A 230686-nucleotide genomic window follows, 5' to 3' on the forward strand; every position below is an offset into this window, starting at 1 on the left:
TGCCCGCCCAGGCGAGGAAGCGGCCGTCCCCGGCGCCGATGAGGACGCCGTCGAGCACGAACACCCACCCCGCCATCGGCAGGAGGACGCCGCACACCGCCATGCCGACGGCGACGGCGGTGCGCACCTCGGGGTCGGACGTGAAGAGGAGCGCGAACCACCAGCCGCCGGCCGCCATGACGACGCCCAGCCCGGCCCCGGCGGCGACGCCCCACTGGAGGGTGCGGCGCAGGACGGCGCGGACGCGGGGGACGTCGTCGGCCCCCAGCCCGTGCCCGACGAGCGCCTGCGCCGCGATGGCGAGCGCGTCGAGCGCGAACGCCGCGAGCCCCCAGACGGAGTTCACGACCTGGTAGCCCGCGAGCGTGACCTCCCCGAGCCCGGTCGCGACGAACACGGTGAGGAGGATCGCGAGGCGGAGCGAGAGCGTGCGGACGAAGAGCGGAGCGCCGGCACGCGCGTTCGCCCAGATCCCGCCCGCGGCGGGCCGCAGCGACGCGCCGTGGCGCCGGGCGCCGCGCACCACGACCACGACGAGCACCGCGCCCATGGTGAGCTGGGCGACGGCCGTCCCGATGCCGGACCCGGCGATCCCGAGCCCTGCCCCGTAGACGAGGACGACGTTGAGGACCGCGTTGAACGTCGCGCCGCCCGCGGCGACCCACAGGGGCGTCCGGGTGTCCTGCATGCCGCGCAGCACGCCGGTGGACGCGAGGACGAGGAGCATCCCGGGGAGGCCGAGCGCGGACCAGCGGAGGTACACCACGGCGTGCTCGGCGACCTCACCCGTGCCGCCCATCGCGCCGACGGCCCACGGTGCCGTCGTCCACAGGACGGCCGCGAGGAGCGCGCCCAGCCCGACGGCGAGCCAGAGGCCGTCGATCCCGGACTGGAGCGCCTCCCGCGTGTGGCCCGCACCGATGCGGCGCGCGACGGCGGCGGTGGTCGCGTAGGCGAGGAAGACGCACAGGCCGACGAGGGTCACGAGGAGGGTCGACGCGAGGGAGAGGCCCGCGAGCTGCGCGGTGCCGAGGTGGCCGACGACGGCGCTGTCGACGAGCACGAACAGCGGCTCGGCCACGAGCGCGCCGAGCGCGGGGACGGCGAGGGCCAGGATCTCGCGGTCGAGCCGGGACCGGGCGCGGCGACCTGTGGACGACGTACCGGGGCCGGACTGCGGCCCGGTGTCGTCGGGGTGGCCGGACGGTGTCCGGCGTGTCGTCGGCGTGTCGCCCGACTTTCTTTCTTCCACACCCCTGAGGGTAGTGATGAGGCTGGTCAGAGGCCGCTCACGGCGATGTACACAGGAAGATCGTGAGGTTGTCCACACCGTTTTCCACCGGGTGTGCACAGTGTGGGGGACTGTGTCCACAGGAACGGGGGTCCCTGTCCACCGGGCGTGCACAGGGCCGTTTGCAGGGCGTCCGGTCGCGATCTAGTGTCGCGGGGTCGTGCCTGTCGGAGGCGGGGGGCGCGGCCACCGGGACAGTCGTGTGGGTGGCCCGCGGTAGAACACGTGTACGACGAAGAGTGGTCCCGGTCGTGCGGTCCCGCAAGGGCCGTTCCAGTCCCGGGGGAGCGAGGGGCGCATGTCGATCGAGGAGCTCGAGGAGAGCTACGGGGGACCGGGGCCGTCGGGGTTCGACCGGACGCCGCCCCAGGACGTCGCCGCCGAGATGAGCGTGCTCGGCGGCATGCTGCTGTCGAAGGACGCCATCGCGGACGTCATCGAGCAGATCCGCGGCTCCGACTTCTACCGCCCGGCGCACGAGATCGTCTACGAGTCGATCATCGACCTCTACGGTCGCGGCGAGCCCGCCGACGCCATCACCGTCGTCGCGGAGCTGACCAAGCGCGGCGAGCTCCAGCGCATCGGCGGCGCGCCCTACATCCACGACCTCATGGCCGGCGTGCCGACCGCCGCCAACGCCGGGTACTACGCGCGCATCGTCCGCGAGCGTGCGGTCCTGCGCCGCCTCGTCGAGGCGGGCACGCGCATCGTGCAGCTCGGCTACGCGACGGACGGCGGCGACGTCGACGAGATCGTCAACAACGCCCAGGCCGAGGTCTACGCCGTCACGGAGCGGCGCACCACGGAGGACTATCTCCCCCTCGCCGAGATCCTCGGGCCCACGTTCGACGAGATCGAGGCCGCCCAGGGGCGCGGCGAGGGCATGACCGGCGTCCCCACCGGCTACTCCGACTTCGACCGGCTCACCAACGGCCTGCACCCCGGCCAGATGATCGTCGTCGCGGCGCGGCCGGCCATCGGCAAGGCCCTCGCGCTCGACACGCCCCTGCCCACGCCGTCGGGCTGGACGACGATGGGCGAGGTCGCGGTCGGCGACCTGCTGGTCTCCGCGGACGGGACGCCCACACGCGTCGTCGCCGCGACCGAGGTCATGGTCGACCGCCCCTGCTACGAGGTCGAGCTCGACGACGGCACCGTGATCGTCGCGGACGCGCAGCACCAGTGGGTGACCTCGACCCGTGCCCAGCGACGCGCGGTGCGCGCCGGCGAGACGCCCGAGTCGTCCGTCCGCACGACCGAGGAGCTCGCAGCCACGGTCCGTTGTGTCACGGCGGACAACCGTGCGAACCACTCGATCGCCACGACGGCACCGCTGGACCTTCCTGAGTCCGACCTCCCGATCCACCCCTACGCGCTCGGGGTCTGGCTGGGCGACGGTAGCTCTCGGCGCGCCGAGTTCACGTCCGCCGACCCCGAGATCGCGATGCGGATCGAAGGGCTGGGCTACGTCGCACAGCCGAAGGGGAAGGCGGAGGGGCGTGCGCGGGCGTACAACATGCTCCTGCCCGAGCCAGAGCCCGTTGTTCGAGCGTGCATCGCGTGCGGCGGTGAGTTCACCCCGAAGCGCGCGACTCTCCTGGCGTGCGGGAAGGCCTGCGCAGCGCGGTCGCGCGGCATGGAGCGGCCTGCGCCTCCGACGTGCCCGGACTGCGGCGAGCCCGGGTGGGGCTTCCGACGGTGCCAGAAGTGCCACGCGACGAACGGCACCATGGGTGGACGGCTCCGCGCGCTCGGAGTCTTGTCGAACAAGCACATCCCCGCGGCGTATCTGCGCGCGAGCGAGACGCAACGACGCGAGCTTCTCGCGGGTCTGCTCGACACGGACGGGACGGTCACGCCGCAGGGAAGCGTCCAGATCTCCCTGACGAGCGAGCGCCTCGCGCTGCAGACGCGAGAGCTGGTCCTGTCCCTGGGATACCGCACGGGGTGGTCGACGAAGGCCGTCCAGGGTCGGACCGAGTCCTCGCCCACGGCGTACACGATCACCTTCACGACCGAGGACGACGTCTTCTGGCTGGAGCGCAAGAGGCTCGTCCACAAGGAGCGCCGTCGCCCTGGGACGGCGCGGCTCACCTCGCGGTTCGTGGTCGACGTCCGACGCGTCGACCCGGTGCCGGTGCGCTGTGTCGAGGTGGACCACCCGTCGCACCTGTACCTCGCGGGACGGTCGATGGTGCCGACGCACAATTCCGTCCTCGGCATCAACGTCGCGACGCACGCCGCGGTGCACCACCAGATGGCAGCCGTCATCTTCTCCCTGGAGATGAGCCGCAACGAGATCACGATGCGTCTGCTCGCCGCCGAGGCGAAGGTGCCGCTCACGCGGATGCGTTCCGGGAAGATGGACGAGCAGGACTGGCAGAAGCTCGCCTCGACGATGGGCAAGGTCGCCGAGGCTCCGCTGTTCATCGACGACTCGCCGAACATGTCGCTCATGGAGATCCGGGCCAAGTGCCGACGGCTCAAGCAGCGGCACGACCTCAAGCTCGTCGTCATCGACTACCTCCAGCTCATGAGCTCCGGCAAGCGCGTCGAGTCGCGCCAGCAGGAGGTCTCGGAGTTCTCGCGTGCGCTCAAGCTGCTCGCGAAGGAGCTCGAGGTTCCTGTCATCGCGATCTCGCAGCTGAACCGTGGTCCGGAACAGCGCGGCGACAAGAAACCGCAGATGAGCGACCTTCGTGAAAGTGGCTCTATCGAGCAGGATGCTGACGTCGTGATCCTTTTGCACCGCGAAGATGCCTACGAAAAAGAATCGCCCCGAGCGGGCGAGGCGGACCTGATCGTCGCTAAGCACAGAAATGGTCCGACCGACACGATCACCGTCGCGTTCCAAGGTCATTACCAACGCTTCGCGGATATGCAGATGTAGCCATGTGTGCTGTCGACGTACAGCCTAGATTGCCGAATACTGCACACATGCTGCATGGGGAGTGCTTTGCCTGAGCCTGGTCCAGTTGTGGTGGGCGTAGCAGTGCAGTGGTCCGGCTCATAGTTGCCCTGCCGTCACACTCCCATCGATGGCGGTATTGAGGTAGTCACGGGCCTGCTGCCATACTCGCTCCGTGCCCCGTAACCCGGTTGTGGGCACCGGCCACGAACCTCGGCTTCGGCTGTGGGGACTGCTGTAGGATCCGTTGACACGGGTTTGGTGGTGATCATGCCGCAAGCGCGGCGTTCTGGGCGGTGAAGGCGAGCTCGTACTCCACGGGGGTGAGTTTGCCGAGGGCGCGCTGGCGTCGGCGCCGGTTGTAGGTGCGTTCGATCCAGAACACGATCGCGTCGTGCAGTTGGTCGCGGGTGGCCCAGCGGCGACGGTTCAGGACGTTCTTTTGCAGCAGTGCGTGCCAGGACTCCATGGCGGCGTTGTCTCCGGCGGAGGCGACCCGTCCCATTGATCCCTGCAGGCAGGCGGCAGCAAGGACGGCCCGGAAGCTGCGCGCTCGAAATTGCGCTCCGCGGTCCGAGTGGACCACCACGACGCCGCTCGGGGCGCGACGGGCGACGGCGGTGCGTAGCGCGGTGACGGCGAGCTGGGCGGTCATGCGCTCGTCGATCGCGTAGCCGACGATGCGGTTGGAGAACAGGTCCTTGATCGCGCAGCAGTAGAGCTTGCCCTCGCCGGTGGGGTGCTCGGTGATGTCGGTGACCCAGACCTGGTCCGGCTCGGCCGCGGTGAAGTTGCGTTGGACGTGGTCGTCGTGGACCGCCGGGCCCGGAATCTTGCCGGTCCCGCGCCTGCCCTTGCGCACGGTCACCGACCACAGCTTCTGCGCCGAGCACAACCGCCAGACCCGCCGCTCGCCGACGTCGTGACCGGCGCGCTCGAGCTCGTCGGCGAGGAACCGGTAGCCGAACTCCGGGTCGTCGCCGTGGGCGTCGATCAACGCGTTGGTCAGGTGAGCGTCTTCCAGGTCGCGGTCGCTGACCGGGTTGGCCGCCCAGGCGTAGTAGGCCTGCCTGGAGTGGCCGAGCACCCCGCAGGTCAGCCGCACGGGGATGCCCTCGGCGGCCAGGTCACGGACTAGCGGGTAGCTCATTTTGGGAGCGATCCAGCGGCGAAGTATGCGCCCGCGCGGCGCAGGATCTCGTTCTCCATCTCCAATCGACGCTTCTCCCGGCGCAGCTGGACCAGCTCGTTCTGCTCACTGGTCGTCTGACCATCGGTGACACCGTCGTCGATGTCGGCCTGGCGCACCCAGCGCCTTACCGACTCCACAGAGATGTCGAAGTCGGACGCGACCTCGGCGTGCGTCAGGTCGCCGCGTCGAGCGACCCGCACGACGTCACGCTTGAACTCAGGTGGGAACTTCTTGGGCACAGCGACATCCTTCCAGCAGGACCTCGTCCCGCAGATGGAGTGTCAACCGATCCTGCAGCAGTCCCGACAGCGTGTGAGACCGCCAGGGCTCCGCTACACCCGACCCGCCATCGAGCCCCTTTACGAGTTTCTACACCGGCGATCTAGGATCGGTGAGTGACCACGAAGCTCGAGCGACCTGTGTCGACCTTTGTCGCTAACAATGCAATGCTCCTGTCTGGGTGCGCGTTGTTAGTGAGTGTGTTGGTGGAACTGCTCCAAGCGGTGCCAGAGATTGCTCCCTTCGGTCACGAGTTCGGAGAAGTTGCCAGAAACTTGGGCTACGGCATTGCTGCAGCCTTCGCCTTCAACTGGATCATGATTGAAGTTCCAGAGAGGCGAGATCGCGAACGGGTTCTGGCCTCTTACTGGTGGTCGCTGAACTATTTAGCAGTGGCAGGTGCGATCTTGCTGGCTAAGTACCGCAACGAGGCGCCGGAGGGGCCATGGGACACGCAGACTGAAGCTGGCATGAAGGGTTTCCTTCGGAACCTTGACCTGATTGAAACCTGGGAGCCCCGATCCGACATCCGCGTCTTGCATGACGGAGTCCGTGGGGTGCAGTCAGACCCTTTTGCGGGAACCGCTGTCCTGCGTGACATTGACGCGCACGGGCGGTTGCTTGAACCATTCCTCCACCGACTGCACCCGGAGGTTTCGGATGCCGTTGCTGCCCTGATTCACCTTCCCGACCGGATCAGTATGGAACCTGTGTTTATGCGCCAGGGTACGCTCGATGCAGAGTTTGGGCGGATCTGGGAGCTTGTTTCGCTGTCTCGCGACGTCCGATCTGCACTGCTCAAGCATGTGCCTAATCGTTCGTTAGTGGTCCCGCAGATCATGGCGGCAACGCCGACGGATACGGTTACACAAGTTCACTCCGACGACCTCTAGACGGTATTCGATGGCCACCGTGGATCTGGCTGGGGTCTGCTGCACGGATAGGTGACACCTGACCTGTGGTGCCTTCGGGTGCTGCTGGAAGGATGTTCCCCGTGCCCAGACCCCACCCGAAGGAATTCCGCGATGATGTCGTGGCGATCGCTCGCCGTGGCGAGGCTCCGGTCAAGCAGATCGCAAAGGACTTCGGTATCTCCGAGTCGTGCCTGCGTAACTGGCTCCACGCCGCCGATGTCGAGGACGGCAACCGGCCGGGCGTGACCGCCTCGGAGTCAGCGGAACTGCGTGAACTGCGTCGGCGTAACCGGCAGCTGGAGCAGGAGGTCGAGGTGCTGCGCCGCGCGGCGGCGTATCTTTCGCAGGCGCATCTGCCGGGAAAATGATCTACCCGCTCGTGAGTGAGCTCGCCGGTGACGGGATCCCCGTCACGGTGACGTGCCGGGTTCTCAAGCTCGCCAGACAGCCCTACTACCGCTGGCTCGCGGCGCCTGTCGGGGCGCGCGAGCTCGAGGAGGCGTATCTCGCGAACGTGTTGTTCGACGCTCACCGCGACGATCCGGAGTTCGGCTACCGGCTGCTCGCGGACGAGGCCTCCCGAGCCGGGCTGGTCGCGTGCGATCGCACCGTGTGGCGCATCTGCGCCGCGAACAGGTGGTGGTCGGTGTTCGGCAAGAAGCGCGCCCGCAGCGCCAAGAAGGCTGGCGCGCCCGCACACGAGGACCTCGTGCTGCGCCAGTTCCGGGCCGATACGCCGAACCGGTTGTGGCTGTGGGACATCACCGAACACCCCACGGCCGAAGGCAAGGTGTATCTGTGCGCGATCAAGGACGTGTATTCCAACCGGATCGTGGGGTACTCGATCAGCGACCGGATGACGTCACGGATCGCGGTCAACGCTCTGGTCAGCGCGGTGCAACGGCGTCGGGACGTGGCCGGGTGCATCGTGCACTCGGATAGGGGCAGCCAATTTCGCTCACGAAAGGTCCGCCGGGTTCTGGACCGCCACGACCTGGTCGGATCGATGGGACAGGTCGCCTCTGCCGGAGACAACGCCGCGATGGAGAGCTTCTTCTCCCTGCTACAGAAGAACGTCCTGAACCGGCGCCGCTGGACCACCCGCGAGGACCTACGCCTGGCGATCATCACCTGGATCAAACGCACCTACCACCGCCGCCGCCGGCAGGCCCGACTCGGACGATTGACCCCCATCGAGTACGAAGCCATCATGACCACTCAGGTCGCACTCGCCGCCTGAGACTCGCTGTCACCTATCCGTGCAGCAGACCCCTGTCGTAAGGGTGCACGCTCTGGGGCTCGCCGCAAATCCTCGTGGGTTGCCGAGCGGCTGCCCGGGCCGTCGCACGCGACGCCGTCTCACACTCGGAACCCACACCACTTAGCCCGCTCAGCGTCTTGCTGGGGACACTAATCCACAGAACCACGGACATCATCGATCATCGGCTGCGCGACGCACGAGCCGCGGAGGTGTTTGTTGCGGCGGCTGTAGTCGCGGGTTGTTTGCAGGGTGTGTTCGAGCACCCAGGGCGCGCAGCCAGCGCGCGACCTACTTTTCGCAACCACGGCGACGCGCCCGGTGCTACGAAAAGTACAGCGGCGTGTCCGCGCAATCTGCGCTGCACGTCGACATGCGCGCTCCACGTCTGTCGAGATTCCGGCTCAGTGGCCATGACATGCCTGGTGAACCCGTAAGCCGCTCCGACGGCTCTCCGTGATCGAAACGCCCTGGAACGTGTGGCAACACCGCTCCGCCTCGTTTCGGTAGAACACAGCCGGGGGCTACCGACAACGAGGGCGCCTCTCGACGCACACCTGCGGGCTCAAGCCGGTGGTACGAGAGAGAGCAGCGATCCGCGGCCGTGGCGTGCTGTCGCTGGGCTGCCTCTCCACAGTGCCACTCAGGGCTCGACGCGCCATCGACGAGTCGTCTGAGCCCTCCGGGAGAGCGTCACCGACACGAGGGCAAGGATCACCACCCCCGCGTTGGCGGCGAGGGTGCCCGCCCAGGTCGTCGGCGGGATGCCGAGGGTGAAGCTGGCGGCGTTGAACGCCGTGTGGGTGAGGATGCACAGGAGCACCCCGTTCGTGCCCGCCACCCGGAAGATCGCGCCGTAGAGGAAGCGGAACGCCATGACCTGGACCGCGAACATCCAGAAGTCGATCTGACCAGACTCGTGGTTCGTGCCGGGGATGAAGAAGAGGGGCACGTGCCAGAGGAGCCAGATGATCCCGACCACCAGCGAGGACGGGACGAACCCCCACCGCCGATCGAGCCCGGGTTGCAGCGCGGTCATCCAGCCGGCCTCCTCCATGCCGCCGATGACGAGGTTGCCCGGCAGGGACAGGAAGAACATGAACCACGGGAGCGCGTGCGCTGACGGCCCGGAGACCAGCAGGTGGAGCGCGAAGTACAGCGCGAGCGCGGAGAGGGCGAGCAGAAACCCCGCGGGACGGCCACGGACGGCGAAGACGAGCCGCAGCCACTCCCGGAGGCCTGAGACCCTCCGGTTCGCTCGCAGGACGACGTAGGAGGCGATCGCGGGCGAGAGGATGTAGAGCGCGAACGGCACGTTCGCCAGGAGCTCGGGAACCGTGGTGACGACGTTGTGCACCTCGTAGCCGGAGCGGGCCGCCACGATCAGACCGCCGGAGAGCCCGTAGGCGATGAGGAACGTGAGCGTCACGAACTGGCGAGCGATCCGTGCGTCCGTCACCCCGCAACGATAGGGCCGGCACCGAAGGCGGACGCCGCTCGTCCAGGAGCGCGGGTCGTCGTCCGCCGTCAGCCCGCGACCGCCATGCGCGCGAGCGCCTGGGCGGCGCGCTCCGTGACGACGGCGAGCGACGCGCCGACGTGGTGGTGCAGGGCGGTGCGGGCCTCGGGGAGCCGGTCGGCGAGCACGAGCTCGAGGATCCGGACGTGCTCGTCGACGGTGCTGCGCACGCGCTCGTCCTCGACGAAGTCGTACCGCCGCACGGCGCGGACCTTCTCGTTGACCTCGACGAGCGCCTGCGTCATCCGCTCGTTCCCGGCCGCGCGGGACAGCGCCGTGTGGAATTGCTCGTCGAGCAGCACGAAGCCGGGGTCCGGCCGGGGAGGTGCGGCGCGGAGCTCGACCCACCGCGCGAGCTCGGCGCGCAGCACGTCCGTGTCGTGGCGCAGCCCCGGGTTCTCGATGACGCGGTCGAGGCCTCGGAGCTCGAGGGTCGCGCGCAGCTCGTCGAGGTCGCGCAGCTCGGCAAGGCTCGGCACGACGACGGCGTACCCGAAGTCGGTGCGCTCGACGAGGCCGTCGGACAGCAGGCGGGACAGCGCCTCGCGCACGGGGGTGCGCGACACGCCGAACCGTCGGCCGAGCTTGGGCTCGGTGAGCCGTTCACGGGGGTCGACGCGCCCGTCGAGGATCTCGCCCCGCAGGCGTGCGTACACGGCGTCACGCAGCGAGGTGGTGGCCCGTTCCGACGCGGTGACGACGTCCGTGCGGGCGCCCGGGTCGTCGGCCCGGGCCCCGGCCCGTGCTCTCACCGTCCGCACGCGCCGTGCCGTCCGTCGCCGGTGGCCACCCACTGCCCCGCGAGCACGGTGCCTACACCGCCATCGCCGCGCGCACGCTGTGCTCGGCGGCCTCGCCGCCCGCGCCGCGGCTCGTCACGCGCCCGGACTGCAGGACGACGTAGTCGCGTGCCGCGCCGAGCGCGAACCCGACGTGCTGCTCGACGAGCAGCACGGACAGCCCGCCCGCGTCGGTGAGCGTGAGGATCGCGTCCTCGATCTCCGTGACGACGGACGGCTGGATGCCCTCGGTGGGCTCGTCGAGCACGAGCACGCGCGGGCCGGTGAGGAGGGCGCGCGCGATGGCGAGCTGCTGGCGCTGCCCGCCGGACAGGAGCCCCGCCCGCCGGCCGAGCAGCCCGCGCAGGGCGGGGAACAGGTCGAGCGCCTCGTCGAGGCGGCGCGGCCCCTCGCGCGACGTGTCGGCGACGAGCTGGAGGTTCTCCCGCGCCGTGAGGTCGCCGAACGACTGCTGCCCCTGCGGCACGTACGCGAGACCGCGCCGCACGCGCTGGTGGGTCGGGAGGCGGGTGAGGTCCTCGCCGTCGAGCACGACGCTCCCCGACCGGGCCTTGAGCAGCCCGAGCGCGGTGCGCAGGAGCGTCGTCTTGCCGGCGCCGTTGTGCCCGAGCACGGCGGCGACGCCCCCGGCGGGCACGGTGAGGTCGACGCCGTGGAGCACCATGGTCCGGCCGTAGCCGGCGTGCAGGCCCGTGAGCTCGAGCATCACGCCTCCTTCTCGTCGGTCGTCGGGGCCGACGACGTCGGCGCCGCACCCCGTCGTCGGGCACCGCGGGTCGCGCCCGCGCTGCCGAGGTAGACCTCCTGCACGCGCGGGTCGGCCTGGACCTCGGCGTAGGTGCCCTCGGCGAGCACCTGCCCGAGGTGCAGCACGGTCACCGAGGACGCGAACGCCCGCAGGAACTCCATGTCGTGCTCGACGACCACGACGGTCCGCTGGGCGCCGATGCGTCGCAGCAGCTCTCCGGTCTGCTCGCGCTCGGCCTGGCTCATGCCGGCGACGGGCTCGTCGAGGAGCAGCAGCCGCGCGTCCTGGACGAGCAGCATGCCGATCTCGAGCCACTGCTTCTGCCCGTGCGCGAGGATCCCCGCCTGGACGTCGCGCAGGTGGGCGAGCCCGACGGTCTCCAGCGCCTGCTCGACGGCCGCGGGGGTCGAGGACCGGCGGCGCAGCAGCGTGAGCGGGCCCCGGCCGGCGCCGGCAGCGATGTCGAGGTTCTGCAGCACGCTCAGCTCCTCGAAGACGCTCGCGGTCTGGAACGTGCGCCCGACGCCCGCCCGCGCGATGCGGTGCGTCTTCTTCCCGAGGAGCTCGACGCCCCCGAACTGCACCGATCCGGACGCCGTGGCGAGACCGGTGATCGCGTCGACGATCGTCGTCTTGCCCGCGCCGTTGGGCCCGATGAGGAAGCGCAGGTCGCCCGCGGTGACGGTGAGGTCGACGCCCTGGACGGCGACGAACCCGTCGAACTCGACGCGCAGCCCCCGGACCTGGAGGTAGTCGTGGCGAAAGCGCGAGTCGTCGACGCCGAGGACGGCCTGCGCGGCCTCCAGGTCGAGGCCGTCGCCCGCGACGCCGGTCTCGAGGACGGCGGCGCCGAGCGCCTCCAGGTCGGTAGCCGCGTTCGCCGCGTCCGCGGCGGGCTCGGTGGGTCGGGTGGTCATGCGGTCCTCCCGGTGGTCGCGGGGTCGTGGTCGACGGCGGTCGTCCCCGCGGTGGCCGACCCGCCCGCGGTGGTGCCGCCGCCCGGGCGAGCGTCCTCCGAGGCGGCGTCGCCGGCCGGGGTGGGGCCGCCGTCGGGCACGGGGGTGGCGCGCGACCGGCGCCGTCGCGTGAACAGCTCGGCGAGGCCGCCGGGCAGGAACGCGACGACGAGGATGAACAGCGCGCCCTGCGCGTAGATCCAGCCGGACGGGAACGTCTCGGACAGGCTCGTCTGCGCCCAGCTCACGGCGACGGACCCGAGCACCGGCCCGAGCAGGGTGGCCCGGCCGCCGATCGCGACCCCGATGAGGAAGCCGATCGACGGCACGACCCCCACGTCGGCGGGCGAGACGATCCCGACGATCGGCACGAACAGCGCACCGCCCACGGCGGCCATGAAGGCGGCGACCGCGTACGCGACGACCTTGACCTTCGCGGGGTCGTAGCCGAGGAACCGCACGCGGTTCTCCTGGTCGCGCACGGCGACGAGCAGCTCGCCGAAGCGCGACACCATGAGCTGGCGCGCGACCGCGACCATGACGAGGAGGGCGCCGGCGGCGAGGAAGAAGAGCATCCGCTTGTTCACAGGGTCGGCGAGGTCGTACCCGAAGAACGAGCGGAACCCGTTGAGGCCGTTGGTGCCGCCCGTCGTCGCCTGCTGGCCGACGAGGAGGATCGCGAACGCGGCGGCGAGCGCCTGCGAGAGGATCGCGAAGTACGCGCCCCGCACGCGTCGCGTGAAGACGGCGAACCCGAGCAGCGCGGCGAGGCCCGCGGGTACGACCACGATGGCGAGGATCGTCACGACGGGCGACCGGAACGGCTCCCACCAGCCCGGGACCTCGCCCGAGCCGTAGAGCATCATGAAGTCCGGGACGCCGTCCGGCCCGGCGTCCGCGAGCTTGAGGTGCATCGCCATGAGGTACGCGCCGAGGCCGAAGAACACGCCCTGGCCGAGCGTGAGCATCCCGCCGCGGCCCCACGCGAGCCCGATGCCGACGGCGACCATGGCGAGGCACAGGAACTTCCCGAGCAGGCCGAGCCGGAACGTGGACAGCGTCGCGGGCGCGACGGCGAACAGCAGGACCGCGGCGACGGCGAACCCGACGACCACGCGGGCGCGCGACGAGCGGTACAGGGCGGCGAGCCGCGACGGCCTGCCTGTCGTGACGGCGGTCATGCGAGGCTCCTCGTCCGGACCGACACGAGGCCCTGGGGTCGCACTTGGAGGAAGACGACGATGACGACGAACACGAGCACCTTGGCGATGCTCGCGGTCGTCGAGTACTCGAAGGTGGCCTGGAGCAGCCCGAGCGCGAACGCCGCGACGACCGTGCCCTTGATCTGCCCGATGCCGCCCGCCACGACGACGAGGAACGCGTCGACGACGTAGCTCGTCCCGAGCGTGGGCCCGATGGACCCGAGCAGGGTGAGCGCGACGCCCGCGATCCCCGCGAGGCCCGAGCCGACGAAGAACGTGAGGCGGTCGGTCGCGCGGGTGGAGACCCCGCTCGCCTCGGCGAGGTCCCGGTTCTGCACGACGGCGCGGATCCGCCGCCCGAGCGGCGTCACCTTGAGCACGACGGCCAGCGCGACGACCGCGACGACGGCGAGCGCCAGGATGAACACGCGCGTCCTCGGGACGGCGAGGCCGAACAGGTCGACGGCGCCGCTCAGCCAGGCTGGGGCACGCACGTCGACGTTGGGGGCGCCGAACACGTCGCGCGCGACCTGCTGGAGCACGAGCGCGACGCCCCAGGTCACGAGCAGGGTGTCGAGCGGCCGCTTGTACATGCGGTGGATGAGCGTCGCCTCGAGCAGCAGGCCCAGCAGCCCGCCGACGAGGAACCCGAGCGGCAGCGACACGAGGAGCGAGAGCCCGGCGTTCCCGACGACCCCCTGCACGACGAACGCCGTGTAGGCGCCCGCCATCATGAACTCGCCGTGCGCCATGTTGATGACGCCCATCTGACCGAACGTGAGCGCCAGCCCGAGGGCGGCGAGGAGCAGGACCGAGCCGAGGCTCAGGCCCGCGAAGAGCTGCGAGAACAGCACGTCCATGGGCGTTCGTGCCTTCCGGTGGGTGCGGAGGAGGACGGGTGACGTGACCGCCGAGGTGGGGGGCGGGGGTGCGCGTGCCGGGTCGTGGCGGGTCTGGCCGAGGGAGACTCCGTAGTGAGCTTGCGAACGGAGGAGGATCCCGACCGAGAACACGGGAGCCCGCGAGGAACGAGCGGGCGGATGATAGACCCGGCACGCGCACCCCCGGTCCCCGCCGGACTCAGCGGGTCGGGAGCGGCGGAGTCGTCAGGAGAGGCCCTCGGCCCAGTCGTATCCCTCGAGGTACGGGTCGGGCTCGATCGGCTCGCCCGAGCTCCACTCGGTGTAGATGAGGCCGTCGGGGCCGATCTTGCCGATCAGGGCGGTCTTCGCGACGTGGTGGTTGTCGCCGTTCACGGTGACGGACCCCTCCGGCGCGTCGAAGGTCACGCCGTCGGCGGCCTCCTGGACGTCGGCGACGTCGAACGACTCGGCCTTCTCGACCATGCCCTTCCACAGGTAGAGCGACGTGTACGCGGCCTCCATCGGGTCCGACGTCACGCGGTCGGCGCCGTACTTCGCCTGGAACGCCTCGACGAACGTGGTGTTCTCCGGGCTGTCGATGGTCTGGTAGTAGTTCCAGGCCGTGAGCTGGCCCTCGACGTTCTCGATGCCGACGCCGCCGACCTCCTCCTCGGCGATCGACACCGACACGACGGGCATCGTGTCCGGGCCGAGCCCGGCGTTCTTGTACTCCTTGAAGAACGCGACGTTGGAGTCGCCGTTGAGCGTGTTGAACACGGCGTCGGCCCCGGCGGACCTCACCTTGTTGACGATCGTGGAGAAGTCGGTGTGGCCGAGGGGCGCGTACTCCTCGCCGAGGACCTCGATGCCGTGGGCCTCCGCGTAGGCGTTGATGATCTTGTTCGCGGTGCGGGGGAAGACGTAGTCGGAGCCGACGAGGAAGATCGACGTGACGCCCTGCTCCTTGAGGTAGTCGAGCGCGGGGACGATCTGCTGGTTCGTCGTCGCGCCGGTGTAGAAGATGTTCGGCGACGACTCGAGGCCCTCGTACTGGACGGGGTAGAACAGCAGGGAGTCCTGCGCCTCGAAGACGGGGAGCATCGCCTTGCGCGACGCGGAGGTCCAGCCGCCGAACACCGCGGCGACGCAGTCGCTCGTGATGAGCTTCTCCGCCTTCTCCGCGAAGACGGTGGGCTCGGACTGGCCGTCCTCCTGGACGATCTCGAGCTGCTTGCCGAGCACGCCGCCGTCGGCGTTGATCTCCTCCGCCGCGAGGGCGAGCGAGTCCGCGACGGTCTGCTCGGAGATCGCCATCGTGCCCGAGAGCGAGTTGAGAAAGCCGATCTTGACGGTGTCGCCGGAGGTGTCGACGCAGCTCTCGGCGGCGCTGGTCGTGGAGCCCCCGCCCTCGCCGGCCTCCGTCCTCGCGCCGCACGCGGTGAGCGTGAGCGCGAGCGCGACGAGGGCGGCGGCCGGGGCGAGACGGGTCGTGGCGCGTGAAGGTGTCACGAGGGTCCTTTCAGCGGGTTCTCACAGCGGGGTTCTCGGCGGGTGCCGACAGCTGCCGGACGGGCGGCCGCTCCTCGCGGGCTCCGGGTACGGGCGCGTATACGGCCGTGCGCCCTGCGCGGTGCCCACGGTCGTCGACGCTAGTGACGGCGTGTTTCGGGCGTTCTGCCCGGGTTGTTAACGGGGCGTGTCAGGCAGTCACGATCCGGTCACGCCGGCCCGGGCGGTGCGACGGCCGGCGGCGCGCAGGCCCGCGCCCAGCACGCCGACGGTCAGCGCCACGACGAGCGCGACGCCGACGAGCCCTGCGACGCCGACGAAGATCCCGCCGACCTCGCCGTAGTCCGCGAGGGGTGCGCCCGCGAACGCGTGGTCGCGTGCGGCGTCGGCGAACCCGACCGACTCGGCGGTCGCCTCGAGCCCGTCGGGCGTCGCCGCGGCGAACGACGACACGACGACGGCGGCGAGCAGCGCCCCGGTGCCGAGGGCGAGGACGGCGCGCCGCACCGCGGCGAGGGGGGCGGACGGCGCGAGCGCGGGGGCCCGGCGGTCCTCGACGGCCGCGACGCCCGGCGCGACGGCGAGCACGAGGCCGACGACGCCGGCGGTGATGAGCGCCTCGCCGAGCCCGACGAGGAGGTGCACGCCGAGCATCTGGCCGACGAGCTCGCCGACCGGGACCGGCACGGTCCCGCCGACGGCGAAGAGGCCTGCGAACACCGCGGCGGACACCGGGACGCTCACGAGCGCGCCGGCGCCGGCGGCGGCCGCGGCGCCCCGGCCGCGCGTCGCGCGGAGCACCCCGCGCGTCACCGCCCAGCCGACGAGCGTCCCGACGACGGCCATGAGGAGCACGTTCGTGCCCAGGGCGGTGAGCCCGCCGTCGGCGAACACGAGCGCCTGCACGAGCAGCACGGCGGTCACGGACAGCACGCCGAGCCACGGCCCGACGAGCGCCGCCGCGAGCGCCCCGCCCATGAGGTGCCCGCTCGTGCCGGCGGCGACGGGGTAGTTGAGCATCTGCACGGCGAAGACGAACCCGGTCGTCGCGGCCGTGAGCGCGACGCGCCGGGGGGTGAGGTCCTCGCGTGCCCGGTACGCGGCGTACCCGACGGCGGCGAGGGACACGACGGCGGTGGTCGCCGACGTGGGGTCGTCGAGGAAGTGGTCGGGGACGTGCATGTCAGGCTCCTGTCGTCAGCAGTGCGGTGCGGTGGTCGGGGAGGCCGAGGTCGGGGAGGCCGCGCGTGGCGCGCACGGCCGCCGCCCAGGCGGTGACGACGCCCTCGGTGCCGGCGTCGTGGGTGCTCGCCCCCAGGTGGCGGACGACGGCGCCCGGACCGTCGAGGTCGAGCCGCAGGGGGCCGGACGGGCCGGCGGCGTGCGCCGCGGGCGGCCGGGCGCCCAGGCACAGCACCGAGTCGACGACGCGGGCGTCGCCGAGGATCCCGGGCAGCGCCCGGTCGTCGCCGAGGTCGAGGTCCTCGACGAAGAGCTCGCGCGCCTGCCGGGGCGTGCTCCCTGCATCTGGTGACTCCCGCGGGGCCCCGGTCTCGTCGGTGGCCCGGGTGCGCGAGCGCAGGCGCCCGCCCCGCTCGCCGGTCCGGCCGAGCACGAGCGTCTCGCGGAGCAGCGCGACGGCGCTCCTGCCGAGGCGCACGTCGGTGCGCCGGTCGACGTCGGCCCCGTCCGCGACGACGAACGGCAGCGCGTCCCAGACGAGGAGGCCGTCGTCGTCGACCCGGACGGCGACGTCCCAGGACGCGGACCGGCCGCGCCCGGCGTACGCGACGGTGCCCGACACCTCGACGAGCTCGACCTCGACGCCGCGCCCGACGTGCACCTCGACCCGGACGCGGTCGCCGCCCAGGAGCAGCGCGCGCGTCGCGACGAGCGCGACGCGCACCCTCGTGGGGCTCGCGGACAGCACGCGCGGGCTCAGCGCGCCGGGGCGCAGGTCGCAGCGCACGCGGCCGCCCTCGCGGTACGCCCCGACGCGCGTCACGTCGTCCACGTGCGGCCCGTCGCCCGGGGTCAGCCGCGCCCGGGCGCGGTCACCGGCTCCGCGGCTGCGGCGTCGTGCACGTGGGCGGGGGAGTGGTCGTCGTGGGCGGGCGAGTGGTCGTGCGGGGCGTCGCCCTCACCGTGGGTGTGGAGGAACCCGCCGCCGTCCTCGTCGGCGTGGAAGTGGGGCGCCATCGGGCCCGGGTCCTGCGGCACGTGCGCACCGGCCCGGTGCGCCGCGAGCAGCGTCTGCACCCACGTCGTGAGCGTGTCGATCGACTCGCGGTCGAGGCGCGAGAGCGCAAGCACGGGGGCGCCGTCGCGCGCGGCCGTCGCGTCGAGGACCATGCGCGGGACGTCCACCCCCACGTACGGCGCGAGGTCGGTCTTGTTGACGACGAGCAGGTCCGCCCGGGCGATCCCCGGCCCGCCCTTGCGCGCGACGTCGCCGCCCCCGGCGACGTCGAGCACGAAGATCTGCGCGTCGACGAGCGCGGGCGAGAAGGTGGCGGTGAGGTTGTCGCCGCCGGACTCGACGAGCACGACGTCGAGCGGCGCGAAGTCCTCCTCGAGGTCCTCGACGGCGAGGAGGTTGGCGGTGACGTCGTCGCGGATCGCGGTGTGCGGGCACGCGCCGGTCTCGACCGCGCGGATGCGCTCGGGGTCGAGCACGCCCGCGGAGCGCAGGAACCGCGCGTCCTCGTCCGTGTAGATGTCGTTGGTGATGACCCCGAGGCGCAGCACCTCGGACAGCTCGCGGCACAGGAGCGCGATGAGCGAGCTCTTGCCGGTGCCGACGGGGCCGGCGACGCCGAGGCGCAGCGAGCGGGTCGTGGGGGTCGTGGCGGTCGGAGCGTCGGGCAGGTTCTCAGGCACTGAACAGCCTCTCGGTGGTGCGGGCGTGGGTCTCGGCCCACTGCTCGACGAGCGGTGCGCCGTGCGCGGGGATCGCGCGGGGGTCGGTCAGGGGGGCGACGTCGTGGGCGAGCGCGTCGATCGCGGCCTGCGACGCGACGACCCAGCCCGTCGCGACGACCGGGTCGACGGGCTCGAGCTTCAGCGTGGCCGCGGCGACGGTCTGCACGTCCTCGTACCCGACGAGGCGCGCGACCTGCAGCGCGGACAGCCCCGCGCAGGCGGCCGTCACCCCGAGCACCAGGGGGCGCGGGGGCTGCGGCGCCCGGCGGCCCGACGGCGGTCGGTCGCCCGGACCGCCGCGTCCCTCGTCCGCGGGGCGCGCGGCGGCGACGAGCGCCGCCGCCGCGTCGAGCGCGGCGACCGCGGGGTGCCCCGCCCACAGGCGGCGCAGGAGCCGGAGGTAGCCCCGGCCGAGCCGCTGCGACGTCTCGCGGAGCGCGGGCGACGGCGTCCGCGCCGCCCACGCGACCCAGGTGTCGGCGAGGGCGACCGCGACGGGCGGGGGGCCGTCGTCGGGCGTGAGCGCCGCGTGCCGCGCGACGACGGCGGTCGCGGCCTCGGTGCGCGTGACGGTGGCCAGGCGGGCGCGCACGTAGTCGGGGACGCGCGCGGCGGGCATCCCGGCGCGCAGCGCGGGCTCGAGGCCCGCGGACTGCGTGTGGCCGCCGGTCGGCAGCCGCGCGTCGGCGAGGAGCGCGAGCATGAGCTCGGCGCGCCCGTCGGCGTCGTGGCGGGGGAGGCCGTCCATGTCAGAACAGCGAGTAGAGCTGCGCGAGAGGCAGCCGGTCGGCGGGGGCGGGGACGACGAGCTCGCCGTCGACCTCGATCGCGAAGGACTCCGGGTCGATGTCGATCCGGGGCAGGTAGTCGTTGTTCCGCATCTGCGCCTTCCCGACGTCGCGCGTCCCGGCCACGGGCAGGAGCGTCCGGGCGAGGCCGAGCCGCTCCGCGAGGCCGTCGTCGAGCGCGGCGGGCGACACGAACGACACGGACACGTCGGCCCCGATCGCGTCGGCGAGCGCGGGCCGCATGAGCACGGGCTGCGGCGACGGGATGGACGCGTTGGGGTCGCCGAGCGCGCCCCACACGAGCGCGCCGCCCTTCATGACGACGCTCGGCCGCACCCCGAACAGCTTCGGCTCCCACAGCACCAGGTCGGCGAGCTTGCCGGGCTCGACGGACCCGACGTACGCGTCGATCCCGTGCGCGACGGCCGGGTTGATCGTGTACTTCGCGACGTAGCGCCGGGCGCGCAGGTTGTCGGCCGGCAGGACGGGCCCGGGGGCGCCGCCGGGGATCGGGCCGCGCCGCGCCTTCATGACGTGCGCCACCTGCCACGTCCGCGTCACGACCTCGCCGATACGCCCCATGGCCTGAGCGTCGGACGACGTGATCGAGATGGCGCCGAGGTCGTGCAGCACGTCCTCGGCGGCGATCGTGGTCCCGCGGATGCGCGACTCGGCGAACGCGAGGTCCTCCGCCACCTGCGGGTTGAGGTGGTGGCACACCATGAGCATGTCCAGGTGCTCGGCGACGGTGTTCACCGTGTGCGGGAGGGTGGGGTTCGTCGAGCCGGGGATGACGTTCGGGTGGCTCGCGACGGTGAGGATGTCGGGCGCGTGCCCGCCGCCCGCGCCCTCGGCGTGGAACGCGTGGATCGAGCGGCCGCCGATCGCCCGGAGGGTCGACTCGACGAAGCCCGCCTCGTTGAGCGAGTCGGAGTGGAGCGCGACCTGCAGGCCCCAGTCGTCGGCGGCCCGGAGCGCGGCGTCGATGGCCGCGGGCGTGGACCCCCAGTCCTCGTGCACCTTGTAGCCGCCCGCGCCCGCCATCGCCTGCTCGCGCAGGCCCTCGGCGCTCACGGTGTTCCCCTTGCCGAGCAGCAGCACGTTCACGGGGAGCCGGTCGAGCGAGCGGTGGATCGCCTCCAGGTGCCAGGCGCCGGGCGTGACCGTCGTGGCCTTCGTGCCCTCGCTCGGGCCGGTGCCGCCGCCCGCGACCGTCGTGATGCCCGTGGCGAGCGCCTCGACGACCTGCGACGGCGAGATGAGGTGCACGTGCGAGTCGATGCCGCCCGCGGTGAGGATCCTGCCCTCGCCGCTCACGACGTCCGTGCTCGGGCCGATGTGCAGGTCGGGGTGCACGCCGTCCGCGACGTCGGGGTTGCCCGCGCGGCCGAGCGCGACGATCCGCCCGTCGCGGATCCCCACGTCCGTCTTCACGACGCCCCACCAGTCCAGCACGACGGCGTTGGTGATCACCGTGTCGAGCGCGCCCTCGGCGCGGGTCGTCGTGCCCTGGGCCATCGACTCGCGCAGCGACTTCCCGCCGCCGAACACGACCTCCTCGCCCCCGAAGGTGCGGTCCTCCTCGACCTCGATCCACAGGTCCGTGTCGCCGAGGCGCACCTGGTCGCCCGTCGTCGGGCCGTAGAGCGCGACGTAGCGCTCGCGGGAGATCGCGACCATGCGTCAGTCCTCCTCGGGTGCGGTGGGGTCCAGGGCGCCGCCGTCGGGCTTGCCGCGCTGGAGCCCGGGGACGCGCCGTCGGCCGCGCAGCGCCACGGCCTGGACCTCGGCGGACGCGCCGGGCTCGAACCGCCGCGACGTGCCGGACGGCACGTCCAGCCGGAAGCCGTGCGCCGCCGCGCGGTCGAGGTCGAGCGCCGCGTTGGCGTCGGGCAGGTGGAGGTGCGAGCCGATCTGCACGGGCCGGTCGCCCGTGTTCGTCACGACGAGGGTCACGCGCTCGTCGTCCGAGCGGTCGGCGTTGAGGACGAGCGGCACGTCCTCCGCGCCCTCCCGGAGCCGGATCGCGCCCGGTCCCGAGGTGCTGATGCCTGCCATGCCTCGCCGTCCTCTCGTCGTGCGTCGCGTCGCCGGGACCGGCTCAGGCGATGGGCTGGTGGATGGTGACGAGCTTGCGCCCGTCGGGGAACGTCGCCTCGACCTGGACGTCGGGCAGCATCTCCGCGACGCCCTCCATCACCTCGTCGCGGCCCAGCACGGCGCGCCCGGAGACCATGAGCTCCTCCACGGCGGCCCCCTCGCGGGCCCGCTCGATCACCCACGTCGTCAGGAGGGCGACCGTCTCCGGGTAGTTGAGCAGGACGCCGCGCTCGCGCCGGTCACGGGCGACCATGCCCGCGACGGCGAGCAGCAGCTTCTCGGTGTCGGCGGGCGTCAGGTGCATGGCGGCGATCCTGTCGCGCCCGCGTTTCCGGCGTGTATACCCCGCGTTATACGTTCGTGTACCCGCTCCGCGCGGGCCGCCGCCCGCCACGCCTCCGCCGTCGTGCGCCGGCTCCGGGCGAGCCGTTGACCCTTGCTCGACCGAGGGCTACTCTCTCCGCCCCCATTCGGAAAGTTCGGCCGAAATTTCGGGGCCGCGACACGAAGGAGTGCCTGATGGATGGATCGACCGACCGCGCGTGCGAGGGCGTACGGCGCCGACGCAGGGCGACGGGCCTCGTCGCCGGCGGGCTCGTCGGCGGGCTGGCGCTCGCGGCGGGACTCGCCGTCCCGGCCGCGGCCGAGAGCGCCCCGGCCGCCGCCGAGGGCGCCCCGCGCACGGCGAGCGTCCCGGCGACGGCGACGCCCGCCGTCGGGCAGCCCGCCCTGACGGGCGCGCAGCGCGCGACGCTGGAGACGTACCTGGAGGACACCTACACCTCGCTGGAGGCCATGACCGACGAGGAGACCGGCCTGCCCGCGGACAACATCGAGGGCGATCTGGACCCGGCGTCGAGCAGCGCGTACACGTCGCCGACGAACATCGGCGGCTGGCTGTGGTCCACCGTCGTGGCGCGCGACCTGGGCCTGGTCGACGAGGCCGAGGCGCGCGACCGCCTCGCGACGACGATCGACACGGTCGCGTCCCTCGACCGGCACGACGCGAGCGGCATGTTCTACAACTGGTACGACCCGGCGACGGGCGACCGGGTGGAGACGTGGCCGGACGACGGCAACCCGGTGCACCAGTTCCTCAGCTCGGTGGACAACGGCTGGCTCGCCGCGGGCCTGCGCGTCGTCGCGGAGGCGGAGCCGAGCCTCGCGGAGGAGGCGCTGGCCGTCTACGACGGCATGCACTTCGGCGCGTTCTACAACGCGGAGGCGCGCCCGGACCTCGGCGTCGGGCTGCTGCGCGGCGGGTTCTGGGACGAGGAGCCGCCCGGGTGCTCGGTCGCCGGGGACTACCTCGGCACGGGGACCGACGTCTACTACACGTGCCACAACTACGACACGACGGTCTCGGAGACGCGCATCGCGACCTACCTCGGCATCGCCGAGGGCGAGGTGCCGCCGGAGGCCTACTACGCGAGCTACCGGACGTTCCCGGACACGTGCGACTGGTCCTGGCAGGAGCAGAAGCCGGTCGGCGAGACGCGCGAGCACCTGGGCGTCCCGGTGTTCGAGGGGGCGTACCGCTACCGCGACCTCGCGGTCGTGCCGGGCTGGGGCGGATCGATGTTCGAGGCGCTCATGCCGGACATGCTCGTCCCCGAGGCGGAGTGGGGCCCGACGTCGTGGGGCGTCAACCACCCGCTCGTGGTGCGCGCGCACAAGGAGCACGGTCTCGACGAGGCCGGGTACGGGGCCTGGGGCTTCTCGCCCGCGAGCAACCCCTTCGGCGGGTACGCGGAGTACGGCGTCGACGCGATCGGTCTGCGATCCGACGGCTACCTGTCCGACGGCGAGACCGACGTCGACCTCGGCTTCGAGGGCTGCCGCGAGGCCACGAACCCGGCGCCGGAGTTCGGTGACGGCGTCGTGACGCCGCACGCGTCGTTCCTCGGGCTCGCGTACGACACCGAGGGCGTGCTCGACAACCTGGCCCACCTCGCGGACGACCTCGACGCGTACGGGCCGGGCGGGTTCTACGACTCGGTCGCGGTCCGCTCGGGCACGGTCGCCGAGCGCTACCTGTCGCTCGACCAGGCGATGATCGTCGCCGCGATCGGCAACGTCCTCGACGACTCGCGCCTCAAGGACTACTTCGTCGACGACCGGCTCGAGCAGGCGCTGCGCCCGCTCATGGAGGCGGAGACCTTCTCGGCCGTCGCCGACCTCACGCCCGGCGTGGGCGCCGACGTCGAGGTCGAGGCGCGCTGCCTCGGCAACCGGGCGGCCGTCGCGGTGCGCGCCACCAGCACGTCCGACGGCCGCACGACCGTGGAGCTCGCCACCCCGTACGGGACGCGGTCGTACGACGACGTCGCCCCGCACCGCAGCACCTACCGGGCGTTCTCGGCGCGCACGGCGGAGATCCCGTCGGGCACCGCGACCGTGACGGTGACGTCCGACGACGGCGCGACCGTCCAGGAGCTGCCGTACCGCTACGCGGGCGTCTCCTGCGGCTGACCCCACGCACCGCGGCCGACCGCCGTGCCGCGCGCGTCAGGCGCGCGGCGCGGCGGTCGACGCGCGCACGACGAGGCTCGTCGCGAGCTCCGTGCGCAGGGTGCGGCCGCTCGCGCTGCGTGCCCGGTGCACGAGCGCGACGGCCGAGGCGCCCATCTCGACGAGCGGCTGACGCACCGTGGTGAGCGGGGGGTCGGTCCAGGGCGCGACGGGCAGGTCGTCGAACCCGACGAGCGAGACGTCGTCCGGCACGGAGCGACCCGCCTCGCGAAGCGCCCGCAGCGCGCCGAGCGCGGTGTCGTCGCTGCACGCGAAGATCGCCGTCGGGGCGTCGTCGAGGGCGAGCAGCCGCTGCGTCTCCTCGTAGCCCGCGGCGACCCCGTAGGTGCTCAGGCGCACGAGGTCGTCGTCGACGGGCACGTCCGCCTGGATGAGCGCGGCGCGGTAGCCCGCGAGGCGGGCGAGCGCGTTGTCCTGCTCGGGGACGCCGGTGATCGTCGCGATGCGTCGGTGCCCCAGGGCGAGCAGGTGCGCCGTCGCCTCGAGCGCGCCCTGGAAGTTGGCCGCGCCGACGCTGAGCACGTCCTCGGGCGGACGGCGGCGCGGGTCGACGACGACGAGAGGCACCCCGGCCGTGGCGAGCGCGGCGCGCGCCTCGGCGTCGGGCACGGCGACGACGCTCACGAGACCGTCCGTGCCCCGGGCGAGCGCGTGCCGGACCCAGGCGCCGCAGTCGTCGGGGTCCAGCTCGACGGACAGCACGACGTCGAGCCCGAGGCGCCGCGCCTCGGCGACCGCCCCGCGCACGACCGCCTCGGACCACGGCCCCTCGAAGTCGACGATCCGGACGTCGACGAGCCCCGTCCGCCGGGACGTCGGGGGCCGGATCTCGTAGCCGTGCCGCCGCAGGACGGCCGCGACCCGTTCGCGCGTCGCCGCCGAGACGTCCGGGCGCGCGTTGAGCACCTTCGACACCGTGGGGACGGACACCCCGGCGTCGGCCGCGACCCGGGCGAGGGGGACGCCCTGCCGACCCGGCTGCGACGCCGCCATCCGAGCCCTCCGTCCGTCGTGCGACCCGCGGCCGGTCCGGCCGGGGAGCGTGCCCCGACCTCGGATCGTAGCGAGGCCCCGGGTCGCGACCGGACCTCCCCGGACGACGACGGCCCGGCCGGGACCGCGAGGTCCGGACCGGGCCGCCGTGCGTGCGCTCAGTCGTCGAGCGAGACGGTCCCGCGGGCGACGCCGCCGAGCCAGCCGAGGCTGGGCTTGGGCGTGCGCTCGAAGGTCTCCGGGTCCCACGCGACGAGACCGAACGTCGGGGCGTACGAGCCCCACTCGTAGTTGTCGAGCAGCGACCAGTGCAGGTAGCCGAGCAGCGGGAGGCCCGCCTCCATCTCGGCGTGCAGCGCGCGCAGGGCGTCGCGCGTGTAGTCGATGCGGCGCGCGTCGTCCGCCGTCGCGATGCCGTTCTCCGAGACGAGGACCGGCAGGCCGGTGATCTCGTGCCCGAGGCGCGCGGCCTCCGCGATGGCGGCCGGGTAGTACTCCCACCCGGTGAGCGTCTTCTCGGAGTCCTCCGGGGCGGGCAGCGGCCCGTCGACGGTGATGCGCGTGCGCGTGTAGGCCTGGACGGCGACGAAGTCGTCGCCGCGCGACGCCTCGAGGAAGACGGTCTCGCGCGGGTAGGCGTACTCGCGGAGGACCTCCTCGGCGCCCGGGTCGGCGAAGAACTGCTGCGGCGCGACGGGCCACCCGACGGGCACCCCGACGGTCCGCACGAGCTCCACGGCCCGGCGGTGCGCGGCGATGAGGTGCTCGGTCGCGACCGGGTCGGGCGCGTGCATCGTGCCGGCCTGGAGCTGCTCGGTGCCCTTGGCGGCCGTGATCATCATCGCGAGGATGTTCGGCTCGTTGATGGTGAACACGTGCGACGCGCGGTCGAGCAGCGGCAGCACGTGCTCGACGTACCGAGCGAACCGCTCGACGGACCGCGGGTCGGTCCAGCCGCCGTCCTCCGCGAACCAGCGCGGCGACGTGAAGTGGTGCAGCGTGACGAGCGGCGTGACCCCGTGCTCGAGGCAGCAGTCGATCATGCGGCGGTAGTGGTCGACCTCGGCCCGCGAGAAGCGGCCCTCGGCCGGCTCGATCCGCGCCCACTCGATCGAGAACCGGTATGAGGTGAGCCCGGACTCGGCCAGCAGCCGGATGTCGTCGGCGTACCGGTGGTAGGAGTCGGCGGCGTCGCCCGACGGCTCGGCGAGGGTCGAGGCCGGGTCGACCTCGCGCGCCCACCAGTCGCTGTTGACGTTGTTGCCCTCGATCTGGTGGGCCGCCGTGGCGGCGCCCCAGACGAAGGACTCGGGGAAGGTGATCGACACAGGCACTCCTCGTCGGTCGCCGGTCACTTGATGCCGGTCATGGCGATGCCCTGCACGAAGTAGCGCTGCAGGAACAGGAACAGGATGAGGATCGGCGTCACGACGAGCACGGACCCGGCCATGAGCAGGCCGTAGTAGGTGCCGTTCGAGCCGACCGAGTACAGCGAGAGCGCGACGGGGAGGGTGTACATGTTCTCCGTCTGCGCGACGACCAGGGGCCACAGGAAGTTGTTCCACGACCCGAGGAACGTGAGGATGCTCAGCGTCGCGAGCGGCGGCCCGCACTGGGGGAGCACGATCCGGAAGAAGACCCGGAACTCGCCCGCGCCGTCGATCCGGGCGGCCTCGATGAGCGCGTCCGGGATGCCGAGCATGAACTGCCGCATGAGGAACACGCCGAGCGGGCCGGCGAGGAACGGCAGGATGAGCGCCGGGTAGGTGTTGACGAGCCCCATGTTGGACACGAGCACGAACATCGGCACGAGCGTGACGACGCCCGGGACCATGAGCGTGAGCATGACGAGCGCGAACAGCACCTTCTTGCCGGGGAACTGCATCTTCGCGAGGGCGTAGCCGACCATCGAGCAGAAGATGATGTTGCCGAGCACCACGACGACGGCGACGACGATCGAGTTGGTGAAGTACTGCCCGTAGTTGAGCTGGGACAGCCACCGCTCGTAGTTGTCGAGCGTCGGGTTCTCGGGCCACCAGGTGATGGGCCGCTGCAGGAGCTCGCCCTGCGTCTTGAAGCTGCCGAGCGCCATCCAGATGAACGGCATGAGCGTCAGGAGCAGCCCGACGACGAGCGCCGTGTACGTGGCGCCGCGCGACCAGCGGATCGGGCGTCGTGCGCGACGACGTGGCGCGTCCTGGGGGGCCGACGTCGCGGAGGGGGTCCGCGAGGACGTGACGGTCATGTCAATCCTCCTTCGACCGCAGCAGGCGGAACTGGACGGCGGCGAGGGCGGCGATCAGCGCGAAGAGCACGTACGCGGCTGCGGAGGCGAACGCGTAGTTGCCGTACCCGAACTGGTTGTAGACGTAGTAGCTGATGGTCAGCGTCGAGTTGACCGGGCCGCCCTTGGTCATGACGAAGGGCTCCTCGAACACCTGGAGGAAGCCGACCGACAGCAGCACCGCGCCGAGCAGCAGCGTCGGGCGCATCAGCGGGACCGTGATGGAGCGGAAGCGCCGCCACGAGCCGGCGCCGTCGACCTCGGCCGCCTCGTAGACGTCGCGCGGGATCGCCTGCAGGCCGGCCAGGAAGATGATCATGAGCGTGCCCATGTTGCGCCACGCGGCCATGAGGATGATCGACGGCATCGCCCACGTGCTGTCGTTGAGCCAGTCGGGGCCGTCGATCCCGACCCAGCCGAGCACGGTGTTGACGAGGCCGGAGTCCTGGAGGATGAACCGCCAGACGACCGCCACGGCGACGATCGACGTCACGACGGGCGTGTAGAAGCCGACGCGGAAGACGCTGCGGAACTTCTCGATGCCCGAGTTGAGCGCGACGGCCAGGGCGAGGCCGAGCACCATCGTCAGCGGGATGCCGACGAGGACGAAGTAGAAGGTGTTGACCAGCGCCTTGCGGAACAGCTCGTCCTGGAAGACGCCGGTGAAGTTCTCGATCCCGACGAAGTTCACCGCGAACGGGGTCTTGATGTCACGGATCGTGAGGTCCGAGAACGACATCCCGAACGACGCGAGCAGCGGCCCCAGCATGAAGACCGTGAAGACCGCGACGAACGGGAGCGCGAACAGCCAGGCGACGAGCGCTTGCCGTCGCCGGTGGACGGCGCCGGCCGTACGCCGGCGCCGTCCCTCGGTGGTGGTGGTCATGACTGACGGGCCCTGTTACCAGCCGAGCCCGAGCGTGTCGGCCTTGGCCTGGATGGCCTTCGCCGCGTCCTCGGAGGTCACCTGACCGTTCGCGACCTTCTCGGCCTCGGTCTCGATGGTGGCCGAGAGCTCGTCCCAGCTCGGGACGGTCGGCGGGGCGATCGTGTTCTCGAGCTGCTCCTGGAGCACCTGGGTGCGGGGGTTCGAGGTGAGCGCCTCGTAGTCCCACGCGCTGTTCAGCGCGGGCAGGTCGCTCGTCGCGTCGAACCACGCCTGCTGCGTCTCGGGCTCGGAGAGCCAGCGGATGAGCTTCCAGGCGCCGTCGGCGTTCTTGGCCTCGGCGAAGACACCGAGGTGCGCGCCGCCGATGTAGGAGTCGTTGTTGGCGGAGCCGGCGGGCACGGGCACGGTGGCCACGTTCTGCTCGACCCAGTCCTCGCCCTGGAGGTCGGCGAGCACGTTGACCATCCACGGGCCGGAGATGAACGCCGGGTCGGAGCCGTCGACGAACGCGCTGTTCTGCGAGTCGCCGTAGCCGGACAGCGGCGACAGGCCCTCGGTGAAGAAGGACGCGTAGTAGTCGAGGGCGTCGACCATGGCCTGGTTGTCGAGGTCGAACCCGTCGCCGGCCTCGTTGAGGACGGAGCCGCCGGCCTGCGAGTAGAACGGCAGGATGACCTGCGTCGAGTCCTCGGCGTCGCCCATCGGGAGCTGGAGGCCGTAGGTCGAGCCGTTGGCCTTCATGGCCTCCGCGAACGCGGTGAGCTCCTCCCAGCTGGTGGGAGCCTCGACGCCCGCGGCCTTGGCGAGGTCGGAGCGGTAGTACAGGACGCGCGTCTCGACGTACCACGGCACGCCGTACGCGACGCCGTCGGCGACGGTCGAGGCGGCGGCGCCCTCGACGAAGTCGTCGTTGTCGACGAGGCCCTCGGGGACGGGGGCGAGGCCGCCGGTCGCGACCATCGTCGGCATGAAGGACGAGCCGATCATGATCGCGTCGGGCACGGTGCCCGCGGCGACGGCGGTCTGGAACTTCGTCATGACGTCGGCCCACGGGATCGTGGTGACCTCGACGTTCGCGTCGGGGTTCTCCTCCGTGAAGCCCTGGACGAAGTCGGGCAGCTTCTCGCCCTCCTCACCCATCGCCCAGATCGTGATGTCACCCTCCGCGGGCGCGTCGTCCACCGTCGTGGTGGAGCCGGCGCTGGTCTCACCACCCGTGGAGTCGTCGTCCGCGCGACCGCACGCGGTCAGGGCCAGGAGTCCGACGACGCCGATGGCGACCGCCTTGCGTCCGAGCTTCATGAGCAATCCTCCTCATCGAGCAGTCGGCTCGTCCGTGTGAGCCGCTGTGGAAACTACCTTAGCGTGCGCTCGGTTAGTATTTTCAACCGGGGCGTCCAGGCCGTACCGTTGGCGCCGACAGACCTGCCGAAGGAGACGGTGATGAACGAGAGCGACCCCGCAGGTGGCGGCGCCACGACGGGGACGGCCGGGGGCCCGGGGACGACGACCGCGACGGGCGCTCGCGGCACGACGGCGGCGGGCCTCCCCGACCGCCGCATCGTCCGCGGCGAGCAGCGCCGGCGTGAGATCCTCCGCACGGCGGTCGAGGTGTTCGGCGAGCAGGGCTTCCGCGGGAGCTCGCTGCGCGAGATCGCGGCCCGCGTGGGCATCTCCGAGGCCGGGCTGCTGCACCACTTCGGCAGCAAGGCCGGCCTCCTCACGGCGACCCTGGAGGAGCGCGACCGCCGCGACCGGGTGCGCCGCGGCGAGGACGAGGCGGCCGGCGCCGACCTGCTGACCACCATCCGCGACCAGGTGCGCCGCAACGCCGAGACCCCCGGCCTCGTGTCCCTCCACGTGGTGGTCGCCGCCGAGGCGACCGACGCGACCCATCCCGCGCACGACGTCGTCCGCGACCGCTACCGCGCGCTGCGCCACCAGGACGACACCCGCTTCCAGGACGCCGTCGCCCGGGGCGAGCTGCGCCCCGAGGTCGACCCGGCCGCGATCGGCCAGCTCTTCTCCGCCGTCATGGACGGCCTGCAGCTCCAGTGGCTGCTCGACCCCGACAACGTCGACATGGTCGCCCTCTTCGACCAGTTCCTCGCGTTGCTGCGCCCCGACGGCACGTCGCCCGCAGCACCCGAGCCCCGCACCACCGAGCAGGAGACCGCGTGACCCTCACCGCGACCGAGACCCCCGCCCGCGCCACGCTCACCTCGGGCGGCCTGACCGTCGAGCTCACCGGCGGCGGCGACGTGCGCGCCGTCAGCACGGACGGACTGCTCGTGAACCAGTACCTGCCGGGCGAGCACGACCGCATGCCCGGCGGGATCCTGCTGCGCGCCACGCGCCCGGACGGCACGGTCGAGGTCGCGCGACTCACCGGCTCGGCCCCCGCTGTGACGGCGGTCGAGGTCGGCGCCGACCGCGTCGTGTGGTCGGGCGCCGCGCTCGGGCTCGCCACTCGCGTCGCGCTCACGCTCGACGGGCGCGCGCTCGTCTGGCGCGTCGACCTCACGGTCGGCCCCGCGACGGACGACGGCACGCGCTACGACGTCGTGCACGCGCAGGACCTCGCGCTCGCTCCGCCCGCGGCGGCGCTGTCGAGCGAGCCGTACGTGTGCCAGTACCTGCTGCACCGCGCGCTCGAGCACCCCGACGCGGGGACCGTGCTCGTCAGCCGGCAGACCATGTCCGCGCAGCCGCGCCTCCCGCTCGCGGTCACGTTCCTCGTCGAGGGCGCCGCTGCGCACCTCACGGACTCGCTCCAGGTCTTCACCGCGCGCTCGCGCCGCGACGGGCTGCCGCACGGCCTGCTCGGGCCCGTGCAGCCGGGCGTGCTCCAGTACGAGTACGCGATGCCGACGCTCGTCTCGCACCCGCTCGACCTCACGGCCGGGACCGCGGTCGTGCACGCCGTGACCGTGGTCGACGCCGACGCGCCCGGGCCGCTCGCGGCCCACCTCGACGAGGTGGCCGGCTGGGCCGCCGCCGCGGTCGCGGCCGCAGCCGCCGACCGCCCGACCGCGCCCTTCACGCCGACCGCCTCCGCGCTGCGCGACGCGCCGCTCCTCGCGGGCGACGAGCTCGACGAGGCCGGGCTGCTCGCCGCCGTCGGCCTTGCCGCCGACGACGTGCTCCTGCCCGAGCGCGACGCCGACGGCACGCTCCTGTCGTTCTTCACCGCGACGGGGACGCACGTCGTCGACGCGCGCAAGGACACCGTGACCGAGCGCTCGCACGGGCACGTGCTCAAGGCGGGCGACGACGTGCTGCCCACGGACGACGTCCTCTCCACGACGGCGTTCGCGCCCGGCGTCTTCGCGTCGCACGTCGTGCTCGGCAACACCACGGCGAACCGCCTCGCGACCGTGCACCGCCACCACCTCAACCTGATGCGCAGCAGCGGCCTGCGCGTGCTCGTCGACGACGGCCGCGGGCCCCGGCTCCTCGGCCTGCCGTCCGCGCTCGTGCTCGACGTCGGCGGCGTCCGCTGGCGCTACGAGACGCCGCTCGGGCGGGTCGACGTGCGGACCGTCGCGCACGACCGCGAGAACCGCATCGACGTCGCCGTGCGCTGCGAGCGCCCGCTGCACGTCACCGCGACCCTCGAGCTCGAGGACGAGGCCGGCGGCTGGCTCGCCGAGCACGTCCCCGCGGCCCCGGGCGACGCCGTCGTGGTGCGGCCCGTGCCGGGCGGCGACGTCGACGCGCACTACCCGGACCTGCGGTACGCCCTGGCGTCGTCCGCGCGGCTCGTCGTCGAGGAGGACGGTTCGGAGGCGGGCGCCGGGGACGCCGCGTCCGGCACGACCCGCCGCCTGACGAGCACGACCGGCACCGGGTCGCTCACGCTCGCCCTCACCGGCTCGCTGCGCGGGACCGACGCCGCGGTCGGGCTCCTCGTGGGCGCGCACGACCCCCTGGCGGACGTCGACGCGACCCTCGCGCGCCACGTCGAGACCGTCCGTGGCGTCGTGCGCGGGCTGCGGTTCGCGCCGCACGCGACGGTCGAGACGCAGGAGCTCGACCTCCTCGTGCCCTGGTACGCGCACGACGCGCTGATCCACTTCCTCGTGCCGCACGGCCTGGAGCAGTACTCGGGCGCGGCGTGGGGCACGCGCGACGTGTGCCAGGGCCCGTTCGAGCTCGCGCTCGCGGGCGGGCGCCACGACGTCGCGCGCGAGATCGTGCTGCGCGTCCTGGCCCACCAGCACACGTGGGGCGAGTTCCCGCAGTGGTTCATGTTCGACGCCTACGCGGAGCGGTACAACGACTCCTCGCACGGCGACGTCGTCGTGTGGCCGCTGTTCGCGCTCGCCCAGTACCTGGAGGCGAGCGGCGACCTCGCCGTGCTCGACGAGCACGTCCCGTTCTGGGACCACGAGCAGCGCCGCCCGGCCGCCTCGGGGCCCGACGCCGCGGCGACGGTCCGCGACCACGTGGCCCGCCTGCTCGACCACCTCGACCGCGACCGCCTGCCCGGCACCGCGCTGCCCGCCTACGGCGAGGGCGACTGGGACGACACGCTGCAGCCCGCAGACCCGCGGATGCGCACCGACCTGGCGTCGACGTGGACCTCCGCGCTGCTCGTGCAGGCCGCGGAGCTGCTCGCCCGCACGACCGCGGGCCGCGACGAACTCGCCGCGCTCTCCGGGCGCGCGGGCGCGCTCGCGGCGGAGGTCCGCGCGGACCTGCGCGAGCGCGCCCTCGTGGACGGCGTCCTCGCCGGGTACGTGCGCCACGGCGCCGACGGCGACGAGCTCGTCATCCACCCGTCGGACACCGTCTCCGGGATGCGGTACCGCCTCATCCCCATGACGCAGTCGATCATCGCGGGCATCCTCACGCCCGAGGAGGCCGCGGACCACGAGCGCCTCGTGCTGGAGCACCTGCACTTCCCCGACGGCGTGCGCCTCATGGACCACCCGGCCGCGTTCGACGAGGGTGTGCCGCGCACGTTCCTGCGCGCCGAGCAAGCCGCGAACGTCGGCCGCGAGATCGGCCTCATGTACGTGCACGCGCACATCCGCTACGTCGAGGCGCTCGCGGCCCTGGGTCGCGGCCGCGCGCTCGACGAGCTGCTGCGCATCAGCCCGGTCGACCTCGGCCGGCGCCTCGCGCACGCCGCCCGGCGCCAGCGCAACGCCTACTTCTCGTCGAGCGACGCGGACTTCCCCGACCGCGAGAGCTTCGCGCGCGACTTCGACGGGCTCCGCGACGGGAGCGTCGGGGTGCGCGGCGGGTGGCGCGTGTACTCCAGCGGCCCGGGCATCTACCTGCGCCAGCTCGTCCAGGGCGTCCTCGGGCTGACCGAGCGCGGCGGGGAGATCGTCGTCGACCCGGTGCTGCCCGCGGCGGCGGACGGCCTCGCCGTCGACCTGGACCTCGGCGGCCGCACGCGCCGCGTGGCCTACCGCGTCACGGCGACCGGGGACGGCGTGCAGGTGCGCGCCGGGAGCGGCCCGGACGCGCTCGCGCCCGTGCCGGCGACCCTGCGCACCGGTGACTACCGGCAGCGCGGCGTCGTCGTCGCGACGCGCGACCTCGGGGACGCCGCGCACGTCGAGGTCTCGGTGGGTGCGGGCTCGGAGATCTGACCCGGGGTCGTGGGGCGCGCGCGCCGTGCGCTCCCCGAGCGCTCCCGCACATTCCTCAGCAGACTGAGGGATGTGCGGGGTCCGTGGTGCGGCCGCCGCCGGGCACGGAGGAGGAGACCATGCCGGACGCCGCCATCGCCGCGCGGGGCCTGGAGCGCCGCTTCGGCCAGCACCAGGCCGTCGACGGCGTCGACCTCGAGATCGCGGCCGGGGAGGTATACGGGTTCCTCGGCCCCAACGGGGCGGGGAAGTCCACCGTGACCCGGATCCTGTGCACCCTCCTCGCCCCGACCGCCGGGACCGCGGTCGTCGCCGGGCACGACGTCGCGCGCGACCCCACCGCCGTCCGGCTGCGGATCGGTGCCGCCCTCCAGGAGGCCGCGCTCGACGACAAGCAGACCGGCGTCGAGATGCTGCGCCTCCAAGGACGCTTCTACGGGCTGACCTCCCGGGAGGTCGACCAGCGGGTGGCGGCGTTGCGCGAGCTCATCGACATCGGGGACGCGTTGGACGAGCGCGTCGGCACGTACTCGGGCGGGATGAAGCGCCGCCTGGACCTTGCGCTCGCGCTCGTCCACAACCCCGAGGTCCTCTTCCTGGACGAGCCGACGACGGGCCTCGACCCCACGAGCCGCGCCGCGGTGTGGCAGGAGGTCCGCCGGCTCAACCGCGAGCTCGGCATGACGGTCTTCCTCACCACGCAGTACCTGGAGGAGGCCGACGCCCTCGCTCGCCGCGTCGGCATCATCAACCGGGGTCGGATCGTCGCCGAGGGCACGCCGACCGAGCTGAAGAGCACGGTCGGCACGGACCTCGTCGTCGTCGAGACCTCTGCCGACCCGGACCGCGCCCGCGCCGCGCTCGACGGTCTCGGCGGCATCGACTCCATCGACGTCGACGAGCGGCGGCTCGTCGTCGCGGTCACCGACGGTGCGCAGGCCATCAGCCCGGTCGCCCTCGCGCTCGACCGCGCAGGGGTGCCGGTCGACGGGCTCACGCTGCGCCGCCCCACCCTCGACGACGTCTTCTTCCGTGTCACCGGTCAGCGCATCCTCGACGGCGAAGAGGAGCCCTCATGACCGGGACGACGTCGCGCGCCGCGACCACAGCCCGCACCATCACGGGGCGACCCGCCGGGTTCTGGCGCGACCTGACCTCGGTCGCGATCCGCGCGCTGCGGCAGATCCCGCGGGAGCCGGAGGCGATCGTCCCCGCGCTCGTCATCCCCCTGTTCTTCTTCGTCGTCAACGTCGGCGCGCTGTCCGACGTCGCCACCGCGACGGGGGTGAGCGACTTCCAGGCGTTCCAGATCCCGGTGGCCATCGTCTTCGCCGTGACCGGCGTGTCCCGTGCCAGCGCGCTGGTCACCGACATCACCGACGGGTACTTCGACCGGCTCCTGCTCACCCCGATGCACCGCACCGCGCTCCTGCTCGGGCTCATGGTCGCCGACCTCGTGCTCGTCGTGGCGCTGTCAGTCCCCGTGCTGGTGCTCGGCTTCGCGCTGGGGGTCGAGTTCGCGACCGGGGTGCCCGGCGTCCTGCTCTTCCTGCTGCTCGCCGGACTCTGGGGCCTCGCCTTCACGGGCTTCCCCTACGCGATCGCGCTCCGCACCGGCAACCCGGCTGCCGTGAACTCGAGCTTCCTGCTGTTCTTCCCGTTCGCCTTCCTCACGACGACGTTCCTCCCGCTCGACGCGCTCACGGGATGGCTCGCGACGATCGCGCGGTACAACCCGGTGACCTACCTCCTCGCCGCGCTGCGCTCGCTGATCATGGAGGGCTGGGACGCCACGGCGCTGTGGCAGGGCGTCGCCGCGATCGCGCTCGTCGCGGTGGTCAGCTTCACGCTCGCGTTCCGCGCGCTCGTCGGGCGCACGTCCCGCAGCTAGCAGTCGACGCCCTCGTACGGCGTCTCCACGACCTCCGGGCCGTCGGCGCCGGGGACCGTGAGCGTCGCGGTCCCCGCGTCGACCGACGCCGCACGGGCGCTGAACGCGCGGTACGCGTTGCGCCCCGGCGCCACGGCGTCGAACGTGCGCTCGCCGGCGGGCGTGCCGAGCGTGACGTCGAGCGGGACGCTCCCGACGTTCTCGGCGCGGACGGCGACGTGCGCCGTCCCCCCGAGGCACCGCGCGTCGGCCTCGACGTGGACGGGCGGCAGCTCGCGGACCCGCACCTCGCGGAACGACACGACGTCCGGCGCGGAGCCGTGCGCCTGCAGGCCGACGTACCCGACGAGCCCGCGCGAGCTCGAGTCCGGGTCGAGGGGGCGGTCGGGGAACGGCACGCCCGGCAGGTTCTCGTACTCGTTGATGACCACGCCGTCGCGAATCACCGTGTAGTGCTGCCCGACGACGCGCACCTCCAGCTCGTTCCACGTGCCCTTCGCGGTGGGCCGGGCCTCGTCGAGGCCGAGGTCGGCGAACCCGTAGACCGAGCCCGTCTTGCGGGGGTCGTTGGAGCCGCCCTCGGGGGAGTCGTTGACCTGGATCTCGTGGCCGCAGTTGACCGCGATCCACGACAGGTTGCCCGTCTCGTTGCCGTTGAACGTCGTGGGGCAGCCCTCGACCGGACCGGACAGGTCGGGGAACCGCACCTGGATCCCGCTGTTCGCGCGAGCGTCACCGGGGGCGTCGTCGCGGAACTCGACCACCATCGAGAAGTCGCCGTACTGACGCACCGGGTACCAGAGGGTCCCGAACCCGCCGCCCGCTCCGGCGCGGCTGCGCACCGTGCCGTCGTCGAGACGGTCGAACCCGCCGTCGCCCGCGTACTCCCACGCGTCGAACGACTCCGGGGTGCCGTCGAGGATCACCTCGTAGCCGTCGTCGGCGGGTGCCGCGGCGGGCACGACCGCCGCGGCGGGCGCCGCGAGCGCGATCCCCGCGGCCAGGGCCGTCGCCCCGGCGAGCCGGGCGCTGCGCACCCTGCCCTGGGTCGCGCGGGCGGGGGTACGGGTGGTGCTCGTCATCGGAACTCCCTCGTTCGACGCGGTCCCGTCCACCCTCGCACGGTCCGCGCGGGCTCTCAACGGCACCCGGGCCGGTGCGAGAATCGACGCGTGGCCGGAGCCGAGGAGCGAGTGCTGGAGTCCGCGCGGGTCGCGTCCCGGCTGCGGGACGAGATCCTCGACGGCGTGCGCGAGCCCGGCTCGCGCCTCGTCGAGCGCGACCTCGCCGCCGGGTTCGGCGTGAGCCGCATCCCCGTGCGCGACGCGCTCAAGGTCCTGGAGGGGGAGGGGCTCGTCGCGCTGCGCCCGCACACGTGGGCCGTCGTGCGGGCGTTCACCGACGCCGACCTCGCCGACCTGGACGAGGTCCGCACCGTGCTCGAGCCGCTCGCGTTCCGCCTCGCCGCCGAGCGCCACGAGCCGCCGGGGCTGGAGCGTCTGCGCGCGGCGCTCGACCGCGAGCAGGAGGGCGCGCGCGCGGCCGACCCGGTGGGGTCGCGCCGCTCGGCCGCCGACTTCCACGAGATCGTCACGGCGCTCGCGGGCAACCGGCTGCTCGACGGCATGATGCAGGGCATCCGCAGCCGGATGCGCTGGGCGCTGTCGCAGCACGACGACCTCGCCGACGTCACCGACGAGCACGTGGCGCTGTTCGACGCGGTCCGTGCCCGGGACGGCGACCGGGCCGCGGAGCTCGCCGCGGCGCACGTCGAGAGCAGCCGACGGCGGCGGGCCGCCCTCGCGTCGCGTCGCGTCGCGTCGCGGGCCTGACCCTCGGGCGCCCTCTCGCCGGCACCCGACGGGCCCGGCGCGTCGGACCGCGCGTCGGACCGGCGCGTCAGACCGGCCCGGACGTCCCGTCGCCGACCGACCGGGCCGGGATCTGGACGGCCTTGTCCCACGCGCCGACCAGGCGGCCGTCGGAGGTCTCCAGGCGGAACGGTGCGAGCGGGAGGTTGCCGGCTCGGCGCCGGGCCCGCAGCACGTCGAGCGCCTCCTCGTCCGTCTCCGCGCCGAACGGCTCGCCGCGCCGCGCACCCGTGGCGGTGACGACGCGATAGCTCGTCATCCGGTCGTCGTCGTGGTGGACCTCGTCGGCGAGCGCGGCGACCTCCTGGGCGATCTCGAGGCTCGGCAGCGCGCCCCACGTGCGGCCGGGGCCGTCGAGGGTCCAGGTGCCGGTGTCGTCGCGCCGGACGACGTACTCGCGCGAGGCGCTGCGGGCACGCCAGGTCCGGTGGTCGACGGCGGTCCAGGTGAGCATGTTCATGTGCGGTGAGGTGGGTCGGACGACGGTCGGTCACTCGTCGGTCGAGCAGTTCCCCCCTGCCGTGTCCGGCGACCCACGGGCAGCGTACGCGTACCGATCGCGCGCGCGTGTCCACCCTGAGGAGGAGATCGGGCGGCGGGTACGGCGTCCGCGTAGGCCGAGCGACGGACGCGCCCGACAGCCCGCTCGGGTGGGGGCGGCGTCGGGCCGTGCCCTCAGGCGGGCGGCGCGGTGCTCGCCCGGACGACGAGCTCGGGGTGCACGACCTCCGGCTCGTGCACGGCCTGCGGGTCGGTGACGAGGGCGACCACGTGCTCGACGGCGCGCCGCCCCATGTCGTGGAACGGCTGACGGACCGTGGTCAGGGGAGGGGCGGCGTAGGGCGCGAGCGCGATGTCGTCCATGCCGACCACGGACACGTCCTCGGGGACGCGTCGGCCCAGCTCGGTGAGCCCGCGGACGACGCCGAACGCCATCTCGTCGCTCGCCACGAAGACGGCAGTGACCTCGGGGAGGCGACCGAGGAGGAGCCCGTTGCGGTAGCCGGACTCCGGGGTCCAGTCCCCGTAGAGCACGGGGGGGACGTCGCGACGCGACTCTTCCAGGGTGGTGCGCCAGCCCGTGGACCGGCCGAGCGCGTCGTTCCACGACTCCGGCCCGGACACGTGCCAGACGGTCGCGTGCCCCAGGCCGAGGAGGTGCTCCGTCGCGACGCGGCCCGCCTCGACCTGGTCGACGGCGACGATCTCGGTCGCGAGGGACCGCATGCCGTCCACGACGACCGTGGGGACGTCGCGCGTCACCTGCGCGAGCGCGCCCTCGTCCCGCACGGGCACCGCGATGACGAGGCCGTCGACGCCCTGGTCGAGCAGACGTGCGGCGGCCTGCTCGATCGCGGCGGAGGAGAGGGACGAGGTGGACGCCGTGCTGACGAAGTACCCGGCCGCGCGAGCGGCCGTCTGCATGCCGAGCATGAGCGCGCTCGCGGAGTAGAAGTCGGTCTCGTGCGTGATGACGCCGAGGGTGCGGGTGCGGCCCGTGACGAGCGCCCGGGCGAGGCTGTTGCGCCGGTAGCCCGTCTCCTCGATCGCGGCGCGGACCCGGGCGCGGGTCACCGCGTTGACGTTGGGGTGCCCGCTGAGCACGCGCGACACCGTCTGCGCGGACACGCCGGCGACGCGCGCGACGTCGGCCATCGCAGGCCCGCGGCCGCGGGGCGACGGCTCGGGCGGTGACGCTGGGACCACGGGACCTCCTCGTCGGTGCACGGGCGCGTGCCCGGCAGCGTAGTGGACGCGGTGGACCGTGCCTCTGCGCCGCGCCACCGCACGCCGCGCAGATCTCGTGTTGACGATAACAGGCACGAGGGCTCGGGTGGGGTCGCTGGGCGGATGGTCGCGGTCTCTTGGTTCGCTGCGGGGGTTGTTATGGATATCACCTTGTGTCAGAGTGAGCCGCGCACTCGGGGCACGGACGCCCCCTTCCGCACGACGTCGTCAGAAGGAGTGCCATGACTGCTCCGCGGGCCACCCGGATCGAGGGCGTCGCGGGGCGAGGGTGCGCCGCCCCGAGCTCCGTCCAGGAGCCGTCGCACGTCGTCACCGGCTCGCTGGGTGCCGGGGACGGGGACCGCACGCGGTCCCGGCGGGGCCGGTCCCGGTCACTACTGGGGGTGACCGGCACCGGCTCGCCCTGATCGGCTCCTGCCCCGATCCTTGCTCGCACCGCACGACGTCCACACCGCAGTCGGCGCTAGGTTGTCTGACGTCAGATAACCCTCCCGACGCCCTACCGTCCTCGCCGCGCACGCGGCCGAGGCCTCACCGGATCGAAGGAGATCGACACATGCACCGACCAACCCACCATCAGCGGCCGAGGAGGGTCGCCGTGTCGGCGGCGCTCGCGGTCGCGCTCGTCGGGGCGCTCACTGTCCCGGCCGCGTCGGCGGCGCCCACCGGGGCGCCTGCGTCCGCACCCGCTGCGGTCGAGCGTGCGGCCGCCGACCCGCCGCTGCCGGACGTGATCCCGTCGCTGCGTGACTGGGCCGACGCCGCGGGGTCGTGGAGCCTCGCGGCCGGGACCCAGGTCGCCACCGGGGGAGACGACGGGCTCGCCGGCGCGGCGGACGTCCTGGCGGACGAGCTCGGCGCGCTGCTGGACGAGGACGTCCCGGTCGTGGCCGACCCCACCGCCGCGAGCGTCGTCGACCTGGCCGTCGACGACGGCCGCACCGACCTCGGGAAGGAGGGGTATGCGCTGACCGTCCACGCGGGCGGCGTCACCATCGTCGGCGCGACACCGCAGGGTGCCTTCTACGGGACCCGGACCCTCGCCCAGATGCTCGCGCAGCAGACCGTGCTGCCGGCCGGCTCGACGGTCGACGTGCCGCGGTACGCCGAGCGCGGCGTGACGCTGTGCGCCTGCCAGATCAACGTCTCCGAGGAGTGGATCGACCGGCTCCTCGAGGAGATGGCCTCGCTCAAGCTCAACTACCTGCTCGTCGAGCTCAAGCTCAAGAGCACCGCGCACCCCGAGACGGCGACCTGGAGCTACTACACCCCGGAGCAGCTGGGCCGGATCGTGGAGAAGGCGGACACGCTCGGGATCGACGTCATCCCGGAGATCAACTCGCCCGGGCACATGGAGATCTGGCTCGAGAACAAGCCGGAGCTGCAGCTCGTCGACCGCAACGGGGTCCGGGACGAGGTGCGGCTCGACATCACCCGGCCGGAGGCCTTCGACTTCTACACCGACCTGCTCGACGAGTACCTCGACGTGTTCACGTCCGACTACTGGCACATGGGCGCGGACGAGTACATGATCACGACCGGTTTCCAGAACTTCCCGCAGATCGAGGCGTACGCGAAGTCCCTGTACGGCCCGTCGGCGACGCCGGACGACGCGTTCGTGGCCTTCGTGAACAAGGTCAACGCGTACGTCAAGGAGACGCACGGCAAGACGCTGCGCATCTGGAACGACGGTCTCGTGGGCCGCAACACTCAGCCGGTCGACACGGACATCGTCGTCGAGCACTGGCTCGGCACCCCGGTCAGCCCGCAGGCGCTGCTCGACGCCGGCCACCCGGTGATGAACTCGTCCTACGCGCTCTACCTGGTGCGCGGCGGGCTCAAGATGAACACCAGGAACCTGTACGACCAGCGCTGGGACGTCGGGCGGTTCTACGGCTCGACCGTCGACCCGGCGCACCCCGGCCTCACCGGCGCGAAGGTGAGCCTGTGGCCGGACAGCGCCGCCGCGCAGACCGAGAACTCGGTCGAGGAGGAGATGTTCATGCCGCTGCGCTTCATCGCGCAGACGACGTGGACCGCGGGGTACGCGAAGAGCACGTACGCCGAGTTCGAGGCGCTGGCCCGCTCCATCGGCCGCCCCGCCGGCTGGGAGAACGTCGACCGCACGCCCGTCGAGGACGGGGCGTACACGCTCACCACGACGGACGGCGACGGTCTCGGCGCGACGCCTGCGGGGTCCCTCGCGGCCGGTCCGGACGTGCGCGACGGCTGGGTCCTCACGGCGACGGCCGACGGGTACCACACGGTTCGCTCGACGGCCACGGGCCTGTGCCTCGACGTGGTCGACGGCAAGCGCCGCCTGGGTGTCCCGGTCGAGATCGGCGTGCCGGTCGTCGCCTCGGCCTGCGGCTCGTCGAACATCCAGAAGTGGCAGCTCCTCGCGACCGACGACGGCTTCGCGGTCGTCAACGCGTCGACGCGCCAGCTGCTCTCCGTCGACGAGGACGGCACCGTGGTCCAGCTCCCGCCGGACATGACCGGCACGGTCTGGACGGTCGAGCCCGCCGTGGCGGTCGACGTCGCGGTCGAGACCCGGCGCGTGCTGCCGGGCGCGTCGGCGACGGCCACCGTGACCGTCGAGAACACGACGGACGCCACGCTCGAGGGCGTCGCGGTCGCGGCGCAGGCGCCCGCGGGCTGGACGGCCCCGGCCGCGGCCCAGGTCGGCGACCTCGCGCCCGGTGCCGACCGCACCGTGACGATCGCCCTCGCACCCGCGACGGGCACGTGGGGCCTCGGCCGCGTGCCGGTGGCGGTGACGTGGACCGTCGGCGGGCAGGAGCGCTCCGCCGGCGCCACCGTGGACCTCGTCGCCGTGAGCACCGCCCAGCCGTCGCGGCCGGTCGCGGTGATCGACGTCGACAGCGAGGAGACGCAGGGGGAGGACGGCCGAGCGGCCAACGCCATCGACGGCAACCCCGCGACGTTCTGGCACACGCGCTGGAGCGGGTCCGCCCCCACGCCGCCGCACCACGTCGCGCTCGACACGGGCGCCGAGCAGCAGCTCTTCGGGCTCACGTACACCCCGCGCACGGGGACCGGCACGGGTGCGGCCAACGGACGCATCGGCGCGTACGAGATCTACGTGTCGACCGACGGGGAGAGCTGGGGCGAGCCGGTCGCGGCCGGGTCGCTCCCGAACGTCGCGACCCCCTCGACGATCGGGTTCGCCCCGACCGTCGGCCGGTACGTGAAGCTCGTGGCGCTGCGCGAGGTGAACGGGAACCCGTGGACGACGGCCGCGGAGATCGCGGTCGACGGCGCGCCCGTCGTCGCCCAGCCCACGATCACGGCGCACGCGAGCGCCCGTTGCCTCGCGGGCAAGGCCTACGTGGCCGTCACGGCGCGGAACACCGGGAGCGCACCCGCGGACCTCACGCTGCGGTCCGCCTTCGGTGAGCGGACCGTCACGGGTGTCGCGCCCGGGGCCTCCGCCTACCAGTCGTTCGCCTCGCGCACGACGGCGGTCGACGCCGGCAGCGCCGAGGTCGCGTCCGCGTCGGGCACGGCGCGCGCGGAGTTCGCCGCACTGCGCTGCGGCTGACGGACCACGTGCGGGGGCCGGTGCCGGCCGGTCCCCGCACGTGCTCACCGGGTGACGAGCGCGCGTCCCGACGCCTGTTGTTGACCATAACAGTCAGCACGAACACGAGAAACGTGCACGTTTCCGTGCTCGCGATGCGCGTTCGGAACTAAGGCTTGTTATGGATATCAACCTGTGCCAGAGTGTGGCGAGCAACCGGGCACGGTCGCCCCCCTCAGCACAGCGTCGTCAGAAGGAGTGTCATGAAGTCATCGATCGTCCGGTCCGCGGGAGTCGCGTCCGTCGTCGCCCTCGCCCTCGGCCTCACCGCGTGCAGCTCGTCGGACGGCGGCGGCTCCGGGGACGGGTCCTCCGACGGCGAGCCCACCACGATCCAGCTCTGGACCTGGGCCGCCGGCTACGACGAGGCCGCTGCGGCGTTCAACGCGGCGCACGACGACGTCCAGGTCGAGTACACGCAGATCGAGGCCGGCAACAAGGGCGGCTACGACAAGATCCGCAACTCCGTCGCCGCGGGCAACGCGCCCTGCCTCGCGCAGGTCGGCTACGAGACGCTCCCGAGCTTCGTGGCCGAGGGGAACGTCGTCGACGTCACCGAGTACGCCTCCCCGGACAAGGACGCCTACACCGCGGCGGGCTGGGCCGGCGTGACGGTGGGCGACAAGGTGTACGGCGCGCCGCAGGACCAGGGTCCGATGGTCCTCTTCTACAACAAGGCCGTCTTCGAGGCGAACGGCGTCGCGGTGCCGACCACCTGGGCCGAGTACCAGGCCGCGGGCGAGCAGCTCAAGGCCGCGGGCGTGAAGCTCACCGGCACCTACGAGGACTACGACTACACGGGCTTCGCGTGGCAGGCCGGTGCCCCGTGGTACGCCGTCGAGGACGGCGCATGGTCCATCACGCCGGACTCCCCGGAGAACGTCGCGGTCGCCGACTACTGGCAGGGCCTCATCGACGCCGACCTCATCGGATCCAATATCTGGAGCGACGACTGGTCCGCCGGGCTCGGCGACGGCTCGATCGCGACGATCGTCGGTGCCGCCTGGTTCGCAGGCATCCTCAAGGACTCCGCGGCGGCGTCAGCCGGCGACTGGGCCGTGGCGGAGCTGCCGCAGTGGGAGGCCGGGGACGAGCTGACGGGCAACGTCGGCGGGTCGCTGTCGGCGGTCCTCAAGGGCTGCGACGACCCCGAGGCGGCGTGGGAGGTCGCGCACTGGCTGAGCACCGACCTCGCGGCGGTCGACGCGCAGATCGAGGCGGCCGGGACGTACCCGGCGTCCGTCGCGGGCCTCGAGTCCGAGCTCCTGACGACCGGTGACGACTACTTCGGCGGCCAGGTCGTCGCGGACGTCTTCAAGACCGCCTCCGGCCAGGTCAACCCCGACTGGGCGTGGGGCCCGGGCGTCTCGACGCTCGTCGGCACGCTCGCGACGAACATGCAGAAGGCCTTCGCGAAGGAGCCCGGGGCGACCGTCGAGGCCGCCCTGACCGCGGCCGGCGACGCGACCGCCGCCGAGCTCGCGCAGCAGGGTATCGCGGTCAACGAGTGACCGCGGCCGGTGCCGCGGCCGGGTGCCCGCAGCACCCGGGCGCGGCACCGGGACCCCCTCCACGAGAACGTCACCTGCGAGGAAGAGCCATGACCACTGAGACCCTGCCGGCGGCCGCCGGCACGGACGACCCGGACCGGCAGGCGCCGCCGCTGCGCCGACCGCGGAGCAGGACGGCGCGCTACGCCGTCTGGTTCGTCGGGCCGTTCGTCCTGCTGTTCCTCGCGATGTACGTCGCGCCCATCGGGTTCGCGATCTACAAGAGCCTGTTCCGCATCCAGCGCGACGCGCTGGGCCTCGGGGGCACGCAGGAGGTGTTCGACCCGCTCGCCAACTACGCCTACGCGTTCGGCGACAGCGCGTTCCTCGCCTCGATCGGTCGGGTCCTGCTGTTCGGCGTCGTGCAGGTCCCCGTGATGCTCGTGCTCGCGCTCGGCATCGCGCTGCTCGTCGACTCGGCGTCGGCCCGCTGGAAGGGCTTCTTCCGGCTCTCGAGCTTCGCGCCGTACGCCGTCCCCACGGTGCTGTCCGCGCTCGTGTGGTCGTTCCTCTACGCGTCCGACAGCAGCCCCCTCAACGCAGCGTTGGGGCTTTTCGGGCTCGACGTGAACCTCCTCAGCGAGAACCTCGCGCTGTGGGCCGTGGCGAACGTCGTGACCTGGGGCTGGACGGGCTACAACATGATCATCATCTACGCGGCCCTCCAGGGGGTGCCGGGCGAGGTGCTCGAGGCCGCGAAGCTCGACGGCGCGTCCGCGTTCCGCACCGCGTGGAGCGTCAAGATCCCCCTCGTGCGGCCGGCGATCCTGCTCACGACGATCTTCTCGATCATCGGGTCCGCGCAGCTCTACAACGAGCCGTTCGTGCTCAAGCAGAGCACCGGAGCGATCGACGCGAGCTTCACGCCGATCATGGCCGCCCAGGCGTCGCTGCAGTCCGCGAACTACCCCTACGCCGCCGCACAGTCCGTGATCCTCGCCCTGGGTGTGGCCGTGCTGTCCGTCCTGTTCTTCCGCCTCACCTCCCGGAGGGCCTCATGACCACGAGGAGCCTCCCCGTCGAGGCCGAGACGACCGCGCCCGCCACCGTCGGCCTGCGTCGGCACCGGACGGCCGGGACGCCCGGCCTGCGCCCCGACACGCTCGAGACGACGGCGCGCAGCCGCTGGGCGGTCACGTCCGTCCTCGTCCTCACGGCCGTCTACTTCCTCTTCCCGCTGTGGTGGCTGCTCGTCGCGGCGACCAAGGACGCCGGCTACACGTTCGCGGGCAGCCCGCTGTGGTTCTCGCACTTCGACCTGGTCGGCAACCTGCAGGACCTCTTCGGCTACCAGAACGGCATCTTCGGCATCTGGATGGCGAACTCGGCGCTCTACTCGCTCGTGGGCGCGGGGGTAGGCACCCTCGTCGCCGTCGCGTGCGGGTACGCGCTCGAGAAGTACGAGTTCCGGGGGCGCAACCTGCTGTTCGCGGTCGTGCTCGGCGCGGTCCTCGTCCCGAAGGTCCTGTTCACCCTCCCGCTGTTCCTCATGTTCTCGCAGACCGGGATCATCGACACCTACCTCGCGGTCCTCCTCCCGAGCGTCGTGAGCCCGTTCGGCGTCTACCTCGGCCGGATCTTCGCCGCGAGCTCCGTGCCGGACGAGGTCATCGAGGCGGCACGCCTCGACGGCGCGCACGAGGGCCGGATCTTCTTCGGCGTGAGCCTGCGCATGATGGCGCCCGCGCTCGTGACGATCTTCCTGTTCCAGTTCGTCGAGATCTGGAACAACTTCCTCCTGCCGTCCCAGGTCCTCATCTCGGGCGAGCTGCGCCCCGTGACGGTCGGGCTCGTGAGCTGGAACGCCCTCGTCCAGGCCGGCCAGATCGAGCGCCACATGGTCATCGTGGGCGCGTTCGTCGCCGTCGTGCCGCTCGTCGTCGCCTTCCTCTGCCTCCAGCGCTTCTGGCGCTCGGGCCTCGCGGCCGGGGCCATCAAGTGAGCGGCCCGGCGCGACGGCCCACGCTCGTCCCCGACGGGCTCCGCCTCCTGCGGCACGGCACGGAGCACCGCGTCCTCTCGGGATCGGTGCACTACTTCCGGGTGCACCCCGACCTGTGGGCGGACCGGCTGCGGCGCGTCCGGGCGATGGGGCTCAACACGGTCGACACCTACGTCCCGTGGAACTGGCACGAGGCCGTGCGCGGGCGCACCGTGTTCGACGGCGATCGCGACGTCGAGCGGTTCCTGCACCTCGTCGGCGACCTCGGCATGGACGCGATCGTCCGTCCCGGCCCGTACATCTGCGCCGAGTGGTCGAACGGCGGGTTGCCCGCGTGGCTCACGGGCACGCCCGGGGTGCGGCTGCGCTCGTCGGACCCGGTGTACCTCGACGCGGTGGCGAGCTGGTTCGACGAGGTGGTGCCGCGTCTCGCGGCGCTGCAGGCGAACCGCGGCGGCCCCGTCGTCGCGGTGCAGGTCGAGAACGAGTACGGCAGCTTCGGCGACGACCACGCCTACCTCGCGTGGGTCCGCGACGCGCTCGTGGCGCGCGGGGTCGACGAGCTCCTGTTCACCGCGGACGGACCCACCCACCTCATGCTCGACGGCGGCACGCTGCCCGGCGCGCTGACGACCGCGACGTTCGGGTCGCGCCCCGAGCAGGCGCTGAAGATGCTCCGCGAGCGCCGCGACGAGCCGTTCCTGTGCGCCGAGTTCTGGAACGGCTGGTTCGACCACTGGGGGGAGCGCCACCACGTGCGCGACCCGCTCGACGCCGCGCGCGACGTCGAGCGCCTCCTCGAGCTCGGCGGCTCGGTGAGCCTCTACATGGCGCACGGCGGCACGAACTTCGGCCTGACCGCGGGAGCCAACCACGACGGCACCGACCTGCAGCCGACGGTGACGAGCTACGACTCCGACGCGCCCGTCGCGGAGGACGGCACGGCGACCCCCAAGTTCCGGGCGCTGCGCGACGTCTTCTCGCGGTACCCGTCGCCGCACCTGCCGCCCGACGCCCTCGACGAGCGCTGGACCGTCCCGGCTCCGCGACTCGCCCCCCGCACCCTCGCGGTCGCGTCCGCACGACCGGCGCTGCCCGTGCTGCGGACGCTCGGGGACGCCGTCGCCTCGCCCGGCCCCCTCACCTTCGAGGAGCTGGGCCAGGACGCCGGGCTCGTTCTCCACCGGGCGCACCCCGTCCTGCCGCCGGGCGACTCGACGGTCAGCGTCCTCGGCCTGCACGACCGCGCCACGGTGTACGTCGACGGTGTCCTCGTGGGCACGCTCGAGCGTCGTACCGCGGAGCAGGGCGTGCGCGTGCGCGGCGACGGCCGCGAGGTCGTGCTCGAGCTGCTGGTCGAGAACCTCGGCCGCGTCAACTACGGGCCACGTCTCGGCGAGCACAAGGGGATCCTCGGCGACGTGCTGGTCGACCGGCGCATCGTCCACACCTGGGAGTCGCGGGCCCTCCCGCTCGACCTGCTCGACGCGGGGGAGCTGCGGCGCGGGGCGGTTCCACCCCCCACGACCGGTGGGCGGCCCGCCGACACGATCGCGACGTTCGAGCTCGACGTCGACGAGCCGGCCGACACGTTCCTCGCGCTGCCCGGCTGGACCAAGGGGTTCGTCTGGGTGAACGACGTGCTGCTCGGCCGGTACTGGCGCCGCGGACCGCAGCGCACGCTCTACGTCCCCGCGCCGCTGCTGCGCACGGGGGCGAACACCGTCACGGTGCTCGAGCAGCACGCCCCGGGCGAGCACGTCGAGCTGCGCGCGGAGCCCGACCTGGGCGAGCGGGAGGAGTACGTCGAGGTCCTCTGACCCCGCTGCCACCGGAACCCCGCTGCCACCAGAACGTCCCACGACCGCACGACCACCACCGGCCGGCGGCACGGTGCCGCCTGCCCTGATCGAAGGAGCTCAGATGGTTCGACAGTCCGGTCCACCCCCCGTCCCGGGGCCACCGCCCCGACGGCGCACGCTCGGTGTGCGCGGGATGGTCGCGTTCGCCGCCGTCCCCGTCCTCGGCCTGCCGCTCGTCGCGCTGCCCGCGCACGCCCTGCCCGGCACGGCCTCGGCGGGCTCGAGCCTCGCCGCCGCGGCGCTCGCGGTGCAGGGCGCCGTCGACGGCGCGGTCACGATCGCGTCCGACGAGCTCGAGGTCCAGGTCGCGGACGACTTCCCGCGCGTCCTCACCTACACCGACCGCGGGACGGGGGCGAGCCTCGCCGGCTCGACGCGCCCCGTGACGCAGGTCCTCCTCAACGGCACGGCGCACGCCGTGACCGGGGAGGTCGTCGCGCAGTCCGACGCCGCGACGTCCTACCGCCTGACGTTCGCCGACCTGCCGGGCGTGACGCTCGACGCGTCCCTCACGGTCGAGGGCCGCACCGTGACGTTCGAGGTCACGGGGATCGAGGACACCGAGACGTTCCGCGTCGCGAGCCTCGAGATCCCGGGCCACGACCTGCTCTCCGTCGCGTCGACCGACGCAGGCGCGAGCGTGGCGAGCGCCGTCATCAGCCCGAACCGCAACACCGTGGGCGACACCTTCACCCCCGTGTCGGCGCAGACCCCGACGAACGCGAACCCGGTGGGCTCGGCGTACGCGATCGTGTCGACGTCAGGCCTCGCCGCGTCGGTCGTCACGAACAGCGTGTACGACGAGGCGTCCGGCAAGGCCGCCAACGAGGGCAACCGGCTCCAGCGGCAGGCGTTCGCGACCGCGGACGGCGTGCGCGTCGGCGTCTGGTCGGGGGCGTGGACCTACCGGGCGAAGGGCTCGTCGACGACGGAGGAGCTGCCGCGCGCGACGGTCGTCGTGACGCCCGACGCGAACGGCGACGGTGCCGTCGACTGGCAGGACGGCGCGATTGCCTACCGGACGGTGGCGCCGAAGGCGCTCGGGGCCGACCAGGTCCCGGACCGCGTCGTGTCGCACATCCCGTTCAACTTCGCGTCGCAGGCGACCCACCCGTTCCTGCGCACGCTCGACGACGTGAAGCGCATCTCGCTCGCGACCGACGGCCTCGGCCAGATGGCGCTGCTCAAGGGCTACGGCTCCGAGGGGCACGACTCCGCGCACCCGGACTACGGCGGCAACTACAACGAGCGTGCGGGCGGTCTCGAGGACCTGCGGGAGCTGCTCGCCGAGGGCGGCGCGTGGAACGCGGACTTCGGCGTGCACGTCAACGCGACCGAGGCCTACGCGGAGGCCGACGCGTTCTCCGACGAGCTCGTCGACGCGGGCGCGAAGGGCTGGAACTGGCTCGGGCAGTCGTACTACATCGACCAGCGCCGGGACATCACCAGCGGCGACCTCGCGGCGCGCATCGGGCAGCTCGCCGACGAGACGGGCGGCGACCTCGACCTGCTGTACGTCGACGTCTACTACAACTACGGCTGGCAGGCCCGGGCGCTCGCGGACACCGCGCGGGCGAACGACTTCCAGCTCGCGACGGAGTGGTCGGACAAGTTCGAGGCCGACTCGCTGTGGAGCCACTGGTCGGCGGACGAGAACTACGGCGGCGCGACGAACAAGGGCCTGAACTCGCAGATCGTGCGCTTCGTCCGCAACGCGGAGAAGGACACGTGGAACCCGCACCCGCTCCTGGGCAACGCGCGCATCGTCGAGTTCGAGGGCTGGACGGGCCAGGTCGACTGGAACGCGTTCTACCGCAACGTGTGGCAGACGAACGTCCCGACGAAGTTCCTCCAGCATCACGAGATCCTGCGGTGGGCCGACGACGAGATCGCCTTCACGGACGACGTCACCGCGCGCGGCACGAGCGCCGCGGACCGCGAGATCCTCGTGGGCGACGCGGTCGTCGCGCGCGGCGGGACGTACCTGCTGCCGTGGTCGGCCGCCGAGGCTCCCGGCGTCGAGGGCGAGGCCGCGGACGGCCAGAAGCTCTACCACTACAACCCCACCGGCGGTGCGACGACCTGGACGCTCCCGGCGTCCCTCGCGGGTGCGACCTCGCTCGTGCAGTACCGCCTCACGGACACGGGTCGCGTCGAGGTGGGGTCCGTCCCGGTCGCGGACGGTGAGGTCACCGTCCAGGCCGACGCGGGCCAGCCGTACGTGCTCTACCCGGTGGGGGTGCCGCAGGCCGACGCGGTCGACGCGGGCTGGGGGCAGGGGACCGGCATCGTCGACCCGGGCTTCAACGCGGGCGACCTCGACGCCTACGGCACGACGGGCGCCGTGAGCGTCGAGCGGCTCTCCAACGGCCAGCACGTCGCAGCGCTCGGGGCGGGCGAGGCGACGCTGTCGCAGGAGCTCGGCGAGCTCGAGCCCGGCACCTACGCCGCGAGCGCGTGGGTCGAGGTCGCGCCCGGCGCGTCCCGCCCGACGACGCTGCGGGTGAGGGGCGACGGTGTGGTCGAGGCGAGCGTCGTCGTCGAGCGGTCGACGGCGAAGAACCTCGTCGCGGCCGACGACAAGCACAGCCGCTACTTCCAGCGCGTCCAGGTCGAGGTGGACGTCACCGCGACGACCCGACCGGTCCTGAGCGTCGAGGCCGGGTCGGGCGACGCCGTCGTGCGCGTGGACGACCTGCGCGTGGTGCCGACCGAGCATGCCGACGTGCCGACGGACCTCCTGGAGGAGGGCGCCGACGTCGTGGCGTTCGAGGACTTCGAGTCCGTCCCGCAGGGCTGGGGGCCGTTCGTCAAGGGTGACGCGGGCGGCGTGACCGACCCGCGCACCCACCTCGCGAAGCGCAACGCCCCGTACACGCAGGCGGGCTGGAACGGGAAGCTCGTCGACGACGTGATCACCGGCGACCGGTCGCTCAAGGCGCACGAGGAGAACCAGGGCCTCGTGTACCGGACGGTGCCGCACACCGTGCGCTTCGAGGCGGGGCACCGCTACCGGGTGAGCTTCGACCACCAGAGCGGGCGTGGAGGCCTCTACACGTGGGTCACGGGCTACGACTCGGTGGCGAGCGGCACGCCCGTCTCCGTCGAGACGCGCGCGACACCGCTGGGCGAGCAGCGCACCACGGCACGGTTCTCCGAGGAGGTCGTGGCGAGCTCGTGCGGCGACACCTGGGTGGGTCTGCGCAAGGGCAGCGGCGGCGGTGACCAGGCCGACCTGGTCGTCGACGACTTCCTCGTCGAGGACCTCGGCCCGGCGGGCACGGTCCCGGCGTGCGCCTCCCTCACCGTCTCGGGCGGCACGTCCGCGCTCGAGCCGGATACCGCCAACACCGTGACCACGCGGCTCCAGGTGTTCGAGCCCGCGGAGGTGCGCGACGTCGTCGTGCGGCTCGACGTGCCGGAGGGCTGGGAGGTCGAGGCCACCGGCGCGACCACCGCGGAGAGCCTGCCGTCCGGCGGTGTGCTCACCACGACGTGGCAGGTCACCCCGCGCGGCGAGCTGTCCGCGCAGGCCTACCGTCTCGACGCCGGCGCGACCTACGCCACGACCGCCGACCCCGTCGGCGGGCGCTCGGTCGACGCGTCGCGCGACGTGTACGTCGTCGTGCCGCCGTCCGCGGGGGAGCACTGGGTCTCCGACCTGCCGTTCGTGTCTTCCGGCAACGGGTGGGGGCCGGTCGAGCGCGACCTGTCCAACGGGGAGCAGGGCGAGGGTGACGGCACGCCGCTGACGCTTCGCGGCACCGTCCACGAGAAGGGGCTGGGCACGCACGCCGCGAGCACCGTGCGGCTCTTCCTCGGCGAGCGCTGCGAGTCGTTCACCGCGACCGTGGGCGTCGACGACGTCCAGAGGACGCGGGGCTCGGTCGCCTTCGAGGTGCTCGGCGACGGGACGTCGCTCGTCCGGACCCCCGTGCTCCGCGGGGGCGGCGCGACGCAGGACCTCGCGCTCGACGTGACCGGGGTGCGCTACCTGGACCTCCAGGTCACCGACGGCGGCGACGGCAACGGCAACGACCACGCCGACTGGGCGTCCGCGCGGGTCACGTGCTCGGGCGGGGGCGAGCCGGAGCCGGAGCTGCCCGTGGACGTGACGGCGCAGCCGCGGTGCCTCGCCGGGAAGGCGTATCTCGCGGTGCGCGCGACGAACGGGGCGGACGTCGCGGTGTCGGCGCGCCTGGTGACGGGCTTCGGCGAGAAGGCGTTCGACGCCGTCGAGCCGGGGAAGGCCGCCTACCAGTCGTTCGCGACCCGCGCCGGCGCGGTCGAGGCCGGCAGCGTGACGGTCGACGTCGTCGGCACGGTCGGCGGGCGGGAGGTCACCCGCAGCGTCGAGGCGTCGTACGACGCGCTGGGCTGCGCCTGACGGTCGTCGGGCCGGAGCCCTGTCCCGCCGGCGACGGCGGGGCAGGGCTCTGCCGTCTCCCCGGCGGGATTTCTGAAAGAGTTTGGCTGGATCCTTCCCAAATACATCATGAAATGCCACGATGGGGTGTCTGCCAGGGACGCACGGGCCGTGGACGGGAGCGCGACGAGGCGCTGCCGGACATCGGAGGGGGAGCGACGGCGCTGCAACCACGACCCGCGCGACGAGCCGCGCACCGGGACGCCGCACGGCGTGCCGGGCCCCCGAGGCAGCGGGACCACGACCGCACCATGACGAGGAGAGCGACGCCGTGCCACCTTCACCAGCGAGTCCTTCACCAGCGAACCGAGGCCGGGCCCGACGCCGGCTCGTCGCCCTCGCCGGGGCGGCGCTCGCGCTCGCCACGGCCACCCCGGCGACGGGGTCCGTCGCCCCGCCCGACGACGCGGCCGCCGCGACGGCTGTCGCGCCGGGGTCGAACGTCGCGCTCGCCTCGGCGGGCGGCGTCGTCACGGCGTCCGGGAGCGAGGGCGGCGGCACCTACGGCTGGACGCCGGACAAGGCGATCGACGGGATCACGAGCGGACCGGTCGGGCAGCACACGTCCCGGTGGTCCTCGGACGCCTCCGACGCGGCCTGGCTCATGGTCGAGCTCGCCGAGCCCACCGTGATCGACCACGTGAACATCTACTGGGAGACGGCGTGCGCGGCGAGGTACGTGCTCCAGGTCTCGCACGACGGGACCTCGTGGACGGACGCGACCCCGACGGTGTCGCCCGCGTGCGGCGCTCTCGACCGGCAGACCGTCGGGGCGCAGGCCGACCCGGCGGCCGCCTACCGGTTCGTGCGGATGCAGACGATCGAGCGGACCCCGGTCGGGAACCAGAAGTACGGGGTGTCGCTCTGGGAGCTCGAGGTCTGGGACGGCACGGAGCCCACCCCGCGGCGCGAGCCCGCCCTCGTCCCGCGGCCCGCGCTCGTGGAGCAGGGCGACACGGCGTCGGCGTTCCGGATCACCCCGGAGACCGCGGTGGTCGCGCACGGTGCCGGGCGCGGCACGGCGGACCTCGTGGCGGAGCTCCTGCGTCCCGCCACCGGCTACGCCCTGCCCGTCGTGGACGGCGGCGACGACCGGGGTGCGATCGCGGTCACGGTCGACCCGGAGGCGGGCTACACCGTCGAGGGCGGACCCGCGGCGGACGAGTCGTACGTGCTCGACGTCGACGAGGGCGGCGTCCGGATCGTCGCCACCACCTCGCACGGCGCGTTCAACGCCGTGCAGACGCTGCGCCAGCTCCTCCCGGCATGGGTCGAGTCCGACGTCCCGGTCGCCGCCGACTGGGCCGTCCCCGCGATCCACGTCGAGGACGCCCCGCGCTTCGCCTACCGCGGCGTGATGCTCGACCCGGCTCGGTCGTTCCAGACCGTCGAGGCGATCAAGCGCCAGATCGACGTCCTGTCGCAGCTCAAGCTCAGCGTCCTGCACCTGCACCTCGCCGACGACCAGGGCTGGCGCATCGAGATCACCAACGAGGGTCGCGTCGAGGGCGACACGATCGACTACACGCGGCTCGTCGACGTCTCCGGCCGCACCGCGATGGACAGCCGCGGCTACCGCGACGAGGTCGGGCGCACCGGCTACTACACGCAGGACGAGTACCGCGACATCGTCGCGTACGCCGCCGAGCGCTTCGTCACCGTCGTCCCCGAGGTCGACGTCCCGGGCCACACGAACGCCGCCCTGCACGCGATCCCCGAGCTCAACACGAGCCGTTCGCTCCCGGCGCCCGACCCGGCGACCGGGGTCGTGCCGTGGAACGGCACGGGCAACGTGGGCTACTCCGCGCTCGACGAGCGGAACGAGGCGTCGTACACGTTCGTGCGGCACGTGTTCCGCCAGCTCGCCGAGATGACCGGCGGGCCGTACGTGCACATGGGCGGCGACGAGACCCACGCCATGGGCCACGACCGCTTCGTGGACTTCGTGACGCGCGCCGTCCCGGACATCCAGGAGGTCACGGGCCGCGGCGTCATCGGCTGGAACGAGTACGCCGCTGCGGGCGCCGGGCAGCCGGACGACTTCTGGGAGGGCTCGATCGCCCAGTACTGGGTGGGCTCCGCGGACCCGTTGCGCGACTTCGTGGCCAAGGGCGGCAAGGCGATCGTCTCGAACGCCACGGGCGCCTACCTCGACCAGAAGTACACCTCGGACACCCCGATCGGGCTGAGCTGGGCGTGCGGCGGCACGTGCGACGCGGACCGCTACTACGACTGGGAGCCCACGACCACGGTGCCGGGCGGCATCGACGAGGAGTCCGTGCTGGGCGTCGAGGCTCCGCTGTGGTCGGAGACCGTCCGTGGCGGGGACCAGCTCGAGTTCCTGCTCCTGCCGCGCGCCGCGTCCGTCCTCGAGACCGGGTGGACCGCCCGCGAGGACAAGGACGTCGCCTCGTTCATGCAGCGTCTCGGCGACCTCGGTCCGCGCCTGACGGTGCAGGGGCACGGCTTCTACGAGTCGCCCCGCACCACGTGGGCGGCGACCAGCGTCTCGGCCGACGTCGACGCGCGCTCGGGCGCGACGGCGGCATGGCCGGTCGGCTACGTCGCCGCTCCGGGCACCAAGCTCGCCGCGGACGGCGCGCGGATCGCGCCCGACGTGACGGCGGCCGACGGCGACCCCGCCACGCGCAGCGTGCTCACCGAGCCCCTCACGGCCGAGCTCGTCTGCCCGGCGCGGACGCTGCCCGTGACGTTCACGACCGACGCGCCGCGCGACGCGCTGCACCCGGCGGGCGTGTACACCGCGACGGTCGCGGCGGCGTTCGACGTGGACGCCGAGTGCGAGCTCGTCACGTCCCGCGGCGACGGGGGCAGGGTGCGCGTCGACGTCGACCCGGGGCACCCGCTGCCGCCGGGCCCGACGGCGGAGCCCGGCGACCCGACCGTGTCGCTCGGCTCCGGCGCGAGCGTCGAGGCCGGCGCCTGGGAGTCGCTCGCGCTCACCGGGTTCGCCCCCGGCCACGTCGAGCTCCTCGTGGACGGCGCGGTGAAGTTCACCGTGCGCGCCCTCGCCGACGGCACCTTCACCGGGCACGTGCCCGTCCCCGCGGCGACGTTCGCGGGCGACCGGGTGTTCACGGCGCGGCAGGGCGAGCGCGAGGTCTCGACCACGCGCGTCGTCGACTCGGACCAGCGGCCGCTGGCGAACCCGATCGACCGGTCGACGCTGCGGGTCCACGACGTCTCGAGCGAGGAGACCGCGGCCGAGCAGGCTCCGGCGACGAACGCGATCGACGGGGACCCGGACACGTTCTGGCACACGAGGTGGTCCGGGGCGGCGCAGCCGTACCCGCACCACGTCACGCTCGACCTCGGGGCCGCGTACGACGTGACGGGCCTGCAGTACACGACCCGGCAGGACGCGGCGAACGGCCGGATGGCGGCGTACGAGGTCTACGTCTCGGCGGACGGCGTCGAGTGGGGCGACCCGGTCGCGAGCGGGTCCTTCACCGCGACGCTCGCGCCGCAGACCGTCGACCTCACGGGGACGGGCCGGTACCTGCGGCTCGTGGGCCTCAGCTCGGTCTCGGGGAACGCGTTCGGCGGAGCGGCCGAGATCGCCGTGGGCGGCGTGCCCGTCCGGGACGTCCCCGTCACCGCGACGGCGGTGTCCCGGTGCCTCGCCGGGACCGCGTACGTCGCGGTCCGCGCGGACAACGACGGCGACGCGCCCGTCGACATGACGATCGAGACCGCCCACGGCACGCGCGAGGTCGCGGCCGTCGCGCCCGGCCGTGCGGCGTCCGGGTCCTTCAGCACGCGCTCCTCGTCCGTCGTGGCGGGCGAGGCGGCGGTCGTCGTGGCCGGCACGCGGGTGGTGGTGCCGTACGGCGCGCTGAGCTGCTGACGACGGGCGGCCGACACCGCCGCCGACGACGCCCCGGCGACCCGTGGAGAACGGCGGGCCCGGGGCGTCGTCATGCCCGCGGCGAGGCAGTTGCTCGAAGGTGACGGTTCGATGACGGAGTCTGATCGACTCTGGACGCAATCTCCCGTAACGTGCTTCTATGTGATCGTAACGAGCGGGAAATGATCGTGATCTATCAATGGTGATGACAGATCCGGTCGCTCCTGCCGGCCGTGTGCCTCACGCGGACCGGACCGATCGACCTCATGGCAACGAAGCGGAGGACAAGGACATGAAGGACCCGAACACGCGGCGCACGACCTCGACGGCGAGCCGGCCCCTGCGTCTGGTGGCACTCACGGCGCTGGCGGGGCTGGCGCTCTCGGCGTGCGGCTTCGGCGGCCAGGGGGGCGGCGGCGAGAGCGAGGGCGACGGCACGACGATCGACCTGCTCGTCCCCACGTACTCGGACCAGACGAAGTCGCTCTGGGAGGACGTCATCGCGGGCTTCGAGGACGAGAACCCCGACATCACGGTCAACCTCGAGGTCCAGTCCTGGGACAACATCAACGACGTGGTCCGCACCAAGGTCCAGTCCGACCAGGCGCCGGACATCCTCAACATCGACGCGTTCGCCGGCTTCGTGGAGGACGACCTGCTGTACTCCGCGGACGAGGTGCTCTCGCCCGACACGATCGCCGACTTCCAGGAGTCGTTCGTCGAGAACGCGTCGATGGACGGCACGCAGTACGGCCTCCCGCTCATCGCGTCCGCGCGCACCATGTTCTACAACAAGGACCTGTTCACGCAGGCCGGCCTCGACCCCGAGGCGCCGCCGAAGACGTGGGACGAGCTCAAGGACGCCGCGACGAAGATCTCCGCGCTCGGCGGCGGCACGTACGGCTACGGGCTCCCGCTCGGCTCGGAGGAGGCCCAGGCGGAGACGGCGATCTGGTTCTTCGGCAACGGCGGTGGCTACGGCGACGCGTCCGAGATCACGGTCGACACCCCCGAGAACGTCGAGGCCGCGCAGTTCTTCCAGAGCCTCGCCGTCGACGGCCTCACCCAGCCCGACGCCGGGGCGACCGACCGCACGCCGCTCATCGACGTCTTCATCCAGGGCAAGATCGGCATGATCGTCGGTCTCCCGCCGACGATCGGGCAGATCGAGGAGAAGAACCCGGAGCTGAGCTACGGCACGGCACCGGTCGCGACGAAGGACGGCTCGCCCGTCACGCTGGGCGTCGCGGACCACCTCATGGCCTTCACGAACGAGGGCGACAAGCAGGACGCGATCACGGCGTTCCTCGACTACTTCTACTCGCCCGAGGTCTACGTGCCGTGGGTCGACGCCGAGGGCTTCATCCCGGTGACGAAGTCGGGCGGCGAGGAGCTCGCCACCAAGGAGTCGATCGCGCCGTTCCTCGACCTGCTGCCCGACGCGCAGTTCTACCCGTCGACCAACCCGCAGTGGTCGGCGACGCAGGGCGCGGTCCAGTCCCTCGTCGGCCAGGTCGCGCAGGGCAAGGACGCCCAGGCGGTCCTGACGGAGATCCAGGCGAAGGCCGACCAGTGACGACGCGCTGACCGCCGCCGGGCGGCGGGACACCCTCCCGCCGCTCGGCCGCCGTCGGCTCCCGTCCGCGACCTCTCCCCGGCACCCGGAGGACACCCCGATGACCACCGACACGACCGGCACCCCGGCGGGTGCCGCGACGGCGAGCCCCGCGCCGCCGTCGGACCAGCACGCCGCGCCGCCCGGTGCGGCCGACCGCTCGCGCCGCACCTGGCGCGGCACGCTCTCCGCCCTCCCGTGGATCGGCCCGAGCCTCGCCCTCATCGCCCTGATCGTGCTCTTCCCGGCGGGCGTGATGATCGTCAACTCGACACGCGACATCGCCTCGTCCGGCGTGGACCGGGGGAGCGCGGGGCTCGAGAACTACGCCGACGTCCTCGCGATCGAAGCCCTCCCGCGCGTCCTGCTCAACACCGTGGTGTGGGTCGTGGTGGTCGTCGGGCTGACCGTGGTCATCTCGCTCGCGCTCGCGAACCTCCTCGACAAGCAGTTCCCCGGTCGCCAGCTCGTGCGCCTCGCCGTCATCGTCCCCTGGGCGGCGAGCGTCGTCATGACCACGACGGTCGTGTACTACGGGCTCCAGCCCAACTACGGGATCTTCAACCAGCTCCTCGCGGACGTCGGGATCCTCGAGGTCGCCGACTACGGGTTCACGAAGAACGCGACGTCGGCGTTCCTCGTGGCGATCGTCGTCGCGGTGTTCGTGTCCCTGCCGTTCACGACGTACACGATCCTCGCCGGGCTCCAGGCCGTCCCGCACGAGGTCGTCGAGGCGGCCCGCATGGACGGCGCCTCCCGCGCCCGCGCCTACTTCTCGGTGATCCTGCCGCAGCTCAAGCCCGCGCTGTCCGTGGCGGCGCTCATCAACATCATCAACGTCTTCAACTCCCTCCCGATCCTGCGGATCATGACCGGGTCCATCCCCGGCTACGACGCCGACACCACGACGACGCTCATCTTCAAGCTCATCCAGTCCGACCGCCGGGTCGACCTCGCGTCCGCCCTGTCGGTCGTGAACTTCGCGATCGTCGTGCTCGTCATCGTCGCCTACCTGCGGATCGTCAAGCCGATGAAGGGAGTGGACGAGTGAGCGCCACGACCCAGCGGGGGCCGGCGGCGTCCGCCGCGCCCGCCGCCACCCGGACGCCCGGACCCCGGCGGAAGCCGTCGCGATACCGCACGGGCGGGCCCGGTGCCCACGGGTCGGTCGTCGGGCGCACGGTGGCCGGCTTCCTCGTCGCCGCCGTCTTCCTCGTCCCGTACCTCGTCATGCTGCTCGGCTCGCTGAAGAGCCGGCCCGAGATCCTGCGGATCCCGCCGACCTACCTCCCGGACGAGTGGCACCTCGAGAACTACGTGACCATGTGGTCGACGCCGGAGACGCCGCTCCCGCAGAACCTCGTGTCCACGGTCGTCATCTCCGTGGCGGCGACGCTGCTCGTGCTGGTGGTCGCCGTCCCCGCGGCCTACTACACGGCGCGGTTCCGCTTCCCGGGGCGGCTCGCGTTCCTGTTCCTCGTGCTCGTCACCCAGATGCTCCAGCCGGCGGTGCTCGTCGCGGGCCTGTTCCGGCAGTTCCTCGCGTTCGGGATCGTCGACACCTGGCTCGCGATGATCCTCGTCAACGCCGCGTTCAACCTGGCCTTCGCCGTGTGGATCATGCACAGCTTCTTCGCGAGCGTCCCCCGGGAGGTGGACGAGGCCGCCCAGATCGACGGCGCCGGTCGCTGGACCGTGCTGTTCCGCATCAACCTCCCGCTCGTGTGGCCCGGGATCGTCACCGCGGTCATCTTCACGTTCGTCGCCGCGTGGAACGAGTTCGCGGCCTCCCTCGTCATCCTGTCGACGGCCGGCAACCAGCCGCTGTCGGTCGCGCTGACGAAGTTCATCGGCCAGTACGACTCCGCGTGGCAGTACGTGTTCGGGGTCTCCATCGTGGCGATCGTCCCGGTCGTCGTCCTCTTTGCGATCATCGAGAAGCGCCTCGTCGGAGGCCTGACCGCAGGGAGTATCAAATGACCACGACCCACGACGACCTCGCCGACAACGTCGGGCTCGCCGGCCTCAGCAAGTCCGTCCGGTGGGAGCGCATGCTCGCGCTCCTCGCCGACCGGCGCCGCCTGTCGGTGACGGAGGTCGCCGACGAGTTCGGCATCTCCGAGTCGACCGTCCGGCGAGACTTCGACCAGATGGCCGCGCGCCAGCTCGCGCACCGCACCCACGGCGGAGTCGTCGCGGCGTCGGTCGCGTACGGGCTCCCGCGCCGGTACAGCAAGCAGGTCGAGGACAAGCAGCGAGTCGCCGCCGCGGCGGCCGCGCTCGTGCTCGAACGGTTCACCGCGCCCGTCGTCGGGCTCAACGGCGGCACGACGACGACGCTCGTCGCGAAGGCGCTCGGCGAGCAGACCGAGGAGACGTCGGAGGACGCGCTCCAGCAGAGCGGGCACGCGCTCACGGTCGTGACGAGCGCGCTGAACATCGCGACCGAGCTCGTGCTCCGCCCGCAGGTCCGCACCGTGTGCCTCGGCGGCACGGCACGCGCGCAGTCCTACGAGCTGACCGGGCCCGCCGCGATCCAGATGGCCCGCACGCTCTGGCTCGACGTCCTCGTCCTCGGGATGCTCGGGATCGACGCGACCGCCGGCCTCACGTGCGGCGACCCCGACGAGGCGGGCGTCACGACGGCGCTCGTCGAGCGGTCGCGCTCGGTCGTCGCGGTCGGCACGTCCGACAAGGTCGGCACCCGGTCCTTCGCCCAGATCTGCGAGCTCTCGCAGGTCACCACCCTCGTCACCGACAGCGGCGCGACCGCCGACGCCCTCGACCCCCTCCGCGAGGCGGGCGTCGAGGTCGTCGTCGTGTAGCGGCGTCGGCACGCGTGGCCGGCACCCGCCGGCCGCGGCATCGCAGAAAGGTACGTACGCACCATGAGAACGACCCACGTGAGCGCAGAGATCGCGAGCCAGCCGGAGGTGTGGCGCCGGGCGGCCGAGCTCGCGGCCTCCAGCACCGACGTCCTCCCGCAGGCAGGTGAGCGCGTCGCGGTCGTGGGTTGCGGGACCTCGTGGTTCGTGGCGCAGGCGTACGCGGCCCGCCGTGAGGCGCTCGGCCTCGGCGAGACGGACGCGTTCGCGGGCAGCGAGTATCCGGTGGACCGCCGCTACGACCGCGTCGTGGCGATCACCCGCTCCGGCACGACGACGGAGATCCTCCAGCTCCTCGAGGCGGTCCGCGGTGAGCAGCGCACCCTCGCGATCGTCGGTGACCCGGGCTCCCCGGGGGCGAGCGCCGCGGACGACGCGGTCGTCATGGAGTTCGCCGACGAGCGCTCCGTCGTGCAGACCCGGTTCGCGACCGCCGCGCTGAGCCTGCTCCGCGCGTCCCTCGGGGACGACGTCGAGAAGCTCGCGCTCGCGGCCGAGGAGGCCGTGACGTGGGAGGTGCCGACCGAGCACCTGGAGCGCTCGCAGTTCACGTTCCTCGGCCGCGGCTTCTCCGTGGGCCTCGCGAACGAGGCAGCGCTGAAGATGCGCGAGGCGTCCCTGGCGTGGGCCGAGTCGTACCCGGCCATGGACTACCGCCACGGACCGATCAGCATCTCCGACCCGACGAGCGTCGTGTACCTCCTCGGCGAGGAGGTCCCGGGGCTCGTCGACGACGTCGAGCGCACCGGCGCCCTCGCCGTCCGGTTCGACGAGGACCCGCAGGTCACGCTCGTGCGCCTCCAGCGGCTCGCCGTGGCCAACGCCGAGCGCAAGGGCCTCGACCCGGACGCCCCGCGCAACCTCACGCGCTCGATCATCCTCGACGCCCCGGCGCCGTGAGCGAGCGGACCACCCTGCCCGTCCCGCCCGCCGACGCGACCGTCGGCGGGCGGGACGGCGAGACGGACGGCCCGGTCGTCGTCGCGCTGGACGTCGGCGGCACCGACATCAAGGCGGCGCTCCTCGACGCGGGCGGGGTGCTCCTCGAGCGCGTGACGCCGACGCGCGCCGCCGAGGGCCCGAGGACGTCGTTCGCGGCCGTGCTCGCGGCCGTCGCGGACGTGCGCGACCAGGTCCCGGCGGGGCGCCGGGTCGCCGCGGTCGGGCTCGCGGTGCCGGGGACGGTCGACGAGGAGACCGGCGTCGTGCGGAGCGCCGAGAACCTCGACTGGGTCGACCTGCCCGTGCGGGCGCTCGTGGAGGACGCGACCGGGCTGCCGGTCGGGTTCGGCCACGACGTGCGGGCGGGCGGTCTCGCGGAGTGGCGCCTGGGAGCCGCCCGCGGGGCGCACGACCACGCCTTCCTCGCGGTCGGGACCGGGATCGCCGCCGCCGTGGTGCTGCGCGGGGAGCCGTACGTCGCGCACGGCTGGGCCGGCGAGGTCGGCCACGGCGGCGCACGCGAGGGCGAGCCGTGCCCGTGCGGCGGCCGGGGCTGCGCGGAGACGTTCGCCTCCGCGGCGGGCATGGCCCGCACGTACCGCCGCCGCACGGGGGCGCCGGCCACCGCGGTGCCCGGCGCGCGCGAGGTCCTCGCGCGCGCCCAGGCCGGGGACGCGGTCGCGCGCGACGTCTGGGAGCGCGGCGTCGACCGGCTGGGCGAGCTCGTCGCGGAGATGACCCGGCTGCTCGCGTTGCCCACGGTCGTCGTGGGCGGCGGGCTGGTCCGCGCGGGCGACGCGCTGCTGCGCCCGCTCGACGCCGCCGTGCGCTCGTACCTGACGATCCACCCCGCGCCGCGCCTGGTGCCGGCCCAGCTCGGCTCCGCGGCGGGCGTCCACGGCGCCGCGCTGCTCGGCTGGGACGCCGCGCGGGCGGCGGGCGTCGACGCCCCGCGGCAGCACGCGGTGCCGGTCCCGACGGGCACCGGGCCGCGCGGGCTCGTCACGGCGGACGGGGTCGTGCCGTGACGGCGGGCCCGCGGACCGGTCTCGTCCCGGTCCGCGTCGTCGCCCTCACGCCGAACCCCGCCTGGGACGTCACCTACGGGGTCGACCGGCTCCTGCCCGGGGCGTCGCTGCGCGTGCGGAGCGTCGTCGCGCGCGCGGGCGGCAAGGGCGTCAACGTCGCGCGCGTCGCTCGCACGCTCGGCGCGCCCAGCGTCGCGGTGTGCCCGCTCGGCGGGCCCCTCGCCGGTCCGTTCGCCGCGGACCTCGACGCGGACGGCCAGCCGTCCGCCGTCGTGCCCGTCGCCGGCGCCGTGCGTCAGTCCGTCGCCGTCGTCCCGGCCGAGGCAGGGGGCGAGGACGGCGGGCACCCGACGGTCCTCAACGAGCCGGGCGCCGCGCTCGACGACGCCGAGTGGGCCGCGCTCGTCACCGCGTGCGTCGCGCAGGTCCGCGCGCCCGACGTCGCCCCCGGGTCGCCCGACCGCGGGCAGGGCGCCGTGGTGGCCACCGTGTCGGGCTCGCTGCCGCCGGGCACCACGCGCGAGCGCGTCGGCAGGCTCGTGGCCGCGCTGCGCGAGGCCGGCGCACGCGTCCACGTCGACGTGTCCGGCCCCGGCCTGCTCTGGGCCGCCGACGCCGGCGCCGACCTGCTCAAGCCGAACCGTTCGGAGCTCGTCGAGGGCACCGGGGTCGACGACCCGTCGCTCGCGGTCGCGGAGCTCCTGCGCCGGGGCGCGGGAGCGGTCGTCGTGACCGACGGCGAGCGCGGGCTCACCGCGTACGAGCCCGGGCCTGACGCCGGGGCTCCCGTCGTCGTCGGCCGTGCTCGCCTGGGGACGCCCGTCGCGGGCAACCCGACGGGGGCCGGCGACGCGGCGATGGCCGCGCTCGCCGTCGACCCCGACCAGCCCTGGGCGCGCCGGCTCGCGCTCGCCGCCGCGACCTCCGCGGCGGCCGTCCTCCAGCCTGTCGCGGGCGCCGTCGACCGCGCCGACGTCGACCGCCTGCTCGCCCACGTCCTCACCGAACCGGAGTCCTGAATGCCCCTCGTCACCACCGACCGTCTGCTCGATCCGGCGCGCGCCGCCCACCGCGGCGTCGGCGCCTTCAACGTCATCCAGATCGAGCACGCCGAGGCGTTCGTCGCGGCCGCCACGCGCGTCGGCTGCGGCGTCGTGCTCCAGATCAGCCAGAACGCCGCCCGCTGGCACGGCGCGCTGGAGCCGCTCGCGGCCGCGACCCTCGCGGTCGCACGCGCGGCCGAGGTGCCGGTGGCCGTGCACCTCGACCACGCGGAGGACCGCGACCTCGTCACCGAGGCCCTCGACCTCGGCTTCACCTCCGTCATGTACGACGGCTCCGCGCTCGACTACGACGACAACGTCGCCGCGACCGCCGCGGTCGTCGCCCAGGCGCGCGCCGTCGGGGCGTTCGTCGAGGCCGAGCTCGGGAAGGTGGGCGGCAAGGACGGCGTGCACGCCCCGGGGGTGCGCACCGACCCCGCCGAGGCCGTCGCGTTCGTCGAGGCCACGGAGGTGGACGCCCTCGCCGTCGCCGTCGGGTCGTCGCACGCGATGACGGACCGCACCGCGTCGCTCGACCTGGCCCGTGTCGCCGAGCTGCGCGCCGCCGTCCCCGTGCCCCTCGTGCTGCACGGCTCCTCCGGCGTGCCCGACGCCGAGCTCACGCGCGCCGTCGAGGCCGGGATGACGAAGATCAACGTCTCCACGCACCTCAACAGCACCCTCACCACGGCGCTGCGCACGTTCCTCGACGAGAACCCTGCCGTCGTGGACCCGCGCAAGTACCTCGGGGCCGGCCGCGACGCGATGCGCGACGAGGTGGTCCGGCTCCTGGGGGTCCTCCGCGCCGCCTGACCCGGGGCCGGCGACCGCCGCCACCGGGCTCGCGTCCCGCCCCACCCTTCCTGCCCTTCCGACCGAGCGGGCGGTCCGGTGCGTCGCGCTCTGGCGGCCGCACCCGGACCGCCCGCTCGGCGCGCCCGGACGCCCGCCGGTCGGCCCCGACGGCGGACGGGTCCGCAGCACGGACGACTTCGTCCAGCCCTCTTGTGCTCGCGCCGCGAGTGGGTGATGCTTGCTGCGTGATTCAACGATGAATCGCGCAGAATCATGCAGAGTCTGCCGGATCACCGACCACCGTTCGCCCGTGCGCCGCACCTCTGCGACGGGCGACCCGGGCAAGGGAGCTCCATGAAGCCAGCACGTCAGCGACACGCCGCGAGCCGCGCTCGCGGGACGCACGCACGAGCCACGGCGGCCGGGCTGGCCGCCGCCGCGCTCCTCCTCACCGGTCTGCTCGCGCCCCCCGCGGGTGCCGCGCCCGCGGAGAGCACGCGGACCGACCCGGCATCCGGCCCCGCTGCGACGGCCGCCGCCGACGGTCCGACGCCCGTCACGCCGAAGCCCGTCACGCCGGAGGTCCCGGTCGCGGCGGACGGCACGCCGATCGGGGGGATCACCGCCGTCGAGCAGGACGGGAACGTCGTCACGCTGCGCGCCGCGGACGGCGTGGCGCGCGTGACGTTCCTCGACGACGCGACGCTGCGGGTCGAGGCGGACCCGAGCGGGTCGTTCACCGACCCGGCCAACACGCCGCAGGGGGACCCCGCCCGCACCGCGAACATCGTCGTCGGGGCGGACGAGTTCCCCGGCGCGACGCCGGTCGTCGAGGACGGCGACACGATCGCGCTCACGACCGACGCCGTGACGCTCACGGTCGACCGCGCGACGAGCCGCATGACGCTCACGCGGGCGGACGGCTCGGTCGTGTGGGAGGAGTCGGCGCCGATCACCTTCGGAGCGAACAGCGCGACCCAGCACCTGACCCCGCGCGAGGGCGAGCAGTTCCTCGGCGGCGGCATGCAGAACGGCCGCTCGATCCACACGGGCGCGACGATCAACGTCGCGCGCTCGTACGACTGGGACGACGACGGCTACCCCAACGCCGTGCCGTACTACATGACGAGCGCGGGCTACGGCGTGCTGCGCAACACGTTCGCGCGCGGCACGTACGCGTTCACGCAGGACGCGACGACGACGCACGAGGAGCGGCGCTTCGACGCCTACTACTTCGTCGGGGACTACAAGCAGTCGCTCGACGGCTACACGCAGCTCACCGGTCGGCCGCACATGCCGCCGGTCTACGCGCTCGAGTACGGCGACGCCGACTGCTACAACCGGTCGTCCGAGAGCTACAAGTCGCGCAACCCCGGCTCGTGGAACGTCCCGGGCAAGCTGCGCACGCCGGACGCGCTCGAGGTCGCGCGCGACTTCGTCGAGCACGACATGCCGGGCGGCTGGATGCTCGTCAACGACGGCTACGGCTGCGAGTACGTCGAGCTCCCCGAGACGGTCGCCCAGATCGAGGCCGAGACCGGGATCAAGACCGGCCTGTGGACCGAGCGCTCGCTGACCAACCAGGCCTTCGAGGTCGGCGAGGCGGGCATCCGCCTGCGCAAGCTCGACGTCGCGTGGGTCGGGTCGGGCTACCGGCTCGCCCTCACCGGTTGCGAGGCCGCTCACGACGGCATCGAGGCGAACTCGGACGCGCGGGGCACGGCCCTCATGGTCGAGGGCTGGGCCGGCTCGCAGCGCTGCGGCATGCAGTGGACGGGCGACCACGCGGGCAACCTCGACGCGGTCCGCTGGCAGGTCCCCGCGCTCCTCAGCTCGGGGAACTCGGGCCAGGCCTTCACGACGGGCGACGTCGACGGCATCTTCGGCGGCTCGACCGAGTCCTACGTCCGCGACCTGCAGTGGAAGGCGTTCGCGCCCGCGCTGTACTCGATGAGCGGCTGGGCGTCGGTCGACAAGCGTCCGTGGCTCTACGGCGAGGAGGCCACGGAGATCAACCGGAAGTACCTCCGGCTGCGTCAGCGGCTCATGCCGTACGTCTACACCCTCGCCGCCGAGTCGCACGCGTCGGGCACGCCGATGATGCGCTCGCTCGCGCTCGAGCACCCCGACGACCCGTACGCGTACGGCGCCGAGGCGAACGCCGAGTTCCTCCTCGGTGAGGACTTCCTCGTCGCACCGGTCTTCACCGACTCGGACGTGCGCGACGGGATCTACCTGCCCGAGGGGCAGTGGCTCGACTACTGGACCGGTGCCCTGTACGACGGCGGCCGCGTGGTCGACGGGTACGCCGCCCCGCTCGACACCCTCCCGCTGTTCGTGCGGGCCGGGGCCGTCGTCCCGCAGGGTGCGGAGGCCCGCAACGCGTCCCTCGTCCCCGAGGACTCGCCGATCACGCTCGACGTCTACCCGCAGGGCGCGAGCTCCTTCGAGCTCTACGAGGACGACGAGGTCACGCGCGCGTACGCCGACGGCGCGTCCTCTCGCCAGGTCTTCTCCGTCGCCGCGCCCGAGCAGGACGGCGGCGACGTCGCCGTGACGATCGGGGAGCGCGCGGGCGACTACGCCGGCAAGGCCGACGCACGCCCGTACGCCCTCGACGTCCACACGGGCTCGGCGCCCGACGCGGTGGGTGTCGACGGCACGCCGCTCGACGAGGTCGCGGACGCCGCCGCGTTCGAGGCGGCCGAGACCGGCTGGTTCTATGACGCCGAGGACCGGGGCGGGGTCGTCCGGGTGAAGATCGCCGCCGTCGGGTCCGACGCGACGGCGACGATCACGCTCACCGGGACGAGCGCCGTCGGTGGCGAGGACTCGGACGCGCAGCGCGCGCACGTGTCCGTCGCGGCGGGTGACCAGGTGTTCCAGGGCGAGGAGACGACGGCACGCGTTACGTTCCACAACACGGGCACGCGGGCGAAGGACGACGTCGAGATCACGCCCACGGTCCCCGAGGGCTGGACGGTCGTGCACGGCGAGGGCACGACGGCCGCGTCCGTCGAGCCGGGCGGCTCGCTCACGGCGACGTTCGTCGTGTCTCCGGGTGCGGGGTCGGCCGCGGGCGGGCAGAGCGTCGGCGGCACGGCGACGTACCGCGACGCGTCCGGCGGCGAGCGCTCGGTCACGGGCACGAGCCAGGTCGACGTCGCGTACGGCAGCTTCGCGGCGGCTCTCAACCACGTCTCGATCACGTCGGTCGCGACCAAGGACGCCGGTAACTTCGACGGCGGCGGCGCGTCGTTCTCCGAGGACGCGCTCGCGGCTGCCGGGGCGACGTGGGGCGAGCCCGTCACGGTCCGCCGCGGCGAGGACACCTTCGAGATGCGGTGGCCGGACGCCGCGCCCGGCGTGCCGAACTCGCTCGCGCCGAGCGGGCAGACCGTCGCGATCGGCGGGAGCGGCACCCACCTCGCGTTCCTCGGGTCGGCGGCGAGCGCCGCAGGCGTCGACCAGCGCGTCGTGATCACGTACGCCGACGGCACGACGTCGGAGCAGTCGGTGTACTTCCCGAACTGGATCATCCAGCCCTCGGGCCCGCTCAAGGACTCCGTCGTCGCCGTCGGGAGCAAGGGCCGCAACAACAAGGCCAACCCCGACGGGTACGAGTACCCGAACGGGACGTACTCGGTCTACGCGAACGCGGTGCCGCTCAACCCCACCAAGGAGCTGCGTTCGGTGACGTTCCCCGCCGGGACCACGGCGAAGCTCTTCGACGTGCGCCCCGTGGACCTCGCCCTGCCCGAGGCGCCGTCGGGCGACGTGTGGGCGTCCGACCTCGAGTGGACGGCGGCGACGAACGGGTGGGGCGTCATCGGGATCGACGTCGCGAACAAGGACTCCGCGTCCTCGCCCGACGTGCCCCTCGTCATCAACACCACGCCCGCGCTGAAGAAGACGTACGCGAAGGGCCTGGGCGTCCACGCTGCGTCGAAGGTCACCTACTACCTCGGCGGCCGGTGCACCCGGTTCACCGCGGACACGGGCCTCGAGGACGGTTTCACCGGGTCGGTGGTCTTCAAGGTCGACGTGGACGACGTGAACCGCTACCAGGGCTCGACCTTCCAGGCCGGCTTCCCCACGGAGCACATCGACCTCGACGTCACGGGCGCGCAGTACGTCGACCTGGTCGTCGAGGCGCCCGGGTCGATCAACGGCGCGCACGGCGTGTGGGGCGACGCCCGGTTCGCGTGCGCCGACGACGCCCCGCAGGTCGCGTTCTCGGCCGAGGCGCAGCCGCGCTCCCTGGCCGGGAAGGTCTACCTCGCCGTCCGCGTCATGAACGACGAGGACGTCCCGGTCGACGTCACGGTGACGACGCCGTACGGCGAGCGGACGTTCGCCGACGTGGCACCCGGCCGGAGCGCGTACCAGTCGTTCGCGACCCGTCGGGCCGCGATCGAGGCGGGCGAGGTGACCGTCGCGGCGACGATGACGGTCGACGGCGAGGACGTCACGTCGTCCCGGACCGTCGCCTACGACGCGGCCGGGTAGCCGGCCGCGCTCCCCGGACGCCGACGCGGGGCGGGTCGTCGCCGACGGCCCGCCCCGCCGGCGTGCGCCGACCGCCCGGCGCGCGGCCCGACCCCGACGCTGCCATCATCGACCGGGTCAGCACGGCGCCGCCGACCCGCGCGGCGCGGGCCGGCGCGCGAGCGCGAGGGGCGTGGGGCATGACCGCTGAGGGCACGGCGCAGGGCATGACGTCCGGCACCACGAAGGTCACCGTGCTCACCCTCACGGCGATGGTCGTGGGCTCCATGGTCGGGGCGGGCGTCTTCTCCCTCCCGCGCCGCTTCGCGCAGGAGACCGGGGTCGCGGGCGCGCTCGTGGCGTGGGTCGTCGCGGGCGCGGGCATGTTCACGCTCGCCCTCGTCTTCCAGCGGCTCGCGGTCCGCAAGCCCGGGCTCGACGCCGGGGTCTACGCGTACGCGAAGGCGGGCTTCGGGGAGTTCACGGGCTTCTACGCCGCCGCCGGGTACTGGGCGAGCGCGTGCGTGGGCAACGTGACGTACTGGGTGCTCATCATGTCGACGCTCGGGGCGTGGGTCCCCGCGCTGGGCGCGGGGGACACGGTGCTCGCGCTCGTGCTCTCGTCGGTCGGGCTGTGGCTCTTCTTCGCGCTCGTGCGGCAGGGGATCCGGGAGGCGACGGCGATCAACCGGATCGTCACGATCGCCAAGCTCGTGCCCATCCTCGTCTTCGTCCTGCTCGCCGTGCTCGCGTTCGACCCCGCGGTCTTCGCGGAGAACCTCCACGGCGCCTCGTACACCGGGTCGCTCTTCGACCAGGTGCGCGACACCATGCTCGTCACCGTGTTCGTCTTCCTCGGGGTCGAGGGCGCGAGCGTCTACTCGCGGCACGCGCGCCGTCGCGAGGACGTGGGGCGGGCGACGATCCTCGGGTTCACGAGCGTGCTCGCGATCTTCGCGTCGGTGACGATCGTGTCCTACGGGATCCTGCCGATGGCCGAGATCGCGGAGCTGCGCCAGCCGTCGATGGCGGGCGTGCTGGAGGCCGCGGTCGGGCCGTGGGGGAGCGTCTTCGTGGGCGTCGGGCTGATCGTCTCGGTTCTCGGCGCCTACCTCGCGTGGACCCTCATGGCGGCGGAGGTCCTGTTCGTCGCGGCCAAGGACCGCGACATGCCGCGGTTCCTCACCCGCACGCGCCGGGAGGACGTCCCGGTGAACGCGCTGCTGCTCAGCACGGCGCTCTCGCAGGTGGTCCTCGTCGTCACGTACTTCTCCGACGACGCGTTCGACTTCGCGCTCGACCTCACCGCGTCGATGACCCTCATCCCGTTCCTCCTGGCCGCGCTCTACGCGCTGCGGCTGCGGCTCACGCGCGAGACGTACGACGGCGCCCCCGCCCGCACCCTGACGGGCGACCTCGTCGTGGCGGTCCTCGCGTCGGCGTACACCGCGTTCCTGCTCTTCGCGGCCGGGCTCGACCTCGCGCTGCTCGCGTTCGTCTTCTACGCGCCCGTCACCGTCCTCTTCGTCATGACGCGCCGCGAGCAGGGGCGGCGGGCGTTCGGGCCCGCGGAGCTCGCGCTGCTCGGCGTCGTCGTGGCGCTCGCGGTGCTCGCCGTCGTCGGCCTCGCGGCGGGGTGGGTGTCGCTGTGAGACCACCGGACCGTACCGACCGCACCACCGAGAGGGAGCACCCATGAGCGTCGCGTCCGCCGTCCCGTCCACCGTCCCGCCCGCGCAGCACGGCGTCCACTCGGAGGTGGGGCGCCTGCGCAAGGTCCTCGTCTGCGCACCGGGGCTGGCGCACGAGCGGCTGACCCCGACGAACTCCGACGACCTCCTCTTCGACGACGTCATGTGGGTGGAGGCCGCCCAGCGCGACCACCTCGACTTCGTCAACAAGCTGACGAACCGGGGCGTCGAGGTCGTCGAGCTGCACGACCTCCTCGCGCAGACGCTCGCGATCCCCGAGGCGCGGGCGTGGGTGCTCGACCGCAAGGTCGTGCCGAACCAGGTGGGCCTGGGGCTCGTCGAGGGCACGCGGGCCTACCTCGACTCGCTGAGCGAGCGCGAGCTCGCGCGGTTCCTCGTGGGCGGCCTGGCGACGACCGACCTGCCCGACGACTACCGCACCGGCTACGTGGACCTCGCGCGCGAGTCGACGGGCGGGTTCGAGTACCTGCTCCCGCCGCTGCCGAACACCCTGTACACGCGCGACACCACGTGCTGGGTCTACGGCGGCCTGACGCTCAACCCGCTGTACTGGCCGGCGCGCCAGGAGGAGACGCTCCTCATGAAGGCGGTCTACGCGTTCCACCCCGAGTACCGGGAGTCGACGGTGTGGTGGGGCGACCCGGAGCAGGACTGGGGCCAGGCCACGCTGGAGGGCGGCGACGTCATGCCGGTGGGCAACGGCGCGGTGCTCGTCGGGATGAGCGAGCGCACGTCGCGCCAGGCGATCTCGCAGCTCGCGAAGGCGCTGTTCGACGCGGGCGCGGCGGAGCAGGTCGTCGTCGCGGGCATGCCGCGGCTGCGCGCGGCGATGCACCTCGACACCGTGTTCACGTTCGCGGACCGCGACCTCGTCACGGTGCACCCGGCGATCGTCGACGGCATCCACACCTTCACGCTGCGGCCGTCGGACCGCGCGCCGGGGGTCGAGATCACCGACGAGGGCGACACTCCCTTCGTCGACGTGGTGGCGCGCGCGCTGGACCTGCCCGCGCTGCGCGTCGTGGAGACGGCGGGCGACGCGTACGCGTCCGAGCGGCAGCAGTGGGACTCGGGGAACAACGCCGTCGCCATCGAGCCGGGCGTCGTCGTCACCTACGACCGCAACACCCTGACCAACGCGGCGCTGCGGCGCGCGGGCGTCGAGGTCGTGACGATCGTCGGGGCGGAGCTCGGGCGCGGCCGGGGCGGCGGGCACTGCATGACGTGCCCCGTCGCGCGCGACCCGCTCGACTGAGACGCCGCTCGGCGGACCACCGGCGCGGCGCGGCTCCCGGGATACCCTGCACCAGCCGCCCACGACGAGAGGACCCGCCCGATGTCCGACCCCACCGAGCCGTACGAGCCGGTCGACGACCAGACCGTCATGCGGCCGCCGCGGCGGTACGGGGACGACGGCGCCGCGACCCCGGGCGGGACGCCGCCCCCGCCGCCCCCGCCCGGACCGGGGCAGCCCCACGCCCAGGTCCCGTACGGCACGGACCCGTACGGGCAGCGCGGGGCGCCGCCCGCGCCCCAGGGGTACCGCGGCCCGGACCCGCACGCGACGATCCCGCCGGCGGACACGGGCGCGACCTGGCCCCCCGCGGAGACCGGCGCGACGTGGCCGCCCGCCGCGACGTCGTCCGGCCACACCGCACCGCCGCCGCCCGGGGCGTACGCGGGCGCGCCCGGCGCGCCCTACGGCGCCCCGCCGCACGGCACCCACCCCACGGCTCCGTACGGCAGCCCGTCCGCGCCGTACGGGGCGCCGTCGGGCCCGGGCTACGGCGCGCCCGACGACGCGACGGTCGTCCCGACGGCGACCGCGCCGCCGTCGGACCCGTACGGCTTCTCCCCGTACGCGACGCCGCCGGGCCGCGGCCGTCGCCCGTGGCTCGTGCCGGTGCTCGCCGGCCTGGGCGCGTTCGGGCTCGTCGCCGGCGCCCTCGGCGTGTGGCTCGGGCTGCGCGACGACTCCGCGCCCGACCCCGGGCCGACCACGGCCGAGCAGGCGCCCGCGACGTCGGACGCGCCGACGGAGCCGGAGCCGGAGGAGACCGAGGACCCCGCGGACACCGACGTCACCGACGACGAGCCGTGGCTCGCGCAGGAGTACCGCGCGGGCGCGGAGATGGACCCGGAGAAGGGCCCCGAGCTCGCGCCGATGTCGTGGGCGTACTTCTCCGACAACGACTACCTCGTCAACGACGACCGCATCGCCCTCGTGGCGCGGCGGGACTTCGCGTGCGACGACGTCCCCGCGATCCCCGCGATCCAGGCCCTCGCGGGCTCGTGCCAGGCGGGGTTCGAGGCGCGCGTCGTGTCCGACGACGGCCCGACCGTCGCGCTCGACGTCGTCGTGCTGGACGTCGGCTCGAAGGAGGAGGCCGAGCGCGCCGCCGCGGCGTTCAACGACGCGCCGGAGGGCGACCCCCTGGCCGACACCACCGGCCCGGCCCACCCGACCCTGGCCGCGGCCGTCCCGCAGCCCGGGTTCCAGGGCTCGTACGCGATCCTCGACGACGGGGACGCGCCGTCGGTCATGCTGAGCACGGGCACCGTCGTGATCATGTACCGGCTCGGGATCGACGACGGCCTGGAGCGCGACCAGGTGCTCCCGGTCGCGCAGGCGGTCGGGTTCGTCGTCACCGACCACGAGCTGGCGAAGTCGTTCGACGAGAAGAAGTTCGCGAAGCCCAAGGCCGGCTGAGCGGACGGTCCCGGCGCTGGCTACGCTGGGGAGCGGTGATGGATCCCGCCGGGGCGCAGCCGCCCGAACCGCCGCCAGGGCTGATGGTTCCTGACTCGTCGCACGTCGGCGGGCAGGACGCTGCCCGCGGGAGGAGGCCGCATGAGAGCACGGCCGCACGCGGGGCCGGTGCCCCAGCCCGCGCTCGACCGGATGGTCCCGTTCGCGGGGCACGCCGTGGTGGTGGGCGTCGTCCCGGGCGGTGACCCGCTCGTCGTCCGCACGGCGGCGGCCTGGGCGGACGCCGCCGGGTCCCGGCTCGTCGCGGCGTACGCCGACGCGTCGCGCGCCGTGGTCGAGGAGCACCCGGACGGGTCCGTGACGCACGCGTCCCTCGACCCGGACTCCGCCGACGACGCGTGGCAGGGCACCGCCGAGCGCCTGCGCGCCGAGGTGGGTGCGGAGCTCGCGGGCGCACGCGTGCCGTGGGAGCTGCGCTACCTCGCGGGGCGGCCCGACCGCGCGCTGACCCACCTCGCGCGCGCCGTCGACGCGGCGGTGATCGTCGTCGGGTCGCGCGCGCCGGGCTCGCTCGCGCACGTGCGCGAGCTCGTCGAGGGGTCGGTCGCGGTGCACCTGGCCCACCACCAGCACCGCCCCGTGCTCACGGTCCCGCTCGCCGTCGTGGACTGGAAGGAGATCCGCACCCCGTGGGAGAGGTGACGCGCCGGACCCCGCTGCTCGCGCTCGCGGGCCTCGTCGCGGCCGGGGGAGCGGTCGGCACGACGGCGCGCGCACTGCTCGAGCAGGCGTTCGCGCCCCGGCCGGGCGTGTGGCCCTGGACGACGTTCTGGATCAACCTCGTCGGCTCGTTCGTGCTCGGCGCGCTGCTCGAGACGCTGCTGCGCGCGGGCCCCGACTCGGGCCGGCGCCGGGCCGTCCGGCTCGGGTGCGGCACCGGCGTGCTCGGGGGCTTCACGACGTACTCGACGTTCGTCGTCGAGGTCGAGCGCCTCGCGAGCGGCGGGCACGCCGCCCTCGGCGCGGCCTACGCGCTGGGGAGCGTCGCGCTGGGGGTCGCGGCGGCGGTGGGCGGCATCGCGCTCGCGGCCGCGGCCCGACGGCGGCGCGTCGCCCGCGGCGGTGGCGCGCGGTGACGGGGGCACCCGACCTGCTGCTCGTCGCCGTCGCGGGCGGTCTCGGCGCGCCGTCCCGGTTCCTCCTCGACACGGTGGTCGCGCGGCACAACCGCTGGTCGACGCCGCTCGGCACGCTCGTGGTCAACGTGACGGCGTGCTTCCTGCTGGGGCTGCTCACGGGGTGGGGGGCGACGCACCCGGGCCGGGGGGACGTCGTGGCGGTGCTCGGCGTCGGGTTCCTCGGCGGGTACTCCACGTTCTCGACGGCGTCGGTCGAGGGGGCGCGGCTCCTGCTCGCGGGCCGCGGCGCGGCCGCGCTCGTGCACGCGCTGGGGATGCTGCTCGTGTGCCTCGTGGCCGCCGTCGCGGGGATCGCGCTCGGGGGCGGGTGACGCGTCGCGGGCCCGGTGCAACCCGGGGGTTGCGCTCGATCGGGCGCTGTGCAACTGTGGAGTTGCACAGCGAGACCTTCCCCACGGAGAGGACGCACCATGACCACCACCAACGAGCCGGCCGTCGTCGACCCGGCGTCGTACATCGTCTCCCGCACCGTGACGATCGACGCCCCGGCCGCCCGCGTCTGGGCGGCGCTCACCCAGGAGGACCTCATCAGCCGCTGGTTCGGGCAGCGCACCTCCCTGCCCGACCTGCGCGTCGGCGGCGAGGGCGTGTTCAGCTGGCCCGACGTCCCCGACGTCCAGGTGCGGATCGAGGAGTACGACCCCACGACGACGTTCGCCTTCCGGTGGGGGACCCCGGTGGGGCAGCCCCTGGACGAGGCGACGTCGACCGTCGCGCGCTTCACGCTCGAGCCCCAGGGCCCGACGACCGTCCTGCGCGTCGTCGAGACCGGGTTCGAGCGCACCGCCGACCCCGACGAGCTGCTCGAGAGCCGCCGGCAGGGGTGGACGAGCGAGCTCGACGAGCTCGTCGAGCTCCTCGAGGGCGCTCTCGCGGCCGAGGGCGGGCACGCGTGAGCGCAGCGGCGACGGAGCTCGCCCCCGTGTTCTCCGCGCTCGCGGACGACACCCGGTGGCGGATCCTCCAGGAGCTCGGCAGCGCGGACCTCTCGGCGTCCGCGCTCGCCGAGCGGCTCCCCGTGAGCCGGCAGGCCATCGCGAAGCACCTCGCCGTGCTCGCGGAGGTCGGGCTCGTCGAGTCGGTGCGCGTCGGGCGCGAGGTCCGGCACCGGGCCGTCGGGACGCGGCTCGGCGAGACCGCGCGCGCCCTCGAGGCCATCGGCGCGGCGTGGGACCGTCGGCTCGCGGCGATCAAGCGGATCGCGGAGGCGTAGCCGTCGTCGGTCAGGAGCCGGGAGCGGGGACGGGGTGCGCCGCGAGCGCCGACGCGACGGCGTGCAGGTTGTGCGCCATGAGGCGCCCCGTCTCGCGCGCCCACTCGTGGCCGTGGCCGGTCTGGACGTAGTCCGGCCCGGGCCCCGGGCCCTGGTTCCAGTAGGTCCACGCCTGTCCCGGGATCGTGTAGCCGATGTCCGCGAGGGCCCCGCTCACCTCCGAGATGACGTGGTGCGCGCCGTCCTCGTTGCCCGTGACCACGACCCCCGCGACCCGGTTGTACGCGACGGGGATCCCGTCGGGCCCCTCCTCGGAGATCATCGCGTCCATGCGCTCGAGCATGCGCTGGGCGAGCGACGACGGGCGCCCGAGCCACGTGGGCGTGAGGACCACGAGGATCTCCGACGCGACCAGCCGCTCGTGCACGCGCGGCCACTCGTCGCCCTCCCCGACGTCGGTGACGACGCCGGGCGGCACGGCGAGGTCGACGAGGCGGACGTGCTCGACCTCGACCCCGCGGTCCTGGAGCGCCTCGGCGACCACGCGCCCGAGCGCCTCGGTGTTGGACGGCTCCGGAGAGCTCTTGAGCGTGCAGCTGACGAACAGCGCCTTCATGGGGTCCTCCCGTGGCGCCGGGCGGTCGTGCCGCCCGGGACGGCCGGCGGCGGCTGGCTCCACCGTCCCGTCCAGCGTCACGGGGCCGCGCGTCGCTCGCAACGCGCGGCGTCGTCAGGGGAGGGCGGCGTCCTGGCGCCGGTATCCGCGCGCGAGCCGGACCTCGCCCTGCCCGGCGGCGGCGACGTCGTCCCACGGCACGAGGAACGTGCCGCGGTGCCGGCGCCGCACGAGCTGCGGCACCGGCCACGGCGCCGTGACGCCCGTGCGCTCGTACCCGAGGAGCGACGTCCCGGTCCGCGGGCTCACGAGGATCCCGACGACCCGCGCGCGCCCGACGCGGCTGCGCCGTCGCACCGTCTCGGCCAGCGCGCGGTCCTCGGGGTGCGCGTCGTCGGGGTCGGTCCCGCCCGCGGGCGGGCCGTCGTCGGGCAGCGTGTCGAGGGCGAGGCGCACGTCGACGAGGAACCCGAGGTCCTCCCCGCCGGGCCCGAGGACGCGCGCGTCGAGCAGGTCGCCGAGGATCACGACTCCTCCTCGGGGTCGTGCCGGCCGCCCGGGATGCGGCCGACCACGTGCTCGCGCAGCCAGTCCTCGGTCCAGTGCAGGTCGAGCGAGTCCGCGCGGACGGTGAGCTCGAGCGCCGTGCCCACGTGCCCGACGTCGGACCACGGCACGCGCTCCCAGCGCGACGCGGGCGGGCGGCCGCCGAGGAGGCGCGTCACGAGCACCGGCCCGGTGAGCACCGCGCCGACCTCCGCCGGCTCGCCGGGCACCGCGTCCCGCGGGCCGTCGTCCGCGGCGGGGGAGGCGACGAGCTCCAGGTCGTCGACGGTCGTGACCGGCTCGCCGTCGACGTCGAGCACCTGACGGCTCAGCAGGTGCAGGCGCGCGTCCACGACGCGCACCCCCGTCGAAGGGGTGGCGTCCCGGCTCATGACCCTGCTCCCGTCGCGATCATCAGGGGGATCGCCGCCACGGCCGCGACGACGACGATCACCAGGTAGACCATGCCGAGCGCGTTGGTTACGCGCCCGTTGACGTGCTCGCCCATGTACTCCGGGTCGTTGGCCACGAGGAGGATCGGCACGTACGTGAGGGGCAGCGCGACCGCGGAGAACACGACGGACATCTCGGTGACCGCCACCGGGTCGACGCTCGTCATGAGGATCGCCACGGCGAGCAGCAGCGCGACGACCATCGTCAGGTGGAAGCGCGCGGCGCGCGCCGGGCGGCGGAACTTCCCCCACGACCAGCCGAGGTACTGCGCGAGCGTGTACCCGCTCGACAGGGCCGTCTCGAGCGCGGCGCCGAACGTCGCCGCGACGATCCCCACGATCACCACGGCGAGCAGCAGCGTCCCCCCGGCCTCGGCGACGGGCAGCACGATCTGCGACAGCGACGACACCTCGATGCCCGCGGGCAGCAGCACGACGGCCGCGCACGCCGCGATCGCCACCGACAGGAGCCCGCCGAGCGGGAACCCGACGAGCACGTTGACGCGGTTCTGCGCGAGGTCCTTCGCCGTCCAGCCCTCCTCGACGGCGCCCGAGGAGAAGAAGAACACCTCGTACGGCGTCATCGCGGCGCCGAAGAGCGCGACGGCGTAGTACCAGTAGGTCGCGACGTGCTCCGTCTCCGGGGGCGACGGCGGCACCGCCTGGCGCAGCAGCTCGCCCCAGTCCGGTCCCAGCAGGAACAGCGCGACCCCGAACCCCACGAGCAGCAGCCCGAGCAGGCCCGCGACGTTCTCCATCACCTGGAACTTCACGCGCCACAGCACGAGCCAGACGGCGAGCGCCGCGACCGGCATCCACAGGCGCGGCTCGACGCTGCTCGCGAGGTGCAGCGCGAGCGCGATGCCGCCGATCTCCGCGGTGAGCGTGAGGAGGTTGATCGCGAACGACGCCGCCAGGTTCGCGCCCGCCGCCCGTGGGCCGAGGCGCTCGCGGATGATCTCGAACGTCGCGCGCCCGCTCACCGCCGCGACGCGGCCCGACATCGACGCGAACAGGCAGATCCCGACGACGCCCACGACCACGACCCACACGAGCGACAGGCCGAACCGCGACCCCACGACGGCGTTCGTGACGAGGTCGCCGATGTCGACGAACCCGCCGATCGCCGTGAGGATGCCGAGCGCGACACCGAGGAGCTGCTTCACGCGCCACCCGCCAGGGCGAGCACCGTGTCGAGGTCGTCGGCCGCGCGCGCGAGGTCGGCCTGGAGCTCGGACGCAGTGAGCGGCACCGCCCCGGCTGCCGACAGGTCGCCGCCCGCCTCCCGCGCGACCCACGCGCGCGCGGTGACGACCTCGGCCGTCGCGTCGGCGACGGCCGCGAGGCCCGCGTCGCGCTGCGCGGACGAGACGTCGTCCGGCGGTACCAGAGTGGTCAGGGCGGTCGTGGACTCCTCGAGCACCCGGACCTGGTCGAGCACGGCGGCGTCCGCGACGGGCGTCGTCACGCGGTCGGCGTCGAGCAGCCGCACGGTGAGCCGCGTCGTCTCGACCGCCGACCCGGCCTGCGCGACCGCGTCGGCGACGGCGGCGGTCGCCTGGCCGGGCTCCTGCCGGCTCGCCGTGCAGCCCGCCGTCGTGCCGAGCGCGAGCCCGAGCAGCAGCCCGAGCGCGGCCCCGGACCGGGTGATGCGCGCACGACGTCCCACGTCAGCGATGGTGCCGCTGCTCGCGGAGGCCCGCACCCCGGCGGCCTCGGGTGTGACCGCAGCCCCGGACGTCACTCCGCGGCGAGGCCTGCCTCGTGGGCGAGGATCGCGGTCTGGGTGCGGTTCGTCGTGCCGAGCTTGGTCATCGCGTGCGCGAGGTACGCCTTGACCGTCGACTCCGCGAGGAACAGGCGGCGCCCGATCTCGGCGTTGGACAGCCCGCCCGCGAGCGCGGCGACGACCTCCTGCTCCTGCGGCGCCAGGCGCGCGAGACGGCGTCGCGCGTCGGCGCGGCGCGCGGTCCCGTCGCCTCCTGCGGCCGCGAGCAGGTGCCGGGCGACCGCGGGGGACAGGATCGAGTCGCCGGCGACCGCGGCGCGGATGCCGTGGTGGAGCTCCTCCGGCGTCGAGTCCTTGAGCAGGTAGCCCGCGGCACCGGCTCGCAGCGCGGGGAGGACGTACTCGTCCGCGAGGAAGCTCGTCAGGACCACGACCGCGGTGCGTGGCCGCTCCCGGTGGATCGCGACGAGCGCGTCGAGCCCGTCCATGACGGGCATCTGCATGTCGAGGAGCAGGGCGTCCGGGTCGAGCTCGCGGGCGAGCTCGACGGCGCGGGCGCCGTCGGCCCCCTCGCCGACCACCTCGAGGTCCGGCGCGGTCTCCACGAGCCGCACGATCCCGGTGCGCAGGAGCGCTTCGTCGTCGACGACGACCACGCGGATCATGTCGTCCTCCTGGGGAGCGTGGCGCGGAGGCGGTAGCCGCCCGCGGGCGTGGGCCCGGCCTCCAGCGTGCCGCCCAGGAGGCCGACGCGCTCGCGCAGGCCCGCGAGCCCGTAGCCACCGGTCGTCAGCCCGGTCGGGGGACGGTCCGGAGGGTCGTTGTCCACGGCGACCGCGACGCCGTCGGGCACGGGGGTCACCGACACGACCGTGCGCGCGCCGGGCGCGTGCCGGACGGCGTTCGTCAGCCCTTCGCCGACGACGCGCACGACGGTCCGGTCGACGAGGTCGGGCGGCGACGACGGCCCTACCTCGACCTGCGTCTCGACCGGCTGGCCGGCCGAGCGGGCCTCGGCGACGAGGGTGTCGACCTCGCCGCCGTCCGGCGCCCGGGGTGCGGCGGCGGTGGCGGGACCCGCTGCGGTGAGCGCGCCGAGCACCTGCCGCATCTCCGCCAGGGCGGCGCGGCCGCTCGCCCCGATCTCGTCCGCGACCCGGCGGACCTCGTCGTCGTGCGTGGTGGTCGCGAGCACCTCGGCCTCGACGACGGCGTAGCTCACGCGGTGCGAGACGACGTCGTGCAGCTCGCGCGCGAGCCGGGCCCGCTCGGCGGCCCGGGCGGCCTCCTCGGAGGCTGTCGCCGCCCGACGGTCGGCCTCGGCGCGCGCGCGCTCCGCACGCCCGGCGAGGTAAGCGAAGAGGGCCATGACCGTCGCGACCCAGAGCGTCGTCGGCCCCGAGCCCTCCGCCGTCGTGCGCCCGACCGGCCAGGTCGCGACGACGACGCCGAGCACCGCGGCCCCGCTGGTGCGCGCGGAACGGACCTCGGTCCCCACGGCGTAGAGAGCGGCGAGCGTCGCGACGGCGGGGGAGACGAAGGACAGCGCGACGCACGCGCCCAGGACGGCGATCGGGTGCCGCCGCCGGGCCAGGAGCACGCCGGACGCCACCAGCTGGGCGGCGGTCTCCGCGCCCCACGACGCCCAGCCCAGGCCGGACCACGCCCGCAGCACGACGAGGAGCGCCCCGGCGACCGCGCTGGACGCCGCGACGAGGACGTCGGCCCGCGTGACCTGGACCCCCACGCCGCTCAGGCTAGCCACCGGCCGCCGTCCCGGCCCGGCGGCGCGAGCGCGAGGAGTCGACTTTCGGCGGTAGCGGTCGCCTCCGTTCGGGCGTGCCGGAGGACCCCTCCCGGGGCGGAGCGTGGAGTCATCGGGAAACACCCGCCACGAGGACAAGAGGAGCTCCACCATGAAGGTTCTTCGCACCGCCACCACGACCGCCGTCTCCGCCGCGCTCCTGCTGGGCGCCCCGCTCGCCGCGTTCGCGGACGACGGCGAGGCGTCCGCGCCCGAGGCGACGGCTCCCGAGGCCCCCGAGACGGCCCAGGCGACGGTTCCCGCCGCGAGCGAGGCGTCGGCACCCGCCGAGGCTCCCGCCGCCCAGGCGCCCGCACCGACCGACCCGGTCGTCGCCCCGGCGCCCGAGGCGTCCGCACCCGAGGCGCCCGCGGACGCGGCACCCGCGCCGGAGGAGCCCGCCGTCGAGGCCTCTTCGGAGGGTGCCGAGCCCGCCACGGAGGCTGCGCCCTCGCAGGCCCCCGCGACGGACGACGCCGTGACACCCGCGCCCGAGACCGTCGTCGAGGACGGCGCCGCCGAGGCGCGGGAGGAGGCCGTGGTGCCGGACGAGGCGGCGCCGGCCGAGGAGCTCGCGACGTCCGACCTGACGGCGACGTTCCAGGCGGCGCTGGGCGTCGGCCTGCTCGGCGCGACGCAGGCCGCGTACCCCGACGCGGAGTACCAGCCGCACTGGCACGACGGGTACTACCACGGCTACCCCTGCGACTACTGGTACTTCACCGAGCCGGCCGAGGGCGGCTCGGGCAAGGACTGGTCGGGCTGGAACGGCCAGCCGCAGCTCCACATCCTCCACCACACGCTCGTGGACGACGACGGCGCGCTGCACATGGTCTACGACCGCGACATCGCCGGGTACTGGTACCACGCGTGGTCCGGCGACGAGTCGGTCGCCCCGGACCCGGACGGCATCCACTGGCAGAACACGTCGGCCCAGCAGACGATCCTTGTCAACGGCTACAAGGGCGGCAACGACGCGGCCGCCCGGGCCGCGGACGCGCGGGCGCTGCTCGACAGCGCGGGCGTGACGACCGTCGGCACCCCCTGGGAGGAGTTCCTGGGCTGGTACCAGTACTCCGTCGACCAGGGCTGGTACACGGTCGACGACGTGCGCGCGATGTACGACGAGCAGGAGCAGCGGAGGCTCGACTACACCGCCTACGAGGCGACGCAGTTCGCCGTTTGGTACTTCTCGACCGGGCACGACGTCATGGGCCTGTTCTTCGACGTCGACGCGTCGAACCACGTGACGGTGAGCGACTTCGCGCAGCAGCAGTTCGCCTCCTCGGGCAACGGCTACTCCAGCGACCGCGGTGCGACCCTGCAGACGGCCGCGTGGCTCATCGAGAAGGCGCTCACGACCAACGTCGTCATGCCGCAGCCCGGCTTCGTCTCGAACGGGTTCGTGCGCAACGCCGACGGGTCGACCGACTACGGGTTCACGGCCTCGCTGGCCGGGGGCTCCGGGAACGTGCACGTCGAGCTCCGCACGGCGGACGGCTCGGCGATGCCGGCCGGGGTCGTGCTCGTGGACGCGCAGGGTCGGGTCGTCGACAGCGTGACGCCGGGCCAGAAGGTGTTCGTCCGCGTCCCGGCCGGGACGAACGTCGCCGACCTGCCGCAGTTCCAGCTGTGGGGCTCGGCCCAGGGCACGCAGCAGGGCAGCCCGCACTTCTACACGGGCTGGGACCACAACAACCACGGCGAGGGCTCCGTCGACCCGGAGACCGGGCTCTGGACGCCGTCGACGTTCCAGCACTGGTTCATCGGGCTCGGTGAGCTCGACCGCCCGTCGACCGCGTGGGACTGGATCGGCGTGACGCTGGCCGACGAGCCGGAGGCACCGGTCGACCCCACCGACCCGGTGGACCCGACCGACCCGACGGACCCGACGGACCCGGTGCAGCCGGTCGACCCGACCGACCCGGTCCAGCCGGCCGATCCGACCGACGGTGTCTACGCGGGCTCGACGGGGACGGTCGTCGAGGTGGCCGACACGACCGACCCGACGAACCTCGGGCTGACGGGCACGCAGCCGGTCGCGGACGTCGAGCAGGCCGCCCAGCGGGACGCCCTCGCGACGACGGGGACGGACGCGAGCGTCCTCGCCGCCGGTGCGTTCATCGTCCTGGCGGGCACCGGCCTGGTCCTGGCCTCCCGCCGCCGGTCGCCCGACGCCCGCTGAGCCCGGCGACGACCCCGGTCGACCGGTCCTCGACAGGAAGCCCCGGCCCCGCACCGACACGGTGCGGGGCCGGGGCGTCGTCGTGGCCGGGCGTCGCCTCAGGCGGCCTGGACGCCCGCGAGCACGCGGTCGAGCGCCGGTCGCGGGTCGACCCCGGCCGGCAGGTCCTGCGCGACGGCGACGATCGACTCGGCGATGTCGCGCACCTTGACGTTGGCGAGGCTCGACGAGCGGCGGAGCGACGCGAACGCGGCGTCGGGGGTGACGCGGTAGGCGAGCGCGATGATGCCCTTGGCCTGCTCGATCGCGGCGCGGGACTGTGCCCACAGGCCGATCTGCTCGTTCGCCTGGGCCCGTGCGCCGACGCCGACGACGCTCGTCACGTCGAGCACGACGCCCCGGGCGACGGGTACGCCGGTCGGGTCGGTCCAGGCGACGTCGACGAGCACGATGACCGCGCACTCCCGGCCCCTCGCGTCCCGCATGACCTGCACCTGCACCGGCGCCTCGCCGGACACGGCGCGCGCGATGGCGGTGAGCGTCTGCGCACGGTCCTTGCCCGTGGCCCGGTGGTGCCACAGGAGCAGCTCCGTCGTGGGGACGACCTCACCGGGGGAGTAGCCGAAGAGCTCGAGGAGCGGGTCCGACCACCACCACCGGTCCTCCTCCGGGTAGTACCGAAACTCCCCGGCGGCGACGGCGCCGGGAGAGGGCACCCACGTCGAGAGGGCGGCGTCGGCCGAACCGTTCACTTCTGCTCCTTGCGGCCTCGAGGGCGGCGTCCGGGCCGCTGCATGACCCCGTCGCCCCGGCGCACATGCTCCCGCACCGCGCCCCCGAGCGACGAATCCCGTGCTCAGGGGCGCGGCGGAGCGGTTCGACGCCGCGCTACGGGCGGTCCGGGGCCGTTCCCGCGGGCGCCCGCGCGGAGTCGGCCGACGCGTCGGCCTCCGGGCCGGAAGCCCTCTCGGCCGCCCGCCCCGGGCGCGACGGCACGAGCTTGAGGCCCACCACCGCCGCGATGATCCCGGCGATGAAGACCACCTTGCCCACGCTCACGGACTCGTCGCCCGTGAGGATGGCGTAGGTGACGGTGAGCGCCGCGCCGACCCCGACCCACACCGCGTACGCGGTGCCGATCGGGATGTGCTTGGTCGCCCAGCCGAGGCCGAGCATGCTCAGCGCGAGCGCGACGAAGAAGACGACGGACGGCCCGAGGACGGACAGCCCGTCGGACTTGCCGAGCGCCGTCGCCCAGACGGCCTCGAAGACGGCGCTGACGAGCAGGATGATCCACGGCACGGTCAGCTCACCGCCTTGAGCCCGATGACGGAGCCCACGAGCAGCACGAGCAGGCCGACGCGCGCCACGGTGGCGCGCTCCTTGCCCGTGACGAAGCCCCAGACGACGGTCAGCGTCGCGCCGATCCCGACCCACACCGCGTACGCGGTCCCGGTGGGGAGCGTGGTCATCGCCCAGGCGAGACCGACCATGCTCAGCGACATGGCGACGAAGAAGACGACGGTCGGGCGCCAGCGGCGGAAGTTCTCCGACGCTCCGAGCGCGGTGGCCCACACCGCCTCGAGCAGGCCCGAGAGGACCAGGACGAGCCAAGCCATGACAAGCAACCCCTCTGAGTCAGTCTTGTCCGTGCGGGTACTGCTCCCTCGTCCGCAGAGCTACCTCGACGCAACTCTGGTACTAACGTACCACATTCGGCGCCGCCAGCTGCCAGCCGCGGCTCACGGTCGTCAGCTCGCGGAACCCCCAGGCGCGCAGCTGCGCGATCTCCTCGTGGTCCGTCGCGTCCGTGCCGACCAGGACGCGGTGCACCCCGGCGAGCTCGAGCCACGCCCGGGCCTCGGCCAGCACCCCGGCCAGCAGGGCGTCGTCGGACCCCGGGCCGGGCGAGAGGTCCACCAGCTCGGCGGTGCCTCCCGTCGCGGCCTGCCGCTCGGCACGGCCGAGGGTCGTGTCGATCTCGACGTACGCGGCCGTCTCCGTGCCGCGGTGCGCGGTGAACCGCACGCCCCCGCCGGGGCCGAGCGTGCGCCGCAGGGCGACGTCGTCCGGCACCGGGAGGGCGTGGGGGAGCGCCGAGGTCGGGGCGAGCAGCACCGTCTCGGCGTGCTCTCCGGGACGAAAGCCCGCGCGCACCAGGGCCTCGCGGACGTGCGGCCACTGCTCCGGGACCCCGTAGACGCCCGCGAACGGGAGCTGCCCGTCCGCGTACGCGACGCGCACCTGCCACGCCGCGAGCTGCGCGTGGCACGCGGCCGTCAGCGCGTCCGCGGCCGAGCGGGCCTCGGTGGACTGCTCCGGGTCCTCGTCGTCGGGCGGCGTGACGAGGAGCCACTGCACGAGGCCGGCGTCGCGGTAGTCGTCGCTCGCCTCCGGCCCGGCCGTGAACCGGTGCAGGTGCGCGGCGCCCACCACCCGGTGCCGGGACTCGACGACGAACGTCGCGCGCTCGACGACCCACGGGTCGACGACGTGCTCGTCGGGCTGGCGCTCCAGGCTCCCGAGCACGCTGTTGACCGAGAGCCGCGCTCCCGGCACGACGACGGAGAGGTGGGAGTTGACGAGGTCCGTGAGCTGGTCGCGGTCGTCGCGACGGAAGGTCCGGACACGGGGACGTGCAGACATGCGGCTGCCTCCAGGCGAAGTGATGAGCTGGGAAGGCCGCCACGCGATGCGGTACGCGGGCACCCTAGCAGCCGCGGTCGCCCGCCGTCAGGGGCGCAGCAGCGCCTTGATCGCGCGCCGCTCGTCCATCGCGGCGTAGCCCTCGGCCGCGTCGTCGAGCGAGAGCTCGAGGTCGAACACGCGCGCGGGGTCGATGCGCCGTTCCAGCACGAGGTCGAGCAGCTCGGGCAGGTACCGGCGCACGGGCGCGGGCCCGCCGGACCAGTGCACGTGCCGGTAGAACATGTCGACCGCCGGGAGGTCGACGCCGTGCGGCAGCCCGACGACCCCGACGTGCCCGCCCGCACGGACGGCACCGAGCGCCTGGCTCATGGAGTCCGGCGTGCCCACCGCCTCGACGACGCTGTGCGCGCCGAGCCCGTCGGTCAGCTCGCGGACCCGCTCCACGCCCTCGTCGCCCCGCTCCGCGACGACCTCCGTCGCGCCGAACGCGCGCGCGAGCTCCTGGCGCGGCGCGTGCCGGCTCATCGCGATCACCTGCTCGGCGCCGAGCTGCGCGGCGGCGAGGACCGCGAGCAGCCCGACGGCGCCGTCGCCCACCACGACGACCGTCTTCCCCGGGCCGGCCTCGGCCGCCCGGGCGCCGAACCAGCCGGTCCCCAGCACGTCCGACGCCGTGAGCAGCCCGGGCAGGAGGTCGTCGTCGGGGCGTTCCGGCGTCGCGACGAGCGTCCCGTCCGCGAGCGGGACGCGCAGCAGCTCGGCCTGGGCGCCGCGCACGGGCTCCCGGTGCACGCACGACGTCTGGTACCCGGCCCGGCAGATCGGGCACGTGTTGTCGGACGCGAAGAACGACCCGACGACGAGCTGTCCCGGGCGCACGGTCCGGACGTCCGCGCCGACCTCCTCAACGGTGCCCACGTACTCGTGGCCCATCGCGACGGGGTGCTCGACCCGGTTGACGCCGCGGTACGTCCACAGGTCCGACCCGCACACGCACGCGGCCTCGACGCGCACGATCGCGTCGGTCGGCGCGAGCAGGCGCGGGTCGTCGCGCTGCTCCACGCGGACGTCGTACGGGGCGTGGATGACGGTCGCGCGCACGGGGGGCTCCTCGGGGTGGGCGGGTGGCGGTCGGGACGTCGTCGAGCCTACGGCGACCGGTGGCGCGGGGCCTGTGCGGCTGTCGAGAGCCTGAGGTCAGCCGTCGTCGGTCCGGAGCGTCTGGACGGCGTGCTCCTCGTCGTAGGCGAAGCTGAGCCGCCTCGTGACGACCTCCTCGGCGACGTCGTCGAGCGTCGTGGACCGGGCGTAGGCGTGCGCCCGGAGCACCGCGAGCGCGTCGCCGGGCGGGATGCGGAGCTGGGCGGTGACCATGCCGGTCGCCTGGTGGACCTCCGCGCGGGGCGCCCAGTCCAACGAGTCCAGGTCGCCCAGCAGGGAGAGCCCGATGGTGTCGGCGAGGAGCTGCACGTCCTCCGGCCCCCGCGCCAGCGTCCGGGAGGAGGTGACGAGGCTCAGCACGCCGACGACCCGCCCTCCCGCGTGCATCGGCACGGCGTGGTACGCGCCCGGGCCCGTGATCGCCTCGACCGCGTGGGAGAAGACGGGGAAGTCGTGCTCGTCGCGGCCGTCGTCGGCCCCGCTGACGACGATGTGGTCCTCCGAGAGGGCGCGCTGGACCGGGCCCTCGCCGATCACCTCGCCCAGCCCCTCGATCCGGGCCGCGAGGCCGTCCGCCGTGGACACGGTGAGCCGGTCGTCCGCCGTCGGCGCGACCGTCAGCGCCGCGCTCCTGGCTCCGAGGACGGTCGCGGACGCCTGGCACAACCGCGTGGCCAGGGGCAGGCTGCGGTCGGCCCGGGAGAGCGCGCGCGAGAGCAGCTCCAACAGATCCGGCGCGGCGCCCACGGTGTGCCTCCCTACCTCGCGCACGGTCAGTCTGACAGCGCACCCCGCACTCGCTCGTCGGCGATGGGCCGACGCTCCGACGCACTCCGTCACGGGCAGTCCCCGGACCGGTTGCAGGAAACCGACGCCGGGCTAGAGTCCCCGGAGTCGAGTCTGGACCTGGCTCACCACCCCGCTGAACGACGACGGAGACGACCCATGTCCGTGGAGAACCCTGCAGCGCTGCACCCTGTCTCGCTCGGCGACGGCACGACGCCCGGGCAGTTCCGGGTCGACCTCGCGACCGACGCCTGGTGGTGGTCGCCGGAGACGTACCGCCTGCACGGCTTCGAGCCCGGGGAGGTCGTGCCGACGACGTCGCTCGTGCTCGCCCACAAGCACCCCGAGGACCGCGACCGCGTCCGCGACCTGCTGGAGCGGGCCCGCGTCGACGGGGAGCCGTTCTCGAGCCTGCACCGCATCATGGACGCGCGCGGCGCGGAGCGGGTCCTCGTGCTCGTCGGGCACGGCCGTCGCGACCGCGACACCGGCCGGCTCGTCGAGCTCATGGGCAGCTTCGTCGACGTCACGGTCGCCGTCCGGGACCGGGCGGAGCGGCAGGCCGAGCGCGACATCGCGGCCGCCGCCCGCAGCCGCGGGCCGATCGAGCAGGCCAAGGGAGTCGTCGCCGCCGCGCTCGGGGTGGGGACGGAGCAGGCGTTCGGGCTCCTCAAGCGCGTCTCGAACGACCGCAACGTGCGTCTCCGGGAGCTCGCCCGGCGGGTCGTCGAGGAGGGCACCGCGCCGAGCCCGGACCGGGCCCGGCGCGTCGTGTCCCTCCTGCGGTAGGCGCCGGGCCGGGCGGTCAGCGCCGCGCGAGCGACCGGACGACCGCGGCCACGTCTCCCGGCGCCTCCTCGGCCAGGAAGTGGCCGGCCGTCGTCGTGAGGTGCTCGAGGTCGGGCGCCCAGCGCCGCCAGACGCCCGCGGCGTCGTACCCGAGCTGCGCGCCCCAGTCCTGCTGCACCACGGCGACGGGCATCGCGAGCCGGTCGCCCGCGTCGAGCGACGCCTGGTCGTGCTCGACGTCGATCGTCGCGGTCGCGCGGTAGTCGGCCACGATCGAGTCGACCGCGTCGCGGCTCGACGCGAGGTAGTGCGCGCGCACGTCGGCGGGGATCGCGGCCGGGTCCTGCGTCCACGCGTCGAGGAAGGACCCGAAGAACGCGTCGGTGCTGTTGCGGATCATCGTCTCCGGCAGGCCCGGAGGCTGCGCCATGAGGTACAGGTGGAACGCGACGGCCGCGTCCACGCCGTGCAGCACGGCCCACGTGTCGAGCGTGGGCACCACGTCGAGGATGCCGAGGTGGCTCACGCGGTCGGGGTGGTCGAGCGCCGCGCGGAACGCGACGAGCGCGCCGCGGTCGTGGCCGACGAGGACGAACCGGTCGACGTCGAGCGCGTCGGCGAGCGCGACGACGTCGGCGCCCATGGTGCGCTTGGCGTAGACGTCGGGCGTCGTGGCGGCGGGCTTCGCGCTCTCGCCGTAGCCGCGCAGGTCGGGCACGACGACACGGTGGTCGCGCGCGAGGTCGGTCGCGACGTGCCGCCACATGTGGCGCGTCTGCGGGAAGCCGTGCAGGAGCACGACGGGCGTGCCCTCGCCCGCGGTCTCGGCGCGCAGCGCGACGCCGGGCGCGACCTCGACGGTGCGGGTCTCGAAGCCGGGGATGTGCATGGGGTGTCCTCTCTCGGGGCGGTTCTCGGCCGTGCCGGGTCGTGCCCGGCCGGCTCGTCGCCATCCTCCGAGCGGCGGATCAGCGTCCGATCAGTGCCGTCCGATCAGTGCCGTCCGATCAGTGCCCCGGTGCGGCGAGAATGGCGGGGTGGTGGAGCTGCGCGTCGAGGTGCTCGGGCCGGTCCGCGTGCTGCGCGACGGCGCGGACGTCGACCCCGGCGGACCGCGCCAGCGCGAGCTCCTCGCGCGCCTCGCCGCCGCGCGCGGGCGCCCGGTGCCGTTCGACCGCCTCGCCGACGACCTGTGGGACGAGCCTGGCGCGGGGACGGGCGACCGGCGCGGCGCGCTCGCGACGTTCGTCGGCGACCTGCGGCGGCGCCTGGAGCCCGGGCGCGCGCCGCGCACGCCCCCGCGCGTCCTCGTCACCGCGCACGGCGGCTACGCGCTGCGGCTCTCGGACGACGCGCTCGACGCGGCGCGCCTGGAGGCGGCCGTCGCCCGGGCGAGCGCGTCTCCCGGGGCCGGGGACGCGGCGTCGGGCACGACGCGCGCGCTGGCGGACGCCGTCGCCGCCTGGCGCGGCGAGCCGTACGCCGACCTGCCGGAGCGGGAGTGGGTCCGGGCCGAGCGCCGGCATCTCGTCGAGGTGCACGCGCGCGCCGTCGAGCTGCTCGCGGACGCGCTGCTCGGCGAGGGCCGGGCCGCGGAGGCGGTCGTCGTGCTCGACGCGCACGCCGCCGCGCACCCGTGGCGCGAGCACGCGTGGGCGCTGCTCGCGCTCGCGCTGTACCGCGACGGGCGACAGACGGACGCGCTCGACGTCCTGCGGCGCGCGCGCCGCCGCCTCGCCGACGAGCTCGGCCTCGACCCGGGCCCCGAGCTCGTCCGGCTCGAGCGCGACGTGCTCGGCCACGCGGCGTCGCTCGACGGCCCGACGCCGGGGCCGCGCCTCGCCGTCACCGCCCCCACCGGCTCGCGCACGCACCTGCGCTCCACGGTCGACGTCGCGCGCACGCTCGCCGTCGCCGGGGGCGACCACCTCGCGACCGCGCAGGAGCAGCGCGTCGCCGCGGCGCTCGCGGCCGAGGCGACCGGCGACCCGGTGCTCGCCGCCCGGACCGTCACCGCGTACGACGTCCCCGCCGTCTGGACCCGGAGCGACGACCCGGCGGCCGCGGACGCGCTCGTCGGCGTCGCGCGGCGGACCCTGGGGCGCCTCGGACCGGACGCGGCGCCGGTGCTGCGCGCGCGTCTGCTCGCGGTGGTCGGCGTCGAGCACCGCGGGACGCGCGACGCGTGGGCGTGGGCCGCGGCGGAGGACGCCGTCGGGATCGCGCGCGACCTCGGCGACCCGGCGACGCTCGCGCTCGCGCTCAACGCGCGGTTCCTCCAGTCCTTCCAGCGGCCGGGCGCTGGTCCCGAGCGGGACCGGACCGGCGCCGAGCTCGTCTCCCTGGCGGAGGACCACGACCTCCCGACCTTCGCGATCCTCGGCCACCTCGTCCGGATGCAGGCGGCGGCGGGCGCGGGCCGGTTCGCCGACGCCGACGCCCACGCCGCCGCGGCCGAGGACGTCGCGGCGGGCTACGAGTCGCCCGTGGTCCCGATGCTCACCGCCTGGTACCGGGCGATGCGCGACGCCGAGACCGCCCCGCCCGACGCCGCGGCGCGCGCGTACCGCGCCGCCGACGACCGGCTCGCCGGCGTGCGCATGCCGGGCGTGCGCGACGGGCTGCTCCCGCTCGCGCTCCTCACCGTGCGCGTGCGGCACGGGCGCCCGCTCGCCGGGATCGAGGCCGCCGACCTCGGCCCGTACGCCCCGTGGGCGGAGCCGCTGCTCGTGCTCGACGCGGGCGACCCCGACGCCGCGGCGCGGCTCGCGCGCGCGGCGCCCGAGCCGCCCGCCGACCACCTGCGCGAGCTGCTGTGGGCGCTGCGCGCGGAGACCGCCCTGCGGCTCGGGGACCGCGCGCTCGCCGGACAGGCCCGACGCGCGCTCGCCCGCACCCCCGACGAGCTTGCCGGGGCCGGGTCGGGCCTGGTCTCGCTCGGGCCCGTGCGCGGCTGGCTCGACCGGCTCGACGGGCGGCGCGCGTCGTAGGAGCGGCCGCCCGGGGTGGGTGTGAGGCCGCTCAGCGCTCCGGGAGCAACCCCGCCACGAGCGCGTCGACGACGTCGTCGGTCGGGATGTCGGGGTCGATCGGCGTGGTGAGACGGTCGAGGAGCAGCCCGTCGATCGCGTAGTGGAACAAGGCGATCTCCCGGCGCCCGCCGGGCAGGCCGGCCGACCGGTTGAACGCGACGTCGGCCTCGAATCCCGCGCGCAGCCACGGCCCGAGAACGGCCGCGAGCTCGCCCCGACGGCCGGACTCGAGCCGCAGCTCGAACAGGGCTCGGGTGACGTCGGCGTCGGTCGACAACCGGCGCACGATGTCGCGGAGGTAGTCCGCGAACAGCGCGCGGTCGGGCGTCTGGGTCGCGCGTCGGGCGAGGTCCTCGGGTGTCGGCGCGAGCCGCTCCCCGATGCGCTCGAAGAGCCCCGCGACGAGGGCGTCTCGGCTCCGGAAGTAGTTCGACGTCGTGCCCGTCGGGACCCCGGCCTCGTCGTCGATCGCGCGGTGCGTCAGGCCGCGCGACCCCTCGCGAGCGAGCACGGCGATCCCGGCGTCCGCCAGGGCGCTGCGCCGTGCGGTGTTCTTCGCCATGCGTCGAGGCTATCGCAACCACTGCACCTGTTGTAGTCTCCAACAACCACTTCATCTGTAGTTGTCAGGAGACATGATGCGCGAGCTGACCTACTACGTCGCCGTGAGCCTCGACGGGTACATCGCCGGGCCGGGGGGCGAGTTCGACGCCTTCCTCGCCGAGGGCGACCACATGGCGCCCATCTGGTCCCGGTACCGCGGCACGGCGCCGACGGACCTGGCCGGGGCCGCCGGGCTGCCGGTCGCCGACGGCCCCTTCGATACCGTCCTCATGGGCTGGAACACCTACGCCGTCGGCCTCCCCGACCACCACCTGCCGAACCCCTACCGACACCTGCGACAGATCGTCTTCACCCGCACGCGCGAGGCGCCCGAAGGGAGCGAGGGGGTGCTGTTCACCGGCGCCGACCCGGTCGAGACGGTCCGCGCGCTCAAGCGGGAGGACGGCCGGGGGATCTGGCTGTGCGGCGGGGGAGCGCTCGCTGCCGTGCTCGTCGACGAGATCGACCGGCTCGCGCTCAAGGTGAACCCGGTGATGCTCGGCGCCGGGGTCCCGCTGTTCGGCGAGCGGGACTACACGCCCCTCTCCTGGCGATCGACGGGCACGCAGACGTTCCGATCCGGCGTCACGCTCGCGGAGTACGCGCGGGCCTGAGGGCCGGTCCCGCGGCGACGACCGTGCGCCTAGACGTCGAGCGGTCCCCGCACGACCGAGTCGCCCGAGTGGGACGGGTCGCCGTCGAAGTGCTCCTCGGAGACGTCGACCACGGGGAACTCGGCGAGGTCGAGGCCGTCGGGCACGTCGAAGCGACCCTCCGTGCCGTCGAGCACGCCGAGGCTCACGAGGCCGCTCAGGTCCTCCGCGAGGAGCCAGACCTCGCGGTACGTGCCGTCGGGCACCGGCGCGTCGACCGTCACGACGACCTGGCGCCGCCCGTCGGGCCGCTCCTCGACGCGTGCGTCGCCGCTCGCGCCCTGCCAGTCGGGCAGCGGGTCGAGCGTCGCGCTCGCGACCGTCGTCTCGGGCGGCTCGACCTCGCGACGCTCCCACAGGATGCCGCCCACGCCGCCGACGACGAGCGCGGCGGCGGCCGCCGCCGCGACCGGGACCCAGACCCGCCGGCGCCGCGACGCGAGCGGCACGACGACGGCCGTGCCGGTCGCGCCGGTCGTGCTGTCCGGTGCCTCCGCACCCGTCCCGGCCGCGTCCCGCGGGAGCGTCGGCACGGTCGGAGCGTCGGTGACCGCCGCGGGGGCCACGACGGGCGGAGCGGCGGTGGCGCTCGTCAGGCCGAGCTCGGCCTGGATTCGCGACCACACCGCGGCGTCGGGGGCGACGAGCTCGTCCGCCGCGTCCGCGCCGTCGAACGCGTCGACGACGCGCGCGAGCCGGGCGACGGCGTCGGCGCACTCCGGGCAGGAGGAGAGGTGCGCGCGCGCGTCGTCGTCGAGCACGTCCTCGCCGAGCGCGAGGAGCGCGAGGGTCTCGTCATCGATGTGCTGCACCGTCCACCTCCAATCGGTCGCGCAGCCGGATCAGGCTTCGTCGTACGTGGCTCTTGACCGTACCCAGCGGCAGGCCGAGCTCCTCGGCGATCTGCACGTGCGTCAGGTCGCGGAAGAACGCGAGCTCCAGGATCGTCCGCCCCGGGTCGCCGAGCCGTCGCAGCTCCTCGGTGAGGAGCACGCGGTCGGCGACGCGCCCGACGTCGGTGTCCTCGCTCGCCGCGCGGCCCGGGTCCGGGGCGGTCGTGGCCGCGGCCTCCTCCGACCGGCGGACCCGCGACCGGGCCTCGTGCGCGTCGGCCACCGTGTGCCGCGTGATCCCGACGAGCCAGGCCGGGAGCCGGGCCCGGTCGGGGTCGAACCGGCCCCGGCCGCGCCACGCCGCGACGAACACCTGCTGGGTGACGTCCTCGGCGTCGGCGCGCGTGCCGAGCGAGCGCAGCGCGATCGTGTGCACGAGCGCGGACCAGCGCCGGTAGGCCTCGGCGAGCGCCTGCTCGTCGCCGTCGGCGAAGTCGCGGCCGAGGCGCCACAGGTCCGGGTCGGTGGTCCCGGTCTCGGTCACGTTCAGGGCGGGTCCTCGAGGGTCGGTGCCGACCGCTCGGAGCGGCAGCGGCGAGCGGGTAGCAGCGATCGTAGCGCCCGTGCGGGCCGTCACCGCGACGGGACCGCGGTCACGATCACGTTGTCCGAGTACGAGCGTCGCTCGGCGTCCCAGCGGCCGCCGCACGTCACGAGCACGAGTCGGCGCTCGCCGGAGCGGTCGAACAGCGTGTCGAGCGGGACGTCGGGCTTCGCGATGCTCCTGATGTCGGTCACTGTGTAGGTGTACGAGGTTCCCGTCGCGTCGACGACGTCGACGCTCGCGCCCGTCGTGATCTCGCGGAGCCGCGCGAACGGCCCGACCCCGTCCGGGTCGTCCACGTGGGCCGCGACCAGGGTCGTCCCGGTAGGGCTCGCCGGGGCCGGTCCGAACCGGTACCACGCGGCGACGTCGCCGGAGCCCGGCAGCGCCATCCGCCCCTCGGGGTCGACGCCCGCCGGCTCGACGGGCAGGTCGATCCCGAGATCACCGACGACGACCCGTGCGGGTGCCGGCGGCGGGGGAGACGGGACGTCCCGGGCCGGGCGCACCGGCACCGGTGCGTCCCGGGCCGGCCCGGGCGTCCCCGCGGTCGCCTCCCCGCCCTGGTGGGGGGCCGGGGTGGGGAGGGGGTCGGCCGACGGTCCGAGTCCGTCGGCAGACCCGTCGGCGGACGGCAGGGAGCATCCGCCGACGACCGCTGCGGTGACGAGCACCGCCCCCAGGAGGGTCCGGAGGCCGGCCCGCGCGCCCCGGGCGGGGCGCGCGGGACCGGCGGTCGTGCGCTGCGTCATGCCGTCCGGTCGCTCCGGACGGCGTGGGCCGCGTGCTGCTGGCGCCACGCGCGCGCCAGCATGAAGGTGGCCGCGACGAGCAGCAGGCCGAACAGCGACGCACCGAACGCGATGGCGACGCCCGTCGCGGTGCTGCTCGGCGCGTCTGCCGCGAGGCCCGAGAGCCCGGCCGGGACGCCCGACGGCGACGAGTGCAGGCCTTCGACCGTCTGCGTCGCGAGGGCGAGGTTGCCGTCCTCGAGGCTGCCCCACGCGTACGCGATGGTGTTGACGCCCTCGGCGACCGTGAGGTCGGCCGGGCCGAGCACGGGCTCCGTGGTGCCCGCGGCGGCGACGGTCGCCGAGATCGTGCCGGCCGGCAGGTCGAGCACGGCCTCCTTCGGGTTCTCCAGCCCCGTGACGACGGCGGTCCCGCCGGCGAGGACGTCGACCGCGGGCGCCGCGGCGACGTGGCGCACGGTGAGCCGGCCCTGGCCCGCGGCCGTGGGCTTCGTGTCGTTCGTGAAGAGCGTCGCGGTCGGCTGGCCGCCCGCGTCGAGGTGCGCGACGGCGGTGTAGCTCGTGCCGCCCGCGAGCTGGAGGTCGACCGGGCCGATGACCGGGGAGCTCGTGTCCGTCGCGTCGGGCGCCGTGATCGCGACCGTGTACGTCCCGGCGGGGAGATCGAGCGGACCCGCGAGGTCGCCGGGCTGGAAGTCGTCGAGGGTGAGCTCGTCGTTCACCCAGACGTCCACGGGCGTGTCCGGCACGCCGTGCAGGACGGAGAGCGAGGCGCCGTCGTCGGTGGCGGCCTGGGCGGGGAGCGCGACGGCCCCCAGCGCGACGAGGGTCGCTGCGCCCGCGAGCGCGGCGGTGCGTCGTGCGGTGCGGTGCATGGTGTCCTCCGGTGGTCGAGCCCGGTCCGTCCCGGGCGCTCGATCTGCTGACACCCCCTCTTCCCCCGCAGGTGCGGATCTGGATGCACACGCATCAAAAAAAGTGCCCGGCCCCGCGGTGCGGGGCCGGGCACGGGTACCGGTCAGAGGTTCTGGGGCCGCAGCACCGCGCTGATGCCGTGCGCGATCTGGACGTTGCCCTTGTTGAGGTCGAGCTTGCTCTTCACGAGGAACGGGTCGAGGTCGTTGCGGTCCTGGTCGACGAGGCGGACCAGGGCGAGGCGCTCGCTCAGCACGTCGACCCGGAACGTCGCGCCCTGCGCCGTGGTGAGGACGGCGTCGTCGGACCGCAGCGCGGTGCCGGAGTCGATCGTCGCGCCGGGGACGACGTGGTAGAGCAGCACCTGCTCGATCGCGTCGATGCCCACCGCCCCCGCGAGCGACGTGAGCACGCGCTCCTCCGTGGGCTGCCAGCGGTGCGTGAGGTCGAACGCGAGGAGCTGGAACGCCCGGTCGTTCGGCAGGAACGCGGTGAGCGGCACCGTGCCGTCGGCCAGGACCGCCACGGGGCTGTCCGGCTTGGCGGCGAGGACCGCGGCCACGGCCTGGTCGACGATGTCGAAGTCGTACCAGTTGCGGTCGAACGTGTCGCCGTCGGCCGCGAGCACGGAGGCGAGACTCGCGGTGCCCGACGGCGGCGCCGTCGTGGGTGCCGGTGCCGCGACGGCCGGTGCGGTCGCGGCGGCCAGGGCGAGGAGCGCGGCTCCTGCTGCGGTGAGCGTGCGTCGGAGGTTCATCGTCGAGTCCCTTCGTCGTGCACGGGACGGCGGTGCGCCGTCGGACGCCGGGCGGCGTCCACCTCTCCTTCACCCGGACCGCTGCGCGCGGATGCACCCACCGCCGGACGACTTTCCGCCGCGCTCGGCGCGCCGTCCGCTCAGCCCTCCGCGTCAGGCCCCTCCGTCGTGCCGCCCCCGAGGGGGCGCGCGAGCGCGCGGACCGTGTCGATCGTGTCGGCCTCGGCGGCCGTCTTGTCGTCGCGGTACCGGACGACGCGCGCGAAGCGCAGCGCGAGACCGCCGGGGTAGCGCGTCGAGCGCTGGAGGCCGTCGAACGCGATCTCGACGACCTGCTCGGGACGCACGTGCACGACGTACCCCTCGTCGGAGGTCTGGAGCTCGCGGAAGCGCTGCGTCTGCCACGCGAGCATCTCGTCGGTCATGCCCTTGAACGTCTTGCCGAGCATGACGAACCCGCCCTCGGGGTCGCGCGCGCCGAGCCAGATGTTCGACAACCACCCGCTGCGCCGGCCGGAGCCCCGCTCGACGGCGAGCACGACGAGGTCGAGCGTGTGCCGCGGCTTGACCTTCACCCAGCCCGCACCACGCCGCCCGGCCGCGTAGGGCGCGTCGAGCGACTTCACGACGACGCCCTCCTGGCCCTCCGCGACGGCGGCGTCGAAGAACGCGGTCGCGGCCGCGGCGTCGTCGGTCACGAGCCGGCGCACGGCGAGCGGCCCGGCGGCGTCGGCGAGCAGGTCGGCGAGCAGGTCGTCGAGCACGGCGAGCCGGTCGCGCAGCGGCTCGTCCAGCAGGTCGCGGCCGTCGGCGTGGAGCACGTCGAAGAAGAAGGGGGAGAGCTCGAGCGAGGCCGCGAGCTCCGCCTCCTCGGCGGCGCTGCGCTCGCCCTGGGTCGCGGAGCGGGCGGCGGTCTCCTGGAACGGGCGGGGGACGCCGTCGGGCCCGACGACGAGCGCCTCCCCGTCGAGGACGAGCGCCCGGCCGGGGAGCGCCCGCACGGCCGCGACGATCTCGGGGACGCGCTCGGTGATGTCGTCGAGCGAGCGCGTGAAGACGCGCACGTCGTCGCCGTCGCGGTGCACCTGGATGCGGATGCCGTCGAGCTTGACGTCCACGGCGACGGCGGTACCCGACGCGTCCTCGCCGCCCGGCGCGGCCCCGAGCTTGTCGAGCGCGGCGCCCACGTCGGGTGCGGACTGCGCGAGCATCGGCCGCACCGGGCGGCCGACGGTGAGCCGGAACGTCGCGAGCGCCTCCGCCGCGGCCTCCGGGCCGCCCGCCGTGAGCGCCGCGCGGGCGACCGGCCCGGTCGCGCCCGCGAGCATGACCGCGCGCCGCACCGCGTCGGCGGGGACGCCCGCCGCCTCGGCGACGGCGTCGACCACCACGGAGTCGAGCGCTCCCTGGCGCAGCTCGCCCGAGACGAGCCCGGCGAGGAGCGACTGCTCGCGCGCCGTCGCGGCGCCGAACAGGGCGGCGGCCTCGGCCTGGCGCGCGGTCGACGACCCGGGGCCGGAGAGGTCCGCCATGCGGGCGAACGCGGCGTCGACGTCGGTCAGCGTGAGGCCGGGTTCCTCGGCAGGGGCGGGGAGGTCGCGCAGCGACCGCCACCCGAGCCCGGTGCGGCGCTGGCGCAGCTCGCCCGCGAGGTACGCGACGGCGATCTCCACCTCCGCGCTCCCGGCCTCGGCGTCGTCCGCGACGCGCCGCAGCAGGTCGGCGATGGCCGCGCGCTTGGCGAGGCGCGAACGCGTGGCGGCGACGGCGTCGGACGTGGCGGCGACCTCGGCGAGCAGCATGCCCCATCCTCACGCCGACCACCCACGCCCCGCCCGCCGGGCGCCCCTCCGCGGTACATCCTTTTGTGAATACACGAGTCCGTGTACTGTCGCACCCATGGTCGAGACGGTCACCCTCACCCACACCGCCGCGCTCGCGCGGCTGGGGCACGCCCTGTCGGACGAGACGCGCGCCCGCGTCCTGCTCGCGCTGCGCGAGGCGCCCGCCTACCCGTCCGACCTCGCCGACGCGCTCGGCGTCTCCCGCCAGGTCATGTCCAACCAGCTCGCGTGCCTGCGCGGGTGCGGGCTCGTCGAGGCGATCCCCGACGGGCGCCGCACCTGGTACCGCCTCGCCGACCCGCACCTCGCACCCGCGCTCGACGACCTGCTGCGGCTCGTCGTCCAGGTCGACCCGACCTGCTGCGGCCCCGACGGGTGCACGTGCTCATGACCTCCGTCCCCGTCGGCGCACCGCCGTCCGCCCCCGCCCTGACGGCCGCGCGCCGCGCCGTCCTCGAGCGGCGCGTGCGGTGGGTCGTCGCCGCGACGATCGCGTGGAACGCCGTGGAGGCCGTCGTCGCGATCACGGCAGGACGGGTCGCGTCGTCGGCCGCCCTCGTCGGGTTCGGGCTCGACTCGCTCGTCGAGGTCCTCTCCGCTGCCGCGGTCGCCTGGCAGTTCGCGGCGCCCGACCCCCACCGGCGCGAGCGGGCCGCGATGCGCGTCATCGCGGTCTCGTTCCTCGGCCTCGCGGTGTTCGTGTCCGTCGACGCCGTCCGGTCGCTGCTCGGCGCGGCGGAACCCGAGCACTCGGTCGTCGGCATCTGGCTCGCCGCGGTGAGCCTCGCCGTCATGCCGTTCCTGTCGTGGTTCGAGCGCCGCACCGGACGCGAGCTCGGCTCGGCGTCCGCCGTCGCGGACTCGAAGCAGACGCTGCTGTGCACGTACCTGTCGGCGGTCCTGCTCGTCGGGCTCGTCCTCAACGTGACCCTCGGGTGGTCGTGGGCCGACCCGCTCGCCGCGCTCGTCATCGCCGCCGTCGCGGTCAAGGAGGGCGTCGAGGCCTGGCGCGGCGACGCGTGCTGCGCCCCGACCGCCGTCGTGCACGCCGCCCCCACGGACGCCGCCGCCCCGTCCTGCGACTGCTGCCGACACGAGCCCTCGACCGCCGAGCGAGGTGCACCGGTCGTACAGTGACCGCCGTGACGACCGAGCCTCCCCCTGATGTCGGCGCGGACTCCGGCGCCGCCGCGGGCACGGCTCACCGGCGACGCCGCCGTCGTCTGCCGCCGTGGCTCCCCGCCGCGGTGGTCGTCGTCGCGCTCCCCGCGACGGGGCTGCTCCCCGCGGCGGACGCGCGCGACCTGCTCGTGCGCACCGGGCCGGTCCTCGTGTTCCTCCTCGCCATCACGGTGGTCGCGGAGCTGTGCGCGGGCGCGGGCCTGTTCGACGCCGTCGCCGCCCGGGCGGCGCGGCTCGCCGGGGGTCGGCGGATCGTGCTGTGGGTCCTCGTCGTGCTGCTCGCGACGGCCAGCACCGTCGTGCTGTCGCTCGACACGACGGCGGTGCTCGTCACGCCCGTCGTGCTCGCCCTCGCCCGGCGCACGGGTACCAGGCCCCTGCCGCTCGCGCTCACCGTGCTCGCGCTCGCGAACACGGCGTCGCTCCTCCTGCCGGTCTCGAACCTCACCAACCTGCTCGCCGCGGACCGGTTCGGCACCGGGTACGTCGGGGTGATGTGGGCGCCGGCGCTCGCGGTCCTCGTGGTGACGGTCGTCGTGCTGCTCGCGCTGCACGGTCGCCACCTGCGGGGACGGTTCGACCTCGTGGGTCCCGGCCCGACGCCGCCCGACCGGGTGCTCCTGCGGGTCACCGGGGCCGTCGTCGTGCTCCTCGCGGTCGCGTTCGCGCTCGAGCTGCCCGTCGCGCCGACGGCGCTCGCGGGCGCGGCGGTGCTCGCGCTCGCGACGTGGTGGCGGCGCGTGCGCCCGCTCGTGCCGGTGCGGGAGATGCTGCCGTGGAGGTCCGCGGTGGTCGTGGCGGCGCTGTTCGTGGTCGTGGAGACCTGGCACGCGCACGGGCTCGGCGACCTCCTCGCCGCCGTCGCGGGCACGGGGAGCGGGCCGGGCGACCTCGCCCGCCTCGCCGCGACGGGCGTCGTCGCGGCGAACCTCGTGAACAACCTGCCCGCGTTCCTCGCGCTGCTCCCCGCGGCGGGCGAGGACGTCGAGCGGCTCGCGACCCTGCTCGTCGCGGTCGACGCAGGGCCGCTGATCACGCCGTGGGCGTCGCTCGCGACCGTGCTGTGGTGGCAGCAGTACCGCCGTCACACCTTCGGGCAGGAGCCGCCGCCCGCGTGGCACGTGATCCGTCAGGGCCTCGTGCTCGCACCCCTCGCCGTCGCGGCGGGGGTCGCCGTCGTGGCGCTGACTTGGCCGAGGTGACCCGGCATCACGGCCGAGCGCCATGACGAAGCCCGCGCGAGGAGACGAGACGAGATCTCCGGACGCGGGCTCCGTGCTGTCTCAGGCTGAGAGCTTGTGGTTGGCGAGACGGTTCATGGAGATGCCCTGCGCGGCAGCCTCCTCGACGAGCCGGCGGTGCATGGCCGGGGGGATCCGCACGCGGAACTCGCCGGAGTAGTGGCGCTCGGACAGGGGCTCGGGGACCTCTTCGCCAGAGGCTGCGAGGTCCTCGACCACCTCGGAGGCAAGCTTCCGGATCCCGGCGAACGCGGCGGCCGACTCGGGCTCCAGCCACGAGAGAGAGGGCAGCTCGAGAACCGTACCGACGAACTCTCCGTCGTCTGCGGACCAGGACACGCGGTAGCTGTAGTGCTCGGCGGCGTTCACTTCTCCTCCTCTGAGGGGTCGTTCTCCTCGTGCATGGCCTCGAGCCTGTCGATCGCCTCGAGGACCTGTTTGACCTGGTAGGCCTAGGCCCGGCCGTTGCTGTTCTGGATGTTGACCCGGGGGTCACCGGGCCACGGCATGGCATAGACGTGGTGCGAGCCCCCGCTGCGTCTGGGCTCGCCGAAGTAGTGGTCGCACACGGCGACGAGCTCGTCGAAGCGAACGCTGCCGGGGCTGTTCCGCATGCGGTCCAGCACCTTGTCTCGCTTCGTCACCAGACCTACGGTACCAATAGTGGTACCACCCGTGCTGTGGCCCGGCGTGCTCGGCCGCACAGGTCCGGGTGCGCTCGCCACGGGCCCGTGGTCGGATGGGGAGCGATGACTTCGCGATCGATGACGACACGAACTGTCCGCGCCGCCGCCTCGTCGCTGGCGGCGGTCCTCCTGCTCGGCGGGGTCCCCGCCGCGGCCGTCGCGGGCCCGGGGGGTGAGCCAGCCCGCACCGGTGCCGCCACGGCGTCGGCCCGCACCGGACCCGCCACGACGACGGCCGCCCAGGTCGAGGCACCCGTGCCCGAGATCGCGTGGGGCCCCTGCGACGGCGACGGCCTCGAGGCGTTCGAGTGCGCGACCGCGCAGGTGCCGACCGACTACGACCGCCCCCACGGCCGCACGACGACCATCGGCCTGACGCGGCTCCCGGCGTCCGACCCCGAGCAGCGGATCGGGAGCCTGTTCACCAACTTCGGCGGCCCCGGCGGTCCGGGCGTCGAGACGCTGCACCTGCTCGGGGGATCGCTCTTCGACGACGACGTGCTCGCGCGGTTCGACGTCATCGGGTTCGACCCGCGCGCCGTCGGGACGTCCGACCCCGCGACGTGCTTCCGCGACCAGGAGCGGGAGAACGCGTTCCTCGCGGGCCTGCCCGCGTTCCCCGTGACCGATCGCGAGGAGGGGCGCTACCTCGGCCAGATGGCGGCGTTCGGCGCGTCGTGCACGCTGTTCTCGGGCGACCGGATCGCGCACGCGTCGACGGCGAACGTCGCGCGGGACATGGACCTGCTGCGCCAGGCCGTGGGCGACGAGCAGCTCAGCTACGTGGGGTACTCCTACGGCACGGTGCTCGGCGCGACGTACGGGGCGCTGTTCCCGGACCGCGTCCGCGCCCTGGTGCTCGACGGCACGATGGACGTCGACGCGTGGTCGGGCGTCGGGTCGCGCGAGCTGATCGGCGCTCGGATCGGGCAGGCCGCCGGTGCGACCGAGACGTTCGGCGAGTTCACGCGGCTGTGCTCCGAGGCGGGGCCGTCGGCGTGCGCGCTCGCGTCGCTCGGCGACCCGGCCGACGTCGCCGAGGCGACCTACGCCGCGCTCCGCGAGGCGCCCGTCGACGTGCCGCTCCCCGACGGCACGAGCGTGCGCGTCGGGTACCCGGACACGGTGGCGCTCGTCTTCCAGTACCTGTACGAGCCCGCCGCGTGGGGCGACCTCGACCTCACGCTCGCGTCGCTCGCCGTGCTGAGCGGCGCCGTCGAGCCGCCCGCGGCTGCGGACCGCCAGCGCACGCTCGGTGCGCTGCCCTCGCTGGGGGAGCTGCTCCGCCGCGCGGGCTTCGCCGAGGACTACGCGTCCGTCGGCGGCGCGCTCGCGAGCCTGTGCGTCGACACGACGACCCCCGGCCGGCCGTGGCAGTACCCCGCGAAGGTCGACGCGCTCGACGCGCAGTACCCGCACTTCGGGCGCTTCCGCGGCTGGGTGGGCGTCCAGTGCGAGTTCGTGCCCGTCGAGGACCGCGACGCGTTCACGGGCCCGTGGGACCAGACGACGGACGCCCCCGTCCTCGTGGTCGGCACCCGGTTCGACCCCGCGACGCCGTACGGGTTCACGCAGCCCTACGCGGACCGCTGGCCCGACGCCCGCGTGCTCACCGTCGAGGGCTGGGGCCACACGATCATCGGCAAGAGCGCGTGCGCGGACGACGCTGTCGTGCGGTACCTCGTGGACCTCGACGCGACCGACGGCGCCACGTGCGAGCAGGACGTCGTGCCGTTCCAGGGCCCGTCGGTCCCGCTCGGGGAGGCGCTGCGCCTCCCAGTCGTCTGACCCGCTGACCGCTGACCACTTACCCGCTGACCCGCTGACCCGCTGACCCGCCGGACGGTGCCCGCTGGTCCCTTGCGGTCGCGGCCGTTCGGCCCTACCGCCAGGTCTCGGCGTCTGCCCACCCTGGAGGCATGACCGGACCGGGCCACCGCGTGACGGAGGCCGCCCGGCGCTACCCGTGGGTGGTCGCCACGGTGGCGGTGGGCGGTCTCGGCGGCGTGCTCGAGGCCTGGGGTCCGGACCGCTCGGCCCAGGTCGTGGTCTCGGCGTTCGCGCTCGTGCTCGTCGTGGTCCGGGCGCGCGCGATGGTGGCGGACCTGCGGGCGGGCGCGTACGGCGTCGACCTGCTGGCCGTCCTGTCCGTCACGGCCACGGTGCTCGTGGGGGAGTACTGGGCCGCGCTCGTGGTGTGCCTCATGCTCTCGGGCGGCGAGGCGCTCGAGGACTACGCGAACGGGCGCGCGCGGCGCGAGCTCTCGAGCCTGCTGGCCGGCGCCCCGCGCGTCGCCCACCGGGCCGGGCCCGGCGGGGAGTTCGAGGACGTCCCCGTCGACGACGTGCGCCCCGGCGACGAGGTGTGGGTGCGGCCCGGTGAGGTCGTCCCGGTGGACGGCGTCCTGCTCAGCACGGCGGCCACGCTCGACGAGTCGTCGCTGTCCGGGGAGTCGCTCCCCGTGGAGCACCGGCGCGGGGACACCGTGCTGTCCGGGTCGGTCAACGGCGGCGGAGCGGCGCAGGTCCGGGCGACCGCGACGGCCGCGGGCTCGCAGTACCAGGCGATCGTCGAGCTCGTGAAGCAGGCGCAGGAGTCCAAGGCGCCGTTCGTGCGCCTCGCCGACCGGGTGGCGGTGCCGTTCACGGTCGCCGCCCTCGCGCTCGCGGGCGCAGCGTGGGCGCTCAGCGGCGAGGCGACCCGCTTCGCCGAGGTCCTCGTCGTCGCGACGCCGTGCCCGCTGATCATCGCGGCCCCGGTCGCCTTCATGTCCGGCATGTCCCGCGCGGCCCGGAACGGGATCATCGTGAAGTCGGCGGGCACGCTCGAACAGCTCTCGCGCGTGCGCACCGTCGCGTTCGACAAGACGGGCACGCTGACCCACGGGGCGCCGGTCGTCGTGGAGGTCCTGCCCGCGGGCGACCGCACGCCGGACCGCGTGCTCGCGCTCGCGGCCGCCGTCGAGCAGTACTCGGTGCACCCGCTCGCGGCGGCGATCGTCCGCGCGGCCCAGGAGCGGGACCTCGCGCTGCCCGCCGCACGGGACGCGACGGAGGAGACCGCCCGGGGAGCCCGCGCGACGGTGGACGGCCACGCGGTGGCGGTCGGTCGGCTGGCCTTCGTCACCGCGGGCGCGCCCGCGGGCGTCCCCGTGCCCGGCGCGGGCCGCAGCGCCGTCCACGTGGGCGTCGACGGCGCGTACGCCGGGACCGTGCTCCTCGCCGACGAGCTGCGGGCCGAGGCCCGCCCCACCGTCGCCGCCCTCCACGCCGCGGGCGTGCGGACCACCGTCATGCTCACCGGCGACGGCGCGGCGACCGCCCGGCACGTCGCGGACCAGGTGGGCATCGACGACGTGCGCGCCGGCCTCCTCCCGCAGGACAAGGTCGACGCGGTGCGTGCGCTGCCGGACCGCCCCGTGATGATGGTCGGGGACGGCGTGAACGACGCCCCGGTCCTCGCGGTGGCCGACGTCGGCATGGCCATGGGCGCACGGGGCTCGACGGCGGCGACCGAGTCCGCGGACGCCGTCGTCGTCCGCGACGACCTCGCGCGCACCGTCGGCGCCGTGCGGATCGGCCGCCGCACCGTGCGGGTCGCGTGGCAGGCCATCGGCATCGGGGTCGCCCTGTCCGGGCTGCTCATGGTCGTGGCCGCGACGGGGCGGCTCCCCGCGCTCGCGGGGGCGTGGCTCCAGGAGGTCGTCGACCTCGCGTGCATCCTGTGGGCGCTGCTCGCCACCCGCCCGGGCAGGGACGAGACGCCGCCCGGACCGTCCCGGTCGGCATCCGCCGCGGAGGTCGGCGAGCCGCTCGTGCCGGCGGCGTCGTCCCGCTGAGACCCGGCGTCCACCCGCCCACGGGCGGACGAGAGGATCGGACCCCGGACCCCCGGCACCGTCTCCGAGAATGCTCTGAGAATCGGCGGGCACGCTGTCTCGCATGAGCATCCTCACGACGCGCCGGACGTCGGCCCAGCAGGCCCAGCCCCAGGACCGGGCCACGGCCCGGGCACGGCGCGGAGCGGGCGCACCCGCTCCGGGCGCGGTCGTCCTGCGGGCGGCGCTGGTCGGTGTCCTCGTGCTCGTCGTCGCGTTCTGGTGGCGGGGCACGCCGCCGTCCGCCGGGGCGTCCCCGGCCGGCGCGCTCACCGGCGTGGGGGAGCTCGTGGGGCTCGTCGCGTCGGTGCTGGTCTGCGCCCAGCTGCTCCTCGTCGGGCGCGTGCCCTGGTTCGAGCGTGCGGTGGGCCTGGACCGGCTCGTCGCGTGGCACCGCGTCCTCGGGACGGCCGTCGTGCTCCTCGTCCTCACGCACACGCTCCTCATGGTGGCCGGGACCGCCCTGCCGGCGCAGGCCGCGTCCTGGTGGCAGGCGCTCACCCTCGTGCTGGCGGAGCCGGACATGACGGCGGCGCTGGTCGGCACCGGCCTGTTCGTGGTCGTGGGGGTGTCCGGCGCGCGCCTCGTGCGGCGGCACCTGTCGTACGAGGCGTGGTTCCTCGTGCACCTGACGATCTACGCCGGGGTGTACCTCACGTTCGCGCACCAGGTCACGGCGGGCGCGCACTTCGTCGCCGACCCGACGGCCCGCGCCGCCTGGGTGCTCCTCTACGCGGGCACCGCCGCGGCCCTGCTCACGTGGCGCGTGGTGCTGCCGCTCCTGGGCGTGCTCCGGGACGCGCCGCGGGTGAGCGCGGTCGTGCCGGAGGCCGGGGGGATGACGAGCGTGTGGGTGTCGGGTCCGGCGCTCGCGGACGCCGGGGCACGGGCGGGCCAGTTCTTCCTCGTGCGCTTCCTCGCGCGGGGCCACGTCGTCACCGCCCACCCCTACTCGGTCTCCGTCGCGCCCGACGGCGAGCACCTGCGCTTCACCGTCGGTGGCCTGGGCGACCACTCGCGCGCGGTGGCCCACCTGCGGCCGGGGACGCGCGTGCTCCTCGAGGGACCGTTCGGCCGCTTCACCGCCGCCCGGGCGCGACGCCGCGGTGTGCTGCTCGTCGCCGGGGGCGCGGGCGTCGGGCCCGTGCGGGCGCTCGCGGAGGACCTGGTCGCGCGCGGTCACGACGTCGTCGTCGTGCACCGCGCCCGGTCCCGGGCGGACCTCGGCCTCGGCCACGAGCTCGCCGACGCGCCGCTCACGTACCTGCCCGTCGTGGGCCGCCGGGCCGACCTCGGGTACGACCCCCTGGGCCCGGGGCGGCTCGACGCCCTGGTCCCCGACATCGCGTCGCGCGACGTGTTCGTGTGCGGTCCGCCCGCGATGGTCGCCACCGTCGAGGACTCGGCACGCCGCGCGGGCGTGCCGCGGTCCGCCGTCCACCACGAGGAGCTGAGCCTGTCATGACCGGACGCCGCTGGAGAGGGACGATCGTCTACGCGGGCAGCGTGCTCGCGCTCGGGGCCGCCGCGCTCGCGCGGTACGGCGGGGTGCCGGGCCTCGCCGGGGACGGGTCCGCGACGTCGGCTGGTCCCGCCGCCGTCGTCGCGGGGTCGGAGCCCGTGACCCCCACGACCCCGACGCCGGCCCCCTCCACCGCGGGCTCGACGGACCCGGGCACGTCCCCGGCGAGCCCGGGCACCGGCACGCCCGACCCGACGCGGGCGACCGTGACGGGGTCGGTCGTCCAGACGCGGTACGGGCCGGTGCAGGTCGCGGTGACGTTCACCGGGACGCACCTCGACGCGGTGCAGACCGTGCGGTCGCCCAGCGGGGGAGAGAGCTCCCAGATCTCCGCGCGCGCCACGCCGCTGCTCGCGCAGGAGGCCGTGCGGGCGCAGTCCGCGCGCATCGACACCGTCTCCGGGGCGACCTACACCTCCGAGGGCTACCGCGAGTCCCTCCAGGCCGCGATCGACGCGCGGGGCTGACGGTGCGCCGGACGGAGACGGTCATGGGGCTGCCGATGTCGCTGGACCTGCGCGCGCCCGACGACGAGCGTGCGCAGGCTGCCGCCCGCGCGGCGTTCGCGGTGCTCCACGCCGCGGACGCGCGGTTCAGCGGGCGACGCGCGGACAGCGAGCTGTCCCGCCACCGGCGCGGGCTCGTCGCGCGCCCCTCCCGGGACCTGCGCGAGGTGCTCGACCTCGCGGAGGCCGCGCGCGTCGCGAGCGGTGGCGCGTTCGACGTGCACCGGCCGGACGGCACGCTCGACACCGACGGCGTCGTCAAGGGCTGGGCCGCGCAGCGCGCGGTGGACCGGCTCGTCGCCGCGGGGTTCTCCGACCTGTGCCTCAACGCCGGCGGGGACGTCGCCGTCCGTGGCGGGCCGGAGCCCGGCCGGCCCTGGGTGGTGGGCGTGCGCTCCCCGGCGCGCGTGGACGGGCTCGTGGCGCGGGTCGAGCTGCACGACGGCGCGGTGGCGACGTCGGGGACGTACGAGCGCGGTCTCCACGTGTGGGACGGGCGCACGGGTGCCGCCGCGCGCGGGCTCCTGTCGGCGACCGTCGTCGCGCCCGACCTCACGACCGCCGACGTCCTCGCGACGAGCGTCCTCGCGCTGGGCGAGGAGGGGGTCGCGTGGGCGGTGGACCAGGGGGCCGCCCTCGTGCTCGCCGTCCTCCCGGACGGGACGGTCGTCAGCGACGGGCCGGCGGGCCGAGCGGCAGCGTGAGCACGAGACGGGCCCCGTGCGGTGCGTCGGGGCGGTTCGTCGCCTCCACGGTGCCCGCGTGCTGGGCCGCGACCTCCGCGACGAGCGCGAGCCCCAGCCCGTAGTGGCGGCGCCCGCCCTCGTCGGGTGCCGGCCCGGGGCGGCGCGAGGCGAAGCGTGCGAACAGGTCGCCGGCGTCCTCGCCCAGCCCGGGTCCGTCGTCGTCGACGAGCGCCTGCGCGGCCGACCCGGCGCGCCGCACCGTGACGACGACCTCGTGCGTCGCGTGGTCGACCGCGTTGTCCACGAGCGCGGTGAGCGCGCGGCGCAGCGCGGCCGGCGCCCCCGCGACCGTGAGGTCGTCCGTCCCCGCGCGCCGCAGCGCGACGGAGCGCGACGCCGCGCGCGCCTCGGCCGAGCGCACGACGGCGTCGGCCAGCGCCGCGAGGTCGACGGGTACGAGGTCCACGGACCGCGTGTCCGCGGCCGTCAGCAGGTCGTCGAGCACGTCGCTGAGCGCGGCCGTGTCCTCGAGGAGCCCGTCGACGTCGCGCGCCACCTGCTCCGCCGTCCCCGGGCCCGGTCGTTCGAGCCGGCGACGCAGGAGCTGCGCGCGCGTCGAGAGCAGGGTGAGGGGGGTCCGCAGCTCGTGGCTCGCGTCTGCCACGAAGCGCCGCTGCATCGCGAGGGCCTGCGCCGTGGGGAGGACGGCGCGACGCCCGAGCCACCAGCCCCCGACGGTGGCGAGCACGACCCCGACGGCCGTCGCGACACCGAGCGCGAGGAGGAGGCGCGCCAGCTCCTCGCGCGTCTCGGACGGGTCGAGGACGGCCTGGACGACGCCGTCCCGACGCTCCACCGTGAGCACCTCGAACGTGCCTGCCGAGGTCGTCACCCGCTCCCGCGCGCTCGTCCCCGTGCGTGCCACCTGCTCGACGAGACCGAGGTCGGGCAGGCCGGCCGGCATCCCGGGCGACGCGTCGACACCGCGCGGCGAGGCCACGGCGACCCAGATCCCTGGGCCCGCGTCGGTGACCTCGTCGGCCGACGCCGCCGACTCGAGCCGACGGTCGTCCGCCTCGCCGAGCGCGCGAGCCACCACGGCGAGGACGACCGCCGCCACCACGAGCAGGCTCACGAGCACGAGGAGACCCGTCTGCACCGCGAGGCGCCGGCTCGTGCGCCGCAGGAGGTCGCGCTCCGCGCCCGTGATCACAGTGCGCCCCACCGGTACCCCAGCCCGCGCACGGTCGTGACCGCGCGGCGGCCGAGCTTGCGGCGCAGGTAGTACACGTAGGTGTCCACGACCCCCGGGTCGGACGCCTCGGGGAACACGCGCTCCAGCAGCTCGTCCCGGCCGAAGACCTGGTGCGGGTGCCGGGCGAGGACCTCGGCGAGCGCGGCCTCGCGCGCCGAGAGGTCGGCGGTCGTGCCTGCGTCCGTCGTCACGCGGCGGGTCCCGAGGTCGAGCGTGCCGCCCGGGAGGCGGATCGCGCCCGCCGCCGGGGACGCCTGGCCCCGCCGGCGCAGCGCGCGCAGCCGCGCCAGCAGCTCGTCGACGTCGAACGGCTTCCCCACGTAGTCCTCGGCCCCGGCGTCGAGGCCGGCCACACGGTCGGCCGGGTTGCCGAGCGCCGACAGCACGAGCGCGGGCGCCGTGACGCCGCGCGAGCGCAGCCGGGCGAGCAGGTCGAGCCCCTCGACGGCGGGCAGGCCACGGTCGAGGAGCAGCAGGTCGTACTCGCGCGTGAGGCCGAGGTGGAGCCCGCGCTGGCCGTCGTGCGCGACCTCGACGGCGTAGCCCTCGCTCCCGAGGAGCTCCACGAGCATGTCCGCGAGCATGCGGTCGTCCTCGACCACGAGGACCCGTGCCTCGACTGTCATGCGGTTCCGCCTCGTCTCCCGGACGTGTCCATTCTGACCGCCGGGCGGTCGGGCACAACTGCGGCCGACGCACCGCCGCCCGCCCGGAGCGGGTCCTCACGGACGGTCGCGACGTGCGACAGTGTTCCGGGCGTTCGAGCACAGGACGCCCGTCGTCGAGCCGAGAGGCGTCTTGTGGTCGCGTCCTCCGCACCCTCCGACCCCGCGCGCGCCGCCCTCGCACCGGCCGAGGCGGAGCGCCTCGCCGCCGCGCTCGAGCGGCGCGCGATGTCTGCGAGCGAGGTCTCGTTCACCATCGCGGACGCCCGCGCCCCGGGGGTGCCTCTGGTCTGGGTCAACCCGGCGTTCACGGCGACCACCGGCTACGCCGCGGACGAGGTGCTCGGCACCAACTGTCGGTTCCTCCAGGGCCCGGGTACCGACCGCGACGCGGTCGCGAGGATCCGGGCCGCGGTCGACGGCGGCACCACGGCGGGCGAGACGCTGCTCAACTACCGCAAGGACGGCACAGCGTTCTGGAACCAGCTCACGATCTCGCCCGTGCACGACGAGCTCGGCACCCTCACCCACTTCGTGGGCGTCCAGGCCGACGTCACGGCGCGGGTGGAGACGGCGCGCTCGCGCGAGGCCGCCCTCGACGCCGCGATCTCGGCGAACCGTCGGCTGACCACGACCACGCGGCTCGTCGAGCGCCTGGGCGAGCTGCTCGGCACGGAGGACGTGCTCGCCGAGGCGGCACAGGCCGTGGCCGAGGTGTTCTCGTGCTGGGCGGTCGTCGTGACGTACCCGGGTGGGCGCTCGCGCACCGACGTCGCGTCGCACGACCCGGCGCTCGCCGATGCCGCCCGGCGCCTGTCCCGGACACCGGGCTGGGCGGACCGCTCGCTCGCGGCGGTCGACGTGCTCGGGGGCGGCGCGCGGTTCGCGCGGCCGTTCGACGTCACGCCCGACCTCGTCTCGCCGCACGCGGACGAGGAGGAGCTCGCCGCCATGCACGAGCTCGGGCTCGGCTCCGCGATGTCCGTCGGGCTGCGGGCCCGCGGCCGGATCGTCGGCGTGCTCGCCGTGGTCAGCGCGCAGCCCGGGTTCTTCGAGGACGAGGACGCCGTGATGTTCGAGGATCTCGGCCACCGGATCGGCCTCCTGCTCGACAACGCGCGGCTCTACGAGCGCGAGCGCGACGCCGCGCACACCCTGCAGGAGCGCATGCTGCCGCGGCTCGGATCCCTCGACGGGCTGGACGTGGCCGTGGTCTACCGGCCCGCCGGAGGCGGGTCGTCCGTGGGCGCCGCGGCGGTCGGCGGCGACTGGTTCGAGGCGATCGAGCTGCCCGACGGCCGCGTGCTGCTCGTGGTGGGGGACGTCGTCGGGCACGACATGCACGCCGCCGCCGCGATGGGTCAGATCCGGTCGGCGCTCCTCACCGTCGCGGCGGACGGCACGACGCCCGAGGAGGTCGTCGAGCGCCTGGACGGGCTCGTGAAGCGCTTCGGCCTCGCGGACGTCGCGACGTGCGTCGTCGCGACGCTCGGGCCGCCCGACGCGGACGGCGGGCGCGAGCTCGTCTACTGCCGGGCCGGCCACCCGCCGCCCCTGCTCCGCACGCCCGACGGCGCCGTCCGCCCGCTCGACGAGTCGCTCACCACGCCGATCGGGGTCGTCACGCCCCGGCCCGTCACGGCCGCCCGGCTGCGACCGCGTGCCGGGAGCGTGCTCGTGCTGTACACCGACGGCCTCGTGGAGTCCCGCGCCCGGGGCCAGCGCGAGGGCGTCGCGGAGCTCGCGCGGGCCCTCGGCCGCGCCCCGGCGGACGCGGACGCTGCCGCCGTCCGGGACCACTTGCTCGACCAGGCCGGGGGCCGCAGCGACGAGGACGACACGTGCCTGCTCGTCGTCCGCCTGCCACGCGGGGACGAGGCCGCGGCATCCGACGGTGGTGCGCCGCCCCACCCCTGAGCGGCGGGCGCTACGGACCCTCGGCGAGCGGCCCCCGCAGCCGCGCCCGGTCGTCCTCGGTCCCGCCCCGGAGCCGGCGCGCGAGCGTGTCGCGCCAGCGCGCGGGGAGCGTCGGGAGCGCGGCGAGCGCCGCGGCGGCCGGGAGGTCGTCGCGGTCGAGGTTCATCACCCGGTTGACCTCCCGCACCGTCGCGCTCCGGGCCGGCCGGTCGACGACGACGGCGGTCGCGCCCGCCCGCACCGTGCCGGGCGTGAGCACGCGCAGGTACCAGCCCGTGCGACCCGACGCCTGGACCCGGTCCGGGAGGTCGACGAGGCCGTGCACGGCCGCGAGCTTGTAGCAGGGGCGGCGCGGCATGCTCACCTGGAGGGTCGCCGTCCCGAGCGTGAGCACGTCGCCCAGCAGCAGGTCGTCCTCGGTGAGCCCGCGCGTCAGGAGGTTCTCCCCGAACGCGCCGGGCGGGAGGTCCGCGCCGAGCTCGTCGCGCCACGCCGCGTAGTGCTCGACCGGGTACACGCACACCGCCTTCTCGGTGCCGCCGTGCACGCGCCGGTCGGCCTGCGCGTCGCCCTCCAGCCCTTCCGTCCCCACCGCGACGGGGCCGAGGCGCGGCTGCTTGCGGAACGCCGTCGGCACGTCGCGCCCGCGGTGGGCCACCGTGCCCACCCCGCCGGTGCGCACCTCCAGCACGACGGCGCTCGCGGGCCCCGGGGCCGGCACGGGGGAGCGCGGGTCGCCAGGTCGGGACGGTGCGGCGGGGCGGGACGGTGCGGCGGGGCGGGACGGCACGGTGGCTCCTCTCAGGCGGCGCGGCGCAGGCCGACGGCGGGGAAGTCGACGGGGACGTCGAGCGCCACGTTGACGTAGTTGGTGAACAGGTTGAGCGCGACGTGCGCGACGACCTCGACCACCTGCTCGTCGGTCCACCCCGCGTCGCGCACCGCCTGGACGTCCTGCGCGGTCACGTGACCGCGCGCGTCGACGAGGGCGAGCGCGAAGCGCAGCAGCGCCTCGACGCGCGGGTCGGACGCGGTGCCGTCCTGCGCGGCGGTGAGGTCGTCGCGCGCGACGCCGGCCTTGCGCCCGAGCGCGGTGTGGGCGGCGAGGCAGTACGCGCACGCGTTCCGGTTCGCGACGGCGACGGCGATCTGCTCGCCGACGGCCGCGCCGAGCGTGCCGGTGCCGAGGGCGCCGAACGCACCCCACATGCTCTGCAGGGCGGCGGGCGAGTTCGCGACCGCCCGGAACATCGCCGGGACGCCGCCGAACGCGGCACGGATCTGGTCGAGCCCGTCGGCGACTGGGCCGGTGGCGGACTCGGGGCTGACGAGGGGGACACGGGACACGAGGATCTCCTCCGGTTGCGGGGACGCCGGTCCCGGGCGGGGCCGACGCCGTCCAGCCTGGTCGGTCGCGTCGGACGACGGGGAACGAATCGTCCTCGGAACGTGTCCGATCGTCTGGCATCCTGGGGCGATGGCTCCCGTCGACCGACTCTCGCACCTGCTCGAGCGGTTCCGCGTGCGGACGCACCTCTTCCACACCGGGCCGCTGTGCGGCGTCACGACGTTCGACGCGCGGCCCGGGCGCGGGTTCCTGCACGTGCTCCGGCGGGGCGAGATGGACATGACCCACGTCGGCGCGGACGGCCGGGTCGAGCGCCGCAGCGTCGACCGCCCGAGCCTGCTCTTCTACCCGCGCCCGCTCGACCACGCGTTCCACAACGCACCCACCGCGGACTCCGACTTCGCGTGCGCGACGCTCGACGTCGAGGGCGGCGCCACCCACCCGCTGGTGCGCACGCTGCCGCCCGTGCTCGTGCTGCCGCTCGCCGACGTCGCGGGGCTCGAGCCCGCGCTCGACCTGCTCTTCCGCGAGATCGACGACGTCCGCTGCGGCCGTCGCGTCCTCGCCGACCGGCTCTTCGAGGTCGTGCTCGTGCAGCTCTTCCGGTGGATCCTCGACCACGCCGACGACCTCGCGCTCCCGCCGGGGCTGCTCCCCGGCCTCGCCGACGAGCGCCTCGCGCCCGTGCTCGTCGCGGTGCACGAGGCTCCGGGGGAGCCGTGGACGCTCGCGTCGATGGCGCGCGCGGCGCACCTGTCCCGGAGCGCGTTCGCCGCCCGGTTCACCGCCGTCGTCGGGCAGCCGCCCGGCGACTACGTGACCGGCTGGCGCCTCACCGTCGCGCAGGACCGGCTCCGGGCGGGCAACTCGGTGAGCCGGACCGCGACCGAGCTCGGGTACGCGACGCCCGCCGCGTTCTCGCGCGCGTTCAGCCACCGCGTCGGCCGTTCGCCGCGCGCGTGGCTGGCCGAGCGCGCGGACCCGGTCGCGCCGCCCGTGGCATCCTGACGCGGTGCGGTCGAAGGGGCGGGTCGAACGGTGCGGGCCGAACCGAGGCGGGTCGAGCCGGTGCGCGTCGAGCCGCTGAGCGAGGACGTCCTCGTGGACCGGGTGGTCGAGCGCGTGCTCGCCGTCGGGCGTGAGCAGCCCCGGGCGGTCCGCCTCCTCGTCGACGGCCACCCCTCCACGCGGCCCGAGGACCTCGCGGATCGTCTGGTCGCGCCGCTGCGCGCGGCGGGCCGCCCGGTCGCGCGCGTGCGCGTGCAGGACTTCTGGCGCCCCGCGTCGCTGCGCCTCGAGCGCGGGCGCGAGGACCCCGACGCTCTTCTCGACGAGTGGGTCGACGTGGCCGGGCTCCGGCGCGAGGTGCTGGACGCCGTCGGGCCGGGTGGTACCGGCCGCTACCTGCCGAGCCTGCGCGACCCCGCGACGAGCCGGTCGACGCGCGCCGCGTACGTCGAGGCCGAGCCGGGCCTCGTCGTCGTGCTCGACGGCGCGCTCTGCCTGGGCCTCGGCCTCGCGCTCGACCTCACCGTGCACCTCGCCCTGCGTCCCGCGACGCTCGCGCGCCGCACCGCGCCCGACGCGGCGTGGACGCTCGCCGCCTACGGCCGGTACGCGCAGGAGGTCCGTCCCGAGGACGTGGCGGACGTCGTCGTGCGGGTCGACGACCCGCGGCACCCGGCGCTCGTGGTCCGCTGAGCCACCGCTGGCGGGGCGGGCCGGAGCGGGCGCGGTCAGCGGGGGAGGTGGGTCTCGACGAGCTCGACGATCGCCGGGTCGTCGGGCAGAGTGCGCGGCCGGAACCGGTGCACCTCGGCGCCCGGCAGGACGAGGAACTTCTCGAAGTTCCACGTGACGCGCCCCGCCTTGCCGTCCGCGTCGGGCGTCTTCTTGAGCTCCGCGTAGAGCGGGTGCGCGTGACGGCCGTTGACGCGCACGCGGTCCACCACGGGGAACGTGACGCCGTACGTGAGCGAGCAGAACTCCTGGATCGCCTCGTTGCTGCCGAGCTCCTGCAGGAACTGGTTGCTCGGGAACCCGATCACGGTGAACCCGCGGTCGCGGTACTTCTCCTGCATCGCCTCGAGCGTCGCGTACTGCGGCGCGAGCCCGCACCGCGACGCGACGTTGACCACCAGCACGACGTCGTCCGCGTGCTCGCGCAGGGTGTGCGTCGTCCCGTCCATGGCGTCGAACGGGATGTCGTACAGGCTCATGGGACCTCCTCGGGCGAGGCGCCGGCGCGTCCGGGCCCGTCCCATCCTCGCACCGCGGGTGTGACGTCGTGCGGAACCCGTCCCGACCCCCGGTCGAGCGCGCGCGAGCCTGCCCGTGGCGTGCTGAAGTATGTGCGCGATGCCAGCAGCCGAGAGAAGGGACGCCTCCATGCGCCCGTGGACCCCGAAGACCGACATGGTGCGCCGGTTGTACGTCGCAGGCCGGGAGGCGACGAGCCCGGCCGAGGCGCTCCGGATGTCCCCGCAGGAGCTCGCGGAGGAGTTCGACCGCTGGCTCGAGGGCGTCCGCGCCGCGCGCGAGCAGTAGGAGCGGCGGAATCTCGGTGGCCTCCCGCGCCCGCGCGGGACAGACTCGGGGCATGACGACGCGGCTGCCGGACGACGGCCCGGGCCACGGACACGACGGGGGACCGGACGACGGCCCCGACACCACCTCGCCCGTGACCCGGGCGGTGGTCGGCGTGGTCGTGGGCATCGCGATCTTCGCGTTCGTCGGCGTCGTGGGGTACTTCGCCGTCGTGACGGTCGGGATGCGGTCGTGGGCCGACCAGCGGGGCGCCTCCGCCGAGCGGTCGGTCGCGAGCGCCCCGGCGAGCACCTCGGCCGGCGCCGGGACCGGGCGCGAGACGACGCTCGACGCGTCGAACGAGGCGTACCGCCAGCGCCAGGGCACGCCCGAGCGCGACGCCGAGGCGGCCCGCTCGGTGCCCGCCGTCCGCGCCGCGCTCGACCCGGTCGCGGACGGCTCGGCGGTCGACGCCGACGAGGTCGCGGCGGCGCTCGCCGCCGCGGGGTTCGAGACCGTGCAGGTCGTGGGCACGACGGCGTCCGGCGAGGTCGCGACGACCGTCGGCGTGGGCGTCGCGGTGCCCGGCGGCTGCGTGTTCGGGGGCGTCGCGCCCGACGCCGTGACCCTCGAGGCCGGGGGTCCGATCGCGGACGGCGGCTGCCTGGAGATGCCGGCGCACTGACGCCCCTCGCACCGGGCGCCTGTGGCCGCGAGGCCCGGCCCGGGCGGTCCGGGAGGCCGCCGGGCGGGTCGATCTCGCGACCTGCGGCTCCACCTGGGTACGGTCAGCGGGGCGGGCGACGGAGCCCGTACGGCTGACGGAGGATGAGAGATGCGGATCGAGGGCGCGGTCGCGCTGGTGACGGGCGGGGCGTCGGGCCTCGGGCGCGCGACGGCGGAGGGCCTGGTGGCGGCCGGCGCGCGCGTCGTGCTGGCCGACCTCGCGTCGTCCGACGGCGCGGCGGTCGCCGAGGGCCTCGGCGACGCGGCGCGGTTCGTCCCCACGGACGTGACGAGCGAGGACGACGTCGCGCGGGCCCTGGACGCCGCCGACGCCCTGGGCGGGGCGCGCGTCGTCGTGAGCTGCGCCGGGATCGTGCTCGCGCAGCGGGTCCTCGGCCGGTCCGGGGTGCACGCGCTCGACGCGTTCCGCCGCGTGGTCGACGTCAACCTCGTCGGCACGTTCAACGTCGTCCGGCTCGCCGCGGAGCGCATGCTCGCCCTCGACCCGCTCGGTTCCGACCCCGACGGCGAGGAGCGCGGCGTCGTCGTGCAGACGGCGTCGGTCGCGGCGTTCGACGGCCAGGTCGGGCAGGCGGCCTACGCCGCGTCCAAGGCCGGGGTCGCCGGCCTCACGCTGCCGCTCGCGCGCGACCTCGCCCAGCACCGGATCCGCGTCATGACGATCGCGCCCGGGATCTTCCGCACCCCGATGATGGCGTCGCTCCCCGAGGCGGCGCAGGAGTCGCTCGGGGCGCAGGTGCCGCACCCGAGCCGGCTCGGGCGCCCGGAGGAGTACGCGCACCTCGTGCGCGCGATCGTGGAGAACCCGATGCTCAACGGCGAGGTGGTCCGCCTCGACGGCGCCATCCGCATGGCGCCGCGCTGAGCCGCAGGACCGCCGGGGGCCACGGGCCGCCCGACGCCGACAGGACCCCGGGCACGCGCCCGGAGGAGAGGAGAGGGACGATGCCGCCGTACACGACGGCGACCGACTTCCGGGCCGACCTGCTCGCCCGCGCGACGGCGGCCCAGCGCCGCGCGTCCGCCCGGAGCTTCTCGGGCGACGGCACCGTCGCCGGGGTGCGCATGGGCGACGTGTTCGTGCTCGCGAAGAACGCCCTCGACCTGCCGGTCGACCAGATCGAGCTGCTGCTCGAGGACCGGGTCCACGAGGTGCGGGCCGGCGGGTGCTCGATCATGGGCAAGGCGGCGACCGCCCGGCGCGTGACGGTCGAGCGGCACGCGGAGCTCGTCGAGCTCTTCCTGCGCCGGCACGACCGCATCGACACGTGGGACCTCGTGGACCTCACCGCGTCCCAGGTGCTGGGGACGTGGCTGCTCGACCGACCCCGCGACGTGCTCGACGACCTGGCGCGCGCGCCCGACTGGCCGCGCCGTCGCTCCGCCGTCGTCGCGACGGCGGCGTTCCTGCGGCGCGGCCAGGTCGACGACACGTTCCGGCTGTCGGCGATGTTGCTCGACGACCCGGAGCCGTACGTCCAGAAGGGTGTCGGCTGGATGCTCCGGCACGCGGGCGACGTCGAGCCCGAGCGGCTGCGGGCGTTCCTCGAGGAGCGGGCGGCCACGATGTCGCGCGACGTGCTGCGTGCGGCCGTCGAGAAGCTGCCGCCCGCGGAGCGCAAGGAGTGGCTCGCGCGCTGAGCGTCGGTCCGGCGCCTCAGCCCAGGCGGGCCACCGTCGGGTCGTCACCCAGGTCGAGCCGCAGCAGCCGGCCCTGGACCGCGGCGTACCGGGTGCTGGACGCCGCGTCGCTCCTCCAGCCGATCTCGCCGTCACGGAGGTCGAGCGCGACGAGCCGTGTCGTGCTGTGTTCCTCGTCCTCCCACGCCGAGACGGCGAGGAGTGCACGGGCGCCGTCGGTGAACGCCTGCCCGACGTGCAGCATCCCGGGGCCCACGGCGGGCCCCGCGCCGTCGTCGACCAGCTCGTCGATCGTGCGGGTCCACAGGGTGCGCCCGGTCTCCACGTCGACCCCGACGAGGACCGAACCCATGCCCTGGAGGACGACGGCGACGCCGTCCGCGACGACGTACGCGATCTCGGGGGAGTTCACCTCCGCGTTCTCCCAGCGCGGGCGCCCGGTCGCGTCGTGCGCGACGAGGTCCGTGACCTGGCGCGTGAGCACGAGGTCGCCCGCGGTCCCGTCCGTCGCGGTCGGGACGATCACCTCGCCCGTCGGCTCCCACCGGAGGGCACCGTCCGGCTCGAGCACGGCTGCCGCGCCGGTACCGTCCGGCGCGGCCCAGCCGCGGCCGACCGCGCGCAGGAGCGCGCCGTCGGGGAGCTGTGCGACCACGTCCGCGGGCTTCTCCGGGTCGTCGACGCGGGTGCCCTCGGGCGTGAACCGGGCGTCGACACCGCAGCCCCGCACGGCCACGAGCCCGGCGGAGCGGACGACGGTCCCGCCGTCGAGGTCGGCGTAGGTGGCGTCCTCGGCGACGGAGTACTGGTCGCACCCGCCCTCCTCGGCGACGAAGGGCAGCTCCTGCTCCCAGCGGACGGCGCCGGTCCGGGCGTCCTCCAGCGTGACGACGGCCGCGCGCCCCCCGGACAGGTCGGTGGGCAGGCCCGTCGAGGGGTCGGTCGGCACCGGGGCGGCGGGCGTGTCGCCGACGCGGCGGAAGCGGGCGACCGTGCCGTCCGGTCCCGGCGCCGACCAGCCGCGCGACGCGTCCAGGGGGCGGGTCGTGGCGGTGCCGTCGGCGTCGAGCACGGTCACCTGCGGGGCGGGGATGGGCGCCGTCCCGTCGACCGCCTCGCCGGTGGTCGTCGTGAGGAGCGTCCGGCTCGCGAGCTGCGAGGGGACGTCGTCGGTGACGCACACGAGCGTCTCGTCCGGCACCGGGGACGTCAGCGCGAGCTCGAGCTCGCCGCCGCAGCGGGACGTGCGTGGGAGGGGCACGGTCCAGCGGACCGCGCCGGAGTCGAGGTCGTGGGCGACCGCCTCGTCGTCGCGCACGACGACGAGGAGGCCGGGCAGCGCGGCGAGGGCGCCGCTCGTCTGCGCGTCCGTGGACCAGAGCTCCCGCGGCGTGCTCTCGACGGGCTCGACACCCCCGACGGAGCGGCGCAGCGTCTCCAGCGACCCGCGCGACGACGCGGCGTCCACGACCGCCATCCCGGCGACGACGAGCCCGACGGCGGTCGCTCCCGCGAGCGCCAGACGCAGGCGCCGCCGCCCGGCGCCGCTCGCGCGAGGCGGGGCGGCCTCCTCGGGGGCCGGGCCCGGGCTCGGGTCCGGTTCCGGGTGCCGGTCCGGTCTCGCGTCGCCCGCGACGTCGTCGAGCGCGAACGTGATCCGCAGGTGGTCGGGACGGCGTCGTCGGGGCACGCCCGCATCCTAGGGGAGCCGCCTCAAGGGGTCCCCGAGGAGTGGCCGGGCGACGACCCCGCGCCCGCTGCGGGCACCCGGCCGTAGAAGGGCTCGCGCAACCGCAGCCCTTCGCGGCGGGAGAACCAGACCGTGAGCACGACGGTGGCGCTGCCGAGGAGCCCGAGGTCGACGAGCAGCACGAGCGGCTCGATCGCGCCCTGCTCCATCGACGAGGCGCTGAAGGGCGCGAGGAGGAACAGGAAGAGGTTGTTGGCGACGTGCACGAGCACGGCCAGCTCGAGCCCGCCCGTCTTCCAGACGAGGAACCCGGTGCAGAGCGCGAACGCCGCGATGCCGATCTGCCCCACCCCGTCGTACCCGTGGCCGACGACGAAGAACGGGACCGGAAGGACGATCCCCCACACCGGTGAGCGCAGCCAGGTGCCGAGCATCTGCTGGGGAAGGCCGCGGAAGGCGTACTCCTCGGCGGCGCACTGCGGCGGCCCGAGGAGGAGGATGCACCCCAGGCTCAGCAGCAGGGCCGGGGTCACGGCCGGGGCCGCCAGGTCGGACGGCGGCCGGAGCAGGAACCCGCCCACGGTGACGACGCCGTAGAGCGGCACGACGAGCGGCACCGCGCTGCCGACGAGCCCCCACCGGAACCTCCCGGTCACCGAGTGGATCGTGCCGCGGCGCCGACCGCCCCAGCGCACGCCGAGCACGACGGCGGGCAGCAGGAGCGCGATGAGCCCGAGGCCGATCGCCCAGTCCAGCGGGTTGAGCGGGTCGGAGAAGTCGTCGGTGGGCATCGGCAGCCCGGGCCGGTAAGGCACCAGCACGGCGTAGGCGACCGCGACGACGGCGACCGGGGCGAGGAAGGCGAGGTAGAGGAGCGCCGTCGCGCCGAACGTGGTGAGCGGGGTCCACCACCGTGCGGGGCGAAGGTCGACGTGGGCCGCCCGGTGGTAGGGGAAGGTGGTCGCGGTCGTGCTGTCGAGCGTGGGCTGGGACACGGGACCGAAGAGCGGCGGGCCGGGCACGGGTGCCGTCGGGACGGGGCTCTCGTCGAGCGAGGGGTGCATGCGTCGAGCCTGGTCGGGCGGCTCGGGCCGCGGTATCGGTCATCGGTCTGATTTCCCGTCCTCAGCCGGGGCGCCGGGCTCGTCGGTGCCTACAGTGCTCCGGTGAGCATGTTCGCGCAGCGCCCGGCGTGGCGTCGGGTCCTCCGCGAGACGGGCCTCCTGGCCGCGGTCGCCCTGTCGGGTGCCCTGCTGTTCCTCGGCAACTTCGCCCTCAGCGTCGACACGCCGGGAGCGCAGGACGACCCCGTGCGGTTCGCCGCGCTCCTGTTCCTCGACCTCGCGTTCGGGGTCGCCGCGTGGGTCGTCGTGCTCTGGCGCCGCAGCGCGCCCTTCCTCGTCGCCCTGCTGCTCGCCGTGCTCGCCGTCGTCTCGACCGCGGCGGTGCCGGCGGCCCTCTTCGCGTTCGGGTCGCTCGCCACCCGGCGCCGGGTGCGCGAGCTGGCGCCGGTCGCGGCGGTCTGGCTCGTCGGCGTCCTGACGGTGGCCGCCCTGGGGATCGACCTGGTCGGCGTCGCGCTGCCGTGGTGGGAGGTGGTGGTCGCGGTGGGCGCGACCGCGGTCGTCCTCGCCGTCGCGCTCGCCGCGGGCATCGCCGTCGGCGCGCGGCGGGACCTCGTCGCCACCCTGCACGAGCGGGTCCGGCTGACCGCGGAGGAGCAGCGCCTCGGCGAGGAGCGAGCTCGCCACCAGGAGCGCACGCAGATCGCCCGGGAGATGCACGACGCCCTCGCACACCGCCTCTCGGTGACCGCGATGCACGCGAGCGTCCTGCGGCACCGGACGGACCTCGACGCCGCGGACCGGGACGAGGCCGTCGCCGCCCTGCACGACAGCAGCCGTCAGGCGCTCGCCGACCTGCGCGAGCTCCTCACCTACGCGCGGGGCCCGAGCCGGTCGGACGACGACCGGCCCCAGCCGACCCTGGACCGGCTCGACGAGCTCGTGGCCGAGACGCCGCTCGCCCGGACGGACTGCGCCGTCGACCTCGAGCGCCTGCCCCCGACCGTCAGCCGGCACTCGTTCCGGATCGTCCAGGAGTGCCTGACCAACGCCCGGCGGCACGCCCCCGGGCAGCGCGTCGACGTCGCCATCAGCGGCGCTCCCGGCCGCGAGCTGGCGATCGTCGTGCGCAACGCACTCGCGGGGCCGGGGCAGGGCGCGCCCCGACCGGGCCTCGGCGTCATCGGGATGCAGGAACGGGCGCGGGCCGTGGGCGGGTCCGTCAGCGTCCGCCCGGGCGTCGACGAGCACGTGGTGTCGGTGACGATCCCCTGGCCGGCCGCGTGAGCCGCCCGTCATCCGACGTCGTCCGGGTGGTCACCGTCGACGACCAGCCGGAGGTCCGCTCGGCGCTGCGCCTGATGCTCGGCGGCGAGCCCGACATCGCCGTGGTGGGCGAGGCGGTCGACGGGGACCACGCGCGCGACGTCATCGAGGCCTGCCGGCCCGACGTCGTGCTCATGGACCTGCGCATGCCGCGCTGCGACGGGCTGGTCGCGACGGCGCGCGAGACCGCGCTCCGGCCGGAGACGGCGATCATCGTCCTGACGACCTTCGACACGGACCACCACGTCGTCCGTGCCCTGCGTGCCGGGGCGTGCGGGTTCCTCCTCAAGGACGCGCCGCCCGACGAGCTCGCCCACGCCGTCCGCGCGGCGGCCCAGGGACGGCCCGTCCTCGCGCCCGCGGTGCTGCGGCGGGTGATGACCCTCGCGGCCGAGAACACCCGGCCGCCGGACGCCGCCGCGGTCGACGCCCTCGCGACGCTCTCCCCGCGCGAGCGCGAGATCGCGCGCGCCCTCGCCCGGGGGATGTCGAACGCGGAGATCTGCGCGGCGCTGTTCATCTCGCTCGCCACCGTGAAGACGCACGTCAGCCGGGTGATCGCCAAGCTCGGCGTGGAGTCGCGCACCCAGGTCGCCGCCCTCGTGCTGCGGAACGACCCGGAGCACGGATGACCGCGGCGGGGGTTCCCGCGGCGGACCGGGCGGCGTACGGTGAGCGCACGCGGTCCGGGCATCCTGGCAAGAATCTCCCTTTTGCCTCTCTGCTGTGAAAGTTTGTGCCACACTGGCCCCGTGAGCAGCAGCACGCCCGGGGGGCCGTGGGTCGTCGGGCTCGACGTCGGGGGGTCGGGGAGCCGCCTCCTCGCCCGTCGCCTGCCCGCCGCGGCAGGGTCCGGTGCGGGTACGGACGACGTCGCGCTGTCCGGCCGACCGGTCGCGATCGGGCCGACGGGGAGCGACGCCGCGGACGTCGTGCGTGACCTCCTCGACGCCCTCCGTGCCGCGGTCCCCGCTCTCGCCGCGGACGGCGCCGCCGCGGCCGCGGTCGGTGCGACCGGCCTCGCGTCCCTCGTGCGCGACCCCGCCGAGCTGCACGCCGCGTTGCGCACGGGCCTGCCTCCCGCCGCGGGCCCCGCGGTCGACGGCGACCCGTCCGTCCGGCCCGGCCCGCGCACCGCCGTCGCGGCCGACGCGCTCACCGCGCACCTCGGCGCGCTGGGCGGCCGTCCCGGCGCCGTCGTGGCGGTCGGCACCGGGGCGATCGCGCTCGGCACCGACCTGCGGACCGTGTGGCACCGCGTCGACGGGTGGGGCCACCTGCTCGGCGACCTGGGCTCCGGGTCGTGGATCGGCGCGCAGGGGCTGCGGGCCGCGGTCGCCGCGCACGACGGCCGCGACTCCGGCGGCTCGCCGGCGCTGCTCGCCGCCGCCGTCGCGCGGTTCGGCCCGGTGCCGTCGTGGCCCGGGCAGCTCTACACGCGCCCCGACCGCGCCCAGGTGCTCGCGTCGTTCACGCCCGACGTCGCGGCCGCGGCCCGTGCGGACGACACCGTCGCGCGGCAGGTCCTCGCGGGCGCCGGGACCCACCTCGCGACGACGCTCGCCGCCGCGCTCGTCGACGACGTCCCGCCGCTCGCCGCCGCGACCGGCGGGGTGCTGGGGATCGGCCCGCTGCTGACGGACGCGTTCCGGGCGCGGCTCGCCGTGCTGCGGCCGGACGTCGCGCTCGTCGACCCTGCGGGCACGCCGCTCGACGGCGCGCTGCACCTCGCCGCGCGCCTCGCGACCGAGCCGGGCTCCGTCGTCGAGCACGCGCCCTGGCTCACGCTCGGCGACCACGCCGCGCCACCGACCGCCGTGCCACCGACCGCCGCGCCACCGACCGCCCTGCCGCCGGGCGCGCCCGGCACCGCCCCGCACCCGACCACCGCCGAGGAGACCCCATGACCGCCGACGGCCTCGTCCGCATCCGCCAGGCCCTGCCGAGCCTGCGGCCCGCCGAGGCGCGCATCGCCGAGGCCGTGCTCGCTGACCCGGCGGCCGTCGTGGGCAAGACGATCACGGAGCTCGCCGCGCTCGTCGGGACGTCGCAGGCGACGGTCGTGCGGTTCTGCCGCGCGGTCGGGTACGCCGGGTACCCGGAGTTCCGCATCGACCTCGCGCAGGCGACGAGCCGTCGCGCCGTCGAGCAGGAGCGCGCGAACGTCGCGCACGGCGAGATCGACCCCGACGACACGCTGCACGACGTCGTCACAAAGATCGCGTTCCACGAGGCGCGCACCATCGAGGAGACGGCGCGCATGCTCGACCTCGACGCGCTGGAGCAGGTCACCGCCGCGGTCGCGCAGGCGACGCGGATCGACCTGTTCGGCGTCGGGTCGAGCGGGCTCACGGCGCAGGACCTCGCGCAGAAGCTCCAGCGCATCGGGCTGCTGTGCTTCGCGTCGCCGGACCCGCACGTCCAGCTCCAGTCCGCGGCGCTCCTGGCCGAGGGCGCCGTCGCGGTCGGCGTCTCGCACAGCGGGCTCACCGTCGAGACGAACGACGCCCTGCGCATCGCGCGCGACCGCGGCGCGACGACCGTCGCCGTGACGAACTTCCCCGAGTCGCCGCTCGTCGAGCACGCGGACCTCGTGCTCACCACGACGGCGCGCGAGACGCAGTTCCGGTCCGGCGCCCTGTCGAGCCGCATCGCGCAGCTCGCGCTCGTCGACTTCCTGTTCGTGCGCGTCGCGCAGCGCCTGTACGACCGCACGACCGCGAACCTGCGCGCGACGTACGAGGCCGTGCAGCCCCACCGCCTCGGCTACGACCGCCGGACGCGCCCGTGACCGCCGTCGAGACGCCCGGCCTCGAGCTGCGCACGGACCTCCTCACGCGGGTCGCGCAGGCGCACGACGCGTCGCACTACCTCCTGCGGCCCGAGGTCGTCGTGCGCGCGCACGACCGCGGCGGCGTCGTCGCGGCGATGCGCGAGGCGACCCGCCGCGGGCTGCCGGTGACGTTCCGCTCCGGCGGCACGAGCCTGTCCGGCCAGGCGTCGGGCGCGGGCGTGCTCGTCGACACGCGCACGCGCTTCACCCGGGTCGAGGTGCTCGACGGCGGCGAGCGCGTGCGCTGCGAGCCCGGCGCGACGCTGCGGCTCGTCAACGCGCACCTGCTGCGCCACGGGCGCCGGCTCGGCCCGGACCCGGCGAGCGAGATCGCGTGCACGATCGGCGGGGTCGTGGCGAACAACTCGTCGGGCATGTCGTCGGGGACGGCGCGGACCGCGTACCGGACGGTCGAGGCGATGACGGTCGTGCTCGCGAGCGGGACGGTCGTCGACACGGGCGCGCCCGACGCCGACGCGCGCCTGCGCGCCGCCGAGCCCGCGATCCACCGCGGTCTCGCGGAGCTGCGCGACCGCGTGCGGGGCAGCGCCGCGATGCGCGCGGAGATCGAGCGCCAGTTCGCGATGAAGAACACGATGGGCTACTCCGTCAACGCGTTCCTCGACCACGACGAGCCCGTGAAGATCCTCGAGCACCTGCTCGTCGGGAGCGAGGGCACGCTCGGCTGGGTCGCCGACGTGACGTTCCGGACGGTGCCGCTCCTCGCGCACGCCGCGACGACCCTCCTCGTGCTCGACTCGCTGGAGCACGCCACGGACGCGCTCGTGCCGCTCGTCGCGTCGGGCGCGGAGGCGATCGAGCTGCTCGACGCGGCGTCGCTCCGCGTCGCCGCGGCGGACCCGGCCGCCGATCCCTCGATGCGCTCGCTGGCCTCCGGGGCGGGCATCCACCGGCAGACCGCGCTCCTCGTCGAGTACCGCGCGGCGACCTCCGACGCTCTCGCGCCCTTCCAGGAGGCGGCGCGCGACGTCGTCGGCTCGCTCGCCGGCTCCCTGGCCGTCCCCGCCGCGGTGACGACCGACGCCGCGACGCGCGAGCGCCTGTGGCGCGTGCGCAAGGGCCTGTACACCGCCGTCGCGGGCGCGCGGCCCGCGGGCAGCACCGCGCTGCTCGAGGACGTGGCCGTCCCCGTCGCCGACCTCACCGCGACGGTGCGCGACCTCGGCGCGCTCTTCGAGCGCCGGGGCTACGGCGACGCGGTGACGTTCGGGCACGCCAAGGACGGCAACCTGCACTTCATGATCACGCCGCGCCTCGGCGACCGCGCCGAGCTCGACCGGTACGCGGCGTTCAGCGACGACCTCGTCGACCTCGTGCTCGGCCACGGCGGCACGCTCAAGGCCGAGCACGGCACCGGCCGCATCATGGCGCCGTTCGTGCGGCGCCAGTACGGCGACGAGCTCTACGCCGTCATGCGCGAGGTCAAGCGGCTGCTCGACCCGCACGGCCTGCTCAACCCGGGCGTCGTGCTCACCGACGACGACCACGAGCACCTGCGGAACCTCAAGGTCGAGTCGTCGGCGGGCGGGGACGACGCGGCGCTCGTCGACCGCTGCGTCGAGTGCGGGTACTGCGAGCCGGGCTGCCCGTCGCGCACCGTGACGACCACGCCGCGCCAGCGCATCGCGCTGCTCAAGGAGATGGCCGCCGCGCCGCCCGCCGAGCGGCGCGAGCTCGAGCGGCAGTACGCCTACCAGGGCGTCGCGACGTGCGCCGCGGACTCGCTGTGCGTCGAGGCGTGCCCCGTGGGCATCGACACGGGCGTCGTCATGAAGGGCCACCGCGCGCGGTCGCAGCCGCGGCTCGTGCAGCGCGGGGGAGCGGCCGCCGCCGAGCACTGGGGGACCGTGGTCACGGGCCTGCGCGCCGCGCTCGGCGTCGTCGAAGCGCTCCCGACGCCGCTGGTGCGCGTCGCGTCCGACGTCGCCCGCGGGGTCGTCGGGACGGACGTCGTGCCGCGCGTCGACGCCGACCTGCCCGGTCCCGGGCCGCGCCGCGGGACCACGGCCGTCGTGTCCGACGGCGGCGCCACCCCCGCGCGCGCGGTGCTGTTCGCGTCGTGCATGGGTGAGCTCTTCGCGCCCGCCGGGGCCGGCCTGCCCGCGGGCGCGTGCGGCGGAGACGGCGCGAGCCGCCCGGTCGGGGCCGAGGCCGCGTTCCGGGCGCTGTGCGAGCGGGCGGGCGTCGGGCTCGTGGTCCCCGACGGGATCGGCGGGCTGTGCTGCGGCACCCCGTGGTCGTCCAAGGGCCTGCCCGACGGCGCGGCCGCCATGGCCCGCAAGGTCGTGGACGCGCTGTGGGTCGCCACGCGCGAGGGCGAGCTGCCGGTCGTGTGCGACGCGTCGAGCTGCACCCACGGCCTCGCCGAGACGGCGCGCCACCTCACCGGGACGGACCCGCGCGACGAGCGGGCGCGCGACCGGTTCGCCCGGCTGCGGGTCGTCGACGCCGTGACGTTCGTGCGCACCGACGTGCTGCCCGGCCTCGCGGCGCGCGGGGTCGACGTCGCGCGGGCGGGGGACGTCGTCGTGCACCCGACGTGCGCGACCGTGCACCTGGGCGCCGTGGACGACCTGCGGGCCGTGGCGGAGGCCGTCGCCGAGCGCGCCACCGTGCCGACGGCCTGGGGCTGCTGCGGGTTCGCGGGCGACCGCGGGATGCTGCACCCCGAGCTCACCGCGGGCGCGACGCGCGCCGAGGCGGACGAGGTCGCGCACCGCGCCGGCAGGCTCCCGGAGGGGCGCTTCGACGCGTACGTGTCGAGCAACCGGACGTGCGAGATGGGCATGTCCCGCGCCACGGGCGAGGACTACGTCCACGTGCTCGAGCTCCTGGAGGCGGCCACGCGCCCCGGCGCGGCCGTCTGACCCCCGCGCGGTCGAGCCGGGAGCGGTCGCTCGGCGCGGTCGCTGCGACGCGGGGAGGCGGCAGACCGCTCGTCGCGGTGCATAGGGAGTGCCGACTGGTGGACGCCACCGCCGGCACTGCCCCCCAGGAGGACGACCGGATGGACGGCATCACCGCGATCGCGCAGCGGGTGGCTGCCATCGAGGCGACCCTCAGCCCCGCCCGCACCGTCGACGTCCGCACCGTCGACACCCGCGCCGCGGACGCCGTCGCGAGCGGCTCCGGCGCGCGCTTCGACGAGCTCCTCAGCACGGTGCTGGCGGGGTCGACCGGCACCGGCAGCACCGCGGTAGCGGGCGCGACCGGTCCCGACCGGACGCGCACGGTCGACGGCGTCCCCGGCGACCTCGGGGCCTACGGCAACGGGAAGATCCCCCGGTCCGCCCTGCAGGAGGTCGGGACGACCGGCCATCGCCTCTGGGCGCCCGCGGGCCAGGCGCTCGAGGGCCTGCTCGCCGAGGCGGCGCGCGACGGCGTCCGCATCGGCATCACGGACTCCTACCGGTCCTACGACGCGCAGGTCGACGTCGCCGCGCGCAAGGGCCTGTACTCCCAGGGCGGGCTCGCCGCCGAGCCGGGGACCAGCCCGCACGGCTGGGGCATCGCGGTCGACCTCGACCTGGACGAGCGAGCGCAGGCGTGGATGCGCACCAACGGCGGCCGCTTCGGCTTCGTCGAGGACACCCCGCGCGAGCCGTGGCACTGGGTGTACCGGTCCTGACCGCGGGGCCCTCCTGCAGCAAGGAGTTCCGCGGCGCCTCGCCGAGCGGTTGACCACGGCGAACCCCGGCACGCTCGAACCGGGTCCCTGGTCACGGGGGTGCTCGCCTCGTGCTGGGTGGGCGGGGAGGGCTATCGGTAGGCGTCGGCGCGGTGCGCGATGCGGACGACGAGCAGCACCCCGGTGTCGTGGTCGAGCTCGAACAGCACGCGGTAGTCGCCGCGGCGCGCGGAGCGCAGGCCTTCGAGCTCGTACCGCAGCGGCTTGCTCATGCGTTCGGGGTTGGTCGGCAGGGTCGTGGTGACGAACTCGACGACCGCGGCCGCGATCTTGTGCGGCAGGCGCAGCAGCGACCGCTCGGCCGCGGGTGCGATCTCGACCCGCCACGCCGGTGTCTGGTCGTCGGTCACTGCGCCGGCAGCCCGAACCGTGCCCGCAGGTCCTTACCGGACGTCGTGGCGCCCTCGGCGGCGGCGCGACGGGCCTCGTCGATGTCGTCGCGCACGCCGGGCTGGGACAGCCAGAACAGCGTCTCGCGCAGCGACTCGAGGTCGTCCTCGGCCATCAGCACCGCGGCACCGCGCCCGTGCCGGGTGATCCGGATGATCTCGTGCTCCCGGTCGGCCTCGTCCACCAGGGCCGACAACTTGTCTTTCGCCTCGCTCAGCGCTACGGATTTCATACGGCCATATTAGCCGAACTGCTAGCCTGTAGGTAGCCCAATTTCCAGCCAATAAGGCCATCGGCTCCCTCTCACGCTCGCGCCCTGCGCTCCCCCACAGGACGTCGGCAGGCCCGGCGCAGCGGCGGACAGGCAGTCGGCATCGACGTGCTCGACGACGGATCGTTGGCGGGATCTCTGCGCGCTCGAGGTCAGTTCGCGAACCCGACAGCGCAGTCAGGATTCGGCTGCGTTCCTGCCTGTGGTCCGTGCATCGGCGGACTTTCGACTTTTGATTGACACCCGACAGAAGCCTCGTAGGATGACGACCGAGTGGTAGGTGAATTTCACCCGACCGCTACGGCCCGACCGCCTCCGCGCGTGCCCCGGTGCACGTGGTGGCACTCTCCGTCCGCACGACGACGTGCGGGGGGATCGCGCTCGACGACGAGACGAGGAGGACCACCGGGCAGGGGACGCGCAGCCCTCCCACCAGCACAGACAGACCGAGCCGCCCTGATTCCGTCGTTGGCGCGACGGGGGCGACCCGGTCCGGATGACCCCTCACAGGCGACTGAACCTCACAGGAGCGGCATCAGATGAAGGATATCGACCGGCGTACGCGCCGGAACCGGCGGGTGACCGCGGCTCTGGCCGCCGGCGCCCTCGCGCTCACGGGCCTGGGCGCGGCGACGGCACCCGCCGTCGCGCACGACGGCGTCGACCACGGCGCGGAACCGGGCGCCGAGGCGGCGCTCGACTGGTCCAACTACGAGCGCGTGCTGCTGACGAAGGACGTGGGCGAGCCCATCGACCTCGCGATCCTCCCGGACTCGCGCGTCCTGCACACGGCCCGCAACGGCGACGTCCGGCTCACGGACCCGGCGACGGGCGTCACGCGCGTGGTCACGACGCTCGACGTCTACGCGAACTCGGAGGACGGCCTCCAGGGCGTCGCGCTCGACCCGGAGTTCGAGGACAACGGGTGGGTCTACCTCGTCTACGCGCCGCGCGACGCGGACGGCGACGGTGTCGCGGACACCCCGACGGGCAACGCGCCCAACTCGCTCCCGGCGGGCGAGGACGAGAGCTATTGGGACCGCTGGGTGGGCGTGAACCGTCTCGCCCGGTTCCAGTGGACGGGCGACACGATCGACCTCGCGAGCGAGCAGGTGATCCTCGACGTCGAGGTGCAGCGCGGCCAGTGCTGCCACGTCGGGGCGGACATCGACTTCGACGGCGACGGCAACCTCTACCTCACGACGGGCGACAACACGCCCGCGAGCACCCCGGGCGCGAACGGCTTCGCGCCGAACAACGACGCCCCCGGCATGAACCCCGGCTTCGACTCGCGCCGTGGCGCGGGGAGCACGAACGACCTGCGCGGCAAGATCCTGCGGATCCACGTCGAGGACGACGGCTCCTACTCGATCCCCGAGGGCAACCTGTTCGCGCCGGGCACCGAGGGCACGCGCCCCGAGATCTTCGTCATGGGCGTGCGCAACCCGTTCCGGTTCGAGGTCGACCCGGAGACGAACTCGCTCTCCTGGGGCGACTACGGCCCCGACGCGACGAAGGCGGTCGCGGAGACCGCGGGCCGCGGTCCCATGGGCCTCGTGGAGTGGAACGTCGTCTCGCTCGACGACCCGCACAACGCCGGCTGGCCCTACGTCCAGGGCGACAACTTCGCCTACAACGACTGGGACTTCGCGACGGGCACGCCGGGGGAGTTCTTCGACCCCGAGAACCTCGTCAACGACTCCCGCTGGAACACGGGCCTGCGCGAGCTGCCGCCGGCCCGCGCCGCGACGCTCTGGTACGGCGACAACCCGGGCGACCAGCCGTGGGACGAGCTCGTGAGCTTCGGCTCCGGCTCCGGCCAGGCGCCCATGGGCGGGCCCGTCTACCACTACGACGCCGACAACCCGTCGACGACGAAGCTCCCCGCGTACTGGGACCGCAAGGCGTTCTTCGGCGAGTTCTCGCAGGACTACCTCGCCGCGTTCACGGTCGACTGGGAGACGTTCGACGTCACGCACATCGAGGACTTCCTGCCGAACGCCGCGCTCGCCGCGGCGGGCCAGCCGCCGCACGACAACCCGATGGACCTCGAGTTCGGTCCCGACGGCTCGCTCTACGTGCTCGACTACGGCGACGGCTTCTTCCGCGCCAACCCCGACGCGGGCCTGTACCGGATCGACTACGCCGAGGGCAACAAGGCGCCCCAGGCGCGCTTCACCGCGACGCCCACGTCGTCGTCGCAGGCACCGCTCGAGGTGACGTTCGACGCGTCGACGTCGTCCGACCCCGAGGGTGACGACCTCACCTACGCGTGGGACGTGGACGGGGACGGCACGTTCGACGCCGAGGGCGTCCGGGCGACGCACACGTACACGGAGATCGGCGCGTACACCGCGCGCCTGCGCGTCACCGACGCGTCGGGCAAGTTCTCCCTCACGTCGCGCGTCATCTCCGTCGGGAACCAGGCGCCCGAGGTCACGATCGAGTACCCGGCCGACGGCGCGTTCTTCGACTGGGGCCAGGCCGTCCCGTACAAGGTGACCACGACCGACGCCGAGGACGACCTCGGCGGCGGCGAGGCGCCGACGCCGCACCTCACGTCGGGCGACCAGATCGGCGAGTGGCTCGCGGACGCCATCGGGCACGACGTCCTCGTCGAGACGCTCGGGGTCGACGCCGAGACGCTGGGCGAGGCCTCCGGCTTCACCCTCGACGAGCTCGTCGCGATCTCCGGCGGCGCCGTCACCGCGCAGATGGTGGCGGACGTGCTCGAGGCGTACGCCGCCGCGTTCGAGGACCCGCAGGCGGGCTCGGGCACCGTGTGCTCGCGCGTCGCGTGGACGTACGGCCTCGGGCACGACGAGCACGCGCACCCCGAGTCCACGGGCACGGGCTGCACGGGCGCGTGGCGCACCGACCCCAACTCGCCCGAGCACGGCCCGGGCGCGCTCCTGTACGGGGCGGTCGTCGTCACGTACACCGACGCGGGCCACAACGGCCTCCCGCCGGCCGCGGGCGAGGCGACGCTGCGCCTCAACCCGAAGGAGCAGCAGGGCGAGCACGCGATCGGCCGCGAGGGCGTCGAGGTGTTCGCCGACGCGACCGCACGGGGCGGCAACGCCGTCCGCGGGCTCGGCGCGGGCGACTTCCTGCGGTACGACCCGGTGAGCTTCGCCGGGATCGACGGCGCCGTGGTCCGCGCGAGCGGCGGCGGCGAGCTCGAGCTCCGCTGGGGCGCGGCCGACGCCGAGCCGTTCGCGACCGCCGTCGTCCCCGCGGGCGAGGGCTGGCAGGACGTGGAGATCACGTTCGACGCCCCCGAGGGCTCGGGCACGCTGTTCGTGACGTCGTCCGACGAGCTCGCGGTGGACGCGATCACCATGGTGGGCGCGGGCGCGGCGGACGTCACCGCCCCGACCGTCGCGCACACGCTCGCGCCGGAGACGCCCACGGGCGTCGGCGGCGTGTTCAACGAGCCGGTGCGGTTCTCCGTGCAGGCCACCGACGACGGCGCGGTCGCGAGCGTGCAGTACTCGCGCGACGCGGGCGCGACGTGGACGAACCTCGCGGCGAACCAGCAGTACGGCGTGACGTTCTCGCAGGACGGCGCGTACGACCTGCTCTACCGCGCGACCGACACGGGCGGCAACGTCTCCGAGGCCGGCGCGGTGTCGTTCACGATCGACCTCGACGCCCCGGACGAGCCGACGGTCGCCTCGGCCACGACGGTCTCCGTCGGCGCCGCGCGCGTCTCCTACGGCGCGCCGGGCGAGGCCGTCGTCACGGTCACGGGCGAGGGCGGCACGCCCACGGGCGAGGTCGTGCTCACCACGGGCGAGACCGAGGTCGGGCGCGGGACGCTCGCGGACGGCACGGCGACGATCGCGATCGACCCGTCGCTCGCCGTCGGGACGCACACCCTCACCGCGACGTACGGCGCCGACGGCGTCTACACGGCGTCGGCGGGGACGGTGCGCCTCACGGTGGCCCAGGCCCGGTCGACCACGACGGGCAGCGTGGCGCCGAACCCGGTGAAGCCCGCCGTCGCGGCGAAGGCGACGCTCCACGTGGAGTCGTCGACCGGCGTCGTGCCCACGGGCGACGTGCAGGTGACGGTGCGCAAGAACAACGGCACCGTCGCGTCGCTCACCGGGACGCTCGACGAGGCGGGGGACGTCGTCGTGACGCTCCCCAAGCTCGCGGCGACCGGCACCTACCAGGTGCAGGCCCGCTACCAGGGGTCCGCCGGGGTCGCGCCCAGCACGGTGAACCTCACCCTCACGGTCCGCAGCTGACCGTCCCACCGGTGGCCCGGGCGACCCGCCCGGGCCACCGGCCCCCAGGCGTCCCCGGGTGCGGTCCCGGGGCGGCTCACCTCGAAGGAGAGACATGAGTTCACACCACCACCCGACGGTCTCGGCCAAGCCGATGACCCGTCGCAACCTGCTCAAGGCGCTCGCGGCGTCGTCGGTCGCCGTGGGCGTGGGGGCCGCCCTCGGTCCGTCGGCGGCGAACGCGCTCGGCGGCGCCCTCCCGACGGCGGTCGCGCCGTCCGGCGGGCGCAACCGGCTCGTGCCGGTGAACCGCATCGGCATCCAGCTCTACACCGTGCGGGACAAGGTCAGCTCGCTCGGGTTCCGGGCCGTGTTCGAGGAGCTCGCCGACATCGGCTACTCCGAGATCGAGTTCGCGGGCTACACGCAGGGGAGCGTCGGCGCGATCACCGTGCCGGAGATCCGGCAGCTGCTCGACGACAACGGCCTGCGGGCCGTCGGTGCGCACGTCAACCTCACCCCGGCGAACATCGACGCCGAGATCGAGAAGGCGCTCGCGCTCGGCATGCCGCACCTCGGCCAGGGCGGACCCATCGCGGGCGGCTACGGCGGACCCATCCCCAAGGCGCAGTGGCTCCAGGCCTGCGAGACCTGGAACCAGATGGGCGAGAAGGCCCGCGCGGCGGGGCTCAAGCTCTACTCGCACAACCACGCCCAGGAGTGGGCGTTCACCAGCGACGACCCGAACCAGCGCGTCTACGACCTGCTGTGGGACAACCTCGACCCCGAGCTCGTGTTCTTCGAGATGGACGTCTACTGGGCGTACGTGGGCCGCCACCTGTACCCCGGGTTCGAGCCGATCGACTACGTCACGCGCGACCCGCGCCGCTTCCCGATCCTGCACCTGAAGGACGGCAAGACCAACGAGTCCAGCGGCAACGGCTACGACATCATCGAGTTCGGCGCCGGCGACATCCCCTACCAGGCGTTCCTCTCCCAGCTCCGCGACCGAGGGCAGCGGTTCGGGCTGTACGAGCAGGACAACGCGGCGACCGTGGCCGAGCCCGGCAACGCCCTCAACTCCCTGGGCAACGCCCGCCGCAGCTACGGCGAGATCTCCTCGCTCCGCGGCTGACGCGGACCGACCACACCTGACAAGGAGCATCACATGAAGTGGAAGTGGAAGGTCCCGGCCGCCGCGCTGCTCGCGGTGGCCACGGCCACGGCGGTCGCGCCCGCGGCGCAGGCCGCCGACGTCGAGTGCACGACCGACCTCGGCGACCGGACCGTCAGCGGCGACCTCGTCGTCCCGGGGGGCGCGGACTGCGTCCTCGGTGGCGCGACCGTCGAGGGCGACGTCGTGGTCCAGCCGGGCGGCTGGCTCGACGCGACGTCCGTGACCGTCGGGGGCGACGTCGTCGCGACCGACGCGTACGGCGTGCTGCTCGACGGCACGAGCGTCGCCGGGGACGTCAGCGTCTACTCGGCGGGCACCCGGAACGGGTTCCTGTACCTCAACGACCTCACCGTCGGGGGCGACGTCGCGGCCGGGGGCGTGGACGTCGAGATCAGCGACTCGACCGTCTCCGGCGGGCTGCTCACGCAGGAGGCGAGCTACGTCGACCTGCTGCGCACGTCCGTGCGCGGAGACGCGACGCTCGACGGCTCCGCGTTCGGCGTGACGGTCGCGGGCGCCGTGGTCGGGGGCACGCTCACCGTGAGCAACGGTGCGCGCGACCTGCTCGTCGGCGCGACGGCGTCCGGCGAGGCCGACGAGTGGGGCAACGCGGTCGCGGGCGACCTCGTGCTCAGCGGCAACGCCGGCAACCTGCGGGTCGCGGGCACGGCGGTCCAGGGCACGATCCGTGCGACGGGCAACGACCCGGCCGCCGTCCTCGGGCCCGGGAACACCGCGGGCGGCGTCGAGGGCGACCACACCGGCGAGGAGCCGGGGGCCGCGCCCGAGGGCGACCAGGCCGTGGCCGTCACCGTGCCGCAGCAGTCCGGGGGCGAGCTCACGTGGTCGCTCGAGGGCTCGTCGCGCCTCGTCGACCTCGGCGTCGCCGACGAGGAACTCAGCTACTACCAGGCCCAGGGCCAGCTCGTCCCCGTGCGCGTCCAGGACACGCGCGCGGGCGACCCGGCGTGGTCCGTCACCGGCCAGGTGTCCGACTTCACGGCGGGCGGCCAGACCGTCGACGGCAAGCACCTCGGCTGGACGCCGGGCGTCATCGAGAACGGCGGCGACGCGGTCGCCGGCGCGCCGGTCGCGTCCGGGTTCGACGAGGGCGAGGGCCTCAAGCAGGCGCGCACCCTCGCGCGGGCCGACGAGGGCCACGCGCGCGGCGCGTCCGTGGTCGGCGCCGAGCTCGACCTCAAGATGCCGCTCGACACCCCGCGCGGCACCTACACCGCGACGATCACGCTCACCGCACTGGGCTGATCCCGCGGGACACCGCAGCCCGGCCCGCCACGGGCCGGGCGACCGGTCGGCCACCACGCACGCCGTGGTGGCCGGCCGGGCCGGCGGCTCGTCGTCCGAGCCGCCCCACCTGCACCGACGAAGGACCGAGCGCATGACCCACCGACGCACCTCTCCCGCCCCCGCGTCCCGCGCCCTGCGCGCGCTCGCCGGGCCCCTGCTCGCGCTCGCGCTCCTCGCCGCGCCCGCGGCCGCCGCGCTCCCCGGGGAGGCCGCGCCCGCCGCGGCCCCCCGCCAGGTCGCGCCCGCCGCGCGGGCGTCCCTCGCGACCGATGACGCGCCCGCCCCCGACCCGGCGCAGACCGTGCAGTGGGGCGTGCGCCCGGGAGACACCGCCCAGGGCGTCGACCGTCCCAACTTCGCGTACTCGCTCGCGCCCGGCGGCTCCCTGCGCGACAGCCTCGTCGTCTCGAACCACGGCGACACCCCGCTCGCACTCGCCGTGTACGCCGCCGACGGCTTCCTCACCGACGACGGCACGCTCGACCTCCTGCCCGCGGGCGAGGAGTCGACCGCGCTCGGGACGTGGATCGCCCTCGACCAGGCCGAGGTCGAGATCCCCCCGCAGGAGCGCATCGAGGTCCCCTTCACCGTCACCGTGCCCGACGACGCGACCCCGGGCGACTACGCCGCCGGAGTCGTGTCGTCCCTCGTCGTGGTCGCCGAGGACGGCGTCACGACCGACCGCCGGCTCGGCTCGCGCGTCCACCTGCGGGTCCAGGGCGAGCTCGCCCCGGCGCTCGCGGTCGACGACGTGCGGCTCGCCTACGACGGCACGCTCAACCCGTTCGCGCCCGGCAGCGCGACCGTCACGTTCACCGTGACGAACGAGGGCAACGCGCGCGTCGCGCCGGCGACCGCCGTCCGCGTCGCCGGTCCGTTCGGGCTCGGCGCGACGTCCGCGACCGACGTCGACGTGCCCGAGCTCCTCCCCGGCTCGTCCGTCGAGCGGACCGTCGAGGTCGACGGCGTCTGGCCGCTCGGTCGCGAGGTCGCGACGCTGACGGTCGGCGGAGAGGTCGTGCCGCTGCCCGGGACGGTGCCCGACCCGGAGGTCGTCGTGCCGGGCGTCGTCGCGACCGCCACCACCTGGGCCGTGCCGTGGGTTGCGCTCGGCCTCCTCGTCCTCGTGGCGCTGCTCGTCGTCTGGCGCGTCCGCGCGCGGCGCCGGGCGCGGACCGCCCAGCAGCGCGCGGTCGACGCCGCCGTCGCCGCCGCGCTCGCCGAGCGTGCCGCGGGCGGTGCGGACGAGCCGACGACCGAGGAGTCCCCGAGCGAGCCCGTCGGCAGCCCGGCAGCGGACCGGGACCCCTGGGCGAGACCTGCGCCGTGAGGTGTCCGGGCCGGAGCGACGGTGGTGGAGACGGCGTCACCTGGCGCACCTGAGCGGCGCGGCGCCTTCGATACGGTGCGGGGGTGCAGCTCGAGTGGACACAACCGTTCCGGTGGGGCCTCCTCCTTGCTTTCGACGAGCAGGAGTCCTTCGACCTTCCCCCGGACCTCGGCGACGAGGCGATCACGTCGTCACCGTCCTGCCTGGCCGTGCCGGTGCTCCATGCCGCCGACATCGACGTCTCGGACGACTGGCCCGAGGGCGTGGATCCTCCGTCCGCGACGGTCACCGTGACCGTCGTCGTCGGTGAGCCCTTGCCCACGGGAGTTGCGGAGTTCGACGGACAGCTCAGCTGCCCGTCCGGGCGACTCGCGATCGGGGACGCCGAGAACGAGCGCACCGTCGACGTCCCCCCAGGGTCGCTGCGTGTGCAGGTCGACCGAGAGCCCGCGGAGTACGCGAGCCACGTGACGATGCGCATCGCCGCCGCCCGGGAGCCGGACTGACGCCGGGGAACCTCGGCACGAGTCCGTGGAGCGGTACCGGGCCCGCGCCTGAGCGTCCCCGTCGCGGGGCGCAGGCTCAGCCTCCCGGCCGCGTGACGTCGTCGTGCGGGACGAGCACCCGCACCCCCGGCCGGTCGACGACGGTCGTCGTCGTGGCGTCGAGCGCGCGCCAGGTCTCGTCGCTGAACCCGTTGCCGGTCGACCGCACGAGCACGGCGGACGACCCCGACGTCAGGTAGCGCAGCGCCTCCTCCTGCCAGGCGAGGTTCCGACGGCGCGGCACCGGCTCGCCGGCGGCGTCCCGCGCGCCGTGGTCGTACGAGTACCCCGACAGGTCCACGGGGAGCTCGCAGCCGCGCTCGAGGTCGCGGCTCAGCACGTCGAGGACGGCGAGGACCCCGGGGGAGTCGGCGCGGACGCAGCCGTCGTCGGGGAGCGCCGCCGCCACCTCGGCCGTCGGGAACGGGGCGAGGCGCGGTGCGGTCTGCACCGCGGCCACGAGGAGGGCTGTGGCGCCGATGCTCAGGAGCGTCCCCGCCGCGACCCGGCTCGGGCGGGGCAGGAGCGAGCACGCGGCGGCCAGGACGAGGACCAGCGCCGGTGCCGAGAACGCCGCGTACTGCGGGTACGCGGACGGCGAGAGCAGCAGGACGCCGACCTGCACCGCGAGCAGCACGACCCACAGCCTCCCGCGCCGCCCGACCCACGCCGCGACCGCGGCGACCGTCGCGAGCGCCAGCACGGTCCACGCCACGGCGAGCTGCTCCTGCTCCGGCACGAGGTCGCGCAGGCCGCCGGTCCCCGTGAGCCACACGAGCCGCTGCTCGAGGTCCGTCGTCGCCGGGGGCCGGGTGAGCTGGTCGAGCACGACCATGCGGACCATGTCCGACCCCGCGGCGAGGAGGAACGGGCCGAGGACCGCCACCAGCGCGACGACAGCGCCCGTGGCCGCACGGGCCGCGGTGCGCCACCCGGCGGCGAGCAGCAGCCAGAGGAGCACGACGAGCAGCGGCACCACGCCCCAGATCTTGACCGTCGCACCGAGCCCGAGGACGGCCCCGCCCGCCCAGAGCCACGGGCGCTCGCGGCCGGTGCCCTCCTGGCGCCGGTCGAGGCCGCGGAGCAGCAGCACGACCCCGCCGAGCAGGCACAGGGAGCCGAGCGGTTCGAGGAGCGTGAGCCGCTCGGCCCACGCCGCGGCGTACGACAGCGCGTAGAGGACGCCGCCCACGACGGCCGCCGTCGTGCCCCACCGGCGCGCCACGCGCGTCAGGAGCACGGCGTTGGCCGCGCCGACGAGCATGATGCCGACGCGCGCTGCGACCAGGGCGTGGTCGTCGCTCGTCCACGTGGTGAGCGCCGCGAAGGGCGTCAGGGCGAGCGTCGAGCCGGGCGGGTGCAGCAGGAGGAAGTCGCGGTAGGGCACGCGGCCGTGCACGAGCGCCACCGCGGCCGAGAAGTACACGCCGTCGTCGTAGCCGCGGTACCCGCCGATCCCGGCCGAGCCGCCGACGAGGTGCCACCGCACGAGGAACGCCATGCCCGCCACGACGGCGGCCACGACCCACCCCCACCGCGCGGCAGCGGGCGCTCGGCGCGGGGCACGGGCTGCCAGGCTCACACCCGCCAGTGTGCGCCGGGGCCGCGGCGGGCGCGCGACGCGTCCCCCTAGCGGGACCCGACCGGGCGCTCCCGGCCGGGCTCCGGCAGGTCGTCGGCCGGGGCGGGCGCCGCCGGGCGCGGCAGGGGCCGGACCTGGCCCGCGACCGCGAGGGACAGCACCGTCGCGGCGCAGATCACGAGGAGCGCGTGGCGGGCCCCGACGCCGTCGACCAGCAGGCCGAGCAGCGGGGGAGCGCTCAGCATCGCGACCGTGGAGAACGACGTCGCGACCGCGACGCGGGGTGCGGCGTGCGCGGGATCGTCGGACGCTGCGGCGATCGCGACGGGGTTCGCGAGCGCCGCACCGCAGCCCCACAGGACGATCCCCACCCACGCGAGCGGCAGCGTGGGCGCGAGGCCGAACACGAGGAGCCCGACGAGCGCGGAGGCGCCCGACGCCCGGAGCACCGCGACGCGACCGAACCGGTCGATGAGCCCGGTGCCGGCGAACCGGAACACCGTCATCGCGCCGACGAACGTCCCGTACGCCACCGCGCCGAGCGCCTCGCGCACGTCGAACCCGTCGACCACGGCGATGGACAGCCAGTTGCCCGCTGAGCCCTCCGAGAGCGACGACGCGAGCAGCACGAGCCCGATGAGGAGGGTGCGCGGCTCGCGCCACGCGGCGAGCGCCGCGCGGACGCCTGCGCCGCGCCGGGGTGCGGGGGCGCCGTCGGCCGCCGCCGTGCGCGCCGCGGCACGCTCGGGCGCGATCGCCGTCGCGGGCGCGATGAGGAGCGCGCGGGCCGCCGTGACGACGAGCGTGACGACGACGACCTGCGTGGCGATGCCCACGTGCGCCCACGAGAACGCGGCGGCGACGAGCGCCCCGCACGCCGCCCCGATCGAGAAGGCCGCGTGGAAGTGGGGGAGGATCGCGCGCCCGACGTGCTGCTCCACCGACGCCGCGCAGATGTTGATGGGGACGTTGGTCAGCGCGCCGCACATGCCGTTGAGGAACGCGCCCGCCGCGAACACGCCGACGCTGCCGGTCGCCGTGCCGAGCGCGACGAGGCCGAACCCGACGACGTTCGCGGACGTCGCGACGACGAGCGTCGTGCGGCTGCCGAAGCGCGCGACGACTGCGCCCGTCACGACGACGGCCGTGAGGGTGCCGACCCCGCCCACGACGAGCAGCGCGCCGAGCTGGCCCGAGCTCAGCCCGAGCGCCTCGCGCACCGACGGCAGGCGGCTCATCCACGACGTGCCGATGACGCCGAACAGCGCGAACTGCACCATGAGCGCCCACCGCGCGCGCGAGACCACGGCGCGGTCCGTCAGGGCGCGCGCCGTCCCGGAAACCGGAGGGTTTGTTGACACTTGCCCGAGTCTACGGAGCGGGCGGGCCCCCGGGCCTCCGTTTTCCGGGGCGGCGACCCGTCAGACGCGGACGGTCCCCGCGACGCACGTGACGCTCGACCCGCCGACCCAGACGGTCCCGGCGCCGTCGCGCTCGACGTGCACGCGCCCCGCCCGGCCGAGCGCGGCGCCCTGGGCGGCGACGTAGCGGCCGGGGAGGCGGCCGTCGCGCGTGAGCCACTGTCCGACGACGGCGTTGAGGCTCCCGGTGACCGGGTCCTCGGGGATGCCCATGGCGAGCGCGAACCCGCGCACCTCGACGGCCGTGCCGTCGGGGCCGCCGTCGTCCCCGTGCAGGCCGGCGACGCCCACCGAGAGGTCGGGGTGCTCCGCGCGCAGCCGGGTCCAGTCGGGCGTCAGCCCCGCGACGCGCGCGGCGGAGTCGAGCAGGACGACGCGCCAGCCCGGCCCGTTGTCGAGCACGCGGTGGTCGAGCACGGCCTCGTCGGGGACGCCGAGCGCGGCGACGATCGCCGCGAGGTCGTCGGCCGGGACCGGCTCGTCGGCGAGCAGCGCGGGCGCGGCGAACGCGAGCCGCTCCGTGCCCTGCTCGCGCCGGATCGTCACGAGCCCGACGCCGCACTCCTGCACGACGACGTCCCCCGCGCGCGGGCTGCCGCCCGCCTCGAGCCACGCGTGGCACGACCCGAGCGTCGGATGGCCCGCGAACGGCAGCTCGCCCGCCGGGGTGAAGATCCGCAGGCGGTAGTCGGCGCCGCCTGCGGCGCCGTCGGGCGTGGGCGGCAGGAGGAACGTCGTCTCGGAGAGGTTGGTCCAGCGCGCGAAGGCGGCCATCTGCTCGTCCGTGAGGCCGACGGCGTCGAGCACGACCGCGACGGGGTTCCCGAGGGTCGGCGTGCGGGTGAAGACGTCGACCTGGGCGAACGGGCGGGACGCGGTCCGGTCGGCGATGTCTCCGTGGCGTGCGGTCATGCCGTGAGCGTACGTCCCCGCTGATGGGAGCACTTTTGTCGACGGTGCGACGGAAGTTGTAGACACATCGATAGAACGGGGGCTAGCCTGTCCAGCGTTGTCATCGACGGGGCCAGGCAGGGGTTACGCTCCGTGGACTCGTAGTCCGACCGAGTAAGGAGCAACGATGCTCGAACGCACCAGCCTGCCGGTGTCCCGCCGGATCAGGTACCGACGCGGCGCGGCCGCCCTCACCCTCGGCGCCCTGGTCGTCGCGGGCTGGGCCGTCCCCGCCGCGGCCGATCTCCCCGAGCAGGAGCCCGGCGTCACGCTGCGGACCTTCCAGCTCGCGCAGAACCCCGGCGGGGTCTGCACCCTGAAGTCCGGGCAGACGCCCAACGTCGACAAGCTCATGCCGACCATCGACTGGTCCACGGCCGAGCAGTTCGGCGCCGAGGACAACTTCATCTCGCAGGTGAGCGCAAACCTGCACGTCCCGGCGGACGGCCAGTACCAGTTCCGCGTGACCAACGACGACGGCGCGCTCGTCTACATCGACGGCCAGCTCGTCCTCGAGAACGACGGCCCCAACGACTCGACCTCCGTCGAGGGCAGCGCGACGCTCACCGCAGGCGTGCACGACCTGCGGGTCGACTACTACGAGGGCAGCGACAAGCAGCGCCTCACGCTCGCGTGGAAGACGCCGGGCAGCTCCTCCTTCCAGGTGATCCCGACCTCGGCGCTCAGCACCGAGGCCGGCGTCGTGCGCGTGACCGCGCCCGGCTACAAGTACTGCGAGGGCGCGACCGACACGGCCGGCGACGGCCTGCGGCTCGACTCCGTCAACCCCAACTACGAGCTCGTCGACCTGCGCCCCGCGGGCTTCGAGCCCAAGGTCTCCGGCCTGGCGTTCACGCCGGACGAGCAGCTCGCCGTCGTGACGACGGGCGAGGTCAGCTCCGGCGGCTGGCGCCCCGACCCGGTGTCCGGCGAGGTGTACTTCCTCGACGGCGTCACCACGGCCGACGGCCCCGAGGACGTCACGGCGACGCTCGTCGCGGACGAGCTGCTCAACCCCATGGGCATCGAGGTCGTCGAGGACTCGATCTTCGTCTCGGAGCGGTACCAGCTCACGCAGCTCACCGACCCCGACGGCGACGGCTTCTACGACACCCACACGAAGATCGCGGAGTGGCCCGACGGCGGCAACTTCCACGAGTTCGCGTTCGGCCTGATCCACGACGAGGACTACTTCTACGTCAACCTCTCCGTGGCCATCAACAACGGCGGCGCGACGACGAACCCGCAGCCCGCGGCCAACCGCGGCACGTCGATCAAGATCGACCGCGAGACGGGCGAGGTGAGCTACGTCGCGGGCGGCCTCCGCACGCCGAACGGCATCGGCTTCGGCCCCGAGGGCGAGATCTTCGCGACGGACAACCAGGGTGCCTGGCTGCCGTCGAACAAGCTCATCCACATCCAGCAGGACAAGTTCTACAACCACTACACGAACCCGGCCGGGCCGTTCGACTCGAACCCCGTCGCCCCGCCGGCCGTGTGGCTGCCGCAGAACGAGATCGCCAACTCCCCGGGCAACCCGATCCTCGTCGAGGACGGCGAGTTCGCGGGCCAGATGCTGCTCGGCGACGTCACGTACGGCGGCATCCAGCGCGCGTTCCTCGAGAAGGTCGACGGCGAGTTCCAGGGTGCGGTCTTCCGCCACACCGCGGGCCTCGAGGTCGGCGTGAACCGCGTCATCTACGGCCCCGACGGCGCGCTCTACGCCGGCGGCACCGGTGAGGGCGGCAACTGGGGCGAGTCCGGCAAGCTCCGGTTCGGCCTCCAGAAGCTCGTCCCCGTCAACGAGGACTCCTTCGACATGAAGGAGATGCGCGTGGTCGAGGGCGGCTTCGAGATCGAGTACACCGACCCGGTCTCCGACGAGGTCGTCGAGAACCTCGCCGACGCGTACCAGATCAAGCAGTGGCGCTACGTGCCGACGCAGCAGTACGGCGGCCCGAAGGTCGACGAGCAGCCGCTCTTCGTCACGGACGCCCAGGTGTCCGAGGACCGCACGACCGTCACGCTGAAGATCGACGGTCTCAAGCCCGGCCACGTCGTCTACGTCCGGTCCCCGCGCCCGTTCGCCTCGGCCGACGGCGCGGAGCTCCTCAGCACCGAGGCCTGGTACACGCTCAACTCGCTGCCCGGCTACGTCGCCCCGGCCGACCGCGGCTGGTACGAGGCGGAGCTGGCCCAGCCCCTCGGCGGCTCGAGCATCGGCTCGGACCACAGCAACTACTCCGGCTCCGGCTTCGCCGCGGGCATGACGAGCGTCGGCTCCGGCCGCACGTTCTCCGTGACCGTCCCCGAGGCGGGCACCTACCCGGTGAACGTGCGCTACGCCAACGGCATCCACCCGTACACCGAGCTGCGGTCCAAGAACGTCTCGCTCCACGTGAACGGCCAGGACCTCGGCCAGTGGAACTTCCCGACCACGGGGAGCTGGAAGGACTGGGGCGTGCAGACGCGCGACCTCGAGCTCCAGGCGGGCACGAACACCATCACGCTCGCGTACGAGACGGGCGACCAGGGCAACATCAACATCGACGTGCTCTCGATCGGCGAGAACCCGGACATCTGCACCCCGGGCGAGGTCGAGGACGGCTACACCGCCCTCTTCGACGGCACCCTCGCGAGCCTCCAGGCGGGCTGGCGCATGGCCGGTCCGGGTGGCTTCGGCCGCCAGGAGGACTGCTCGATCCAGGGCGCGGGCGGCATGGGCCTGCTCTGGTTCAACCAGGAGCTCGGGGACAGCTACAGCCTGAAGCTCGACTGGAAGCTCCTCAAGGACGACAACGGCGGCGTGTTCGTCGGGTTCCCGAACCCGGGCGACGACCCGTGGGTGGCCGTCAACAAGGGCTACGAGATCCAGATCGACGCGACGGACGCCGCCGACCGCACCACGGGTGCCATCTACACGTTCCAGGGTGCCGACGCCGCGGCCGTCGAGGCCTCGCTCAAGCCGGTCGGCCAGTGGAACGCGTACGACATCCGCGTCGAGGGCGACCGCATCCGGGTCTACCTCAACGACGTGCTCGTCAACGACTTCACGAGCAGCGACCCGGCCCGCCTGGTCAACAGCTTCGTGGGGATCCAGAACCACGGCAACGGCGAGATGGTCAACTACCGGAACATCCGGTTCAAGGAGCTGACCGACGAGCCCGTCGAGGAGCTCGCGATCTCGACGACGGTCCAGACCCGCTGCCTCGCGGGCAAGGTCTACGTCGCGGTCCGTGCCACGAACGACGACACGGTGCCGGCGGACGTCACGCTCACGACGCCGTTCGGGACGAAGACGGTGACCGGCGTCCAGCCGGGTGCCTCCGCGTACCAGTCGTTCGCGACGCGTGCCACGTCGGTCGAGGCCGGCGTCGCGCAGGTCTCCGCGACCGGTGACGGCCGGACGTTCGAGGCGGACGCCGCCTACGAGGCCGTCAGCTGCGGCTGAGCCGATGACCCGGGGCGGGCGGCGTGAGCCGTCCGCCCCGGGTCGCACCGGGCGGGGGCGGCGGCACGAGCCGCCCCCGCCCGACCCGTCTCGTCCGGCGCCCGGCAGGGCGTCCCCGCAGGGCGGAGCGCGGTCCGACGGCGCTCCCACCCTCGCGTAGGGTGCTCACGTCCGCGCGCTGCCGCACGGACGCACCGCACGAACGTCGTGGGCGAGCCGGCCGAGGCCGACCCCACGACTCCCCGACGAGTTCCCGACGAGGGGAGCCCCCATGACGCTCGGACGCCTCCTGCACCGGACCGGACGATTCGCCGCCCGCCGCCGGGGCGTGGTCCTCGTCGTCTGGGCCGTCCTCCTCGCCGCGGGCGCCGTGCTCGGCGGGGCGGTCTTCGACAAGACCTCCGACGTCGACCCCGCCCCGCCGGGCAGCGCGTCCGCCCTCGCGGCGGAACGCCTCGAGGAGCTCGCCCCCGAGGGGGAGACCGTCGTCGCGGTGCTGTCCGGCCGCGACCACTTCTCCGCCGACCTCATCGCCCAGGCGAGCGAGGTCATGCACGGCATCCGCGCGATGCCCGGCGTCGTGGAGCTCTCCGACGCCTACACCGGCGGCGGGCTCATCGCCGACGACGCGCAGGGCTCGCTCGTCGTCGTCGAGCTCGACCCCGCGCTGTCCGACGACGAGGCGCTCGCCCTCGCGCACCGCGTCGCCGACGCGCTGCACACCGTCGACACCCCCGAGGTGCTCGTGGGCGGTGCGCTGCTCGCGGAGGAGGCGTTCGTCGAGCAGGCGATCACCGACGCCGCGGTGGGCGAGGGGATCGCGATCGCGGTGCTCCTCGTCGTGCTCGTCGTCGTCCTCGGCGGCCTGCGGGCCGGCCTGGTCCCGCTGCTCTCCGCGCTCGCCGCGATCGCGGTCGCGCTGCTCGTGCTCAGCGGGCTGCTCGGCGTGGTGCCCGTCAACGAGTTCGCCGTGAACGTCGTGACGCTGCTCGGTCTCGGCCTCACGGTCGACTACTCGCTGCTCGTGCTCGCGCGCTTCCGCGAGGAGCGCGCCGCGTCCCCGGGCCTCCCGCTCGACGAGCTCGTCGGGCGCACGCTCGCGACCGCCGGCCGCGCCGTGCTCGCCTCCGGCCTCGCGGTCGCCATCTCGCTCGCCGGGCTCCTCCTGCTCGGTGACTCCCTGCTCTCCGGCATGGCGGTGGGCGGGGCGATCGTCGTGCTCGTCGCGACCGTCGCCGGGCTCACGCTCGTCCCCGCGCTCGTCGCGACGTGGCACCGCGCGATCCCCGCGCCGGGCGCGCGCACGTGGTCCCACCCGTGGACGGGCCGCGGCGGCGCCGGCACGCTGGGCCGGCTCGCGCGCACCGCGCAGCGCCACGCCGTGCTCGTCACGCTCGGCGCGACGGCGCTCCTGCTCGCCCTCGCGGCGCCCCTCGGCTCGCTCACGCTCGGCAGCTCGGAGGTCCGCTCGCTGCCCGCCGACGCCGAGGCGCGCCTCGCCGCTGACGCCACCACCTCCCGCTTCGCCGACCTCGGCGTCGCGCCCGTCACCGTGCTCGTGGAGGGCCCGGTCGACGACCCGGCGGTGCCCGAGCTGCTCGACCGGGCCGCCGCCCTGCCCGGCGTCGAGGACGCCATGCAGGACACCGGCTACCCGCCCGAGGTCACCGTCGTCGACCTCACGCCCGACGTCGGCCCGGGCGGCGACGCGACGGCCCAGGAGGCGCAGGACCTCGTGCACGCCGTGCGCGCCCTCGACACCGACCTGGAGGTGCGGGTCGCCGGACCGGCCGCCGAGGTCGTCGACACCCAGGAGCACCTCGCGCAGCGGCTCCCGCTCGCCGCCGGGGTCGTGGTGCTCGCGACCTTCGTGCTGCTCTTCCTGCTCACGGGCTCGCTCGTCGTGCCGCTCAAGGCCCTCGTGCTCAACCTGCTCACGCTCGCGGCGACGCTCGGCGTCCTCGTCTCCGTGTTCCAGCACGGCGTCGGCGCCTCGCTCCTCGGGTTCGAGCCGTGGGGTGCGCTCGACGTCACCACGCCCCTGCTCGTCGGCATGCTCGTGTTCGGCCTCTCCACCGACTACGAGGTGTTCCTCCTGTCTCGCACCGCGGAGGAGTGGCGCGCCCGCGCGCCCGGCGAGGACCCGCGCGTTGCGAACGACCGGGCCGTGCTCCGCGGCATCACCGCGTCCGGCCCGGTCGTCACGACGGCGGCCGTCGCCATCGGCATCGTGTTCCTCGGCTTCGCGGCGGGCGAGCTCGTCGCGATGAAGGAGGTCGGCGTCGGCATGGCCGTCGCCGTGCTCCTCGACGTCACCGTCGTGCGCGGGCTGCTGCTGCCCGCGACGATGACGCTCCTGGGCCGGTGGAACTGGTGGCCCTCCTGGCGCGGGGGAGAACCCGGGTCCGCCGACGTAGAGCCCGGGTCCGCCGAGGGAGACCCCGGGTCCGCCGAGGTAGAGCCTGGGTCCGCCGAGGTAGAGCCGCGGTCGGTCACACGTCGCGCATGACCTCGGTGACGAAGCGCGCGGAGCGCTCGCGGAGGCCGTCGACGCGGAGCTCGACGAACAGCTCGCGCATCGACTCGTCGTCGCCCATCTCGGTGCGGGTGGGGGCCCGGCGGACGTTCTGCGAGCAGAGGAACTGCGTGCAGATGAGGGTGCCGACGGTGTTGCCGCGACGCCCGGCGGCCCCGGCGCGGCGCGCCACGTAGAGGCTGACGTCGTCCGTCACGACGACGTCCTCGCACCACGCGCACACGGCGCGCTTGCGCCGTCCGCCCGTCTTGGCGTCGGTCGAGCGCAGCAGGACGCCGCGCGGCTCGTCGTCGACCTCCACGACGGCGTACGCGAGGAGCGGGGCCTTGCGGTCGCGCCACCCGAGGTAGTCGAGGCGGTCCCAGTCGAGCGTGTCGAGGTCGGGGAGGGTCGCCTGCGCGGCCTCGCGCTTGGACGCGTTGACGAACGACGCGCGGATCTGCTTCTCGGTCAGGGGGTTCATGGGTTCGCTGCTTCCGTGTCAGGACGGTCCGCGGCCCGGCGGGCGTGCACGACGACGCGTGCTCGCCCGGGCGCACGACGGCGCCGCCGGGGGCGGGGAGGACGGCGTGCCCGCAGCCGTCGCGTCATGACCGGCGCGGCCGGGCGACGACGGGGTCGTCGGACGGCGGTGCGCCCCGGAGCGTGGCGGGCGTCGGGGACGACGGCCCGCGGCCCGGTGGTCTCAGCGGGTGACGGTGCGGGGGGAGAGGGCGCCCGAGCAGGCCGCCATGGCCACCTCGCAGCCTGCGGCGCCGTGCATCCGCGTCTCCTCGTCCCGTGCGGCGCGCCGTCGGCGCGATCCTGACTCGTGGTCGTGCCCGTCCGGCACGACGGACGGCTGCCCTCGGCAACCGTCACCCTCGATGGTGCTCCTCGGCACCCGCCGTCGTCAACGTGATTGCCGCCGGGCTGCCGCGCGACCCGGGGCCCGACGGCCGACGTCGCCCCTCAGGACGTCGCCCAGACACCCAGCTCGTTGCCGCTCGGGTCGAGGAAGTGGAACCGGCGGCCGCCGGGGAACTCGTACGGGCCCTCGACCACCTCCCCGCCCGCGTCCCGCACGGCGGCGAGCGTCGCGTCGAGGTCTTCGGAGAACAGCAGGACGAACGGACCGCCGCGGGTCACGTCGCCCGACTCGGCCAGGCGTAGACCGCCGGCCTCGTCCGCGCCGGACTCTGCCGCCGTGCGGATCCCGGAGTACCCGGGGCCGTAGGGGACGAACTCCCAGCCGAAGGCCGCGCCGTAGAAAGCCTGCGCGGCGGCGAGGTCGGTCACGGGGAGCTCGACGTAGTCGATCGAGTGGTGGATGCCGTGCGCGTGGGTGCTCATGCGCCCATCGTGACGTGGGCCACCCACGGTCGCCGCGCGGGCCGCCCGCGGGCCGCTCGCAGGCACCACCGCGGCGGGCGCTTCCCCGGTGACCTTCGACCCCGACCGGGTGACGAAGTGCCGGGCCCGGCGAGCGGGTCGCCCGGCCAGACTCGGAGGTTCCGCCGTCCACCGTCCGGGAGGAACTCCGTGCCCGTCGCCCTGCCGCCCCCGTCCGAGACCGCCGCACCCGCCGGGGAGCGGCTGGTGTCCGTGGAGGTGGTGGTGCCGTCCGGGGTGTTCTGGGCGGGGGAGGCGCGGAGCGTGACGGTCCCGGCGGCGTCGGGCACGCTGGGCATCCTGCCGCGGCACCAGCCGGTCGCGGCGTCGCTCACGGCGGGCCGGGTGCGTCTGCGCACCCCGGACCGCCCGACGGCCGAGCTGCGGATCGGGGGCGGGTTCCTCGTCGTCGACCAGGACGAGGTGACGATCCTCGCGGACGACGCGACGTGGGTGCCGGCCCGCTAGCCCGCTACGCGGGGTCGGTCGTCGTCCCGAGCTGCACGACGACGACCCGGTGCCCGTCCGGGTCGTGGACGTGCGCGAACCGGTCGCCGGTCTCGGCGTCGGCGTCGGGCCCGACGAACGGCTCGACCCCGGCCGCGGCGAGGCGCCCGAGGGTCGCGTCGAGGTCGTCGACGTAGAGCACGAGGTTGGGCAGGCCGTGCCGCACGAGCGGGGCACCGCCCTCGGGGAGCGGCACGAGCCACAGACCCGGCTCGTCGACGCGCCCCGGGCCGACGTGGAGGAGCGGGAACCCCTCGGTCTCCCCCTGGAACAACGTGCGGAAGCCGAACCCGTCGGCCCAGAACGCGGCGCTCGCGTCGAGGTCGCGGCAGAGCAGGACCGTGCGCCCGATCGTCGTCGTCATGCGACGAGCCTAGGGCGCACCGCCGACGCCGCGTCCGCGTGGGGCCCGGCCTCCCGGGGCGCGCCCGCGCCGTCGGGCATACCGTGGACGGCATGGCGACCGACGGCGGCATCCGCAGGACGATCAGCGACCTCGTGGCGCAGGAGCGCGAGCTCCGCGAGCAGCTCGCGCAGGGTGAGATCACCGGGGGCCAGGAGCACGAGAGGCTCCGGGCGATCGAGGTCGAGCTCGACCAGTGCTGGGACCTGCTGCGCCAGCGCGGCGCCGCGCGCGAGTTCGGCGGCGACCCGGATGCGGCGACCGTGCGAGACCCCGGTACGGTGGAGAACTACCTGGACTGATCGCCGACGGCGACGTCCGGCTCCCGTTCCGACCTCAGAAGGAGAAACCCATGACCACGTCCAGCGAGCAGGCGGCGCAAAGCCCCCTCCCCACCGGGACCGAAGGGCGCGACATCCCCGGTCACGCGGGCGCGGTCGCACGGTTCGTCGTGGCGTTCGCGCTGTTCGTCGGCGGGCTCGTGCTCATGGGGTCGGGCATGTCCGGCGTCGACGGCGGCGTCTGGCTCTTCGTGGGCGGCCTCGCGGCGGCGACGCTCGCCTTCGCCCTCCCGATGGCGGGCACGGGCACGACCGAGCGCTGACCCCCTCGACGCGGAGGCCGGGTCCCGACGGGACCCGGCCTCCGGCGTCTCCCGGGGTCAGCCGAGCGTGGCCCGGACGGCCTTCGCCGCGGTGACGAGGTGCTCGAGCGACGGCACGGTCTCCTCGTAGCGGCGGGTCTTCAGGCCGCAGTCCGGGTTGACCCAGACGACGCGCGGGTCGATCGACTTCACCGCGAGCTCCAGCAGCTCGGTGACCTCCTCCGTCGAGGGCACGCGCGGGCTGTGGATGTCGTAGACGCCCGGCCCGATGCCGCGGGAGTACCCGGCGTCGCGCAGCTCCGGCACGATCTCCATCCGCGAGCGCGCCGCCTCGACCGACGTCACGTCGGCGTCGAGGCCGTCGATCGCGCCGATGACCTCGCCGAACTCCGAGTAGCACAGGTGCGTGTGGATCTGCGTCGCCGCCTCCACGCCCGACGTCGCGAGCCGGAACGACCCGACGGACCAGTCGAGGTACGCCGGCTGGTCCGCGCGGCGCAGCGGCAGGAGCTCGCGCAGCGCGGGCTCGTCGACCTGGACGATCCCGATGCCGGCGGACTCGAGGTCCGCGATCTCGTCGCGCAGCGCGAGGCCCACCTGGTTCGCCGTGTCGCCGAGCGGCTGGTCGTCGCGCACGAACGACCACGCGAGGATCGTCACGGGCCCGGTGAGCATGCCCTTGACGGGCTTCTCGGTGAGCGACGCCGTGTACGCGGACCACTCGACCGTGATCGGCGCGGGCCGCGTGACGTCGCCCCACAGGATCGGCGGGCGCACGCAGCGCGACCCGTACGACTGCACCCAGCCGTTCGCCGTGACGGCGAAGCCGTCGAGGTGCTCCGCGAAGTACTGCACCATGTCGTTGCGCTCCGGCTCGCCGTGCACGAGCACGTCGAGGCCCAGCTCCTCCTGGAGCGCGACGACGCGCGCGATCTCCTCGCGCATCGCGGTCGTGTAGTCCGCGTCCGCGAGCTCGCCCTTCGTCCACAGCGCGCGGGCGCGGCGGATCTCGGGCGTCTGCGGGAACGACCCGATCGTCGTCGTGGGCAGCAGCGGCAGGTGCAGACGCTCCTGCTGCGCCGCCGCGCGCTCGGCGTAGTCGCCGCGCGCGAAGTCCGCGTCGGTCAGCGCGGCCGCGCGCTCGCGCACCGCGGGCACGACGACGCCGCTCGCCGCCGCGCGCGACGCCACCGCCGCGCGGGACGCCTCGATCTCCGCCGCGACGGCGTCGCGACCCTCGGTCAGCGCGCGGGCGAGCGTCGCGACCTCGCCGACCTTCTGGTCCGCGAACGCGAGCCAGTCGCGCAGGCGCGGGTCGAGCGTGGTGCCCGACGCCGTGCCGGGCTCGGCGAACGTCTCGTCCTCGACGTCGTGCGGCACGTGCAGCAGCGACGTCGACGTGCCGACGGCGACCGCGCCCGCACCGAGGCTGCGCGCGGCGGTCAGCGTGTCGAGCTTTGCCGAGAGGTCGGCGCGCCACACGTTGTGCCCGTCGATCGCGCCGACGACGAGCGTCTTCGTCAGGAGGTCGTCGTAGGGCGAGTCCGGAAGGTCCGCACGGACGGCGTCGATCGCGATCGCTTCGACGTCCGTGCCCGCGAGGGCCGCCAGGAAGTCGAAGGTCGCGCCGTCGCCGTCCGGCGACGTCTCCAGCCCGCCGAACGGCGTGGCGACGAGGATCGCGGGCCGCGCGTCCTGCGCCGAACCAGGGGTTGCCGCCGGGTTTGCGGACGAGGCCGCCGAAGACCCCGGGCTCGGCACCGGGCGGAGGTCGGTCGCGAGGGCGCGGTACGCGGACCCCACGGCGGCGGCGAGCTCGGTGAACGGCACGTCGACCGAGTCGGTGACGAGGATCGGCTCGTCGAGCTGGACCCACGGCGCCCCCGCCGCGGCGAGCGCGCGCAGCAGGTCGGCGTAGGCGGCGACGACGTCGTCGAGGCGGTCGAGCGGCGAGTACCCGGCGGGCGCGTCGTCCGCGGCCTTGGACAGCGCGAGGAACGTCACCGGCCCGACGACGACGGGCCGCGTCACGACGCCGGCTTCCTTCGCCTCGACGAACTCGCGCACGACGCGGTCGTCGACGAAGCGGATCGGGGTGTCCGGGCCGATCTCGGGGACCAGGTAGTGGTAGTTCGTGTCGAACCACTTGGTCATCTCGAGCGGGGCGTCGTCCCCCTGGCCGCGCGCCACGGTGAAGTAGCCCGCGAGGTCGAGGCGACCGGCGTCGTCGGTCAGCGACGCGAACCGCGACGGGACCGCCCCGAGGGAGGCGGCGACGTCGAGCACCTGGTCGTAGAAGGAGAACGAGCCGGGGACGGACGCGTCGTCGGCGCCGAGGCCGAGGTCGACGAGCCGGCGGACGGTCGCGAGGCGCAGCTCGCGGGCCGTGGCCTCGAGCTCCTCGGCCGAGGTCTTGCCGGCCCAGAACGCCTCGACGGCCTTCTTCAGCTCGCGGCGGCGACCGATGCGCGGGTAGCCGAGCACGGTGCCGGCGGGAAAGGCGGTACCGGCGGGAGAAGCGACCGGGTTCTGGGTAGGGGAGGGTACGGAAGTGTCCATGATCGAAACCTCTTGCTGGTCCGGAGGACCGGTCAGACGGGCGCGCCGTGCGTGGCGGCGCTCGTCGTGGGCAGGGAGGTGCCGGTGACCCACGGCCCGCTGGCCAGGTCCGGGACGAGCGGGGCGGCGGCGGCGCTGGCGCCGCCCCCGGTCCCGACCGACCCGCCGCCGAGGTGGACACCCTCGAGCAGGTCAAGAGCGGCGCGGTGCTTGTTGAACGTGTACACGTGCAGACCGGGCGTGCCCGCGTCGAGGACGCGCTGCGCGAGGTCGACCGAGTACGCGATCCCGTAGGCGTGCTGCGCCTCCGGGTCGGGCAGGGCGTCGAGCGCGTCCAGCAGGCGCTGGGGCGCGCGCACGCCCGTGAGCTCCTCGACGCGACGGAGCCGCGCGGGCTCCGTCGTGGGCAGCAGCCCGGCGAGGATGGGGATCGTCACGCCGGCCGCACGGGCCTCGGCGACGAAGTCGGTGTACGACGACGCGTCGTAGAAGAGCTGCGTGATCGCGAAGCTCGCGCCGGCCTGCTGCTTCTGCCAGAGGCGTCGCACCTCCTGGGTGCGCGTCGTGCCAGCGGCGGGGTTGCCGTCGCAGAACGTCGCGACGGCGATCGTCAGCGGCCGGGCCGCGCCGCGCAGCGCGACGGCCGGGTCGGACGCGCAGCGCGACGCCTCGACCTCGCGCAGCAGGGCGACGAGCTCGGTCGACGACCGGACGCCGTCCGGCGCGGGCTGCCAGTCCGGCTGGTCGCGCGGCGGGTCGCCCCGCAGGGCGAGGAAGCTCCGCACGCCCTCGTCGAGGAAGTCGGTGATGACCGACTCCACGTCCTCGCGCGACGCCCCGACGCAGGTGAGGTGCGCGATCGGCAGCACGGGCGTGCCCTGGAGCAGGCGTCCGACGACCTGGCGCGCGGTCGCGCGGTCGGTGCCCGCGGCGCCGTACGTCACGGACACGAAGTCGGGGTGCGTCGCGACGAGACGGCGTGCCGTCTCCCAGAACTTCGGGGCCGCGTCCGGTCGGCGCGGGGGCATGAGCTCGAACGACACCGTCGGCCGAGGACGGCCCGGACGGTGCGCGAAGGATGCCTCTGAGGTCATGCGTCACTCCATCGACCCTGGCGTTAGCACCTTTGTCCTCGGGAGGCTTCCGTCGGCGGGTTGCTGCGGTGTCGTCGAGCCAGGACTCTCGACCGCTCTGGATGGTTGGCACGATCCTACGACCCATCCGACATGCGGTCGAGAGCGCCCGCCAGGTGAGATGCGGAGGGATCGGCCGGAGGCGTACCGGCGCCCCGCGCTACGGATCTCGGGCTCTCTACGCTACGAATTTCAGGTTTCCTACGCTACAGATTTCAGGTGCTCGAGCGAGGTCCCAGACACCGACCATGGCGACGGGTCGTCGTCGGCCTTGCAGGTCTCAGGCCCTCCGGCGCTCGGGCACGTGCAGGCGGCGGAGGAACCGGTCGGTGCGCAGCGGCGGCCCGCGCCGGTCGAGGAGCGACACGACGACGACGGTCGCCGTCGCGAGCGGGATGGTCCAGGCGGCGGGCTGGGCGAGCAGGGCGCGCACGACGCCGGGGACGCCGTCGGCCGTGCCGCCGGACGGGCTCCCGTACCCCGCGGCGACGAGCGCGGACGACGCGAGCAGCGCCGTCGCGCACAGGACGGCGCCCACGACCATGCCCGCCACCGCGCCGCGCGCGGTGAGGCCGCGCCACCACACGCCGAGCAGGATCACGGGGGAGAGGGCCGACGCGGCGAAGACGAACACCGTCCCGACGCTCGTCACGAGGCCCTGCGGGATGGTGACGAGCGCGAACGCGAGCGGGATGAGCGTGCACGCGACCGCCGACCAGCGGAAGGACCGCACGGTGCCGCCGAACAGGTCCTGGCTCACGACGCCCGCCAGCGCCACCACGAGCCCCGACGACGTCCCGAGGAACGCGGCGAACGCCCCGGCGACGACGAGCGCGGCGAGGAGCTCGCCGCCGAGCCCGGGCACGAGGCGGGTCGGCAGCGTGAGGACGACCGTGTCCGCGACCCCGGGCGCCGCGAGGTCGGGCGCGACGACCCGCGCCACGAGCCCGAGCGTGCTCGACACCATGTAGAAGACGCTGATCATGACGAGCACGACGACGGTCGTGCGGCGGGCCGAGCCGCCGTCGGGCGAGGTGTAGAAGCGCACGAGGACGTGCGGCAGGCCGGTCGTGCCGAGCAGGAGGGCGAGCAGGAGCGAGACGGTGGCGTACGCGTCGAGGCCGCCCGGCCCGGCCTCGTGGGGGAACACGGCGGCGGGGTCGAACGTGACGACGGCGCCGCCGGGCTCGAACGCCCCGCCGAGCGCCATGAGCACGAAGACGAGCGGCACCGCGAGCGCGGTGAGCTTGACCCAGAACTGGAACGCCTGGACGAACGTGATGGAGCGCATCCCGCCCGCGGCGACGACGGCGCTCACCACGACCGCGATCCCCACCGAGCCGACCCACGGCGGCACCGCGGCCACGCTCGTGATGACGAGCGCCGCCCCGTGGAGCTGCGGCACCACGTAGAGCCACCCGATGACGAGCACGAGCACGCTCGTCACGCGGCGCGCGACCACGGAGTCGAGCCGGGCGTGCACGAAGTCGGGGATCGTGTACGCGCCGCTGCGCCGCAGGGGGCCCGCGACGAACAGCAGGACGAGCAGGTAGCCCGCCGCGTACCCCACGGGGAACCAGAACGCCTCCGCGCCGGACAGCAGCACGAGGCCGGAGAGCCCGAGGAACGTGCCCGCGGACAGGTACTCGCCGCTGATCGCCGACGCGTTCCAGACCGGCCGCACGGTGCGCGACGCGACGAAGAAGTCGCTCGTGGTGCGCGAGATCCGCAGGCCGTAGAACCCGATGAGGCCGGTCGCGAGCAGGAGCAGCGCGATCGCGACGAGGGGCAGCGCGCTGGTCACGGCGCACCGCCGTCGTCGGGGCCGGGCTCGTCGGGCCCGCCCGCGCCCTCGGCGAGCGCGCGGTACCGGCGCTCGTTGCGCGCCGCCGCTACCGCGAAGACGACCGCGAACGCGACGATCACCGGGTAGAAGCCGTACGCGTGCACGAGCCACGGCAGCGGCACGCCGAGCAGCACGACGTCGTCCAGCGCGGGCACGCCGCTCATCGTCACCGTGAGCAGCGTGACGACCGCGAGGAACGACGCCACGCACGCCAGCCCGAGCCGGAGCTGGGCCCGCACGAGCCCGCGCGTGTAGGCGGTCGCGGCGTCGTCCGGCTCGCCGGAGCGTGCCGTGCCCGACGGCGCCCCACCCCCCGGGACGGCGCCCTCACCGGGGCCGGGGCGCGCCGCGGGGAGGTCGGTGGACCGGACGCGCACGCGCGCGTCCCGACGCGGGTCGGTGCCCGTCACGGCGCGCCCCGGTGCGGCCCGAGAAGCGCCTCGCGCACGGCGGGCACCATGCGGCGGCTCACCGGGACCTCGTGCCCGGCGACGACGAGCGCGGGCTGCGCCCCGCCGAACCGCGCCGCGGTCACGGCCGCGCGGTCCACGAGGTACGACCGGTGCACGCGCAGGAACCCCGCGGGCGCCCACCGCTCCTCGAGATCGGAGAGCGGCTCGCGCACGAGGAACTGCTCGGTGTCCGTCACGAGCCGGGAGTAGTCGCCCTGCGCCTGCACCCACCGCACCGCGCTGCGCCGGACGAGCCGCGTCGTCGTGCCGACCGTCACGACGAGCGTCTCCTCGGCCGGGGCCGCACCGCCCGCCGGGTCGCCGGCAACCGGCGGTGGAGCGGCGGCGCTCGCGGACGGTGCCGCCGCGTCGGTCGCGGGGGTGCGCCCCGCCGCGGTGCGCTCCGCGACCCGTTCGACGACGCGGTCGACCGCGCGCGTGAGCCGCTCGCGCCGCACGGGCTTGAGCACGTAGTCGACGGCCTCGACGTCGAACGCCTCCAGGGCGCGCGCCTCGTCGGCGGTGACGAACACGACCGCCGGGCGGTCGGCGAACCGCGAGAGCGCGCGGGCGAGGTCGAGGCCGGTCAGCCCCGGCATGTGGATGTCGAGGAACGCCGCGTCCACCGTGCGCGACGAGAGCTCGCGCAGCGCCTCGGAGCCGCTCGCGACCCCGCGCACGGTGCGCACGCGCGGGTCGCGGCGGAGCAGGGCCACGAGCTCGTCGAGCACAGGCCGCTCGTCGTCGGCGACGAGCACGTCCAGCCCGACGGCGTCGCCCGCCCCGCCGGGGAGACCGCCGGCCGGAGCCGGGTCCGGGGTGGTCACGGCACGCTCACCTCCGTCTCGTGCAGCGGCTGCGACCGCGGGACGCGCAGCCGCACGAGCGTGCCCGAGCCGGGCGCGGTCTCGATGTCGAGCGCGTGGTCGTCGCCGTAGAGCTGGCGCACGCGGGTGTCGACGTTGCGCAGGCCCACGTGCGTCGTGTCGCGCGACGTGAGGAGCTCGCGCACGACGGCCGGGTCCATGCCGACGCCGTCGTCCTCGACCGTGATCTCCGTCTGGGTGCCCTCGTCGCGCGCGGTGATGACGATCGTCCCGCCGTGCTCGCGCGGCTCCAGGCCGTGGCGCACGGCGTTCTCGACGAGGGGCTGCACGGAGAGGAACGGGATGACGGCCGTCAGCGACTCCGGCGCGATCTGCAGGGTGACGGCGAGGCGCTCGCCGAACCGGGCGCGCTCGAGCTCGACGTAGGAGTGGATCGAGCGCAGCTCGTCGGCGAGGGTCGTGAAGTCGCCGCGCCCGCGGAACGAGTAGCGCGTGAAGTCGGCGAAGTCGAGCACGAGGTCGCGCGCCCGCTCGGGGTCGGTGCTGATGAACGACGCGATGGCGCCGAGCGCGTTGTAGACGAAGTGCGGGCTGATCTGGGCGCGCAACGCGCGGAGCTCGGCCTGGGCGAGCGCCGTGCGCGACGCCTCCAGCTCGGCGAGCTCGAGCTGCGCCGCGCACCACTGCGCCACCTCGCCCGTCGCGCGCACGAGCGGCGGCCGCACGGTGTCGGCGAACGCGACGACGACACCGGCGACGCGCCCGCCCGCGACGACGGGCGCCCCGACGGCGTCCTCGACGTCGCCGCTCTCGACGTGGCGCCGCCCCGTGGCGAGGACGCGCTCGGCGACGCGCCGCGCGTCGGGCTCGAGCGTCGAGCTCCCGTCGAGGGCGACCGCCCCGTCCGCCGTGACGACGGCGAGCGCGTCGGCGCCGAGGAGCTGGCGCAGGGAGCGGGCCGCGCGGCCGACGTCATCGCCGTCGAGCCCGTCGCGCAGGTGCGTCGCGGCGCGCGACGCGAGGTGGAGGGTGCGGAACGTCGCCCGGTCGGAGTCGCTCCCGAGCTCGCGCGACCCGCGCGCGAGCCGCCAGGCGAGCACGAGCCCGAGGGTGAGCAGGACGCCCACGACGAGACCGGCGGCGGCGCCGGCGAACACGGGCCCGGACATGCAGTGATCGTATCCAGCGCGGCGTCACCCGCCCCGGTGGGCAGGTAAGGTTAGGCGACCCTATCCCACGACGGAGGAACCTCCTGTGCCGATCTCCCGGACCACGTCGAGCCCGCGCGTGCGCCGCAGCGTCACCACCACCGCCCTCGTGCTCGCCGCGACCCTCCTCGCGGCGTGCTCGTCCGACCCCGAGCCCGCGGCGACCGGTGCGCCGGCGCCGGACGACACCGCGGCGGGGTACGCCGTCGAGCACGCGCGGGGAACCGCCGAGCTCGACGCGGCGCCGCAGCGCGTCGTGACGCTCGAGCCCGTCGAGACGGACACGGCCGTCGCGCTCGGAGTCGTCCCCGTGGGCGCCGCCGTGCTGAGCGTCGAGGCGGGCGTGCCCGCGTACCTCGGCGAGGAGGCGCAGGCGATCGAGGTCGTCGGGACCGTCCCCGAGCCGAACCTCGAGGCCATCGCGGCGCTCGAGCCGGACCTCATCCTCGGCACGGAGTCGCGCCACTCCGACCTGTACGACCAGCTCGCGAGCGTCGCGCCGACCGTCTTCATGGCGACCCAGACCGACCCGTGGCAGGAGAACGTGCTGCTCGTCGGCCGCGCGCTCGGCCGCGAGGCGGACGCCCAGGCCCTGCTCGACGCCTACGACGCGCGGTGCGCCCAGCTCCAGGAGGACTACGGCGTCTCCGGCACGGCGCAGCTCCTGCGCCCGCGCGACGGCATCGTGTCCGCGTACGGGCCGCGGTCGTTCGCGGGCAGCACGCTCGAGTGCGTCGGGTTCACGACGCCGGAGCAGGAGTGGGGCGAGGACATCTCCCTGGACCTGTCCCCGGAGCGCGTGACCGAGGCCGCCGCCGACCTCGTGCTCGTCTCGGCCGCCGACCCCGACGACGCGTCCGCGGTGCCCGCGGAGATCCCGCTCAACGCCGCGTCGTTCCCCGACGTGCGCGTCGTGGACCAGTCCTCCTGGATCAGCGGCGTCGGGCCGCTCGGCGGGCAGGCCGTGCTCGACGACGTCGAGCGCTTCCTGCAGGACCGTGCCGGCTCCTGACGCGGCGGCCGGGCCTCCGGCGACCGCCGGGAGCCCGGCCGGGTGCCGGTTCCACCGGTCGCCCAACGTGCTCTTCCCGACGACCGTCGCGCGCGTGCACGACGTCGGCCCGCGCCTCGTGCGCGTGACGCTCGCCGGTCCGGACCTCGCCGGGTGCGCCGACGTCGGGCTCGACCAGCGCGTGAAGGTCCTGCTCCCGGGGCCGGGCGCGGACCGCCTCGCGCGCCGGGCGCGCCTCGCGGACGAGAGCACGTGGCGCCGTGAGTGGTCCGCGCTCGACGACGACGAGCGCCCCGTCATGCGCTCGTACACGCCCGTGGCCGTGCGGCCGGAGGCCGCCGAGCTCGACCTCGACCTGTACCTGCACGAGCCCGCGGGCCCGGCGAGCGCCTGGGCGCGGCGGGCGGCGGTCGGGGACCGCGTCCTGCTGTCCGCGCCGCACGCGCGGTACGGCGTGACCGACCACGGCACGCAGTGGGACCCGGGGCCCGCCGTCGGGCACGTGCTCCTCGTCGCGGACGAGACGTCCGCGCCCGCGGTGCGCGGGATCCTCGCGAGCCTCGGCCCCGACGTCCGGGCGCACGTGCTCGTCGAGGCCGACGACCCGGCGGACGCCCCGCTCGGTGACGTGCCCGCGACCGTGCACGTCGAGCGCGTGCCCCGCGCGCGACGCCGGGGCGCCGAGCGGGCGGTGCTGGGCGCCGTCCGCGACTGGGTCGCGGAGCACGGCCGGTCCGCGGCCTCCGCGGGTGACGGCTTCTACGCGTGGTGCGCGACGGAGAGCGCCACGGTCGCGCGCGTCCGGGCCGAGCTCGTGGCGGCGGGCGTGGCGCGGTCGCGCGTGCACGCCCAGGGCTACTGGCACGACCGCGCCCGGCCGGACGCGACGGTCAGACGAGGAACGCGACCATGACGACGAACGCGACCAGGAAGAACAGCAGCACGCCGACCCCGACGAGCAGGCCCAGCGCGACCGGGTGCGCCTGACGCCACGGCACGAGCCGGGGGTCCATCGCCCGCAGCTGCACGGGAGTGACCGGCTGGTGGACCGGGTTGAGGGGGACGCCGCGGTGCGCGAGGTCGAGCGCGACGGCCGAGAGCTGGTCGCGGTCCCACATCTGCCCGACGAGCAGGGCGAGGCGCTTCGTCGGCCCCACGACGATGAGGTGGTGCGTCGGCGTCATGCCCCCGAACCCCATGCTGTCGACCGTGACGACGCGCTCGATCTCGGCCACCGTGAACCGCCGCGGTCGGCCCCAGCCCTGGACCGTCACCGACCCGTCGCCGAACGTGACGCGGGAGCGGTCAGTGAAGCGGCGCGCGAGCACGTACGTCAGCGGGATCATCGCGAGCACGACGCACGCGTACCCGAGCGCGAGGGCGAGGTTGCGCGTGCTGATCCCCAGGGAGACCGCCGTGAGCCCGAGGATCGGCACGAGGACCGCGGCGAACGTGAGGTTGGCGCGCACCACGCGGCGCTTGGCGTCGTCGTGCAAGGTCAGCTCCGTCACGGGCGGCATCGTCCCACGGCACCGCGTCCTCGCGCGGGGCGGCCCGCCCGGGCGGTGCAAGGTTCGCCCACCGGGCGACACGATCGAGACATGACCCGACGACGTCCCCCGCGCAGGACGACGGCCCTCCCGGTGCTCGCCGTGGCGCTCCTCGCGTCGTGCGCCGGGCCGGGCGCCGACGCGCCCCTCCGCCCGGGGGAGACGGCCGGGCCGGCGCCGACGACGGCCGCACCCTTGCCCGACGGCACGGCGCCCGCCACCGCGGGCGACCTGGTCGGCCGCTGGCAGCCCGGGACCGACTACGTGACGGACCCGCACGTCGCGCTCGTGGAGGACGGCTCGTGGACCGGGACCGACGGGTGCAACGTCGCGGACGGCACCTGGCGAGTCGGCGCCGAGGGGCGCCTGGTCGTCACCTCGGGCGGGCACACCGAGATCGGCTGCGAGGGCGAGCCGGTGCCGGATCTCCTGGCCCGCTCCTCCCGCGCCGGGCTCGACGGTGCCGTGCTCGTGCTCGTCGACCACGACGGCGTCGAGCTCGCGCGGCTGGAACGGGGCTGACTCTCGTACCGCCCGTCCTGGGCTACCGGTAGGCGTCGGCCCGGTAGGCCATCCGCATCACGGTGACCAGACGCTGGTCGTCGTCGATGCGGACCAGGACGCGGAACCCGATCCCGACGTACCCGGCGCGCTGGCCGGCGAGCTCGGCCCCGAGCGCCTTCGTCACCCGGTAGGGGTTCGACGCAAGTGGTTCGTCGCAGAAGCGGATCACGGCGTCGGCCAGGCGTGGTGGGAGCTGGTAGAGCGTGCGCGCGGCCGGTGGGCTCAGGCGCACCTCCCACCCACCGTCGACGTCGGTCACCGTCGCGAGGCCAGCTGCTCGCGCACCTCAGCGAGGCTCAGGGTGCGGCCCTGCGCCACCGCCTCCTCGGCCTCGGCCATCTCGGCCGCGTGGTCAGGGTCGGACAGCCATGCCAGCGTCTCCATGAGCGTCGCCAGGTCTTCCGGCGCGATCAGCACCGCCGCTGCCTTCCCGTGACGGGTGATCGTCACCGGTTGGTGGGTGCTCTCCACCTCGTCGACCAGGGCGGAAAGGTTGGTCTTCGCTTCGCTCATGGGATAGGTCTGCACCCCATGATTCTAGTCTCTATTCAGACTCGAATTCTAGTCTGAAGATGAGGCGCCTTCTCGGTGTCCATCTGGTCGGTACGGGTGCTCAGGAACCGCGGAACAGGCGCTTGCGCGACCGCGGGTGGCCGGGGGAGCCGGCCGGCAGGTCGTAGGCGCTCGTCCACACCGGGACGTCGTGGGGCGGGAGAGCCCCGGCGCGGACCGCGGCCTCGTGCAGGTGCCGCGCGACGGCGCCGAAGCTCTCGCGGCAGGAGAGCTGGCCCTCGACGAGGGAGAGCATGACGACGGTGCGGTGCGCGGCGGCGTCGGGCTGGACCGTCGCGACGGCCCGCCCGTGGGAGAAGAACGCCGCCGCACGCGGGGTGACGAGGCGGAGCACGTCGAGGTCGTCGAGGAAGAACGCACGGGCCGCGCCCCCGACCTCCCACAACGACGCGCCCTCGCGGTGCGCGACGTCGGACGCCCGGCGCTTCCAGCGCAGCGCGCCGAACGCGGCGGCGACCCACCCGGCCGCCGTCTCGGGGTCGGTCCCGAGCACGAGGGTGCACGCGGAGAAGGTCCCCCGCGGCGGGTCGGACGTGATGCGGACGGGAGGGCGGGCCACGCCCGTCACCGTAGCCCGTGGGGGTCGGGCCCCTCGCCGAGGGCGGCGAGCGCCCGCAGCAGCACGTCGTGACCGGACCGGGCGGCCCCGGGCAGCCAGGCGGCGAAGACCGCGCCGAAGGCGAGCGGGAGGAGCGCGACGAGCCACGCGACCCCGTTCTGGTAGACGGCGCCGAGCGTCGCGATCCCGGCGGCCGCGGCGAGCCAGATCGCCACCAGCACGAGGTCCAGCCCGCTCGGGGCGACCGTCCCGCGCACGCGGACGCCGTCGGGCTCCTCGGTGAGCCGGGCGCGCAGCACGCTGTGCCCGCTCGCGTGCGCGCCGGGGGCCCAGCGGCGGGCGACGAGCACGTCGTCGCGCACGCGGACCCGGACCTCCTGCCCGCGGCGGGGCAGCTCCGCGGCGCGCTGCCGGACGTCGGCGACGGAGACCCGCGGCAGGAGCAGGTCGAGGGGGACGTGGAGCACGGCGCCGAGCCTAGGCCGTCAGCAGCAGCGCGACCCCGGGTTGGCGTCCTGCTCGGCGTGCCGCATGCGCCAGAACTCGCGCTCGGTCATGACGACGCCCCCCGGGTGCACTGCGCGCTGGTGCGCGGCGTAGGTCGCGTACGCGTCGTCGCCCATCACCTGCCGCACGTACCAGCGGACGTGGGCCGCGCCGTCGTGCACGCGGGTCGCGGCACTGCGGAGCCCCGCCACGACGGTCGCGCGGACCGTCGTGGCGGGACCCTGCGTCCCCTGCCGCACCGTCACCGGTGCCCCGTCGCGGCAGGGCGCTTCTCGGGCGGCAGCGCCGCCCACTCCTTCTGGATCGCCTTCTCGGCCTTCGTCGCGAACAGGTCGGCCGGGGCGAACCGGCGCGACGCGACGGGCGGGTCCTCGTGGTTGGCGCCGCCGCCGTCGCGCAGCGCCTTCGCGGTCACGAGGACCGACGCGACGATGACGACGATCGCGAGGACGACGAACACGATCGAGAGCGTGCCCTGGACGAACGTGTTGCGGACGACCGCCTCCATGGCCTCGACCGAGCCGGCGGTGCCGAACGACGTCTCGCCCGCGGCGAGCGCGTCCTTGAACGCGTTGTGGTTGGCCCAGTACCCGACCGCGGGGACGGGGGAGAAGATCTTCTCGATCGACGCCCAGATGGTGATGACCGCGGTGAACGCGAGCGGCGCCGCGACGATCCACAGCCAGCGCTGGTAGCTGCGCCCGCGCTTGGCGACGATCGCCAGCACGACGGCGAGCGCGATGGCCGCGAGGAGCTGGTTCGCGATGCCGAACAGCGGGAAGAACGTGTTGATCCCGCCGAGGGGGTCGGTGACGCCGAGGTAGAGGATGCTGCCCCACCCGGCGACCATGATCGCGGTGCACAACCACACGCCCGGCCGCCACGTGACGTCGCGGAACTTCGGCGACACGTTGCCGAGGGTGTCCTGGAGCATGAACCGCGCGACGCGCGTGCCGGCGTCGACGGCGGTGAGGATGAACAGCGCCTCGAACATGATGGCGAAGTGGTACCAGAAGCCCATCATCGCGGTGCCGCCCACGAGCTGCTGCATGATGTGCGCGAGGCCCAGCGCGAGCGTCGGGGCGCCGCCCGTCCGGGACACGATCGACGGCTCCCCGACGGCCTCCGCGGTCGACGTGAGCATGTCCGGCGTGAGGTTGACGCCCATGAGGCCGAGCCCGTTGACGAACGCGACCGCGCCCTCGACCGTGCCGCCCGTGGCGGCGGCGGACGAGTTCATCGCGAAGTAGATGCCACGGTCGATGGAGATCGCGGCGACGAGCGCCATGATCGCGACGAACGACTCCATGAGCATGCCGCCGTAGCCGATGAAGCGCGTCTGGCGCTCCTTCTCGACGAGCTTCGGCGTCGTGCCCGACGCGATGAGCGCGTGGAAGCCGGACAGCGCGCCGCACGCGATGGTGACGAAGAGGAACGGGAACAACGCCCCGGACACGACCGGGCCCGTCTCGCCGCTCGCGAACTCGCTGATCGCGGGCACCGTGATCTCGGGCCGCACGACGATCACCGCGACCGCGAGGACGACGATGACGCCGACCTTCATGAACGTCGAGAGGTAGTCGCGGGGCGCGAGCAGGAGCCACACGGGCAGGACGGCGGCGACGAAGCCGTACACGATGACGCCGACCGCGATCGTCGTGCGGTCGAGGTGGAAGAGCTCGGCGCCCCACGCGGTGTCCGCGATCCAGCCGCCGCCGACGATCGCGGCGAGCAGCAGCACGAAGCCGATGACCGAGACCTCGGTGATCTTCCCGGGCCGGATGTACCGCAGGTACACGCCCATGAACAGCGCGATGGGGATCGTCATCGACACGGAGAACACGCCCCACGGGCTCTCGCCGAGCGCGTTGACGACGACGAGCGCGAGGATCGCGACGATGATGATCATGATGAGCAGCGACGCGACGATCGCGGCGGTGCCGCCCACGCGGCCGAGCTCCTGGCGCGCCATCTGGCCGATGGTCCGCCCGCCGCGGCGCATGGAGAAGAACAGGACAAGGTAGTCCTGCACCGCGCCGGCGAGCACGACGCCGACGATGATCCAGATCGTGCCGGGCAGGTAGCCCATCTGCGCGGCGAGCACGGGACCGACGAGCGGGCCCGCGCCGGCGATCGCGGCGAAGTGGTGACCGAACAGCACGTGCCGGTCGGTCGGGACGTAGTCCTTGCCGTCCTCGCGGGCCTCGGCGGGCGTGGCGTGGCGGTCGTCGGGGCGCGTGATGTAGCGCTCGATGACCTTGGAGTAGAAGCGGTACCCGATGAGGTACGTGCACACGGCGGCGAACACGAACCAGATCGCGTTCACGGTCTCGCCGCGGACGACCGCGAGCATGACCCACGCGATGCCGCCGAGCAGGGAGATCGCGGCCCACAGGGCGATCTTCTGCGGCGTCCAGCGGGTGCGCGTCTGTGCCCCGGGAAGCTCCTCGGGCACGGCGGTGGGGGGCAGGGACGGGTCCGGCACGATCTCCGGGTCGTCGTCCGCGGCGTTCCGCGCCGCGCGGGTGTCTGTCGTCATCGAGCCTCTCCAGGGTCGCGTCGTTGCGGTCCGACCACGGAAGGCTAGGAACCGCGGCGGACCGTGATCCACGTCACGGCGGCGGGCGGTCGAGGTGTGCGACGAACGGTGGTCGGTGTGCGACGAACGGCGCGGGAAGAAGGTTGCGCGCGCCTCGTAGCCTGGGGCGGTGCAGACGCTGACGACGCCCCGACTGACCCTCCGCCCCTGGCAGCCCGACGACGCCGACGCCGTCCTCGACATCTACTCCCGCTGGGACGTGATGCGGTACGTCGGGACGACGCCGCGCGTCCTGGAGCACCGGGACGAGGCGCTCGCGCGCGTCGCCGCGTGGGCCGAGGTCGACGACGGCACGCACGGCGTCTGGGCGGTCGTCCCGCGTGAGGACGACGGCGCCGGTCTGCCCGACGGCGCGCCCGTGGGGACCATCCTGCTCAAGTCGATCCCGGCGTCGGGCACGGGCGACCCGCTGCAGCCGTCCGGCGACACGGAGATCGGGTGGCACTTCCACCCCGCCGCGTGGGGCCGCGGGTATGCGTCGGAGGCGGCCTCGGCCGTCCTCGCGCACGCGTTCGCGCGGGGCCTCGACCGGGTCGTCGCCGTGACGCACCCCGACAACGCGGCGTCCCAGGCGGTGTGCCGACGGATCGGCATGACCCCCCGCGGCAGGACCGACGCGTACTACGGCGTGACGTGCGAGCTGTTCGACGTCACCGCGGCGGAGGGGGCGCGGGCGGCCCGACCCGCGTGAGGCGGCGGACCGCACCGAGGACGTCGACGTCGTCGTGCGGCTCGGTGTCGAGCGCGCGGTGGATCGTCATGCCCTCGATGAACGCGTCGAGCACGCGGCACGTCGCGGGGTCGAAGTGGCGGCCCAGCGCGGCGCGGCTGCGACGCATCCAGTCGTTGGTGAGCGTCCGGTAGGCCGGGTCCCGCGCCGCGAGCGTGTAGAGCTCGTGCGACAGGACGAGGTCGCGCTGCGTCGCGAAGACGTCGTGCGTGATGAGCGTCGTGACAGCCTGGACGGCCTCCTCGGGCGTGCGCGCGTCGCCCATGCGGCGCTCGAACTGCGCGGCGGCCTCGCGCGTGAACCGGCCGAACGCCTCGCGCAGCAGGTCGTCCATCCCGGCGAAGTGGTACGTCATGGAGCCGAGCGGGACGTCGGCCGCCGCCGCGACGCGCCGGTGCGAGGTCCCTTCGACCCCGTGCTCCGCGATCACGTCGAGGCACGCGTCGATGATGCGGTCGCGGCGCTCCGGGTCGTGGCGGCGCGCGCGGCCCGTCGGGCCGGGAGGCGTGGGGGTCTCGGTCACGGGTCAGATGTTCTCGCGGATCACGCGCGCCGGGTTGCCGACGGCCACGACGTTCGCGGGCAGGTCGCGCGTCACGACGGACCCCGCGCCCACGACGGTGTTGTCGCCGATCGTCACGCCCGGGCACACGATGACGCCGCCGCCGAGCCACACGTTGTCGCCGAGCGTGATGGGCTCGGCGGCCTCGAGCTTGTCGCGCCGCGGCTGGGGGTCGACGGGGTGCGTGGGGGTGAGGAGCTGGACGTTCGGCCCGAGGAGGCAGTCGTCGCCGACGGTGATCGCCGCGACGTCGAGCGCGGTGAGCCCGGAGTTGACGAACGTCCGGTCGCCGAGGTGTACGTTGCTGCCGAAGTCCACCGCGAGCGGGGGCTTCACCGACGCGCCCTCGCCGAGCGAGCCGAGCAGGTCCGTGAGGATCGCGCGGGCGCCGTCGTCGTCGCCGTCGAGCACCGCCCGGTGGTAGGCGTCGACGAGGCGCAGGCCGCGCTGGACGCCGCGCGCGATCTCCGGGTCGTCGGCGACGTAGAGGTCGCCCGCGGCCATGCGCTCGTAGCTGGTGCGGTCGTCGCCGGCGAAGTAGTCGGTGGTCATGCGCTGGTCTCCTGGGACTCGAGGGTGCGGTCGTGGGGGGAGGGGTGGTGCGGCGAGCTGGTGGCGCGGCGCGGTGCGAGGACGCCGGCGAGCAGCACGACGACGACGCCCGCGAGCGGGAGCACGAGCAGGCCGGTCCGCAGGCTCGTGGCGTCGGCGACAAGCCCGACGATCGGCGGCGACAGGAGGAACCCCAGCCGCATGAGCCACGAGACGAGCGTGAGGCCCGTGCCCGCGCGCAGCCCGGGGAGCTCGTCCGCCTGCTGCATCGCGGCCGGGACGAGGGTCGCGACGCCGAACCCGGCGGCGGCGAACCCGGCGATCGTGCCGGGCACGGAGGGGAACGCGAGCGCGAGGCCCGTGCCGAGCGCGACGAGCGCACCCCCGGTCCGGGCGACGGCGCGCTGGCCGAAGCGGTCCACGAGGCGGTCTCCGACGAGGCGCCCGACGAACTGGGCGCCGACGAGCGCGACGAAGCCGGCGGCGGCGAGCGTCGCGGGGGCACCGAGCGACCCGGACAGGTAGACCGCGGCCCACGTGCTGCCCGCGTCCTCGACGAGGGTGCCCGCGACAGCGACGAGCACCAGCGCGGCGAGGACGGCGGCCGTGCGGCCCCGGGACGCGCGCGCGAGTGCTGCGCCGGTCCCTGCGGGTTCCGCGCCTGCCGGGGCACCGGCCGGGGTCGCGACGGCCTCCGCCGCGACGGCGTCAGGCGCCTCGCCGTCGAGCCCGGGCAGGCACCAGCGCAGCGCGACGAGCGCGACCACCGCGAAGAGCGCGCCCGTGATCGCGAGGTGGACGCCGAGGGGCAGGCCGAGCGCGATGGCGGCGGCCGCCATCCCGCCGCCCACGACGGCGCCGACCGACCACAGCGCATGGAAGCCGTTGATGATCGAGCGGCCGTACCGGCGCTGCACGCGCAAGCCGTGCGCGTTCTGCGCGACGTCGGTGAACGCGTCCATCGCCCCCGCCGCGAACAGCGCGACGACGAGCAGCGGCAGGGCGGGCGCCAGGCCCGCGAGCAGCAGCCCGGCCGCGGTGAGCACGGTGCCGGCGACGGCGACGCGCGCCGACCCGAACCGGCGGACGAGCGCCGCGGCGGCGAGCCCGGCGGTGATGGCCCCCGCGGGGAACGCCGCGACGGCGAGCCCGTACGTGGCGTTGCCCAGGTCGAGCCCGGCCTTGATCTCGGGGTACCGCGGCACGAGGTTCGCGAACAGCGCGCCGTTGGTGAGGAACAGCGCGGCGACGGCGACCCGCGCACGCCGGACGTCCGGCGCCGGGCCCGCGAGGGTGGGGGGCGGCATGCGGACGATCGTACACATGATGTGTACGGCCGTACACATCCCCGCGGGGTCGGGGCCGTGGTCTGCGCCTAGGCTGGCGGGCATGGACACCGAGGAGCGACTGGCCGTCTTCATCGACTACGAGAACCTCGCGCTCGGGGCGCGCGAGCACCTGGGCGGCATGACGTTCGACTTCGGCCCGATCGCCGACGCGCTCGCCGTGCGCGGGCGCGTCGTCGTGCGGCGGGCGTACGCGGACTGGTCGTACTTCGACGAGGACCGTCGCTCGCTCACGCGCCACCAGGTCGAGCTCATCGAGATGCCCCAGCGCATGGGGGCTTCCCGCAAGAACGCCGCCGACATCAAGATGGTCGTCGACGCGATCGAGATGGCGTTCGAGCGCGACTACATCTCGACGTTCGTCATGTGCACGGGGGACAGCGACTTCTCCCCGCTCGTCCACAAGCTGCGCGAGCTGAACAAGCGCGTCATCGGCGTCGGCGTCGAGAAGTCGACGTCCCGCCTCCTGCCGCCCGCGTGCGACGAGTTCCTGTTCTACGACCGGCTCGAGGGCGTCGACGTCCCCGACGAGCCGGAGCCTCGTTCGGTCCGCGGCGGGCGCGCCGGGGCCACGTCCGGTGGCGCGAAGGCGAAGCGCACCGGCGGCCGCACGTCCGGGCGCCGCAAGGCGACCGAGATCGCCGAGCCGGAGGTCGAGACGCCGGCAGCGGCGGCGCTCGCGGAGCTCGGCGAGGCCGTCGGGCGCTCGTCGCGCCGGGCCGAGCCCATCGTGACCGAGAACGCCGAGGTCGACGGCGAGACGACGCCCGTCGAGCAGCCGGCCGACGAGCCCGCGCTCGTCGCGACGACCCCCGAGGCCGACGACGACGCGCCGTCCGGCGAGGACGTCCCCATGGAGGTGCGCGTCGCGCAGACGCTGGCCGACCTCGAGGCGTCCACGAGCGGCCCGGTCACCGCGTCGGTGCTCAAGCGCACGCTGCTGCGCAAGGACCCGACGTTCAGCGAGGCGGACTACGGGTTCCGCAACTTCGGCGAGTTCCTGCGGTTCCTCGCCGACCGGAGCTTCGTGGAGCTCGCGCCCGGCCCCGCGACGGGCGACCCGGAGGTGTCGCTGCCCGCGCAGGGCGACACGGACCAGGCGTTCGCGCTCGTGCGCGACGTGGTCCGTGAGGAGGGCGGCTCGACGGTCCTGTCCGGGCTGAAGAACGCGATCCGCAAGAAGCGCCCCGACTTCAGCGAGAAGGCGCTCGGGTACCGCGGGTTCCTGCAGTTCTGCAAGGCGGCGCAGGCCGCCGGCGCCGTCGACCTCGCCTGGGACGACGACGCCGACGACTACCGCGTGACGGTCGCCTGACGCTCCCGCCCGCCCGTGGCGCCGGGCGCCGGAGACCACCCCGGCGCCCGGACGCGGCGCCCGGACCTGCCGACCGGCGTCGCGGTCAGCGGCCGACGAAGGCGAGCAGCGCCTCGTTGACCTCGGCCGCGTGCGTGACGAGCAGGCCGTGGGGAGCACCCTCGACCTCGACGTACTCGGCGTCCGGCACGAGCTGGCGGAAGCGGCGCCCGGTCGCGTCGATCGGCAAGATGTTGTCCTTCGTGCCGTGCAGGATCAGCGTCGGCTTGCCGGCCGCGCGGACGGCCTCGACGTCGGCCCGGAAGTCCTCGATCCAGGTCGGCACGACCGCGTACGCGGCGACGGGCGCGGACCCGATCGCGGTGATCCAGCTCGCGTGCACGGCGTCCTCGCTGATGCGCGTCCCGAGGTTCTCGTCGAGGTTGTAGAAGTCCTTGTAGAACTGCGTGTACCAGGCGTAGCGGTCGGAGCGCGCGGCCTCGACGATGCCGTCGAACACGGACTGCGGGACGCCCTCCGGGTTGTCGTCGCGCTGGACGAGGAAGGGCTCGAGCGAGGCGAGGAACGCGAGCTTGGCGACGCGCTCGTGGCCGTGGTTCTTCACGTAGCGGGCGAGCTCGCCGGTGCCCATGGAGAAGCCGACGAGGATCACGTCGCGCAGGTCGAGCGTCTCGAGGACGGTGTCGAGGTCGGCTGCGAACGTGTCGTAGTCGTAGCCGCTGCCGACCTTGCTCGACGCGCCGAACCCGCGGCGGTCGTAGGTGATGACGCGGTGGCCGGCGTCGAGCAGCTCGCGCTTCTGCAGCTCCCAGCTGTGGCCGTCGAGCGGGTAGCCGTGGATGAGGACGACCGGCTGCCCGGTGCCCTGGTCCTCGTAGTAGAGCTCGATGTCGGTGGAGTTCTCCTGCCCGACGGTGATGTACCCCATGGTCGTGCTCCCTTCGCGGCGTCGGGAGAACGGTCGTTCTCCCGTGAGTCGCTACACTAGAGAACGATGGTTCTCCGCGCAAGCGGTACGACGTGAACAGGAGATGAGCGATGCTCGACGACGTGAGCGCCCGCGCGGCCGTGGTGGCCGCGGCCGACCGGCTGTTCTACGCCCAGGGCGTGCAGTCCGTCGGGATGGACGCCGTCCGCGCCGAGGCCGGGGTGTCGCTCAAGCGCATCTACTCGCTCTTCCCGTCCAAGGACGACCTCGTCGTGGCCGTGCTGCGCCAGCGCACGCGCCGGTGGGACGAGGGGATCGCGCAGGCCGCCGCGGGAGCGGCCACGCCCCGCGACCGCCTCCTCGCGGTGTTCGACTTCCTCGACGCGTGGTTCCGCGAGGACGGCTTCCGCGGGTGCGCGTTCATCAACTCGTTCGGCGAGCTCGGCGCGACGTCGCCCGGGGTCGCCGCCGCGGTGCGCGAGCACAAGGAGTCGTTCCAGCGGTACGCGCGCGACGTCGTGCGCGAGGCGGGCCTGCCCGACGACGTCGCGCTCCAGGTCGTGCTGCTCGCCGAGGGCGCGCAGACGACGGCGGCCATCACGCAGGACCTCGACGTCGCGCGCCAGGCGCGCCGGGCGGCCGAGGCGATCCTCGACGCGGCGGTCCCTGCAAGGGTGTGACGTCCCGAGGCGTTTCCGGGGGCGTTCGGGTCGCTCGTTCGCCCGTGGTGACGGAGAGGCGATATGGGAGCGATCCCACGACACGCCGAGAGAGCGCTTGCTCGGCATGATCCCGCCGCCGTAGGTTCGCGACGGAGGGCCGAGGAACGGCCCCCGCCCCGGTGCAGAGTCGCGCCGAGAGCACGTCGCGCACCGTGGCGAGACGCAGGCGGCACCGCCGCCGGACCTGGAGGAACGATGGACCTCGCACGTCACCGCTCCCTGACCCCGCCCCTGACCCCGCCCCTGACCCCGCCCCGCACCCCGGCCGGGCCCCGACCCCGCACCCGGCGGCGCCTCGCGGGCGCGCTCGTCGCCGCGCTCACGGCGGCCGCCGCGGCGCTCGCCGTCACCGTGCCCGCGACGTCGGCCGCCGCCGCACCCGGCGACCTCCTGTGGTCCGACGAGTTCGACGGCGCGGCGGGCTCGGCGCCGAACCCGGCCGTCTGGAACCACGAGACCGGCGCGCACGGGTGGGGCAACGCCGAGCTCCAGAACTACACGGCCTCGCGCGCCAACTCCGCGCTCGACGGCCAGGGCAACCTCGTCATCACCGCGCGTCGCGAGGGCGACGGGTCGTACACGTCGGCCCGCATGACGACCCAGGGCAAGTACCAGCCGCAGTACGGGCGCATCGAGGCGCGCATCCAGATCCCGCGCGGCCAGGGGATCTGGCCGGCGTTCTGGATGCTCGGCGGGAGCTTCCCCGGGACGCCGTGGCCGTCGTCGGGCGAGATCGACATCATGGAGAACGTCGGGTTCGAGCCGCACCGCGTGCACGGCACGGTGCACGGCCCGGGGTACTCCGGCGGCTCCGGCATCACGGGCATGTACCAGCACCCGCAGGGCTGGTCGTTCGCGGACACGTTCCACACGTTCGCGGTCGACTGGAAGCCGGGGGAGATCACGTGGTTCGTCGACGGCCAGCAGTTCCACCGCGTCACGCGCGCGAGCGTCGGCGCGAACGCCTGGGTGTTCGACCAGCCGTTCTTCCTCATCCTCAACGTCGCGGTCGGCGGGCAGTGGCCCGGCTACCCCGACGGCACGACCCAGCTCCCGCAGCAGATGAAGGTCGACTACGTGCGCGTCTACGACAACGGCTCGGGCTCGTCGAACCCGGGGAACCCCGGCACCGGCCTGCCCACGGGGACCGGCGCGGTGCGCGCCGCGAACGGCATGTGCGTCGACGTCCCGTGGGCGGACCCGACCGACGGCAACCAGGTGCAGATCGTCACGTGCAGCGGCAACGCCGCGCAGACCTGGACCCGCGGCTCCGACGGGACCGTCCGTGCGCTCGGCAAGTGCCTCGACGTGCGCGACGGCGCGACGACGCGCGGCGCCGCCGTGCAGGTGTGGACGTGCAACGGGACGGGCGCGCAGAAGTGGGCGTACGACGCGGGGAGCAAGGCGCTGCGCAACCCGCAGTCCGGGCTCTGCCTCGACGCCACGGGCGGCGCGCCCCTGCACGACGGCCAGCGGCTGCAGACCTGGACGTGCAACGGCACGACCGCGCAGCAGTGGACGGTGTGACGGCCGGCTGACCTGGCGACCGCGGCGACCGGCCGCGCGGGAGGGGCACCCCGGGGTGCGTCACCCGCGCGCGGTCGCCGCGTCGTCGGGCGGGTCGACGCGCGGGCCCGGCTCGCCCTGCTCGCCCGGTCGGGGCGGGCGGCCGCCCGGCTCGCGCGGCCCGAGCCGGCTCGCGACCATCGGCAGCACGATCACCGACAGCACGCCCGCGCCGACGAGCGCAGCCCCGACCTGCGACGTCATGGCGCCCTGCTCGACGGCGATCTCCGTGAGCGCGACGAGCAGCGGCAGCGCGGTCGCCGCGTAGAGCGCGGTCTGGACACGCTCGACCGACGGCAGCTCGCGCCGGAACCACAGGAGCACCGGGCCGCCCCGCACGACCACCATGAGCGCGAAGAACGTCAGCGGCAGCAGCGGGGACGCGACGATGGAGTCGATGTCCAGGCCCATGCCGGAGCTCACGAAGAACACCGGCACGAACACGCCCCACGCGACCGCGTCGAGCTTCTTCTCCAGCGCCTCGACGTCGCCGGGCGCCCAGCGCCGCAGCACCATGCCGCCGACGAACGCGCCCAGCACCGCGTCGAACCCGAGCCCCGCGGCGAGCGCGAGCAGCACGACGAGCAGCAGCACCGTGAGGCGCAGCGTGCTCTGGCCGGTCCCGTGCTCCGCCGCGCTGAAGAGGCGGTCGCCGCCGAGGGCCTTGAGGCGCCCGAGCCGGCCCGGCAGCGCGGACAGCGCGACCGCGACGACCGCGAACAGGACGAGCAGGATCGCCGCGACCCCGCTCTCGCGCGTCCCGAGCAGCACGGCCATGGCGACGATCGGGCCGAGCTCGCCCACCGCCCCGACCACGAGCACCGCGCGGCCCAGCCGCGAGCCGAGCTGACCGCCGTCGCGCAGGATGGGGAGCACCACGCCGAGCGCCGTCGTCGTGAGCGCGATCGCCCCCGCCGCGACGGCGTGCGGCGAGTCGTGACCCACGACCACGAGGACGAGCACGGCGCCGACGACGAGCGACGTCAGCCATGCGGCTCCGGCCCGCCGTCCGACGCGCTCGCGCAGGAGGCTCGGCTCGAGCTCGTACCCGGCCAGGAGGAAGAGGAAGCCCATGCCGAGGTCCGAGAGGAGCGTGACGTCGTCGGGCGTGGCGAGGTCGAGCGCGGACGGCCCGACGAGGATGCCGCCCAGCAGCAGCACGACGACCTGCGGGACGCGCGACCGCACGGGCATGAGGCCCGTGAGCAGCGGCGCCAGCAGGGCGACGACGAACACCGGCACGAGCGGGGCGTAGACGTTCACGGACGGCTCCCGGTGGTCGGCGGCGGCGAGCACCAGGATGGCGCAGCGGCCGAGGTCGCGCGCGGGAAGCCGCGATGGACGGCGGCGGGCCTTGACGGTGCCCGCGTCCCGGCCTAGCGTCGGCCGGGCCGCGTGACGCGCGGCACCTGGATCGGCAGACAGGACCACTGAGCCGGCGCACCGTGGCGCCGGAGCCGCGCCCCGGTGAGCGACGAGCCACCAGGAGGCACCATGACCAGCACCGACGCAGCGACCAGGACGTGGGTCCGCGACCCGCTCGGCGTGTTCACCGCCGACGACTCCCCGGACGCCCCGGACGCGCGCGGCGGCCTCGTCGTCGAGGGCGGGGTGATCGTCGAGCTCGTCGCGGCCGGCGCGCAGCCGTCCGCTCCCGTCGACGAGACGTTCGACGCGTCGCAGCACGTGCTCACGCCGGGCCTGATCAACACGCACCACCACTTCTACCAGACGCTCACGCGGGCCTGGGGGCCGGTCGCCGACGCCCCGCTCTTCCCCTGGCTGCAGCGCCTCTACCCGGTCTGGGCGCGCCTCACGCCGCGCGACCACGAGCTCGCGACGACCGTCGCCCTCGCAGAGCTCCTGCTCTCCGGCTGCACGACGGCGGCCGACCACCACTACGTCTTCCCCGCCGGTCTCGACGACGCGATCGACCTCCAGGTCGCCGCCGTCCGGCGGCTCGGGATGCGCGCGACCCTCACGCGCGGGTCCATGACGCTCGGTCAGGACGACGGCGGCCTGCCGCCGCAGTCGGTCGTCCAGGACCTCGACACGATCCTCGCGGACTCGCGGCGGCTCGTGGACACGTACCACGAGCGGGGTGCCGGGGCGCAGGTGCAGATCGCGTTCGCGCCCTGCTCGCCGTTCTCCGTGACGACCGACGCGATGCGGGAGAGCGCGGCGCTCGCGGAGGAGCTCGACGTCCGCCTGCACACGCACCTCGCCGAGACGGTCGACGAGGAGGACTTCTGCCGCGAGCGCTTCGGGATGCGCACGGTCGACTACCTGGAGTCCGTCGGCTGGCTCACGGACCGCGCCTGGCTCGGCCACGGCATCCACCTCGACGACGACGAGGTGCGCCGCCTCGGGGCGGCGGGGACCGGCGTCGCGCACTGCCCGACGTCGAACATGCGCCTCGCGTCCGGCATCGCCCGGGCCGTGGAGCTGGAGGACGCGGGCGCTCCCGTCGGGCTCGGGGTCGACGGCTCGGCGTCGAACGACGCCTCGACGATGATCCTCGAGGCGCGCCAGGCGCTCTACCTCCAGCGCCTCCGGTACGGCGCGGACATCCCCGTGACCCGCGCGCTCGGCTGGGGCACGCGCGGGTCGGCGCGCGTGCTGGGCCGGGACGACGTCGGCGTGCTCGCGGTCGGCAAGCAGGCCGACCTCGCGCTGTGGCGGCTCGACGAGCTGCGCTTCTCCGGCGCGCACGACCCGGTCGCCGCGCTCCTGCTGTGCGGCGCCGACCGCGCGGACCGCGTCATGGTGGGCGGCGCGTGGCGCGTCGTCGACGGCGCGATCCCCGGGCTCGACCTCGGCGCCCTCGCGGCCGAGCACTCGGCGGCGGCCCGGCGCCTCGTCGCGGGGTGAGCCGCGGCCGGCGGGGACGGGCCGGGCCGACGCCCGGGCGCCCCCGCCGGCTCAGAGCTCGCGGTAGTAGTGGACGACGGGCAGCGCGGTGAAGCCGCTCGACTCGTACAGGGCGCGCGCTGCCCCGTGGCCCGGGTCGCCGCCGGTCCAGACGTTGGCGTAGGCGCACCCGGCGTCGCGCATGAGCGCGAGGGCAGCGTCCACGAGCCGGCGGCCGATGCCGTCGCCCTGCACGTCGGGGTCGACGGCGATGATCTCCAGGTCGGCGGTGCGCGCGCCCTCCGGCGCGGGCTCGCCGAGCACCGTGGTGGCGAACCCGACGACCCGGCCGTCGCGCTCCGCGACGACCGTCGTCGCGGGGTGCTTCTCGCACGCGCCCCGCACCTCCGCCGCCTGGCTGCGGCGCCAGTCGGGGTAGGCGAGGTCGTAGAGGCGCTCCCCGAGAATCTCGCGCCAGGAGGCGAACGCGCCCTCCCACGCGCGCAGCGACAGCGCGACGACCGCGTCGAGGTCGGCGGGGCGGTAGGGCCGCAGGGTGGTGGTCACCGCTGGAGCGTAGGGAGGGCGCGCGGCGTGGTGCCAGCGCTTTGCCGCGTCGCGCGGGCGGCGTCACGGGTGACGTCGGGCGGGCGATGTCGGACGGTCGCGACCGTCCCCGCTGGCCACGCACGAGTTGGAGGGCGGGACTTGACACAGGTCACACTAGGCGTTCGAATAGTGGAAGTAGTTTTCCGCCAAGCGGAACGATAGCTGACGAGGAGGTCCGCTATGAATGCGCGAGCCACGAGGGCCACGGACGGCGCCGAACGGCGTCCGGCACGCCCCGAGGACGAGCGGCTGCCCATCGGGTCGACGTTCGGGTACGGGTTCCAGCACGTGCTCACGATGTACGGCGGCATCATCGCCCCGCCGCTCATCGTGGGGAGCGCCGCGGGCCTGACCGGCGCCGAGATCGGGATGCTCGTCGCGGCGTCCCTCTTCATCGGCGGCCTCGCGACGATCCTGCAGACGGTGGGCATCCCCTTCTTCGGGTCCCAGCTGCCGCTGGTCCAGGGCGTGTCCTTCGCGGGCGTGTCCACGATGGTCGCGATCGTCAACGGCGGGGGAGGGATCCCGGGCGTCCTGGGCGCGGTGCTCGTCGCCTCCGTGATCGGCCTGCTCATCACGCCTTTCTTCGCGCAGATCATCCGGTTCTTCCCACCGGTGGTGACGGGCGTCGTCATCACGACGATCGGGCTCACGCTCATGCCCGTCGCGGCCAACTGGGCGATGGGCGGCAACGCGAGCGCGCCCGACTACGGCTCGGTGAGCAACATCGGCCTCGCCGCGCTGACGTTCGCGATCGTCATCCTGCTGTCCAAGGTCGGCAGCGGCACGATCTCGCGCCTGTCGATCCTCATCGCGATCGTCGTCGGGACGCTCATCGCGCTCGCGCTCGGCAAGGCCGACTTCTCCGGCGTGGGCGACGGGCCCGTCGCCGCGTTCCCGTCGTTCCTCGGCTTCGGGGCGCCGACGTTCGAGATCGCCGCGATCATCTCCATGCTCATCGTCATCCTCGTGACCCTCACCGAGACGACGGCCGACATCATCGCCGTCGGCGAGATCGTCGGCACCAAGGTGAACCGCAAGCGCATCGCGGACGGCCTCCGGGCCGACATGGCGTCGTCCATCGTGTCGCCGTTCTTCGGGTCGTTCACGCAGTCGGCGTTCGCGCAGAACGTCGGCCTCGTGGCCATCACGGGCGTGAAGTCGCGGTTCGTCGTGGGGGCGGGCGGCGCGATCCTCGTGATCCTCGGCCTGCTGCCGGTCCTCGGCCGCGTCGTCGCCGCGGTGCCGACGCCGGTCCTCGGCGGCGCGGGCGTCGTCCTGTTCGGCTCGGTCGCGGCGTCGGGCATCCGCACGCTCGCCAAGGTCGACTACTCGCGCCCGATGAACCTCATCATCGTGGCGGCGTCGATCTCGTTCGGCATGATCCCCATCGCCAAGCCCGACTTCTACGACCAGTTCCCCACGTGGTTCGGGATCATCTTCCACTCGGGCATCAGCTCGGCCGCGGTCATGGCGATCCTGCTCAACCTGCTCTTCAACCACCTGAAGTTCGGCACGCCGCCCGACCCGTCGGTGTTCGCCGCCGGGGCGGAGCACGGGGCGAACGCCGTGGACGACGAGGACCTCGACGACCTCCAGGACGACGGCGTCCTCAACGGCTCGACGCGCCGACCGGTCGCCGTCGACGCCGCGGCGCCGACCCCCGACGCCCCGGCGCCGGACGGCGACGGACGACAGACCGGCACCGCCGCCGGAGCGGGCGACCGCGCCGACGACCCGGCCGCGCCCGGCGACGGCACCGCCGCGCCGCGCCAGCACGCCGTCGCCCCGCTCCCGCGGACCGCGACCCCGTAGCGACGGCACAGCGTCGTGCCCGACGCCGCCCCGCACTCCACGCGTCCCTCACGCCGGGTGCGGGGCGTCGTCGCGCCCGGGCCGTGTAGCGTCGTGGGTCGGCGTCGAGCACGGCGTCCCGACCCCGACCGCAGGACCGCACCATGAGCACCCCCACGCCCGAACGCCCGGCACCGTCCGCGAGCGGGGCCCCGTCCACGACCGGGCCGACCGGCGACGCGACCGTCGACAGCGGCGCGGACCCGAGCGCCGACCGAGGCGCCGACCCGAGCGCCGACCACCTGGGCAGCGGGCTGCGCACGCGGCACCTGACGATGATGGGCCTCGGCTCCGCGATCGGCGCCGGGCTGTTCCTCGGCTCCGGCGTCGGGATCGCCACCGCCGGCCCGGCCGTGCTCGTGTCGTACGCGATCGCGGGCGTCGTCGTCATCCTCGTCATGCGGATGCTCGCCGAGATGGCGAGCGCGCGCCCCGCGAGCGGGTCGTTCTCCGTCTACGCGGAGGAGGCGCTCGGGCCGTGGGCCGGGTTCCTGCTCGGCTGGCTGTACTGGTTCATGCTCGTCATGGTGCTCGGCGCCGAGATCACCGGGGCCGCGCGCATCGTCACCGGCTGGTACCCCGACATGCCGCAGTGGGGCGTCGCGCTCGCCGTGGTCGTCGTGTTCGCGGTGATCAACCTGTGGGGCGTGCGGCAGTTCGGCGAGCTCGAGTTCTGGTTCGCGTTCGTCAAGGTCGCGGCGATCGTCGGGTTCCTCGTCGTCGGCGTGCTGCTCGTGCTCGGCCTGCTGCCCGGGACGGAGCCCGTCGGCACGTCGAATCTGCTCGGCCAGGGCGGCTTCGCCCCGGAGGGGTGGGGCGGCATCGCGGCGGGGCTGCTCGTCGTCGTCTTCGCGTTCGGCGGCATCGAGATCGTCACGATCGCCGCCGCCGAGGCGCGCGAGCCGCGCACCGCCGTCGCGCGCGCGACGCGCAGCATCGTGTGGCGGATCCTCGTGTTCTACCTGGGCTCGGTCGCGATCATGGTGCTCGTGCTCCCGTGGGACTCGCCGCTGCTCGCCGAGAGCCCGTTCGTCGCGGTGCTCGACCTCGCCGGGCTGCCGGGCGCGGCGCGCGTCATGGAGGTCGTCGTCGTGGTCGCGCTGCTCTCGGCGTTCAACGCGAACGTGTACGGCACGTCGCGCATGGCCTACTCGCTGGCCGGGCGCGGCGACGGCCCGCGCGCGCTGCGGCGCGTGTCGCGGCGCGACGTCCCCTGGGTGTCGGTGCTGGTCTCCGTGTTCTTCGCGCTCGTCGCGGTCGGGCTGAACTGGCTCCTGCCGGAGGCGCTGCTGGGCATCCTGCTCAACGCCGTGGGCGCCGCGCTGCTCGTCGTGTGGGTCCTCGTCGCCGTCTCGCAGCTGCGGCTCCGCCGCCGGATCGAGGCGCAGGCCCGCGCGTCGGGCGAGCCGATGGCGCTGCGCATGTGGGGCTTCCCGTGGCTCACGTGGGCGGTGCTCGTGGGTCTCGCGGCGCTCGCCGTCCTCATGCTGACCGACGCCGCCGCGCGCGCCCAGCTCGTGTCCACCGCGGGTCTCGTGGCCGTGATCCTCGCCGTGTACCTCGTCACCCGGCGGGGCCGGGCGCGGCGCGATGCGGCGGCGGGGGCGCGCGCCGACGGGTGAGCCGTCGTCCACGGCGTGCACGGACGTGCGCCCCGGACGGTGCACAATGAACGGATGACCTATCGCGTCCTGAGGCTCATCCTGTCGCTGCTCGCCTACGTGCTGCTGCGGCCCCAGGTGACAGGACGCAACAACATCCCGCGCCACGGCGCGGTGATCCTCGCGAGCAACCACCTGTCGTTCATCGACTCGCTGCTCATCCCGATCGTCGCGCCGCGGCACGTGACGTTCCTCGCCAAGGCCGAGTACTTCACGGGCCGCGGGATCAAGGGCCGCCTGTCGCGGTGGTTCTTCACGACGATCGGCATGATCCCCGTCCAGCGCGACGACCCGCGCGCGGGGCAGCGCTCGCTCGAGGACGCGCTCGAGGTGCTCCAGCGCGGCGGCGCGTTCGGGATCTACCCCGAGGGCACGCGTTCGCGCGACGGCAAGCTGCACCCGGGCCGCACGGGCGTCGCGTGGCTCGCGCTCGCCGGGCACGCGCCCGTCGTCCCCGTCGCCGTGCGCGGCACGGACAAGGTCCAGCCGGTCGGCAAGCGGATCCCGCGCCTGCACCGCGTCGAGGTGCACTTCGGCAAGCCCATCGACCCGCAGCGCCAGATCACGGCCGGGACCAAGCCGGCGCAGGCGCGCCGCGAGCTCACGGACGAGGTCATGGCGTCGATCCACCGCATGAGCGGCCAGGACCTCGCGGCCTGACGGCGGTCAGCCGCCGATCGAGCTCAGGCCGAACGCCGTCGCGAACCCGAGCACGGTGACGAGGCCGGTGACCGGGCCGCCGAACTCCGTCGCCTCGGGGATCATCGTGTCGACGAGCATGGTGAGCAGCGCCCCCGCGGCGAACGCCTGGGTGACCGCCACGACGGCGGGCGACGCGCCGTCGAGCGCGAGGTAGCCGATCCCGGCCGCGAGCGCCGAGACGAGCGTCGTCGACCCCCACAGCACCCACAGCCGCGACGGCTTCGTGCCGGCCTTGAGCAGCCCCGCCGTCGCTGACATCGCCTCGGGCAGGTTGGACACGAAGACGGCGGCGAGCATCGCGACGCTCACCCCGCCGCCCCCGATGAGCGTCGCGCCGAGCACCACGGACTCGGGGATGCCGTCGAGCACGGTGCCGAGCGCGATCGCCGCGCCGCCGGTCCCGCCCGCGGCCTGGACCGACTCCTTCTGCACGCCCGTGGAGCGCTTGCGGCCCTCGCCGCCCATCCGGTCGATGATCCGGTCGCCGACGAAGAACGTCAGCGCCCCGCCCGCGAGACCCGCGAGCAGGACGAGCCCGCTCGCGCGGGTCGACGCGTCCTCCACGAGGTCGTAGGCGACCGCGCTGATGAGCACGCCCGAGCCGAACGCCATGACGAGCCCGACGAGCCGCTGGCCCGGCGGGCGCCAGAAGACGAGCGCGGCCCCGAGGAGCAGCGACGACGCCCCGACGAGGCCCCACCAGAACCCGATCACGCTCCCATTGGACCAGCGGGCGTGCCGGGGCGCGCGGCGTCGCGCACGCCGCGGTTCCCCCGTCGAGGGGATGTGCCGCGCGGGCGGCGCGGTGAGACTGGGGGCCATGACGACCGACGCGCGCCCGCCGCGAGGGTGGGGACCGGTGCTCGCCCCGTTGCGCAGCACGGCCACGGTGCGCGCCGGGGTGTTCCTCGTGGTCGGCGGCGTCGTCGCCGGGGCGTATGCGGCACTCGTCGCGGGGTTCGCGCAGATGTTCGCGTCCCTCCAGACGCCGCGGGTCGCGACGGTCGTCCTGGCGCTCGTGACGGCGGTCCTCGCGAGCGCGCCCCCGTTCCTCGCGCCCGTGCGGACGCTCGAGATCGCGGCGGCGCGGACGTTCCTCGACGTCGACGTGCCGCTCCCCGCGGCCGGTGCCGCCCCGCCGGGGGCGGCGACGCGCTGGCGGGCCGCAGCCTGGTACGCGCTGCACCTGGCCCTCGGGGCGGCGGTCGTGGTCGTGGTGCTGTTCGGGGTCCCGGTCGCGACGCAGCTCGTGCTGTCCGCGACGGGCGTCGAGCCGGTGCTGCTCGCCGACTGGCGGCCGTGGGAGGCGCTGCCCGCGTGGACGTGGCTGCTCACCGCGGTGCTCGTGCTGCTCGCCGTCCCGTACGTCGTGGCGCTCGCGCGCGCCGTGCTGCGCCAGGCGGCCCTCCCGCTGCTCGGCCCGGACCAGACGGAGCAGATCGCGGAGCTCGAGGCGGCCGCGGACCGTGCGGCCGAGCGGGGCCGGCTCGCGCGCGAGCTGCACGACTCGGTCGGCCACGCGCTGACCGTCACGACGCTCCAGGCGGCCGCGGCGGCACGCCTGCTGGACTCCGACCCGCCCGCGGCGCGCCGTGCGCTCGCCGCGATCGAGGAGACGGGCCGCAGCGCGATGGCGGACCTCGACCACGTGCTCGGCCTCCTGCGCGCGGACGTCCCGGGGGCGCCGCCCCGCGCCCCGGCCCGCACGCTCGCCGACCTCGACGCCCTGCTCGACGACGCGCGCGGCACGGGCGCCGACGTGCGGCTCGCGCGGGACGGCGCCGCGCTGCCCGACGTCCCGCGCGCCGTGTCGCAGGAGGCGTACCGGGTCGTGCAGGAGGCGCTGACCAACGCGCTGCGCCACGCGCCCGGCGAGCCCGTCGCCGTCGAGGTGGCGCCCGGTCCCGGTGACGCGCTGGTCGTCGAGGTGCGCAACCCGCTCGGGGCGGGCGCGCGGCGTCGGGCACCCGACGGCGGCGCGCGCGAGCACCGCGGCCTCGCGGGCATGCGCGAGCGGGCCCACCTGCTGCGCGGGGAGGTCGCGGCCGGTCCCGCGCCCGACGGCGGCGCCTGGGTCGTGCGCGCGACGTTCCCGCGCGCGGGGTCGTCGCGATGAGCGCGGGCCCCGGCAGGAGCGGTCCCGTGACGGGGACGGTCCGCGTGGTGCTCGTCGACGACGAGCCGCTCGTGCGCGCGGGGCTGCGCGTCATCCTCGACGCGGAGCCGGACCTGGAGGTCGTCGGCGAGGCGGGGGACGGCGCGGAGGTGCCGGGCGTCGTCGCGCGGTCGCGCCCCGACGTCGTGCTCATGGACGTGCGGATGCCGCACGTCGACGGGATCGCGGCGACGCGGGCGCTGCTCGCGCGCGACGGCGCGCCGCGCGTCCTCGTGCTCACGACCTTCGAGAACGACGACCACGTGCTCGACGCGCTCCGGGCCGGGGCGCACGGGTTCCTGCTCAAGCGCGCTCGCCCGGAGGAGGTCGCGCAGGCGGTGCGCGTCGTCGCGCGCGGCGAGTCGCTGCTCTTCCCCGACGCCGTGCGACGCCTCGCGACGGCGCACCCGCCCACGGGCGACGCGCTGCGGAGCGCGCGCCTCACAGAACGGGAGGGGGAGGTGCTGCGGCTCGTCGCGCAGGGACTGTCGAACGCGGAGGTCGCGGCCGAGCTCTACCTCGGCGTCGAGACCGTGCGGACGCACGTGGGCAACGTCCTCGCCAAGCTGGGCGTGCGCGACCGCACGCAGGCCGTGGTGCGCGCCTACGAGTCGGGGTTCGTGCGGGCGGGCTGACGCGCGCGCCGACCGCCCCGGTGCGACGATCGCGCCATGGACCTCTCCGTGCTCACCCGCCCTGCCCCGCCCGTGCCGCCCGTCGCGACGGTCGCGCGCGTCACGCTGGGGCTCGCCCTGGTCGGGGCAGGGATCAGCCACCTCACGGTCGCGCGCGAGGAGTTCCAGGCGCAGGTCCCGTCCTGGTTCCCCGTGGACGACGACGTGACGGTGCTCGCGTCGGGCGCCGTCGAGATCGCGCTCGGCGGGTCGCTCGTCGTGCTGTCCCGGTGGCGCGTCGCCGTCGGGCTCGTCGCCGCCGCGTTCTTCGTGGTGATCTTCCCGGGGAACGTCGGGCAGTGGCTCGAGCACCAGGACGGGTTCGGCCTCGACACCGACGCCAAGCGGTTCGGGCGCCTGTTCTTCCAGCCCGTGCTCGTGGCGTGGGCGCTCTGGTCCACGGGCGCCCTCCGGGCGCTGCGTCGGGCGCGCCCGCGCGACTGATCCCCTGACGCGCCGGCCGGTCGCTGCCGGACCGGTCGCGCCGGAGGGCGGTCACCCGCGCGGGGGAGCGGGCTCGCCGTGCCGGGGGATCCGCTGGCGGGCGGGGTCCGGGAGCGTCGAGGCATGACCACCTCGACACCGCACCCGCCCCTGTCCGACCGCACGCCCGCACCCGCGTCGTCGGGTCGCGGCGGTGGACCGTCGACCCGCGGCGGGCCACCCGCCCGTCCCGGGCGGGCGTCCCGAGGTCGCTGGGTCGCCCCCGCCGCAGCCGCGTGGTGGACGCTCGGCGGCGTCGCCGCGCTCGTCGTCACCCTGACCGGCGGCACGCTCGCGGTCGGTGCCGCGAACGACCTGTCGTTCGGCGCCCTGAGCAGGGTCCCGGGCGCGACCCTCACGCCGTGGGTCGCGGTCCTCGCGCTCGTCGGTGCGGCCACCGCGCTGCGCGCGTGGCTCGGCGGACGGCGCGGTCCCGTTGCCCGGGCGGACCGCGCGCTGACCGTCGCGGCGACCGCGGTCGTCTCGGCCGGGGTGCTCGCCCTCACCGACGCGTCGATCCTCGCCCGGCTCGGGTACCTGCCGGTCACGCTCGTCATGGCGCCGTTCGACCCCGTGATCCGCGCCGCGTTCGAGGACTTCCTCGGCGCCGGCCCGCTCACGCAGCTCGCGCTCCTCGGCGGCGGCGCCCTGCTCGTCGCCTCGACGTGGCGGTTCGTGCGCCGCGGGGCCGGGGCGTGCGCGTCCTGCGGGCGCCGCCACGACGGCCGCGACCCGGCGTGGACCACGCCCGCCGCCGCGGCGCGCTGGGGCCGGACGGCCGCGCTCGTCGCCGCCGCGATCCCCACCTTCTACGCGGTCACGCGCATCGCCTGGGTGCTCGGCATCCCGCTCGGCTTCTCGCCCGACGACGTCGCGCAGCTCGCCGGGGACGACGGCTGGGTCGCGGCGCTCGGGCTGGGCGGCTTCGCGCTCGTCGGCGCGGTGCTCACGCTCGGCCTGTTCCAGCGCTGGGGCGAGGTCTTCCCGCGCTGGGCGGTCGGGCTCGCGGGCCGCCGCGTGCCGGTCGGGCTCGCGGTGGTCCCTGCGACCGTCGTCGCGATCGCGGTGCTCCCCGCGGGGCTCTCGCTCATCGTCCTCGGGTTCGGCGAGAGCCGGCTGGCCCTGACCGCGGACTCGTGGGGCGCCGTCGGGCCGACGCTCCTGTGGCCGGTCTGGTCGCTCGCACTCGGCGCCGCGACCTACGCCTACTGGCTCCGACGCCGTGGCGCGTGCCGGGTGTGCGGGCGCGGGTGAGCCGGGCGGCGTTGGCCCGGAGCGCGCACCAGGACCCAGAATCAGGAGCGGGTACCGATCGTGCAGAGAGAGGCTCCTCATGTCCGACACGCTCACGCCGCAGGCCGCCGCCGCCCGAGCAGGCGTCAGCCTCGACACGCTCCGCTACTACGAGCGGGAGGGGCTCATCGGGCCGATCGCCCGCACGGCCGGCGGGCACCGGGCCTACGACGGGGACGACCTGTTCTGGATCGGGCTGGTGACGTGCCTCCGGGACGCCGGGCTGGGGATCTCCGAGCTGCGCGAGTTCACGTCGCTCCTCCGCCGCGAGGGGAGCCCCGCGGACCGCGTCGCGTTCCTCCAGGGCCATCGTCGGGAGCTGCACGAGCGCAGGGCGCGGATCGACCTCGCGCTCGGCGTGCTCGACGACAAGATCGCGTACTACCGCGAGCAGGCGGGAGAGGGCCCGGGCACGAGCGTCGAGGGGGAGCCGGCTCCGCCGTCGAGCACCGCTTGACCTGGAGCGCGCTCCAGCATCGAGCATCGGGGCATGACCGCACAGCAGAACGCCCCCCAGATCGTCCTCGGGACCATGGACCACGGCACGCGCGTGGAGCAGACCACCGCGTTCCGGCTGCTCGACCGCTTCGTCGAGGCCGGTGGCCACTGGCTCGACACCGCCAACTGCTACGCCTTCTGGACCGACCCGAGCGGGCTGGGCGGCGCCAGCGAGCGCGTGCTCGGTGCGTGGCTGCGGGCGAACCCGGGGGCGCGCTCGGCCGTCGGGCTCGCGACCAAGGTCCGTCAGGACCCGCTGGTCGCGCACGCGTGGCCCGAGAGCGCGGAGGGGCTCTCCGCGTCCGCCGTCCGGGCCGGGCTCGACGGGAGCCTCGAGCGCCTCGGCGTCGACCACGTCGACCTGCTGTGGGCGCACGCGGAGGACCGCACGGTCGACCTCGGCGAGACCGTCGCCGCGTTCGGGGAGGCGGTGGCCGAGGGGCGTGCCACCCGGATCGGCGCGGCCAACCACGCGTCGTGGCGGGTGCAGCAGGCGCGTGACCTCGCGCGTCGGCAGGGCGTGGCCGCGTGGTCGGCGCTGCAGCTCCGGCACTCCCTCGTGCAGCCCCGCCCGGGCACGACGGTCCCGGAGGCGGGCCACAAGCTCCTGTCCCCGGACGACCTCGACCACGCCCGCACGGAAGGGCTCGACCTGTGGTGCTACACGCCCCTGATGATGGGCGGGTACACCCGCGCGGACCGTCCGTTCTCCGCGGGCTACGCCCACCCCGGGACCGAGCGCGTGCTCCGCGTGCTCGACGAGGTCGCCCGGGAGACCGGTGCGACGCCGAACCAGGTCGTCCTGGCCTGGCTGATGAGCCAGGGGATCTCGCCCATCGTCGGGGCGAGCAGGATCGAGCAGGTCGACGAGGCGATGGCCGCGCGCGACGTCACGCTGTCGCCGAGCCAGCTCGACCGCTTCGCCGACGCCCGCTGACCCCTCGGCGGGGTTACTGCGGCTCGACCGGGCCGTCCTGGCCGGCCACGAGGTCGCCGCAGCTCGTCTCCTGGGCTGTCGTGACGACCGGGTCGTCGGCGGCGGCGCCCTGCGCGACCGTCTCCTCCTCGCCGTTCGTCGCGACCTTCGCGCCCGTGTCGAGGTCGACGAAGGTGCGCGACACCGTGAAGGTGGAGCCGTCGTCGGGCACGGCATTGAGGCCCGCGAGGCGCAGCGTGCCGTCGACCTCGGTGCAGCCGACGCCCGTGCCGAAGCCCGTGAAGCCCTTGTCGAACGTGTAGGGCTCGTCCTGGGCGTTCTGCGTCGGCGTCAGGGCGCAGTCGGCGGCCGAGAGCAGCAGGACCTCGCGGCCGGTGTCGACGAGCGCGATCGGCGCGGTCCCGTCGCCCGCCGCGACGAGCTGGACGATCGCGCTCGCGGGCTGCGGGCTCGCCGACTCGACGGGTGCGGAGAACGTGGCGCCGGACGCCGTCGTGATGCCGAACGTGCGGTCCGCGCCGCCGGTGAGCCACGCGGTGTCCGGGCGGCCGTCGCCGTCGACGTCGACGACCTCGTGCGTGCTCGCCCCGGCGGGGACGCCGTCACCGGTCGCGGGGCACCCCTCGGCGGCGGGGGTCGAGGCGCCGTCGGTGGGCGACGCCGCGTCGGTGGGGGACGGGCTCGCGGGAGCGCTGGTCGACGGCGCGGGCGTCTCGACGGCGGGGCCGTCGTCCGTCGGGCGGTTGACCAGCCACACGACGAGCGCGATCACCAGCACCGCCACGACAGTGACGACGATCCACGGCCAGGTGCGGCGCGTCGGCGCGGGCTCGGGGTCGGGCATGGGGAACGGGTCGTGAGGCGTGGTCATGTCCTCAGGCAACCACCACGCGCGGGGGACGGCACCCCGGACGCGTCACGTTGCGTCACGTCCGCCCGAGATGCGAGAACCCGCTTCCGGTCGACCGCCCGGCCCGAGGACCATGTCGCCATGACCGGCACCCGACCTCCCGCCGAGCGCGCCCCGCGCCTCGGCGTGCTGTGTCGACGGGGCGACGGACCCCGACACGTCGCGAGGTAGGCCCCGCTCTCGCGGTCGTCGAGCGGCCGTCCGTCGCCCCTGCCCGGACCGCCGACCTCCCGACTCTCTGCGACAGGACCACCATGAGCGAGCACGAGACCCCCGGCGCCGCGCGCGTCGAACCACCCGTCACCGTCGAGACCGTCCGCCGCGTCCACCTCTCCGAGGACTGGCTCGCGACCGGCGTCGGCCTCCTGATCGTGGCACTCGGCCTCCTCGGGCTGATCCCCGAAGGGCTGGTGCCGTGATGAGTGCCCCCACCCCGCCGCCCGCGGCGACGAGCACCACGCCGACCACCGACCCGGCGACGGACCCCGAGGGGCGCGGCCCGACGTCGGGCACGAGCCTGGAGGAGTCCGTCGTCCAGGACGGGCGCAACCCCGGGGCGGGCTACGTCGTCGCCGGGGTCGTCGTCCTCCTCGGCCTCGCGTGGTCGGTCCGCTACCTGGAGCAGCACGTGCCCGACTGGCTCGCGGGCACGCCGCTGGCGGGCATCGCCAAGGCGGTCGAGTACCCGGTGTACGCGATCGCGCTCGGCCTGCTCGGCAACCTCGTGCTCACCGCGCTCGGGCTCCGCGACCGGCTCGCCGCCGCGTTCCGCACCGAGCTCTTCATCAAGACCGGGCTCGTCCTGCTCGGCGCGACGGTGAACCTGGCGCTCATCGTGTCCGCGGCGGGCCCGGCGATCGCCCAGGCGTTCCTGCTCATCACGCTCGTGTTCGGGTTCACGTGGTGGCTCGGCGGGCGGCTCGGCATCGAAGACCGGCTCCGGGCGCTGCTCGCGTCCGCGGTGTCGATCTGCGGGGTGAGCGCCGCGATCAGCGCGGCCGGTGCGGTGCAGGCGAAGAAGGAGCAGCTCGCGTACACGGCGAGCGTCGTCATCCTCTTCGCGCTCCCGTCGATCTTCGTCCTCCCGGCGCTGGCCGAGTCGCTCGGCCTCAGCCCCGCCGTCGCGGGCGCCTGGATCGGGGGCAACATCGACACGACGGCGGCCGTCACCGCGGCGGGCGCCCTCGCGGGGGACGAGGCGCTCCAGGTCGCCGCCATCGTCAAGGCGACCCAGAACGCGCTCATCGGCGTGGTCGCCGTCGCCCTCACCGCGTACTTCGCGTTCAAGGTCGAGCGGACGCCGGGAGCCTCGGCCCCGCGCGTGCGCGAGCTGTGGACGCGGTTCCCGAAGTTCGTGCTCGGCTTCCTCGCCGCGTCCGTCGCCGCCACGGTGTACGTCGGCGCCGTGGGCGCCGACGCGTCGGCGGACCAGATCGCGGTCCTCAAGTCGCTGAGCACCGTGTTCTTCATCGTCGCGTTCGTCTCGATCGGCCTGGAGTTCAAGGTCACGGCCGTGCGCGAGGCGGGCTGGAAGCCGCTCGTCGTGTTCGGGTCCGCGACGGTGTTCAACCTCGTGGTCGGGCTCGCTCTCGCGAGCGTGCTGTTCGCGAACCTGGAGGTCTGAGGCGCCAGCCCTGACGCGCGAGGTAGAGGCGTGGTCCTCGGACCGCGCCTCTACCTCGTGGTGCGGGGCCCCGAGCGGCGCCGGACGGTCAGCGGTGCAGGACCCGGGCGAGCGAACGGGTGAGCGCGTCGCCGTCGGGTCCGTGCGCCGTCGGGACGCCCCCGACGTCGCCCGGCAGGCTGCCCGGCGCGGGCAGCGGTGAGCCGTGCGCGAGGACCTGCTGCGCGGGCGTCAGCTCGCGGATCGCGACGGCCGCCACGTGGCCCGGGTGGCGCCGCGCGGCGCGCGCGTAGATGTCGGGGTCGTGCTGTCCGTCGTCGCCGATCAGCAGCCAGTCGACGTCAGGCAGCTCGCGGAACAGCCGGTCGAGCGACGTGTCCTTGTGCTCCGGGCCGCTGCGGAACCAGCCCGTGTTCGTGGGGCCCCAGTCGGTGAGCAGCAGCGGGCCGGGCGGGAAGCCGTGGCGCTGGAGGAAGCGCCGCAGGTTGGCGGCGGTGTTCCACGCGCCCGTCGACACGTAGACGAACGGGGTGCCGGGCCGCGACGTCGCGATGCCGCGGTACAGCGCCGCCATGCCCGGCACCGGCACGCGGGCGCTCGAGTGCCGCACGAACGTGTTCCACGCCGCGATGAACGGGCGCGGGACGGCGGTCACCATCGCGGTGTCGTCGATGTCCGAGACGACGCCGAGCCGGCGCCCGTCGGCCACGACGAACACCCGGCCGGTCGCCGTCGCGCCCGCCGACGTCCGGAACGAGACGTCGTGCCAGCCCGGCGCGAGGTCGACGTCGATCACCCGGTCGAGGTAGCCGCCGCGGTCGGACACGAGGTCGACCGTCGTGCTGCCCACCCGCACGCGGACCTCCTCGCGCGGGGCCGGGGCGGTGAAGAAGTACCGCCAGCCGCGGCGGTCCGCGGACTCGCGCTCGTGCAGCGCCGGGTCGAACGCGGGGCTCGCGAGCAGCACCCGGCCCAGCACGCGCACGCGGCGCGGGCTCCCGTAGCCGGCGAACGGCTCGACGCGCGGGCGCCACCCGCGGGCCTTCTGGAAGCGGGAGACGACGGCGCGCCACCGGTCCTCGAGCCGCGCGGCCCGGTGGGGGCGCTGGCTCGGGGTGGGCTCGCTCGGGACGGTCGGTACGGGTGCGGTCTGTGGCATGGCTCGCGGCGCTGTCCTCGGTCGGGGGTGGCGGGTCAACCCTGTCACAGCCTGCCCACGAGCGCGGGGTGTCGCTCGGGGCGGCGGTCGTCGCTCGGGACGGCGGCCGTCGCCGACGAGCGCGTGCGGGCCCGGCGGGTCGTGCCTAGCGTGGCCGCGTGAGCGACGAGACCTCCCGGAACCCTGCCGACCTGCCCGGCCGCCCCGTGCCCGACGGCGTGAGCGACGCGACCGTCGAGGCGCTCGGGGCCCTGAGCGAGGCGCTCGAGACGACGGAACGCGCGCGCGGGCACCTCTACACGTTCCACCAGCTCACCGGCGAGGCGGACCTCGCCCTCGGCGACGCGGTCGAGAAGCTGCGCGCCGCAGGGCACGCCGAGGTCGCGGACCGCATCGAGACGGACCTCGTGGGCCGCAACGTCGTCCCCGGCCGCTGGACGTTCCAGCTCGTCGAGGAGTACGACGACGGCTACTGGTCGGCGTTCCGCGAGCACGAGCGCGCCGCGCGCGACGGGCTCGCGGGCGGCGCACGGCACCTGTTCGAGGCCCGGATGAAGCAGGACCGGCGCACGGCGGGCCGCCCCGGGCACGAGGCCGGCCCCGACGACGTGCGGTGACGTCCCGTCGGTCGGCGCAGGACCGCGGTCCGCGCGACCGATGAGTCCGGGCGCGCTCGTCGGTCCCAGGGGCAGGACCGACGAGAGGACCGCCATGACCACCACCGACCAGCCGGCCGCGCGACCCGACGCCCCCGACGCACCCGAGGGCACGCTCGTCCCCGGTTTCAGCTCTCCCGGCGCGCGCCCCGTCCCGTGGGAGACGGTGCGCGGCGCGCTCGAACGGGCCGAGATCTCGTGGATCTCGACCGTGCGCCCTGACGGGCGCCCGCACGTCACGCCGCTCATGACGGTCGTCGCCGACGGCAGCCTCCACGTGACCACCGGGCCCGACGAGCGCAAGGCCCGCAACCTGGCCGAGAACGCGCGCGTCGTCCTCACGACCGGGACGAACGCCTACGAGGACGCGCTCGACGTCGTCGTCGAGGGCACCGCCGCGCGCGTCACCGACGACGCGGCGCTGCGCCGCCTCGCCGAGCGGTGGCGCTGCAAGTACGGCGACGACTGGACGTTCGACGTCGGGGACGGCGTGTTCCTCCACGACGGCGACCCGGCGCTCGTCTTCGCCGTGCGGCCCGAGGTCGTGTTCGCGTACGAGCGCACGTCCGAGCACGCGGCGATGCGGTGGCGGTTCGGCCAGGACGGTCCGGAGCCGGGCCCGGGGTCGCCGCGCGCGCCGCAGCCCGCCCCGTGAGGCGGGCTGCGGCGTCGGGCGGGGTCAGTTGCGCGTGATGGTGAAGGTCGACGTCGTGTTCTCGATGTCCCGGTAGTTGCCCGAGAACGTGAGGTTGGTGAACGTCGCGGTGCCGACGGCCGGCCCCTGGCCCGCCTCCGGCATCGGGTTGGCCCAGATGCCGTAGCCGGACTTGGCGTCGTAGGCGTCGCCGCTCTTCTTCGCCCCGGTGATCGTGACGTTGGTGAACGTCGGGTTCTGGAAGGTGTTCTGCGGCTGCCCGCCGACGTAGTTCGTCTGGAACATGATCCCGGAGTACGTCGGGTCGACGACGTCGAGGTTGTTCACCTGGATGTTCCCGAACGCCTTGGACGCCGAGAACATCCAGACGGCCCCGAACACCTGGTTGCCCCAGAAGTGCCCGCCGGAGCGGACGACGGTGATCCCGTCGAACACGGTGGGCGCCGGGCCGAAGCCCTCCATCGGGTACCCGAAGTCGAGCGAGCTGATCGTGACGCCCGAGTAGACCAGGGTGTCCGCGATGTAGATGTTGCGGAACGTGTTGTCCTGGCCGCCGTAGACCGCGAGCCCGGCGGCGCGCCACGTGTTGGTCGAGGTGAGGTTCTCGAACACGTTGCCGCGCTGCCCGCTGCCGCCGTTGTCGGTGGCCGCGAAGAGCGCGAACGAGTCGTCGCCCGTGCCGCGCGCCTGGTTGTTGTGCACGTGGTTGTTCGCGCTGCCGTTGGTCATGTTGATCGCGTCGGCGAACGTGTTCCGGATGCGGGAGTTCTTGACCTCCGAGTCGTCCATGTTCGAGGCCCAGAACATGCAGATCATGTGCTCGACCCAGATGTTGTCGATCGTCATGTTCTTCACGTTGGCGAAGTCGAACACCTTGCCCGGCCCGTCGATGCGCGACGTGTAGTTGCCGAAGTAGGCGAAGTCGCGGAACGACGAGCCGTTGGCGCTCGCCTCGCCACGGAAGCCGACGTCCGTGTTCTCCTGGCCCTGCGGCGCGAAGAACCGCGTGAACCACGGCCCGGCGCCGACGACGTCGACCCCCTTGCCGTACACCTGGAACTTGCTCGCCGTCTGGTAGTCGCCCGCGGGCAGGTAGACGCCCTTGAGCGTCCCCGTCGTGTCCATGCGGACCTTGTCGAGCGCGGCCTGGACGTCCTGGTGCGTGAAGCCCGTGGGCTGCGTGTACTGCGCGGGGTTCGGGTTGGCTCGCGGCGTCGCGAGCTCGAGGTCGACGAAGTCGATCGCGTACTGCGACGTGTTCTGCGCGGTCTTCTGCAGGCGGATCTTCGAGCCCGCGGGGACCGTGGTGCCGAGCAGGGTGCTCGCCTCGTCGTAGATATGGCGCGGCGCGCCCTGGCTGGGCTGGTTGCCCGGGTTGGTCTCGTTGCCGTAGAGCCACGCGTAGCGCGACGTCAGGTCGATGTTCTTGAGGAACTGGCCGTCCACGTAGATCGCCAGCGTCGCGTTCGTGCCGCCGCCGCCCGCCGAGTCCGGGATGGAGAAGCGGGTGAGGAGCGTGTTCGTCGGAGCCTTGGTGGTCCACTCGACGTAGGCGCCGGTCTGGTTGAGCGTCACCGCGCGACGGCCGGACGCCTCGCCTGCGAGGTCGCCGACGACGCGGTTGGGAGCGAGCACGCTCGCGCCGCCACCCGTGACGCCGTCCTCGGCCTCGTACGTGTCGAACGGGAGGTTGGCGCCGCGTCCCACGAACAGCGCGCGGGTCGCGGTGTTGTTGGCCTGCTTCGCGGCGACCTCGGTGGAGTCCGGCGCGGCGACGACCTTGACGTCGTAGCTGCCGTTCGCGGCGGTCCACGTGCCGAGGTTGACGCTCGCGCTGCTCGCGCCCGCGGCGATCGCGCCGCTCACGGAGCCGGTGAGGGTGCGCACGACGGCGCCCGTCGCCTTGTTCGTCACGGTCACGGTGAGGCCGTGCGCCGCCGCGGAGGTCGCGACGTTGCCCTGGTTGGCGATCGTCGCGGAGAACGTCACCGTGCTGCCCGCCGACGGGTTGGTCGGCGCCCACGTGAGCGTCGGGACGAGGTCAGAGCTCGGGACGGCCGTGACGACGAGCGGGGTGGGGTTCGCGTAGGCGTTGTTGCTCTCGTCCTGCTCCGGGACCGTGCCGCCCGCGTCGGCGACCGCGCCGATCGTGTAGCTGCCTGCGGGGCGCGCGCCGACGTCGGCGGTGACGGTCGCCTGGGCGCCGGCGGCGAGGCCGCCGACCGGCTTCGTGGCGACCGTCTGGCCGTTGAGCGTGAACGCGACGTCGGTCGCGGCGGACGCCTGGGTGCCGATGTTCTTGACGACGGCCGACAGCGTGATCGCCTGCGACTCGAGCGGTGACGCGGGGGTCGCGGTGACGCTCGTGACGACGAGGTCGGGGTTGGGCGCGGGGGTGCCGAACACCTGCAGCTCGGCGACCTGGCCGTTGCCGGAGCCGGTGTTCCCGGTGAACCGGAGGCGCACGTCCTTGGCCGTGCCGGTGACGGGCACCGTCACCGTGTTCCCCGACGTGGGGGAGAACGCGTAGCCCGCCGACGGCTTGAGCGTCTGCCACGCGCCGGTCGCGGTCGCGCGACCCTGGACCTCGAAGGTCTGGGTGCGCGGGCCCCAGGCGGACGCCGGCGGGAGCTTGACGACGACGTTCGTGAGCTGCGTCGCGGAGTCGAGGGACACGCTGAGCGTGCTCGGGTACTGGCCGCCCGCGCCCTCCCAGTAGGTCGACGTGCTGTCGTCGTTCGCGTTCTTCGCCACGAACTGCCACTCCGTCGACGACGCCTCGATCGGCTTGTTCAGGGCGAGGTTGGTGCCGGCGGGCGGCTGGGGGTTCCCGGGCCCCGGGTCCGTGCCGCCGGCGGTGCCGCGCACCTCGAGCTCCGAGAGCTGCCCGGCAGGCCAGCCGGTGTTCGCCGTGATCTGCACGCGCACGTAGCGGGCAGGCGTGTCCGGCACGTCGATCGTCACGGTGTTCCCGGACCCCGGGGCGAACGTGTACGCCTGGCTCGCCGTGAGGGTCGTGAAGCTCGAGCCGTCCGTGCTCGACTCCACGCTGAGGGTCTGGCTGCGCGCCCCCCAGCCCGTGGGCAGCTTGAGCACGAGGTCCTCGACCGTGGCGGTCGCGCCGAGGTCGACCTGCGCCCACTGCGGGAACGTGTTGTTTGTCGACTCCCAGTACGTGCTCTGGTTGCCGTCGGTGAGGTTGCCGGACAGGTACGGCGAGGTGTTGCTGCTCGCGGCCGTCGCCTTGCCGGTGGACAGCACCGTGGGCGCCGCCGTCGCGGTGGTCGTCAGGCCGAGCGGGACGAGCAGGGCGGTCGCCGCCGCCGTCGCGGCGACGAGCCGGAGCCGGCGCCGGCGCTGCGGTGCGCGGACAGGTGTGCGGTTCGACGTGCTGGGTCGATGTCTCATCGGTGTCCTCGATCTCCCGTCGTCGTCGACGGGCGTCAGGCCGCGCCGAGCGCGACCCCGCACCGGACCGGACGGCCGGGTCGGAGGACGGGCCACGGCGCACGTCCGGCCGTGGCCGGATGGCTCGGGTCAGTACCTTCGAGAATTGCGGACCCGCTGTGCCGCACCGCACAACGGAGTGTTGATTTCTTGCGTCAACACGCAAGAACGCTACTGCCGGGTGAAGGGCGCGTCAAGAGATGTCGCAAGCACCCCATGCGCCCGGTTGGTCGCACGAGCAGCCGCCGTCGCGAGGGGGGCCCGCTCTTCCCTCGGCGAACCACGGTGCCCCCTCGCGCGCGCAGGGTTCACCGCGACGAACGGGGGCCGGGCGCCCGGGGGCAGGGGTCGGTGGCGCGGGTCGCGGCCGCCGTGACGGTGCCGTCCTCCTCCGCGCTCGACGGCGGCCTCCTCGATCAGCACGCCCGTGTGGTGCGCGACCCGCCGGTCCAGCGGCTCGAGGCCGGCGTCCGACCCGAGGTCGGCCTCGAGCGCCCCGGCGCCGTACCCGGCCGCGAGCGGCTCGAGGCAGGGCTCGTGGACCTCGGCCTCGCCGCCTTCTCTCCGACCTGTGTCGGCGGGGTGCGACCCTTGCGCACCGGTAGGGTCCGCGCATGATGCTGTCCACAGGCCTGGGGTTCCTCAGCCTGCTCTACGTCCTCGTGCTCGTGACGACCGCGGTGCTGGTCATCTGGGCGCTGGTGCTGACGATCATGCTGCTCCGCAGCGTGCTCGCCGAGCGCGCCGCGCGCGGACCCGCGGGCTGGCCGCCGCCGCTCTGACGTGCTCCGTCGCGGTCAGTCGACCGCTGGCCCGAAGCGCTCGGTCTTGATCCGCGCCGGGTCGTGGCCGAGCGCCACGAGCTGCCGCGCGACGGCCTCGACGAAGCCCGTCGGCCCGCACACGAAGCACGCGGGCTCGATCTCGGGCGGCCAGCCCCACGTGGCGAGCTCGCGCCGCTCGACGCGGCCCGGCCCGCGCGTCGAGCCGAGCGGGGTCGAACGGGTGTGGACCACGTGGACGTCGAGCCCGTCGTGCGCGGCGGCGAGGCGGTCCAGGTCGTCCACGTACAGCATGTCTTCAGGACGGCGCACCGAGTACACGAGCCGGAACGGCGTGCGGTCGCCGGCGTCGCGCCGGGTGCGGAGCATCGCCATGAGCGGGACGAGGCCCGACCCACCGGCCGCGAGCAGCACGGGCGTCCCGGCGTCGCGCTCCGGCGACCAGACGAACCACCCGCCGACCGGCCCGCGCAGCTCGATCGCGTCGCCCACCGCGAACACGTCGGTGAGGTACGTCGAGACCTCGCCACCGGGGACCCGCTGGACGGTGACCTCGACGCGCGCGGGGGCGCCGCCGTCGGGCACCGTGCCGTCCTGCGGGACGGCGGGCGGACCGCCCGGGGAGGGGTCGTCGTCGGGCAGAGGGGTGCGCGTCGCGGCGCTGCCGATCGAGTAGCTGCGCTCGGCGGTGTAGCCGTCGGGCGCGGTGAGGCGCAGGTCGACGTGCTGGCCGGCGAGGTGGCCGGGCCACGCGGGGACCTCGAGGACGAGCGTCCGCGCGGACGGGCTCTCCGCCCACGCGTCGACGAGCGTCGCGACCTGCCAGCGCGACGGCGTCGCGTACCGCGCGCCGAGGCGGACGGGCGCCTCAGTCACCCTGGTACCTCTGCTCGCGCCACGGGTCGCCGAGGTCGTGGTAGCCGAGCCGCTCCCAGAAGCCCTGCCGGTCCATGGGCATGAGGGTGATGCTGTTGACCCACTTCGCCGACTTCCAGAAGTACAGGTGCGGCACGAGGAGCCGCGCGGGGCCGCCGTGCACGGGGTGCAGCGGAGCGCCGTCGAACGTGTGCACGACCCACGCCTTGCCGCCGAGCAGCTCGGCGACCGGGAGGTTGGTCGTGTAGCCGCCGTAGCAGCCGATCATCGCGAAGTCGGCCGTGGACTCGACCTCGCCGAGGAGCGTGTCGAGCGAGACGCCGCGCCAGGACGTGCCGAACTTCGACCAGCGGGTGACGCAGTGGATGTCGACGGTCGGCTCGTCCTGGGGGAGCGCCAGGAGGTCGGCCCACGACCAGGAGCGGGTCGCGCCGGTCTCGGTGGTGACGTCGAAGCGCCAGGTCGCGGTGTCGACGCGCGGTGTGGGCCCTGCCGAGAGCACGGGGAAACCGGTCTCGACGTACTGGCCCGGCGGGAGCGCCACACCCTGCGGGCGTGGCCGGCCCTGGAAGCCGGGGGTGAGGGTGCTCATGGCTCACGGTAGGCGCGGCCCGCCAGGCCGCGCCAGGGGTGAGGCGTCCGCGTCGCCCGGCGGCGGTGCGGCGACGAGCCGCACGACGGCGTCGCGCAGCCACGCGCGGTACCGCTCGCGCGACCAGCCCGCACCGGCCGCGAAGTGCGTCCAGCCCTCCGGCGCGAGGAGGTAGGACAGGGTCTCGGCGGCCTCGTCCCGCGGCGCGCGCAGCCGGAACCCGTGGTCCGCGAGCACGTCGACGCTCGCGCGCAGGTCCGCGCGACGGCGGTCGAGGAGCGCCGCGAGCTCGGCGGCGACGGCCTCGTCGGACCGGGCCGCCGACGTGAACGCCGACCACAGGGCCGCGACGCGTTCGTTCGCCGCCGCCACGAGCGCGACGAGCCCGTCGAGGAAGGCCTCGGGGTCGGTGGTCCCGGCGACGGCGCGACCCTCGGGCCGGGCGGCGAGCGACTCCTGGCCCTCGGACCCTGCGAACGTCACCTCGAAGGCCGCGAGGAGCAGGGCGCGCTTGGGCCCGTGCGCCTTGACGGTCTCGAGGGACACGCCCGCCCGCTCGGCGACGCGCGCGAGGGTCGTGCGCTCGTAGCCGCGCTCGGCGAGCTCCTCGGCCGCCGCGCGCACGACGCGCTCGCGGGTGCGCGCGGCCTGCTCGGCGCGGAGGTCGGACGTGTAGGCGCGGGGGACCACTATTGACTACCCCTCCAGGGTGATGAATACTCCTGACGGTTACCGATCTTCTCACACGCCGCCTCCCCCCTCGGCGTCCTCGCGCGGACGGCCCGGTCCCGCGCCTTCCCGTCCGACCGGCGCGTCCCGCGCCGCCCGAGAGAGGCACACCGATGGTCACCGTCCTGCTCTGCTCCACCCCCGTGCACGCTCATGTCACCCCGCTGCTCGCGGTCACGCGCGCGCTCGTCGCCCACGGCCACGAGGTCCGGTTCCTCACCGGGGCGCGCTTCGCCGCGGCCGTGGAGGCAGTCGGCGCCGAGCACGTGCCGCTGCCCGCCGCCGCCGACTTCGACGACCGCGACCTCGCGGCCGCCTTCCCGGGCCGTGCGGGCCGCACCGGTCTCGACGCGATCCGGCACGACATGCTCGAGATCTTCGTCCGGCCGGGCGCCGCGCAGCACCGCGCCGTCCTCGACGCCCTCGCCGCGCGCCCGGCCGACGTCGTGCTCGTCGAGCCCCTGTTCCTCGGTGCGATGGCGCTCGTCGCCACCCCGGCCGACCGACGCCCACCCGTGCTCGCGCTGGGCATCTTCCCGCTCGGGCTGAAGAGCGACCTCACCGCACCGTTCGGCCTCGGCGTGCTTCCCGCGCGCGGGCCGCTCGGGGTGCTGCGCAACCGGGCGCTGCACCGGTTCGTCGAGGGCGTCGCGTTCGCCGCGCCGCAGCGCGCCGCGCAGGACATGGTGCGCGCGACCGGCGCCACCCCGAGCGACACGTTCTTCCTGGGCTGGCCCGCCGACGCGGACGCCGTCGTGCAGCTCACCGTCCCCGAGCTCGAGTACCGGCGGCCCGACGTCGTCACGCCCGTCCGGTTCGTCGGCCCGCCGCGACCCGTCGCCGCGCACGGCGACCTCCCTGCCTGGTGGGACGACCTCGGCACGCGCCGCCCCGTCGTCCACGTCACGCAGGGCACCGTCGCGAACGAGGACCCGTGCCAGCTCCTCGTCCCGACCCTGCGCGCGCTCGCGGACGAGGACGTGCTCGTCGTCGCCGCCACCGGCGGGCGGCCCGTCGAGACGCTCGGCGCGCTGCCCGCGAACGCGCGCGCCGCCGAGTACCTCCCGTACGACGCGCTGCTCCCGCGCACGTCGGTCCTCGTGACGAACGGCGGCTACGGGGGCGTGCACCACGCGCTGCGGCACGGCGTGCCCGTCGTCGTCGCCGGGAAGACGGAGGACAAGGCGGAGGTCGCGGCCCGCGTCGCGTGGACCGGGACGGGCGTGCGGCTGCGGACCAGCACACCGCGACCCGCCCAGGTGCGACGCGCGGTGCGCCGCCTGCTCGACGACCCCGCGTACACCCGGGCCGCCGCGCGCCTCGGCGAGCGCATCGCCGCCGCGCCGGGGGAGGACGGCGTCGTCGCGGTCGTGGAGGAGGTCGTCGCCCGGCGCGCCGCGCCCCGTGCCGCACGCTGACGGGGGAGGAGGATCGGGGGATGCCCAGCGACCTGCTCATGCGCATCCACGGTCCCGAGTTCCGCGCCATGTCCGAGCGCGTGCTGGAGGCGACCGCGCTCACCTCGCGGCTCAACGTGCTCCCGTTCGACGACGAGGACGGCAAGGCCCGGCTCCTCGAGCAGATCCTCGGGCGACCGCTGCCCCCGCGCACGACGATCTACCCGCCGTTCTTCACCGACCACGGTCTGCACCTCGACCTCGGTGAGCGGGTCTTCGTCAACCAGAACTGCACGTTCCTCGACTACGCCGGCATCCGGCTCGCCGACCGCGTGCTGGTCGCACCGCGGGTCACGTTCATCACCGTCGGGCACCCCGTCGACACCGACGACCGCAAGGTCTGGCTCACCGGCGGCCCGATCGACGTCCACGAGAACGTGTGGATCGGCGCGGGCGCGACCATCCTGCCCGGCGTGACCATCGGTCGCGACGCCGTCGTCGCCGCGGGCGCCGTCGTCACCGACGACGTCCCGCCACGCAGCCTCGTGACCGGGCCGCGGGCGGACGTCCGCCGCACCTGGTGAGCGACCGCCGGCCCAGCACGTGTTCCTTCGGTCGTGCTGGAGCCTGTGCTTGCTCCGCTGCGCTCCGGCTCAGCACTCGTGCCCTCGGTCGTGCTGGACCCTGTGCTTGCTCCGCTGCGCTCCGGCTCAGCACTCGACGACGTTGACCGCGAGGCCGCCCGTCGAGGTCTCCTTGTACTTGGTCGACATGTCGACGCCCGTCTGGCGCATGGTCTCGATGACGGTGTCCAGCGAGACGACGTGCGAGCCGTCGCCCTGGAGCGCGAGGCGCGCGGCGGAGACGGCGGTGCACGCGGCGATGGCGTTGCGCTCGATGCACGGGACCTGGACGAGCCCCCCGACGGGGTCGCACGTGAGGCCGAGGTTGTGCTCCATCGCGATCTCGGCCGCGTTCTCGACCTGGGCGGGCGTGCCGCCGAGCACCGCGCAGACGGCACCGGCGGCCATGGAGCAGGCCGACCCGACCTCGCCCTGGCACCCGGCCTCCGCGCCGGAGATGGACGCGTTGCGCTTGTACAGCGCGCCGATGGCGGCGGCGGTGAGCAGGTACGTGCGCATCGCCCGACGACGGCGGGCCGGGTCGGCGGCGACGTCCGGGTGCGTGCGCAGGAAGTGCCGCCCGACGGCGGGGATGATCCCGGCCGCGCCGTTCGTCGGGGCGGTCACGACGCGCCGCCCGTCGGCGTTCTCCTCGTTGACGGCCATCGCGAAGGCCTGGAGCCACTCGATCGTCGTGTCGGCGCCACGCTCGTCGGCCAGCTCGAGGCGCTCGCGCTGCGCGCGGGCCCGACGCCGGACCTTCAGCCGCCCGGGCAGGAAACCGTCGCGCTCCAGCCCGGCGTCGACGCACGCGCTCATCGTGTCCCAGATGTGGTCGACGCCCGCCTCGACCTCGGCCACCGGACGCAGCGCGGTCTCGTTGGCCCAGGCGACCGCGGCGATGGACGTCCGCTCGCGCTCGCACACCGCGAGGAGCTCGGCCGCGTTGGCGAACGGGAACGGCACACCGGCCGGCTCGGTCCGCGGGTCGATCGCCTCGCCCGCGAGCTCGGCCCCGACCTGGGCGGCCTCGTTCGCGGCGGCTGCCTCGAGCTCGGCCGCGGTGAGGACGAACCCGCCGCCGACGGAGTAGTACGCCTCCTCGGCGACCGTCGCGCCGTCGGCGTCGAGCGCGGTGAAGCGCATCCCGTTGGGGTGACCGGGCATGCGCGTCAGCGGCGCGAGGCGCACGTCGTCGCTCGTCATGGTGATGCGGTGGCGGCCCAGGAGCGTGACGGGCGCGCCGTCGCCGAGCTTCTCCCACGACCCGGGCACGCGCGCCGGGTCGCACGTCTCGGGGTCGAGGCCGAGCAGGCCCGCGACGACGGCGTCCGGCGTCCCGTGGCCGACGCCCGTCGCGCCGAGCGAGCCGCACAGCACGACCCGCAGGCCGGCGACACTGCCGAGCGTGTCGTCCGCGGCCAGGGTCGTGACGAACGCCTTCGCCGCGCGCATCGGCCCGACGGTGTGCGAGCTCGACGGGCCGACGCCGACGGAGAACAGGTCGAGGACCGAGACGTAGGCGCTCATGCCCACCATGGTCGCACCTCGTCCACGATGCGGGCGGATTTTGCTATAGCGAATCGGTCACGAGCGCGTGGGCGCGGGACGGCTCATGGCGACCGGGCAGGTCGCGAGGTGGTCGTCCACCAGGCCGCACGCCTGCATGGCCGCGTACGCCGTCGTGGGCCCGACGAACCGGAAGCCGTGCTTCTTGAGCGCCTTCGACAGGGCGACCGACTCCGGGCTCGTGCTCGGGACGTCGCCCCACGTGGCGGGCCGGCCGGAGCGCGCGGGCGGCGCGAACGACCACACCAGCTCGTCGAGCGAGCCGCCGCCGGCCTGGAGGGCGAGGAGCGCCCGCGCGTTGTCGATCGTCGCCGTGATCTTCTGGCGGTTGCGGATGATGCGGGCGTCCGTCAGGAGCCGCTCGACGTCGGGCTCGTCGAACGCCGCGACCGCCTCGGGGTCGAACCCCGCGAACACCTCGCGGAAGGCCGGTCGCTTCCGCAGCACCGTGATCCAGGACAGCCCGGACTGGAAGCCCTCGAGGACCAGACGCTCGAACAGCGCGGTGTCCCCGTGCACCGGCACCCCCCACTCGGTGTCGTGGTACTCCTCGTAGAGCGGGTCGCCGTCGCCGAAGCAGCGGGCGCCGGGGCGCGGCGCGGGAGGCGCGTCGTCGGGCACGGCGAGCGGGGTGAACGCGTCGGTCTCGGTCGTCATGCGCCCCACTCTGCCGCCTCCCGCCGACACCCACGAGGTCCCTGTGGACGGCGTGCGTCCGGGCGCGTGCGCCGAGGCGCCTGTGGTCAGGCGTCGGCCGGGGGCAGCGCGACCTCCGCGATCGCGCGCAGCGCGTCGAGGTGCGCGCGCAGGGCGGCGGCGCCGGCGGGCGTGAGGCGCGCCCAGGTGCGCGTGCGTCGTCCGGCACGCTCCTTGCTGATCTCGACGTACCCGGCGTCCTCGAGCACCGTGAGCTGCTTCGACAGGGTCGAGTCGGACAGCTCGATGGTGTCGCGCAGGGTCCGGAAGTCCGCCTTCTCGACGCCCGAGAGCGCGGCGACGACGGAGAGGCGCACGGGGGAGTGGATCACCTCGTCGAGCGTGTGGCGCGGGTGGTGGTCGACGGCGGAGCCGTCACCCGCCGGGGGACGGTGCGTCGTCACGCCGTCACCGCCGCGTCCCGCGGGGCGGGCCGCCACGCCGCGACGAGCAGCGGGACGGCGCTCACGAGCGCCGCGGGCACCCAGTACGCCACGGAGCCGGGCCACACCACCAGCCCGGCGACGAGCACGGCCCCGTAGACCACGGCCCAGGACACGGCGCCGACGGCGATCCGGCGTCGCGTGCCGACGGCCAGGGCGCCCTGCCGCCCCGCCCACGTGGCGCCGACGGTGACGATCGCGACCCAGGCCGCCATGCCGACGACGAAGCCGACGCGGCCGCCGAGCCCGATCGCGAGCACCAGCCCGACGCTCGCGACGGCCCACCCCGTCAGGTAGAGCCGGACCCACCGCCACCCGCGCGCCCGGGTGGCGCCGGCGAGGCGGTCGGCACGGTCGAGAGCGGCTGCCGCGTCGAGGGGCGCCAAGGAGGTCGTGTCGTCGGTGCTCATGGATGCCATCGAAGCATCTACTTTCCATCATGGCAAGTGGTTTCCATGGGGACCTCTCCCTATCGTGCGCGTCACCGGTCCCGTGCACACTGGTCCCGGCCGTGCCCCGCCCCGGGCCGCACGACGCCGTCGTCCCGACCTCCGTCCCCGAGGAGCACCCATGTCCGACGCCCTGGCCGCGCTCGCCGCCGCCGTCGCGGCAGCGCCCGCGAGCGCGCCGCTGCGCGTGCACTACGCGAGCCTCCTGCTCGCCGCGGGGCGTCCCGTCGAGGCGCTCGAGCAGGCCAGCGCCGGGCTCCGGATCGACCCCGCCGACGGCGAGGCGCTGCGGCTCGTGCAGGAGGCGGCCGCGTCCGCCGCGGCGGCGTCGCGGCCGGGAGACGCCGCGCCCGAGCAGGCGCCGGGCGACCCCGCGCCGTCCGGCGACTCCGCGCTGTCCGGCGAGCCCGCGCCGTCCGACCACCCCGGGCAGGGCGCTCCCGCAGGGTCGGGGAGCCCGGCGTCGGGAATCGACTGGGACCGGCTGGAGGACGAGCTCGACGTGCGCGTCCCGCCGCCCTTCGTCGAGGAACCGGCCGTCGGCCCCGCCCCCGCGGGCCCCGCTCCCGTCGACCCCGGCCCCGCGCCCGCGCACAAGGGCGCCGACCCGGCACCCGGGGGCGGGCAGCCGTTCCTCGTGCCCGCGCGCGACGACGCCCCCGACGACGGGTCGGGCCTGCTCGAGGTCTCGCGCGAGACGGTGACGCTCGCCGACGTCGGCGGCCTGGAGCCGGTGAAGAAGCGCATCCGCGAGGCGTTCCTGGAGCCGATGCGCCACCAGGCCATCGCGCAGGCGTTCGGCAAGTCGCTGCGCGGCGGACTGCTGCTCTACGGGCCGCCCGGCACCGGCAAGACGTACATGGCGCGCGCGGTCGCGGGCGAGCTCGGCGCGCGGTTCCTCACGGTGACGCTCGCGGACATCCTCGACAAGTACATCGGGGAGAGCGAGCAGAACCTCCACGCCCTGTTCCAGCGGGCGCGGCAGCTCGCGCCGGCCGTCCTGTTCCTCGACGAGGTCGACGCGATCGGCGGCAGGCGCGCGCAGTACTCCGGCTCGTCGGGCATGCGGACGGTCGTCAACCAGCTCCTCCAGGAGATGGACGGCATCGGCTCCGACAACGACGGCCTGTTCGTGCTCGGCGCGACCAACCACCCGTGGGACGTCGACACCGCGCTCCTGCGCCCGGGCCGGTTCGACCGCGTCGTGCTCGTCCTGCCGCCCGACGAGCCCGCGCGCGAGGCCATCCTGCGCCACCACCTCGCGGGGCGGCCCGTCGCCGGGATCGACCTCGGCGCCGTCGTGCGGCGCACCGAGGGATTCTCCGGTGCGGACCTGGAGCACCTGGCGGCCACGGCGGCCGAGAAGGCGATGATGGACTCCATCGCGTCCGGCCAGGTGCGGCCCGTCACGATGGCCGACATGGAGTCGGCGCTCGCGGACGTGCGGCCGTCCACGACGGCGTGGCTCCAGTCCGCGCGCAACGTCGTGACGTTCGCGAACGCCGACGGCCGCTACGACGAGCTCGCCGCGTACCTGCGCGCGCGACGCATGCTCTGAGACGGCGAGGCAGCCCACGGTGACCACGACCGTCGACCCGCGCGCCGTCGGCGCGCGCGTCGAGATGCTCGTCCAGATGGGGCGGCCCGAGCGCGCGCTCGACGAGGTCGACGAGGCGCTCGCGGCCGTCCCCGACGACCCGCGGCTCCTCCTCGCCGCCGCGTGGGTGCGGCTGCACCTCCAGCGCTCCGCCGACGCGCTGCCCCTCCTGGAGCAGGTGGTCGCCGCCCAGCCCGCGGCCGACGGCGCGCTCTACCTGCTGTCGGTCGCGCGCCAGAACACCGGTGACGTCCCCGGCGCGCGCGACGCCGCACGCCGCGCGCTCGAGCTCGACCCCGACGACGCGCGCTACCACCTCCAGCTCGCCGACGCCCTCCTCTCGGGGCGCGTGCGCGGCGCCGACCGACGGCTCGCGCGCGAGCGCATCGCCTCGGCGCTCGAGCTCGCCCCCGAGGCCCCGGACCGGCTCGCGCAGGCGGCCCGGCTCTGGTCGCGCCTCGGGGACGACGACCGGGCGCGCGCCCTGGTGCGGCAGGGGCTCGCCGTCGCGCCGGAGCACGAGGACCTCCTCTACCTCGACGCGGCCCTCGCGCTCGACGCGAGCCGCAGCGCCCAGGGGTACAGCGGCGTCCTCGCCATGAACCCCGAGCACGCCGAGGCCGGGTACCTGCTGCACCTCAGCGTGTGGCAGCAGGTGCTGCGGCTCGTCGAGATGCCGGTCCTGCTCGTCGGGGCGGTCGCGCTCGTCGTCGCCTTCGCGATGAGCGACGCCCACGTGGGCAGCGTGCCGGTCTGGGGGGTCGTCGTGCTGCTGTGGACGGGCGTGACCGCGCTGCGCGTCCTGCCCGTGCTCCTCCAGGTCCCGCGCGGGCTGCTGCGCCGCACCCTGCGCCGCACGCCGTTCCGCGGCGGCACCGTCGTGGCGATCGCCGTCGGGTGGGCGGGCGTCCTCGCGGGCCTCGCCCTGCTCTACGTCGTGCGCGACGCCGTCGCCGTCCGCTGGTTCCTCGTCGGGCTCGGGGTCGTGCTCGCCCTGACGACCGTGACCTCGGCCGTGCTGCACGCGGCGATGTTCACGCAGGCGCGCGAGCTCGGGTACCTGCCGGCCGGGACGGCGGGAGCCGTGCGGATCGCGGCCCTGCGCGCGAGCCTGCGGGGCGCCGTCGTGCGCCGCGCCGTCGTCCTCGGCATCGTCGCGGTCGTCGTCGGGAGCATCGGCCCGGGCGCGGTCGCGCGCGAGGACGCCCGGCCCGTGGCGGCCCTCGCCGCGGTGGCGTACGTGCTGCCGCTCGTCGTCGGGATGTGGGCCGCGTGGCGCGTCGCGGCCCGGCAGCGCGCGGTGTCCGACGAGCGCCCGCCCGTGAGCACGGCCGCCGCGGTCCGCGCGGGGCTGGGCGGCGCCGTCCTCGTCCTCGCCACGGTCCTGCTGCTGCTCGCCGAGGCGGCCGCGCTCGCCGCGCTGCCCGTCGCCCCCGACGAGCACGACGCCGACGGCCGCTACGTCCAGGAGGAGCGCGCGCCGCGCGACCCGGGCTCGGCCGTGCAGGAGTGCACCGGGCGCCCCGCCGCGCGCCTCGCGTGCCTCCAGGAGAACAACCGGGTCCGCCAGGAGGAGCTCCAGGAGCGGCTGGGAGAGCTGGACGTCCCGACGATCGACGTCCCCACGTTCGACGTGCCGGACCTCCCGGATCTCCAGGCGCCGGGCTCCACGGAGCAGCACACCCCCTGATCCCCGGTACCCCGGCGGGTGACATGCCCGCGGCCGTGCGGGTGACCCGGGGCGGTGCGACCGTGGCCGCGTGGCAGGACTCGTGGAGACGCTCTCTCGACCTGTCGGCGCGGCGCTCGCGGCCGTGACCGGCACGGTCGCGCGCGTGCGCGACGGCCGCGCGATGCACGCGCGCGGCGTGCTGCTCCGCGGCACGCTCGTCGTCGCGGAGGACGAGGCGGGCGCGGCGAGCGTCCCGCAGGGCCGCACGCCCGTCACGGTGCGCGTGTCCCTCGGGGCAGGCCTCCCGCGCGGGCTCCCGGACGTCGTCGGGATCGCCGTGCGCTGGACCGACGACGGCGCGCCCCAGGACGTCCTGTTCGCCTCCTCGGGGAGGGGGCGGCTCACGCGCTTCCTCCTCGTGCCGCGCCGCGCGCTGCTGGGCGGCTGGCTGTCGACGCTCATGCCGCTGCGGTCGCCGCACGGTCCCCGCGTGCTCGCCCTGCGGCCGGACCACGACGCGGCGCGGGGCGCCGGGACGCCGGTGCTCGAAGTGCTCGAGGCGACCCCGCTCGGCGCCTGGCACCGGTTCGGCGCGGTCGAGCTGCACGGCCCCGAAGCGGGGTCGGCGCACGACGGCGACGACCCCGAGGTCCGTTTCGACCCCACCGGTCACGCGCCGCGCCACCTCGGCACGTACGGCTGGGAGGACGCGCTGCGCGCTCGCGGCTACCGGGCCGCGCGCCGCGCCGGCGGGCCGGCAGCCCGGTAGCGAGAGAAGGGCGGCGACCCCGGAGTCCTGTCCACCGGGACCGCCGCCCGCGAGGGCGGCACCGTCGACGTGAGGCCGCCCCCGAGCCGGGGGCCGGGCGGCGAGGACGCCGCCCGGCCGTGCGCGCCGGTCCGTCAGACCGCCGCGAGCCGACGGCGCAGCCCGAGCCCGACGCCCGCGACGCCCGCGAGCACGGACCCGCCGACCAGCGCCGACATGCCGAGCGACACCCGTCCGACGGGGCTGTTCTCGACGCTGTCCTTGAGCTCCGTCGTGCCGTCGGAGAGGGTGCCCGTGCCGTCCGCGAGCGTGGCCGCGCCGTCGGCGATGCGGGTGCTGCCGTCGTGCAGGTCGGACGCGCCGTCGGCGAGGGTCGTCGTGCCGGCGTGCAGCGTCGCGGAGCCCTCGGCCAGCGCCGCGTTGCCCGCCGCGAGGGTCGTCGCGCCCGTCGAGAGCGTCGTGAGCCCGTTCTGCAGGCGCAGCGTCCCGTCCTCCAGCCGCGTGGTCCCGCCGAACAGGTCGCCCGCGCCCGTGCGCAGCCGCACCGCGCCGGCGGAGAGGTCGCTCGCGCCGGTCGCGGCCCTCGCCGTCCCGGCCTTGAGGTCGGCGGCGCCGGACGCGAGCTCCGACGCGCCCGTCGCCAGCTCGGAGGTCTTCGTCGCCAGGAGCGCGGTGCCGCCGCTCACGCGAGCGGCGCCCGCCGCGAGGTCGGCACTGCCCTCAGCGATCCGTGTCGCCCCGGCGCTGAGCTCGCCGACCTTCCCGTGGAGCGTCGTGGCGCCCGCCTCGAGCTCACCGATCTTGCCGTCGAGCGTCGTAGCGCCGGCGGCCAGCGCGTCGATGCCGCCCGCGAGCTGGACGTCGATGCCCGTGCGGAGCTGCTGCACCCCGGCGGCGAGGCCCGGCTGTGCGGGGGTGCCCTCGCCGAGGCCCGCGCGAAGCTGCGCGAGCCCCGTGGAGACCCCGGGCTGCTGCGGAGTGCCCGCCCCGAGGCCGGCCGAGACCCGATCGACACCCACGGTGACGTCGCCCGCCCGCAGGGAGAGCTGGCCTGCGCCCGCCGCGAGCCTCCCGGCGCCGCCCGCGATCTGCGCGGAGGCGCCGGGTGCCGACTCGGTGCCGTTGCCCAGCGCGCGGAGGTTCGCGGCGATCGTCCCCAGAGTCTCCGGCGACGCCGCGACCTCTCCGCGCGCGATCATGTCCAGCTGTGCCGCGAGGCCGTCCAGGTTGGTCCCGACGGTCGTGGCCGAGCGCTGGAGCTCGTCGGCAGAGACCCGCAGCTGGTCGGCACCTCCACCGAGGGCGACCACGCCACCGCGGACCTGGGTCGCTCCTCCCCGGAGCTCGTCGACCCCTGCCTGGAGTGCGTCGACCCCCGCCCCGGCTGCGGCCACCCCGTCGGCCAGACGCGTCGCACCGGCGGAGAGCTGGGCCTGACCCTGGTCGAGCGACTGGACGCCGCCGCCGAGGCTGTCTCGCACGCCGGCCCGGAGCGCGGTGGTCCCGGCGGCGAGCGTGTCGGCTCCCGTCGCGAGCCGACCCGCGCCCGATGCGAGATCGGCGGAGCCGTTCGCGGCGCGGACGGCTCCCGCGCTCAGGTCGCCGGCGCCCGCGTCGAGGTCACCCGCGCCCGTCGCGATCTGGGACGCGCCGTCGGCGGCACGGGCGTTCCCCGCGGCGAGGCGTGCCGCCCCGGAGTCGAGGTCCTTGCTGCCCGCGGCGAGCCGGGCAGCGCCGCTCGCGGCGTCGCCCGCCCCGGCGGCGAGGCGTGCCGCCCCGGCGTTGAGCTCGTCCGCCCCGGCGGCGAGCTCGGTCGCGCCGTCCAGCGCGGTGGCGCCGCCCGTCGCGAGCTGGGTGGCGCCGTCGGACGCCTTCCGCGCCCCGGCGGAGAGGTCGCCCGCGCCGGCCTCGAGGTCGTCCGCGCCGTCGGCGAGGCGTCGGGCGCCGGCCTGGGCCTCGGTCGTGCCGTCGGCGAGGGTCGCGGCGCCCGCGTCGAGCTCGGCCGCGCCGTCGTCGAGGCGGGTCGCGCCGTCGGCGACCTTGCCGTTGTACACGAGGAGGAACGCGACCAGGCCGGCGACCGCGAGGGCCAGCACGGCGAGCGCGACGGAGGTGAGGACCGTGTGCGTGCGTGACGGTCGGAGAGCGTGCTGCGTCATCTGTCGTCCTTCCTCACGCCCGGCGTCGTCGCGGGGCGGTCGGCACGAGGGGAGAGCTGCGGTAGAGGCGGGTACCGGTCTGCTCGGCGCGGGAGTGCGCCGGTGCGCCCGCCACCGTTGGCGGGACGTGGAGTAGCAGGTAGATCCCCAGCGACGCTAGCAACGCCCCGGACACCACGGACAGCGAGTACTAGGTACTTTCGGCGTCACGATTCGGTCACGGGCCCGGAGTATCAGGTACTCCGTGCGCGAGTCCGTCGCTCGGAGCAACGGCCGCCCGTCCGGGGCGCCGCAGACGAGCCCGAGCGCTGCCGTCCGGAGCGGGAGCCGCGCCGCTCATGAGGCGATCTCGGCGCTCATCGGCGAAGGTAGGGCGGTGCTCGACGACGCGCCCGACCAGCGGGGCTCGACGGTGACGCTCCGGACGGCTGCCGGGACCGGGGCGGAGCGAGGACCGGGCAGAAGGGGAAGAGGAACAGCATGGAGTGCAGTGCGCCGACCGGCGTGTCGTCCTTCCGGGGCAGGGCGTGGAAGACCGACGCCGAGCCTGGGACCACGGTCGACGGCTCCGGAGCCCGTCCGCGAGCAGGGGCGGTGATCCGGTGAGGGATCCGGTGAGGGCGTCGTCACGCGCGGCGCGGTGGGCCGCCGGCCTCACGACCGTGGTCGTCCCGCTGACGGTAGCGGGGTGCTCGTTCCAGAGCTCCGAGGAGAGGGCCGCGGAGCAGGTGGTCACGACCTTCTTCGACCGCCTCGTCGACGGCGACGCCACGGGCGCGGGCGAGCTGCTGAGCGATCCGTCGGTGGTCAGCCCGGTCGCGCTCGACGACGCGGTCTACGCCGAGGCGGTGCGCCCCGTCGAGGCCCGTGTCACCTCCGTGACCGGATCCGGCCCGGAGTCCTCGGTGGACGTCGAGTACCGGCTCGACGGCGAGGAGGAGACGCGCACCCTCGTGGTCAGCACGGAGACCGTCGGAGGGGAGCCGAGGGTCGCGCTCTGGTCCGACCACGGGCTCCCGGTCGTCCATCCGGGCGTCCCGGTGGAGATCGTGGTCGAGGGGTCGGGCGCGTTCGACCTCGCGACGTCGGGGCCCCTGCGGTTGCTTCCCGGGATCTACGACCTCGAGCTCGCCGGGCCGCAGGACCTCACGACGATCGATCCCGACGGCGGCGACAGCGAGCCGTTCACGGTGGAGTTCCCCGTGGACCCGGACGCGATCCAGCCTCCTCCGGGAGCGGAGCTGCGCTCGCAGATGCTGCACGTCGACCCGGTCCTGCGCGCCGAGGTGGCCACCGAGGCCGAGGCGCGCATCGACGAGCTGCTCGCCTCGTGCACCGCCGCCGGGCTCACGGGCGACGACTGCCCGCAGAGCGTCGCGGACGGCATCTTCCGCGGGTACGCAGGGGTGGACGTGGCGTCCGCCGTCTGGGCCCAGGCGGAGCCGCTCTCCCTCGTGGCCGGGGAGGAGGTGCGCGCGTCCGCCCCGTACACGGTGAGTGCTCGATGGCCGCAGGGCCCGCTGGAAGTCACCGTGAGGGTTGAGGGCACCGTGCTGCGTGACCCGTCCGGCGCCGTCGTCGTCGAGCTCGACTGAGGCGTCCCGGCCCGCCGGGACGAGTCGGTCGAACGACCGCCAGGGGCTTTGCCCGACCGGCGTGTGGACCGGGGTCAGTCGCGGTCGTTCGGCATGAGGGCCCACAGGACCAGGTACGCGATGACCTGGGGGCCGGGGAGCAGGATCGAGACCGCGGCGACGATGCGGACGACGGTCGGGTCCCAGCCGAACCGGCGGGCGATCCCGGCGCACACGCCGGCGATCATCCGGCCGTGGCGCGGGCGGGACAGCGTCGGGCGGTACGCGGCGGTGGAGGCGTCTGAGGTGCTCATGCCTCGACGGTACGAGCGACCCGGGCGCCCCGGTATCCGGAGGTCCCCCGACCCGACCCTGATCCTCAGGGCGGCGACCCCGAGGGTCGGGGCTCAGCGGGCGAGGGCGGCCTGGAACGCCGCGAGCGCCCGCGGCGTCGCGAGGGCGAACGTCACGGCCGCGACGCCCGGCCCGGGGCGCGACCCGTCCGGGTCCTGGGCCGCCGTCGGGCGGGCGCGCTCGTCGACGAGGTCGGGTGCGGACCAGCCGCGGACGGCGTCCACCGCCACGCGGGCGACCTCCTCGACGTCCCAGCCGTACGCGCCCGCGCTGATCGCGGGGAAGGCGACGGTCGCGGCGCCGAGCTCGTCCGCGACGTCGAGCGAGCGGGCGAAGCACGACGCGAGGAGCGCGGGGTCCGTCTCGCCGCGGTAGCGGTTCGGCCCGACGGTGTGCACGACCCAGCGGGCGGGGAGGTCGTAGGCGTCGGTGGCGACGGCGTCGCCCACGGGCAGGCCGTCGGGGAGGGTCGTGCGCCGGAGCCGACGGCACTCCTCCAGGAGCCGCGGCCCGGCCGCGGCGTGGATCGCGCCGTCCACCCCGCCGCCGCCCAGCAGCGACGAGTTCGCGGCGTTGACGATCGCGTCGACGTCGAGCGTCGTGATGTCGGCGAGGCGTGCGTCGAGGTCCATCGCTCCATCGTGCCCGGGGACGGGGTTGCTCGCCGTCGACCACGGGGTCCGTGGCGTTCTGGCCGCCTCCCCGACGGCAACCTCGTGCTCGGCGACCCCGGTCAGTCGCGCGAGACCACGACGCTCGAGCTGTGCCCGCCGAACCCGAACGCGTCGACGAGCGCGTGCCGGGCCGACGTCGTGGCCGCCTCCCGCACGACGTCGAGGTCGATCGCGGGATCGAGCGTGTCGACGTTGAGCGTGGGCGGCACGCGGCCGTCGCGCAGGGCGAGGAGCGCGACGAGGACGCCCAGCGCGCCCGACGCGCCGAGGAGGTGGCCCGTCGCGCCCTTCGTGCTCGTGACGGGCGGCGGCATCCCGAGGGCGGCGCGCAGCGCGTCCGCCTCGTTGACGTCCCCGACGGGGGTCGCCGTCGCGTGCGCGTGGACAAGCCCGACGTCCTCGGGGGAGAGGCCCGCCGAGCGCAGCGCCATCGTGATGGTGCGGGCCTGGTTCTCGGGGTCGCCGCCGACGATGTCGAACGCGTCCGACGTCAGCGCCGCACCCGAGACGACGCCGTGCACGACCGCCCCGCGGGCCCGGGCGTGGTCCTCGCGCTCGAGCACGAGGAGCGTCGAGCCCTCGCCCATGACGAACCCGTCCCGGTCCACGTCGAACGGCCGGGACGCGCGCTCCGGCTCGTCGTTGCGGGTCGACATCGCGCGGGCCGCGGCGAAGGCCGCGAGCGAGAACGGCTGGACGCCCGCCTCGACGCCCCCGCACACGACGACGTCCGCCGAGCCGGCGAGGATCATCTCGCGGCCCATCGTGATCGCCTCCGAGCCCGCCGCGCACGCGCTGATCGGGGCGCGCGCGCCGGCCTTGGCGCCGAGGTCGATCGACAGCCACGCGGCCGGGCCGTTGGCCATGAGCATCGTCACGGTGTGCGGGGAGACGCGCCGGTGGCCCTGCTCGTGCAGGACGCGCGACTGGTCGAGCGTCGTCGCGATCCCGCCGTTCGCGGAGCCGACGACGACGGCGAGACGCGTCGGGTCGACGTCGGGCGACCCGGCGGACGCCCACGCCTCCCGGCCCGCGACGAGCGTGAGCTGCTCCGCCCGGTCGGTGCGGCGCCGCTCCCGGACGGACAGCGCCTCGGCGAAGGCGTCGTCGACGCGCGCGGCGATGCGCACGGGCAGCTCGGCCGCCCAGTCGTCGTCGATCGCCCGCACGCCCGGCTCCCCGCGCAGCAGCGCCTCCCACGTGTCGGGGGCGGTGCGCCCGACCGGGGTCACCGCCCCGTACCCGCTGACGACGACTCGTGTCATGGTGTGCCCCTTGCAGCCGAGCCGCCGAGAACGGCGACGGGTGTGGTCGATGGGTCTTATTCCAAGTCATCGCGGCGGCCTTTGTCGCCCTCGCAGGTGTGACGGTGCGCACGCCCACATCCCGGCGGGAGCGGCGGACGACTGCCGCGAGCGCCCGCCGGCCGCGTACGGTCGGCACAGCGGCCGCCGTCGGGGAGGCCGCGGGACGAGGGCGGGGGAGTCGCGGTGCGACGAGCGAGAGCGCGAGGGCCTGCTGCCCGACGGCGCGCGCACCGCGCCGTGGTGGCGGTCGCCGTGGGCGTCGTCGTGCTCGGGACCGGGTCGTGCGCCGCGCCCGCGCCCCCGGCGCCCGCGGCCTCTGCCCGGGCGGAGACGCCCGCCCTGCCGCCCACCGACGGTGTGCTCGACTACCAGCTCGGCGCCGCGTACGACGAGGTCGACGCGGGGGACGGGCCCGTGCGGCCGGACGTCGTCGTGCGGGACGCGACCGCCGCACCGCTGCCGGGCGCGTACTCGGTCTGCTACGTCAACGGCTTCCAGACCCAGCCGGGAGAGGCCGACCGGTGGCTCGACGGTCACGAGGACCTGCTCCTGCACGACGCCGACGGGACGCTCGTCGTCGACCCCGACTGGCCGGACGAGCACGTCCTCGACCCCTCCACGCCCGAGCAGCGCGACGGCATCCTCGCGATCCTCGGGCCCGTCGTCACGGGCTGCGCCGACGAGGGCTTCGACGCCGTCGAGCTCGACAACCTCGACACCTGGACGCGGTTCGACGCCATCGACGAGGACGGCGCGCACGCCCTCGCCCGCGCGTACGTCGACCTCGCGCACGACGCCGGGCTCGCCGTCGCGCAGAAGAACGCGGCGGAGATCGCGTCCGTCGCGCACGACGACCTCGGCTTCGACCTCGCCGTCACCGAGGAGTGCGCCGTCTTCGACGAGTGCGCCGCGTACACCGACGTCTACGGCGACCACGTGCTCCAGGTCGAGTACCCCGACGCGCTCGCCGACGCGGGCCTGACCTTCGACGACGTCTGCGCCCGCGACGACCGCGCCCCGCTCACCGTCCTGCGCGACCGCGACCTCGTCGGCCCGGACGAGCCGGGCTACGCCTACGACGTCTGCTGACGGCGCGGCACGAGCGCCCGTTCTTCACGAGCGTGACCGTGGGTTCCCGTGCCGCGCGTCACCAGCCGTCGGGCGTGAGGAGCTTGCGGATGCGCTTCTCGCTCACCGGGCCGTCGGTGCCGAGCTGCTGCGCGAACAGCGACACGCGCAGCTCCTCGATCAGCCACCGCACCTCGGCCAGGTCGGCGGCGCGGACCGGGTCGGCCGGGCCCTGGGCGTACGCGGCACGGGCGCGCTGGTAGGCGTCCTCGACGTCGTGCACGCGCCACGCGAGCTCGGCGTCGCGGTTCGGGTTCGACTGCGCCTTCTCCAGCCGGTACGACGCCGCCCGCAGGTAGCGAGTCAGGTGCGGCAGTCGTCGGGGCGGGGTCTGCGAGACGAAGCCGTCGTGGATCAGGCCCGCCGCCTGGTCGCGGAGGTCGGTGAGCGTGTTGAGCAGCGCGAGGCTGTTCGACGCGCGGATCTCCGCGTCGAGGTTGCGCGACGCGGTGAGCGCGGCGACCACGTGCCCGACCACCTGGTGCACGTGCTCCTCCAGGTGCGTGCGGACGAACGTGCGCGCGGCCGCGTAGGCCTCGGCGTCGCGGACCGTCGCCGCGTCCGGCTGCCCGCTGCCGCCGCTCGTCAGCGCGATCACCGCGGCGAGCTGCAGGTCCGCGACGAGCGCGTCCGTGTTCCGGTACGGGCTGGCCGCCAACGTGAGCGACTGCGTGCCGTTCCACCGGCTCGTGATGCGCCCGGTCTGGAGCGCCGTCTCCGTCAGCAGCAGACGCCGCACACCCCGCGCGTGCTCCCGCGCCTGCGCGGTCGCGTCGGCCAGCACGCGCAGCGCGACGACCGGCGTCCCCTTCGCGTCCTGCTCCTCGACGACCGCCGGGTACCCGCGCACCACGACCCCACCCCCGAGGTCGGTCGACACCGTCGCGGGCAGCCGCCCGTCGGTGAGGTCGTCGGGCCAGGTGGTCAGGTCGGTGCGCTCGCTCACCAGGCTCGTGGTCGAGCCCGTGGGCGGTGCGCCGTCGGTGCTCGGGCCGGCCGCGCCGTCACCTGGTGCGGTCGGCCGTCCGTGGCCGCGCGCGGCCTCGACGCCCGTCGCGCCCGACGACGCGCCGCCCGCTCGTCCTGCACCTCGCCCGGGTGAGCCGGACGCAGAGGCGGGGGAGGGGGCGTCGGATGCGAAGGGCGTGGCGGGCCTGGCGGGAGCGCCGTGAGGAACGAGCGGCGCGGATGGTAGCCCGAGCACCGACGCCGCCCCCTCCGCCGCCGAACTCGACCCCGCGAGCTCCGATCCGGACCCCGCGGCAGCCTCGCGCAGCGCCGCACCCACCGCGCCCTTGACCGCTGCCCGCACCGCCGCCTGGTTCTGTGCCGCGAGACGGCGCTGGAGCGCGAGGAGGTCCTTCGACTCGTCGAGCACGACGGAGCCGCCGCGCCCGCGCGTGTCCTCGACCCGGAACGTCATGCGCAGGTGCGCGGGCAGGCGCGCCTCCTGCTCGGGGCCCCACGCGTCGTCGGGGATGACGACGTCGCGCAGCGCCCGGACGGCGCGCGTGAACGCGACGTGGAACGGCTCGGCCATGTCGCCCGCGCGAGCCATGTCCTCCCAGGCGGGCGTGTGCTCGCGGAGCCAGGCGACGACGTCGCGCGCGACGTCCGGTGCCGGCACGAGCTGGACGCGGACCGGCTTGGGCAGCGAGCGGATCGTCGCCGTGGCGAGCTCGTCGAGCAGGCCCGGCACCATCCAGTCGAACCCGTCGGGGACGACGCGGTTGAGCACGGAGATCGGGACGTGCACGGTCACGCCGTCGGCCTCGGTCCCGGGCTGGAACTGGTAGGTGAGCGGGAGCGTCAGCTCGCCCTGGGGCCAGGTCTCCGGGAACTGCGACGTGTCGACCTGCTCGGCGTCGGGCACGAGCTGTTCGAGCGTGAAGGTGAGCAGGTCGGGGTCGCGGCGCTGCGCCGTCTTCCACCAGCGGTCGAAGTGCGCGGCGGAGACGACGTCGTCGGGCACGCGCTCGTCGTAGAAGTCGAACAGCACGTCGTCGTCGACGACGAGCCCGCGCTGGCGCGAGCGCGCCTCGAGCTCCTCCGCCTCGGCGAGGAGCTTGCGGTTGTCGTGGAAGAACCGGTGGTGCGTCGTCCACTCGCCCTGCACGAGCGCGTGCCGCACGAACATCTCGCGCGCGGCCTCGGGGTCGACCTTGGCGTAGAGGACCTTGCGGTCCGCGACGATCGGCACGCCGTACAGCAGCACCTTCTCGGTCGCGATCGCCGCGCCGCGCTTGGTCGACCAGTGCGGCTCGGAGTACGTGCGCCGCGCGAGGTCGCCCGCGAGGTCCTCGGCCCACTCGGGCTGGATCCGGGCGACGTCGCGCGCCCACAGCCGCGACGTCTCGACGAGCTCGCCCGCCATGATCCACGCCGGCGGCTTCTTGCTCAGCGGCGAGCCGGGGAAGATCGCGAACCGCGCGCCGCGCGCGCCGGTGTACTCGTTGCGGGCCTGCTTCTGCGCGCGCCGCAGCGCCTTGGCGCGAGCCTCGCCCTTGAGGTGCGCGACCGACGACGCCTTCACCTCGCCCGTGTCCTGCATCCCGATCTGCGACAGCAGGCCGGACAGGAGCGCCTTGTGGATCGTGTCGCCGTCCCAGGCGGGCTTGTACGCCTGGGTGTCGGGGGTGGCGTCCGCGGTGGGGGCGGCGTCGGTGCTCGGAGCTGCCGCGCCGTCGCCCTGGTCGTCCGGCCGGAAGTTCACGAGCGCGGCTTGACGCTCTCTCGCATCCGACGCCGCCCCCACCGCTCGTCCTGCTCGTCGCCCGGGCGTCGACGCCGCGTCCCCCGCGGCGCCCGACCCGTGACGCGCGCGGGGGCGGTACGACATGTCGATGCCCAGGGGCTTGGACATCTCGCGGAGCTGGGCGACGACGTCCTGCCACTCGCGGATGCGCAGGAAGTTGAGGTACTCGGCCTTGCACAGGCGGCGGAAGGCCGACGACGAGAGCTCGTGCTGCTGCTCGCGGACGTACTCCCAGACGTTGAGGTAGGTGAGGAAGTCGGAGTGCGGGTCGGTGAAGCGCGCGTGCGCCTGGTCGGCCTGGGCGCGGACCTCGGCGGGACGCTCACGCGGGTCCTGGATCGACATGACGGCGGCGATGATCGCGACCTCGCGCGCGACGCCGAGCCTCGAGCCCTCCCAGATCATGCGGGCGAGGCGCGGGTCCATGGGGAGCTGCGCGAGCACGCGCCCGACCTCGGTGAGGCGCGTGACGCCGTCGGACGTGGCGAGGGCGCCGAGCTCGGTGAGGAGCTGGACGCCGTCGCGCACGGCGCGCGTGTCCGGGGGCTCGACGAACGGGAAGCGCGCGACCTCGTCGGGGGTCTCGACGACGCCGACGGAGATCATCTGGAGCAGCACGGACGCGAGGGAGGTGCGCAGGATCTCCGGCTCGGTGAACTCGGGCCGGGAGAGGAAGTCGTCCTCGGAGTAGAGGCGCACCGCGATGCCGTCGGCGACGCGACCGGAGCGGCCGGAGCGCTGGTTCGCGCTCGCCTGCGAGACGGGCTCGATGGGCAGGCGTTGGACCTTCGTCGCCTTGGAGTAGCGCGAGATGCGGGCCGTGCCGGGGTCGACGACGTAGTGGATGCCCGGAACGGTGAGCGACGTCTCGGCGACGTTCGTCGCGAGCACGATGCGTCGCGAGGAGTGCGCCTGGAACACGCGGTGCTGCTCGGCCGACGACAGCCGCGCGTACAGCGGCAGGATCTCGACGCCCTGCGGGTGCTTCGGGTCGGTGACGCGGTCCTTGAGGTGGCCGGTGAGCGCGTCGGCGGCGTCGTGGATCTCGCGCTCGCCGGAGAGGAACACGAGGATGTCGCCCGGTCCCTCGCGCATGAGCTCGTCGCACGCGTCGACGATGCCGGTCACGAGGTCCTTCTCCTCGGCGCCCGTGCGTCCCTTCGCCTTCGTGCCGCTGCCGGTGGAGGCGCCGGGGTCGACGTCCGGGGACAGCGGCCGGTACCGGATCTCGACCGGGTAGGTGCGGCCGGACACCTCGACGACGGGCGCAGCGTCGGGCAGCGCGTCGACCACGTAGTCCGGCGCGCCGCCGAGCTGGGCGAGGTGCGCGGGGGAGAAGTGCTGCGCGAAGCGCTCGGAGTCGATCGTCGCCGACGTGATGATCAGCTTGAGGTCGGGGCGGCGCGGCAGGAGCCGCGCGAGGTAGCCGAGCAGGAAGTCGATGTTGAGGGACCGCTCGTGCGCCTCGTCGACGATGATCGTGTCGTAGGCGAGCAGCTCCGGGTCGCGCTGGATCTGCGCGAGCAGGATGCCGTCCGTCATGACCTTGACGAGCGTGTCCTCGCTGGAGGTGTCGGTGAACCGCACCTGGTACCCGACCACGCCGCCCAGCTCCGTGCCGAGCTCCTCCGCGATGCGCTCGGCGACCGTGCGCGCGGCGATGCGGCGAGGCTGTGTGTGCCCGACCTGCCCCGCACGGCCTCGGCCGAGCTCGAGCGCGATCTTGGGGAGCTGCGTCGTCTTCCCGGAGCCCGTCTCGCCCGCCACGATGACGACCTGGTGGTCGCGGATCGCGGCGGCGATGTCCGCGCGTCGGGCGCTGACCGGGAGCTGCTCGGGGTACGTGATGGGCGGGACCGTCACGTTCTCGCGCGCCTGCGCGGCCCGGTCGAGCTGCGCGCGGCTCACCTGCCGCGGGCCCGACGTCGTCCGCGCGCCCCGCCCGCGACGCGTCGGCTCCGTGGTCGTCGAGGTGCCGGACGCCGCCCGCTCGCCCCGACCGCGCCCGCGGCGGTTCCCGCGGCGTCGGCGGCCCTCGCGCGGGGTGCCCTCGGCGGCGCCGTCCCGCTGGGGAGGGCGCGCGTCAGGCTGGTTCGCTGCGGGCTCGGTACTCACGACGGTCCATTCTCTCAACCCGTCGCAACTTCATTGCTCCGGGGTGCTGACCGAACGGTGCCCACTGGCGCCGAGCACGGGATCAGCGACCGTTCTCGTCGAGACAGGTCTCCAACCCCGTGTTCGATGCCGGTCGGGGGGAGGGGGGAGGGGAGCGGGGGTGGGGTGGGTCACGGCGGGGTCGCGCGGGCGTAGCGGGTGGCCAGGGTGCGCACGTGGTCGACGAGAGCCCGCGGTTCCGTCACGTGGAAGTCGAGGCCCAGCATCCCGACCCACACCGCGACGACCTCGACGCTGTCGCCGCCGGTGACGAGGACGGAGCGGTCGTCGGCGAGCGGCTCGACCGTGCCGACCGTCGGGTTGATGCGCCGCAGCACCTCGTCGGCGGGCGCGTCGACGACGATCCGGGCGTGCACGGCCCAGCCGGCGCGCGCGACCTCGCGCACGACGAAGTCGGTCAGGTCGCCGGGGAAGTCCACCGGCGCGAACCGCCGCCCGCCCGGCACGCGCAGCACGAGCCAGTCGACGCGGTAGGGAGCCCACTCGCCGGTCGTCGTGTCGCGGGCCACGAGGAACCAGCGGCGCTGCCACGCGACGAGGCGGTACGGCTCGAGCTCGAGCGGCTCGTCGCGGTAGAAGCAGCGCAGGCCCTGGTGGTCGCGCACGGCGTCGGCCAGGGCGGTGAGCGTGTCCGGGTCGACGACCGGGTCCTCGACGTTCGAGTCCGTGTTCGCGGGGCCGGCGGCGCTCGCGGACCGGAGCGCGGCGAGACGACGGCGCAGGCGGTCCGGCATGACCTGCTCCAGCTTGGCGAGCGCGGACGCCCCGGACTCCTCGAAGCCCGCCGTGCCGGTCGCGGCCCGCAGCCCAACGGCGACCGCGACGGCCTCGGCGTCGTCGAGCAGGAGCGGGGGCAGCCGCGCCCCGGCGCCGAGCCGGTACCGGCCGCCCGGGCCGCGCACCGCGTCGACGGGGTAGCCGAGCTCGCGCAGGCGGGCGACGTCGTTGCGGACCGTGCGGTCGCTGACGTCGAGGCGCTCGGCGAGCTCGGCGCCCGACCAGTCGGGGCGCGACTGGAGCAGGCCGAGCAGCGCGAGCATGCGGGCCGAGGTGGAGGCCACGGGTCCCTCCTGGGGTCGACGGACGACGCGGGAGAACTTCTCGGAGCACAGCCAGAATAACGGAAGGAAGCGTTCCTGAACCCTTCCTAGAGTCGGGAGCAGAGCGGGGCACGAGGCCCCGCCCGACCGAGGAGACCACCATGACCGCGTCGCACCGCTCCCCGTCCCTCGAGCACCGCCCGTTCTCCGTCGCCGTCCCGCAGGTCGACCTCGACGACCTCAGGTCGCGCCTCGGACGGACCCGGTTCGCGCCCGCCGCCCCCGGGGACTCCTGGGACTACGGCACGCCCGAGTCCTACCTGCGCGACATGGTCGGGCGCTGGACGGCGTTCGACTGGAGGGCGGTCGAGGACCGGGTCAACACGTACCCGGGCTTCCGCACCGAGATCGACGGCCAGCCGATCCACTACCTCCACGTGCGCTCCCGGCACGACGACGCGACGCCGCTGCTGCTCGCGCACACCTACCCGGGCTCGTTCCTCGACTTCCTCGACATGATCGACCCGCTCGTCGACCCCGTCGCGCACGGCGGCCGCCCCGAGGACGCGTTCCACCTCGTCATCCCCTCCATGCCGGGCTTCGGATTCTCGACGCCCGTCGTCGGGGACACGGACTGGACGATGGCCCGCGTCGCCCGCGCCTACGACGTCCTCATGCGCGACCTCGGGTACGACTCCTACGGGATCCACGGCAGCGACGGCGGCGCGATGGTCGGCCGCGAGCTCGCGGTCCTCGACCCCGAGGGCTTCCTCGGCGCCCACGTGCTCCAGCTCTTCTCCTTCCCGTCGGGCGCTCCCGGCGAGATGGACGGCTTCGGCGAGAAGGAGTTCGCCGCGCTCGGGCACCTCCAGTGGTTCCAGTCGGTGGGTGCCTACAACACGATGAACGCGTCGCGGCCGCAGACGATGGCCGCGGGCCTCGCCGACTCGCCCGTCGCCGTCCTCGCCTACCACGAGCTGTTCGAGAGCTTCGGCAACGGGACGAGCCTCGTGAGCGCCGACCAGGTGCTCGCCCAGGCGACGCTCTACTGGCTGACCAACTCCTACGCGACCGCCGCGCGCTACCACTACGCGGAGCAGCGCTCGGGCGCCGAGCCGGTCGTGAGCCGGGGCCGGATCGGCGTGGCGGTCTTCGCCGACGACTTCCAGACGATCCGCGCGTTCGCCGAGCGCGACAACGCCCGGATCGAGCACTGGTCCGAGCACCCGCGCGGCGGTCACTACGCGGCGCTCGAGGTCCCGCTCGACGTCGTCGCCGACCTCCGGGTCTTCTTCGCCTGACGCCCGCGACCGTCGAGAACGGGGTACCGCGCGCTCGACCACGACGTCGTCGTCGTCATCCGACCGATGACGACGGCGACGTCGTGCTCGGCGCAGAATGGGGCGGTGTTCTCCCGACCCGTGACCCGCCTCGACCTCGTCCCGCGCCGCGTCCGCGTGCACGCCGTCCGGGAGACGTCCGGCGCGCTGCGCCGCCTCACCTTCCGCGACGCCGCCCCGGGCGACGCCTCGCTCGCGACGCTGCGCGCGCCCGGCCCCGACGACCACGTCAAGGTGTTCCTCCCGGACCCGGCCACCGGCGTCCTGCACGCCCCGACGCTCACCGACGACGGCGCCCTCCAGCGCCCGGCAGGCGTCGTGTCGATCTCGCGCGAGCTGACCGTCCGGGCGACGCGGACCGTCGACGGGGTTCCCGAGGTCGACGTCGACTGGGTGCTCCACGGCGGCACCGACCCGGGTGCGCCGCCCACGGGCGAGGGTGGCCCGGCCTCGGCGTGGGCCGCACGGGCGGCGGTGGGCGACGAGGTCGTGCTCGCCGGCCCGACGACGAGCCGCGCCGTGCCGGACGGCGTCGGGCGGCTCCTGCTCGTCGGGGACGAGACGGGCCTGCCGGCGCTCGCGCGCTGGGTGGAGGCGGTCGGGGCCGACGTGCCCGTGACCGCGATCGTGGAGATCGGCGACGACGTCGACGAGGCGTTCGTCGAGGACGAGCTCGGGCGCGCGACGACCGAGCTCCTCTACCGCACCGACGGGCCCGGGCAGCTCGCCGAGGCCGTCCGCGCGCTCGGTCCGCTCGACGCCGACGAGTACGTGTTCGCCGCGGGCGAGGCGACCGACCTCGTCGCGGTGCGCCACGCGCTGCGCGGCTCCGGGGCACGGCCCGACCAGCTCGCCGTCCACGGCTACTGGCGCCGCGGCGTCGTCAACCTCGACCCCGAGGCTCCTTTGGACCCGACCGACCCCGACTGACCCCGCGCCCGGGTCACCTGCCGTGCATGACGTCGACGGCGAGCCCGCGTCCGGCGACGGCGAGCCGCGAGTCGTTCGTCCACAGGGCGGAGCACCCGTGGACCTGCGCGGCGGCGAGGTGCAGCGCGTCGGGCGTCCGGAGCGACGAGGAGGCGCGCAGGCGTGCCGCCCGCTCGAAGGCCGTGGCATCGAGGGGAAGCTCGACGAACAGGTCGAGCGCGCCCCGGTACCGGTCCTCGAGCTCCGGGTCCCCGGACCGCAGCGGTCCCACGAGGCACTCCAGCCGGACGAGCGGGCTGATCGCGAACTCCTCGTGCCCGTGCCGGGCCAGCAGCTCGCGCACGTGCGGACCACGCTCGGCGTCCTCGACCAGGTAGATGACGAGGCACGTGTCGAGGTAGATCACTCCCAGCCCTCGCGCGCGGCCTCGATGTCGGCGTCGATCTGGCTCGCCGAGCGGGCGGTCCGTCGCGACGGCGGGTGGTCGTCGAGCCACTCGACGATCGCCGCCCCGGTCCCGTGCGCGAGGTCGGCCCGGACCGGCACGAGTCGCACGAGCGGGACGCCACGCCGCGCGATGACCACGTCCTCGCCGGCTGCGGCTCGATTGACGAGCTGAGAGAGGTTGTTCTTGGCCTCCAGCACGTTGACCTGCATCGCCGCTCCTCGGGTCGGTATCCTGGCCAGGATACCCGGCCAGTGTGCTCCGCGGAAGGCTCGCGAGGGCCGTGAGGTCCCCTCCCGCGGGCGTCTGCGGGCGGCGTAACGGGCTGCAAGCGGACCGACGGCGCGCCACAGTGGGCCCATGACCCGACTCCTCGTGCTCGGCGGTTCCGACTTCGTGGGGCGCGCCGTCGTCGACGACGCCCTCGCCCGCGGCTGGGACGTCACCGTCCTCAACCGGGGCACCACGCCCGTGCCCGACGGCGTCCGGCAGCTCGTGGGCGACCGCACCAGGCCCGACGGCCTGGACGCGCTGCGCGCGGACGACGTCCCGCAGAAGTGGGACGTCGTCGTCGACACGTGGTCCTGGGCGCCCGCGGCGGCGCGCGACGCCGCCCGGCTCCTCGCCGGCCGGGTGCCGGGCGACGACCGGTACGTGTACGTGTCGTCGCGCTCGGTGTACCCGTTCCCGCGGCCGCGCGGGGCCGACGAGACGTCGGAGCTCGTCGACGGCGACCCGGACGACACGACCTCCGACGACTACGCCCGCGCCAAGCGCGGCGCGGAGATCGCCGTGACCGACGCGCTCGGCGACCGGGCGATCCTGCTGCGCGCGGGCCTCATCCTCGGGCCGCGGGAGAACGTGGGCCGCCTGCCGTGGTGGCTGCGTCGCGTCGCGCGCGGCGCCCCGGTGCTCGCCCCCGGGCCCGCCGACCTGCCGCTGCAGTACGTCGACGCGCGCGACCTCGCGGCGTTCGCGCTCGACGTGGCGCTCGCGGGCGCGTCCGGGCCGGTCGACGTCGTCAGCGCGCCCGGGCACACGACCATGGGCGAGCTGCTCGCCGCGTGCGTCGAGGCGACCGCCGCCGACGCGGCAGCAGTGGGCAACCCGCCCGCCGAGCTCGTGTGGGTCGAGCCGGAGGCCGTCCTCGCGGCCGGGATCGAGCCGTGGACCCAGCTCCCGGTCTGGCTGCCGCCGGGCGAGCTGCACGACGCGCTCCACGGATCCGACACGTCGCGCGCGGCGACGCTCGGCCTGCGCACGCGCGACGTGCGCGAGACGGTGCGCGACACGTGGGCGTGGCTCCGCGCCCTCGAGGCCGCGGGAGAGGCGACGCCGCAGCGGGCGGACCGCCCCGCCGTCGGGCTCCCGCCGGACCTCGAGGCCGCCGCGCTGCGCGCCGCCGGCCGCGGCTGACCCGCCGACGCGCTGACCCCCGGCCCGCCGACCAGCCGCCGTCGAGCACGACCCTGCCCGCCGTCGAGCACGGCGTTGCTGTCGTTCTCGCCCCGAGGGCGACAGCAACGTCGTGCTCGACGAGGGGGTTGGCTGCGCAGCGATCAGTGGGGGTCAGTGCTCCGCGAGGAGCTCGCGGACGCGGGGGATGACCTGGGTGCCGTAGAGCTCGATGCTGCGCAGCATCGTCGAGTGGGGGAGCGTGCCGGTCGAGTACTTGAGGTCGAACCGGCCTGCGCCGAGGAGGCGGACGGTGCGGGCGATCTTGCGGGCCACCGTCTCGGGCGAGCCGACGTAGAGCGAGCCGTCGCGCACGTCGTGGGCGAACCGCCCGCGGTGGTACGCGGGCCAGCCGCGCTCGCGCCCGATCCGGTTGTTCATCGCCGCGAAGTGCTCGTAGACCTCCTCCTGCGCCTGCTCGTCGGTCTCGGCGACGTGGCCGGGCGAGTGCACGCCGATCGGCAGCACGGGCGTGCCGAGCTCCTCGACCGCGCGGTGGTAGAGGTCCACGTAGGGGCGGAAGCGCTCGGGCTCGCCGCCGATGATCGCGAGCATGAGGCCCAGCCCGTGCCGCGCGGTCCGCACGACCGACTCGGGCGAGCCGCCGACCCCGACCCACGTGCGCAGGCGCCCGCTCTCGGTCTTGGGCCAGACCTCCTGGTCGGCGAGCCCGGCGCGCGTCGTACCCGACCACGTGACGGGGCCCTCGTCGAGCAGGTGGACGAACAGGTCGAGCTTCTCCTCGAACAGCACCTCGTAGTCGGCGAGGTCGTAGCCGAACAGCGGGAACGACTCGATGAACGACCCGCGCCCCAGGATGACCTCCGCGCGCCCGCCGGACAGCGCGTCGAGCGTCGAGAACCGCTCGAAGACGCGCACCGGGTCGTCGGAGCTGAGCACGGTCACCGCGGAGCCGAGGCGGATGCGCGACGTCCGCGTCGCGATCCCGGCGAGCACCACCTCGGGCGCGCTGATGGCGAAGTCCGCGCGGTGGTGCTCCCCGACGCCGAAGAAGTCGACGCCGACCTGGTCCGCGAGCTCCGCCTCCTCGACGACGTCGCGGATCGTGCGCGCCCCGCTGAGCAGCACGCCGTCCGGCCCGGCGGTCACGTCGCCGAAGGTGTCGAGCCCGAGCTCGACCGTCGCGGGGTCCGGTTCGGCCGTCGCGCTCTCGGTGGGGATCGGGGAGGTCGTCTCGTCGGTCATGATCTGCTCCTGCGGTCGGGCGACCGTCGGGGGACCGGTGCTCTCACCGGTGGCGCGGTCGTGCGCGTCTCAACCGTGCCCGGTCCGCGGATCTTCCGCGACCCGTCCGCGGGCGGCCGGCAGGGACGACGACGGCCGCCGCCCCGCGTGGGACGACGGCCGTCGGTGCCGCGCCGGCGGGCCGGCGGGGACGTCAGTACGTCGAGACGTCGCCGTTCGCGACGAGCGCCGCGATGGCGACGATGTAGATGACGAAGCCGATGGCGCCGAGCACGGTGAAGATGATGCTGAGGATGAGACCCCACTTGGCGAGCTGGTTGTCGAAGCCCGCCTCCTTGCTCTTCTTGCGCGCGATCGCGCTGACGACGATGCCCGCGACCGCGAAGACGAACGCGAGGACGAAGCCGACGATGCCGAGGGTCTTGCCCGGGTCCTCGATCGGGGCCGAGTAGCCGGCGGGGGCCTGCGGGGCGGCGGGGTACTGCTGGGCCATGGTTCTTCTGCTTTCTGGTGGGGCCGACGTGGTCGAGTCCGGACGGGGCGCGGACGGGGTGCCGTCCGCGCGACTGCGGGGCTCATTGTGGGGCATGACGCCTGTGCGTGAACAGGGGGAGTTCTCCCCGGGTGCCGTGAACACAGGACATACCGGACAGGCCGGGCGGATCAGCCCGCCGTCGGGTCGTTCGGGGCGTAGAGACGCAGCGCTCCGCGCCGCATGGTGAGACGGACGGTGACCGGCCCGGTGGGGGCGACGTCGTCGAGCGAGAGCGTCTCGCCGTCGTGCGCGAGCACCACGGGCGGCGACCCGGGGTGCCCGTGCTCGGCGTCGGGGGAGCGGTCCGTCGTGACGGCCTCGCCGTCGGGCCCGACGACCGCGCCGCGCGCAGGGAAGCGGAGCTCGAGGGCCGGGACGGACGTCGCGTCGACCACGAGGTGCCCCCGCACCCCGGGCACGCGCCGCGCGACGCGGGTCCCCGCGTCGCCGGCCGCGACCTCGAGGAACGTGCGCAGCCGGCTCGCGCGGCGCTCGGCCCGGGCTGTGCGGACGTCGAGCACGCCGTCGTCGAGGCGGTGCCGCTCGACCGGCGCGAGGCTCTGCGGGTAGTAGCGGTTGACGCCCGCGAACAGCGACCAGTACTCGCCCTCGTGCCCGTCCACCTCCATGCGCACTCGGTGTGCGCGCCGCAGCACCCGCGCCGCCGCGAGGACGGCCGCCGGCCACTTGCCGAGCCGGTGCTCGTGCTTCTCGCGCTCGGTGACGAGCTCCGGGTAGACGCCGGCCGAGAAGGTGTTGAGCACGGTGCGGGGCGGTCCGTCGACCCCGTCGACCTCGAGGTCCGCGACGTCGATCGTCACGCCCGAGCCCGTCCGCACCGCCTCGATCGTCGCGCGCATCGACGTGAGGTCGGCCGCGCGCGCGAAGTGGTTGAGGGTGCCGCCGGGGAGCACGGCGAGCGGGAGGTCGTGCGCGCGCGCCGCCGCGGCCGCGGTCGACACCGTGCCGTCGCCACCGCTGATGCCGAGCGCGCGGGCGCCCCGCGCGACGGCGTCGTCGTACAGACGGCGCAGGTCGTCGCCCTCGGCGAGCACGTGGAGGTCGGCGCGGGGGAGCCCGTCGCGGACCGCCGCGAGCGGGTCCTCCTTGAGCAGCCGGCCCGAGCCCGCCGCCGGGTTGACGACGACGAAGAGGCCCGCGCCGTCGTCGAGCGCGGGGACGTCCGCGGGCGGCCCCGCCGGGACGTCGGGGCGCTGCTCGGCACGGCCGGGGACGAGCACCCGACCCGCGAGCGCGACCCCGACGCCCAGCGCCGCGCCCGCGGCGACGTCCGAGAACCAGTGCGAGCCCGTGTGCAGACGCGAGTACAGGACGGCCCCGGCGAGCGGCGTGAGCGCCAGCCCGACCGTCGGCCACTCGATCGCGACGCCCGTGACGAACGCGGCGGCCGACGCCGAGTGACCCGAGGGGAACGAGGGCGACGTCGGCGGGTCCGCCACGCGGCGCCACAGGGGAAGGCCGTCGAGCGACGGGCGCACGCCCCCGAACACGGTCTTGCCGACGACGTTCGCGAGGACGCTCGACACGAGCAGCGAGCCGTAGCCGCGCAGGGCGGCGTCGCGCCCGCGCCGCCCGGTGGCGGCGATCCCGACCGCGGCCCCGGCCCACAGCACGCTGTGGTCGGCCCACGTCGAGAGCCGGGAGAGCGCGGTGTCGGCCGCGGCCCCCAGCGCGCGGCGGTTGGTCCAGCGGTTCACCGCGCGGTCGAGGCGGGCGACGCCGGGGAGCGCCTCGTGAGGCTTGACGATCCCGGTGACACGAGGCATCTCGCCATCGTAGGAAGGGCGGTCGAGGACCGCGCGGCGACGGCGCTCCGGCCCCGCGTGTGGCCCGGGTGGTCGGGCTCAGGCCCCCGCGCGGCTCGTCTCGCCGCGGAGCGTGTCGATGTGCGCCTGCAGGCGCTCGAGCGCGACGGCCACGCCCTCGCCCGCGTCGTGCGCGAGGTCCGTCACGTAGCGGAGCTGGGCGGACGCCGCGTCGAGCGCGACCTGCGCGTCGGCGAGCGCGACGGCGGCGCGACCGTCGGCCGCCTCGTCGTCGTCGGTCGCGCGCTCGAGCGCGGAGCGGGCCTCGTCCGTCGCCGCCTCGACCGACTCGACGGCGTCGAGCACGTCGTTGCGGAGCACGGGGTGCAGGGCGGGGAGCTGGGCGTGCACGCGGTCGAGGTCGTTCCCGATGGTCTCCGTCTGGACCTGCGCGTCGGCGATGAGCTGCTGGACCTCGGCGGCGCTCGCCGTCGAGCACATCGGCAGCATCATGGACAGCGCGAGCAGGCTCGCCGCGGCGAACCGGGCAGACGTGCGCGTGCGCTGCGGCGTCGTGGGCTCGCTCGTCCTCGCTGACATGGCGACAAGTCTCCCGGGCGAACCTGAGAAGCACCAGGGAATCGAGGGCGAATTCATGGAGATTTCGCACACAGCGCACGCAGGAGGCGTCGTCCGGCGGCCCGGACCGGGTTGCGGGCCGCCGGAGCGGACGGTCAGACGCGCGCGAGCCGACGGCGTCGGGCCGCCGCGACCCGCGTTCCGACGAGCCCGTGCCGCGGGCTGAACAGGTACGCGAGCGCGAACGCCACGCCCAGCGCGACGACGACCGTCCCGCCCGACGCCGTGTCGAGGTAGTAGCTGACGTAGATGCCCACGACCCCGCACACCGCCGCGACGAGCGGCGAGATCCACAGCATCCGCGAGAAGCGGTCGGTGAGGAGGTACGCCGTCGCGCCGGGCGTGATGAGCAGCGCGACGACGAGGACCACGCCGACGGCCTGGAGGGCGACCACCACCGTCAGCGCGAGCAGGCCGAGCAGCAGCGCGCCGAGCCGTCGGGGCGAGAGCCCGATCGCGTGCGCGTGCGTCGGGTCGAACGCGTAGAGCGTGAGGTCGCGCCGCTTGAGCACGACGACCGCGAGCGTCACCGCGCCGAGCGCGAGCACCTGGAGCAGGTCCGCACGCGACACC

The 230686-nt window shown here is 74.7% G+C and carries 205 protein-coding genes and 3 riboswitches (2 of these 208 only partly in view); of the genes, 100 read left to right on the top strand and 105 right to left on the bottom strand.

Going from position 1 to position 230686, the window contains the following annotated elements; all coding sequences use genetic code 11:
* Positions 1-1252: the 5' portion of an MATE family efflux transporter gene (locus tag BXA05_RS04805; RefSeq protein ID WP_083711485.1), read on the bottom strand. Its footprint begins 179 nt before the window's first position; the window shows 1252 of its 1431 coding nt (coding positions 1-1252); it begins with the start codon at positions 1250-1252; its stop codon lies off the left edge, out of view.
* A gap of 337 nt (positions 1253-1589) precedes the next feature.
* Between BXA05_RS04805 and dnaB the strand changes: the two genes are divergently transcribed.
* Positions 1590-4181, top strand: coding sequence for a replicative DNA helicase (gene dnaB / locus BXA05_RS04810; protein ID WP_076404168.1), 2592 nt, complete (start codon positions 1590-1592; stop codon positions 4179-4181).
* 286 nt (positions 4182-4467) lie between these two features.
* On the opposite strand, the gene BXA05_RS04815 is transcribed toward dnaB, so the two are convergent.
* A protein-coding gene (locus tag BXA05_RS04815) for an IS3 family transposase (protein ID WP_244550385.1) occupies positions 4468-5630 on the bottom strand; the annotation gives its coding sequence in 2 pieces (ribosomal slippage) (positions 4468-5363 and positions 5363-5630; 1164 coding nt in all).
* A 156-nt stretch (positions 5631-5786) separates the two neighbouring features.
* Here BXA05_RS04815 and BXA05_RS04825 point away from each other — a divergent pair.
* Together BXA05_RS04825 and BXA05_RS04835 are read left to right on the top strand one after the other, a co-directional pair.
* Complete coding sequence (locus tag BXA05_RS04825) at positions 5787-6563, top strand: hypothetical protein (protein ID WP_143311046.1); 777 nt, start codon at positions 5787-5789, stop codon at positions 6561-6563.
* 101 nt (positions 6564-6664) lie between these two features.
* A protein-coding gene (locus BXA05_RS04835) for an IS3 family transposase (protein WP_143311047.1) occupies positions 6665-7824 on the top strand; the annotation gives its coding sequence in 2 pieces (ribosomal slippage) (positions 6665-6943 and positions 6946-7824; 1158 coding nt in all).
* Positions 7825-8485: 661 nt separating this feature from the next.
* Here BXA05_RS04835 and BXA05_RS04840 read toward each other — a convergent pair.
* The 14 genes from BXA05_RS04840 to BXA05_RS04900 all read right to left on the bottom strand — a co-directional run bounded on the left by BXA05_RS04840 (position 8486) and on the right by BXA05_RS04900 (position 21553).
* Positions 8486-9301, bottom strand: a complete 816-nt coding sequence (locus BXA05_RS04840) for a CPBP family intramembrane glutamic endopeptidase (protein ID WP_076404173.1) — start codon at positions 9299-9301, stop codon at positions 8486-8488.
* Positions 9302-9369: 68 nt separating this feature from the next.
* A complete protein-coding gene (locus BXA05_RS04845) occupies positions 9370-10113 on the bottom strand; it encodes a GntR family transcriptional regulator (RefSeq protein ID WP_083711688.1) in 744 nt (247 codons plus the stop codon).
* Positions 10114-10174: 61 nt separating this feature from the next.
* Positions 10175-10867, bottom strand: coding sequence for an urea ABC transporter ATP-binding subunit UrtE (urtE, locus tag BXA05_RS04850; protein WP_076404174.1), 693 nt, complete (start codon positions 10865-10867; stop codon positions 10175-10177).
* A complete protein-coding gene (urtD, locus tag BXA05_RS04855) occupies positions 10867-11826 on the bottom strand; it encodes an urea ABC transporter ATP-binding protein UrtD (RefSeq protein ID WP_083711487.1) in 960 nt (319 codons plus the stop codon). Before urtD ends, urtE begins: the two co-directional genes overlap by 1 nt.
* Positions 11823-13046 carry an urea ABC transporter permease subunit UrtC gene (gene urtC, locus BXA05_RS04860; RefSeq protein WP_076404175.1) on the bottom strand — a complete coding sequence of 408 codons (1224 nt, stop codon included), beginning with the start codon at positions 13044-13046 and terminating at the stop codon, positions 11823-11825. Before urtC ends, urtD begins: the two co-directional genes overlap by 4 nt.
* Positions 13043-13927, bottom strand: a complete 885-nt coding sequence (gene urtB, locus BXA05_RS04865) for an urea ABC transporter permease subunit UrtB (RefSeq protein WP_043653602.1) — start codon at positions 13925-13927, stop codon at positions 13043-13045. Before urtB ends, urtC begins: the two co-directional genes overlap by 4 nt.
* Positions 13928-14173: 246 nt before the next feature.
* Positions 14174-15439 (bottom strand): urea ABC transporter substrate-binding protein, encoded by a 1266-nt coding sequence (gene urtA / locus BXA05_RS04870; protein ID WP_076404176.1) that lies wholly within the window; start codon positions 15437-15439, stop codon positions 14174-14176.
* Positions 15440-15637: 198 nt separating this feature from the next.
* Positions 15638-16621 (bottom strand): energy-coupling factor ABC transporter permease, encoded by a 984-nt coding sequence (locus BXA05_RS04875; RefSeq protein WP_076404177.1) that lies wholly within the window; start codon positions 16619-16621, stop codon positions 15638-15640.
* Position 16622: 1 nt separating this feature from the next.
* Positions 16623-17453, bottom strand: a complete 831-nt coding sequence (locus BXA05_RS04880) for an urease accessory protein UreD (RefSeq protein WP_076404178.1) — start codon at positions 17451-17453, stop codon at positions 16623-16625.
* Between the two features lie 20 nt (positions 17454-17473).
* On the bottom strand, positions 17474-18319 hold the full coding sequence (gene ureG / locus BXA05_RS04885) for an urease accessory protein UreG (protein WP_143311048.1): 846 nt from the start codon (positions 18317-18319) through the stop codon (positions 17474-17476).
* Positions 18312-19109, bottom strand: a complete 798-nt coding sequence (locus BXA05_RS04890) for an urease accessory protein UreF (protein ID WP_170963135.1) — start codon at positions 19107-19109, stop codon at positions 18312-18314. Before BXA05_RS04890 ends, ureG begins: the two co-directional genes overlap by 8 nt.
* Before the next feature lies 1 nt (position 19110).
* Positions 19111-20829: an urease subunit alpha gene (locus BXA05_RS04895; RefSeq protein WP_244550386.1), complete on the bottom strand. Its 1719-nt coding sequence runs from the start codon at positions 20827-20829 to the stop codon at positions 19111-19113.
* Positions 20830-20832: 3 nt separating this feature from the next.
* On the bottom strand, positions 20833-21207 hold the full coding sequence (gene ureB / locus BXA05_RS20420) for an urease subunit beta (protein WP_086150101.1): 375 nt from the start codon (positions 21205-21207) through the stop codon (positions 20833-20835).
* A gap of 43 nt (positions 21208-21250) precedes the next feature.
* A complete protein-coding gene (locus BXA05_RS04900) occupies positions 21251-21553 on the bottom strand; it encodes an urease subunit gamma (RefSeq protein WP_043654671.1) in 303 nt (100 codons plus the stop codon).
* Between the two features lie 215 nt (positions 21554-21768).
* On the opposite strand from BXA05_RS04900, the gene BXA05_RS04905 reads away from it, so the two are divergent.
* The gene (locus tag BXA05_RS04905; RefSeq protein ID WP_076404179.1) at positions 21769-23721 is read left to right on the top strand and encodes a glucoamylase family protein; all 1953 of its coding nucleotides are present in this window, start codon (positions 21769-21771) and stop codon (positions 23719-23721) included.
* 36 nt (positions 23722-23757) lie between these two features.
* Here BXA05_RS04905 and BXA05_RS04910 read toward each other — a convergent pair whose 3' ends face one another.
* From BXA05_RS04910 to BXA05_RS04930, 5 genes are all read right to left on the bottom strand, one after another.
* The gene (locus BXA05_RS04910; protein ID WP_076404180.1) at positions 23758-24774 is read right to left on the bottom strand and encodes a LacI family DNA-binding transcriptional regulator; all 1017 of its coding nucleotides are present in this window, start codon (positions 24772-24774) and stop codon (positions 23758-23760) included.
* A gap of 158 nt (positions 24775-24932) precedes the next feature.
* Complete coding sequence (locus tag BXA05_RS04915) at positions 24933-26102, bottom strand: glycoside hydrolase family 1 protein (protein WP_034653879.1); 1170 nt, start codon at positions 26100-26102, stop codon at positions 24933-24935.
* Between the two features lie 23 nt (positions 26103-26125).
* The gene (locus BXA05_RS04920; RefSeq protein WP_076404182.1) at positions 26126-27019 is read right to left on the bottom strand and encodes a carbohydrate ABC transporter permease; all 894 of its coding nucleotides are present in this window, start codon (positions 27017-27019) and stop codon (positions 26126-26128) included.
* 1 nt (position 27020) lies between these two features.
* The gene (locus BXA05_RS04925) at positions 27021-27944 is read right to left on the bottom strand and encodes a carbohydrate ABC transporter permease (protein WP_021481814.1); all 924 of its coding nucleotides are present in this window, start codon (positions 27942-27944) and stop codon (positions 27021-27023) included.
* 15 nt (positions 27945-27959) lie between these two features.
* Positions 27960-29249, bottom strand: a complete 1290-nt coding sequence (locus BXA05_RS04930) for an extracellular solute-binding protein (RefSeq protein WP_061268126.1) — start codon at positions 29247-29249, stop codon at positions 27960-27962.
* Between the two features lie 141 nt (positions 29250-29390).
* Between BXA05_RS04930 and BXA05_RS04935 the strand changes: the two genes are divergently transcribed.
* From BXA05_RS04935 to BXA05_RS04950, 4 genes are all read left to right on the top strand, one after another.
* Positions 29391-30128, top strand: a complete 738-nt coding sequence (locus tag BXA05_RS04935) for a TetR/AcrR family transcriptional regulator (protein ID WP_082774551.1) — start codon at positions 29391-29393, stop codon at positions 30126-30128.
* On the top strand, positions 30125-33553 hold the full coding sequence (locus BXA05_RS04940) for a GH36-type glycosyl hydrolase domain-containing protein (RefSeq protein WP_076404183.1): 3429 nt from the start codon (positions 30125-30127) through the stop codon (positions 33551-33553). Before BXA05_RS04935 ends, BXA05_RS04940 begins: the two co-directional genes overlap by 4 nt.
* A 119-nt stretch (positions 33554-33672) precedes the next feature.
* Positions 33673-34632 carry an efflux ABC transporter ATPase subunit, DrrA-related gene (locus BXA05_RS04945; RefSeq protein ID WP_076404578.1) on the top strand — a complete coding sequence of 320 codons (960 nt, stop codon included), beginning with the start codon at positions 33673-33675 and terminating at the stop codon, positions 34630-34632.
* Positions 34629-35444 (top strand): ABC transporter permease, encoded by an 816-nt coding sequence (locus BXA05_RS04950; RefSeq protein WP_076404184.1) that lies wholly within the window; start codon positions 34629-34631, stop codon positions 35442-35444. Before BXA05_RS04945 ends, BXA05_RS04950 begins: the two co-directional genes overlap by 4 nt.
* Here the strand turns inward: BXA05_RS04950 and BXA05_RS19250 are convergent.
* The gene (locus BXA05_RS19250) at positions 35441-36526 is read right to left on the bottom strand and encodes a 3-keto-disaccharide hydrolase (RefSeq protein WP_083711489.1); all 1086 of its coding nucleotides are present in this window, start codon (positions 36524-36526) and stop codon (positions 35441-35443) included. The genes BXA05_RS04950 and BXA05_RS19250 overlap by 4 nt on opposite strands.
* 90 nt (positions 36527-36616) lie before the next feature.
* On the opposite strand from BXA05_RS19250, the gene BXA05_RS04960 reads away from it, so the two are divergent.
* Entirely contained in the window at positions 36617-37276 is a 660-nt protein-coding gene (locus BXA05_RS04960; RefSeq protein WP_076404185.1) for a GntR family transcriptional regulator, read from the top strand.
* Between the two features lie 67 nt (positions 37277-37343).
* Here BXA05_RS04960 and BXA05_RS19955 read toward each other — a convergent pair whose 3' ends face one another.
* Positions 37344-37775, bottom strand: a complete 432-nt coding sequence (locus tag BXA05_RS19955) for a hypothetical protein (protein ID WP_009861914.1) — start codon at positions 37773-37775, stop codon at positions 37344-37346.
* A 215-nt stretch (positions 37776-37990) separates the two neighbouring features.
* Complete coding sequence (locus tag BXA05_RS04970; protein WP_241005657.1) at positions 37991-39022, bottom strand: LacI family DNA-binding transcriptional regulator; 1032 nt, start codon at positions 39020-39022, stop codon at positions 37991-37993.
* 640 nt (positions 39023-39662) lie between these two features.
* On the opposite strand from BXA05_RS04970, the gene BXA05_RS04975 reads away from it, so the two are divergent.
* From BXA05_RS04975 to BXA05_RS05090, 24 genes are all read left to right on the top strand, one after another.
* Positions 39663-42629, top strand: coding sequence for a family 20 glycosylhydrolase (locus BXA05_RS04975; protein ID WP_076404187.1), 2967 nt, complete (start codon positions 39663-39665; stop codon positions 42627-42629).
* Positions 42630-42871: 242 nt separating this feature from the next.
* Positions 42872-44179, top strand: a complete 1308-nt coding sequence (locus tag BXA05_RS04980) for an ABC transporter substrate-binding protein (RefSeq protein WP_076404188.1) — start codon at positions 42872-42874, stop codon at positions 44177-44179.
* Between the two features lie 89 nt (positions 44180-44268).
* Complete coding sequence (locus tag BXA05_RS04985; RefSeq protein WP_076404189.1) at positions 44269-45219, top strand: carbohydrate ABC transporter permease; 951 nt, start codon at positions 44269-44271, stop codon at positions 45217-45219.
* On the top strand, positions 45216-46160 hold the full coding sequence (locus BXA05_RS04990) for a carbohydrate ABC transporter permease (protein WP_083711493.1): 945 nt from the start codon (positions 45216-45218) through the stop codon (positions 46158-46160). Before BXA05_RS04985 ends, BXA05_RS04990 begins: the two co-directional genes overlap by 4 nt.
* Positions 46157-47980 (top strand): glycoside hydrolase family 35 protein, encoded by a 1824-nt coding sequence (locus BXA05_RS04995; protein ID WP_076404190.1) that lies wholly within the window; start codon positions 46157-46159, stop codon positions 47978-47980. The genes BXA05_RS04990 and BXA05_RS04995 overlap by 4 nt, the downstream gene beginning before the upstream one ends.
* A 175-nt stretch (positions 47981-48155) precedes the next feature.
* The gene (locus BXA05_RS05000) at positions 48156-52409 is read left to right on the top strand and encodes an endo-alpha-N-acetylgalactosaminidase family protein (RefSeq protein WP_076404191.1); all 4254 of its coding nucleotides are present in this window, start codon (positions 48156-48158) and stop codon (positions 52407-52409) included.
* Between the two features lie 310 nt (positions 52410-52719).
* On the top strand, positions 52720-56316 hold the full coding sequence (locus tag BXA05_RS19960; protein WP_076404192.1) for a family 20 glycosylhydrolase: 3597 nt from the start codon (positions 52720-52722) through the stop codon (positions 56314-56316).
* Positions 56317-56608: 292 nt separating this feature from the next.
* On the top strand, positions 56609-57892 hold the full coding sequence (locus BXA05_RS05010; protein ID WP_076404193.1) for an extracellular solute-binding protein: 1284 nt from the start codon (positions 56609-56611) through the stop codon (positions 57890-57892).
* Positions 57893-57992: 100 nt separating this feature from the next.
* A complete protein-coding gene (locus BXA05_RS05015) occupies positions 57993-58982 on the top strand; it encodes a carbohydrate ABC transporter permease (protein WP_076404194.1) in 990 nt (329 codons plus the stop codon).
* Complete coding sequence (locus BXA05_RS05020; RefSeq protein WP_170963136.1) at positions 58979-59911, top strand: carbohydrate ABC transporter permease; 933 nt, start codon at positions 58979-58981, stop codon at positions 59909-59911. Before BXA05_RS05015 ends, BXA05_RS05020 begins: the two co-directional genes overlap by 4 nt.
* Positions 59908-60756, top strand: a complete 849-nt coding sequence (locus BXA05_RS05025) for a DeoR/GlpR family DNA-binding transcription regulator (RefSeq protein WP_083711497.1) — start codon at positions 59908-59910, stop codon at positions 60754-60756. The genes BXA05_RS05020 and BXA05_RS05025 overlap by 4 nt, the downstream gene beginning before the upstream one ends.
* Positions 60757-60819: 63 nt before the next feature.
* Complete coding sequence (locus BXA05_RS05030; protein WP_076404195.1) at positions 60820-61716, top strand: SIS domain-containing protein; 897 nt, start codon at positions 60820-60822, stop codon at positions 61714-61716.
* Positions 61713-62786: an ROK family protein gene (locus BXA05_RS05035; protein WP_241005655.1), complete on the top strand. Its 1074-nt coding sequence runs from the start codon at positions 61713-61715 to the stop codon at positions 62784-62786. Before BXA05_RS05030 ends, BXA05_RS05035 begins: the two co-directional genes overlap by 4 nt.
* Complete coding sequence (locus BXA05_RS05040) at positions 62783-63805, top strand: 1-phosphofructokinase family hexose kinase (RefSeq protein ID WP_076404196.1); 1023 nt, start codon at positions 62783-62785, stop codon at positions 63803-63805. The genes BXA05_RS05035 and BXA05_RS05040 overlap by 4 nt, the downstream gene beginning before the upstream one ends.
* Entirely contained in the window at positions 63806-64642 is an 837-nt protein-coding gene (locus BXA05_RS05045) for a class II fructose-bisphosphate aldolase (RefSeq protein WP_076404197.1), read from the top strand.
* Between the two features lie 336 nt (positions 64643-64978).
* Positions 64979-69133, top strand: a complete 4155-nt coding sequence (locus BXA05_RS05050; RefSeq protein WP_076404198.1) for an NPCBM/NEW2 domain-containing protein — start codon at positions 64979-64981, stop codon at positions 69131-69133.
* Positions 69134-69312: 179 nt separating this feature from the next.
* Positions 69313-70764 (top strand): basic amino acid/polyamine antiporter, encoded by a 1452-nt coding sequence (locus tag BXA05_RS05055; protein WP_076404583.1) that lies wholly within the window; start codon positions 69313-69315, stop codon positions 70762-70764.
* A gap of 43 nt (positions 70765-70807) precedes the next feature.
* Positions 70808-72079: an arginine deiminase gene (locus tag BXA05_RS05060; protein ID WP_076404199.1), complete on the top strand. Its 1272-nt coding sequence runs from the start codon at positions 70808-70810 to the stop codon at positions 72077-72079.
* An 81-nt stretch (positions 72080-72160) separates the two neighbouring features.
* The gene (locus tag BXA05_RS05065; protein ID WP_076404200.1) at positions 72161-73534 is read left to right on the top strand and encodes a chromosomal replication initiator protein DnaA; all 1374 of its coding nucleotides are present in this window, start codon (positions 72161-72163) and stop codon (positions 73532-73534) included.
* Between the two features lie 25 nt (positions 73535-73559).
* Positions 73560-73634, top strand: a riboswitch (Fluoride riboswitch).
* A 41-nt stretch (positions 73635-73675) separates the two neighbouring features.
* Entirely contained in the window at positions 73676-74236 is a 561-nt protein-coding gene (locus BXA05_RS05070) for a universal stress protein (protein ID WP_076404201.1), read from the top strand.
* Positions 74224-74670, top strand: a complete 447-nt coding sequence (locus BXA05_RS05075; protein WP_076404202.1) for a FluC/FEX family fluoride channel — start codon at positions 74224-74226, stop codon at positions 74668-74670. Before BXA05_RS05070 ends, BXA05_RS05075 begins: the two co-directional genes overlap by 13 nt.
* Positions 74667-75044 carry a fluoride efflux transporter FluC gene (locus tag BXA05_RS05080; protein WP_244550387.1) on the top strand — a complete coding sequence of 126 codons (378 nt, stop codon included), beginning with the start codon at positions 74667-74669 and terminating at the stop codon, positions 75042-75044. Before BXA05_RS05075 ends, BXA05_RS05080 begins: the two co-directional genes overlap by 4 nt.
* Before the next feature lie 99 nt (positions 75045-75143).
* Entirely contained in the window at positions 75144-75629 is a 486-nt protein-coding gene (locus tag BXA05_RS05085; RefSeq protein WP_076404203.1) for an SRPBCC domain-containing protein, read from the top strand.
* Positions 75626-75946: an ArsR/SmtB family transcription factor gene (locus tag BXA05_RS05090; protein WP_034652607.1), complete on the top strand. Its 321-nt coding sequence runs from the start codon at positions 75626-75628 to the stop codon at positions 75944-75946. The genes BXA05_RS05085 and BXA05_RS05090 overlap by 4 nt, the downstream gene beginning before the upstream one ends.
* A 10-nt stretch (positions 75947-75956) precedes the next feature.
* Here the strand turns inward: BXA05_RS05090 and BXA05_RS05095 are convergent, their stop codons facing one another.
* The 7 genes from BXA05_RS05095 to BXA05_RS05125 form a co-directional block, all read right to left on the bottom strand.
* Entirely contained in the window at positions 75957-76562 is a 606-nt protein-coding gene (locus BXA05_RS05095; RefSeq protein WP_034652636.1) for a flavodoxin family protein, read from the bottom strand.
* A 114-nt stretch (positions 76563-76676) separates the two neighbouring features.
* Complete coding sequence (locus BXA05_RS05100; RefSeq protein ID WP_061268137.1) at positions 76677-77090, bottom strand: hypothetical protein; 414 nt, start codon at positions 77088-77090, stop codon at positions 76677-76679.
* Entirely contained in the window at positions 77087-77500 is a 414-nt protein-coding gene (locus tag BXA05_RS05105) for a hypothetical protein (protein WP_076404204.1), read from the bottom strand. Before BXA05_RS05105 ends, BXA05_RS05100 begins: the two co-directional genes overlap by 4 nt.
* Positions 77497-78726 carry an NRAMP family divalent metal transporter gene (locus BXA05_RS05110; RefSeq protein ID WP_076404205.1) on the bottom strand — a complete coding sequence of 410 codons (1230 nt, stop codon included), beginning with the start codon at positions 78724-78726 and terminating at the stop codon, positions 77497-77499. Before BXA05_RS05110 ends, BXA05_RS05105 begins: the two co-directional genes overlap by 4 nt.
* Positions 78723-79229: a hypothetical protein gene (locus BXA05_RS05115; RefSeq protein ID WP_143311050.1), complete on the bottom strand. Its 507-nt coding sequence runs from the start codon at positions 79227-79229 to the stop codon at positions 78723-78725. The genes BXA05_RS05110 and BXA05_RS05115 overlap by 4 nt, the downstream gene beginning before the upstream one ends.
* A gap of 71 nt (positions 79230-79300) precedes the next feature.
* Positions 79301-79954, bottom strand: a complete 654-nt coding sequence (locus BXA05_RS05120) for a response regulator (protein WP_061268141.1) — start codon at positions 79952-79954, stop codon at positions 79301-79303.
* Positions 79951-81036 (bottom strand): sensor histidine kinase, encoded by a 1086-nt coding sequence (locus BXA05_RS05125; RefSeq protein ID WP_076404207.1) that lies wholly within the window; start codon positions 81034-81036, stop codon positions 79951-79953. The genes BXA05_RS05120 and BXA05_RS05125 overlap by 4 nt, the downstream gene beginning before the upstream one ends.
* A gap of 169 nt (positions 81037-81205) precedes the next feature.
* On the opposite strand from BXA05_RS05125, the gene BXA05_RS19600 reads away from it, so the two are divergent.
* Positions 81206-83278, top strand: a complete 2073-nt coding sequence (locus BXA05_RS19600; protein ID WP_076404208.1) for a Cys-Gln thioester bond-forming surface protein — start codon at positions 81206-81208, stop codon at positions 83276-83278.
* Positions 83279-83376: 98 nt separating this feature from the next.
* On the opposite strand, the gene BXA05_RS05135 is transcribed toward BXA05_RS19600, so the two are convergent.
* From BXA05_RS05135 to BXA05_RS05160, 6 genes are all read right to left on the bottom strand, one after another.
* Positions 83377-84030, bottom strand: a complete 654-nt coding sequence (locus BXA05_RS05135; protein ID WP_061268144.1) for an ANTAR domain-containing protein — start codon at positions 84028-84030, stop codon at positions 83377-83379.
* Between the two features lie 136 nt (positions 84031-84166).
* Entirely contained in the window at positions 84167-84580 is a 414-nt protein-coding gene (locus BXA05_RS05140; RefSeq protein ID WP_076404209.1) for a DMT family transporter, read from the bottom strand.
* A 2-nt stretch (positions 84581-84582) separates the two neighbouring features.
* A complete protein-coding gene (locus BXA05_RS05145) occupies positions 84583-84897 on the bottom strand; it encodes a DMT family transporter (protein ID WP_021482216.1) in 315 nt (104 codons plus the stop codon).
* A gap of 13 nt (positions 84898-84910) precedes the next feature.
* Positions 84911-84977, bottom strand: a riboswitch (guanidine-III (ykkC-III) riboswitch).
* 2 nt (positions 84978-84979) lie between these two features.
* Positions 84980-85924, bottom strand: a complete 945-nt coding sequence (locus BXA05_RS05150; RefSeq protein ID WP_076404210.1) for a hypothetical protein — start codon at positions 85922-85924, stop codon at positions 84980-84982.
* An 87-nt stretch (positions 85925-86011) separates the two neighbouring features.
* A complete protein-coding gene (locus tag BXA05_RS05155) occupies positions 86012-87028 on the bottom strand; it encodes a zinc-binding dehydrogenase (protein WP_076404211.1) in 1017 nt (338 codons plus the stop codon).
* Positions 87029-87124: 96 nt separating this feature from the next.
* On the bottom strand, positions 87125-87835 hold the full coding sequence (locus BXA05_RS05160) for a GAF and ANTAR domain-containing protein (protein WP_076404212.1): 711 nt from the start codon (positions 87833-87835) through the stop codon (positions 87125-87127).
* 204 nt (positions 87836-88039) lie between these two features.
* On the opposite strand from BXA05_RS05160, the gene BXA05_RS05165 reads away from it, so the two are divergent.
* Positions 88040-88663, top strand: coding sequence for a PAS and ANTAR domain-containing protein (locus BXA05_RS05165; protein WP_170963137.1), 624 nt, complete (start codon positions 88040-88042; stop codon positions 88661-88663).
* Positions 88664-88679: 16 nt separating this feature from the next.
* On the opposite strand, the gene BXA05_RS05170 is transcribed toward BXA05_RS05165, so the two are convergent.
* Positions 88680-89552: an alpha/beta fold hydrolase gene (locus tag BXA05_RS05170; protein ID WP_076404213.1), complete on the bottom strand. Its 873-nt coding sequence runs from the start codon at positions 89550-89552 to the stop codon at positions 88680-88682.
* 148 nt (positions 89553-89700) lie between these two features.
* On the opposite strand from BXA05_RS05170, the gene BXA05_RS05175 reads away from it, so the two are divergent.
* Positions 89701-91653 (top strand): AfsR/SARP family transcriptional regulator, encoded by a 1953-nt coding sequence (locus tag BXA05_RS05175; protein ID WP_244550388.1) that lies wholly within the window; start codon positions 89701-89703, stop codon positions 91651-91653.
* A 31-nt stretch (positions 91654-91684) separates the two neighbouring features.
* Here BXA05_RS05175 and BXA05_RS05180 read toward each other — a convergent pair whose 3' ends face one another.
* Entirely contained in the window at positions 91685-92257 is a 573-nt protein-coding gene (locus tag BXA05_RS05180; protein ID WP_061268151.1) for a TetR/AcrR family transcriptional regulator, read from the bottom strand.
* Between the two features lie 76 nt (positions 92258-92333).
* Here BXA05_RS05180 and BXA05_RS05185 point away from each other — a divergent pair, with 76 nt between their 5' ends.
* The gene (locus tag BXA05_RS05185) at positions 92334-92912 is read left to right on the top strand and encodes a dihydrofolate reductase family protein (RefSeq protein ID WP_076404587.1); all 579 of its coding nucleotides are present in this window, start codon (positions 92334-92336) and stop codon (positions 92910-92912) included.
* 29 nt (positions 92913-92941) lie between these two features.
* Here the strand turns inward: BXA05_RS05185 and BXA05_RS05190 are convergent, their stop codons facing one another.
* The 6 genes from BXA05_RS05190 to BXA05_RS05215 form a co-directional block, all read right to left on the bottom strand.
* Positions 92942-93763 (bottom strand): anti-sigma factor, encoded by an 822-nt coding sequence (locus BXA05_RS05190; protein ID WP_076404214.1) that lies wholly within the window; start codon positions 93761-93763, stop codon positions 92942-92944.
* Complete coding sequence (locus BXA05_RS05195) at positions 93747-94328, bottom strand: RNA polymerase sigma factor (RefSeq protein WP_051027776.1); 582 nt, start codon at positions 94326-94328, stop codon at positions 93747-93749. The genes BXA05_RS05190 and BXA05_RS05195 overlap by 17 nt, the downstream gene beginning before the upstream one ends.
* Before the next feature lie 89 nt (positions 94329-94417).
* Entirely contained in the window at positions 94418-95140 is a 723-nt protein-coding gene (locus BXA05_RS05200) for a class F sortase (RefSeq protein WP_076404215.1), read from the bottom strand.
* The gene (locus tag BXA05_RS05205; protein ID WP_043652848.1) at positions 95137-96015 is read right to left on the bottom strand and encodes a DUF4397 domain-containing protein; all 879 of its coding nucleotides are present in this window, start codon (positions 96013-96015) and stop codon (positions 95137-95139) included. Before BXA05_RS05205 ends, BXA05_RS05200 begins: the two co-directional genes overlap by 4 nt.
* Positions 96016-96158: 143 nt before the next feature.
* On the bottom strand, positions 96159-96812 hold the full coding sequence (locus BXA05_RS05210) for a fasciclin domain-containing protein (protein ID WP_076404216.1): 654 nt from the start codon (positions 96810-96812) through the stop codon (positions 96159-96161).
* Positions 96813-96952: 140 nt separating this feature from the next.
* Positions 96953-98614: an ATP-dependent DNA ligase gene (locus tag BXA05_RS05215; protein ID WP_076404217.1), complete on the bottom strand. Its 1662-nt coding sequence runs from the start codon at positions 98612-98614 to the stop codon at positions 96953-96955.
* Between the two features lie 97 nt (positions 98615-98711).
* On the opposite strand from BXA05_RS05215, the gene BXA05_RS05220 reads away from it, so the two are divergent.
* From BXA05_RS05220 to BXA05_RS05230, 3 genes are read left to right on the top strand one after another with little or no spacing between them, the layout of a single operon-like run.
* Positions 98712-99047, top strand: coding sequence for an ArsR/SmtB family transcription factor (locus BXA05_RS05220; RefSeq protein ID WP_043652840.1), 336 nt, complete (start codon positions 98712-98714; stop codon positions 99045-99047).
* Positions 99044-99793, top strand: a complete 750-nt coding sequence (locus BXA05_RS05225) for a cation efflux transmembrane domain-containing protein (RefSeq protein ID WP_076404588.1) — start codon at positions 99044-99046, stop codon at positions 99791-99793. Before BXA05_RS05220 ends, BXA05_RS05225 begins: the two co-directional genes overlap by 4 nt.
* Positions 99794-99798: 5 nt before the next feature.
* Complete coding sequence (locus BXA05_RS05230) at positions 99799-101040, top strand: SLC13 family permease (protein WP_083711693.1); 1242 nt, start codon at positions 99799-99801, stop codon at positions 101038-101040.
* An 81-nt stretch (positions 101041-101121) separates the two neighbouring features.
* Here the strand turns inward: BXA05_RS05230 and BXA05_RS05235 are convergent, their stop codons facing one another.
* Both BXA05_RS05235 and BXA05_RS19965 read right to left on the bottom strand, forming a co-directional pair.
* Complete coding sequence (locus tag BXA05_RS05235) at positions 101122-101448, bottom strand: type II toxin-antitoxin system HicB family antitoxin (RefSeq protein ID WP_043652837.1); 327 nt, start codon at positions 101446-101448, stop codon at positions 101122-101124.
* An 83-nt stretch (positions 101449-101531) separates the two neighbouring features.
* On the bottom strand, positions 101532-101723 hold the full coding sequence (locus BXA05_RS19965; RefSeq protein ID WP_076404218.1) for a toxin HicA: 192 nt from the start codon (positions 101721-101723) through the stop codon (positions 101532-101534).
* Positions 101724-101843: 120 nt separating this feature from the next.
* Between BXA05_RS19965 and BXA05_RS05245 the strand changes: the two genes are divergently transcribed.
* The 5 genes from BXA05_RS05245 (at position 101844) to BXA05_RS05265 (ending at position 108375) form a co-directional block, all read left to right on the top strand.
* Positions 101844-103553 (top strand): alpha/beta hydrolase, encoded by a 1710-nt coding sequence (locus BXA05_RS05245; RefSeq protein WP_076404219.1) that lies wholly within the window; start codon positions 101844-101846, stop codon positions 103551-103553.
* 131 nt (positions 103554-103684) lie between these two features.
* Complete coding sequence (locus tag BXA05_RS05250) at positions 103685-105604, top strand: heavy metal translocating P-type ATPase (protein WP_076404220.1); 1920 nt, start codon at positions 103685-103687, stop codon at positions 105602-105604.
* A gap of 103 nt (positions 105605-105707) precedes the next feature.
* Positions 105708-107108: a ferredoxin reductase family protein gene (locus BXA05_RS05255; protein ID WP_083711507.1), complete on the top strand. Its 1401-nt coding sequence runs from the start codon at positions 105708-105710 to the stop codon at positions 107106-107108.
* On the top strand, positions 107105-107632 hold the full coding sequence (locus tag BXA05_RS05260; protein ID WP_043652828.1) for an FMN-binding protein: 528 nt from the start codon (positions 107105-107107) through the stop codon (positions 107630-107632). Before BXA05_RS05255 ends, BXA05_RS05260 begins: the two co-directional genes overlap by 4 nt.
* A 23-nt stretch (positions 107633-107655) precedes the next feature.
* A complete protein-coding gene (locus BXA05_RS05265) occupies positions 107656-108375 on the top strand; it encodes an FAD:protein FMN transferase (RefSeq protein WP_076404591.1) in 720 nt (239 codons plus the stop codon).
* On the opposite strand, the gene BXA05_RS05270 is transcribed toward BXA05_RS05265, so the two are convergent.
* Entirely contained in the window at positions 108341-109582 is a 1242-nt protein-coding gene (locus BXA05_RS05270; RefSeq protein WP_143311052.1) for a sensor histidine kinase, read from the bottom strand. The two genes, BXA05_RS05265 and BXA05_RS05270, sit on opposite strands and share 35 nt — an antisense overlap.
* On the bottom strand, positions 109567-110238 hold the full coding sequence (locus tag BXA05_RS05275; RefSeq protein WP_043652826.1) for a response regulator transcription factor: 672 nt from the start codon (positions 110236-110238) through the stop codon (positions 109567-109569). The genes BXA05_RS05270 and BXA05_RS05275 overlap by 16 nt, the downstream gene beginning before the upstream one ends.
* A gap of 174 nt (positions 110239-110412) precedes the next feature.
* On the opposite strand from BXA05_RS05275, the gene BXA05_RS05280 reads away from it, so the two are divergent.
* A complete protein-coding gene (locus BXA05_RS05280) occupies positions 110413-112194 on the top strand; it encodes a SpoIIE family protein phosphatase (protein ID WP_083711511.1) in 1782 nt (593 codons plus the stop codon).
* Positions 112195-112204: 10 nt separating this feature from the next.
* Here BXA05_RS05280 and BXA05_RS05285 read toward each other — a convergent pair whose 3' ends face one another.
* Complete coding sequence (locus BXA05_RS05285; protein WP_211435825.1) at positions 112205-112984, bottom strand: MOSC domain-containing protein; 780 nt, start codon at positions 112982-112984, stop codon at positions 112205-112207.
* Positions 112985-112995: 11 nt separating this feature from the next.
* Positions 112996-113541 carry a carboxymuconolactone decarboxylase family protein gene (locus BXA05_RS05290; protein WP_076404221.1) on the bottom strand — a complete coding sequence of 182 codons (546 nt, stop codon included), beginning with the start codon at positions 113539-113541 and terminating at the stop codon, positions 112996-112998.
* Between the two features lie 130 nt (positions 113542-113671).
* Here BXA05_RS05290 and BXA05_RS05295 point away from each other — a divergent pair, with 130 nt between their 5' ends.
* On the top strand, positions 113672-114550 hold the full coding sequence (locus BXA05_RS05295) for an AraC family transcriptional regulator (protein WP_076404222.1): 879 nt from the start codon (positions 113672-113674) through the stop codon (positions 114548-114550).
* Between the two features lie 30 nt (positions 114551-114580).
* On the top strand, positions 114581-115243 hold the full coding sequence (locus BXA05_RS05300; protein WP_232422921.1) for a nucleoside/nucleotide kinase family protein: 663 nt from the start codon (positions 114581-114583) through the stop codon (positions 115241-115243).
* Between the two features lie 35 nt (positions 115244-115278).
* Here BXA05_RS05300 and BXA05_RS05305 read toward each other — a convergent pair whose 3' ends face one another.
* Positions 115279-115761 (bottom strand): glutathione peroxidase, encoded by a 483-nt coding sequence (locus BXA05_RS05305; protein WP_076404223.1) that lies wholly within the window; start codon positions 115759-115761, stop codon positions 115279-115281.
* Between the two features lie 169 nt (positions 115762-115930).
* On the opposite strand from BXA05_RS05305, the gene BXA05_RS19970 reads away from it, so the two are divergent.
* From BXA05_RS19970 to BXA05_RS05320, 4 genes are all read left to right on the top strand, one after another.
* Positions 115931-116089, top strand: a complete 159-nt coding sequence (locus tag BXA05_RS19970; protein ID WP_021483806.1) for a hypothetical protein — start codon at positions 115931-115933, stop codon at positions 116087-116089.
* A 52-nt stretch (positions 116090-116141) separates the two neighbouring features.
* Positions 116142-116753, top strand: a complete 612-nt coding sequence (locus BXA05_RS05310; protein WP_076404224.1) for a DUF6993 domain-containing protein — start codon at positions 116142-116144, stop codon at positions 116751-116753.
* A gap of 150 nt (positions 116754-116903) precedes the next feature.
* Positions 116904-117680, top strand: coding sequence for an SDR family NAD(P)-dependent oxidoreductase (locus BXA05_RS05315; RefSeq protein WP_076404225.1), 777 nt, complete (start codon positions 116904-116906; stop codon positions 117678-117680).
* A gap of 80 nt (positions 117681-117760) precedes the next feature.
* Positions 117761-118456 (top strand): DNA alkylation repair protein, encoded by a 696-nt coding sequence (locus tag BXA05_RS05320; protein WP_076404226.1) that lies wholly within the window; start codon positions 117761-117763, stop codon positions 118454-118456.
* Between the two features lie 16 nt (positions 118457-118472).
* Here BXA05_RS05320 and BXA05_RS05325 read toward each other — a convergent pair whose 3' ends face one another.
* Both BXA05_RS05325 and BXA05_RS05330 read right to left on the bottom strand, forming a co-directional pair.
* Positions 118473-120146 carry a BamB-related PQQ repeat family beta-propellar protein gene (locus tag BXA05_RS05325; protein WP_076404227.1) on the bottom strand — a complete coding sequence of 558 codons (1674 nt, stop codon included), beginning with the start codon at positions 120144-120146 and terminating at the stop codon, positions 118473-118475.
* Between the two features lie 23 nt (positions 120147-120169).
* Positions 120170-121210, bottom strand: coding sequence for a CPBP family intramembrane glutamic endopeptidase (locus tag BXA05_RS05330; RefSeq protein WP_076404228.1), 1041 nt, complete (start codon positions 121208-121210; stop codon positions 120170-120172).
* Positions 121211-121318: 108 nt separating this feature from the next.
* Here BXA05_RS05330 and BXA05_RS05335 point away from each other — a divergent pair, with 108 nt between their 5' ends.
* The 6 genes from BXA05_RS05335 to BXA05_RS05360 all read left to right on the top strand — a co-directional run bounded on the left by BXA05_RS05335 (position 121319) and on the right by BXA05_RS05360 (position 129018).
* The gene (locus tag BXA05_RS05335) at positions 121319-122497 is read left to right on the top strand and encodes a sensor histidine kinase (protein ID WP_076404595.1); all 1179 of its coding nucleotides are present in this window, start codon (positions 121319-121321) and stop codon (positions 122495-122497) included.
* The gene (locus tag BXA05_RS05340; protein ID WP_076404229.1) at positions 122494-123168 is read left to right on the top strand and encodes a response regulator; all 675 of its coding nucleotides are present in this window, start codon (positions 122494-122496) and stop codon (positions 123166-123168) included. The genes BXA05_RS05335 and BXA05_RS05340 overlap by 4 nt, the downstream gene beginning before the upstream one ends.
* A gap of 120 nt (positions 123169-123288) precedes the next feature.
* The gene (locus BXA05_RS05345; protein WP_076404230.1) at positions 123289-124443 is read left to right on the top strand and encodes an N-acetylglucosamine kinase; all 1155 of its coding nucleotides are present in this window, start codon (positions 123289-123291) and stop codon (positions 124441-124443) included.
* Positions 124440-125327: a MurR/RpiR family transcriptional regulator gene (locus tag BXA05_RS05350; protein ID WP_021482220.1), complete on the top strand. Its 888-nt coding sequence runs from the start codon at positions 124440-124442 to the stop codon at positions 125325-125327. The genes BXA05_RS05345 and BXA05_RS05350 overlap by 4 nt, the downstream gene beginning before the upstream one ends.
* Positions 125324-128257, top strand: coding sequence for an FAD-binding and (Fe-S)-binding domain-containing protein (locus BXA05_RS05355; protein WP_076404231.1), 2934 nt, complete (start codon positions 125324-125326; stop codon positions 128255-128257). Before BXA05_RS05350 ends, BXA05_RS05355 begins: the two co-directional genes overlap by 4 nt.
* Positions 128258-128397: 140 nt before the next feature.
* Positions 128398-129018: a M15 family metallopeptidase gene (locus BXA05_RS05360; RefSeq protein WP_076404232.1), complete on the top strand. Its 621-nt coding sequence runs from the start codon at positions 128398-128400 to the stop codon at positions 129016-129018.
* Between the two features lie 131 nt (positions 129019-129149).
* Here BXA05_RS05360 and BXA05_RS05365 read toward each other — a convergent pair whose 3' ends face one another.
* Both BXA05_RS05365 and BXA05_RS05370 read right to left on the bottom strand, forming a co-directional pair.
* Entirely contained in the window at positions 129150-129428 is a 279-nt protein-coding gene (locus tag BXA05_RS05365; protein ID WP_061269405.1) for a type II toxin-antitoxin system RelE family toxin, read from the bottom strand.
* On the bottom strand, positions 129425-129700 hold the full coding sequence (locus tag BXA05_RS05370; RefSeq protein WP_076404233.1) for a type II toxin-antitoxin system Phd/YefM family antitoxin: 276 nt from the start codon (positions 129698-129700) through the stop codon (positions 129425-129427). Before BXA05_RS05370 ends, BXA05_RS05365 begins: the two co-directional genes overlap by 4 nt.
* A 617-nt stretch (positions 129701-130317) precedes the next feature.
* Between BXA05_RS05370 and BXA05_RS19975 the strand changes: the two genes are divergently transcribed.
* From BXA05_RS19975 to BXA05_RS05410, 5 genes are all read left to right on the top strand, one after another.
* Positions 130318-133995, top strand: coding sequence for a PQQ-dependent sugar dehydrogenase (locus BXA05_RS19975; RefSeq protein ID WP_244550389.1), 3678 nt, complete (start codon positions 130318-130320; stop codon positions 133993-133995).
* 94 nt (positions 133996-134089) lie between these two features.
* On the top strand, positions 134090-135109 hold the full coding sequence (locus BXA05_RS05395; RefSeq protein ID WP_034651214.1) for a sugar phosphate isomerase/epimerase family protein: 1020 nt from the start codon (positions 134090-134092) through the stop codon (positions 135107-135109).
* 33 nt (positions 135110-135142) lie between these two features.
* Positions 135143-136417 (top strand): hypothetical protein, encoded by a 1275-nt coding sequence (locus BXA05_RS05400; protein WP_076404234.1) that lies wholly within the window; start codon positions 135143-135145, stop codon positions 136415-136417.
* A gap of 133 nt (positions 136418-136550) precedes the next feature.
* Entirely contained in the window at positions 136551-137789 is a 1239-nt protein-coding gene (locus BXA05_RS05405; RefSeq protein ID WP_076404235.1) for a WxL protein peptidoglycan domain-containing protein, read from the top strand.
* 83 nt (positions 137790-137872) lie between these two features.
* The gene (locus BXA05_RS05410; RefSeq protein ID WP_076404236.1) at positions 137873-138295 is read left to right on the top strand and encodes a hypothetical protein; all 423 of its coding nucleotides are present in this window, start codon (positions 137873-137875) and stop codon (positions 138293-138295) included.
* A gap of 76 nt (positions 138296-138371) precedes the next feature.
* On the opposite strand, the gene BXA05_RS05415 is transcribed toward BXA05_RS05410, so the two are convergent.
* From BXA05_RS05415 to BXA05_RS05425, 3 genes are read right to left on the bottom strand one after another with little or no spacing between them, the layout of a single operon-like run.
* The gene (locus BXA05_RS05415; protein ID WP_143311053.1) at positions 138372-139916 is read right to left on the bottom strand and encodes a glycosyltransferase 87 family protein; all 1545 of its coding nucleotides are present in this window, start codon (positions 139914-139916) and stop codon (positions 138372-138374) included.
* A 47-nt stretch (positions 139917-139963) separates the two neighbouring features.
* Positions 139964-141277: an MFS transporter gene (locus BXA05_RS05420; protein WP_143311054.1), complete on the bottom strand. Its 1314-nt coding sequence runs from the start codon at positions 141275-141277 to the stop codon at positions 139964-139966.
* A 60-nt stretch (positions 141278-141337) separates the two neighbouring features.
* Positions 141338-142249 carry a PhzF family protein gene (locus BXA05_RS05425; RefSeq protein ID WP_076404238.1) on the bottom strand — a complete coding sequence of 304 codons (912 nt, stop codon included), beginning with the start codon at positions 142247-142249 and terminating at the stop codon, positions 141338-141340.
* A 166-nt stretch (positions 142250-142415) separates the two neighbouring features.
* On the opposite strand from BXA05_RS05425, the gene BXA05_RS05430 reads away from it, so the two are divergent.
* Positions 142416-145739, top strand: a complete 3324-nt coding sequence (locus BXA05_RS05430) for a 3-keto-alpha-glucoside-1,2-lyase-like domain-containing protein (protein WP_076404239.1) — start codon at positions 142416-142418, stop codon at positions 145737-145739.
* Positions 145740-146010: 271 nt separating this feature from the next.
* Entirely contained in the window at positions 146011-148248 is a 2238-nt protein-coding gene (locus BXA05_RS05435) for an MMPL family transporter (protein ID WP_076404240.1), read from the top strand.
* Here BXA05_RS05435 and BXA05_RS05440 read toward each other — a convergent pair.
* Positions 148232-148738 (bottom strand): FBP domain-containing protein, encoded by a 507-nt coding sequence (locus tag BXA05_RS05440; protein WP_021483431.1) that lies wholly within the window; start codon positions 148736-148738, stop codon positions 148232-148234. The genes BXA05_RS05435 and BXA05_RS05440 overlap by 17 nt on opposite strands.
* Before the next feature lie 488 nt (positions 148739-149226).
* Entirely contained in the window at positions 149227-149607 is a 381-nt protein-coding gene (locus tag BXA05_RS05450; RefSeq protein WP_076404242.1) for a VOC family protein, read from the bottom strand.
* Between the two features lie 189 nt (positions 149608-149796).
* On the opposite strand from BXA05_RS05450, the gene atpC reads away from it, so the two are divergent.
* On the top strand, positions 149797-150114 hold the full coding sequence (atpC, locus tag BXA05_RS05455; RefSeq protein ID WP_211435826.1) for an ATP synthase F1 subunit epsilon: 318 nt from the start codon (positions 149797-149799) through the stop codon (positions 150112-150114).
* Between the two features lie 4 nt (positions 150115-150118).
* Here atpC and BXA05_RS05460 read toward each other — a convergent pair whose 3' ends face one another.
* Positions 150119-150517: a VOC family protein gene (locus BXA05_RS05460; protein WP_076404243.1), complete on the bottom strand. Its 399-nt coding sequence runs from the start codon at positions 150515-150517 to the stop codon at positions 150119-150121.
* Between the two features lie 92 nt (positions 150518-150609).
* On the opposite strand from BXA05_RS05460, the gene BXA05_RS05465 reads away from it, so the two are divergent.
* Both BXA05_RS05465 and BXA05_RS05470 read left to right on the top strand, forming a co-directional pair.
* Positions 150610-150858, top strand: coding sequence for a DUF2630 family protein (locus BXA05_RS05465; RefSeq protein ID WP_076404244.1), 249 nt, complete (start codon positions 150610-150612; stop codon positions 150856-150858).
* 50 nt (positions 150859-150908) lie between these two features.
* Positions 150909-151160 carry a hypothetical protein gene (locus BXA05_RS05470; RefSeq protein WP_244550390.1) on the top strand — a complete coding sequence of 84 codons (252 nt, stop codon included), beginning with the start codon at positions 150909-150911 and terminating at the stop codon, positions 151158-151160.
* Between the two features lie 57 nt (positions 151161-151217).
* On the opposite strand, the gene metE is transcribed toward BXA05_RS05470, so the two are convergent.
* The 6 genes from metE to BXA05_RS05500 form a co-directional block, all read right to left on the bottom strand.
* The gene (gene metE / locus BXA05_RS05475) at positions 151218-153719 is read right to left on the bottom strand and encodes a 5-methyltetrahydropteroyltriglutamate--homocysteine S-methyltransferase (protein ID WP_076404245.1); all 2502 of its coding nucleotides are present in this window, start codon (positions 153717-153719) and stop codon (positions 151218-151220) included.
* Positions 153720-153751: 32 nt separating this feature from the next.
* Positions 153752-154813 carry a methylenetetrahydrofolate reductase gene (locus tag BXA05_RS05480; RefSeq protein ID WP_076404246.1) on the bottom strand — a complete coding sequence of 354 codons (1062 nt, stop codon included), beginning with the start codon at positions 154811-154813 and terminating at the stop codon, positions 153752-153754.
* Between the two features lie 5 nt (positions 154814-154818).
* Positions 154819-154921: riboswitch (SAM riboswitch) on the bottom strand.
* Positions 154922-155132: 211 nt separating this feature from the next.
* Positions 155133-156656 (bottom strand): sodium/solute symporter, encoded by a 1524-nt coding sequence (locus BXA05_RS05485; protein WP_076404247.1) that lies wholly within the window; start codon positions 156654-156656, stop codon positions 155133-155135.
* Entirely contained in the window at positions 156653-157108 is a 456-nt protein-coding gene (locus BXA05_RS05490) for a heavy metal transporter (protein WP_143311055.1), read from the bottom strand. The genes BXA05_RS05485 and BXA05_RS05490 overlap by 4 nt, the downstream gene beginning before the upstream one ends.
* Entirely contained in the window at positions 157105-157914 is an 810-nt protein-coding gene (locus BXA05_RS05495) for a LytR/AlgR family response regulator transcription factor (RefSeq protein ID WP_076404598.1), read from the bottom strand. Before BXA05_RS05495 ends, BXA05_RS05490 begins: the two co-directional genes overlap by 4 nt.
* A gap of 59 nt (positions 157915-157973) precedes the next feature.
* Complete coding sequence (locus BXA05_RS05500; RefSeq protein ID WP_034653820.1) at positions 157974-159146, bottom strand: sensor histidine kinase; 1173 nt, start codon at positions 159144-159146, stop codon at positions 157974-157976.
* A gap of 85 nt (positions 159147-159231) precedes the next feature.
* Between BXA05_RS05500 and BXA05_RS05505 the strand changes: the two genes are divergently transcribed.
* A complete protein-coding gene (locus tag BXA05_RS05505; RefSeq protein WP_244550391.1) occupies positions 159232-160197 on the top strand; it encodes an ABC transporter substrate-binding protein in 966 nt (321 codons plus the stop codon).
* A complete protein-coding gene (locus BXA05_RS05510) occupies positions 160184-161110 on the top strand; it encodes a siderophore-interacting protein (RefSeq protein WP_083711521.1) in 927 nt (308 codons plus the stop codon). The genes BXA05_RS05505 and BXA05_RS05510 overlap by 14 nt, the downstream gene beginning before the upstream one ends.
* On the opposite strand, the gene BXA05_RS05515 is transcribed toward BXA05_RS05510, so the two are convergent.
* Complete coding sequence (locus tag BXA05_RS05515; protein WP_061269082.1) at positions 161088-161708, bottom strand: hypothetical protein; 621 nt, start codon at positions 161706-161708, stop codon at positions 161088-161090. The genes BXA05_RS05510 and BXA05_RS05515 overlap by 23 nt on opposite strands.
* Positions 161709-161798: 90 nt before the next feature.
* Between BXA05_RS05515 and BXA05_RS05520 the strand changes: the two genes are divergently transcribed.
* A complete protein-coding gene (locus BXA05_RS05520; RefSeq protein WP_143311056.1) occupies positions 161799-162269 on the top strand; it encodes an META domain-containing protein in 471 nt (156 codons plus the stop codon).
* 22 nt (positions 162270-162291) lie between these two features.
* On the opposite strand, the gene BXA05_RS05525 is transcribed toward BXA05_RS05520, so the two are convergent.
* The 6 genes from BXA05_RS05525 to BXA05_RS05550 form a co-directional block, all read right to left on the bottom strand.
* The gene (locus BXA05_RS05525) at positions 162292-162570 is read right to left on the bottom strand and encodes a type II toxin-antitoxin system RelE family toxin (protein ID WP_021483657.1); all 279 of its coding nucleotides are present in this window, start codon (positions 162568-162570) and stop codon (positions 162292-162294) included.
* Positions 162567-162839 (bottom strand): type II toxin-antitoxin system Phd/YefM family antitoxin, encoded by a 273-nt coding sequence (locus BXA05_RS05530; protein ID WP_034653834.1) that lies wholly within the window; start codon positions 162837-162839, stop codon positions 162567-162569. Before BXA05_RS05530 ends, BXA05_RS05525 begins: the two co-directional genes overlap by 4 nt.
* Before the next feature lie 85 nt (positions 162840-162924).
* Positions 162925-163443: a hypothetical protein gene (locus BXA05_RS05535; protein ID WP_143311057.1), complete on the bottom strand. Its 519-nt coding sequence runs from the start codon at positions 163441-163443 to the stop codon at positions 162925-162927.
* A 5-nt stretch (positions 163444-163448) separates the two neighbouring features.
* On the bottom strand, positions 163449-163910 hold the full coding sequence (locus BXA05_RS05540; RefSeq protein ID WP_076404251.1) for a hypothetical protein: 462 nt from the start codon (positions 163908-163910) through the stop codon (positions 163449-163451).
* A gap of 18 nt (positions 163911-163928) precedes the next feature.
* Positions 163929-164195 carry a YbdD/YjiX family protein gene (locus BXA05_RS20650; protein WP_074803792.1) on the bottom strand — a complete coding sequence of 89 codons (267 nt, stop codon included), beginning with the start codon at positions 164193-164195 and terminating at the stop codon, positions 163929-163931.
* Positions 164192-166489, bottom strand: a complete 2298-nt coding sequence (locus tag BXA05_RS05550) for a carbon starvation CstA family protein (protein WP_076404252.1) — start codon at positions 166487-166489, stop codon at positions 164192-164194. The genes BXA05_RS20650 and BXA05_RS05550 overlap by 4 nt, the downstream gene beginning before the upstream one ends.
* Before the next feature lie 169 nt (positions 166490-166658).
* On the opposite strand from BXA05_RS05550, the gene BXA05_RS05555 reads away from it, so the two are divergent.
* Positions 166659-167240, top strand: a complete 582-nt coding sequence (locus tag BXA05_RS05555) for a GNAT family N-acetyltransferase (protein ID WP_009863291.1) — start codon at positions 166659-166661, stop codon at positions 167238-167240.
* On the opposite strand, the gene BXA05_RS05560 is transcribed toward BXA05_RS05555, so the two are convergent.
* From BXA05_RS05560 to BXA05_RS05570, 3 genes are read right to left on the bottom strand one after another with little or no spacing between them, the layout of a single operon-like run.
* Positions 167200-167802, bottom strand: coding sequence for a TetR/AcrR family transcriptional regulator (locus tag BXA05_RS05560; protein WP_061268963.1), 603 nt, complete (start codon positions 167800-167802; stop codon positions 167200-167202). The two genes, BXA05_RS05555 and BXA05_RS05560, sit on opposite strands and share 41 nt — an antisense overlap.
* A gap of 3 nt (positions 167803-167805) precedes the next feature.
* Complete coding sequence (locus BXA05_RS05565) at positions 167806-168393, bottom strand: sugar O-acetyltransferase (protein ID WP_021481591.1); 588 nt, start codon at positions 168391-168393, stop codon at positions 167806-167808.
* Positions 168390-169700 (bottom strand): MFS transporter, encoded by a 1311-nt coding sequence (locus BXA05_RS05570; RefSeq protein ID WP_083711523.1) that lies wholly within the window; start codon positions 169698-169700, stop codon positions 168390-168392. The genes BXA05_RS05565 and BXA05_RS05570 overlap by 4 nt, the downstream gene beginning before the upstream one ends.
* An 82-nt stretch (positions 169701-169782) precedes the next feature.
* Here BXA05_RS05570 and BXA05_RS05575 point away from each other — a divergent pair, with 82 nt between their 5' ends.
* Complete coding sequence (locus BXA05_RS05575) at positions 169783-171054, top strand: NYN domain-containing protein (protein WP_076404253.1); 1272 nt, start codon at positions 169783-169785, stop codon at positions 171052-171054.
* 85 nt (positions 171055-171139) lie between these two features.
* Here the strand turns inward: BXA05_RS05575 and BXA05_RS05580 are convergent, their stop codons facing one another.
* Positions 171140-171982 carry an alpha/beta fold hydrolase gene (locus BXA05_RS05580; RefSeq protein WP_061268960.1) on the bottom strand — a complete coding sequence of 281 codons (843 nt, stop codon included), beginning with the start codon at positions 171980-171982 and terminating at the stop codon, positions 171140-171142.
* A 110-nt stretch (positions 171983-172092) separates the two neighbouring features.
* On the opposite strand from BXA05_RS05580, the gene BXA05_RS05585 reads away from it, so the two are divergent.
* Both BXA05_RS05585 and BXA05_RS05590 read left to right on the top strand, forming a co-directional pair.
* On the top strand, positions 172093-172662 hold the full coding sequence (locus tag BXA05_RS05585; protein WP_076404254.1) for a TetR/AcrR family transcriptional regulator: 570 nt from the start codon (positions 172093-172095) through the stop codon (positions 172660-172662).
* A gap of 237 nt (positions 172663-172899) precedes the next feature.
* Complete coding sequence (locus tag BXA05_RS05590) at positions 172900-174231, top strand: glycoside hydrolase family 16 protein (RefSeq protein WP_083711525.1); 1332 nt, start codon at positions 172900-172902, stop codon at positions 174229-174231.
* 60 nt (positions 174232-174291) lie between these two features.
* On the opposite strand, the gene BXA05_RS05595 is transcribed toward BXA05_RS05590, so the two are convergent.
* Positions 174292-175533, bottom strand: coding sequence for a cation:proton antiporter (locus tag BXA05_RS05595; RefSeq protein ID WP_211435827.1), 1242 nt, complete (start codon positions 175531-175533; stop codon positions 174292-174294).
* 231 nt (positions 175534-175764) lie between these two features.
* Here BXA05_RS05595 and BXA05_RS05600 point away from each other — a divergent pair, with 231 nt between their 5' ends.
* Positions 175765-177141, top strand: coding sequence for an 8-oxoguanine deaminase (locus BXA05_RS05600; protein WP_076404256.1), 1377 nt, complete (start codon positions 175765-175767; stop codon positions 177139-177141).
* Positions 177142-177192: 51 nt separating this feature from the next.
* On the opposite strand, the gene BXA05_RS05605 is transcribed toward BXA05_RS05600, so the two are convergent.
* Entirely contained in the window at positions 177193-177687 is a 495-nt protein-coding gene (locus tag BXA05_RS05605; protein WP_076404257.1) for a GNAT family N-acetyltransferase, read from the bottom strand.
* A gap of 222 nt (positions 177688-177909) precedes the next feature.
* On the opposite strand from BXA05_RS05605, the gene BXA05_RS05610 reads away from it, so the two are divergent.
* The 3 genes from BXA05_RS05610 to BXA05_RS05620 all read left to right on the top strand — a co-directional run bounded on the left by BXA05_RS05610 (position 177910) and on the right by BXA05_RS05620 (position 181904).
* Complete coding sequence (locus tag BXA05_RS05610; protein WP_083711527.1) at positions 177910-179544, top strand: nucleobase:cation symporter-2 family protein; 1635 nt, start codon at positions 177910-177912, stop codon at positions 179542-179544.
* Positions 179545-179687: 143 nt separating this feature from the next.
* A complete protein-coding gene (locus tag BXA05_RS05615) occupies positions 179688-181205 on the top strand; it encodes an amino acid permease (RefSeq protein WP_083711529.1) in 1518 nt (505 codons plus the stop codon).
* A 54-nt stretch (positions 181206-181259) separates the two neighbouring features.
* Positions 181260-181904 carry a lysophospholipid acyltransferase family protein gene (locus BXA05_RS05620; protein ID WP_061268954.1) on the top strand — a complete coding sequence of 215 codons (645 nt, stop codon included), beginning with the start codon at positions 181260-181262 and terminating at the stop codon, positions 181902-181904.
* 6 nt (positions 181905-181910) lie between these two features.
* On the opposite strand, the gene BXA05_RS05625 is transcribed toward BXA05_RS05620, so the two are convergent.
* A complete protein-coding gene (locus BXA05_RS05625; protein ID WP_034654794.1) occupies positions 181911-182660 on the bottom strand; it encodes a ZIP family metal transporter in 750 nt (249 codons plus the stop codon).
* A gap of 106 nt (positions 182661-182766) precedes the next feature.
* On the opposite strand from BXA05_RS05625, the gene BXA05_RS05630 reads away from it, so the two are divergent.
* The 6 genes from BXA05_RS05630 to BXA05_RS05655 all read left to right on the top strand — a co-directional run bounded on the left by BXA05_RS05630 (position 182767) and on the right by BXA05_RS05655 (position 187986).
* Positions 182767-184062: a sensor histidine kinase gene (locus tag BXA05_RS05630; RefSeq protein ID WP_076404258.1), complete on the top strand. Its 1296-nt coding sequence runs from the start codon at positions 182767-182769 to the stop codon at positions 184060-184062.
* A 26-nt stretch (positions 184063-184088) separates the two neighbouring features.
* Complete coding sequence (locus tag BXA05_RS05635; RefSeq protein WP_244550392.1) at positions 184089-184736, top strand: response regulator; 648 nt, start codon at positions 184089-184091, stop codon at positions 184734-184736.
* Between the two features lie 36 nt (positions 184737-184772).
* Entirely contained in the window at positions 184773-185219 is a 447-nt protein-coding gene (locus BXA05_RS05640) for a DoxX family protein (RefSeq protein WP_076404260.1), read from the top strand.
* A gap of 123 nt (positions 185220-185342) precedes the next feature.
* On the top strand, positions 185343-186512 hold the full coding sequence (locus BXA05_RS05645) for a hypothetical protein (protein WP_170963138.1): 1170 nt from the start codon (positions 185343-185345) through the stop codon (positions 186510-186512).
* 79 nt (positions 186513-186591) lie between these two features.
* Positions 186592-187008: a MerR family transcriptional regulator gene (locus BXA05_RS05650; RefSeq protein WP_076404261.1), complete on the top strand. Its 417-nt coding sequence runs from the start codon at positions 186592-186594 to the stop codon at positions 187006-187008.
* Positions 187009-187041: 33 nt separating this feature from the next.
* Complete coding sequence (locus BXA05_RS05655) at positions 187042-187986, top strand: aldo/keto reductase (protein ID WP_076404262.1); 945 nt, start codon at positions 187042-187044, stop codon at positions 187984-187986.
* A gap of 13 nt (positions 187987-187999) precedes the next feature.
* Here the strand turns inward: BXA05_RS05655 and BXA05_RS05660 are convergent, their stop codons facing one another.
* On the bottom strand, positions 188000-188857 hold the full coding sequence (locus BXA05_RS05660; RefSeq protein ID WP_143311058.1) for a hypothetical protein: 858 nt from the start codon (positions 188855-188857) through the stop codon (positions 188000-188002).
* 293 nt (positions 188858-189150) lie between these two features.
* Here BXA05_RS05660 and BXA05_RS19980 point away from each other — a divergent pair, with 293 nt between their 5' ends.
* Together BXA05_RS19980 and BXA05_RS05665 are read left to right on the top strand one after the other, a co-directional pair.
* Entirely contained in the window at positions 189151-189315 is a 165-nt protein-coding gene (locus tag BXA05_RS19980) for a hypothetical protein (protein ID WP_021483057.1), read from the top strand.
* Complete coding sequence (locus BXA05_RS05665) at positions 189315-190520, top strand: YeiH family protein (protein WP_083711533.1); 1206 nt, start codon at positions 189315-189317, stop codon at positions 190518-190520. The genes BXA05_RS19980 and BXA05_RS05665 overlap by 1 nt, the downstream gene beginning before the upstream one ends.
* An 88-nt stretch (positions 190521-190608) precedes the next feature.
* Here the strand turns inward: BXA05_RS05665 and BXA05_RS05670 are convergent, their stop codons facing one another.
* Positions 190609-191679 carry an App1 family protein phosphatidate phosphatase gene (locus BXA05_RS05670; protein WP_076404263.1) on the bottom strand — a complete coding sequence of 357 codons (1071 nt, stop codon included), beginning with the start codon at positions 191677-191679 and terminating at the stop codon, positions 190609-190611.
* A 158-nt stretch (positions 191680-191837) separates the two neighbouring features.
* On the opposite strand from BXA05_RS05670, the gene BXA05_RS05675 reads away from it, so the two are divergent.
* Together BXA05_RS05675 and BXA05_RS05680 are read left to right on the top strand one after the other, a co-directional pair.
* Positions 191838-192296 (top strand): hypothetical protein, encoded by a 459-nt coding sequence (locus tag BXA05_RS05675; protein WP_076404264.1) that lies wholly within the window; start codon positions 191838-191840, stop codon positions 192294-192296.
* 94 nt (positions 192297-192390) lie between these two features.
* Entirely contained in the window at positions 192391-192990 is a 600-nt protein-coding gene (locus BXA05_RS05680) for a pyridoxamine 5'-phosphate oxidase family protein (RefSeq protein ID WP_076404265.1), read from the top strand.
* A gap of 24 nt (positions 192991-193014) precedes the next feature.
* Here the strand turns inward: BXA05_RS05680 and BXA05_RS05685 are convergent, their stop codons facing one another.
* Positions 193015-196398 (bottom strand): discoidin domain-containing protein, encoded by a 3384-nt coding sequence (locus BXA05_RS05685; RefSeq protein WP_076404266.1) that lies wholly within the window; start codon positions 196396-196398, stop codon positions 193015-193017.
* A gap of 653 nt (positions 196399-197051) precedes the next feature.
* Between BXA05_RS05685 and BXA05_RS19985 the strand changes: the two genes are divergently transcribed.
* Positions 197052-197219, top strand: a complete 168-nt coding sequence (locus tag BXA05_RS19985) for a hypothetical protein (RefSeq protein ID WP_170963139.1) — start codon at positions 197052-197054, stop codon at positions 197217-197219.
* A gap of 15 nt (positions 197220-197234) precedes the next feature.
* On the opposite strand, the gene BXA05_RS05695 is transcribed toward BXA05_RS19985, so the two are convergent.
* From BXA05_RS05695 to BXA05_RS05705, 3 genes are read right to left on the bottom strand one after another with little or no spacing between them, the layout of a single operon-like run.
* Complete coding sequence (locus BXA05_RS05695) at positions 197235-198095, bottom strand: ferredoxin reductase (RefSeq protein ID WP_076404268.1); 861 nt, start codon at positions 198093-198095, stop codon at positions 197235-197237.
* Positions 198088-198687, bottom strand: a complete 600-nt coding sequence (locus BXA05_RS05700; RefSeq protein ID WP_076404269.1) for a sulfite oxidase-like oxidoreductase — start codon at positions 198685-198687, stop codon at positions 198088-198090. Before BXA05_RS05700 ends, BXA05_RS05695 begins: the two co-directional genes overlap by 8 nt.
* 3 nt (positions 198688-198690) lie before the next feature.
* Positions 198691-199377, bottom strand: a complete 687-nt coding sequence (locus tag BXA05_RS05705) for a TetR/AcrR family transcriptional regulator (RefSeq protein ID WP_244550393.1) — start codon at positions 199375-199377, stop codon at positions 198691-198693.
* 152 nt (positions 199378-199529) lie between these two features.
* Here BXA05_RS05705 and BXA05_RS05710 point away from each other — a divergent pair, with 152 nt between their 5' ends.
* Together BXA05_RS05710 and BXA05_RS05715 are read left to right on the top strand one after the other, a co-directional pair.
* On the top strand, positions 199530-200834 hold the full coding sequence (locus tag BXA05_RS05710; protein WP_076404271.1) for a glycosyltransferase: 1305 nt from the start codon (positions 199530-199532) through the stop codon (positions 200832-200834).
* Positions 200835-200854: 20 nt separating this feature from the next.
* On the top strand, positions 200855-201397 hold the full coding sequence (locus tag BXA05_RS05715) for a DapH/DapD/GlmU-related protein (protein WP_021483787.1): 543 nt from the start codon (positions 200855-200857) through the stop codon (positions 201395-201397).
* A 126-nt stretch (positions 201398-201523) separates the two neighbouring features.
* On the opposite strand, the gene BXA05_RS05720 is transcribed toward BXA05_RS05715, so the two are convergent.
* The 4 genes from BXA05_RS05720 to BXA05_RS20435 all read right to left on the bottom strand — a co-directional run bounded on the left by BXA05_RS05720 (position 201524) and on the right by BXA05_RS20435 (position 204554).
* The gene (locus BXA05_RS05720; RefSeq protein WP_076404604.1) at positions 201524-202966 is read right to left on the bottom strand and encodes an L-serine ammonia-lyase; all 1443 of its coding nucleotides are present in this window, start codon (positions 202964-202966) and stop codon (positions 201524-201526) included.
* 57 nt (positions 202967-203023) lie between these two features.
* The gene (locus BXA05_RS05725) at positions 203024-203662 is read right to left on the bottom strand and encodes a DNA-3-methyladenine glycosylase I (RefSeq protein ID WP_083711535.1); all 639 of its coding nucleotides are present in this window, start codon (positions 203660-203662) and stop codon (positions 203024-203026) included.
* A gap of 86 nt (positions 203663-203748) precedes the next feature.
* Positions 203749-204105: a winged helix-turn-helix domain-containing protein gene (locus tag BXA05_RS20430; RefSeq protein WP_076404606.1), complete on the bottom strand. Its 357-nt coding sequence runs from the start codon at positions 204103-204105 to the stop codon at positions 203749-203751.
* Positions 204102-204554, bottom strand: a complete 453-nt coding sequence (locus BXA05_RS20435; RefSeq protein WP_061269373.1) for a hypothetical protein — start codon at positions 204552-204554, stop codon at positions 204102-204104. Before BXA05_RS20435 ends, BXA05_RS20430 begins: the two co-directional genes overlap by 4 nt.
* A gap of 160 nt (positions 204555-204714) precedes the next feature.
* Here BXA05_RS20435 and BXA05_RS05740 point away from each other — a divergent pair, with 160 nt between their 5' ends.
* The 3 genes from BXA05_RS05740 (at position 204715) to BXA05_RS05750 (ending at position 208631) form a co-directional block, all read left to right on the top strand.
* A complete protein-coding gene (locus BXA05_RS05740; protein ID WP_076404272.1) occupies positions 204715-206151 on the top strand; it encodes an ATP-binding protein in 1437 nt (478 codons plus the stop codon).
* Between the two features lie 19 nt (positions 206152-206170).
* Entirely contained in the window at positions 206171-207880 is a 1710-nt protein-coding gene (locus BXA05_RS05745; RefSeq protein WP_076404273.1) for a tetratricopeptide repeat protein, read from the top strand.
* Positions 207881-207950: 70 nt separating this feature from the next.
* A complete protein-coding gene (locus tag BXA05_RS05750) occupies positions 207951-208631 on the top strand; it encodes a catalase family protein (protein ID WP_143311059.1) in 681 nt (226 codons plus the stop codon).
* A 134-nt stretch (positions 208632-208765) separates the two neighbouring features.
* On the opposite strand, the gene BXA05_RS05755 is transcribed toward BXA05_RS05750, so the two are convergent.
* Positions 208766-210790, bottom strand: coding sequence for a YhgE/Pip domain-containing protein (locus BXA05_RS05755; RefSeq protein WP_076404275.1), 2025 nt, complete (start codon positions 210788-210790; stop codon positions 208766-208768).
* Between the two features lie 614 nt (positions 210791-211404).
* On the opposite strand from BXA05_RS05755, the gene BXA05_RS05760 reads away from it, so the two are divergent.
* Entirely contained in the window at positions 211405-212385 is a 981-nt protein-coding gene (locus tag BXA05_RS05760; RefSeq protein WP_143311060.1) for a hypothetical protein, read from the top strand.
* A 74-nt stretch (positions 212386-212459) separates the two neighbouring features.
* On the opposite strand, the gene BXA05_RS05765 is transcribed toward BXA05_RS05760, so the two are convergent.
* From BXA05_RS05765 to BXA05_RS05775, 3 genes are all read right to left on the bottom strand, one after another.
* A complete protein-coding gene (locus BXA05_RS05765) occupies positions 212460-212678 on the bottom strand; it encodes a PspC domain-containing protein (RefSeq protein ID WP_021482897.1) in 219 nt (72 codons plus the stop codon).
* 93 nt (positions 212679-212771) lie between these two features.
* Entirely contained in the window at positions 212772-213350 is a 579-nt protein-coding gene (locus BXA05_RS05770) for an O-acetyl-ADP-ribose deacetylase (protein WP_076404277.1), read from the bottom strand.
* 101 nt (positions 213351-213451) lie between these two features.
* Positions 213452-214657: a beta-ketoacyl-[acyl-carrier-protein] synthase family protein gene (locus BXA05_RS05775; RefSeq protein WP_076404278.1), complete on the bottom strand. Its 1206-nt coding sequence runs from the start codon at positions 214655-214657 to the stop codon at positions 213452-213454.
* A gap of 282 nt (positions 214658-214939) precedes the next feature.
* Here BXA05_RS05775 and BXA05_RS05780 point away from each other — a divergent pair, with 282 nt between their 5' ends.
* Positions 214940-215788 (top strand): endo alpha-1,4 polygalactosaminidase, encoded by an 849-nt coding sequence (locus BXA05_RS05780; protein WP_076404607.1) that lies wholly within the window; start codon positions 214940-214942, stop codon positions 215786-215788.
* A gap of 58 nt (positions 215789-215846) precedes the next feature.
* Here BXA05_RS05780 and hrpA read toward each other — a convergent pair whose 3' ends face one another.
* On the bottom strand, positions 215847-220697 hold the full coding sequence (hrpA, locus tag BXA05_RS05785) for an ATP-dependent RNA helicase HrpA (RefSeq protein ID WP_076404279.1): 4851 nt from the start codon (positions 220695-220697) through the stop codon (positions 215847-215849).
* 170 nt (positions 220698-220867) lie between these two features.
* Complete coding sequence (locus BXA05_RS05790; RefSeq protein ID WP_076404280.1) at positions 220868-221818, bottom strand: helix-turn-helix transcriptional regulator; 951 nt, start codon at positions 221816-221818, stop codon at positions 220868-220870.
* A gap of 140 nt (positions 221819-221958) precedes the next feature.
* Between BXA05_RS05790 and BXA05_RS05795 the strand changes: the two genes are divergently transcribed.
* Entirely contained in the window at positions 221959-223098 is a 1140-nt protein-coding gene (locus BXA05_RS05795) for an epoxide hydrolase family protein (protein ID WP_076404281.1), read from the top strand.
* Between the two features lie 105 nt (positions 223099-223203).
* Positions 223204-224067 carry a siderophore-interacting protein gene (locus BXA05_RS05800; RefSeq protein ID WP_076404282.1) on the top strand — a complete coding sequence of 288 codons (864 nt, stop codon included), beginning with the start codon at positions 223204-223206 and terminating at the stop codon, positions 224065-224067.
* 13 nt (positions 224068-224080) lie between these two features.
* Here BXA05_RS05800 and BXA05_RS05805 read toward each other — a convergent pair whose 3' ends face one another.
* Both BXA05_RS05805 and BXA05_RS19280 read right to left on the bottom strand, forming a co-directional pair.
* Positions 224081-224473 (bottom strand): type II toxin-antitoxin system VapC family toxin, encoded by a 393-nt coding sequence (locus tag BXA05_RS05805; RefSeq protein ID WP_168946233.1) that lies wholly within the window; start codon positions 224471-224473, stop codon positions 224081-224083.
* Positions 224470-224724 (bottom strand): type II toxin-antitoxin system Phd/YefM family antitoxin, encoded by a 255-nt coding sequence (locus BXA05_RS19280; RefSeq protein ID WP_021483636.1) that lies wholly within the window; start codon positions 224722-224724, stop codon positions 224470-224472. Before BXA05_RS19280 ends, BXA05_RS05805 begins: the two co-directional genes overlap by 4 nt.
* Before the next feature lie 148 nt (positions 224725-224872).
* On the opposite strand from BXA05_RS19280, the gene BXA05_RS05815 reads away from it, so the two are divergent.
* Positions 224873-225928, top strand: a complete 1056-nt coding sequence (locus tag BXA05_RS05815) for an NAD-dependent epimerase/dehydratase family protein (RefSeq protein ID WP_076404283.1) — start codon at positions 224873-224875, stop codon at positions 225926-225928.
* 153 nt (positions 225929-226081) lie between these two features.
* On the opposite strand, the gene BXA05_RS05820 is transcribed toward BXA05_RS05815, so the two are convergent.
* From BXA05_RS05820 to BXA05_RS05840, 5 genes are all read right to left on the bottom strand, one after another.
* A complete protein-coding gene (locus tag BXA05_RS05820; protein ID WP_083711540.1) occupies positions 226082-227173 on the bottom strand; it encodes an LLM class flavin-dependent oxidoreductase in 1092 nt (363 codons plus the stop codon).
* A gap of 193 nt (positions 227174-227366) precedes the next feature.
* Positions 227367-227666, bottom strand: a complete 300-nt coding sequence (locus BXA05_RS20235; RefSeq protein ID WP_076404284.1) for a hypothetical protein — start codon at positions 227664-227666, stop codon at positions 227367-227369.
* A gap of 170 nt (positions 227667-227836) precedes the next feature.
* The gene (locus tag BXA05_RS05830; RefSeq protein WP_076404285.1) at positions 227837-229495 is read right to left on the bottom strand and encodes a bifunctional phosphatase PAP2/diacylglycerol kinase family protein; all 1659 of its coding nucleotides are present in this window, start codon (positions 229493-229495) and stop codon (positions 227837-227839) included.
* A gap of 78 nt (positions 229496-229573) precedes the next feature.
* On the bottom strand, positions 229574-230074 hold the full coding sequence (locus BXA05_RS05835) for a hypothetical protein (RefSeq protein ID WP_043658772.1): 501 nt from the start codon (positions 230072-230074) through the stop codon (positions 229574-229576).
* A gap of 134 nt (positions 230075-230208) precedes the next feature.
* Positions 230209-230686, bottom strand: partial view of a metal ABC transporter permease gene (locus tag BXA05_RS05840; protein WP_076404286.1) — the 3' portion only. It continues 395 nt past the right edge of the window; 478 of the gene's 873 nt are visible here — the last part of the coding sequence; its start codon lies off the right edge, out of view — the gene reads right to left on this strand; it ends in the stop codon at positions 230209-230211.

This window comes from Cellulosimicrobium funkei, from assembly GCF_900155925.1.
In the GTDB taxonomy this organism is placed as follows: Bacteria; Actinomycetota; Actinomycetes; order Actinomycetales; family Cellulomonadaceae; genus Cellulosimicrobium; species Cellulosimicrobium funkei.

Excerpts from the sequence above, each read along its gene's own strand:
- dnaB (WP_076404168.1), top strand. The coding sequence starts at position 1,590 with ATGTCGATCGAGGAGCTCGAGGAGAGCTACGGGGGACCGGGGCCGTCG.
- urtE (WP_076404174.1), bottom strand. The coding sequence starts at position 10,867 with ATGCTCGAGCTCACGGGCCTGCACGCCGGCTACGGCCGGACCATGGTG.
- urtD (WP_083711487.1), bottom strand. The coding sequence starts at position 11,826 with ATGACCACCCGACCCACCGAGCCCGCCGCGGACGCGGCGAACGCGGCT.
- urtC (WP_076404175.1), bottom strand. The coding sequence starts at position 13,046 with ATGACCGCCGTCACGACAGGCAGGCCGTCGCGGCTCGCCGCCCTGTAC.
- urtB (WP_043653602.1), bottom strand. The coding sequence starts at position 13,927 with ATGGACGTGCTGTTCTCGCAGCTCTTCGCGGGCCTGAGCCTCGGCTCG.
- BXA05_RS04875 (WP_076404177.1), bottom strand. The coding sequence starts at position 16,621 with ATGCACGTCCCCGACCACTTCCTCGACGACCCCACGTCGGCGACCACC.
- BXA05_RS04890 (WP_170963135.1), bottom strand. The coding sequence starts at position 19,109 with ATGGACGGCCTCCCCCGCCACGACGCCGACGGGCGCGCCGAGCTCATG.
- BXA05_RS04895 (WP_244550386.1), bottom strand. The coding sequence starts at position 20,829 with ATGGTCGCGATCTCCCGCGAGCGCTACGTCGCGCTCTACGGCCCGACG.
- ureB (WP_086150101.1), bottom strand. The coding sequence starts at position 21,207 with ATGGCAGGCATCAGCACCTCGGGACCGGGCGCGATCCGGCTCCGGGAG.
- BXA05_RS04900 (WP_043654671.1), bottom strand. The coding sequence starts at position 21,553 with ATGCACCTGACGCCCGCCGACACCGAGAAGCTGCTGCTCGCCGTCGCG.
- BXA05_RS04905 (WP_076404179.1), top strand. The coding sequence starts at position 21,769 with ATGGATGGATCGACCGACCGCGCGTGCGAGGGCGTACGGCGCCGACGC.
- BXA05_RS04910 (WP_076404180.1), bottom strand. The coding sequence starts at position 24,774 with ATGGCGGCGTCGCAGCCGGGTCGGCAGGGCGTCCCCCTCGCCCGGGTC.
- BXA05_RS04920 (WP_076404182.1), bottom strand. The coding sequence starts at position 27,019 with ATGACCGTCACGTCCTCGCGGACCCCCTCCGCGACGTCGGCCCCCCAG.
- BXA05_RS04925 (WP_021481814.1), bottom strand. The coding sequence starts at position 27,944 with ATGACCACCACCACCGAGGGACGGCGCCGGCGTACGGCCGGCGCCGTC.
- BXA05_RS04930 (WP_061268126.1), bottom strand. The coding sequence starts at position 29,249 with ATGAAGCTCGGACGCAAGGCGGTCGCCATCGGCGTCGTCGGACTCCTG.
- BXA05_RS04935 (WP_082774551.1), top strand. The coding sequence starts at position 29,391 with ATGAACGAGAGCGACCCCGCAGGTGGCGGCGCCACGACGGGGACGGCC.
- BXA05_RS04945 (WP_076404578.1), top strand. The coding sequence starts at position 33,673 with ATGCCGGACGCCGCCATCGCCGCGCGGGGCCTGGAGCGCCGCTTCGGC.
- BXA05_RS04950 (WP_076404184.1), top strand. The coding sequence starts at position 34,629 with ATGACCGGGACGACGTCGCGCGCCGCGACCACAGCCCGCACCATCACG.
- BXA05_RS19250 (WP_083711489.1), bottom strand. The coding sequence starts at position 36,526 with ATGACGAGCACCACCCGTACCCCCGCCCGCGCGACCCAGGGCAGGGTG.
- BXA05_RS19955 (WP_009861914.1), bottom strand. The coding sequence starts at position 37,775 with ATGAACATGCTCACCTGGACCGCCGTCGACCACCGGACCTGGCGTGCC.
- BXA05_RS04980 (WP_076404188.1), top strand. The coding sequence starts at position 42,872 with ATGAAGTCATCGATCGTCCGGTCCGCGGGAGTCGCGTCCGTCGTCGCC.
- BXA05_RS04985 (WP_076404189.1), top strand. The coding sequence starts at position 44,269 with ATGACCACTGAGACCCTGCCGGCGGCCGCCGGCACGGACGACCCGGAC.
- BXA05_RS04990 (WP_083711493.1), top strand. The coding sequence starts at position 45,216 with ATGACCACGAGGAGCCTCCCCGTCGAGGCCGAGACGACCGCGCCCGCC.
- BXA05_RS05000 (WP_076404191.1), top strand. The coding sequence starts at position 48,156 with ATGGTCGCGTTCGCCGCCGTCCCCGTCCTCGGCCTGCCGCTCGTCGCG.
- BXA05_RS05010 (WP_076404193.1), top strand. The coding sequence starts at position 56,609 with ATGAAGGACCCGAACACGCGGCGCACGACCTCGACGGCGAGCCGGCCC.
- BXA05_RS05015 (WP_076404194.1), top strand. The coding sequence starts at position 57,993 with ATGACCACCGACACGACCGGCACCCCGGCGGGTGCCGCGACGGCGAGC.
- BXA05_RS05025 (WP_083711497.1), top strand. The coding sequence starts at position 59,908 with ATGACCACGACCCACGACGACCTCGCCGACAACGTCGGGCTCGCCGGC.
- BXA05_RS05030 (WP_076404195.1), top strand. The coding sequence starts at position 60,820 with ATGAGAACGACCCACGTGAGCGCAGAGATCGCGAGCCAGCCGGAGGTG.
- BXA05_RS05045 (WP_076404197.1), top strand. The coding sequence starts at position 63,806 with ATGCCCCTCGTCACCACCGACCGTCTGCTCGATCCGGCGCGCGCCGCC.
- BXA05_RS05050 (WP_076404198.1), top strand. The coding sequence starts at position 64,979 with ATGAAGCCAGCACGTCAGCGACACGCCGCGAGCCGCGCTCGCGGGACG.
- BXA05_RS05055 (WP_076404583.1), top strand. The coding sequence starts at position 69,313 with ATGACCGCTGAGGGCACGGCGCAGGGCATGACGTCCGGCACCACGAAG.
- BXA05_RS05060 (WP_076404199.1), top strand. The coding sequence starts at position 70,808 with ATGAGCGTCGCGTCCGCCGTCCCGTCCACCGTCCCGCCCGCGCAGCAC.
- BXA05_RS05065 (WP_076404200.1), top strand. The coding sequence starts at position 72,161 with ATGTCCGACCCCACCGAGCCGTACGAGCCGGTCGACGACCAGACCGTC.
- BXA05_RS05070 (WP_076404201.1), top strand. The coding sequence starts at position 73,676 with ATGAGAGCACGGCCGCACGCGGGGCCGGTGCCCCAGCCCGCGCTCGAC.
- BXA05_RS05085 (WP_076404203.1), top strand. The coding sequence starts at position 75,144 with ATGACCACCACCAACGAGCCGGCCGTCGTCGACCCGGCGTCGTACATC.
- BXA05_RS05095 (WP_034652636.1), bottom strand. The coding sequence starts at position 76,562 with ATGAAGGCGCTGTTCGTCAGCTGCACGCTCAAGAGCTCTCCGGAGCCG.
- BXA05_RS05105 (WP_076404204.1), bottom strand. The coding sequence starts at position 77,500 with ATGAGCCGGGACGCCACCCCTTCGACGGGGGTGCGCGTCGTGGACGCG.
- BXA05_RS05120 (WP_061268141.1), bottom strand. The coding sequence starts at position 79,954 with ATGATCCGCGTGGTCGTCGTCGACGACGAAGCGCTCCTGCGCACCGGG.
- BXA05_RS19600 (WP_076404208.1), top strand. The coding sequence starts at position 81,206 with ATGAAGGTTCTTCGCACCGCCACCACGACCGCCGTCTCCGCCGCGCTC.
- BXA05_RS05145 (WP_021482216.1), bottom strand. The coding sequence starts at position 84,897 with ATGGCTTGGCTCGTCCTGGTCCTCTCGGGCCTGCTCGAGGCGGTGTGG.
- BXA05_RS05150 (WP_076404210.1), bottom strand. The coding sequence starts at position 85,924 with ATGTCTGCACGTCCCCGTGTCCGGACCTTCCGTCGCGACGACCGCGAC.
- BXA05_RS05170 (WP_076404213.1), bottom strand. The coding sequence starts at position 89,552 with ATGCACATCCCCGGCTTCGAGACCCGCACCGTCGAGGTCGCGCCCGGC.
- BXA05_RS05180 (WP_061268151.1), bottom strand. The coding sequence starts at position 92,257 with ATGGCGAAGAACACCGCACGGCGCAGCGCCCTGGCGGACGCCGGGATC.
- BXA05_RS05185 (WP_076404587.1), top strand. The coding sequence starts at position 92,334 with ATGCGCGAGCTGACCTACTACGTCGCCGTGAGCCTCGACGGGTACATC.
- BXA05_RS05200 (WP_076404215.1), bottom strand. The coding sequence starts at position 95,140 with ATGACGCAGCGCACGACCGCCGGTCCCGCGCGCCCCGCCCGGGGCGCG.
- BXA05_RS05205 (WP_043652848.1), bottom strand. The coding sequence starts at position 96,015 with ATGCACCGCACCGCACGACGCACCGCCGCGCTCGCGGGCGCAGCGACC.
- BXA05_RS05210 (WP_076404216.1), bottom strand. The coding sequence starts at position 96,812 with ATGAACCTCCGACGCACGCTCACCGCAGCAGGAGCCGCGCTCCTCGCC.
- BXA05_RS05215 (WP_076404217.1), bottom strand. The coding sequence starts at position 98,614 with ATGCTGCTCGCCGAGGTCGCCGCCACGTCCGACGCCGTCGCCGCCACG.
- BXA05_RS05220 (WP_043652840.1), top strand. The coding sequence starts at position 98,712 with ATGGTCGAGACGGTCACCCTCACCCACACCGCCGCGCTCGCGCGGCTG.
- BXA05_RS05225 (WP_076404588.1), top strand. The coding sequence starts at position 99,044 with ATGACCTCCGTCCCCGTCGGCGCACCGCCGTCCGCCCCCGCCCTGACG.
- BXA05_RS05245 (WP_076404219.1), top strand. The coding sequence starts at position 101,844 with ATGACGACACGAACTGTCCGCGCCGCCGCCTCGTCGCTGGCGGCGGTC.
- BXA05_RS05250 (WP_076404220.1), top strand. The coding sequence starts at position 103,685 with ATGACCGGACCGGGCCACCGCGTGACGGAGGCCGCCCGGCGCTACCCG.
- BXA05_RS05255 (WP_083711507.1), top strand. The coding sequence starts at position 105,708 with ATGAGCATCCTCACGACGCGCCGGACGTCGGCCCAGCAGGCCCAGCCC.
- BXA05_RS05260 (WP_043652828.1), top strand. The coding sequence starts at position 107,105 with ATGACCGGACGCCGCTGGAGAGGGACGATCGTCTACGCGGGCAGCGTG.
- BXA05_RS05265 (WP_076404591.1), top strand. The coding sequence starts at position 107,656 with ATGGGGCTGCCGATGTCGCTGGACCTGCGCGCGCCCGACGACGAGCGT.
- BXA05_RS05275 (WP_043652826.1), bottom strand. The coding sequence starts at position 110,238 with ATGACAGTCGAGGCACGGGTCCTCGTGGTCGAGGACGACCGCATGCTC.
- BXA05_RS05295 (WP_076404222.1), top strand. The coding sequence starts at position 113,672 with ATGGCTCCCGTCGACCGACTCTCGCACCTGCTCGAGCGGTTCCGCGTG.
- BXA05_RS05305 (WP_076404223.1), bottom strand. The coding sequence starts at position 115,761 with ATGAGCCTGTACGACATCCCGTTCGACGCCATGGACGGGACGACGCAC.
- BXA05_RS19970 (WP_021483806.1), top strand. The coding sequence starts at position 115,931 with ATGCGCCCGTGGACCCCGAAGACCGACATGGTGCGCCGGTTGTACGTC.
- BXA05_RS05310 (WP_076404224.1), top strand. The coding sequence starts at position 116,142 with ATGACGACGCGGCTGCCGGACGACGGCCCGGGCCACGGACACGACGGG.
- BXA05_RS05315 (WP_076404225.1), top strand. The coding sequence starts at position 116,904 with ATGCGGATCGAGGGCGCGGTCGCGCTGGTGACGGGCGGGGCGTCGGGC.
- BXA05_RS05320 (WP_076404226.1), top strand. The coding sequence starts at position 117,761 with ATGCCGCCGTACACGACGGCGACCGACTTCCGGGCCGACCTGCTCGCC.
- BXA05_RS05330 (WP_076404228.1), bottom strand. The coding sequence starts at position 121,210 with ATGCACCCCTCGCTCGACGAGAGCCCCGTCCCGACGGCACCCGTGCCC.
- BXA05_RS05335 (WP_076404595.1), top strand. The coding sequence starts at position 121,319 with ATGTTCGCGCAGCGCCCGGCGTGGCGTCGGGTCCTCCGCGAGACGGGC.
- BXA05_RS05350 (WP_021482220.1), top strand. The coding sequence starts at position 124,440 with ATGACCGCCGACGGCCTCGTCCGCATCCGCCAGGCCCTGCCGAGCCTG.
- BXA05_RS05360 (WP_076404232.1), top strand. The coding sequence starts at position 128,398 with ATGGACGGCATCACCGCGATCGCGCAGCGGGTGGCTGCCATCGAGGCG.
- BXA05_RS05370 (WP_076404233.1), bottom strand. The coding sequence starts at position 129,700 with ATGAAATCCGTAGCGCTGAGCGAGGCGAAAGACAAGTTGTCGGCCCTG.
- BXA05_RS05395 (WP_034651214.1), top strand. The coding sequence starts at position 134,090 with ATGAGTTCACACCACCACCCGACGGTCTCGGCCAAGCCGATGACCCGT.
- BXA05_RS05400 (WP_076404234.1), top strand. The coding sequence starts at position 135,143 with ATGAAGTGGAAGTGGAAGGTCCCGGCCGCCGCGCTGCTCGCGGTGGCC.
- BXA05_RS05405 (WP_076404235.1), top strand. The coding sequence starts at position 136,551 with ATGACCCACCGACGCACCTCTCCCGCCCCCGCGTCCCGCGCCCTGCGC.
- BXA05_RS05425 (WP_076404238.1), bottom strand. The coding sequence starts at position 142,249 with ATGACCGCACGCCACGGAGACATCGCCGACCGGACCGCGTCCCGCCCG.
- BXA05_RS05430 (WP_076404239.1), top strand. The coding sequence starts at position 142,416 with ATGCTCGAACGCACCAGCCTGCCGGTGTCCCGCCGGATCAGGTACCGA.
- BXA05_RS05435 (WP_076404240.1), top strand. The coding sequence starts at position 146,011 with ATGACGCTCGGACGCCTCCTGCACCGGACCGGACGATTCGCCGCCCGC.
- BXA05_RS05440 (WP_021483431.1), bottom strand. The coding sequence starts at position 148,738 with ATGAACCCCCTGACCGAGAAGCAGATCCGCGCGTCGTTCGTCAACGCG.
- BXA05_RS05450 (WP_076404242.1), bottom strand. The coding sequence starts at position 149,607 with ATGAGCACCCACGCGCACGGCATCCACCACTCGATCGACTACGTCGAG.
- BXA05_RS05460 (WP_076404243.1), bottom strand. The coding sequence starts at position 150,517 with ATGACGACGACGATCGGGCGCACGGTCCTGCTCTGCCGCGACCTCGAC.
- BXA05_RS05465 (WP_076404244.1), top strand. The coding sequence starts at position 150,610 with ATGGCGACCGACGGCGGCATCCGCAGGACGATCAGCGACCTCGTGGCG.
- BXA05_RS05470 (WP_244550390.1), top strand. The coding sequence starts at position 150,909 with ATGACCACGTCCAGCGAGCAGGCGGCGCAAAGCCCCCTCCCCACCGGG.
- metE (WP_076404245.1), bottom strand. The coding sequence starts at position 153,719 with ATGGACACTTCCGTACCCTCCCCTACCCAGAACCCGGTCGCTTCTCCC.
- BXA05_RS05480 (WP_076404246.1), bottom strand. The coding sequence starts at position 154,813 with ATGACCTCAGAGGCATCCTTCGCGCACCGTCCGGGCCGTCCTCGGCCG.
- BXA05_RS05500 (WP_034653820.1), bottom strand. The coding sequence starts at position 159,146 with ATGTCCGGGCCCGTGTTCGCCGGCGCCGCCGCCGGTCTCGTCGTGGGC.
- BXA05_RS05520 (WP_143311056.1), top strand. The coding sequence starts at position 161,799 with ATGACCCGACGACGTCCCCCGCGCAGGACGACGGCCCTCCCGGTGCTC.
- BXA05_RS05550 (WP_076404252.1), bottom strand. The coding sequence starts at position 166,489 with ATGACGACAGACACCCGCGCGGCGCGGAACGCCGCGGACGACGACCCG.
- BXA05_RS05565 (WP_021481591.1), bottom strand. The coding sequence starts at position 168,393 with ATGACCACCGACTACTTCGCCGGCGACGACCGCACCAGCTACGAGCGC.
- BXA05_RS05570 (WP_083711523.1), bottom strand. The coding sequence starts at position 169,700 with ATGCCGCCCCCCACCCTCGCGGGCCCGGCGCCGGACGTCCGGCGTGCG.
- BXA05_RS05575 (WP_076404253.1), top strand. The coding sequence starts at position 169,783 with ATGGACACCGAGGAGCGACTGGCCGTCTTCATCGACTACGAGAACCTC.
- BXA05_RS05580 (WP_061268960.1), bottom strand. The coding sequence starts at position 171,982 with ATGGGGTACATCACCGTCGGGCAGGAGAACTCCACCGACATCGAGCTC.
- BXA05_RS05585 (WP_076404254.1), top strand. The coding sequence starts at position 172,093 with ATGCTCGACGACGTGAGCGCCCGCGCGGCCGTGGTGGCCGCGGCCGAC.
- BXA05_RS05590 (WP_083711525.1), top strand. The coding sequence starts at position 172,900 with ATGGACCTCGCACGTCACCGCTCCCTGACCCCGCCCCTGACCCCGCCC.
- BXA05_RS05600 (WP_076404256.1), top strand. The coding sequence starts at position 175,765 with ATGACCAGCACCGACGCAGCGACCAGGACGTGGGTCCGCGACCCGCTC.
- BXA05_RS05610 (WP_083711527.1), top strand. The coding sequence starts at position 177,910 with ATGAATGCGCGAGCCACGAGGGCCACGGACGGCGCCGAACGGCGTCCG.
- BXA05_RS05615 (WP_083711529.1), top strand. The coding sequence starts at position 179,688 with ATGAGCACCCCCACGCCCGAACGCCCGGCACCGTCCGCGAGCGGGGCC.
- BXA05_RS05620 (WP_061268954.1), top strand. The coding sequence starts at position 181,260 with ATGACCTATCGCGTCCTGAGGCTCATCCTGTCGCTGCTCGCCTACGTG.
- BXA05_RS05630 (WP_076404258.1), top strand. The coding sequence starts at position 182,767 with ATGACGACCGACGCGCGCCCGCCGCGAGGGTGGGGACCGGTGCTCGCC.
- BXA05_RS05640 (WP_076404260.1), top strand. The coding sequence starts at position 184,773 with ATGGACCTCTCCGTGCTCACCCGCCCTGCCCCGCCCGTGCCGCCCGTC.
- BXA05_RS05645 (WP_170963138.1), top strand. The coding sequence starts at position 185,343 with ATGACCACCTCGACACCGCACCCGCCCCTGTCCGACCGCACGCCCGCA.
- BXA05_RS05650 (WP_076404261.1), top strand. The coding sequence starts at position 186,592 with ATGTCCGACACGCTCACGCCGCAGGCCGCCGCCGCCCGAGCAGGCGTC.
- BXA05_RS05655 (WP_076404262.1), top strand. The coding sequence starts at position 187,042 with ATGACCGCACAGCAGAACGCCCCCCAGATCGTCCTCGGGACCATGGAC.
- BXA05_RS05660 (WP_143311058.1), bottom strand. The coding sequence starts at position 188,857 with ATGACCACGCCTCACGACCCGTTCCCCATGCCCGACCCCGAGCCCGCG.
- BXA05_RS19980 (WP_021483057.1), top strand. The coding sequence starts at position 189,151 with ATGAGCGAGCACGAGACCCCCGGCGCCGCGCGCGTCGAACCACCCGTC.
- BXA05_RS05665 (WP_083711533.1), top strand. The coding sequence starts at position 189,315 with ATGAGTGCCCCCACCCCGCCGCCCGCGGCGACGAGCACCACGCCGACC.
- BXA05_RS05670 (WP_076404263.1), bottom strand. The coding sequence starts at position 191,679 with ATGCCACAGACCGCACCCGTACCGACCGTCCCGAGCGAGCCCACCCCG.
- BXA05_RS05680 (WP_076404265.1), top strand. The coding sequence starts at position 192,391 with ATGACCACCACCGACCAGCCGGCCGCGCGACCCGACGCCCCCGACGCA.
- BXA05_RS05685 (WP_076404266.1), bottom strand. The coding sequence starts at position 196,398 with ATGAGACATCGACCCAGCACGTCGAACCGCACACCTGTCCGCGCACCG.
- BXA05_RS19985 (WP_170963139.1), top strand. The coding sequence starts at position 197,052 with ATGATGCTGTCCACAGGCCTGGGGTTCCTCAGCCTGCTCTACGTCCTC.
- BXA05_RS05700 (WP_076404269.1), bottom strand. The coding sequence starts at position 198,687 with ATGAGCACCCTCACCCCCGGCTTCCAGGGCCGGCCACGCCCGCAGGGT.
- BXA05_RS05710 (WP_076404271.1), top strand. The coding sequence starts at position 199,530 with ATGGTCACCGTCCTGCTCTGCTCCACCCCCGTGCACGCTCATGTCACC.
- BXA05_RS05715 (WP_021483787.1), top strand. The coding sequence starts at position 200,855 with ATGCCCAGCGACCTGCTCATGCGCATCCACGGTCCCGAGTTCCGCGCC.
- BXA05_RS05720 (WP_076404604.1), bottom strand. The coding sequence starts at position 202,966 with ATGAGCGCCTACGTCTCGGTCCTCGACCTGTTCTCCGTCGGCGTCGGC.
- BXA05_RS05725 (WP_083711535.1), bottom strand. The coding sequence starts at position 203,662 with ATGACGACCGAGACCGACGCGTTCACCCCGCTCGCCGTGCCCGACGAC.
- BXA05_RS20435 (WP_061269373.1), bottom strand. The coding sequence starts at position 204,554 with ATGAGCACCGACGACACGACCTCCTTGGCGCCCCTCGACGCGGCAGCC.
- BXA05_RS05740 (WP_076404272.1), top strand. The coding sequence starts at position 204,715 with ATGTCCGACGCCCTGGCCGCGCTCGCCGCCGCCGTCGCGGCAGCGCCC.
- BXA05_RS05755 (WP_076404275.1), bottom strand. The coding sequence starts at position 210,790 with ATGACGCAGCACGCTCTCCGACCGTCACGCACGCACACGGTCCTCACC.
- BXA05_RS05765 (WP_021482897.1), bottom strand. The coding sequence starts at position 212,678 with ATGAGCACCTCAGACGCCTCCACCGCCGCGTACCGCCCGACGCTGTCC.
- BXA05_RS05770 (WP_076404277.1), bottom strand. The coding sequence starts at position 213,350 with ATGGACCTCGACGCACGCCTCGCCGACATCACGACGCTCGACGTCGAC.
- BXA05_RS05775 (WP_076404278.1), bottom strand. The coding sequence starts at position 214,657 with ATGACACGAGTCGTCGTCAGCGGGTACGGGGCGGTGACCCCGGTCGGG.
- BXA05_RS05795 (WP_076404281.1), top strand. The coding sequence starts at position 221,959 with ATGACCGCGTCGCACCGCTCCCCGTCCCTCGAGCACCGCCCGTTCTCC.
- BXA05_RS19280 (WP_021483636.1), bottom strand. The coding sequence starts at position 224,724 with ATGCAGGTCAACGTGCTGGAGGCCAAGAACAACCTCTCTCAGCTCGTC.
- BXA05_RS05815 (WP_076404283.1), top strand. The coding sequence starts at position 224,873 with ATGACCCGACTCCTCGTGCTCGGCGGTTCCGACTTCGTGGGGCGCGCC.
- BXA05_RS05820 (WP_083711540.1), bottom strand. The coding sequence starts at position 227,173 with ATGACCGACGAGACGACCTCCCCGATCCCCACCGAGAGCGCGACGGCC.
- BXA05_RS20235 (WP_076404284.1), bottom strand. The coding sequence starts at position 227,666 with ATGGCCCAGCAGTACCCCGCCGCCCCGCAGGCCCCCGCCGGCTACTCG.
- BXA05_RS05830 (WP_076404285.1), bottom strand. The coding sequence starts at position 229,495 with ATGCCTCGTGTCACCGGGATCGTCAAGCCTCACGAGGCGCTCCCCGGC.
- BXA05_RS05835 (WP_043658772.1), bottom strand. The coding sequence starts at position 230,074 with ATGTCAGCGAGGACGAGCGAGCCCACGACGCCGCAGCGCACGCGCACG.